Source organism: Mucilaginibacter endophyticus, from assembly GCF_003351025.1.
Classification (GTDB): Bacteria; Bacteroidota; Bacteroidia; order Sphingobacteriales; family Sphingobacteriaceae; genus Mucilaginibacter; species Mucilaginibacter endophyticus.
In genome coordinates, this window is the sequence record NZ_QPCG01000002.1 from 1,153,433 (window position 1) to 1,384,118 (window position 230,686).

178 protein-coding genes (2 of these 178 cut by a window edge) are annotated in these 230,686 nt (G+C 42.7%); 72 read left to right on the forward strand and 106 right to left on the reverse strand.

Going from position 1 to position 230,686, the window contains the following annotated elements:
• On the reverse strand, positions 1-2,131 hold the 5' portion of the coding sequence (locus DUL71_RS12280) for a phosphoenolpyruvate carboxylase (RefSeq protein WP_114938324.1). It extends 446 nt beyond the left edge of the window; only the first 2,131 of its 2,577 coding nucleotides appear in the window; the start codon lies at positions 2,129-2,131; its stop codon lies off the left edge, out of view.
• Between the two features lie 274 nt (positions 2,132-2,405).
• On the opposite strand from DUL71_RS12280, the gene DUL71_RS12285 reads away from it, so the two are divergent.
• The 8 genes from DUL71_RS12285 to DUL71_RS12320 all read left to right on the forward strand — a co-directional run bounded on the left by DUL71_RS12285 (position 2,406) and on the right by DUL71_RS12320 (position 16,308).
• A complete protein-coding gene (locus DUL71_RS12285) occupies positions 2,406-4,559 on the forward strand; it encodes an FUSC family membrane protein (RefSeq protein WP_114938325.1) in 2,154 nt (717 codons plus the stop codon).
• 182 nt (positions 4,560-4,741) lie between these two features.
• Positions 4,742-5,887 (forward strand): methionine aminotransferase, encoded by a 1,146-nt coding sequence (locus DUL71_RS12290; RefSeq protein ID WP_114938326.1) that lies wholly within the window; start codon positions 4,742-4,744, stop codon positions 5,885-5,887.
• A 126-nt stretch (positions 5,888-6,013) separates the two neighbouring features.
• On the forward strand, positions 6,014-6,799 hold the full coding sequence (locus tag DUL71_RS12295; protein WP_114938327.1) for an amidohydrolase: 786 nt from the start codon (positions 6,014-6,016) through the stop codon (positions 6,797-6,799).
• A gap of 224 nt (positions 6,800-7,023) precedes the next feature.
• The gene (locus tag DUL71_RS12300; RefSeq protein WP_114938328.1) at positions 7,024-8,298 is read left to right on the forward strand and encodes a TolC family protein; all 1,275 of its coding nucleotides are present in this window, start codon (positions 7,024-7,026) and stop codon (positions 8,296-8,298) included.
• Between the two features lie 20 nt (positions 8,299-8,318).
• On the forward strand, positions 8,319-9,422 hold the full coding sequence (locus tag DUL71_RS12305) for an efflux RND transporter periplasmic adaptor subunit (RefSeq protein WP_244228740.1): 1,104 nt from the start codon (positions 8,319-8,321) through the stop codon (positions 9,420-9,422).
• Between the two features lie 69 nt (positions 9,423-9,491).
• A complete protein-coding gene (locus DUL71_RS12310; RefSeq protein WP_112571926.1) occupies positions 9,492-12,629 on the forward strand; it encodes an efflux RND transporter permease subunit in 3,138 nt (1,045 codons plus the stop codon).
• A gap of 130 nt (positions 12,630-12,759) precedes the next feature.
• Entirely contained in the window at positions 12,760-15,807 is a 3,048-nt protein-coding gene (locus DUL71_RS12315) for a GH92 family glycosyl hydrolase (protein ID WP_114938330.1), read from the forward strand.
• Positions 15,808-15,939: 132 nt separating this feature from the next.
• Positions 15,940-16,308, forward strand: coding sequence for a magnetosome magnetite crystal formation protein family (locus tag DUL71_RS12320; RefSeq protein WP_114938331.1), 369 nt, complete (start codon positions 15,940-15,942; stop codon positions 16,306-16,308).
• Positions 16,309-16,369: 61 nt separating this feature from the next.
• Here the strand turns inward: DUL71_RS12320 and DUL71_RS12325 are convergent, their stop codons facing one another.
• On the reverse strand, positions 16,370-17,248 hold the full coding sequence (locus DUL71_RS12325; RefSeq protein WP_114938332.1) for a polyphosphate kinase 2 family protein: 879 nt from the start codon (positions 17,246-17,248) through the stop codon (positions 16,370-16,372).
• Positions 17,249-17,499: 251 nt separating this feature from the next.
• Here DUL71_RS12325 and DUL71_RS12330 point away from each other — a divergent pair, with 251 nt between their 5' ends.
• Both DUL71_RS12330 and DUL71_RS12335 read left to right on the forward strand, forming a co-directional pair.
• A complete protein-coding gene (locus DUL71_RS12330) occupies positions 17,500-19,827 on the forward strand; it encodes a penicillin-binding protein 1A (RefSeq protein ID WP_114938333.1) in 2,328 nt (775 codons plus the stop codon).
• 112 nt (positions 19,828-19,939) lie between these two features.
• Positions 19,940-23,155, forward strand: a complete 3,216-nt coding sequence (locus tag DUL71_RS12335) for a DPP IV N-terminal domain-containing protein (protein ID WP_114938334.1) — start codon at positions 19,940-19,942, stop codon at positions 23,153-23,155.
• Between the two features lie 261 nt (positions 23,156-23,416).
• Here DUL71_RS12335 and DUL71_RS12340 read toward each other — a convergent pair whose 3' ends face one another.
• On the reverse strand, positions 23,417-24,424 hold the full coding sequence (locus DUL71_RS12340; RefSeq protein ID WP_114938335.1) for a phosphotransferase enzyme family protein: 1,008 nt from the start codon (positions 24,422-24,424) through the stop codon (positions 23,417-23,419).
• Positions 24,425-24,514: 90 nt separating this feature from the next.
• Here DUL71_RS12340 and DUL71_RS12345 point away from each other — a divergent pair, with 90 nt between their 5' ends.
• Together DUL71_RS12345 and msrB (DUL71_RS12350) are read left to right on the forward strand one after the other, a co-directional pair.
• Positions 24,515-25,084: a fasciclin domain-containing protein gene (locus DUL71_RS12345; RefSeq protein ID WP_114938336.1), complete on the forward strand. Its 570-nt coding sequence runs from the start codon at positions 24,515-24,517 to the stop codon at positions 25,082-25,084.
• 110 nt (positions 25,085-25,194) lie between these two features.
• Complete coding sequence (gene msrB, locus DUL71_RS12350) at positions 25,195-25,674, forward strand: peptide-methionine (R)-S-oxide reductase MsrB (RefSeq protein ID WP_114938337.1); 480 nt, start codon at positions 25,195-25,197, stop codon at positions 25,672-25,674.
• Here the strand turns inward: msrB (DUL71_RS12350) and DUL71_RS12355 are convergent.
• Complete coding sequence (locus DUL71_RS12355; protein ID WP_112571944.1) at positions 25,661-26,017, reverse strand: GIY-YIG nuclease family protein; 357 nt, start codon at positions 26,015-26,017, stop codon at positions 25,661-25,663. The two genes, msrB (DUL71_RS12350) and DUL71_RS12355, sit on opposite strands and share 14 nt — an antisense overlap.
• An 86-nt stretch (positions 26,018-26,103) precedes the next feature.
• Between DUL71_RS12355 and DUL71_RS12360 the strand changes: the two genes are divergently transcribed.
• The 6 genes from DUL71_RS12360 to DUL71_RS12385 all read left to right on the forward strand — a co-directional run bounded on the left by DUL71_RS12360 (position 26,104) and on the right by DUL71_RS12385 (position 30,416).
• Positions 26,104-26,880 carry an XRE family transcriptional regulator gene (locus DUL71_RS12360; RefSeq protein ID WP_112571946.1) on the forward strand — a complete coding sequence of 259 codons (777 nt, stop codon included), beginning with the start codon at positions 26,104-26,106 and terminating at the stop codon, positions 26,878-26,880.
• A gap of 74 nt (positions 26,881-26,954) precedes the next feature.
• The gene (locus DUL71_RS12365; protein WP_154402371.1) at positions 26,955-27,308 is read left to right on the forward strand and encodes a hypothetical protein; all 354 of its coding nucleotides are present in this window, start codon (positions 26,955-26,957) and stop codon (positions 27,306-27,308) included.
• Between the two features lie 65 nt (positions 27,309-27,373).
• The gene (locus DUL71_RS12370) at positions 27,374-28,507 is read left to right on the forward strand and encodes an aminotransferase class I/II-fold pyridoxal phosphate-dependent enzyme (protein ID WP_114938339.1); all 1,134 of its coding nucleotides are present in this window, start codon (positions 27,374-27,376) and stop codon (positions 28,505-28,507) included.
• Positions 28,500-29,117: a dethiobiotin synthase gene (gene bioD, locus DUL71_RS12375; RefSeq protein ID WP_112571952.1), complete on the forward strand. Its 618-nt coding sequence runs from the start codon at positions 28,500-28,502 to the stop codon at positions 29,115-29,117. Before DUL71_RS12370 ends, bioD begins: the two co-directional genes overlap by 8 nt.
• 48 nt (positions 29,118-29,165) lie before the next feature.
• Positions 29,166-30,056, forward strand: a complete 891-nt coding sequence (locus DUL71_RS12380; RefSeq protein WP_114938340.1) for a 3-hydroxybutyryl-CoA dehydrogenase — start codon at positions 29,166-29,168, stop codon at positions 30,054-30,056.
• A gap of 69 nt (positions 30,057-30,125) precedes the next feature.
• Entirely contained in the window at positions 30,126-30,416 is a 291-nt protein-coding gene (locus DUL71_RS12385) for a YXWGXW repeat-containing protein (RefSeq protein ID WP_114938341.1), read from the forward strand.
• 115 nt (positions 30,417-30,531) lie between these two features.
• On the opposite strand, the gene argS is transcribed toward DUL71_RS12385, so the two are convergent.
• The 4 genes from argS to DUL71_RS12405 all read right to left on the reverse strand — a co-directional run bounded on the left by argS (position 30,532) and on the right by DUL71_RS12405 (position 36,074).
• Positions 30,532-32,460, reverse strand: coding sequence for an arginine--tRNA ligase (gene argS, locus DUL71_RS12390; protein WP_114938342.1), 1,929 nt, complete (start codon positions 32,458-32,460; stop codon positions 30,532-30,534).
• Positions 32,461-32,778: 318 nt separating this feature from the next.
• Entirely contained in the window at positions 32,779-33,270 is a 492-nt protein-coding gene (locus DUL71_RS12395) for a cupin domain-containing protein (RefSeq protein WP_114938556.1), read from the reverse strand.
• Between the two features lie 73 nt (positions 33,271-33,343).
• Positions 33,344-33,958 carry an HmuY family protein gene (locus DUL71_RS12400; protein ID WP_114938343.1) on the reverse strand — a complete coding sequence of 205 codons (615 nt, stop codon included), beginning with the start codon at positions 33,956-33,958 and terminating at the stop codon, positions 33,344-33,346.
• A 28-nt stretch (positions 33,959-33,986) separates the two neighbouring features.
• Complete coding sequence (locus tag DUL71_RS12405) at positions 33,987-36,074, reverse strand: TonB-dependent receptor plug domain-containing protein (RefSeq protein WP_114938344.1); 2,088 nt, start codon at positions 36,072-36,074, stop codon at positions 33,987-33,989.
• Between the two features lie 97 nt (positions 36,075-36,171).
• Here DUL71_RS12405 and DUL71_RS12410 point away from each other — a divergent pair, with 97 nt between their 5' ends.
• Positions 36,172-37,140, forward strand: coding sequence for a helix-turn-helix domain-containing protein (locus DUL71_RS12410; protein WP_114938345.1), 969 nt, complete (start codon positions 36,172-36,174; stop codon positions 37,138-37,140).
• Positions 37,141-37,251: 111 nt separating this feature from the next.
• On the opposite strand, the gene DUL71_RS12415 is transcribed toward DUL71_RS12410, so the two are convergent.
• The gene (locus DUL71_RS12415) at positions 37,252-37,947 is read right to left on the reverse strand and encodes an ankyrin repeat domain-containing protein (RefSeq protein ID WP_114938346.1); all 696 of its coding nucleotides are present in this window, start codon (positions 37,945-37,947) and stop codon (positions 37,252-37,254) included.
• A gap of 10 nt (positions 37,948-37,957) precedes the next feature.
• Complete coding sequence (locus DUL71_RS12420) at positions 37,958-38,386, reverse strand: DUF1801 domain-containing protein (RefSeq protein WP_114938347.1); 429 nt, start codon at positions 38,384-38,386, stop codon at positions 37,958-37,960.
• Between the two features lie 140 nt (positions 38,387-38,526).
• Between DUL71_RS12420 and DUL71_RS12425 the strand changes: the two genes are divergently transcribed.
• Together DUL71_RS12425 and DUL71_RS12430 are read left to right on the forward strand one after the other, a co-directional pair.
• A complete protein-coding gene (locus DUL71_RS12425; protein ID WP_114938348.1) occupies positions 38,527-38,937 on the forward strand; it encodes a nuclear transport factor 2 family protein in 411 nt (136 codons plus the stop codon).
• Positions 38,938-39,294: 357 nt separating this feature from the next.
• Positions 39,295-39,960, forward strand: a complete 666-nt coding sequence (locus DUL71_RS12430) for a response regulator transcription factor (RefSeq protein WP_114938349.1) — start codon at positions 39,295-39,297, stop codon at positions 39,958-39,960.
• A gap of 13 nt (positions 39,961-39,973) precedes the next feature.
• Here DUL71_RS12430 and DUL71_RS12435 read toward each other — a convergent pair whose 3' ends face one another.
• Complete coding sequence (locus DUL71_RS12435; protein WP_114938350.1) at positions 39,974-40,378, reverse strand: hypothetical protein; 405 nt, start codon at positions 40,376-40,378, stop codon at positions 39,974-39,976.
• Between the two features lie 259 nt (positions 40,379-40,637).
• On the opposite strand from DUL71_RS12435, the gene DUL71_RS12440 reads away from it, so the two are divergent.
• Together DUL71_RS12440 and DUL71_RS12445 are read left to right on the forward strand one after the other, a co-directional pair.
• Entirely contained in the window at positions 40,638-41,144 is a 507-nt protein-coding gene (locus DUL71_RS12440) for a hypothetical protein (RefSeq protein ID WP_114938351.1), read from the forward strand.
• A gap of 192 nt (positions 41,145-41,336) precedes the next feature.
• Positions 41,337-42,833, forward strand: a complete 1,497-nt coding sequence (locus tag DUL71_RS12445; RefSeq protein ID WP_114938352.1) for a flavin monoamine oxidase family protein — start codon at positions 41,337-41,339, stop codon at positions 42,831-42,833.
• 50 nt (positions 42,834-42,883) lie between these two features.
• Here the strand turns inward: DUL71_RS12445 and DUL71_RS12450 are convergent, their stop codons facing one another.
• The 7 genes from DUL71_RS12450 to DUL71_RS12480 form a co-directional block, all read right to left on the reverse strand.
• A complete protein-coding gene (locus DUL71_RS12450; protein WP_154402372.1) occupies positions 42,884-43,360 on the reverse strand; it encodes a hypothetical protein in 477 nt (158 codons plus the stop codon).
• A gap of 113 nt (positions 43,361-43,473) precedes the next feature.
• Positions 43,474-44,172, reverse strand: a complete 699-nt coding sequence (locus DUL71_RS12455; RefSeq protein ID WP_114938354.1) for a head GIN domain-containing protein — start codon at positions 44,170-44,172, stop codon at positions 43,474-43,476.
• A 73-nt stretch (positions 44,173-44,245) separates the two neighbouring features.
• Positions 44,246-49,558: an Ig-like domain-containing protein gene (locus DUL71_RS12460; RefSeq protein WP_114938355.1), complete on the reverse strand. Its 5,313-nt coding sequence runs from the start codon at positions 49,556-49,558 to the stop codon at positions 44,246-44,248.
• 423 nt (positions 49,559-49,981) lie between these two features.
• On the reverse strand, positions 49,982-50,800 hold the full coding sequence (locus DUL71_RS12465; protein WP_114938356.1) for a tyrosine-protein phosphatase: 819 nt from the start codon (positions 50,798-50,800) through the stop codon (positions 49,982-49,984).
• A gap of 69 nt (positions 50,801-50,869) precedes the next feature.
• Positions 50,870-52,504 carry a SusD/RagB family nutrient-binding outer membrane lipoprotein gene (locus DUL71_RS12470; protein WP_114938357.1) on the reverse strand — a complete coding sequence of 545 codons (1,635 nt, stop codon included), beginning with the start codon at positions 52,502-52,504 and terminating at the stop codon, positions 50,870-50,872.
• Positions 52,505-52,530: 26 nt separating this feature from the next.
• Positions 52,531-55,905, reverse strand: a complete 3,375-nt coding sequence (locus DUL71_RS12475) for a SusC/RagA family TonB-linked outer membrane protein (RefSeq protein WP_114938358.1) — start codon at positions 55,903-55,905, stop codon at positions 52,531-52,533.
• A 279-nt stretch (positions 55,906-56,184) separates the two neighbouring features.
• Positions 56,185-58,758: a BamA/TamA family outer membrane protein gene (locus DUL71_RS12480; RefSeq protein WP_114938359.1), complete on the reverse strand. Its 2,574-nt coding sequence runs from the start codon at positions 58,756-58,758 to the stop codon at positions 56,185-56,187.
• A 365-nt stretch (positions 58,759-59,123) separates the two neighbouring features.
• Here DUL71_RS12480 and DUL71_RS12485 point away from each other — a divergent pair, with 365 nt between their 5' ends.
• From DUL71_RS12485 to DUL71_RS12530, 10 genes are all read left to right on the forward strand, one after another.
• A complete protein-coding gene (locus DUL71_RS12485) occupies positions 59,124-59,423 on the forward strand; it encodes a hypothetical protein (RefSeq protein ID WP_114938360.1) in 300 nt (99 codons plus the stop codon).
• Between the two features lie 594 nt (positions 59,424-60,017).
• Positions 60,018-61,082, forward strand: coding sequence for a UDP-N-acetyl glucosamine 2-epimerase (locus DUL71_RS12490; protein WP_114938361.1), 1,065 nt, complete (start codon positions 60,018-60,020; stop codon positions 61,080-61,082).
• A gap of 10 nt (positions 61,083-61,092) precedes the next feature.
• Entirely contained in the window at positions 61,093-61,932 is an 840-nt protein-coding gene (locus tag DUL71_RS12495) for a glycosyltransferase family protein (RefSeq protein WP_244228741.1), read from the forward strand.
• Positions 61,929-62,795, forward strand: a complete 867-nt coding sequence (locus DUL71_RS12500; protein ID WP_114938362.1) for a transketolase — start codon at positions 61,929-61,931, stop codon at positions 62,793-62,795. The genes DUL71_RS12495 and DUL71_RS12500 overlap by 4 nt, the downstream gene beginning before the upstream one ends.
• 1 nt (position 62,796) lies before the next feature.
• Entirely contained in the window at positions 62,797-63,735 is a 939-nt protein-coding gene (locus DUL71_RS12505; RefSeq protein WP_114938363.1) for a transketolase family protein, read from the forward strand.
• Positions 63,736-63,746: 11 nt separating this feature from the next.
• Positions 63,747-65,087: an aminotransferase class III-fold pyridoxal phosphate-dependent enzyme gene (locus tag DUL71_RS12510; RefSeq protein ID WP_114938364.1), complete on the forward strand. Its 1,341-nt coding sequence runs from the start codon at positions 63,747-63,749 to the stop codon at positions 65,085-65,087.
• Between the two features lie 3 nt (positions 65,088-65,090).
• The gene (locus tag DUL71_RS12515) at positions 65,091-65,894 is read left to right on the forward strand and encodes an SDR family oxidoreductase (RefSeq protein ID WP_114938365.1); all 804 of its coding nucleotides are present in this window, start codon (positions 65,091-65,093) and stop codon (positions 65,892-65,894) included.
• A gap of 15 nt (positions 65,895-65,909) precedes the next feature.
• The gene (locus tag DUL71_RS12520; protein ID WP_114938366.1) at positions 65,910-67,349 is read left to right on the forward strand and encodes an N-acetylneuraminate synthase family protein; all 1,440 of its coding nucleotides are present in this window, start codon (positions 65,910-65,912) and stop codon (positions 67,347-67,349) included.
• 2 nt (positions 67,350-67,351) lie between these two features.
• Entirely contained in the window at positions 67,352-68,335 is a 984-nt protein-coding gene (locus DUL71_RS12525) for a sterol desaturase family protein (protein ID WP_114938367.1), read from the forward strand.
• A gap of 7 nt (positions 68,336-68,342) precedes the next feature.
• Complete coding sequence (locus DUL71_RS12530; RefSeq protein WP_208645530.1) at positions 68,343-68,720, forward strand: DMT family transporter; 378 nt, start codon at positions 68,343-68,345, stop codon at positions 68,718-68,720.
• 6 nt (positions 68,721-68,726) lie between these two features.
• Here the strand turns inward: DUL71_RS12530 and DUL71_RS12535 are convergent, their stop codons facing one another.
• On the reverse strand, positions 68,727-69,644 hold the full coding sequence (locus DUL71_RS12535; RefSeq protein WP_154402373.1) for a PD40 domain-containing protein: 918 nt from the start codon (positions 69,642-69,644) through the stop codon (positions 68,727-68,729).
• Positions 69,645-69,824: 180 nt separating this feature from the next.
• Between DUL71_RS12535 and DUL71_RS12540 the strand changes: the two genes are divergently transcribed.
• Both DUL71_RS12540 and DUL71_RS12545 read left to right on the forward strand, forming a co-directional pair.
• Positions 69,825-70,253 (forward strand): PepSY-like domain-containing protein, encoded by a 429-nt coding sequence (locus DUL71_RS12540; RefSeq protein ID WP_114938369.1) that lies wholly within the window; start codon positions 69,825-69,827, stop codon positions 70,251-70,253.
• A 234-nt stretch (positions 70,254-70,487) separates the two neighbouring features.
• Entirely contained in the window at positions 70,488-73,040 is a 2,553-nt protein-coding gene (locus tag DUL71_RS12545) for a DUF5686 and carboxypeptidase-like regulatory domain-containing protein (RefSeq protein WP_161964423.1), read from the forward strand.
• A gap of 20 nt (positions 73,041-73,060) precedes the next feature.
• Here DUL71_RS12545 and DUL71_RS12550 read toward each other — a convergent pair whose 3' ends face one another.
• The 13 genes from DUL71_RS12550 to DUL71_RS12610 form a co-directional block, all read right to left on the reverse strand.
• Positions 73,061-73,678, reverse strand: a complete 618-nt coding sequence (locus tag DUL71_RS12550; RefSeq protein ID WP_161964424.1) for an outer membrane beta-barrel protein — start codon at positions 73,676-73,678, stop codon at positions 73,061-73,063.
• 4 nt (positions 73,679-73,682) lie between these two features.
• Positions 73,683-74,495, reverse strand: a complete 813-nt coding sequence (locus DUL71_RS12555; RefSeq protein ID WP_114938372.1) for a sterol desaturase family protein — start codon at positions 74,493-74,495, stop codon at positions 73,683-73,685.
• A 108-nt stretch (positions 74,496-74,603) separates the two neighbouring features.
• Complete coding sequence (locus DUL71_RS12560; RefSeq protein ID WP_114938373.1) at positions 74,604-75,158, reverse strand: histidine phosphatase family protein; 555 nt, start codon at positions 75,156-75,158, stop codon at positions 74,604-74,606.
• A 66-nt stretch (positions 75,159-75,224) separates the two neighbouring features.
• On the reverse strand, positions 75,225-76,652 hold the full coding sequence (locus DUL71_RS12565; protein WP_114938374.1) for a hypothetical protein: 1,428 nt from the start codon (positions 76,650-76,652) through the stop codon (positions 75,225-75,227).
• A gap of 11 nt (positions 76,653-76,663) precedes the next feature.
• On the reverse strand, positions 76,664-79,492 hold the full coding sequence (locus DUL71_RS12570; protein ID WP_114938375.1) for a TonB-dependent receptor: 2,829 nt from the start codon (positions 79,490-79,492) through the stop codon (positions 76,664-76,666).
• A gap of 270 nt (positions 79,493-79,762) precedes the next feature.
• Complete coding sequence (locus tag DUL71_RS12575; RefSeq protein ID WP_114938376.1) at positions 79,763-80,794, reverse strand: metallophosphoesterase; 1,032 nt, start codon at positions 80,792-80,794, stop codon at positions 79,763-79,765.
• Positions 80,795-80,801: 7 nt separating this feature from the next.
• Positions 80,802-81,803 carry a YncE family protein gene (locus DUL71_RS12580; RefSeq protein WP_114938377.1) on the reverse strand — a complete coding sequence of 334 codons (1,002 nt, stop codon included), beginning with the start codon at positions 81,801-81,803 and terminating at the stop codon, positions 80,802-80,804.
• Positions 81,804-81,829: 26 nt separating this feature from the next.
• Positions 81,830-83,038, reverse strand: a complete 1,209-nt coding sequence (locus DUL71_RS12585; protein WP_114938378.1) for a right-handed parallel beta-helix repeat-containing protein — start codon at positions 83,036-83,038, stop codon at positions 81,830-81,832.
• Positions 83,039-83,051: 13 nt separating this feature from the next.
• Positions 83,052-85,778 (reverse strand): TonB-dependent receptor, encoded by a 2,727-nt coding sequence (locus DUL71_RS12590; protein WP_114938379.1) that lies wholly within the window; start codon positions 85,776-85,778, stop codon positions 83,052-83,054.
• A 219-nt stretch (positions 85,779-85,997) separates the two neighbouring features.
• Positions 85,998-89,057: an efflux RND transporter permease subunit gene (locus tag DUL71_RS12595; RefSeq protein WP_114938380.1), complete on the reverse strand. Its 3,060-nt coding sequence runs from the start codon at positions 89,055-89,057 to the stop codon at positions 85,998-86,000.
• Complete coding sequence (locus DUL71_RS12600) at positions 89,054-90,133, reverse strand: efflux RND transporter periplasmic adaptor subunit (protein ID WP_114938381.1); 1,080 nt, start codon at positions 90,131-90,133, stop codon at positions 89,054-89,056. Before DUL71_RS12600 ends, DUL71_RS12595 begins: the two co-directional genes overlap by 4 nt.
• Positions 90,134-90,144: 11 nt before the next feature.
• Positions 90,145-91,524, reverse strand: a complete 1,380-nt coding sequence (locus DUL71_RS12605) for a TolC family protein (RefSeq protein WP_114938382.1) — start codon at positions 91,522-91,524, stop codon at positions 90,145-90,147.
• A 149-nt stretch (positions 91,525-91,673) separates the two neighbouring features.
• The gene (locus DUL71_RS12610; protein ID WP_114938383.1) at positions 91,674-92,285 is read right to left on the reverse strand and encodes a TetR/AcrR family transcriptional regulator; all 612 of its coding nucleotides are present in this window, start codon (positions 92,283-92,285) and stop codon (positions 91,674-91,676) included.
• A 568-nt stretch (positions 92,286-92,853) separates the two neighbouring features.
• On the opposite strand from DUL71_RS12610, the gene DUL71_RS12615 reads away from it, so the two are divergent.
• Entirely contained in the window at positions 92,854-94,278 is a 1,425-nt protein-coding gene (locus DUL71_RS12615; RefSeq protein ID WP_114938384.1) for a pectate lyase family protein, read from the forward strand.
• Positions 94,279-94,375: 97 nt separating this feature from the next.
• On the opposite strand, the gene DUL71_RS12620 is transcribed toward DUL71_RS12615, so the two are convergent.
• On the reverse strand, positions 94,376-95,359 hold the full coding sequence (locus tag DUL71_RS12620) for a hypothetical protein (protein ID WP_114938385.1): 984 nt from the start codon (positions 95,357-95,359) through the stop codon (positions 94,376-94,378).
• Between the two features lie 3 nt (positions 95,360-95,362).
• Positions 95,363-96,793, reverse strand: a complete 1,431-nt coding sequence (locus tag DUL71_RS12625; RefSeq protein WP_114938386.1) for an MBOAT family O-acyltransferase — start codon at positions 96,791-96,793, stop codon at positions 95,363-95,365.
• Positions 96,794-97,069: 276 nt separating this feature from the next.
• Here DUL71_RS12625 and DUL71_RS12630 point away from each other — a divergent pair, with 276 nt between their 5' ends.
• Together DUL71_RS12630 and DUL71_RS12635 are read left to right on the forward strand one after the other, a co-directional pair.
• A complete protein-coding gene (locus tag DUL71_RS12630) occupies positions 97,070-98,632 on the forward strand; it encodes a M20/M25/M40 family metallo-hydrolase (RefSeq protein ID WP_244228742.1) in 1,563 nt (520 codons plus the stop codon).
• A gap of 7 nt (positions 98,633-98,639) precedes the next feature.
• Positions 98,640-99,734 (forward strand): alginate lyase family protein, encoded by a 1,095-nt coding sequence (locus tag DUL71_RS12635; protein ID WP_114938387.1) that lies wholly within the window; start codon positions 98,640-98,642, stop codon positions 99,732-99,734.
• A gap of 39 nt (positions 99,735-99,773) precedes the next feature.
• On the opposite strand, the gene DUL71_RS12640 is transcribed toward DUL71_RS12635, so the two are convergent.
• The 3 genes from DUL71_RS12640 to msrA all read right to left on the reverse strand — a co-directional run bounded on the left by DUL71_RS12640 (position 99,774) and on the right by msrA (position 102,472).
• On the reverse strand, positions 99,774-100,805 hold the full coding sequence (locus DUL71_RS12640) for a class I fructose-bisphosphate aldolase (RefSeq protein WP_114938388.1): 1,032 nt from the start codon (positions 100,803-100,805) through the stop codon (positions 99,774-99,776).
• Positions 100,806-101,351: 546 nt separating this feature from the next.
• Positions 101,352-101,864, reverse strand: coding sequence for a peptide-methionine (R)-S-oxide reductase MsrB (gene msrB, locus DUL71_RS12645; RefSeq protein WP_114938389.1), 513 nt, complete (start codon positions 101,862-101,864; stop codon positions 101,352-101,354).
• Entirely contained in the window at positions 101,864-102,472 is a 609-nt protein-coding gene (gene msrA, locus DUL71_RS12650) for a peptide-methionine (S)-S-oxide reductase MsrA (protein WP_114938559.1), read from the reverse strand. The genes msrB (DUL71_RS12645) and msrA overlap by 1 nt, the downstream gene beginning before the upstream one ends.
• Before the next feature lie 152 nt (positions 102,473-102,624).
• On the opposite strand from msrA, the gene DUL71_RS12655 reads away from it, so the two are divergent.
• The 4 genes from DUL71_RS12655 (at position 102,625) to DUL71_RS12670 (ending at position 105,350) form a co-directional block, all read left to right on the forward strand.
• Positions 102,625-103,179 carry a DUF1543 domain-containing protein gene (locus tag DUL71_RS12655; protein ID WP_114938390.1) on the forward strand — a complete coding sequence of 185 codons (555 nt, stop codon included), beginning with the start codon at positions 102,625-102,627 and terminating at the stop codon, positions 103,177-103,179.
• 9 nt (positions 103,180-103,188) lie between these two features.
• Entirely contained in the window at positions 103,189-104,052 is an 864-nt protein-coding gene (locus DUL71_RS12660) for an AraC family transcriptional regulator (RefSeq protein ID WP_114938391.1), read from the forward strand.
• A gap of 70 nt (positions 104,053-104,122) precedes the next feature.
• Positions 104,123-104,773 carry an HD domain-containing protein gene (locus tag DUL71_RS12665; protein ID WP_112572060.1) on the forward strand — a complete coding sequence of 217 codons (651 nt, stop codon included), beginning with the start codon at positions 104,123-104,125 and terminating at the stop codon, positions 104,771-104,773.
• Positions 104,774-104,843: 70 nt separating this feature from the next.
• Positions 104,844-105,350, forward strand: coding sequence for a hypothetical protein (locus tag DUL71_RS12670; protein ID WP_154402374.1), 507 nt, complete (start codon positions 104,844-104,846; stop codon positions 105,348-105,350).
• A gap of 189 nt (positions 105,351-105,539) precedes the next feature.
• On the opposite strand, the gene ligD is transcribed toward DUL71_RS12670, so the two are convergent.
• The 4 genes from ligD to DUL71_RS12690 all read right to left on the reverse strand — a co-directional run bounded on the left by ligD (position 105,540) and on the right by DUL71_RS12690 (position 110,749).
• Entirely contained in the window at positions 105,540-108,266 is a 2,727-nt protein-coding gene (ligD, locus tag DUL71_RS12675; protein WP_114938393.1) for a DNA ligase D, read from the reverse strand.
• A 12-nt stretch (positions 108,267-108,278) separates the two neighbouring features.
• Positions 108,279-108,467: a DUF3606 domain-containing protein gene (locus DUL71_RS12680; protein ID WP_244228743.1), complete on the reverse strand. Its 189-nt coding sequence runs from the start codon at positions 108,465-108,467 to the stop codon at positions 108,279-108,281.
• Between the two features lie 509 nt (positions 108,468-108,976).
• The gene (locus DUL71_RS12685; protein ID WP_114938394.1) at positions 108,977-109,909 is read right to left on the reverse strand and encodes an alpha/beta fold hydrolase; all 933 of its coding nucleotides are present in this window, start codon (positions 109,907-109,909) and stop codon (positions 108,977-108,979) included.
• A 51-nt stretch (positions 109,910-109,960) separates the two neighbouring features.
• The gene (locus DUL71_RS12690; protein ID WP_114938395.1) at positions 109,961-110,749 is read right to left on the reverse strand and encodes an alpha/beta hydrolase; all 789 of its coding nucleotides are present in this window, start codon (positions 110,747-110,749) and stop codon (positions 109,961-109,963) included.
• A 388-nt stretch (positions 110,750-111,137) separates the two neighbouring features.
• Here DUL71_RS12690 and DUL71_RS12695 point away from each other — a divergent pair, with 388 nt between their 5' ends.
• The 3 genes from DUL71_RS12695 to DUL71_RS12705 all read left to right on the forward strand — a co-directional run bounded on the left by DUL71_RS12695 (position 111,138) and on the right by DUL71_RS12705 (position 117,117).
• Complete coding sequence (locus DUL71_RS12695; RefSeq protein WP_114938396.1) at positions 111,138-112,685, forward strand: sensor histidine kinase; 1,548 nt, start codon at positions 111,138-111,140, stop codon at positions 112,683-112,685.
• 157 nt (positions 112,686-112,842) lie between these two features.
• The gene (locus tag DUL71_RS12700) at positions 112,843-115,143 is read left to right on the forward strand and encodes a tetratricopeptide repeat-containing sensor histidine kinase (protein WP_114938397.1); all 2,301 of its coding nucleotides are present in this window, start codon (positions 112,843-112,845) and stop codon (positions 115,141-115,143) included.
• A gap of 12 nt (positions 115,144-115,155) precedes the next feature.
• Complete coding sequence (locus DUL71_RS12705; protein WP_114938398.1) at positions 115,156-117,117, forward strand: sigma 54-interacting response regulator; 1,962 nt, start codon at positions 115,156-115,158, stop codon at positions 117,115-117,117.
• A 230-nt stretch (positions 117,118-117,347) separates the two neighbouring features.
• Here DUL71_RS12705 and DUL71_RS12710 read toward each other — a convergent pair whose 3' ends face one another.
• The 3 genes from DUL71_RS12710 to DUL71_RS12720 all read right to left on the reverse strand — a co-directional run bounded on the left by DUL71_RS12710 (position 117,348) and on the right by DUL71_RS12720 (position 119,927).
• Complete coding sequence (locus DUL71_RS12710; RefSeq protein WP_114938399.1) at positions 117,348-117,683, reverse strand: hypothetical protein; 336 nt, start codon at positions 117,681-117,683, stop codon at positions 117,348-117,350.
• A 273-nt stretch (positions 117,684-117,956) separates the two neighbouring features.
• Positions 117,957-119,252 (reverse strand): sugar MFS transporter, encoded by a 1,296-nt coding sequence (locus DUL71_RS12715; protein WP_114938400.1) that lies wholly within the window; start codon positions 119,250-119,252, stop codon positions 117,957-117,959.
• Between the two features lie 30 nt (positions 119,253-119,282).
• Positions 119,283-119,927, reverse strand: coding sequence for a carbohydrate-binding family 9-like protein (locus DUL71_RS12720; protein ID WP_161964425.1), 645 nt, complete (start codon positions 119,925-119,927; stop codon positions 119,283-119,285).
• A gap of 253 nt (positions 119,928-120,180) precedes the next feature.
• Between DUL71_RS12720 and DUL71_RS12725 the strand changes: the two genes are divergently transcribed.
• Complete coding sequence (locus DUL71_RS12725) at positions 120,181-121,524, forward strand: FAD-binding protein (protein ID WP_114938402.1); 1,344 nt, start codon at positions 120,181-120,183, stop codon at positions 121,522-121,524.
• A 10-nt stretch (positions 121,525-121,534) separates the two neighbouring features.
• Here the strand turns inward: DUL71_RS12725 and DUL71_RS12730 are convergent, their stop codons facing one another.
• The 6 genes from DUL71_RS12730 to DUL71_RS12750 form a co-directional block, all read right to left on the reverse strand.
• A complete protein-coding gene (locus tag DUL71_RS12730) occupies positions 121,535-121,954 on the reverse strand; it encodes an RNA recognition motif domain-containing protein (RefSeq protein ID WP_114938403.1) in 420 nt (139 codons plus the stop codon).
• A 200-nt stretch (positions 121,955-122,154) separates the two neighbouring features.
• Complete coding sequence (locus tag DUL71_RS32670; protein ID WP_279629788.1) at positions 122,155-122,283, reverse strand: hypothetical protein; 129 nt, start codon at positions 122,281-122,283, stop codon at positions 122,155-122,157.
• 169 nt (positions 122,284-122,452) lie between these two features.
• Positions 122,453-123,268 carry a DUF4097 family beta strand repeat-containing protein gene (locus DUL71_RS12735; RefSeq protein WP_114938404.1) on the reverse strand — a complete coding sequence of 272 codons (816 nt, stop codon included), beginning with the start codon at positions 123,266-123,268 and terminating at the stop codon, positions 122,453-122,455.
• A 16-nt stretch (positions 123,269-123,284) separates the two neighbouring features.
• Complete coding sequence (locus DUL71_RS12740) at positions 123,285-124,148, reverse strand: DUF4097 family beta strand repeat-containing protein (protein ID WP_114938405.1); 864 nt, start codon at positions 124,146-124,148, stop codon at positions 123,285-123,287.
• Positions 124,149-124,161: 13 nt separating this feature from the next.
• The gene (locus DUL71_RS12745) at positions 124,162-124,977 is read right to left on the reverse strand and encodes a zf-HC2 domain-containing protein (protein ID WP_114938406.1); all 816 of its coding nucleotides are present in this window, start codon (positions 124,975-124,977) and stop codon (positions 124,162-124,164) included.
• A 12-nt stretch (positions 124,978-124,989) separates the two neighbouring features.
• Positions 124,990-125,538, reverse strand: a complete 549-nt coding sequence (locus DUL71_RS12750; RefSeq protein WP_208644865.1) for an RNA polymerase sigma factor — start codon at positions 125,536-125,538, stop codon at positions 124,990-124,992.
• A gap of 181 nt (positions 125,539-125,719) precedes the next feature.
• On the opposite strand from DUL71_RS12750, the gene DUL71_RS12755 reads away from it, so the two are divergent.
• The gene (locus DUL71_RS12755; protein WP_114938407.1) at positions 125,720-126,082 is read left to right on the forward strand and encodes a nuclear transport factor 2 family protein; all 363 of its coding nucleotides are present in this window, start codon (positions 125,720-125,722) and stop codon (positions 126,080-126,082) included.
• 80 nt (positions 126,083-126,162) lie between these two features.
• On the opposite strand, the gene uxuA is transcribed toward DUL71_RS12755, so the two are convergent.
• On the reverse strand, positions 126,163-127,359 hold the full coding sequence (gene uxuA / locus DUL71_RS12760; protein WP_244228744.1) for a mannonate dehydratase: 1,197 nt from the start codon (positions 127,357-127,359) through the stop codon (positions 126,163-126,165).
• A 218-nt stretch (positions 127,360-127,577) separates the two neighbouring features.
• Between uxuA and DUL71_RS12765 the strand changes: the two genes are divergently transcribed.
• The 3 genes from DUL71_RS12765 to DUL71_RS12775 all read left to right on the forward strand — a co-directional run bounded on the left by DUL71_RS12765 (position 127,578) and on the right by DUL71_RS12775 (position 130,452).
• Positions 127,578-128,969, forward strand: coding sequence for a sensor histidine kinase (locus tag DUL71_RS12765; protein ID WP_114938562.1), 1,392 nt, complete (start codon positions 127,578-127,580; stop codon positions 128,967-128,969).
• Between the two features lie 62 nt (positions 128,970-129,031).
• A complete protein-coding gene (locus DUL71_RS12770; RefSeq protein ID WP_114938408.1) occupies positions 129,032-129,409 on the forward strand; it encodes a response regulator in 378 nt (125 codons plus the stop codon).
• Positions 129,409-130,452 carry an adenylate/guanylate cyclase domain-containing protein gene (locus DUL71_RS12775; protein ID WP_208645531.1) on the forward strand — a complete coding sequence of 348 codons (1,044 nt, stop codon included), beginning with the start codon at positions 129,409-129,411 and terminating at the stop codon, positions 130,450-130,452. Before DUL71_RS12770 ends, DUL71_RS12775 begins: the two co-directional genes overlap by 1 nt.
• Positions 130,453-130,789: 337 nt before the next feature.
• Here DUL71_RS12775 and DUL71_RS12780 read toward each other — a convergent pair whose 3' ends face one another.
• Both DUL71_RS12780 and DUL71_RS12785 read right to left on the reverse strand, forming a co-directional pair.
• Entirely contained in the window at positions 130,790-131,668 is an 879-nt protein-coding gene (locus tag DUL71_RS12780; RefSeq protein WP_112572094.1) for a YitT family protein, read from the reverse strand.
• A gap of 13 nt (positions 131,669-131,681) precedes the next feature.
• Positions 131,682-132,257, reverse strand: coding sequence for an HD domain-containing protein (locus DUL71_RS12785; protein ID WP_114938410.1), 576 nt, complete (start codon positions 132,255-132,257; stop codon positions 131,682-131,684).
• A gap of 233 nt (positions 132,258-132,490) precedes the next feature.
• Here DUL71_RS12785 and DUL71_RS12790 point away from each other — a divergent pair, with 233 nt between their 5' ends.
• Together DUL71_RS12790 and DUL71_RS12795 are read left to right on the forward strand one after the other, a co-directional pair.
• Complete coding sequence (locus DUL71_RS12790; protein ID WP_112572096.1) at positions 132,491-133,714, forward strand: dicarboxylate/amino acid:cation symporter; 1,224 nt, start codon at positions 132,491-132,493, stop codon at positions 133,712-133,714.
• A gap of 45 nt (positions 133,715-133,759) precedes the next feature.
• Positions 133,760-134,374, forward strand: a complete 615-nt coding sequence (locus DUL71_RS12795) for a trimeric intracellular cation channel family protein (protein ID WP_114938411.1) — start codon at positions 133,760-133,762, stop codon at positions 134,372-134,374.
• A 159-nt stretch (positions 134,375-134,533) separates the two neighbouring features.
• Here the strand turns inward: DUL71_RS12795 and DUL71_RS12800 are convergent, their stop codons facing one another.
• From DUL71_RS12800 to DUL71_RS12840, 9 genes are all read right to left on the reverse strand, one after another.
• A complete protein-coding gene (locus DUL71_RS12800) occupies positions 134,534-136,816 on the reverse strand; it encodes a GH92 family glycosyl hydrolase (RefSeq protein WP_114938412.1) in 2,283 nt (760 codons plus the stop codon).
• Between the two features lie 103 nt (positions 136,817-136,919).
• Positions 136,920-138,425, reverse strand: a complete 1,506-nt coding sequence (locus tag DUL71_RS12805; protein WP_114938413.1) for a RagB/SusD family nutrient uptake outer membrane protein — start codon at positions 138,423-138,425, stop codon at positions 136,920-136,922.
• A gap of 26 nt (positions 138,426-138,451) precedes the next feature.
• Positions 138,452-141,853: a TonB-dependent receptor gene (locus DUL71_RS12810; RefSeq protein ID WP_114938414.1), complete on the reverse strand. Its 3,402-nt coding sequence runs from the start codon at positions 141,851-141,853 to the stop codon at positions 138,452-138,454.
• Positions 141,854-142,128: 275 nt separating this feature from the next.
• Complete coding sequence (locus DUL71_RS12815; protein WP_114938415.1) at positions 142,129-143,319, reverse strand: FecR family protein; 1,191 nt, start codon at positions 143,317-143,319, stop codon at positions 142,129-142,131.
• A gap of 92 nt (positions 143,320-143,411) precedes the next feature.
• The gene (locus DUL71_RS12820; protein ID WP_114938416.1) at positions 143,412-144,014 is read right to left on the reverse strand and encodes an RNA polymerase sigma factor; all 603 of its coding nucleotides are present in this window, start codon (positions 144,012-144,014) and stop codon (positions 143,412-143,414) included.
• 173 nt (positions 144,015-144,187) lie between these two features.
• Positions 144,188-144,739, reverse strand: coding sequence for a pyridoxamine 5'-phosphate oxidase family protein (locus tag DUL71_RS12825; protein WP_114938417.1), 552 nt, complete (start codon positions 144,737-144,739; stop codon positions 144,188-144,190).
• 118 nt (positions 144,740-144,857) lie between these two features.
• Entirely contained in the window at positions 144,858-147,143 is a 2,286-nt protein-coding gene (locus DUL71_RS12830; RefSeq protein ID WP_161964426.1) for a mechanosensitive ion channel family protein, read from the reverse strand.
• Positions 147,085-147,369: a hypothetical protein gene (locus DUL71_RS12835; protein ID WP_114938419.1), complete on the reverse strand. Its 285-nt coding sequence runs from the start codon at positions 147,367-147,369 to the stop codon at positions 147,085-147,087. Before DUL71_RS12835 ends, DUL71_RS12830 begins: the two co-directional genes overlap by 59 nt.
• Before the next feature lie 141 nt (positions 147,370-147,510).
• Positions 147,511-149,493: a phosphatidylinositol-specific phospholipase C domain-containing protein gene (locus DUL71_RS12840; protein WP_154402375.1), complete on the reverse strand. Its 1,983-nt coding sequence runs from the start codon at positions 149,491-149,493 to the stop codon at positions 147,511-147,513.
• Between the two features lie 113 nt (positions 149,494-149,606).
• Between DUL71_RS12840 and DUL71_RS12845 the strand changes: the two genes are divergently transcribed.
• Positions 149,607-151,049, forward strand: coding sequence for a hypothetical protein (locus tag DUL71_RS12845; protein WP_154402376.1), 1,443 nt, complete (start codon positions 149,607-149,609; stop codon positions 151,047-151,049).
• A 9-nt stretch (positions 151,050-151,058) separates the two neighbouring features.
• Here the strand turns inward: DUL71_RS12845 and DUL71_RS12850 are convergent, their stop codons facing one another.
• The 6 genes from DUL71_RS12850 to DUL71_RS12875 form a co-directional block, all read right to left on the reverse strand.
• On the reverse strand, positions 151,059-151,637 hold the full coding sequence (locus tag DUL71_RS12850; RefSeq protein ID WP_114938422.1) for a TMEM175 family protein: 579 nt from the start codon (positions 151,635-151,637) through the stop codon (positions 151,059-151,061).
• A 15-nt stretch (positions 151,638-151,652) separates the two neighbouring features.
• On the reverse strand, positions 151,653-152,861 hold the full coding sequence (locus tag DUL71_RS12855; RefSeq protein ID WP_114938423.1) for a glycoside hydrolase family 88 protein: 1,209 nt from the start codon (positions 152,859-152,861) through the stop codon (positions 151,653-151,655).
• 205 nt (positions 152,862-153,066) lie between these two features.
• A complete protein-coding gene (locus DUL71_RS12860; RefSeq protein ID WP_114938424.1) occupies positions 153,067-153,972 on the reverse strand; it encodes a hypothetical protein in 906 nt (301 codons plus the stop codon).
• Positions 153,973-154,366: 394 nt separating this feature from the next.
• Positions 154,367-155,203 carry an alpha/beta fold hydrolase gene (locus DUL71_RS12865; RefSeq protein WP_161964427.1) on the reverse strand — a complete coding sequence of 279 codons (837 nt, stop codon included), beginning with the start codon at positions 155,201-155,203 and terminating at the stop codon, positions 154,367-154,369.
• Between the two features lie 7 nt (positions 155,204-155,210).
• On the reverse strand, positions 155,211-155,858 hold the full coding sequence (locus DUL71_RS12870) for a LamG-like jellyroll fold domain-containing protein (RefSeq protein WP_154402377.1): 648 nt from the start codon (positions 155,856-155,858) through the stop codon (positions 155,211-155,213).
• Between the two features lie 16 nt (positions 155,859-155,874).
• Positions 155,875-156,525, reverse strand: coding sequence for a hypothetical protein (locus DUL71_RS12875; protein WP_114938427.1), 651 nt, complete (start codon positions 156,523-156,525; stop codon positions 155,875-155,877).
• 134 nt (positions 156,526-156,659) lie between these two features.
• On the opposite strand from DUL71_RS12875, the gene DUL71_RS12880 reads away from it, so the two are divergent.
• Complete coding sequence (locus DUL71_RS12880) at positions 156,660-157,946, forward strand: hypothetical protein (RefSeq protein WP_114938428.1); 1,287 nt, start codon at positions 156,660-156,662, stop codon at positions 157,944-157,946.
• A 30-nt stretch (positions 157,947-157,976) separates the two neighbouring features.
• Here the strand turns inward: DUL71_RS12880 and DUL71_RS12885 are convergent, their stop codons facing one another.
• The 8 genes from DUL71_RS12885 to DUL71_RS12930 all read right to left on the reverse strand — a co-directional run bounded on the left by DUL71_RS12885 (position 157,977) and on the right by DUL71_RS12930 (position 166,897).
• On the reverse strand, positions 157,977-158,438 hold the full coding sequence (locus DUL71_RS12885) for a PIN domain-containing protein (protein ID WP_114938429.1): 462 nt from the start codon (positions 158,436-158,438) through the stop codon (positions 157,977-157,979).
• Positions 158,431-158,649, reverse strand: coding sequence for a UPF0175 family protein (locus DUL71_RS12890; RefSeq protein WP_114938430.1), 219 nt, complete (start codon positions 158,647-158,649; stop codon positions 158,431-158,433). The genes DUL71_RS12885 and DUL71_RS12890 overlap by 8 nt, the downstream gene beginning before the upstream one ends.
• 76 nt (positions 158,650-158,725) lie before the next feature.
• A complete protein-coding gene (locus tag DUL71_RS12895; protein ID WP_114938431.1) occupies positions 158,726-159,172 on the reverse strand; it encodes a hypothetical protein in 447 nt (148 codons plus the stop codon).
• 9 nt (positions 159,173-159,181) lie between these two features.
• Positions 159,182-161,350 carry an outer membrane protein assembly factor BamB family protein gene (locus DUL71_RS12900; RefSeq protein ID WP_208645532.1) on the reverse strand — a complete coding sequence of 723 codons (2,169 nt, stop codon included), beginning with the start codon at positions 161,348-161,350 and terminating at the stop codon, positions 159,182-159,184.
• A gap of 200 nt (positions 161,351-161,550) precedes the next feature.
• Complete coding sequence (locus DUL71_RS12915) at positions 161,551-163,125, reverse strand: alginate lyase family protein (RefSeq protein WP_208645533.1); 1,575 nt, start codon at positions 163,123-163,125, stop codon at positions 161,551-161,553.
• Positions 163,126-163,538: 413 nt separating this feature from the next.
• On the reverse strand, positions 163,539-164,849 hold the full coding sequence (locus tag DUL71_RS12920; RefSeq protein ID WP_114938434.1) for a hypothetical protein: 1,311 nt from the start codon (positions 164,847-164,849) through the stop codon (positions 163,539-163,541).
• A 96-nt stretch (positions 164,850-164,945) separates the two neighbouring features.
• Complete coding sequence (locus tag DUL71_RS12925) at positions 164,946-166,253, reverse strand: hypothetical protein (protein ID WP_114938435.1); 1,308 nt, start codon at positions 166,251-166,253, stop codon at positions 164,946-164,948.
• Positions 166,250-166,897: an RNA polymerase sigma factor gene (locus DUL71_RS12930; RefSeq protein ID WP_114938436.1), complete on the reverse strand. Its 648-nt coding sequence runs from the start codon at positions 166,895-166,897 to the stop codon at positions 166,250-166,252. Before DUL71_RS12930 ends, DUL71_RS12925 begins: the two co-directional genes overlap by 4 nt.
• Before the next feature lie 300 nt (positions 166,898-167,197).
• On the opposite strand from DUL71_RS12930, the gene DUL71_RS31945 reads away from it, so the two are divergent.
• Complete coding sequence (locus DUL71_RS31945) at positions 167,198-167,374, forward strand: hypothetical protein (protein WP_154402378.1); 177 nt, start codon at positions 167,198-167,200, stop codon at positions 167,372-167,374.
• A 112-nt stretch (positions 167,375-167,486) separates the two neighbouring features.
• On the forward strand, positions 167,487-168,287 hold the full coding sequence (locus DUL71_RS12935; protein ID WP_114938437.1) for a glycosyltransferase family 2 protein: 801 nt from the start codon (positions 167,487-167,489) through the stop codon (positions 168,285-168,287).
• On the opposite strand, the gene DUL71_RS12940 is transcribed toward DUL71_RS12935, so the two are convergent.
• Together DUL71_RS12940 and DUL71_RS12945 are read right to left on the reverse strand one after the other, a co-directional pair.
• The gene (locus tag DUL71_RS12940) at positions 168,271-169,485 is read right to left on the reverse strand and encodes a glycosyltransferase family 4 protein (protein WP_114938438.1); all 1,215 of its coding nucleotides are present in this window, start codon (positions 169,483-169,485) and stop codon (positions 168,271-168,273) included. The two genes, DUL71_RS12935 and DUL71_RS12940, sit on opposite strands and share 17 nt — an antisense overlap.
• Entirely contained in the window at positions 169,482-170,894 is a 1,413-nt protein-coding gene (locus DUL71_RS12945; RefSeq protein ID WP_114938439.1) for an oligosaccharide flippase family protein, read from the reverse strand. Before DUL71_RS12945 ends, DUL71_RS12940 begins: the two co-directional genes overlap by 4 nt.
• Positions 170,895-171,096: 202 nt before the next feature.
• On the opposite strand from DUL71_RS12945, the gene DUL71_RS12950 reads away from it, so the two are divergent.
• The 6 genes from DUL71_RS12950 (at position 171,097) to DUL71_RS12975 (ending at position 178,313) form a co-directional block, all read left to right on the forward strand.
• The gene (locus tag DUL71_RS12950; protein ID WP_114938440.1) at positions 171,097-172,779 is read left to right on the forward strand and encodes a hypothetical protein; all 1,683 of its coding nucleotides are present in this window, start codon (positions 171,097-171,099) and stop codon (positions 172,777-172,779) included.
• The gene (locus DUL71_RS12955; protein ID WP_114938441.1) at positions 172,772-173,791 is read left to right on the forward strand and encodes a glycosyltransferase; all 1,020 of its coding nucleotides are present in this window, start codon (positions 172,772-172,774) and stop codon (positions 173,789-173,791) included. Before DUL71_RS12950 ends, DUL71_RS12955 begins: the two co-directional genes overlap by 8 nt.
• Entirely contained in the window at positions 173,781-174,983 is a 1,203-nt protein-coding gene (locus DUL71_RS12960) for a glycosyltransferase family 4 protein (protein WP_114938442.1), read from the forward strand. Before DUL71_RS12955 ends, DUL71_RS12960 begins: the two co-directional genes overlap by 11 nt.
• Complete coding sequence (locus DUL71_RS12965; RefSeq protein WP_114938443.1) at positions 174,922-176,046, forward strand: DUF1972 domain-containing protein; 1,125 nt, start codon at positions 174,922-174,924, stop codon at positions 176,044-176,046. The genes DUL71_RS12960 and DUL71_RS12965 overlap by 62 nt, the downstream gene beginning before the upstream one ends.
• On the forward strand, positions 176,024-177,289 hold the full coding sequence (locus tag DUL71_RS12970) for an O-antigen ligase family protein (RefSeq protein WP_114938444.1): 1,266 nt from the start codon (positions 176,024-176,026) through the stop codon (positions 177,287-177,289). The genes DUL71_RS12965 and DUL71_RS12970 overlap by 23 nt, the downstream gene beginning before the upstream one ends.
• Positions 177,290-177,350: 61 nt before the next feature.
• Entirely contained in the window at positions 177,351-178,313 is a 963-nt protein-coding gene (locus DUL71_RS12975) for a nucleotidyltransferase domain-containing protein (RefSeq protein WP_114938445.1), read from the forward strand.
• Positions 178,314-178,605: 292 nt separating this feature from the next.
• On the opposite strand, the gene DUL71_RS12980 is transcribed toward DUL71_RS12975, so the two are convergent.
• From DUL71_RS12980 to DUL71_RS12995, 4 genes are all read right to left on the reverse strand, one after another.
• Complete coding sequence (locus DUL71_RS12980) at positions 178,606-179,427, reverse strand: class I SAM-dependent methyltransferase (RefSeq protein WP_114938446.1); 822 nt, start codon at positions 179,425-179,427, stop codon at positions 178,606-178,608.
• Positions 179,424-180,887 (reverse strand): B12-binding domain-containing radical SAM protein, encoded by a 1,464-nt coding sequence (locus DUL71_RS12985; protein ID WP_114938447.1) that lies wholly within the window; start codon positions 180,885-180,887, stop codon positions 179,424-179,426. The genes DUL71_RS12980 and DUL71_RS12985 overlap by 4 nt, the downstream gene beginning before the upstream one ends.
• Before the next feature lie 140 nt (positions 180,888-181,027).
• Positions 181,028-182,074: a radical SAM/SPASM domain-containing protein gene (locus tag DUL71_RS12990; RefSeq protein WP_161964429.1), complete on the reverse strand. Its 1,047-nt coding sequence runs from the start codon at positions 182,072-182,074 to the stop codon at positions 181,028-181,030.
• Between the two features lie 9 nt (positions 182,075-182,083).
• Positions 182,084-183,586, reverse strand: a complete 1,503-nt coding sequence (locus DUL71_RS12995) for a B12-binding domain-containing radical SAM protein (protein ID WP_114938449.1) — start codon at positions 183,584-183,586, stop codon at positions 182,084-182,086.
• 318 nt (positions 183,587-183,904) lie between these two features.
• Here DUL71_RS12995 and DUL71_RS13000 point away from each other — a divergent pair, with 318 nt between their 5' ends.
• From DUL71_RS13000 to DUL71_RS13025, 6 genes are read left to right on the forward strand one after another with little or no spacing between them, the layout of a single operon-like run.
• Entirely contained in the window at positions 183,905-184,657 is a 753-nt protein-coding gene (locus DUL71_RS13000) for a class I SAM-dependent methyltransferase (protein ID WP_114938450.1), read from the forward strand.
• The gene (locus tag DUL71_RS13005) at positions 184,644-185,801 is read left to right on the forward strand and encodes an amidohydrolase family protein (protein WP_114938451.1); all 1,158 of its coding nucleotides are present in this window, start codon (positions 184,644-184,646) and stop codon (positions 185,799-185,801) included. Before DUL71_RS13000 ends, DUL71_RS13005 begins: the two co-directional genes overlap by 14 nt.
• Entirely contained in the window at positions 185,798-186,802 is a 1,005-nt protein-coding gene (locus DUL71_RS13010; protein WP_114938452.1) for a polysaccharide deacetylase family protein, read from the forward strand. The genes DUL71_RS13005 and DUL71_RS13010 overlap by 4 nt, the downstream gene beginning before the upstream one ends.
• On the forward strand, positions 186,795-187,730 hold the full coding sequence (locus tag DUL71_RS13015) for a GNAT family N-acetyltransferase (RefSeq protein ID WP_114938453.1): 936 nt from the start codon (positions 186,795-186,797) through the stop codon (positions 187,728-187,730). Before DUL71_RS13010 ends, DUL71_RS13015 begins: the two co-directional genes overlap by 8 nt.
• A 9-nt stretch (positions 187,731-187,739) precedes the next feature.
• A complete protein-coding gene (locus DUL71_RS13020) occupies positions 187,740-188,660 on the forward strand; it encodes a hypothetical protein (protein ID WP_154402379.1) in 921 nt (306 codons plus the stop codon).
• Entirely contained in the window at positions 188,660-189,763 is a 1,104-nt protein-coding gene (locus tag DUL71_RS13025; RefSeq protein ID WP_114938455.1) for a glycosyltransferase family 4 protein, read from the forward strand. Before DUL71_RS13020 ends, DUL71_RS13025 begins: the two co-directional genes overlap by 1 nt.
• A gap of 278 nt (positions 189,764-190,041) precedes the next feature.
• Here the strand turns inward: DUL71_RS13025 and DUL71_RS13030 are convergent, their stop codons facing one another.
• Positions 190,042-191,697 carry an ATP-binding cassette domain-containing protein gene (locus tag DUL71_RS13030; RefSeq protein WP_114938456.1) on the reverse strand — a complete coding sequence of 552 codons (1,656 nt, stop codon included), beginning with the start codon at positions 191,695-191,697 and terminating at the stop codon, positions 190,042-190,044.
• Between the two features lie 308 nt (positions 191,698-192,005).
• Positions 192,006-193,676 carry an alpha-amylase family protein gene (locus DUL71_RS13035; RefSeq protein WP_114938457.1) on the reverse strand — a complete coding sequence of 557 codons (1,671 nt, stop codon included), beginning with the start codon at positions 193,674-193,676 and terminating at the stop codon, positions 192,006-192,008.
• 225 nt (positions 193,677-193,901) lie between these two features.
• On the opposite strand from DUL71_RS13035, the gene DUL71_RS13040 reads away from it, so the two are divergent.
• The 4 genes from DUL71_RS13040 to DUL71_RS13055 all read left to right on the forward strand — a co-directional run bounded on the left by DUL71_RS13040 (position 193,902) and on the right by DUL71_RS13055 (position 200,488).
• Positions 193,902-194,444 (forward strand): RNA polymerase sigma factor, encoded by a 543-nt coding sequence (locus tag DUL71_RS13040; RefSeq protein WP_161964430.1) that lies wholly within the window; start codon positions 193,902-193,904, stop codon positions 194,442-194,444.
• An 82-nt stretch (positions 194,445-194,526) separates the two neighbouring features.
• Positions 194,527-195,552, forward strand: coding sequence for a FecR family protein (locus DUL71_RS13045; RefSeq protein WP_161964431.1), 1,026 nt, complete (start codon positions 194,527-194,529; stop codon positions 195,550-195,552).
• A 139-nt stretch (positions 195,553-195,691) separates the two neighbouring features.
• The gene (locus tag DUL71_RS13050) at positions 195,692-198,883 is read left to right on the forward strand and encodes a TonB-dependent receptor (protein WP_114938460.1); all 3,192 of its coding nucleotides are present in this window, start codon (positions 195,692-195,694) and stop codon (positions 198,881-198,883) included.
• Positions 198,884-198,907: 24 nt separating this feature from the next.
• Positions 198,908-200,488: a RagB/SusD family nutrient uptake outer membrane protein gene (locus DUL71_RS13055; protein WP_114938461.1), complete on the forward strand. Its 1,581-nt coding sequence runs from the start codon at positions 198,908-198,910 to the stop codon at positions 200,486-200,488.
• Positions 200,489-200,853: 365 nt separating this feature from the next.
• Here DUL71_RS13055 and DUL71_RS13060 read toward each other — a convergent pair whose 3' ends face one another.
• The 22 genes from DUL71_RS13060 to DUL71_RS13165 all read right to left on the reverse strand — a co-directional run.
• On the reverse strand, positions 200,854-202,155 hold the full coding sequence (locus tag DUL71_RS13060; RefSeq protein ID WP_114938462.1) for a sensor histidine kinase: 1,302 nt from the start codon (positions 202,153-202,155) through the stop codon (positions 200,854-200,856).
• The gene (locus tag DUL71_RS13065; RefSeq protein ID WP_114938463.1) at positions 202,139-203,512 is read right to left on the reverse strand and encodes a sigma-54-dependent transcriptional regulator; all 1,374 of its coding nucleotides are present in this window, start codon (positions 203,510-203,512) and stop codon (positions 202,139-202,141) included. Before DUL71_RS13065 ends, DUL71_RS13060 begins: the two co-directional genes overlap by 17 nt.
• A gap of 21 nt (positions 203,513-203,533) precedes the next feature.
• Entirely contained in the window at positions 203,534-204,718 is a 1,185-nt protein-coding gene (locus DUL71_RS13070; protein WP_114938563.1) for an ABC transporter permease, read from the reverse strand.
• A 28-nt stretch (positions 204,719-204,746) separates the two neighbouring features.
• Entirely contained in the window at positions 204,747-205,970 is a 1,224-nt protein-coding gene (locus DUL71_RS13075) for an ABC transporter permease (RefSeq protein ID WP_114938464.1), read from the reverse strand.
• A 25-nt stretch (positions 205,971-205,995) separates the two neighbouring features.
• Complete coding sequence (locus tag DUL71_RS13080; protein ID WP_114938465.1) at positions 205,996-206,661, reverse strand: ABC transporter ATP-binding protein; 666 nt, start codon at positions 206,659-206,661, stop codon at positions 205,996-205,998.
• 31 nt (positions 206,662-206,692) lie between these two features.
• Positions 206,693-208,150 carry a TolC family protein gene (locus tag DUL71_RS13085; RefSeq protein ID WP_114938564.1) on the reverse strand — a complete coding sequence of 486 codons (1,458 nt, stop codon included), beginning with the start codon at positions 208,148-208,150 and terminating at the stop codon, positions 206,693-206,695.
• A gap of 134 nt (positions 208,151-208,284) precedes the next feature.
• Positions 208,285-209,529, reverse strand: coding sequence for an efflux RND transporter periplasmic adaptor subunit (locus DUL71_RS13090; protein ID WP_114938466.1), 1,245 nt, complete (start codon positions 209,527-209,529; stop codon positions 208,285-208,287).
• Positions 209,530-209,874: 345 nt separating this feature from the next.
• Positions 209,875-210,240: a response regulator gene (locus DUL71_RS13095; protein ID WP_114938565.1), complete on the reverse strand. Its 366-nt coding sequence runs from the start codon at positions 210,238-210,240 to the stop codon at positions 209,875-209,877.
• A 72-nt stretch (positions 210,241-210,312) separates the two neighbouring features.
• Entirely contained in the window at positions 210,313-213,378 is a 3,066-nt protein-coding gene (locus DUL71_RS13100) for a PAS domain-containing sensor histidine kinase (RefSeq protein ID WP_114938467.1), read from the reverse strand.
• Between the two features lie 99 nt (positions 213,379-213,477).
• A complete protein-coding gene (locus tag DUL71_RS13105) occupies positions 213,478-214,296 on the reverse strand; it encodes an NIPSNAP family protein (RefSeq protein WP_244228745.1) in 819 nt (272 codons plus the stop codon).
• Positions 214,293-218,483, reverse strand: coding sequence for a hybrid sensor histidine kinase/response regulator (locus DUL71_RS13110; protein WP_114938468.1), 4,191 nt, complete (start codon positions 218,481-218,483; stop codon positions 214,293-214,295). Before DUL71_RS13110 ends, DUL71_RS13105 begins: the two co-directional genes overlap by 4 nt.
• A gap of 238 nt (positions 218,484-218,721) precedes the next feature.
• Positions 218,722-219,492, reverse strand: a complete 771-nt coding sequence (locus tag DUL71_RS13115) for a 3-keto-disaccharide hydrolase (RefSeq protein WP_114938469.1) — start codon at positions 219,490-219,492, stop codon at positions 218,722-218,724.
• 21 nt (positions 219,493-219,513) lie between these two features.
• On the reverse strand, positions 219,514-220,389 hold the full coding sequence (locus DUL71_RS13120; protein ID WP_114938470.1) for a sugar phosphate isomerase/epimerase family protein: 876 nt from the start codon (positions 220,387-220,389) through the stop codon (positions 219,514-219,516).
• A 51-nt stretch (positions 220,390-220,440) separates the two neighbouring features.
• Positions 220,441-221,334: a hydroxypyruvate isomerase family protein gene (locus tag DUL71_RS13125; protein WP_112572206.1), complete on the reverse strand. Its 894-nt coding sequence runs from the start codon at positions 221,332-221,334 to the stop codon at positions 220,441-220,443.
• Positions 221,335-221,360: 26 nt separating this feature from the next.
• Complete coding sequence (locus DUL71_RS13130; protein ID WP_114938471.1) at positions 221,361-222,584, reverse strand: nucleoside permease; 1,224 nt, start codon at positions 222,582-222,584, stop codon at positions 221,361-221,363.
• Between the two features lie 10 nt (positions 222,585-222,594).
• Positions 222,595-223,038 carry a c-type cytochrome gene (locus DUL71_RS13135; RefSeq protein WP_112572210.1) on the reverse strand — a complete coding sequence of 148 codons (444 nt, stop codon included), beginning with the start codon at positions 223,036-223,038 and terminating at the stop codon, positions 222,595-222,597.
• A gap of 141 nt (positions 223,039-223,179) precedes the next feature.
• On the reverse strand, positions 223,180-224,487 hold the full coding sequence (locus DUL71_RS13140; RefSeq protein WP_114938472.1) for an MFS transporter: 1,308 nt from the start codon (positions 224,485-224,487) through the stop codon (positions 223,180-223,182).
• Positions 224,488-224,717: 230 nt separating this feature from the next.
• On the reverse strand, positions 224,718-225,770 hold the full coding sequence (locus DUL71_RS13145) for a sugar phosphate isomerase/epimerase family protein (RefSeq protein ID WP_114938473.1): 1,053 nt from the start codon (positions 225,768-225,770) through the stop codon (positions 224,718-224,720).
• Between the two features lie 26 nt (positions 225,771-225,796).
• Positions 225,797-226,948: a Gfo/Idh/MocA family protein gene (locus DUL71_RS13150; RefSeq protein WP_244228746.1), complete on the reverse strand. Its 1,152-nt coding sequence runs from the start codon at positions 226,946-226,948 to the stop codon at positions 225,797-225,799.
• A 146-nt stretch (positions 226,949-227,094) separates the two neighbouring features.
• Positions 227,095-227,661, reverse strand: coding sequence for a gluconate 2-dehydrogenase subunit 3 family protein (locus tag DUL71_RS13155; protein WP_091175423.1), 567 nt, complete (start codon positions 227,659-227,661; stop codon positions 227,095-227,097).
• 117 nt (positions 227,662-227,778) lie between these two features.
• Entirely contained in the window at positions 227,779-229,206 is a 1,428-nt protein-coding gene (locus tag DUL71_RS13160; protein ID WP_114938474.1) for a Gfo/Idh/MocA family protein, read from the reverse strand.
• Between the two features lie 38 nt (positions 229,207-229,244).
• A protein-coding gene (locus DUL71_RS13165) for a GMC oxidoreductase (RefSeq protein ID WP_114938475.1) crosses the window boundary here: on the reverse strand, positions 229,245-230,686 show its 3' portion. Its footprint extends 238 nt past the window's final position; 1,442 of the gene's 1,680 nt are visible here — the last part of the coding sequence; its start codon lies beyond the right edge, outside the window; the stop codon is at positions 229,245-229,247.

Genomic DNA, 230,686 nt, shown 5'->3' on the forward strand with positions numbered 1-230,686 from the left:
AACCCGGGATACTTTGTTTTAACTGGCTCCATGAAGTTACAAAGCTGATAGCCCTCAGGTCTTCCAGTTTCAATTGTGCGCCAGCATTACGCTTGGTTGGGCGGCTACTGATATTGATCCTTGACAATAATTTCAGCGGACTGAATTTCTCCAGGTATTCAACAAATAAAGGATGCGCACGCAGATCGATAAACAACTTGTAGCTTATATCGGCCATTTGCTGAATAAGTTCTTTATGACGGTTATCCAATAAGTCATTACGGTTTGGATGCAGGGCCGAGATAACGCCGGCATTGATGAGCTGTTCCATATTAAACCTTGCAGTTTCAACCGAGCCATATTGCGAACTTACGGTTTGACCCTGGATAGTTAACTGGATATGCTCATTGGCAATCTCCTTACCCATTGACGCGTAGAAACGATGTGTTTTACCACCACCACGTGCCGGTGGGCCGCCCCTACCGTCAAAAAACGCCAGTTGGATGCCGTATTTACGGGCCATAGCAGTAAGTTCAACTTTGGCTTTGTATATCGACCAGTTGGCCATCAGGTAACCACCGTCTTTAGTACTATCAGAGAAACCAAGCATAATGGTTTGCTGGCTGCCACGGTTTTTCAAGTGCTCGGCATAAAACGGATGTGTATATAGCTGCTCCATAATGCCCGCCGCATGTTCCAAATCGTTCACGGTTTCAAACAACGGCATAAAATCAATGCTCAGGCTATCTTTTTTCCAGCCACTCCATAAAAAAAGATCGATTAGCTGCAGAATATCAGACGCGCGCTGACAGTTACTGATAATAAAGCGCTGGCAAGCTTTTTCGCCATTACCCTCCTGGATCTGTTTAACCAGCCTGATGGTATCCAGCGTATCGTGAATCATGGCATCTTTTTCTTCTTCGGGGCAAACAAAATCAGCCTCTTTAAAAGCGATACTTTTTACCTTTTCATCTTCGCTCAATTCAGAATAACCCTCGGCAACACCGGTATCGATATTTTTGGTGCCGTACTCAAAAACCTTGCGCAAAATGCGGCTATCCTGCCTGATATCTATCGTAGCGAAATAACATCCAAACAGGCGCACCTTTTGGATCATATCCTCAACAATATCTACAAACAAACCATCGTGATCTTTAAGGATAACATCTTTAATAGACAGCAATAGATCCAGGATCTCGCCTTGTAAATCAACAGGTGTTAACTGTTCATTGGCATTTTTGTAAAAAAGGTTCTCCAATTTACCCATCGCTTCTTCCACACCGCGGAAAGTTATGCGGCGTTTAAGCGTCCGAAAGTCGCGGTAATAACAACGAAACAGACGCTGCCTTAAAAAGCTGGCAACTTCTTTGGTTGTTTGCGTTGTTACGTTAGGGTTACCATCGCGGTCGCCGCCCGGCCAGAAACCTAATTCCAGGATCTGACGGCTTGCCGCGTCAATATCAAATTCCTCTTCAAGTTTAGCCTGAATATCTGATACGGCATGGTAAAATATATTTTCCAAAAACCAGGAAAGGCTAACAGCCTCATCAACCGGCGTTGGTGATGTTTTATTAAAGAAAGGCGTTTTACCCAGTTGCTGCAGCAATACATCGATACTATTAATATCGTTGGTTTTTACGGCTTCAATCAAATCGGTCATGATGCCAAGCACCGTACCGGGATAAAACTGTGTAGGGTGAGCAGTAAGCACCAGGCGTAAAGAAAAATCTTTAAGCTTTTCGCTGATATCCTGGCGGCTTTCATCGCTGATGGCCGCGTGCTGCAATAAACTTTGCAGGGTACCGCTATCATCAAACTTACCTATTTTATTAAATGATGAATCTTCAATGGCGTCAAACAATACTACCTGACGTTCAATGTACTGAATAAACCTGAACATGCGGTTAATCTGCTCACGATGTTCGATATCCGGTACGTACTTTTCAAAAAACGACTCGATAATGGCTGTCGGCGAATCATGAGTGATGGCGCCCTTTTCGCAATGTGAGCTGAAGAACGGCAATAGAATACCGGTATCCTTTACCTGGTAAAACGGAAGTGTTTGAAACAAACTGTTATATAACTCAAATCGGGTAACAACCTCGTTATTGAAGGCTGCTTCTCTTTGGCTGAGTTTTAACGTTGGCGACATAGTAAAAAATTAAATTGAGGTAAAATTGATTGGTTTAGCTTTTTGGCCTTTTCCGGGGGGTGAATTTACTGATCTTTAATTTAAATTCATCAAAAAGTAAATATTTATTAACACAAATCTTTAATTAATAGCATTTTTATAAAATAAACCACTAAAATTAAAAATATGGAAATTCAAAACACCATTTCGGGGCAATAAATTATATTTAATAAAAACAGCCCGAACAAACAAAATTTCTTATAATAGTTCTGTTATTTATAAAGCTGCTACTACCATGTCTATAAACATCAGGGAGATAAAAAGTTTCTTTTACAGTCAATATTTTTCTGATGGCATCCGGATCTGTATAGGCATATTACTGCCTTCCCTGCTGTTAATGCAATTTGATAAATTTGATCTCGGCCTTACGCTTTCTTTGGGCGCATTGTGTATCTGTGTTATTGATACGCCCGGACCAGTATCGCACAAACGTAACGCCATGGCAGCCGGCAATCTTTGCCTGTTTTTGGTAGCTGTTATTACCGGTTTTGCGAGGCTCAACGTAATTACCCTTGGTATCGAGATCACCTTTTTCGCCTTTCTGTTTTCAATGTTCACTGTTTATGGTAACAGGGCGGCATCGGTAGGTACCTGCTCATTGCTCATCATGATTTTTATGATGGATAAAGCATTGGCAGCACCGGAGGTATTGGGTTACAGCGCTAAGATTTTGGCCGGGGGAGTTTGGTATATGATCTTCAGTCTGGTATTTTTTGGTATTCGCCCCTATCGCGCGGCCCAACAGGCCCTTGGCGAAAACGTGACCGATATAGCGCGGTTTTTACGCATCAAAGCTGATTTTTACTTATCGGATACCGATATCGACGAAAACTACCGTAAACTGGTTTCCAAACAGATCCAGGTGAGCCAGCACCAGGACGCCGTGCGCGAGTTACTTTTTAAAAGTCGCATTATGGCCCGCGAATCAACCGCGCCAAGCCGCATCCTGGTACTAACCTTTGTTGACCTGGTTGATATCTATGAACAGATCATGGCCACGCATTACGACTACGCATATATCCGCGAAAAATTTAAAGATACCGGTGTACTGTCGGAGATAGCCCGCATTATACATAACATGGCCGATGAGCTTGACGATGTAGCTTACATTGTATTAACAAATACACGTCGCCGCCATCTCACCGACTTTAACATCGAACTGGAAAAACTAAAAGTTAAGATCGATTCCATTGGTAAAAACAACCAGGAAACCAGCAACCTTGTGCTTAAAAAGATCTTGATAAACCTGCGCTCGCTTGGCGAGGGAATTAATAACATCTATAAATACTACAGCTCTAAAGCTGCCGAATCATTAAATGAACCAAAAGGTGATGTAGAATACACCGCGTTTGTAAGCCATCAGGATTTCGCACCGCATATTTTCACCGACAACTTTACGCTGGCATCCGGCGCGTTTAAGCATGCCCTGCGGGTAGCATTGGTATGCCTGGTAGGCTTTATTACGGCAAAGCTTGTTTCCTTAGGCCACCATAGTTATTGGGTATTGCTTACTATTATTGTGATATTGAAACCAGGATTCAGCCTTTCCAAACAGCGTAACTATCAGCGTTTAATAGGCACCATTGGTGGCGGTGTTATTGGTATAGCCATACTTACTTTTATCCCTAATGCTACCGCCCAGTTTATTTTCCTGGTGATATTTATGATGGGGGCTTACAGCTTTCAGCGCCTTAACTACGTTGTAAGCGTTATTTTCATGACACCTTATGTATTGATACTATTCAAGTTTTTAGGGGTAGGATTATTAAACGTAGCCCAGGAAAGGATCCTCGATACCATTATAGGCTCAACCATTGCTTTGGTGGCCAGTTATCTGATATTCCCAACCTGGGAGTTTGAACAGATCCAGGAAACCCTGAGGGATGTGATCATTGCCAATATCAATTACCTGGTTACCATTGCCGAAAGCATTTCGGGCAAAATGACCAGTATTACTGCCTACAAACTGGCACGTAAGGAGGTTTATGTAAAATCGGCCAACCTTTCGGCCGCGTTTGAGCGCATGACCTCCGAGCCCAAAAGCAAGCAGCGCAAAATAAAGGATATACATAAGTTTGTGGTGCTAAACCATATTCTTTCCTCATATATCGCTACCATAGCATCGGCCCAAAGTAAAAAAGAAATCGCGGTTGCCCACCCCGAGGCTATGAAGCTGATCAAAAAAAGTATAACTGTATTAAACGATACCGGCCAAAAACTACAGGCCGAGAATATCGAATTCAATATTGGTAAAATTCCTTCCCCTAATCCGGAAGCTCAGAAACCTGTGGCCCAGGCGGAGGACGCTTTATTGAAAGAGCAACTGGGCTTTATCAATAAGATCAGCTACGATATCGCGAAGATTACGGATATCATTTTAGTAGACTGATAGCTTTTTGCGCAATTTAAATAACGTTATTTCGCACTGAGAAGTAAAACGTTTTCCGGTTAAAATCTCCACTTAAAACATTCCAAATATGTTTAAACCTTTAAATTAAACTGTTTCCAAAAACAAAAAATACCCGGTTGCATGGATGGGTTCATGATGATTTTTCCCTACTTTAGCCATCGATGATAAACGTAGTTTCAAAATTACCCCAAACAGGAACCACCATATTCACCGTCATGTCGGCCCTGGCCAACGAGCTCGGGGCAATAAATCTGTCGCAGGGTTTTCCTGACTACGACTGTTCGCCCGAGCTGATTGAGCTTGTGAATAAAGCAATGAAAGACGGCCATAATCAGTATGCGCCCATGGCAGGTGTTATGGCTTTGAGAGAGCGTATTGCCGAAAAAACCGAAAAACTTTACGGCGCTGTTTATAATCCGGAAACGGAAATTACCATAACTGCCGGTGGTACACAGGCTATATTTACAGCAATAAGTGCTGTGATACATCCTAATGATGAAGTAATCATTTTTGAACCTGCTTTTGATTGTTACGCCCCCGCCATTAAGTTGATGGGAGGCGTTGTAAAATCGCTTGCTCTCGAACCACCCAACTATCGTATTGCCTGGGATATGGTGAAGCGGCTGATCAACCAAAAAACAAAAATGATCATCCTTAATTCGCCCCATAACCCAACGGCAACTATCCTGCACAAGGAAGACATTGAACAATTAAGCGCGCTGGTAAAAAACCAGGACATATTGATATTGAGCGATGAGGTGTACGAACACCTGATATACGATGGTGAAACCCACCACAGCATGGCCCGCTACCCCGAACTGCAACAACGTAGTTTTATAGTAGCATCATTCGGCAAGCCTTTTCATGCTACCGGCTGGAAGGTTGGATATTGCATGGCGCCTGCTTATCTCATGAACGAGTTCAGGAAAATTCACCAATTTTTGGTATTCGCCGTTAATACGCCTATCCAGTATGCCATCGCCGAACATCTAAAAAACGAAGAAACTTACCTGGGCTTAGCTGAATTTTTCAGACAGAAGCGCGACTATTTCAGGAATGGGCTCGAACAAACCCGTTTTAAACTCCTGCCTTGCAACGGTTCATACTTTCAGTCAGTAAGTTACCAGCATATGACCGACGAAAAAGATGTTGATTTTTCTATCCGGATTGCAAAGGAATTTGGAGTAGCAACTATACCTGTTTCGGCATTTTACAGCAAGGGGATTGACCACCATGTATTAAGGTTTTGTTTCGCCAAAAGACAAGAAACTTTAGATAAAGCCGTTGATAGGTTAATCAAAGTTTAATTTTTGGTTAATGGTTCATAGATAATGGATCATGGCCAAATTGTATAAGTTTTATCAGTATGGATCAACCAATCTTCATGCATTTTTTGCCATGAACCATGATCCATCAACTATGAACCAACGATTATGGATAATCTTAAAATTACTGTTTTTCAAGGCTACCTTTTTTGGGAAAATATCGATAAAAACCTTCAGAATATCACACTCAGGCTATCGGGCGGCATACGCGAAAAAACCGATCTCATTATACTTCCCGAAATGTTTAGCACAGGCTTTACTATGAATGCCGCGGTACTGGCCGAACCTATGAATGGCAAAACCATGCAATGGATGGAGAAAACCGCCCAACAGCATGATTGTGTGATAACCGGAAGTATCATTATAGAAGAGGGTGGCAAATACTATAACCGCCTCATTTGGATGCGCCCCGATGGCACGTATGAACATTATGATAAACGTCACCTGTTTGCGCTTGGTAAAGAGCATAATACTTACACCGCCGGCACCCAAAAACTTTTTGTTGAGCTAAACGGCTGGAAAATTTGCCCGGTGATCTGTTATGATCTCCGTTTCCCGGTGTGGCTGCGTAATATAGAAGAAAATGCATACGACCTGCTTATTGTAGTAGCCAACTGGCCCGAGCGCCGGGCTGCGCACTGGCGTACCCTGATACCCGCACGTGCTGTTGAAAATCAATCATATATCATAGCGGTTAACCGTGTGGGCCACGACGGTAACGAAGTTTATCACAGCGGCGATTCTACCTGTATTGATCCTAACGGCAAAGTAATTTACTATAAACGCGATGAAGAAGACCTTTACACATTCAGTATTGTAGGCGACGAGATTGAAAAGATACGCACCGCGCTCCCCTTCCTGAAGGATGCGGATGACTTTGAAATAAATATCTGAAAGAACCCTGATTCATAGGGTTTGAGGATTACCGTGATTTTGTCTGAACCGGAATTTAAAGAATCTATTGAATTGCCAGAATATAGAATTAAACAAATTCTTGCAATTCGTTTAATTCGAGTTCAGACAAAATCAGGCCCCTCTCTACCATTAGTTTTTCTTCACTTCATACAAAATTCATAACCGTTTTGAATTTTTGTATTGTTGAATCTTGATGAAGGAAAATGCGAAATATAAAATCCCTGCTATTTATATCACCCTTATTTTTTAGTTTACTAACACAAAAGGCCGAAGCACAAACAGATACGTTAAAGATCACTTTCCCTGACGCTGAAAAACAGTTCATTGAAAATAACCTTAGCCTGCTTGCCCAAAAGTATAATGTTGATGCGCAGAAAGCGCTCATTCAACAAGCTAAATTATGGGACAACCCCGTTTTAAGCACCGATCAAAACATTCATGACGGTGGCACCAACAAATTTTTTAATCACTCCAACGGTGGCGGACAAGTATTTGTGCAGCTAAACCAGGTGTTTGCCACTGCCGGCAAACGCGGCAAACAGGTAAAAGTGGCCGAAGACGATGCCAAAGTTCAGGAAGCTGCCTTTAGTGATCTGATGCGTAACCTGCGTTATAATCTTCAGCTTGATTTCAGTCAGCTGGGTTCATTAAATGCCCAGCAATTGGTTTATCAAAACGAAATCAAATCGGCTACCGAGCTGGTTAATGCCATTCAAAAATCATTTGATGTTGGCAATACTTCCATGAAGGACCTCATCCGCTTGAAAGCATTGCTGTTTGGCTTGCAGAATGACATGGTTGAGAACAACCGCCAGATCAACGACCTGCAGACTGAGCTTAAAACCTTACTTCAAACTAAAGAAACTACTTTTGTACAGCCCATCATAAGTGACAAACCGGTTGAAACCGCCGATCTGGATGTACAATCGTTAATAAGTCAGGCCATGACCAACAGGCCCGATTACTTATCAAACCAGTACCAGTTAAATTCGGCCACGCATAACCTTGCTTATCAAAAAGCATTGGCTGTGCCTGATGTAACCATCGGCGTATCTTATGACCAAAACAGCAGCTACGCCCGTAACTACTATGGCTTACAAATTGGTTTACCAATACCGTTGTTTAACCGCAACCAGGGCAATATCAAATCTGCACAATACAATATCAAAAGCCAGGAGAGCACTTTAAAACAAAGCGAGTTCCAGCTTAAAAATGATGTGGTTGCTGCCGTTAATCAGTATAAACTGAACGAGCAATTGTTCTCTAACCAGCAGATCACATTTAATGAGCAATACGATAAACTGTTTGGTGCTATGCTCAAAAGTTTCCAGCAGCGCCAGATAAGCCTTGTGGAATTTGTCGACTTTTTTGACACCTATAAGGATACCAAACTAAAAATATTGCAACAAAAATTTAACCTGCAAAAAGCTATTGCCGACCTCAACTTTGCTGTTGGCACAACCGTAATAAAATCCTGACTAACTTTTTAAGACTTACTATGATGAAAAGAGAAACGCTGTTTTCCGGCATCTCAGCTTTACTATTGCTTGCCGCTTGTAAAGGCAAAACCCCTCCTGCTGTTGAAAACAAACAGGTAACTGTGAGCGATTCGATGGCAAAAATTATCACTATTGATACAGCCAAGATCGCTACCATAAAAAATGAGCTTACCCTTTCGGGCGAGGTATCATACGATGACAACGCGGTTGTTAAAGTATTTCCGTTTTCGAGCGGACAGGTGCTGGATGTGAAAGTTTCACTTGGCGATAAGGTGAGCAAAGGTCAAACCCTTGCCATTGTACGCAGTGCCGATGTTGCCGGTAACTATACTGATTTGAGCTCTTCAAAATCAGATCTTGCCATTTACAAACGTCAGTTAGAGCAGGCAGAATATTTATATAAAAACGGTATCTCAAGCGAGCGCGATTATACCGAAGCTAAAGAAAACTATAATAAAGCCGAAGCCGCTTATAATAAAGTTCAACAGCAAATTGCCATCAATGGTGGTGGTAACACCAGCCCGGGCGGTACCTTAGTGATCAAAGCCCCTGAAAGCGGGTTTATAGTTGAAAAAAACATCACAGCCGGTGGTTTTATCCGTCCGGATAATGCCAATAGCATGTTCACCATATCAAACATGAAAGACGTTTGGATCTGGGCTAACGTGTTTGAGTCGGACATTAGTCGTGTTAAGGTTGGTTATACTGCTAAGGTTACAACCATTGCTTATCCTGATAAAGTATTTACAGGCAAGGTTGATGCGGTAAGCTCTGTGCTTGATCCGGATAATAAGGTTTTGAAGATCAAAATTGTGCTGCCTAATGAAGGTATGCTGCTTAAACCTGAAATGTTTACCAGCGTGGTAATAGCCAACAGCGAAAAAGCGCAGTCGGTTGCTATACCTGCCAAGGCTGTAGTTTATGACAATAGCAAAAACTTTGTAGTAGTTTATAACAGTAAAGATGACCTGAAGGTACGTCAGGTAGCGGTTATAAAAACGGTTGAGGATACTACTTATATATCATCGGGCCTGCAAGCGGGTGATAAGATCATATCCAAAAACCAGCTGCTTTTTTATGATGCCATTGCGGGCAATAATTAAGGGGCGATAAACTAAAAATTGCCGGGCTTTAAAACCGGGCATTTACGTTTTTAAAATACAAAGACTACAATGAACAAGTTCATCAAAAATATCATATACTTCTCGCTTAGGCACCGTTACTTTGTGTTCTTTATGACACTGGTATTGGTAGTGCTGGGTGTGTGGAGCTATACCAACACCCCTATCGAGACCTTTCCTGACGTAACCAATACGCAGATCATTATTATTGCCCAATGGCCGGGCCGTAGCGCCGAAGAGATGGAAAAAATGGTTACCATCCCTATGGAAACCGTTTTAAACTCGGTACAGAAAAAGGCCAACCTTCGTACTACATCATCATTCGGTCTGTCATATGTCCGCATTATTTTTGATGATGACGTTGATGACGCGTTTGCGCGCCAGCAGGTTTTGAGCCGCTTGGGCAACGCCGATTTACCTGATGGTGTTAAACCCGAGGTTGAACCGCCATACGGCCCAACTGGCGAAATTTTCCGTTATACCTTAAAAAGCCATACCAAATCGTTACATGACCTTACCGCGATACAGGATTGGGTGCTTGACCGTCAGTTTAAATCAATACCGGGTGTAGCCGATGTGAACAGTTTTGGCGGCGAGGAAAAAACTTACGAGGTAAGTGTAAATCCTTCGCTGTTACAAAAATACGGCCTTACATCGCTTGATGTTTACACTGCCCTTAACCGCAGTAATATTAACGTGGGTGGTGATATCATCGAAAAAAATGACCAGGCTTACGTTGTACGTGGTATAGGGCTAATCAATAATATTGATGAGATCCAGAATATCATTATCAAAAACGTAAACAACGTACCAATCCTTGCTCGTGACATTGCCGAAATTAAAGAAGGCGGCTTGCCACGTTTAGGCCAGGTTGGTCGCGATAAAAACAACGACGTTATTGAAGGTATTGTAGTAATGCGTAAAGGTGAAAACCCTGCCGAAGTATTAAAGTTGATTAATCAAAAAGTTGTTGACCTTAATAAAAGCGTGTTACCGGCCGACGTAAAAATCTCTACCTTTTATGATCGTACCAACCTGATGGATTTTTGTACCGAAACCGTTATCCATAATCTCTGCGAAGGTATTATACTGGTTACTGTTATCGTGTTACTATTCATGGCCGATTGGCGTACTACGCTTACGGTGGCTATCATTATTCCGCTGGCTTTATTGTTTGCCTTTATCTGTTTGCGATTAAAAGGCATGAGCGCCAACTTACTATCCATGGGCGCGGTTGACTTTGGTATCATCATAGATGGTGCGGTGGTAATGGTCGAGGGGATTTTCGTGGCGCTTGATCACAAGGCCAGGGAAGTAGGAATGCAGAAATTCAACGGGCTTGCCAAGCTCGGCTTGTTTAAGAATGTTGGCGCAGAGATGGGTAAAGCTATCTTCTTTTCTAAACTTATTATCCTTACCTGTTTGGTACCAATCTTCGCTTTCCAAAAGGTTGAAGGTAAAATGTTCTCTCCTCTGGCTTATACTTTAGGCTTTGCTTTGCTGGGTGCATTAATATTCACACTTACATTGGTACCTGCATTGTCAAGCATACTGCTTAATAAAAATGTAAGAGAAAAGCACAACCCGGTAGTATTGTTTTTTGAGCATGGTATCCGCCGTATGTTCGGCTATACTTATCGCAATCAAAAATTAAGTCTGATAGTTGCGGTAGCCTTCATGGCAGTTACCTTCTTCTCGGCTAAGTTTTTAGGATCAGAGTTTTTGCCGCAGCTTAATGAAGGTGCCCTTTGGGTAACGGCGCAGCTGCCAATGAGTACCTCATTAGAAAGTTCTGTTAAGGTAACTGATAAAATGAGGCAGATCCTCTCAACCTACCCTGAGGTAAAACAAACGCTATCGCAGGTTGGCCGTACAAATGACGGTACCGACCCTAAAGGTTTCTTTAACGTACAGATCCAGGTTGACCTTTTACCTAAAAAGGAATGGAAACGTAACATCACCCAGGAAGAGCTCATAGCTGACATGGACAAAAAGCTGAGCCAGTTCCCAGGTATTGTATTCAATTATTCGCAACCTATTATTGATAACGTAGCCGAAGCGGTTGCAGGTGTACCGGCATCAATGGCGGTAAAAATATTCGGCCCGGATTTCCAGGTGCTCGATCAAAAGGCCGACTCGGTGATGGCCGTGCTTAAAAAGATCCAGGGCGTTGAAGACCTTGGTATCCTTCGCAACCTTGGCCAGCCAGAGTTTCGCATTGAGCTTGACCAACGTAAGATGGCCCTTTACGGTGTATCAACTGCTGATGCAAACTCGGTTATTGAGATGGCTATCGGCGGTAAAGCGGCCTCACAACTTTATGAGGGCGAACGTAAGTTTGATATCAGGATCCGTTATCAAAAACAATTCAGGGATACCCAAAGCAAAATCGAGAACCTGATGGTGCCTACCTTAAACGGTTCAAAAATTGCCATTAAGGAAATCTCGAAGATCACCACGCTAACCGGCCCGGCATTTATTTACCGCGATAATAATATGCGTTACATTGCCGTAAAATTCTCGGTACGTGGCCGTGATTTGGGAAGTACAATTGCCGAAGCTCAGGACAAAGTGGGCGCTGCTGTAAAATTGGATCAGGGTTACTCCTTCACATGGAACGGTGAATTTGAAAACCAGATCAGGGCCTCAAACACTTTGGCACACGTAGTACCTATATGTTTACTGGTAATATTCCTGATCCTGTTCATCACCTTCGGTAACGCTAAAGATGCCGTACTGGTAATCCTGAACGTGCCGTTCGCGTTGATAGGTGGTATTTTAGCACTGCATATCACAGGTACTAACTTCAGTATCTCGGCAGGTATCGGTTTCATCGCCTTATTTGGTGTCTGTATCCAGAATGGTGTGATCCTGATATCGGTATTCAAGAAAAACCTTGAAGAAAAAATGCACCTTGATGAAGCTATTATGCAAGGCGTAATATCACGTGTACGCCCGGTAGTAATGACCGCCTTAATGGCTGCCATTGGTTTGATGCCTGCCGCGATTTCTACAGGTATTGGTTCTGAAACCCAAAAACCGCTGGCTATCGTGGTAATAGGTGGCTTGGTAACTTCAACCATATTAACCTTACTGATATTACCTATCATTTACGCCATAGTTTACCGTTTAATCCACCGTCGTGAAAACCGTAAGCTGTTGAAAAAAGTGGGGATGATTAAAGGATAATTAATTATCTATGAATTTTTTTCTGAAAAGATAAGTGTAAATCGCCACCCTTAAACGGTGGCGATTTTTTTATTATTACAACATTAAAACTTTAATTTGCAGGAAATACTACGATAGCTTTTTAGTAAACATGTCATATATAAAACCATTGTTTCGCAGTGCTTTACCGCTCGCTTTTTTATTAACTATCCCAATCCTGTCATCAGCCCAAAAGAAAAAAGAAAAGGATAAGGATTATGCCCAGCTGGTTGATCCTTTTATAGGCACCGGCGGACATGGGCACACCTACCCCGGCCCGGTAATGCCCTTTGGCATGGTGCAGCTTAGCCCTGATACCCGGTTAGAAGGCTGGGACGGCTGCTCGGGCTATCATTATACCGATAGTTTGGTTTATGGTTTTTCGCACACGCACTTAAGCGGCACAGGCGTACCGGATTATTGCGATGTGCTGTTTATGCCCACAACCGGTGATCCTAAATTTAAAAACACCGAATACCGCTCGCACTTCAGTAAAAAGAATGAGAGCGCTACGCCCGGCTATTATCATACCCTGCTCGATAAATACAACATTGGCGTTGAGCTAACCGCTACAACCCGTGTGGGCGTTCACCGCTATACTTATCCATCAACCGATAAGGCCAACATTATTATCGATCTGCAGCATCGTGACGAAGTGCTGGATTCATGGATTGAGGTGGTAAATGATCATGAGGTGCGTGGCTTCCGCATGTCGAAATCATGGGCCGATAAACAGCAGGTATATTTTTATGCCAAGTTTTCAAAGCCTTTTAAAACCTATGGTATCGCGTCAAATAACGAGGTTCAAAATGGGCAGAGCAAAGTACAGGGCAAAAACATCAAGCTGTTTTTACAGTTTGATAATCCCGGCGAAGTGATTAGCAAAGTAGGGATCTCTGCGGTAAGCGCCGAAGGTGCCTTGAAAAACCTGGATGCCGAAGTGCCTGACTTCGATTTTAAAAAGATCCAGAAGGATGCCAAAATAGCATGGAACCATGAACTCAATAAAATTCAGGTTGAAGGTGGCGCTCCCGCCCCATCTTCACAAACCCAGGCGGTAGGCGGTACAGGGCCTTATAGCTATGCCCCGCCTGCAAAAAAGGTAGTTCAGCCCGATTATGCTAAAATAAAGCAAACTATTTTTTACACAGCTCTATACCATAGCATGGTAGCCCCCAATATATACAGCGATGTTGACGGGCAATACCGGGGCATGGATCAGCAGGTGCATACGGCTCAGGGCTTTGATTATTACACGGTATTCTCCCTGTGGGATACCTTCAGGGCTGAGAACCCGCTCCTGACATTGATAGACCGCAAACGCACGCTCGATTTCATCAAAAGCTTTATAGCGATGTATGACCAGGGTGGTTTATTACCGATATGGCCGCTGGCTACTACCGAGACTTATTGCATGATCGGGAACCATTCCATTCCGGTTATTGTGGATGCGTATGTTAAAGGCATTCGTGATTTTGATGCCGAGAAAGCCTTTACGGCAATGAAAGCCGCTGTAAACCGCAACCAGTTTGGTTTGGATAATTACCGCAAAAACGGAGCGGTACAATCAGATGTTGAAGATGCATCTGTATCAAAAACCTTAGAGTACGCTTATGATGATTGGTGCATTGCGCAGATGGCGAAAATGCTTAATAAAACCGACGACTATACCCAATACATTCAACGTGCCCAGTACTGGAAAAACGTTTATAACAACCAGAATACCTTTATGCAGGCCCGCGCAAACGGAGGCTGGCTGGAGCCCTTTGATCCTACGGAGATCAACGGCAATTATACCGAAGGCAATTCCTGGCAATACTCATTTTTAGTACCACATGATGTAGAAACCCTGATTGATAAAATGGGCGGTAAACAGGCTTTTGAAAACAAACTTGATGAGCTGTTCAGCACTCAATCAAAATTAAGCGGCAGCGATATCCCGGATGTGGCTGGGTTGATAGGCCAATATGCGCATGGTAACGAGCCAAGTCATCACATGGCTTACCTGTATAACTTCACCGACTCGCCGGATAAAACCCAGTTTTACGTAAGCCGTATTTTGCGCGAAGAATACAGCAACAAACCGGATGGCCTAGCAGGAAATGAAGACTGCGGACAGATGTCGGCTTGGTACGTGATGAGCTCGTTGGGGATTTACAATATTGCTCCCGGTCAGCAGGATTTTCAGATTGGCATACCGCAGTTTGATAAGGCGGTGATCAATCTGGAAAATGGTAAAAAATTCAGCATCATCAACCCAGGTGCCGGTATTACCCGCAGCAATATCTATCTGCAGGGCATGAACCTTGATAAAAAGGTATACAGTAAGCTTTTCATCAATTACGATGATATTGTTAAAGGCGGAGATTTTGAAGTGTTCACCGGCAGGCTGGCTAATAAGATCTTTACCCAGGACCTGGAAAAACCTGTTTCAAAGATCACAGATAACCTGATTGTTGCCAACCCTTACATTATAGCGCCTGCCAAATCATTCAAGCAGCCTTTCAGTATTCAGATCAAAGATCAGGAGGCCGATGCGAAGATCTATTATACGCTTGACGGCTCTGCGCCTTCCGCATCATCAACACTTTACGCACAACCCATCAATATCACTGATAATATCACTGTAAAAGCCATCGCCATAAAAGATGGGAAGAGCAGCTTTGTTGACGAGGCAAGTTTTATCAAGCTCCGTAACGATATTAAGTTAACCATAGTCAACAAGTACCTGCCCAGCTACCCGGCTAAAGGCGATGAATCATTAATCGATGGCCAACACGGAACTACCAACTGGCGCTTAGGGAACTGGCAGGGCTACCAGGGTAAGGATTTCGTCGCGGTTGTTGATATGAGTGCGATTAAGCCTATAAAACAGATCAGTATTAATGCCTTGCAGGATAGTCGCGCGTGGATCGTGTTTCCTAAATATGTACAGTTTTGGACATCAAATGATGGTAAAACCTATAAACTGGCAACCACCATTAATACCAAAGTTGATATCAAGGACACCAACGTACAAACACAGGAGTTTACCGCGCCATTAAACACCGATGCCCGTTACATTAAACTGATTGCCAAACAATATGGCCCGCTGCCCGACTGGCACGAAAACAAAGGCAGCCAGTCGTATATTTTCGCCGATGAAATAACGGTGGAGTAATTTTTGGATGTGCAGATTTCAAATGTGCGCATGTACAAATGAATAAAGTTTTGCTGTAGCTAACCATTTAAAAATGGATAAAACTATTTCATTGTTAAATGGTTAGCTGTATACAAAAAAACTTTACCACACATGGAAAATTACAAACCAACAACTGACGACAGTAAGACCGCCGGCATCATTAGTTATTTTACGCTTATTGGGTGGCTCATTGCTTATTTTGCATTATACACCAACAATAAAACCCCGCTTGCATCCTACCAAATGAGGCAAACCTTACTGTTTCACCTCGTTTCAATTCTAATTTCATGGGTTGCCGGTTTTCTTATAGGCATAGCCTTTGTAACATCAGGGATATTTATTGGCGCATCCATCCTTTGGATCATCCGCCTGGGGTTGCTGATCATCTGGATTATCGGTTTACTTGGCGCCATTAACGGCGAAAGAAAACCAATGCCACTTATCGGCGAACCAGCACAAAATATGTTTTCAGGTATTTAAACTTTTATTAATATTCCAGACTTACGAAGTTTTAAAAACTTCGTAAGTCTAAATACCGTCGCTACTGTTTCTCCAACAGTTGCTTAGCTTCTTGCAGCTTTTCCATTTGCTCCTTAGGCAAAACCGGAAATTCCAGCTTCAAATCTTTCAAAGTATCGTGTATTATCGTTGAAATAGCGATGCGGGTAAACCACTTTTTATCTGCCGGGATCACGTACCAGGGGCAATCGTCTGTTGATGTTTCATTGATGGCTTTTTCATAAGCATTCATATACTCATCCCAATGCTCCCGTTCTGTGATATCACTGGCCTGAAATTTCCAGTTTTTTGCAGGGTTGTCTATGCGTTTTAAAAACCGCTTCTTTTGCTCCTGTTTGGACACATTCAGGAAAAACTTGATCACAATGGTGCCGTTGCGGTGGATGTGCTTTTCAAAATTACGGATACTCTCATACCGTTGCTCCCAAAACTGTTTGTCGATATCTTTCACCTGCTTTATCGCCGGGTTATTCTCCTTTAAAATAAGCTCCGGGTGCACTTTAACTACCAGCACATTTTCATAATGTGAACGGTTATGGATGCCAATGCGTCCTCTTTCGGGCAGGGCTTTATAATGCCGCCATAAAAAGTCGTGATCGTAGTCCTCAGAACTCGGCTGTTTAAAGCTGTACACCTGGCAGCCCTGCGGGTTTAAGCCCGACATGGTGTGTGCTATGGCGCTGTCTTTCCCGGCAGCATCCATCGCCTGAAAAATGATAAGCAATGAATAATTATTTGAGGCGTAAAGCTGGCTCTGCAATTTGAAGGTTTCGCCTATCAGTTCCGTTAATACAGCACGGGCATCTTCTTTTTCATAACCGTCGCTAAACGCGGGATCATAATCACTCAGCGAAAATTTCGCATCGCTTTTTACTTTAAATTGTTCGGTAAGATTCTTCATATTATCAGGTATCTACACAAAATATAAAAAAACTGAATAATGTTTTGGTAACCTGGTTTAAACATAACCGGTAAATAGCAAAAATCCTCTTTTTTTGATCCGAAATGCTTTTGATTTATTTATTGTGTACTTTGCACATCATAAATATGTATCATACCAGTGTTAACCTAAAATTTACCTGATTATTTTACGTTGTTTATATTTGTCAAACAGCATTATGATGTAGTGCTATAATTTTTCATCTTTACCCAATGTTCAGACGTATACGCAATCGCTTTTTAAGATATTTCGTCATATTAATATACTTCATTATCATTTTTTTCTGTTCGATAGAACTTAATTTCTTTGGACTTTTCGGATACTCTCCTGACATGCAGGACATTAAAAGCCCCGTACTTTCGGTAGGATCGGAAGTTTATACGGCCGATGGTAAACTAATTGGTCAGTATTATAAGGAAAACCGCTCGCCTATCGAATTTAAAGAGATCTCCCCTAACCTTGTAAATGCCCTTGTAGCCACTGAAGACGCACGTTTTTACAGTCATGGCGGTGTAGATTTTTACTCCTTTTTCACGAGTGTACTTTCAACTGCCAAAGGCGATAAAAGGGGTGCCAGTACCATCACTCAACAGTTGGCCAAAAACCTTTTTGAAACACGTAAAAAGAAATCGCAAGGGATCATTAAGCATATCCCGGTATTGCGTACCGTTGTTTATAAGTGCAAGGAATGGCTTACCGCCTTTAAAATTGAGCACGTTTACAACAAGCAGCAAATATTAACCCTGTATTTCAATACGGTACCGTTCGGCAATAATACGTATGGTATAAAAACAGCATCGTTAAAATATTTCAACAAACAGCCGGGTACTTTAAATCCAGCCGAATCAGCATTACTTATCGGTATGCTTAAGGCTACCTCAAACTACAATCCAATTAAAAACCCGCAACGTGCTATCGAAAGGCGTAACACCGTTTTGGGTCAGATGGAAAAATACAAATACCTCACTGCCGAACAATTTAAAACCAACGTAGCATTGCCGCTCGGTCTTGATCTGAGTTATGTTGAAGATGACTCCCATGGCGACTCATACCTGCGCCGCGCAGTGGAAAAATGGCTGGATAAATGGTGCAAGGATAACGACTACAACCTTTATGAGGATGGATTGAAGATCTATACCACCATCGACTCAAAAATGCAGCAATATGCCGAAGAAGCCGTTGCCGAAAAGATGAAGATGCTGCAAAAACGCTTCTACAATCTGTGGGGAAACAAAAACCCCTGGCGCGATTCAAAAGGCGTTGAAATCAAAGATTTCATCCTGAAAAACGAGCAACGCTTAGGTATTTATAAGTTGCTGGAAAAAAAATACAACGGTGATACCGTAAAGATCCAGGACTACTTCAAAACAAAGAAAAAGATGAAGGTGTTCACCTGGCATGGTGAACGGGATACAACCTTCTCTACCATCGACTCGATAAAATATTATGCCAAGATCCTGAACACAGGCATGATGACACTGGAACCATCGACCGGCAAAATAAAGGTTTGGATTGGCGGTATCGATCACCGTTTCTTCAATTACGACCACGTAAACCAAAGCCGCAGGCAGGCAGGTTCAACCTTTAAACCTTTCGCTTATTTAACGGCTCTTGATAATGGGTTCACCCCTTGCGATAAGTTTACCGACAAACCGGTATCTATCAAATACAAGGACAACGGCGAGGATAAAGTTTGGGAACCTAACAATGCCGATTTTCATTTCTCTTACCGTGAAATGTCATTACGCTGGGCTATGGGTAAATCTGTAAACTCTATCACCGCACAGCTAACCGAAAAAGTAGGCTGGGATAAAATTGTTGAATACGCTCACCGTTGCGGTATCGAAAGTCCGCTCAAATCGGTTCCATCAGTATCCTTAGGATCAAACGACGTTTCGGTTTATGAAATGGTGAGGGCATACAGTACTTTCCTGAATAAAGGCGAAAAACTTGACCCGCTGCTGGTAACCAAAATCACCGATCAGCAGGGCAATGTGATACAGGAGTTTAAGCTTAAAACCGAGAAAGTATTAAGCGAAGAAACCGCATGGCTCATGCTTTACATGTTCCGCGGAGGTATGGAAGAACCTGGTGGTACATCGCAAGCACTTTGGGAATACAATGGCCTTTGGAAAAAAGACAACCAGATTGGTGGTAAAACCGGCACATCATCCGACTATGTTGACGGTTGGTACATGGGTATTACCAAAGACCTCGTAACCGGTGTTTGGGTTGGTGCCGATGACCGCTCAGTACACTTTACCACATCCGAAACAGGCGAAGGCTCACACACCGCCCTCCCTATCTTCGGTAGCTTTATGGAAAGGGTTTATGCTGATAAATCGCTGGGGTATACTTACGGGCCATTCCCTAAACCGTGGAGCAAGATCACCAAAACCTATAATTGCCCATCGCCACACATTGAAGAAGACACTACTTCAACAGATAGCTTAAGCAACCCTATTGATACAACCGGCGTAACACCTGTGCAAGAAAGCAATCCGGAAAACCCGGAAAACACACCGCCGGGGAATAAATAAAAGATTATCGGCGCTTACTTTCTGTTGATGAAAAGAAAATGAATAAGGTTGTTTTTTAATTAAGAGCAACCTTATTTTGTTAAATTAGCCATATCTATTTATTAAATAATATATGAATAAAGTTTACTCACTTTTCAATAGAGTTAAAAAGCACACCATTGTATTATTTTGTATAGTTGGCTCGCTGTTGATTGGCACCAACGCTCAGGCCCAATACTTTGGCCAAAACAAAGTAAGATATAAAAACCTCAAGTTTAACGTTTACAAAACCCCTCACTTTGAGATTTACTACTATCTGAAAAACGATAGCATGGTTAAGCGTTTTGCCCAGGAAAGTGAGTTATGGTATACGCTGCACCAGCAGGTTTTCAGAGATACCTTTAAACATGCCAACCCCATCATACTTTACGCCAACCACCCCGATTTCCAGCAAACTACCGCTATCGATGGCGAGATTGGTGTAGGTACAGGCGGTGTTACCGAAGGCCTTAAAAACCGTGTAGTAATGCCCGTAATGGAAACCAACCAAACCACAAGGCACGTAATTGGACACGAGTTGGTGCATGCTTTTCAGTACCGTTTACTGATGGGGCATGATTCATCTGAGTATGAAAACATAAACAACATTCCGTTGTGGATGATTGAGGGGATGGCCGAGTACCTATCATTAGGAAAGAAAGATACATATACAGCCATGTGGATGCGGGATGCTTACCTGAACCACGATATCCCTTCGGTACGTGACCTTACCGAGAGCAGTAAATATTTCCCATATCGTTATGGCGAGGCATTCTGGTCGTTCATAGGTTCAACTTATGGCGATACGGTTATAGTGCCCTTCTTTAAAAACGCGGCCAAATTTGGTTTGGAATATGGTATCAGGCGGACATTCGGTTATGACGACCGTACGCTCTCCCGCCTTTGGAAAAACTCTATTGAGGCCACATATAAGCCGTTTTTAAAGGACACCACCCAAACTCCCAAGGGCATAAAACTAATTGACAGTAAAAACGGCGGCGACCTCGTGGTTGCGCCTTCTGTAAGCCCCGATGGTAAATATGTGGCCTTCCTCTCGGCCAAGAGCCTATTTAGTATTGACCTTTACCTGGCCGACGCCAAAACAGGGCGAATCTTGAGAAAGCTCACCAGCAAAGTGTCCAATACCCATATTGATGAGTTTAACTTCATCGAGTCGGCAGGCGCATGGTCGCCGGATGGAAGCAAGTTTGCCTTTAGCGTATTTAGCAAGGGGCGTAATAAACTTGATGTTGTCGATCTTAAAAGCGGCAATGTGATTGACGATTTCTCTATGGAACAGGTTGAGCAGTTCAGTAACCTGTCATGGTCGCCAAATGGTAAGGATATTGTTTTCCAGGGCCTGGTTGAAGGTCAGAGCGATTTGTATTCTTATAACTTCGATACAAAAAAAATCACACAGCTTACCAACGATAAATATTCAGATTATCAGCCAAGCTATTCGCCTGATGGTAAAAAGATCATCTTCTCGAGCGACAGAACCACCTACGATCAAAGCCTTGAACAGGACATCCCTTTCAATCTTGCCGAACTTGACCTGGAAACAGGAAAAGTAACCGATATCAAGATTTTTAATGGATCAAACAATCTGAACCCACAATATTCAGCTGATGGGTGCCAGATCTATTTCTTATCCAACCGTGATGGTTTTCGCAACCTGTACCGGTATACTATTGAAGGTGGCAAGATAGAGCAAATGACAAATTTGTTCACAGGTATTTCGGGTATTACCGAGTATTCTCCGGCATTGAGTATTTCTAATCACGATGACGTGGTTTATTCATACTACCGTGCGCAAAAATATTCTATTTATAATGCCAAGGCGTCAGACTTTACACCTGTTGTAGTGCAACCGGGCGATGTTAATTTTGCAGCGGGCACATTGCCCCCAAATCGTTCTGTAGGTGTCGATCTGATCAACTCCAACCTGAATAATTTCCTTGCTTATCGTAAAATCCCAACCGATTCGGTTAAGGCTATCCCATTCCGTTCAAAATTCAAGCTGGATTACCTGGCCGGCAGTGGTATCGGTGTGGGTGTGAGTAACTTCTACGGTACAAGTCTTTCAAGTGGTATCCAGGGCGTATTCAGTGATATTTTAGGTCGTAACCAGATCTTTGCAGCCGCATCAGTAAACGGGCAGATCTATGATTCGGGCGCTGCTGTGACCTATGTAAACCAAACCGGCCGCTGGAACCTGGGCGTTGGTGTTTCACATATCCCATACCAGTTTGGCTTCAATACAACCACTTACCCAACAAGAAATGTAAACGGCAAGAATCAAACCGTATACTCAGACAACATTGACATTATCCGCAACTTTGAGGACGCGGGCAGGGTATTTACCTCTTACCCTATCTCAAGAACAACGCGCTTTGAAGTAAGCGGAGCGGCATCACACAACTATTATCGTGTTGACCGTTATAGCGATTCCTACCTGCTTGATACTACGGTAGTGAATGGCAAACAACAGGTAGGTGTGGGTAATTACATTTCATCCGACAGGAAAAAGATCCCTAACGATGAGGAATCAGCAACCCTTAACCAAAACTATGGTTCAACCTATTTCTATAATTTAAAGGCCTATTCCATTTTAACCCTTTCAACCGCGTTAATTGGTGATAACTCGTTTTTTGGTGTTACTGCACCGTTAAACGGTTTCAGGTACAGGCTGGAAGCTGGTTATAACTTTGGTACTTACCGTTTCTTTTCGCCAACAATTGATGTAAGGAAATATGTACGGACTGCCCCGGTAACCTTTGCCGCCCGCTTCTTTGCTACCGGCCGTTTTGGTGATGATAAAGGGCTTTATCCATTATTTGTAGGTTATCCTTTTTATATCAGGGGCTATGAGGGGCAAACATTTTATAATAATGGCAAAGCCACAACCAATGGCTTCACTATTGATCAATTATCGGGCAGCCGCTTAGCTGTGTTTAACTTCGAGGTGCGTTTACCGTTTACCGGCCCTGAAAAATTGGCCGCCATAAAATCAAAATTCCTGTTTACCGATCTTAACTTGTTTTTTGACGCAGGTTTAGCCTGGAATGCGGGTGATCACATATACTTCCAGAAAGATCCCCCGGTAATTGGTCAGCAGGAGTTTACTGATAGCAATGGCACTGTAACTACTCAAAACCTGTACGGCCGAGTTCCTGCATTAAGTGCGGGAATCTCATTACGTATCAACGTTTTCGGCGCATTTATTTTGGAACCTTACCTTGCTGTTCCGTTTAACCGTAGCGATGTAAAAAAACCACTGTTTGGCTTAGGCTTTACGCCGGGCTGGTAATAATCTTCATGTTTTGAAACAAAAAAAGCGGCTGATAGGCCGCTTTTTTTGTTGGCCTCCTTAATCCAAGAAGCTCAAAAAAACATTGGAATATTTGATATTCAATAGATTTCATTGCCGTTGACTTTAGTCAACGGATTAGCTACAACTTGCAAAGGGCTTTAGCCAAAACATAGCTCAATTTTTGGCTAAAGCCTCTTCATTTATCCTTTAACCGTTGACTGAAGTCAACGGCAATGAATAAAATTTATTTTATACCTATTAAAACTCCGGTAGTAATACATGTGCCGTATCCATCCATTTCTTAATCAGCACAATGCGATCTTTCATAAACTTAGGCCCCCAGAATAAATTTGACCAATCATCAAAGTTCTCGCACTGAAAGCCGAAATAAAACAACCAAAAGCCGAACCCCAGGTATGGAATAGCGGCTATTTCTTCATTTGATAATGGACGCACTTTACAATAGCTATCAACAAAGATCCGGAAGGCACGGCGCGCCTCTTGCTCAGTGATTTTGCCGTAGGTAAACTCTAAAAAGTAGTGAATAAAAAAGGAAGTGATATCATAGGCCAATAGCCCTTTTCCTACAAAATCAAAGTCAAAAAAGGTTATCTCATTATCGCCTGTGAAATGAAAATTTTTAGGCATAAAATCAAAGTGACAATAGCCATAACTAAAACTCCGGTCAAATTGCTTATACTGTTCAATTACTTCCGTGGCAGTTTGCTTTAGATAGGCATAATCCTCTTCCAGTCCTGCCAATGCAGGTTCAAGTATTTTAAGTGGATTAATGAAAACGGTTTCTATTGAGTACTGCCGGCGATCATAACTGAGCTCAATTGATGAAGTAATATGATGTATAACTGCCATCTCCCGGCCTACGGTTTCTAGCTGAGCATCGCTCATGGCATAAACAACGCTGCCTTGCGCCCAAGAAAATAAAACGCCGTAGCGTGTACCTTCAGCTGCATTAAAGGCTTGTATGATATCGCCGTTTTTATCAGGAATTGGTCGGGATACTTTTGCTCCTTTTTGAAACAGGATGGTCAACAATTCAACCTCTCCCCTGATCTCTTCCAGTTTACGGTGCGCATCACGATAAATTTTGAAAATGTGTTTTTCTGTAGTGTTCTCTATAACGTAAGTATCGCTCACATTACGGATCAACAGTCTGCAGGTAGTATCGCTTAAACCATAACTTTCCTGAAGTTTTACATTGAGCGCTTTTGACGATAAGGTTGAGTATTGCGTAGGAAAGATCTCCATAGGTAAACAAAGTTAGCTATAATCTGCAACCCAGCTGCGTATTTCAAAACCTATTTATATTTTGTATGTTTAGCTTATAACCTACACACTATGAAAAAGTTACTGTTATTTACATTTACCGTATTTTGTCCTGCGATAATGCTGGCCCAAACCGTAAATAAAAGCAGTACCGCCCCAACAGGGGGAACCATGCTCCCTAATAATGATATTGTAAAAAATATATCAATAGTACCTTACATCCACACGTTTTACCTCTTCATATTAAAAACTCATTTAACCCGTACCTATACCAGCCGGGGACCAATCACCATGTTTGTACCTGTTGATGAGGGATACACCGATATGCCTACCGGCAGATTTGATTCGCTTGCCAAACCGGCGCATATCTGGGAGCTTACCGATCTTGTTACCTACCACGCTATAGCAGGACAGGTAAAAGCAAAAGATATTCAAAAAAAGATTAGCAAGGGAAAAGGCATGGCTACATTTACTACCCTTTCGGGCGGCAAATTGTTCGCTAAAATAGATAGTAATAACAATATAGTTTTGGTTGATGGTAATGGCGGCAAAAGCGTGATCAGCCAGTTTGATATCAAACAAAACAACGGCATTATACACCTGGTGAGCAAAGTATTGGTACCTAAAAAGAAGATCATATAAACAAACCCTCAGATGACAATCTCCCGATACTATAATTACGTATTTGAGTTATAGTATATAAAGGTTTCCCGCTCATAATAAGGAGCGTCAATAATCAAATACAATAAGTTATGAAAATATTCATTTTAGCAGTGATTGCCTTAAGCGTCCTGACGGCGTTGGGATGTCAAAATACAAACGGGCAGGATACCAAACATAAGTTAAGCAAACCTGCTGCCGAATGGAAAAAGACACTTACATCCAATCAATATCATATTATGGTTGAAAGCGGTACCGAACCGCCTTATCAGAACGAATATTGGAACAACCACGAAAAAGGCATTTATGTAAGTGCCGCAACCGGCGACACCCTATTCACCTCGGATGATAAATTTGACAGCGGTACGGGCTGGCCAAGTTTTGTTAAACCTGTCGACCCGAAAAAAGTAGCAATAGTTACCGATAACAATTACGGCATGAGCCGCGACGAGGTTATCGAAAAAAGTACAGGCTTACACCTTGGCCATGTGTTTGATGATGGCCCTGCCGACCGCGGCGGCAAAAGGTATTGCATGAACTCAGGAGCTTTAAAATTTATTAAAAAGCCATAACCCTGCGGTTGGCATTCAGCGATGGGCGCAATTGAGGCCTTACGCGTAAACCTTGCTCATATTTTAATCCAATGGTCAGGTCTATCCAATCGGCGTTAACAGATCTGATCATTTTTTCTTTTTGTGGGCGTGTATAAGTGCTCACTACTTTAAAACGTTCCATAGCCTGCTCTTCGGTATTGATCTCCTCAAAGTAAACCAAACGGTTAAGCTGCTGCGCGTTGTCGAAAAACAAAGTTGGCATTTCGCTGTAAAACTGGATGGTTTTCATCAGGTCTGAACATAAACCAACGTGTAAATTTTTACGGTTCCTGTCGGTGATGATATAAACAAAACGTTTCATTTTATGATAAAAAATTTGGTGAACGGATAATTATTACTAACTTTATGAGCATAAAATTACTAATAAATTTAGCAAATCCAAATTTTATGTCAATAATTTCACAAAATATTAAGTTTCTCCGCAAAAAGAAAGGGCTAACACAACAGCAATTTGCGGATGAATTAGGTATAAAACGTTCATTAGTAGGCGCATACGAAGAAGACCGGGCCGACCCCAAATATGACTTACTAAAAACATTAGCAACCTATTTTGATGTTACTATTGATGACTTCATCAACGAAACCATCAACGAAAAATGGCAGCCAAAGCCCAAAGGCAACCCTGCCAACCTGCGGATCCTGAGTATTTCTGTTGATAAGGATGAAAATGAAAATATAGAAATGGTGCCCGTAAAAGCCAGCGCCGGCTACCTTAATGGTTATGCCGATCCTGAATACGTAGCCCAGCTCCCCAAGTTTTATCTGCCCATGTTTAAACAGGGCACCTACCGCGCTTTTGAAATCAAAGGTGACTCTATGCTGCCACTTGTATCAGGTACTATTATAATAGGTGAATACGTAGAAAACTGGGGCGATGTAAAAAGCGGCGAAACCTACGTGGTGATCTCTAAAAATGATGGCGTGGTTTATAAGCGCATTGGCAATAAATTTAAAGAGAACAAAAAGTTAAAGCTTATTTCTGACAACCCGGTTTACGAACCATATGAAATATCGGGCGAAGATGTACTGGAACTATGGAAAGCTAAAGGTTATATTTCAACGCAGTTACCGGAGCCATCACCTGCGCCTACTATGGAAAGCCTTACCAGCATGATGGCCCAGATGCAACGTTCTATATCTAATTTACAGCAAGGCAACAATTAAGTTACATCAGCTTTTTTAAACCATTACGATATATCTTTATCATACTGTTAAAACGTAAATAAAATAAAAAAGCTATGAAAAAATTATTGTTAATGTGCTGCTTCCTTTTAGGAATTTCTGCAGCCAGCCATGCGCAAGGCGGCATGAGGAAAAGCCCAGAAGAAAGAGCTAAAGATTTACAAACTCAGCTTAAATTAACAGATGATCAAACAACCAAGATCACTGCAGTTTACAAAGAGCAGGCTACCAAAATGGACAGCGTACGTACTGCTGCCAATGGCGACAGGGATGCGATGCGCTCTGCAATGCGCCCAATGATGGAAGCAACTAACACCAAGATCAAAGCTATTTTAACAGCCGATCAAGCTGCGGCCTACGACAAAGCAATGAAGGAAAGAATGGACCGCATGCGCCAGGGTGGCCAGTAAACATTATCACATAGAAAAAAGCGACCAATGGTCGCTTTTTTTATTTTTGCACAAAACAAAGCACATTGAACCCAGCCGAAGATTTCTTAAAACGTAAACTGCAGGAGCGGCAGCAATCCGGTACTTACCGCGAACTGAAACCCGAAAACGGGCTGGTTGATTTCTGTTCAAATGACTATCTCGGTTTTGCCCATTCGGCTGTTTTAAAGCAAACCATTGCCCATGAGGTAAACAGCCATCCGCTTAGCCTCAACGGCGCCGCCGGATCAAGGTTATTATCGGGGAATATAAAATATGCTGAAGATCTGGAGAAGCAGATTGCCGCATATCACCAAAGTGAAGCCGGATTACTTCTTAATTCGGGTTATGATGCTAATCTCGGTCTGCTTTCATCCCTTGCTCAACGCGGCGATACTATTATTTTAGATGAATTGGTGCATGCCTCTATTATTGATGGAGCGAGGCTGAGCTATGCCAATCGCTACAGTTTCCGACACAATGATCTGGAAAGTTTAGAAACTAAGCTAAAAATAGCCAAGGGCAACTGTTACGTAGTTATTGAAAGTGTATACTCCATGGATGGTGATACTCCTCCCCTTTTTGAGATTCTCGCCCTGACAGAAAAATACAATGCCGCTCTTATTGTTGATGAAGCCCATGCGGTAGGCTTATATCCCAAAGGGTTGGTTTGCGAACTCGGTCTGCATGAAAGGATTTTTGCCCGTGTGATAACTTTTGGTAAAGCGCTGGGTGGACACGGAGCCATAGTACTCGGCAGTGATAATTTACGCAGTTACCTGGTAAACTTTGCACGCTCTTTTATTTACACCACGGCAGCACCTTTCCACCAACTTGCTGCCATAAAAATGGCTTATCGGCTATTGGAAAACTCCGGCGAAGCCATCGCCAACGTGAAGCGAAACATCCGGCTATTTAAACAGGATATAAACACAGGCGAAAATTTTACTTTGCTAAATAGTGACAGCCCTATTCAATGTATCATACTCAAAAGCAATGAAATGGCCCGGAAAGCGGCTATGCAATTGCAAATGAGTAACCTTGATGTCAGACCCATCCTAAGCCCTACAGTTGCGCAAGGCACCGAAAGGATCAGGATTTGCCTGCATAGTTTTAATACGGAAAATGATTTAACTTTGCTGGCTGTAACTCTTAACAAATTTATACTATTGCATGCCTGATAAGCAACCTATATTTATCTCCGGTATTGATACCGGGATAGGTAAAACCCTGGTTTCGGCTATTTTAACCGAAAAGTTAAACGCTGATTACTGGAAGCCCATACAATCCGGCGACCTTGATAAAAGCGATACATTGAAGGTTAAAAGCCTCATCTCAAATCCAGTTACTCAGTTTTTCCCCGAGGCCTACGCGCTTACACAGCCCTTTTCGCCTCACAAATCTGCAGCTCTTGATAAAGTGACTATAGAGCTGGAAAACATCGTTCTGCCAAAAACAGATAACCAGTTGATCATAGAGGGAGCAGGTGGCCTCATGGTGCCACTGAATGATAACTTTCTGATCATCGATCTTATAAAACAGCTTAACGCACGCGTAATATTGGTAAGCAAACATTATTTAGGCAGCATTAACCATACCCTGCTTTCATTACATGCGCTAAAAAAATATGGCATCCCGGTGATGGGCGTAGTTTTTAACGGCGATAAGGACATTTATTCCAAAAGCTATATCCTTGATTATTCGGAAGTGGCTGATCTTGGGCAGATTCCTGAATTAGACACTATCAACAAAAAAACTGTTAAAGAGGCCGGTAAGTTTATTACCTTGTAACACCGGCTGTTTATAAACCGATATTTGCCGGTTTCGTAAATTCATACTATGAAAAACATTACTGTAATTGGCTCCGGCACCATGGGCAACGGTATTGCCCACACTTTCGCGCAGCATGGCTTTGAAGTGTCATTGGTTGATATCAGCGATGATGCCCTGAGTAAAGCCCTGCAAACCATCGGCAATAATTTGGACAGGCAGGTAAAAAAAGGAACTATCACCGAAGATGTGAAAAGCGACACACTAAGCCGCATCCGCGTGTTTACCGATTTGGCCGAAGGCGCTCAAAATACCGACCTTGTAATTGAAGCTGCTACCGAAAACCAGGAAATAAAGCTTAAACTGTTTAAACAACTCAGCGAAATTTGCAGCGATAAGGTTATCCTTGCATCCAATACCTCTTCTATTTCCATCACAAGAATTGCCTCGGTTACCAAACAACCAGGCAATGTAATCGGCATGCATTTCATGAACCCGGTACCGGTAATGAAGCTTGTTGAGGTGATCAGGGGCTATGCCACTACTGATGCCGTTACAGAAACCGTTATGGAACTTTCGCGCACTTTGGGTAAAGATCCGGTTGAGGTAAACGACTACCCTGGTTTTGTAGCCAACCGCATTTTAATGCCGATGATAAATGAGGCCATTTATACCTTATACGAAGGTGTGGCTGGCGTACAGGAAATTGATACGGTAATGAAACTTGGCATGGCCCACCCGATGGGGCCGCTGCAACTGGCCGATTTTATTGGGCTGGATGTTTGCCTTGCCATTTTAAAAGTATTGCATGATGGTTTTGGCAATCCTAAATATGCTCCTTGTCCGCTATTGGTAAATATGGTGACAGCAGGGCACTTAGGAGCCAAAACCGGCAGTGGATTTTATAAATATACTTCAGGCAGTAAAGATTTGGTTGTGGCCGATAAATTCAGTGCATAAACCCGTTTAAACTTTCGATGTTGGATATTGTCAATAGTTATTATACCAAATAACTAAAAACATCTAAAAATGAAAACCATTGCTAAGTTAGGAATAGTACTTGCCTTAACAGGCTCATTATTTGCGTCATGCTCAAGCCAAGCTTATGTTACCGAGCGTCCGGCCGAACCGGTTTATGTTCGTCCGGTAGCTCCCTACCCTAACGCGGTTTGGGTTCCCGGCGAATGGGTTTGGCGTGGCAATCGCTACGTTTACCGCCAGGGCTTCTACGCACGCCCAAGATATAACCATGTTTACGTACAAGGCCATTGGCAACCAACCAATCGCGGCTATGTTTGGGTAAGGGGATTTTGGAGGTAAGCGTCGCCCCCCGGCCCCCTAAAGGGGCAGTTATAAAACAGGAAAGCCTTTAGCAATTATCTGCTAAAGGCTTTTTAATTAACAGCCGTTATTCCCCCTTTAGGGGGTTAGGGGGCTACATCCTCTCGGGCACTTCAATACCCAAAAGCTTCATCCCTTTGCTAATCACCTTAGCTGATGATGCAGATAAGGCTAAACGGAATTGTTTCGAATCCTCGTCTTCAGCTTGCAATATCGATTTTTCGTGATAGAACTTGTTGTATGTTTTGGCAAGCTCATATACATAGTTGGCAATTACTGCCGGACTGTAACTCTTAGCGGCTTCTTTAACTGTTTCAGGATATTTATCAAGTAATACAATTAAATCGCGCTCAACGTCTGCCAGTTCAGTTACGGCCGGCTTAGTTTCAGCGTTATAATCGGCCCTGCTTAATACAGATTTGATACGGGCATGTGTATACTGAATAAACGGCCCGGTATGTCCCTGAAAATCTACCGATTCGTTAGGATCAAACAGTAAGCGCTTTTTAGGATCAACTTTTAACAGGAAATATTTGAGTGCGCCCATGCCAATGGTATGATATAACGCAACCTTATCTTCTTCGCTAAAAGCATCAACCTTGCCCATAGCTTCGGTTTGCTCTTTGGCGGTAGTTTCCATCTCGGCCATCAGGTCATCAGCATCAACCACCGTACCCTCACGTGACTTCATCTTACCCGAAGGAAGGTCAACCATACCGTACGATAAATGGAATAAACCGTCGGCTCCTGTTTTACCCAGTTTCTGCAGTATCAGGAACAGCACTTTAAAGTGATAATCCTGCTCGTTACCTACCACGTAGATAGATCTATCCATGTGGTAATCGTTGTATTTCAACTGCGCGGTACCCATATCCTGGGTAATATAAACCGAAGTTCCATCACCACGGAGAACAAGCTTTTCGTCAAGTCCGTCTGAACTAAGATCTATCCAAACTGAATTATCAGCTTTTTTAAAGAACACGCCTTTTGCAAGGCCTTCTTCGATAATATCTTTACCTAACAGGTATGTGTTCGATTCGTAGTAGTATTTATCAAAATCAACTCCCAGTTGCTTGTAGGTTTCAGCAAAGCCTGCGTACACCCAACCGTTCATGGTTCTCCACAGGTTCATTACCTCTTCATCCCCGGCTTCCCATTTTTGCAGCATTTGCTGAGTTTCAATCATGATGGGTGTAGCATTCTTAGCTATCTCTTTAATCTTATCTTCCTCGCCTGCAATTTTCTCATCCAGCTCAGCTATCAACTTTTGACTTGCCTCGTCGGTTTGTGCACGTTTCTCTTTAACCTTTCCTATAGTAGCTAACGACTCCTCAATCTTAGCCTTTTGATTTTCTTTAAAGACCGAAAGGTCATGTTTTTCGTAAACTTCGGTCAAAACAGGTTTAAGCTGCTCTCTCAGTTCTTTATCAAAAGCAACATAATACTTACCTACCAGGTGGTCACCTTTCATACCCGACGATTCAGGAGTTTCGCCGTTACCGAACTTTTGCCAGGCCAGCATGGATTTACAGATATGGATCCCGCGATCATTAACCAAGTTAGTTTTGATCACCTCATAACCATCGGCAGCCAATATTTCGGCAACCGAATAGCCCAACAGGTTGTTACGGATATGACCAAGGTGCAGCGGTTTATTGGTGTTGGGAGATGAATACTCAACCATTACCTTTTCGCCGTTTGGTTTTGCTACCGCGAAGTCATCGGCAGTAATATTATTATACAACTGGCTAATCCAGTATTCATCGCTAATAGAAAGATTAAGGAAACCTTTGATCACGTTAAAGGATGCAATTTCCTTCAATTCGTTTTTAAGGTATTCACCTATTTCGGTACCGGTTTGCTCCGGCCCCTTGCGCGAAAATTTGGTAAACGGAAAGGTTACAATGGTTACCTGGCCTTCAAACTCCTTACGGGTTTCCTGTATGCTAACGGCAGCCGGTTCAATGTCAGTTTGGTATAGTTGTTTAACTGCTTTTACGGCTGCTTCAATAATAAAATCCATTCGGCAAAATTAAATAAAATGGGCGGATTGCGAATATTAAAATGGCGATGTTTACACGTAGATTAGGAGGCACCTATGGAGCCACTACAAATTTAAGCCTTAGCTATAAACAGGTTACTCCTACGGAGTTTTTAGCAGCGATACCATCATTAATTGGGTGGGCTTATCCGTAGAAGAGTAAAATGAAAACGCGGGTATATGCTTTACTTAGTTATCTGTAATTAAACAAATAAGTGATCAACACTCCGTAGGAGTATCATGTTTATAGGCAAACAGAAACAAAATCAAGGCTCCGTAGGTGCCTCGTACCTCAACTTGCTATTCCCTGCACATTCTTGTTAACAAAGCCTCATGATGAGGGCATTCCGAAACTAATTCCACTTTTTTTGCCATTTCAAATTCGCTGAAATCAAAACCCGGAGCAACAGCACAACTCACCAGGGTAAAGCCCTCGCCTGTCTTTAACTCGGCAGAAAACCATAATCCTGCCGGTACAACCACCGAAAAGCTGCCGGTACTTTCATCAGATAATTCATGGCTTATCAAACTGCCATCAGTTTCGATGACGTGAATAAGCAAAGGCTGCCCTTTATGAAAATACCAGATTTCATCGGATGCAATCCGGTGAAATCCGGAGAAGTCCTCATTCTCCAATAAGTAATATATAGAAGTGCAGGCCTGTTTTACTTCTGCACTACCAATCCGGTTAACCTCTCCCACCGAGCGGAATACTTCCCGGTAATAACCGCCTTCGGGATGAGGTAATAAATTTAGCGACCGGATATAGTAAGCTGCATTTTGAGTTTCCATAAAACAAGTATAAACAAAAAAGCCTCCCTTACGGGAGGCCTCCGACATAATTAACCAACCAAAGAAAACCTGTCTATTTGAAGCTTGTTGTTCCGTCGCCCTGGTAAGCGTAACGGAAAGTATAATAGCGTGATGCCGGCCTGGTAGTAAGATCAGCAAAGGCAGCGGTTGTAGTGTTTGGATTGCCTTTGTAATAGCTAATCATTTCCACTTTGGCATATTTACCATCGGCTGTTTTAATCACGAATATTTTACCTGGAGTAGCAAGTATGGCGTGCTGCGGAGCGGTTTCCGCAGTGTAAGTATACCAGCCCGAAATGGCAGGAGCACCCGTTGCATCAGTTTTATAATCGGCAGTTGGAGCCGTTGTTAAAGCTTCAAACGTGCTGCTCACTACCTGGGCCTGGGTTGTCCCGGTGCCTGATGTACCACCATTTGTAAAAATGCTGGTCGATTTAAATTTAAGGTCCCACTTGGTTGCCGAAGCGGTGTCAGCTCCCGTAACCTCCGCGCCTGTAGCAAGGCTGAAATAAACCGTTGCTTTTGACGCACCGTCAAGATCAGAAATGGTTTTAGTGGTAAGCTTGCTTGCTGCTGGAGTTGGATCGTCGTTGTTTTTGCTGCATGATGATGCCAGTAATATAACAGCCGAGCTTAATGCCAATGATAAAGTTTTGAATTTGTTCATGTGTGTTGTATGTATTATAGTTTAATAATTATTGCTTGTTAAAATTGTAAGCTACACCGGCGTAAATAAGCCTGCCGGGCAGGTTCAGGATCACCTGCGGATCTTTATGGTTAAACAGGTTTTGCGCGGTTACCTGCAACCGGAGCGCGTTGTTCATAAACAGCTTGGAAACCGATGCGTTGACCAACATGTAGCCGTTGGTGTATTCGTCGGCCCTATTCACAATGCCGTTGCCATCGCTGTCTTTATAACCGTACCTGCCGCGATAAATAGCTCTCAAAGAGGTGTTGATACCTGTCTTTTCGTCGTTATAGTTGAGCCTGATGTTGTAGGTATATTTCGACCGGCCGAGCAACCCGCCGTAATCGCTGCGTTTTAGGGCTTTGGTGAGATTGGTTTCAGGATCCTTGGTGAATACTTTCCCGGCCTTGATCTGGTCGAGTACATCCTGATCATAAGCTTCGAGGTATTGGAAGCCGCCACCTATTTGTAAAGGTTTAAACAACTGATAAGTGACATCAGTTTCTACACCCTGTGTGTATACTTTATTAAGATTGAAGTACGAGAATACCGATTGACCGTTTGTTTTCAACGCGATGGCTGCGGTTTCAATCAGGTTGCTGATATTATTGCGGAACAGGTTGGCAGTCCAGTAAAGTTTAGTTACCGGTTTGTACCGAAAACCAAAGTTGAAAGCGGTTGAACTCTCCGCATTCAATCTTTTTAGTGTCGAGGGATCTATCAGTACGGTTTCAATCTGTCCCTCCTGTTGTAAACGGGCTATACCGGCTTGCGCTTCTTCATAACCGAATACGCTGTAGCCAACCTCGGCATTGGTAAAGTTGAGGTAGAGTTGCCTGAAATCGGGCGCTTTGTAACCTTTCCCCGCCGAACCTAATATGGTAAGCTTATCGCTAAGCGCGTAACTCGCTGCCAGTTTGGGACTAAACTGCGATTTGTAAACGCTGTGCGCGTCAAACCTGCCACCAGCTATTATGTCAAGTTTTTTTACAGGGATCCAATCTGCCTGGAAATAGCCGTAACCAGATGTGAACGATTGTTGTTTGGTATAACGGGTAGCCTCAACAGTTTCGTACTGGCCGCCTACGCCCGCAGTTAGTTTCAGGTTATCCTGCAGGGCATAATCGTTTTGAACCTCGGCCCGGTTAAAGGTTTGAGTGAAATAGGTTTGATCATAGATGTCATGATTATCCTCGTACCTGATATCAGAATTGGTTTTATAAATCGAGCGGTAAAGCTGCAATACCGAAACATCTTTTTTACTGAACCTGTGGGTAAGCACCGGCGCCAAATTAAAATCCTTCTCGGTGCCTTTGCCTGATGCAAAACGGTTATTGTCAACCGAAAAACGGCTGTCCTGATCATTGGTAAAATATCTTACAGATAGTTTCAAACTGGTGTTATCATCAAAACGGTAAGCTGTTTTACCATTTAGCGTATACCCATGAAAAGGCGAAACCGTTGGTATGCCCGATGCAGGCTGTAAACTATAGCCGCCACTGCTGTTCCGGTTGGCAAAACCGCTGATGTAGAATTTGTTTGTTTTGTATGACGAGTTCAGTGAAACGTCGGCATTTTTATTGGTACCATATCGCCCGGCTACACCACCCGAAAAGCCTTTGGCAGGCTCGGCGGTAATGATGTTTACTACGCCGGCCATTGCCTCCGAGCCGTAAAGGGAAGATGTAGGGCCTTTAACTATCTCTATTCTGTCGATATTGTTAGTAGTAATCCTTGATAGCTCAAGGATACCGGTGCTACGACCGATAAGCGGCAGGCCATCTATCAGGATGAGGGTATAAGCCGGATCAAATCCCTGAATCTGGATGCCCTGTCCATGCGGATCATCTAAAATGTTGATCCCGGTTTGTTCCGATAAAACTTCATTCAGGCGTACCAGTCCACGGTTTTTTATTTCTTCGGATGTGATGCGGGTTATGGGGATAGGTACCTGCTGTAAACTTTTCGCGGTGCGGGTTCCGGTTACTACTACCTCTTTCAGTTGTTTGGTGCTATCCTTCCTTGTTGTGTCGCGCTGCGCAAAGGCAGCAGTTGAAGTAGACAATACAAGTACCAAAGGAAGAATATTTTTCATTTATTTAGACTAATTAAAAATAATGATGCAAATTTGTGGCATAGCTACCAAGTTTGGTTAACGCCAAACGGATTGAAAACAACGCTAAACGGATTTTATGCACATAACCCTTACTCCTGTTTCACAAACCAACCGTCTTCAATTGGCCTATCCGGAAGGTTTTAATGCCGCATCATGTTTAGAAAAGAGGCATCATGAGATAACACTTACAGATGGCGGGATTAAAGTAGATGAATGCTGGTTTGATGGTGTCTGTGCTGTGTACAGTGTTCTTCATTCTGATCAATCATTCACTATTAGTCTGGATTACCCTAAGCCATGCAGAATCCTGTTTTTTGCGTTGGATGGTAAACTGGAGGCAGATACCGGAAGAATATTGATAAGAATGAACAAGGGCAATTGCTCTTCCGCCTGCCGGGCAAGTCTGAATGTCAATATATTAATTCACGTCAACAGTACCATGCTGGCAATATGTATCGATGAATTATTTATAGAGAAGCTATCTGCCCAGGGAACTTTGCCTGCAGATGCAAAAAAATATCCTGATCATCTGATAAAAAAAGATCTGACGACAAAGGCGCAATCTATCAGCAAAAATATTTTAGACAATAACCAAACGCCTTATATAAAACGCCTGCTGCTGGAAGCCGGCATAGTGGATTTATTGATTAACCTGCATCAGCCAGAGGAAACAACCACACACCCTATTTTTAGCGATGCGGACAAAACGCGTTTATTGGAAGCCAAAAATATAGTAGAGCAAAATTTAAAACACCCCTGTTCGTTGGCGGAGCTTTCACGCAAAACAGGTCTTAATGATTTTAAACTGAAGAAGGGATTTAAAGTCTTATTCGGTCATACTGTTTTCGGTTATCTGGCCGAACGCCGGATGAGCCTCGCCCATAAATTACTTAAAGACGGACGCAGCGTTAGCGAGGTTGCCGAGACTGTCGGTTACAAAAACGCGCATCATTTTACTGCTGCGTTTAAAAAACATTTTGACACGCTGCCGAGCAAAGTAAGTAAGCTGGTGCTGATATTGATGGGGTGTTTGGCCTGGATGTAATTTTTTGTAGAGACGCATCACATGCGTCTCCCGTATGCAACGTCTACGTCATTCAATGCAAAAGCCTTTCCTAAAGGAGACGCATGTGATGCGTCTCTACGTAAAAAATGTTTAGCGGGTAAACAACTTCAAAACCCCGATCTGATTATTTTGCTCCGCCAATTTCTTAGCAGACAGGCCATCTCTATTCTCTATTTTAAAATCGGCACCGTATCTGAGCAACAGCCCGATATGGTCAAGTTTATACTTCCGTTTCACCGCATGAAAAAGCGTTGTATTACCATCCTTATCGGAAAAGTTTACGTTAGCGCCATTCTTTAAAAACCATTCGGCTATTTCAAAACGCTTCCAATTGTAGGCAGCCATAAACGGAGTATCGTTACCGATACCGTTATCTGTTTTTGCGCCATAGCTTTTAAACAAATCAGCAGCTTCAACATCATTATACCAGGTTATGGCGTACATACAATGTTCCGGATCCGCACCATTTACCAGCAGATATTTATATAACAATTCGTTTCGGCCCCTGGTATAGGCATACCAAAGTGGTGTAGCAGGAAAAAAGCCACACTCTTCTTTTATCCGGTGTACGGCATTAAGATCCATACCTTTTCCTAACAACAGTTTAAGTATCGTCAAACTATCTTCAGCGTTTGCCGGGCGTTTGGCAATTTCAACACCACATAAATAATGAAGCGCGTTTTTACCACTGTCCTCTGCCCATGTAAGCCACCTCAGGTCTTTTGCAATCATGGCCTTAACAGCTTCTACATTAAGATCTTTAATGTTCTGGATGAATTTGATCATGACTATGTTACTACTTATCCAATATCGCCAACCAGGTTTTTACCGCGTTTTTCAAAGCCTCCTCTTTAGCGGCAACTTCCTCCATATTATGAAAAAAGGCCAGTCTCCGGCCATCCTCGTAACCACCGGAAAGCAAACCGGATGTATCATTGATCCAGGCTCCAGAAGGGAATACCAACCGGATACAATCTTTCTGAAACACGTTTGAAACAATCACATACCTTTTATATTCCTTGGGATCAAAAGGCCCCATTTCGCCGATGTACAAAAAGCTTGGCGCGTTCCATTTAACATGCTCACCTAATTCACCGTCAACACTCAGGATGATCTTTCTTAAAACCTCCAATACATCCTTCAGCGGGTGATCAAGTTTTTGCATATACGCGTCTACACCTTCCGAATCGGCAAGCACGGCTGATTTTGTGGTTTTGGCTTTCATGATCAACAGGTAATAAATTGGTTGTGAAGCGTTATCTAATTTAAAAAAAGAATACTTAATACCAAAGGAACCGTAAATAGTACCATAAAACCAGCCAGCGTCATCTTAACTTTGATGTATCAAATTAGATTATTACCATCATGGAACAAAAGCTGCCACTCCCCCCATTTAATTTTGAAACTGCTACTCAAAAAGTGCAATTGGCCGAAGATGCCTGGAACAGCCAAGACCCGGCAAGGGTTTCCTTAGCGTATACAATCGACACCGAATGGCGTAACCGTTCGGAGTTTATAAACGGCCGCGAACAGGTGGTTGAGTTTTTAACGCGTAAATGGCAAAAAGAATTCGACTATAAACTAAAAAAAGAACTATGGGCCTTTACAGATAACCGCATAGCCGTACGTTTCGAGTATGAGTACCACAACGCCGATGGTGAATGGTTTCGTGCTTATGGAAACGAGAACTGGGAATTTGACGAAAACGGTCTGATGCAAAAACGTTATGCCAGCATCAACGATGTGCCCATCAAAGAAGAAGACAGGCGCCTTTAAAACAAAGAACCCATTGTAGAGGCCAATGGCCTCTACAATGGGTAACATCAATGTTTAATAATTAAGCAAAAAGGTTTAGGGCTTCCCTTAATTTAGGTTTATCATCTGAGCTATCTTTTTAATATTTCTGATGCTTTTTCATTGGCGTTAGATACTTCACATTGTTATTTTTCAGGGGTACAATTCAAAATTTGGAGCATTTCTTAATATCTCAAATCTCGCTGAAGCATTAAAAATCAAAAAGGGTGATATCACCCTTTTTTTAGTTCAAAACGGATAATAAAATGAAATACAAGTACATTATTTTTCCTATTTTGCATTTTTTTAACATCGGTTAATAGATATAACCTATAATTAATGCAAACCTCAACTTCGACTCCGCCTATACAAATTGCTATTATCGATAACCACACCTTGTTCAGGCAAGGTATGATCAGTTTACTTGGCGATTTTGAAGAGATCACGGTTGTTTTTGATGCCGAAAATGGGGAGGATATGATTAGCAAGATCAAAAAGTTCACTTTGCCTGATATTATATTAATGGATATTACGATGCCGGTGATGGACGGCTACGATGCCACGGCCTGGTTAAAGAAAAACCATCCCGCTGTAAAGGTACTGGCACTAAGCATGTCTGACGAGGACAGACCAATTATCAATATGCTCAGGAGCGGTGCGGTTGGCTATATGCTTAAGGAATCAAAAATAAGGGACGTGGTTTATGCAATGCAAACCATCCAAAAGCATGGTTATTATCTAAATGAACTGGTAAGCGGAAAATTGCTGCATACCATGCAAAATAAAAACACCCCGACTGATAAATCAAAGGAGCTCACATCAAACGAGCTCACTTTTCTGAAGCTAAGCTGCTCGGAACTTACCTACAGGCAAATTGCCGATGAGATGAACCTGAGCCCCCACACTATCGACAATTACCGTGAATCGTTATTTCAAAAGTTCGGGCTTAAATCAAGAACGGGCATGGTACTTTTCGCTATCAAAAACCAGATCATAAGCGTTTAAGCTTTTCCTCTCTTTATAAAAAAATTGTTTTGAATATGAGTGGTATCACAATGATACCCAGACTGATTAAAACATAATTACGATATAGCTTGCTGTTACGGCTGGGATATAAATTTACCAGTTTATCATAACGCTGGTTATAAAATATGAGCAGGTAATTCAAAATTGCAAAGGGAATAAAAAACACCAATAAGCCTGCAATAAATGCGTTTATGGCTTTATCCCTCGTCAGGTCTATCGTAAAAAGGATAGGGATATCTGTAAAAAAGCGAAGAATAAACAATAGCGTAAGCAGGTTAACACCCTGAATTAACGACATGGATATAATGGTAAACGCTTTCCAGTTACCGCCCGCGCTTTTCTTTGCCCTTTCCTGCGTAATGGCATCAACCCAGATCTTATAATAAATGCTTAACATTTGTTTCAGATTAGTGTGCTACATAAATACAAACCTTCTCTTATAGATAAAGTTTGTACCAATATTTAAGTAACTGATAATTACTGCATTCCGTCACCAACAGCAAATCGTTACGATATATCGTCATCACAAAGTCACAAATAAACATAAACAACTCATTATCAGAGATATAAAAAACAGGCACAAGGATTGGTTAACTGGTATTGTTCTCAAGAAAATCACTTTTTCAAAATATCGTTAACCTTAAAAAATCACCTTTATGCCAAATCATTTATCAACATTCGGAGTTATTCATACAGCTATAAGCCTTGTAGGTGTTGCTGTTGGTTTTATCGCTTTATTTCAGGATGGGAAAATCGCCCCTAAAACCAAAAACGGAACGCTTTACGGCATTTTTACCGTACTGGCCTGTTTAACCTCGTTCCTGGTTATGAAAACCGGTCATCTGAGTAGTGCTCATAATCTGTCGTTCCTTGTTTTGATTTTGCTTCCCATCGTTTATTATGCACCATCATTACGCGTTTTCGGCAGCAAAGCCGATTATGTACAAACCATAGGCATGACAGCCACCTTATTCTTTTCCTTAGTACCTGCCGTAGTTGAAACATTAACAAGGCTCCCGGTTGAACAGCCCCTGGCTGACGGCCCTGATTCGCCCATAGTAAAAACAGGACTTATGACTTTGTTAGTGCTGTTTATAATCATTATGATATTCCAAGCAATTAAACTGAAGAGCCAGCGCAAAGGGTTAACACCTGCATTGTAAATAGATATCTGCCGAACCTATAATATATTAACTGTCTGGGGCCTGCCTGTTTTTACGGGCAGGCATTTTTGTTTCCCTACAATACTTCTACATCCGGTTAACGGAACCTTAAAGTTGAATTGACGCAAATAATCATAGCCAAATAATCCTAAATTTATTGAAAGCTATTCTGCATCAAATCATCGTTAACCTATGAAAGATATTAAAAGACGATCATTCATTAAACATACCATACTGGTCGGTGCCGGTACTGTCCTCGCGCCGCAATTATTGAGCGCCCAACAATTTGATGATCCAAAGGTCATAGCCCCTGATAGCACCAGCCCAACATCTGACAAAAAAGTAATTGTTGCCGGAGCTGGCATTACAGGCCTTTGCTGCGCGTATGAATTAATGAAAGCCGGTCATGATGTAACTATATTAGAGGCCGATGGCCGGTACGGCGGTCATGTTTTTACAGGGAGAGATGGCTTGTCAGATGGTTTATATGCCGATTATGGTGCCGACCATATCACCAAACCGGGTTACGAAAAGTTTTTTGAATATGTGGATGCATTTAAGCTTACAGCCCTACCCTATCCTCATGCCGAAGGTTCGGCCGCGGCACCTAACCGCAACGGTTTGCGTATGGTTGGCGGTAAATTTTACACTGATGATGAAATGAAGAGCCCGGCCGTATTAACAAGAATGGGCTTTAATGAACGGGAGGTTAAATTCCTGGCCGAAAACCCTTTTTATGCACTAAGTTCCTTCTACCTGAAAAATTATAGCGGCAAGTTCACAGATCCATATCAACCTTTCGGTGTTAGATATGACGATTTTGATAAAATTTCTGTTAGTGAACTCTATAAAAGAGAAGGGGCATCTGTTGCGGCGATGGGCCATTTAGGCGGCCAGCGGACTTCGGCTTTGTATCATCTTTGGAGAGCTTATGTTATGGAGTCGCGGGGTATTCCGCTTTCTGAGGGCGACACCTATCATTTAAAAGGCGGCAATGAACAACTGCCCATCGCCTTCGCTAAACGTCTTGGAAACAGAGTGAAACTAAACCATCGGATAACAGCAATCAACCATTCGGCTACAGGCGTTACGGTAAAATACAAACCATACGGCAAAGCCGAACAGGAAATGAGTGCCGACTTCCTGGTGAATTGTATTACGCTGCCCATTTTTAAAACTATTCCACTTTCGCCGCCCCTCTCACCCGAAAAACAATATGTGGTTAACCGCACCACTTATTCATCCCACCCCTTTTATGTATTTGAGGCAAGCAGCCGTTTTTGGCTCGATGATGGTTTCAAAAGTATCAATATGGAATTTGAGCATCCGTACATATCATCCATATGGGAAGAAACAAATGAAGTTGGCAGTGATAAGGTGATCCTTAAAGCATACGGTCCAGGCGGCCTCACACCCCAGCAGGTGCTTGACGCCTTCAGGCAGGTTTACCCGGGTAAGCATGACACTATTGAACAAGCCTTGACCAAAGACTGGACACGAGACGCATTTGCCCCGGCCTGCGAGATGGAACCATTTCCGATAGGTCAGATGCACCGCTTTTGGCCCCAGATCATGAAACCTAACGGACGGATCTACTTTGCCGGTACTTACGCCGATAATTTAAGCAGGGGAATGGAATCAAGCATCCGTTCGGCGCAGCGGGTGGCCGGCGAAATTGATAAAGCGTAAAACAAAAAAGCACCCTTACCAGGGTGCTTAAAACAAACTATCAATTCAAACTAAATAACTTTATCCTGGAGTACCATTGCAAAAATGCTTTTCAAAGCAGCTCCGTTGGTATCGGCATAGTTCAGTGTTAATTTACGGTCATCAACAACAAATGCCGAGTTCACGTAAAATTGAGCCGCAGAAGGTTCAGTACTAATGATATTACCACCCTCGCTTACCGTTTTTTTAGCGATAACTATGTTTAACCCATCACCTTTAGTATGAAATTTGCCGGTATACTGAACTGTTGTAGAACTACCATTTTTGTAAGTCACATCAACGAGCAAAAAAGAGCTATCCGATGCAAAAATTAAATAACGGCTTTGCTCTCCCTCTTTTATTGGGATATACCACTGACCAAATAAGGATGTATTTTTCGAAGCGACGTGTTCCTGGGCCTTATCTTTTTTACAGGCACCCATGAAAAACAAAGCCACGACCAACAGGCTGGTGGCTAATTTTCTAAATATCAATACAGGCTTTATCATAAAGTGAAGGTTTTAACTTATATTACGATAGTTGACGGCAAATCGCTACACCAACAACAAAAAAAGACTGCCCTAAACAGAACAGTCTTTCAATATTTTATAAGAGCAGTTAATTAGTCAGCTTTGCTAACCCTGCCTGAGCCGGCGTAGCGGGTTTCGCCAATTATTGCAGTGCCTGAATATACGACGCTTCCGGAACCTGAAATACGGGCCGAAACAGTTTTACTGGCAATAACATTGATATTTCCTGAACCGGCAATTGAGGCTTCAACAGTTTCGGTTCTTAATGATTTACCGTTGATCTCGCCTGAGCCTGAGATATGGCAATCGGCCATGCCTGTGCTGCCTTTGACGTCAATTGAGCCAGATCCGCTGATCCTCATATCCAAGGTACCAGATTTAACGGCAGTTTTGATGTTTCCTGAGCCGCTTAACGCGATTTTTGCATTATCACCGGTCATTGTCCCTTCAACTGTTGAATTTCCCGAACCGCTATTGGCAAGGTAGTTTAGGCTTTTAGCAGTGATGTAGATATTGGCGCGTTGAATATTGCGGTGATTTTTCCAGTGATCTTTAAACTCAACTTTTAGTACGCCGTTTTCAACTTCGGTTTTGATATCATCAACAATATTGGCATCAACATCAAGCTTCAGGCTTTCAGTTCCGTCAATCTTAATAAATACGTTAAATGGTCCTCCGCAGGCAATACCATTATAGCCGGATACATTACGGCTTACAGTTTGCGCGGAAGTATTAAAGGCTACCGAAACCGTTAGTAACGAAGCCATTAGTGAGAAGATTAGTTTTTTCATGATCGCGTGTTTTGTTATATGACGCCTATTTAATTAAAAACGTTGCACCCTCTTTGACTTTTCCACTAAGACTCTATCGCAATATAGTTACCGAACCAGATAAAGGCGGTTTCCCCGTTTTCAGATCAATGATATAATAATAGGTACCTGCCGGTAATTGCCTCCCATTAAAGTTGCCATCCCATGGCACACCATAACCTATTGAATGAAATAATCTTTCACCATACCGGTTAAACACATCAACTGTCGAACTTTCGTAAGCTACCAAGCCTTTCACTTCCCAAAAATCATTGAAACCATCGCCATTAGGGGTAAAAGTATTGGGGACGGTGATATCGGGCGATACTTTAATAATTGTCTGGCTTTGGGTAACACAGCCCCTAACATCAGTAACATAAAGCGTATAAACAATATCAGCGTCGCCGGTTAACACGGGCTCTTTTACTTTATTATTGCTCAAACCCACATCGGGCAGCCAGAGGTATTGAACATTTTCATCGCTTACAGTTGGGGTTAAAGTTATGGTATGATTTTTTAGCACGTACCGTATCCCGCCGGCATTTACAGTTGGCGGCGGAATAAATTTAACTACCATATCATCACTGGCGGTATAGCACTGCCCCGGTGCGTTTGCGGTAAGGGTAAATTTTACCGATCCGTTTTTTACATCCTCATCTGATGGTGTGTAAACCGCCCCCTGGGCATTTTCAGCAAATTGCATTGTGCCCGTACCAGAGCTTGTCCACTTGCCGCCTCCGGGTATCAGCACATTACCGTCCAGCTTAATCGGGGCAGTGCGGGCACAAACTTCCAGATCGGGACCAGCATTGGTACCCGGTGTTTTACCGAAGTTTATGGTCATTTCTGATGTTACAATAGTACAATCATCTTTACTGGTAGATGTAAGCACTAATGTTACAGACCCGGCGGCTTTATCTTCGTCTGTGGGCTCATATTTTGCATTCTGTTCGTTGGCAGAAGGTAAAAACTGACCAGGGTTAGATCCTTTTTTAGACCAGACACCGCTTGTAGTGCCACCTCCTATCCTACCTGCCAATTGAATGTACTGATCTGTAACACAGGCTAAAATATTAGAGCCGGCATAGGAAGTTGGCGGCTTGTTCACTACAACCTCTTTTGAAACTACAGGGCTGCTGCAGCCATTAACAGTGATATACAAAGAATAAGTACCTGTCATATCAGTAGTCGCATTCTCAATCACCGGATTTTGCAAGGCCGATTTAAAACCGTTAGGGCCGGTCCAGGTATAAGTTGCATTTGGCGTGGTTGGTACATTCAATTTAATGGTACTGTTCACACACACCGGCGAGTTTGTTCTCATGTCCGGCACGGGCACTTCGGGATTAACTTTTACCACGTAGGCAAATGGGGCACCATCACATTCAAAAGCCGATGGCGTGATGACATAAAGCACGTTTACAGGTGATGCCCCTTTATTAATCAGTACTTCATCAATCTTGTTGCCGGTTTTATTAGTTACCGCGGCGTTGCTGATTCCCGGAACAGCAGCACGGCTCCAGGTAAACGTTGCCGACTGAACATTGGAAGTGATCGTATAATCAAGTGGCTCCCCGCTACAGGCCTGACCAGATGCACTACTGGTAACATTAACCGAAGGATTAACTTTTACAACCCATTTAAAAGGCAAACCGGCACAGTTACTTGTTTGATAATTATAAACATAGGTAACATCAACCGGCGCATTAGTTGTATTAAACAATATCTCACGGACGGTGCCCGCCATTTGCCCTGATACTGCCAGGTTGCTGATACCGGGAACAGCATCCCTCGACCAGCTTGAACTTACACCGGGGATACTAAAAGTTATGGCGTAATTACCGGTAGTCATATTACACAATTTACCGGTTGGTGCACTGGTAACCTGCGGCGTAGGATAAACTGTAACCACATAACTAAATGGTGTACCTGAGCAGCCATTAGATACAGGAGTTATTAAATAAGTAACATCAACAGGATCTTTGCTGGTGTTAATTAATGTTTCGGTTATTTGTGCCGATGTTTGACCGGATACCGCGGCATTGCTTATTCCATCTACCACCGCACGTGACCATAAAAATGTGGTGCCAGCCTGATCGGCAGTAATGGAATAACTCTGCGGCACACCACTGCAAACATTATCGGCCGAACCACTGGTAATAACCGGCAGTGGTTTAATTGTTACATCAACCTTAGTACGTTCGCTGATACAACCATTTACTACCGCCTGCACATAGTAGCTTGTGTTGGCAATAAGGGCCGGAGTTACATAAGTACTGTTGACTGATAACAAGGTTCCTCCAACCGGCGCGTCATACCACTGATATGTACCCGGCGAGCCAGTAGCCGTCAAGGTGGTTTGACTGCCTTCGCATGCACCTATACTGTTGGCTACCGGCGCAGTTGGAGGCACGTTAACCGTTACAGTTACTGCCGTCATATCGCTCGTTAAGCCATTGGCTGTTGTATTTACATAGTAAGTAGTTGTTTGCGTGAGTGCCGGGGTAATAAAGTTAGGCCCGGTTGATAACAGCGTACCGTTTTCTGCAGCATCATACCAGCGATATGTACCGCCAGGGCCTGTAGCGGATACTGTAGCGATGCTTCCCATACAGGTATTAGTGCCTGATGCAATAGGAGCTTGCAAAGTTGAACCTATGTTGATAACAACCCTGTCAAACCCTGGCCCGCAATTGCCCGGAGGATCGTTTGATGTTAAAGTAAGCGTTACTTGTTTTTCGCCTGGGGCTGGTGTATAAGTGGTAACAGGATCTGTAGCCTTAGCAAATTTGCCCAATCCACCAGACCATTTACCTCCGTTAACACCCATTATGCTACCTGTTAAATATACGATTTCTCCGGCTTTTATATTTTGGTCAAGCCCTGCTTTTACCAATGCGCCTGCCTCTATGGTTACTTTTGCAGTAGCTGAGCTACCCACGCTACCGTCCGGGTTATAAATGGTATTGGTAACTTCATAAGTACCAGGCGTTGTTTTACTTAAATTGATTTCGCCTGTTGATGTGCTGGCAAAAGTCAGGCCCGAGGGTATTGCCGAAAAAGTACCGGCACTTGATGTTGGCGGAAACATTGGTTTTGGGTTGGTTCCATACTGACAAAACGGACCTCCATAGCTAAACTTCGCATCAAATATGGAAACAATTTCGACCCCGGCACTATAGGTTGACGAGCATTGGCCATTCCCTGTAAGGGTGACGATATATTTACCCGGCGCGCTTGCCTTAACATCTATCTCACCGGTATGAACATCTGTAAAAACCAAACCAGCCGGCGAAGCACTGAAAATACCACCCGATGGATTATTAATGATTGGTTTAGGATTAGGGCTAAGCGGACTAAAAGTGCCTGATGTATAAAGAAACTGCGTGTCACCTGCCGAATTGATAGAAACTGTGACAGGTGTCCGGGCACTTAGGCAATCGCCTACTCTGCTTTGAATATAATAAGTTGTTTGTTCTGAGATGATCGGGGTATTAAACGTACTACCGGTAAACAACGGGCTTGTTGACGTTTGGCTTGCAAACCAAAGGATGTCTCCATCGCCGGTAGCTGTTAACTTAGCCGATGTTCCCGAGCAAACCGAAGCATTGGAAGCCGTTGGCACTGATGGCGGCAGATTTACCTTAACTGTAACCGCAGTACGGGCACTGATGCAATCATTCGAGGCACTTTCAACATAATAGGTTGCATTTGCTGTTAAATTGGGGGTAACGTATGTAGAGCCCGACGATAGGATTTTACCTCCTACTGCGCTATCATACCAGGTAAACCCTGCACCACTACCTGTCGCGGTAAGCACTGCCGACCCATTATAGCAAACAGTAGTAGCAGGCACCTGGGGCGCAGCCACCTGCGCAATAACAGTTACCGGCACGGCCGTCCTTGCGCTGGCGCAGTCACCAACAGTAGTTTGCACATAATAAGTAGTGTTTGCTGTTAAAGCCGGTGTGGTATATCCTGCCTGCGATGACAAAAGTTTGCCGCCGGTTGGTGCATCATACCATTGATAAGAGCCGCTACCTGCCGAGGTTGCAGTTAGTGTCGCTACAGAACCATAGCAAATTGCAGCCCCATTGGCAACCGGTGCCGTTATAAAAGGGTTAACATTCACTTTTACCGCAGCACGGTCGCTTGTACAACCTGCCGCTGAAGTATTTTCAAGATAATAAGTAGTGGTTTTGGTTAGTGATGGTGTTGTAAATTTCAATCCGGATTTTAGTAACCGGCCTCCTGTTGGTGCATCATACCACGCGTATGTGCCGGTAGGGTTTACAGCGGCTGTTAATGTGGCCACCGAGCCATTACAAACAGTTATAGTTTGCGGCTCCGGTGCTGCGGGTATTGGATTAACCGACACTGTAACCGGTACGCGTAGGCTTATACAATCACCAAGTACCGTTTGCACATAGTAGGTTTTACTTGCAGTTAACACCGGCGTTGTATAATCAGGGCTTGAAATAAGTGGTGTGCCGCCTGTTGGTACGTCAAACCATTGGAAAAAGCCTGCAGACGCGGCGGCATGCAAAGTTGCAACCGAGCCCGAGCAAATGTTGGCATTTGCAGCCACTGGAGTAGGCGGCGGCGCATTAACCCAGGCTGTAACCGGCGTGGGTAAACTGGTACATCCGTTAATGACAGCTACAACATAATAAGTAGTAGTTTTAGTTAATGGTGGTGTAACAAATGATGGTCCTGTTTGCAAAACAGCTCCGCCATCTGCCGATGCATACCAGCTATAGCTTTGTCCCCCACTTGCTGATAATGTAACAACTCCACCCGAACAGGTTGCGGCGCCCGAAACTTCAGGCCGGCCGGTTATGTACACAGAAACCGGGGCACGCGGGCTGGTACAGCCGGCAATTGTAGTTTGCACATAATAAGTAACTGAGGCTGTTATTGGTGGCGTAGTAAAAGTACTTGAGCTCCCCAAAAAATTACCGCCAACAGGAGCGTCAAACCATTGGTAATCGCCGCCAGGGCCTGTAGCCGTAAGCGTTGCCGTGCTATTTTGACAAACCACCGCACTCTTAGCTGTTGGTGCAGCAGGCGTATTAGCAGCAACAATGCTTACACTTTTTGTAACGCCCTTGCAACCGGATGTTTTATCGGTAACCGTTACCGTATAAGTGCCAGATTTATTTACGCTGATGGCCGAAGCGGTTTCACCTGTACTCCACAAATAGGTATACGGCGCGGTCCCCGAAGTTGCCTCGGCCGTTAACACCACCGAACTGCCCGAACAGATAGTGGTTGACGTTGCTGTGAGGTTGACATTCAAAGTGCAGTTTTGCGCTTTTACTTTAAATGACAATAACAGGAATAATAATACTAATAAACGGTTGTTCATGAACTTCACAAAGCCTTAAAATCAATTCATTAAATGATGAGGTTGTTAAAGCTTCTATTTGTCAAACCATTTTATATTCAGGGTAAAAAATAGCTTGGCTACCGCCATAACAATAATCAGGTGCTTTCTTATACGGCGCGACCGTTCAAATTGTTCAGTTTAAATGCATCAATCATTAACTTTACAGAAAGTTTATTTCAACTTAAAACAAGCAGACAAAAAAAGAAATAAAAATTAACCAAAGAGAAATTAAATACACCTAAAGAAAACCATGTAGTATTTAGCAATGGAAGGAAGTTTGTTTATCGCATAGCAGGTTCTGCCTACTGCTAATGAACCATCTAAACAAAAAAACTACGGGGAGCAGGCATTGCACGCCTGCTCTCCGTAGTTTTTACGAAAAATAGCTTTGTGAGTTAACGACTATTCCAAAAATTTAGCTTTAAGCGCTTTTATATCATTATTAGTTAACCCTACCTGTGTTTTAAGGTAGTTATCAACAGACCCGTATTGTTTTTTGATGGCAGTAAAAGTCGCGTCAAGGTATTCTTTTTTTACAGCTACCACGTCTTTAGCCACACCTTCATTCACTTTCATGAACTGAACCATTTGCTTAGCCATTTTTTCATTCTCGGCAGCGCGATAATAGTTTGAGGCTTCGTAATCCTTCATAATGGTTTCGTAAGGCACACCTAAACTGTATAGCAACAGCGCGGCGCCAATCCCCGTACGATCTTTACCTGCGGTGCAATGAAATACCAGGCTTTTATCTTCGGGCATGGCCAGTAGTTTACCGAAAAATGGTTTATACCTGTCGGCAAGGTAAGTTGTGTTGCTGTAATAATCCACCATGATCGAGTCACCATGAGTTTTACCTTTAAAGCTTTGCATCATGTTGCCCACATTATCGCTTCCGGCAGGACACAAAATATAATCGGTGTTTGGGTTCATTCGGTCAGGAGCTTGTTTTGATTCCTGTGTACCACGTAAATCAACATCGTAAGCAATCTTACGTTCAGCCAACGTAGCCAGATCCTGGTCTGTAAGTTTGCTCATATCAGCACTGCGGTATATTTTACCCCACTTTACATGATGGCCATCTTTAGTGGTGTAGCCCCCAAGGTCGCGGAAATTTACAGCTCCCTGTAATTCAACTTTTCGTTTGGTGCTGTCAGTCACCTGGGCATTAACGCTGCCTGCTAAGGCCACAACGGCCAGAACTGATAAAACTATATTCTTCATATCCTCTTAAATTATAAAACAGGGACACTTGTTAGTGCCCCTGTTAAAGTTTTAGTTTAGTGGTTCTTATTATTTTGTTAACCAGGTATCTTTGGTCGGGTCATCATTGCCACCAAATTGCGATGACAGCGCAGCTTTGTTATTTGCCGCGTTGTATGCACCTTCAGAGGCAGGATACTGCCAGCGACGAGGGATCAGATTGTTTGGCGTACCAATACCGCTACCACCTTGAGTAAATGCAGGTATACCTGTTCTTCTGAAATTATAGAATGCCTCCCAGCCCGAATTGTTAAACATAGAAATATATTTCTGGGTAAGGATTTGTGCTAAACCAGCCGCGTTATCACCTGCATAAGCTATTTTAGCCATAAATGAAGGGATATCTACAGTAGCTGTACCCCAGGTATCCCCCTGCTTAAGGTTTTTAGGGTTAATAGAGGGCTCGGTTGATGAAATTGGGAAAGTAACAGTTAAAGACTGGCCGTTGGTTAAACCGTATAATGCTAATGAAGCATTGATACCGTTGTTATACCAGGTTGACGTGCTGCCTGTGGCCCATCCCCTGTTGATACCTTCGGCAATGTTAAAGCACATTTCAGAGTAACCGATAAATACAAACGGCTCGGCATTAGCACCGGTTGCCGAAACATAGTAACGGGTATAGTTGCTGAATGAATATACACCGTTGTTTGAATTGGTCAGCAAGGTCGGTTGTGCCTGGTTTATATCAGAACCAACGTAAGCCGAAAAATCACTGATAGCTTTACCACCGCTGATCTGTAAAGGTGCAGGTGTAGAAGTCACGAACAAACGCGGATCTGATGTTGAAGTTTCGATATTGATATAAGTACTGCCTGGGTTAGCAAAGTTATTGTAAGGATTTAAGCCCAACGAAAAGGTTGAATAACGGTTAACAGCATTGAAACGGTAAACCAGGTTATCATTATTACTTGTCATAATCGGATATTTGGTTGGGTTACCCAAAATAGCTGCAAACTGTTGAGGGATCTGCAAATCGGTATTATCGGTAGCACGTTTGCTCAGGCTGATCAGGATACGCAGACGATATGCATTGATCACTTTTTGCCACTGCACATAAGTAAGGTTAAAAATATCACCATTACTTGCATCAATAGCTGTGTTGGCCAGGCTTGGGTTTGCAGTTACCAACGCGCCAATCAATGTATTGGCGGTTTCTAACTGGGCAAGCGCAGCTTTGTAAACATCGTGCTGTGTATCATACTTAGGAGTAAGATTTGATGGATCACCCGCTTGTGAAAACGGAATGTCGCCTACTCTTTGGCTTAACCAAACACCTGAATAGGCTTTAAAGAATTCGCCTAAAGCATAATATTTATTGGTTTGATTGCCCAACTGAGCAAAAGCCTGCTGCTCAAGTTTTAATGCGTATTTTAAAATATCGTAGCTATCGGCACTGTTACCTAAGTTGTAGGTGTTGGTACCCCTATAGTACGAGTAGTTAGCGACTATGTATTGATCGGCAACTGAAGTATAACCAAAAGGCTGCTCATCGCTGCGGATCAATGTTGCGGTAAGGTGGTTCAGCAATAACGACAAAGGCACTATTGAGCTGGAGCCTGCCACGTTGGGGTTATCGATCAAATCCCCTTTCTGACAGCCGGTTATCGATACCATGCCCATTGTTAACAACAGGGCGAATGGGATTAATGATTTTATTTTCATAAATTTTCTTTAAATCAATGTGATAATTAGAATGTTAAATGGAGGTTAAAACCAAAGCGACGGGCTGTTGGGCTTTCAAGGTCGCTTCCGCCATTTCCACCAGTCAAACTACGATCTGACGCGTTATAACCTGATGCAAACTGATCAAGGTCAATGTCTTTACGCGCTGCAAAATAAAGCAGGTTCCTGCCTACTACCGAGAAGGTTACTTTTTTGATAAATGAACCTCTTAAGATACTTGCAGGTAGCGAATAACCTAAGCTTGCCTCACGTAATTTTGCATATGAGCGGCTGATCATGTAGTACTCATCAAAGCTGCCTGCGATACCGCTTGATATATAACTTTGAACTGTTACAGGAATGGTATTAGGAGCAAAAGTCAGATCTTTTAAGTTAGCTATCTGGCCACCAACAAATATTGGCGTACCGCTCACGATGTGAACACCCGGGCCAATGTATGATGGGGTTGCACCTACAGTACCTTCTTTAGTACTGTTCCATTCGGCTAAACGGGCAGCACCATAAGCACCTGTCGCGGTTTCCAGATCGGTTCCACCGTTCATTGCCTGGTAGTAAGTTCTGTCATAAATTTTACCACCTATACGGCCATCAAACTGGAAGCTTAAGATAAAGCCTTTGTAAGTGAACGTGTTGGTGATACCAAAAGAGAAATCAGGATTAGCATAGCCTAATAAGCCTTGGTTGCTTATACCACCTGGTGAAGAAAGCGGTACACCACCTGATACTTTACCGCTTGCATCAACCGAATAAGTGTTAACGATATTACCATTACCGTCTCTTACGAATTTGGTACCGTAAATAGCGTCTGGCCTGTCACCAACAACATAGTTATGGTTGTTTTGCTGCAAGGTAGATACACCCGGATAAATTGATTTAATAGTTTCTTTGTAAGTTGAGTAGTTTACGTTAACATCCCAATTAAGGCCGTTAGGGTTTTTCAATACAGAACCCATCAACTCAACCTCAAAACCTCTTTTACGGGTGGTTACACCATTCACCAACTGGTTTGTGTTGCCTGTTGAAGTAGCTACACCCAATGGGAAAATGTTAGGACCGTTCTCGGTAGTAAAGTAAGTACCGTTTAAACCTAAACGGTTCCCTAAGAATTTAGCATCAAAACCTGCTTCGTATGATTTAACATCGAAAGGTTTGATTTTGTCGTTTGAAATTGTATTTGATAAAGTAACTGAAGGCGTACCGTTGTAGAAAGTTCCGGTAGCGATAGGTGACGCGTTCAAATAAGTTGGACCGTTATACGGAGTATATAACTCGGTACCATAACCTAATAATCCGGTAACCGGTTTTGAATTCCAACCGGTACCTAACGCGGTTGAATTTAATGCGTTATATGATGTACCAATGGTTGGTGAAGTTAAACCACCTTTTACATCGGCAAATGAACCACGTATTTTTAAGAATGAGATAAACTCAGGCAATTTAATATAATCGCCAACTACACTACTGATAGCTACCGATGGATAGAAAAACGTGTTGTTACCTGAAGGTAAGGTTGACAGGTGGTCTACACGGTTTGTAGTATTAATACTGAAATAGTTTTTGTAGCCAAAATCAAACGAGTAGTAAGCGCTGTATACCTGCATTTTTGAATCAAAATTGTAGATATAAGGTTTACCTGCAGAGTTGTTAAGGTTATATACGCCCGGCAAAGCTAATACCTGGGTTGTACCCCAGTCTGATTTGTATGAGAATGACCTCGCGTTACCACCCAATAAACCTGAGATATTCCAATCACCGAATTTATGGTTGTAAGTAAAGGTAAGGTCGGTATTGTTATCTAACAGGTTACGGTCATCCTGCCTGTAATCGCCGTACCAGCCAAAAGTATACCATGAAAGGTATTGGTTAAGGTTGGCACCGGCAGGTACCTGCTCGGTATTTTGCTCATCATAGGTATTTAAAGCTTCGCGCAAGCTAACATTCAAATCCTGGGTAATTTTGTAGTTAAGTTTTAACGATCCGTAAATAGTTTGTTTGGTTCTGCCTTTAAGCCATTTATCGGCAATAAACCAAGGGTTATTTAAACGACCGTATTCCTGTGCGTACTGTTGTAAGCCCGGAACACCCTGCGGACCCTGATAGATATTTTTCAAGGCGTTTACATCATAATCTGCAGAGCCGTATACCTTAAACATGTATACATAACTTTGCGGACTGTAATCAACGTCAGGAATATTTGGAGAGTATAACTGGTTAAGGTTTAAATCACCTTCAACACGAAGTTTTGGAGTAATATCGTAACCTGCAGCTATCTTAAAGTTATCGATATTTAATTTGGTGTTAGGGAAATCACCTTTTTGGTAAGTGTGGCCATAAGAAATGTGCATATCATAGTTTGATCCGCTGGCCGCAATAGATAATGAGTTGGTACTGGTAACACCGGTTTGCACAAAGTTTTCAAAGTTTTTTGCACCGCGTGCTAACCAAGGTGTTTTTTGCCTGATACCTGTTGCCGGATCATAAGGGCTGTCATATTGTTGTGTTTGGAAAACGCCGTCAAAACGAGGGCCCCACTCAGGCAAGCGCTGCGTGTTATCATATAATACGTTACCGTAAGTATAAGCAAAGTTACTACCACGACCATACTCGGTTTGGCTTTTTGGCAATACCAGGAAGCCTTTTTCCAGCTCTGTAGTACTGTTGAAATCAACCTGCCAGCCTTTTTTATCTTTTGAACCTCTTTTGGTAGTGATGATGATAGCACCGTTGATACCACGGAAACCATAAAGAGCTGCCGCGTTAGGGCCTTTCAGTACGGTGTAAGTTTCAACGTCATCGGCATTGTAATCATATGTATCAGAGTTTACCGGCTCGCCGTCAACTACATATAATACATCTTTACTACCACGTAACACCACTGTTGGAGCACCTGCAAATTCAGCATTGGCACCAATGCTTAAACCGGCAATTTTACCAGACAGTGAGTTTAAAGGGTTTGCGTCACGCGCTGTTGTCATCGCATCGCCTCTAACCTGTGATTGTGAATAACCTAATTTTTGAAACTCCTTTTTAACGCCCAAGGCTGTTACCACAACCTCAGATAAAGCTTTGGTATCAGATTTTAAGTTAACAGAAATATAAACTTCTGTACCTACTACTACTTCTTGAGTTGTAAAACCTATAGTATGGAAAACAAGCGTTTGACCTTTGCTTGCTGATATGGTAAAACGACCACCTTCGTTGGTGAGGCCGCCTTGTTTGGTGTCTTTAATTGTCACGCTTACACCCGGAAGCGGCTGATTGTTATCGTCTAAAACGATACCTCTGATTGTTAAGGTTTGAGCTTGCAGGCTACTGTAAGTAAACATGCAAACTATCATAACCAGTAGCAATCGTGAAATTTTAAGTAAATTTTGTTTCATTGCAATACAGTTAGTTTGAAACAAAACTACCCGGGCTGTATTAAGAAAGGATTTTCATATTAATAACATAGGAATAAGGATTTATGAAGAAATGTATTTTTCATGGGTATTTCACCACTTAATGTTAAATATTCCTTAATTCTTTTAACATTCACATATTTTGGCATGCGTTCAACATAACCAACTCAAAACCAAACAATAACAAAAAAGAGCCAGAATCTTCCTGATCAGATTCCGGCTCTTTTCTTTATACTTTACACCAGCTTTCGCAAAGGTTAATTAAAGCCTGAAATTAAGCGATATATAAGGATACCATCCCTCGCTTGAATGGCCTGCCAATATTTGTAGTACGGTTAAGCTGGCCGGTGCAAAATACAAGCCGCCGCCGGTGCCGGTATGCCATTTATCTGAGTGCTCGTCCTCTATCCAAACGCGGCCCGCATCATAAAAACCTACCAAACCTAACTGGCCCGGTATAATATAACTGGCAATGTCTGCAAGCTTAATGCGTCCCTGAAAATTGTTAAACACCATATGCTTGCCCGCGAAGCGGTTTTGCAGGTAGCCAAGCAAGTTACCCTGACCACCTAAAAACATGGATTGATAAAAGGCAGGCTTACCAAAACTCACGCCACCGCCAATACGGTCAGATAATACTATCCCCCCGCCCGGAGTTAGTTTTTGATAATAAGTAAACTCAGGCTTTATTTGTACAAACGATTTAGAGTAACTGTTTAGGCCTTCATAACCTTGTACCGTTACAGTAAAATAATACCCCTTTGTGGGCAGGATATTATTATCACGCTGGTTTGTAGTATAATTTATCAGCGCACCAAGATGTGCTTTATCTTTTCCAACCGTTAAGCTATCATATGAGTTGATAAGCGATGTTTGGTTAATGAACCGCCCGGCATTGTCATTGAGATCAAGATGATAAAACTGAAACGAAGGACCTACACTGATATCGCTGTTTTTACCGGTATGCCAGCGTAAAGCCGGATCAAACTGGTAAATATCGTAACGGGTACGGTAGTAAGTGCGGTAACCGGGGAATTTACTCAGGACGCTTTCATTGCCGAGGCCAAAAAAGTTCACTGTATTATCAGGAGATTGAATGTTAGCCTGCATTACAAAATCAGCCTTACCAATGGCATCTATCCACTCGCCCCTATATTTGATCCTGAAGGCATCTGTAGCAAAGGAATGGGTGATCATGACCTGCTGCAACGTTGAGTAAGGAAGTTTACGGAAACCATCATGCCCGGTGTATTGAAAACCAAGACCGAGTAAAAAGCCATCATCCTTATTTAAAGCAGCTGTTGCAAGCGGCATCCATACATTATATAGGTTAGTTGGCAAAAACTGTGTATTTGAGGTATCGTTTGAAAGGTGCCTGCTCAGCTTATTAACATCGCCTGTAAAATTAGTGCTGTCCTTACGTCCGTAAAATTTAATTGTATTTACAGATTGTTTAACCTCAACTGTTTTGCTTCCTATGCTATCAATAAGCCGCAACTTAATAGGCGAACTGGCATTATTAATAACAACGTGGTCGTCACCGGCCGAAACATATAATCTTATTTCTTTAGTAATTTCCGGCTTATATACCATATCCATAAACTGATCTTTGATTTCACCATCCTTGTTCAGTTTATTAATAGTTATACGCATTCCCTTATCAGGAGCATCTGCAACAGTGATAAGCTCGCTTTTATCCGTAGTACGGATATCCACAATCCGGTTTATAAACTTATAATACTCACTCATTGCCGCCGGGATATTATCGCGGCGTTTCTTCATTATGGCAAGCAGTTCGTCATGCCTGAATTTATAGCTTTCTGCAGGCAGGCGTTTTAAACTCTCCTCAAGTATTGCATCTGTTTCGGCTTTAACAAACTCATTGGCAATCTGCATCCAGCGCTCGTAACTTATTTGCGCGTCTGGATACTCTTTCATGAAACGTGTTTTGAAAAGAGAAAATTTCACCCTCGGAATATCTCCGGTAAAATCCTCAAGCAGTGGGTCTATCCATGGTAATGCAGCTATACTCGGAAATACGCCTTGCGTAACGTGAAATACCTGGTCACGGTCGCGGGGTACAGCGGTATAAGTTTTCCCTTTGCCGTTTTTAGTATCGGCCCAGCGCCATTGATCTTCGTGCCTGTCCCAATCCCCCATTAACAGATCAAGCATCCTGGCTCGTAAAAACGTTTCGCCATCAAGCCTGTTATCATAGCTTTTAAGTAATTGTCCCTCCATTTTTAAAGTATTGTCAGATGAGCCGGTGGGTTCCCTCTCCTCTATTAAACACACCGTTCCAACAAATAACTTACTATATTGTCCAAGCGCGGGATCTTCGGCCACAACGCCTATAATAGGATTAGCATGAGGTACACGCGCCGCCTCGGCAAGAGGCGGTACTATTAACGCCGAGTACGGATGCTGGCCGCTAAACTCATCGCCAACCCAATCAACCGCAAATGTTCCCTGTAAATTTTCGGGCAGCAGCTTATCAGGTGTTTTTTCAACGCTGCGTAGCACCCACTCGCGGCCGGTCTTATCTTCGAGTCTTAACGATTTGGATTCCATACCTCCGCCCTGCTTTAGCGGGCTTAATCCGCCGTTTACCTGCGATAATTTGATGATGGGCAATTTCACCTTCATGGCCCAGTCTTTACGATAATTTTCACCAAACAACCAACGGTGGATTCCGCTAACATCATCGTATGAGGCATGAACACTAACAACGGTGCTATCCGGAAATTTTTGCCAGGCCGATGGTGCAATAGCCTGTGCATTTGCGTACACCGCCGAACCTGTAAGGAGTAAAAAAGTAAGTATCTTTTTTGTCATGAGGTAATGTGTTTAAGATGTAGGGACTTAAATATAATAAGCTGTTTGCAAGATACGTACCAAATGCGCAACTATCTATATTACAATATATTAACAAACACCAAAACAGAGCAAGTGGCGATATATCGTTATTTTAAAAGGCAAGAACCTAAATAACATCAATACTGTTCTTGACTCACTGCTTGCGGCCACCTGCTATTGCTGTCTCAATATTTCGATAAAAATAAGCAATCCATGAATATTTTAAACAGCGGCCAATAAGTTATGCCCTTAACTACTGATATTGAAGATCAAATATTTTCTGGCCATTAAAAAGCTGTTTAACTTAGATTTTATTAGTTTTATGCCCGGCACTATCTTAAACTATGACCCGCAACGATAAATCGCCACATATCCTCAACGCAGCATCAAATTTGTTGGGCTTATGTTTTGTAGTACTTACATCATTAAAATTCCTGAAGCTTTCTGAGCGTACTTATATCGATGAAACGGTAACCATAGCACTCGTTTTCTTTATGCTAAGTTGTATCCTTTCGTTCCTTTCTATCAGGGGTAACATTAAACAGGGAGGGCGAATTGAAGCTGTAGCTGATTATCTTTTTCTTGGCGGAATGGTTGTGTTGTTTATTACCGCTATGCTGATCATATTTAAGATAATGGTTTAGGCAGTCTTGCATAGTTGCCAATACCGGGTAGGCAAAAAACGCATTTCCAATGCGCAGAAATTTCCATAGGCAAAACCAGTAAAATTAGCTTTTCCATTCCTCGAAAAACACTTTGTAAGAAAAATTTTGCAATAGTGTAAACTTGGTTGTAACTTGTATTTCAGTTAACCTTACTGCATTTTAAATATTCTATTATTTCTCTCCTGCGCTATAACGCTCTGTTTAAAGTAATTAACATAGCGCAATGTTTGTTAATAAATAATTTACTATAAGTTCCTGCTTAACGATTTGATAACTCAGGGTTTTCATTATTTAAAAATTGCCCTCCTACATTTATCAAATCGTAAGTTTTAGCCGGATATGAGCGTGGTCGCTTCCACTTATTTAAATTCTGGATAAGGAATTTGTAAAGTGTGTGCAGCCGCGATATTTTGATACTTGATATGATAATTATTCAACCTGACAATATTACTGCGCTTGCCGCCCGATCTATTTTCGCGACTAATTGCTACAGAATCTTTACAAAATCGGTTCATACCTTAATGCCTTTCACAAACAAAATTTCAGGGATCTATCGCTAATTGAAATAAAAGGATGAAGAAAATATTATTCATTACCGGTTCAATTAACCAAACCACGCAAATGCATCAGATTGCTAATGAGCTGCCTGAATTTGATTGCTGGTTTAGCCAGTTGTTTACTGATAACGCTACATTAAATAATATTATAAATAAAACTACGCTACTTAGCGGCACGGTGCTTTCTAACAAATTCAGGCTTATCTCTGAAGACTACCTTCAGAAAAATGGTTTACAGATTGACTTTGGAGCAAAGAAAAACCAATACGACCTTGTTGTATTTTGTACCGACCTGATTGTACCCCCACGCATGCGTAACATTAAAACCATTTGGGTGCAGGAAGGTATGATTGATCGTTATACCCCATGGAGCAGTGTTGTCAGAGGTTTAAAGCTTCCCCCCACACTGTGTGGCAATACTTCATTGAACGGGTCGTCAAACATCTGCGATGTTTACTGCGCTGCGTCAAAAGGTTACAAACAATACTTTGTGGGCAAAGGTACCGAGGAACGCAAAATTGCAGTTACCGGTATGCCAAACTATGACAACTTGGTTCAGCATATCAATAATGATTTCCCGCATCATAATTATGTGATGGTAGCCACTACAGATATGCGCGAAACCTTTCGCATTGAAAACCGGATAGCTTTTATAAAAAAGGCAGTAAAAATCGCTAATGGCCGCCCGTTGCTCTTTAAGCTTCACCCTAATGAGAACGTCGAACGCGCCGAAAAGGAAATCTACGCCAATACACCGGCCGGCACATTGGTATACAGCAAAGGCAATACCAACCACATGATAGCTAACTGCTGTGAGCTCATTACCCAATACTCAACCGTGGTATATACCGGTATTGCTTTAGGTAAAAAAGTTCACTCACTTTTTGATATTAATGAACTTAAACGCCTTACGCCGGTACAGAACAACGGCATGTCTGCAAAAAATATCGCCGCCATTTGCCGTGGTTATTTAAAACACGATGGCAATAAAGAAAGCTTTGATCCGCAACTGGCTATGGATAAACACCAGGTTAGCCGGCCGGAGCCTCAGTTAACTGAAGAACTAATAGCTAACTGGTAATCATTTTACCGTGAAAAACAAGATACTTATAGTTGTACAGGCCCGCATGGCATCAAGCCGGCTGCCGGGTAAGGTAATGCTGCCTATATTGGGCAAAAGCCTGCTTGCCAGGATGGTTGAACGGCTTAAAATGATCCGTCATGAAGCCGAAATAATCATAGCCACATCCGAAACACCGGACGATGATATCATCATAAACGAAGCCATCAACATCGGCGTTCCGTATTACCGGGGCAGCCTGAATAACCTGCTCGACAGGCATTACCAGGTTGCAAAACTTCATAATGCCGATATCGTATTAAAGATCCCTTCGGATTGCCCGCTGATTGATCCCCTTATTGTTGATCATGTGCTGGATTATTTTTTTGCCAACCAGAACGATTTTGATTTTGTAAGTAACCTACACCCGGCCACTTACCCTGATGGCAACGATGTAGAGATCATGACCATTGCCTGCCTTACCAAAGCCAGGGAGAACGCGAAGCGCGACCTGGAACTGGAGCATACCACTCCTTATATATGGGAAAACCCTCAATTGTTCAGGATAGCCAATGTAACATGGCCTACAGGCCTGGATTATTCCATGTCGCACCGGTTCACTATTGATTATGCCGAGGACTATTATTTTATAGAACGTGTGTTCAGGGAGTTATATGCCGATAATAATCGGTTCTCATGCGATGATATCCTTAACCTGCTTAATCAAAAGCCGGAGATCTACAATATAAACGCGCAATACGCGGGGGTAAACTGGTACAGGCATCATGTAGATGAGTTGAAAACCATCACATCTGCCCAAACCAAGCAGGCGCCCACAAAAAACTTACAGGAATTACAACAAAGCGAATGATAACAGTGGAGAACAATAATTACCAGGAATTAACAGACACCGCCCTGAAAGTGCGGGAGCATATCATCCGCATGTCTACCGACGGCGGGTGTTTTACAGGCGCATCATTATCAGCGGTAGACCTGATCGTTTATTTATACAGTAGTTTTTTAAATATAAACAAGGATAACCTTAACAATCCCGACCGCGATTACCTTTTCCTTTCAAAAGGCCATGACGTACCTGCACTGTATGGCACCTTCGCAGAACTGGGCTTGTTAGAAAAAGAACGCTTAAAAAATCACCTTTTACTTAACGATCATATTTACTGGCACCCAAACACCAAAATTCCGGGCATCGAATTTCACTCGGGTTCATTAGGCCATTTACCTTCGGTAGCCATAGGCGTTGCTATGGATTTGAAGATTAGCGGCAGCACAAACAAAGTGGTTTGTATTTTGGGTGATGGCGAGCTGAATGAAGGCACCTGCTGGGAAGCCATGCTGGTAGCCAGCGCTTATAAACTGGATAACCTGCTGTTCGTGGTTGACCGTAACCATTTCCAGGCCAATATGCGCACGGAAGATCTGATTCCGCTGGAACCGCTTGCCGATAAGTTTGAGGCTTTTGGGGCGGCTGTTAAAAGAATAGACGGGCACAGTTTTGCCGAGCTTGATGAAGCTTTCGGCGCTTTCCCTTTCCAGACCGGAAAACTCAATGTAATTATTGCCGATACCGTGCGCGGTAAAGGCCTGCCAAGCATACAGGAACGTGCCGACAGGTGGTTCTGCAATTTCAATGCAGATGAAATTGAACAGCTTTTACTGGAGCTGCATGGCGAACATCAAACAACATTAACATCAGAAACTTTAGTGGTGCGATAAGATGAGTTACGAAGAACTTTTAACCCAAACAGCCCTTGCCAATGAGCAGGTGATTGTAATGACCGCCGAAAACCGCGCGCTGGTGCGCAACCTGCCCGGCATATTAGGCAAACGCTTTATTGATACAGGTATTACCGAGCAAACTATGATTGGTGCTGCGGCTGGTTTGGCATTGCGTGGCCGTACCCCTGTTGTACATGCGCTTGCTGCTTTTTTAACTATGCGCGCGTTTGAGTTTGTACGCACAGATGTAGGCATAGCCAATTTACCGGTTAAACTCAGCTCATTCATCCCTGGCTTTTTATCAGATGGTAACGGGCCAACCCACCAGGCTATTGAGGATATCTCGATCATGAGGGGCATTCCAAACGTAACGGTATTTGCTCCGGCAGATGAAGATGACCTGGTAAAAATGCTTCCTCAGATCTGGGAAAGTAAAAGTCCGGCATACACCCGCATCAACACACGCAAAACCAGCTATGTACACGAGCCTTTTACTCCAGGTAAAGCCGAGGTAATATCAGAAGGCAGTGACGTAACCATCTTAACCTATGGTCTGCTGTTTGAGCAGGCGCTGATCGCTGTTGAAATGCTGAAAAGCGAAGGCCTTTCTGTTGGCTTGATCAACATGCGCAGCCTGAAACCGGTTGATGAGCAGGCTATACTCAAAGCATCGGCACAAAGCAAATTGGTAGTTACACTTGAAGACCATTTTTTAATAGGCGGTCTTTATACCATTGTGGCCGAGGTTTTATTAAAACACCGCACAACTGCCAATGTATTGCCTATGGCGCTGAACGAAAAATGGTTCAGACCAACACTGCTTCCTTCAGTATTGGAGCACGAGGGTTTTACAGGTAAACAGATTGCCGAAAAAATACTGGGCTACCAAACTGCCCACAACCAACCACAAATTTTAACACCTGAATTTTCAGAATAAAAATATTGATCATGGCTAATAAAATTGAGCTAAACAACAATTATCCGAACATCACCGAATCGGATAAATTATATGAACGCGCTTTAAAAGTTCAGAAACCGGTTACCCAAACCCTCGCTAAAGGCCCGGGGCAATTTACCAAAGGTGTAGCGCCAAAATACCTTGTAAAAGGTAAAGGATCGCACGTATGGGACGTTGACGGCAACGAATTCATCGATTTAAACTCTGCCATTGGCCCAATTTCTTTGGGTTATGCCTACCCTGCAGTTGACGAGGCTATCCGCCAGCAACTGAATGATGGTATCACTTTTTCATTGATGCACCCACTGGAGGTTGAGCTTTCGGAACTGGTACAACAGGTTGTGCCTAATGCCGAAGCAGTAAAGATCTCTAAAACAGGCGCTGATGTTTGTTCAGCAGCTATCCGCGTAGCACGTGCATTTACCGGTCGCGATAAGGTATTTTGCTGCGGTTACCATGGCTGGCACGATTGGTACATTGGTATTACCAGCCGTAACTCTGGTGTTCCTGAAGCTATCCAGGACCTTACCTACACTTTTGAATACAACGATATCGAATCGGTAAAGGCAGCCCTGGATGAAACTGTTGCTGCCCTGATATTGGAGCCCTTCATTTTTGAAGCACCAAAACCTGGTTACCTTCAGGAGTTGGCAGAAGTATGTAAAGCTAACGGCACCCTGCTCATTTTTGATGAAATGTGGACAGGTTTCCGCGTGGCAGTGGGCGGCGCGCAGGAGTATTTTAATGTTAAAGCGGATTTGGCGGTATTTTCAAAAGCATGTGCCAACGGTATGCCGATAGCATTGCTTACCGGCAGGTCCGATGTAATGGAACTTTTCAATTCTGAAGTATTCAGTTATACCACATTTGGCGGCGAAGCTCTATCATTAGCGGCTTGCATTGCTACCATCAATGAGCTTCGCGATAAAAAAGTACCGCAATACCTTGATGAGCATGGTGCTTTATTGAAAGATGGTTACAACAGCCTTGCCATTGAATTAGGCGTTGATAAATACACCCGCTGTATTGGCTTTAACTGCCGTAGCATGGTAACCTTTACTCCTGATGCCGGTAACGGACTTGAAGTAAAAACCTTCATGCAACAGGAAATGATAAAACGCGGTATACTTTGGGCAGGTTTCCACAATATGTGCTATAGCCACACCACTGAGGATATCGACTACATCCTTGCTGCTTACCGCGATGTATTGCCATTGCTTAAAGCAGCTATCGAAAGCGGTAATATCAAAGATCAACTAAAAGGTGAAGTGTTAGAGGCCGTTTTCCGTAAGGTGAGCAATTACAACATCAAACCTAAAAGCATAGCCTAAATCATGGACCTGTTTTCATTAAAAGGCAAAACCGCCGTGGTAACCGGCGCACTTGGGCTTATCGGACGTAAACACTGCGAGGCCCTTGTGGCGGCAGGTGCAAACGTAATAGCAGCCGATATAAACGCCGAAGAAACCCGGGCATTTGCAGCACAACTGGGCGATAACCACCTGGGCCTGGGCGTTGATGTAACCAGCAAGGAATCACTGATTGACGCGCTCAACGCGGCACTTGATAAATATGATTCGGTTGATGTACTCGTGAATAACGCTGCCATTAACGATAAGTTCGAAAACCCGGCCATGGCCAAGGAGCTATCCGCGTTTGAAAACTATCCATTGGAGGCTTTTCAGCAGTCGCTTAATGTAAATATTACCGGGGTGTTTTTATGCTCGCAGGTATTTGGCACGCACATGGCTTTACAACACAGCGGCAGTATCATCAACATAGCATCAACCTATGGTATGGTTGGCCCTGATCAAAGTATTTACCGCGATGCGCGCGGGCAGCAGACTTTTTACAAGTCGGCAGCCTACCCGGTTACTAAAGGTGCTATCATCAATTTCACACGTTTTTTGGCAGCCTATTGGGGACATACCGGCGTTAGGGTAAATACCCTCTCTCCTGGCGGCGTTGAAGCCGGGCAAACCGAAGATTTTATAGGGAACTATTCAGCAAAAACTTTATTGGGCCGCATGGCCAAAGCGTCAGACTATCAGGGCGCGCTTATATTCCTGGCCAGCGAGGCATCGGCTTATATGACCGGCGCTAACCTGGTTGTAGACGGAGGGTGGACAGCTATTTAATTTAAACCAACTATTATGAACGAGATTTTGAAACAAAAGGCGGCAGGCATTAAATTATTGCTTACCGACAACGATGGGGTTTTAACAGATGCCGGGGTATACTACAATCATGACGGCGAGCTTTTAAAGAAATTCAGCATGCGCGATGGTATGGGGGTTGAACGCCTTCGCAAATTTGCTGGTGTAGAAACAGGCATCATCACCGGCGAAAACTCGCCATCATTAATTAAAAGAGCCGAAAAATTACACATCACCGAACTGCATTTAGGTATAAAAGATAAAGCAACTACCTTTAAAGAAATCTGCAGCCGTTTAGGTCTGCAACCTAACGAAGTTGCTTTTATAGGTGATGATTATAACGACCTGGAGGTGATGAAACTGGCCGGTCTTACTGCATCCCCTGCCGATGCTTTACCACATGTTAAAGCACAGGTTGATTTTGTAAGTTCATTAAATGGCGGCGATGGCTGTTTCCGTGAATTTGCTGAAATGATCATCGAAGCTAAAAGTGATAAGTACCTGTCAGGTACAAGAAATGGCAGCATCACTTTGCAAAATGGCCGTGTAATTGGCAAAGGCCAGCCAAGCTATATCATTGCCGAAATTGGTATTAACCACAACGGCTCACTTGAAATTTGTAAAAAATTAATTGATGAAGCAGTAGCAGCTAAAGCCGACGCCGTTAAATTTCAAAAACGTACACCAGAAATTTGCGTACCACGCGATCAATGGGAAATTATGCGCGATACCCCATGGGGCCGTATTACCTACATCGACTACAAACGCAAAACCGAATTTGGTATAGCCGAATACGCTACCATCGACCAATATTGCAAAAAAGTAGGTATCGATTGGTTTGTATCTGCCTGGGACGCGCCATCTGTTGATTTTATGGAGCAGTTTGACACCATCCTGTACAAACTGGCATCTGCATCGTTAACCGATTTCGCTTTAATTCAGCGCATTCTGGAAACCGGTAAACCGTTAATGCTTTCTACCGGTATGTCTACCATGAAAGAGATCGAAACAACTATGGATTATATCAATGCTTTTGACGAAAATTATCCTTTGTTTATCGCTCATTCAACTTCGGCTTATCCATGCCCCCCGCAAGAGCTTAACCTTAAAATGATCCAGACCCTGGAAAACAAATATCCGGGTATCCCTATCGGTTATTCGGGCCACGAAACAGGTCTGGCAACCACAGTGGGCGCAGTAGCTATGGGCGCAACCTTTGTTGAGCGTCACTTTACGCTTGACCGCGCCATGTGGGGATCTGACCACGCCGCATCTGTTGAGCCACAAGGTTTGCAACGCCTGGTACGTGATATCAAGGACGTAGAAACAGCAGCGGGTGACGGTGAAAAACGTGTTTACGAATCAGAACTTGCGCCAATGAAGCGTTTAAGGGTAAACATCAGCGACGAATACAAAGAGAAACCAAGCGTTAAATAATAATGTCTCCGGAAAAACTAACTACCATAATTACATCCATTATCCTTTTTTGCTGGATAGGATTCATCATTGCCTGGGAACGGATATCGCCTTACAGAAAAGGTCTGAAATTTTTCAGGGAAGGGTTTTGGATTGATTTAGTGTGGTATACACTGATACAAAGCTACTTTTTAAAGATCCTCATTTTCGATTATATCATTAAACCTTTAGAGGCACATTTTGATTTGTCGCATCTGCATTTAATTAGTAACTGGCCTGTAGCATTACAAGTATTGTTTTTCCTGTTTACGCATGATCTTTATATCTATTTGTTTCATCGCTTTCAGCATTCAAATAAATTTTTCTGGCGTATTCATGAGGCGCACCATTCCGGTAAGGAGGTTGACTTTTTGGCCGGTTCGCGTTCGCACATTATGGAGATCGTCATCAATCAAACTATTGAGTTTGCACCTATCATTTTGTTAGGTGCAAACCCGATAGTTATACCTATAAAAGCCATGTTAGATGCCATGTTTGGCATGTTTATACACGGCAATATCAAGGTAAACATGGGCAAGCTTAAGTACGTCATTAACTCGCCCCAATTGCACTTATGGCACCACGCCAACTACCAGGAAGTTTTTCATGCTAACTTTGCAACCAAATTTTCTTTTTGGGATTACCTGTTCGGTACTGTTTATGACCCAGGTCATGCACCCGGCGATAAACCCGAAAACTGGGGACTTTATTATGATTACCCCAAAGATTACTTTTTACAACATGCCTTCAGCGTAAAACGCTTTGACGAAAAAAACTTGCTCAAATACCGCTGGTTTAACTGGTATTATCACCTTAGGCCCCGGTTTTTGAACTGGCTGGTAACAATTACTCCGGACAGATTAAAAACGCTTAACCCGGCTAAAATAAACGAGTCGGCTGAATTGGATATTGAACCGCAACCCGTTACCTTAGTAACCGAACAAGAAAACGTACTACAACAAAACTAATAACATATTGGCCTGGCTATATATCTTAATTGCCGCCGCGTTTGAAGCGGCCTGGACATTCTCGCTAAAATTCATGAAATTCAGCGATTTGAAGGCACTCCGTCTTAATTCTGTTTTAAGCCTGCAACACGGTTTACCCGTTTGGCTACCATTTGTTGGTTACATTGTTTTTGGTATCGGTAATATCTATTTCTTTTCGCTGGCTATAAAACTGGTACCAACCGCCGTAGCATACGCTGTATGGACAGCTGTAACCCTTATCCTGATCAAATTAGTGGAGGTATCGTTTTTAAACCAGCGCCTCTCTTACATGGAAATATTTTTCATGCTGCTGATCATGACAGGCGTTTTGGGTTTAAAATTTTATGGTCCTGAGATAAAGTAAGCTCGCCTATTTACCCAAAGCCTCCTTTTTTAATTTAGCCTTCAGTGTATCAAATCTTACCCAATAAAGGTGACAATCCTTTTCGCTGGTTCCCTTGGTATAAATAAGGTATTTACCGTCGGGAGTAACGTATTCGCCCCAGCGGTGCGCATCGCCATCGTTAATCAGCCGACCAAGGTTTAGCGGCGGCGTCCAGCTATGATCAGGTTTACGAAAAGTGATCCCGAGCTCACACTCATAATCGGGTTTCTCCTTATAACTGATGATCATGTATGACTCATCAGGTGCCACATAAAAATCGCCATCAAAAGCAGGTGTATTAACAACCGGGCCCAGGCTTTTAATAACTGTATCGGTTTTGGAGATGGTAAGCGTGCAAAAATCGTAAGTACCATAATCTCTTACACTGCCGGCGTTAGCATTGCTGCCAACATAAAAAGTACCGCTATTGGTTGGCATAAAATTATATAAACCGTAATCTTTTTTCAGAAACACTACAGGGCTTGTCCAATTGTTTTTGTCGCGATGTGATACCCAGACAAAGGAGTGTTTGCCATCGCCTTTTCCAGCAAAGTAGATGCTTTTGCCATCAACAGAAAAAGTTGGCGTACTGTAGTCATAATTAAGCACAAGTGGGCCTTGCCATTTTTTCCCGTCGTACTTAAAATAACGGATCTTGTTACCTTTTGAGTTAAACCAGTGCATGGAGTTTCCATAATAAAACTCTTTGCCATCGGCCGAGAAAGCCGATCTACCCATAGCTATACCGCTATCGGGCACCAACATCTGCTGCGCAAAAATCCGCGGCGTATCATTAGGTCGCTGTTGGCCCAGGTAAGCATTCTTGCTATTGAAAAAGTTGCTTTGAGCAGTTACACTACTATAAAAGCAGCACGATACAAGCAGGAAAATTAAAATTCTCATGGTGAAATGGGTAAGTTTATTTATTGGATTTATTATCTGTAAAACAAAATTAGCGACGGCAGTTATAAACACTGGTTCAAACCCGTTCAAGTTTATTTCAATTAAAATCAAACCGGTTTACACGTACCATATTCCTCCAGATTGCACCTGTACATTAGTATAAATCAAATAAAAGCACTTATGAAAAAGACCATTTTATTAACCATTACCGCTGCCCTGCTTGGTACCGGTACCATGGTAAAAGCAGCCGGCAGTTTAGACGTTCCATCTGCCGTAAAGCAAAGCCTTGCCAAAAAATATCCAAGTGCAACAAAAGTTACCTGGGAAAAAGAGAATGGAAACTTTGAAGCTAATTGGGGCGGCAAATCGGGCGAGGATACTTCAGTTACCTTTAAACCATCGGGCGAGTTTGTAGAAGAGGTGGATGCCATACCGGTTAATCAACTACCAGCTACCGTTTTTGAATACGTTAAAACAAATTATAAAGGCGCAAAAATTAAGGAAGCTGGTCGCGTAACCAATGCGACTGGCAAAAAAATGTTTGAGGCAGAAATAAAAGGAAAAGACCTGTTATTTGACGAAAACGGGAAGTTTTTGAAAATAGATTGAACCAGGGCGTCACAATCCTGTTAATCTTAAAATAATATCATCTTCTGCAACAATTCAAATTTAATTTGTACGTTTAGGGAAATTGAAAGCGTATTTCTGGCACACAGCCTGGAATACGCTTAAAACTGAACCCTTTTAGTATTTTTAATCTACCACAATTTGTTATCTTCTTTTGATATTTCTTCCCGAGTGTCAGGTTCAACAAGATGTCTATTCCCTTATATTTCACGATTATTGCTTGTAATTGTATTCTTTCCGTTTTATGGCAGGGCTCAGCAGGCAGACAGTGTTAAGAAATCATCAGGTCAGGTAGTTACAAGTGTCAAAGGTCAGGTGGTGGACGATGCCTCCGGGCAACCGCTTCCCGGAATTAATGTTAAGCTTGTAGGCGGCAAATACGGCACCATTGCAGACCCCGACGGAAAATTTGAGATAAATGCTCCCGGAGCTTTTACACATGTTACGTTCTCTTATATCGGTTATCAAATCATTACCAAAGTAATTAAAGCCGGTCAGGTCAACGTTCTTCATATAAGGCTGCACGGCAGCCAAACCCAATTAAAAGAAGTAACTGTAGTTTCGGGCAAAAAACAGCGTTATCGCAACAAGGGGAACCCGGCGGTTGAACTTATCCAGCAGGTTATTGACCATAAAAAGCAAAACCGGATGGAAAGTGCCGATTATCTGCAATATGACCAGTACGAGCGCATCAATCTGTCATTTATCGATGTTCCTTCTAAACTGATGAACAGCCGCTATTTTAAAATGTATCAGTTTATGCTTGATACGGTAAAAAATAACGGACAAACCCAGGTGCTGCTCCCCGCCTATCTCAGCGAAAAGCAATACCAAAATTACTACCGCAAAGAGCCCGCAAAATCCATCCAGGTGCTCAAAGCGCAAAAGGAAGCCAACATCCTTAAATTTATTGATACCGCTGGTTTGGATGTGTATATGAACCGTCTTTACGGTAATGTCATTGATATTTATGATAACAACGTTTTTATCATAACCAACCAGTTCCTGAGCCCCATCGCCGATCACTCGCCTAACTACTATAAGTTTTTCATTACAGATACCATACAAACGCCCAAAGAAAAACTGATTGAGCTAAGCTTTACGCCACGTGCCAAAGGCGACTTGCTTTTTGAAGGCAAACTATTGGTAAGCATGACAGGCAATTACGCTGTACGAGGCTGCGAACTTGATGTGAACAAGCAGATCAATATCAATTTTATGCGAAATCTCAAGATCACGCTTGATTTTGAGCAGAACCCTAATGGCCGGTATTTTTTAAGCAAAAGTGATGTTAAGGCCGATTTCGGTATCTTAAAAAACAAAGGACTGGGGCTAATGGGCGAGCGAACGGTTTTCTTCTCCAACTATGTAACAGATAAACGGCTTCCCGACTCATTTTACGAGGGTAAAGAATTACAGATAGCTCCGGACGCCAACAAGCCAGATACTACATACTGGGCGCATCAACGACCTGATACCCTGTCAGACCATCAATCCAAGATCTATCCACGCATTTCCAAATTGGAGAAAATGCCGCAGTTTAAAAGGGCCACCTGGTTTGCCGCTACGTTTACCGGTGGTTACGCTAAGGCGGGCCCAGTGATGATTGGCCCCATTGGTACCATTTACTCACGTGACAGCCAGGAAGGCTCCCGTTTTCAGATTGGAGGACGTACCAATCCCGAGTTAAGTAAATCAATTTATTTTGAGGGTTTTGGTGCTTATGGCACGCGCGACAAGGCTTTTAAATACAATATCGCAACCTTCTACTCATTCAATAAAACGCCTTTTTACCGCTATCCTAACGATTACCTTAAGGCAAGCTATTTAAACGACGTTGATGTACCAGGCAGGGATCTTTCAACCATCAACCAGCAAGCTGCCCTATCATCGTTTTCGACAGGAAAAACAATATACTGGCTTTATAGCAAGATTGCTAAAATTGAATATGTAAAGGATTTTGAAAACCATTTTTCGTTTGATCTCGCGTTCAGGAACTGGAACCAGCGCCCGGCTGCCTCCCTGTTATTTCAATATAACAACGATGCTAACACATTGGTTCATGACCTTACCACCAGCGAACTTAACCTGGCCTTTAGATATGCGCCGCATGAACAGATATTGCAGGGAACAGTATACCGCCGCACCATCTACAGTAAATACCCTATCCTGAATTTACAGATCAATCATGGCTTTAAAGGATTGTTCAATGGCTCTTATGATTTTACCAGTGTTAAAGCAAGCATTTTCAGACGTTTCTACCTGTCTCAGCTTGGCTACACAGATATCACCGTGCTCGGAAATTATTTAGTAGGCAAAGTCCCCTTTCCGCTACTGAACTTAGCCCCTGCAAATCAGTCGTTAGCTTATGATGAGGACGCCTATAATCAAATGACCTACCTGGAGTTTGTAAGTGATCATTACGCGGGTATCAACTTAACTCATAGTTTCAGCGGCTTTTTGCTGAATAAATTCCCATTGATAAAACACCTGAAATGGCGGGAGTTTCTGTCGGCCAAGGTATTGTTCGGCGGCTTGCGTAACGAAAACAACCCGCTTTATTCACCCAACTTATTCCGGTTTCCGGTGGGTGGTAACGGAGCAAATGGCACTTACGCTTTGGGTACTAAACCTTATATAGAGGCCGGAGTAGGCATAGGCAATATCTTTAAGTTTTTGCGGATAGACGGGATCAAAAGGTTTAACTACCTTGATCATCCAGGTGCCGCGGAATATGGCGTTAAATTTAGTTTCGCCCCGGATTTTTAAGTAATGCCATTCATAACCGTTTAAAACAACGTGGTAGTAAACCCGATACTATAACTTACATAATCCGGATTTAAAATATATTGCGATCTGGCTTTATACAAATGATAATAGGCGGGCTCCAGTACAAGAGCAAAATGTGGTACGATATAATATTCCAGTCCGGCTGCTATTTTTACCGCGGGATGTTTAGTGCTTACGCTACCTACTGTTATACCATTTGAATTAACAGAGGTGTTATTGTACCCTGAGCTGTTATAACCTGGTTGCAAGAGTGCATATATTCCCAACCTGTTTAATTTCCGTCGGTAACCGACACCCAGAAGTAAAAACCCGGCAGACAGTTTGCCTTCGGTTACATTGGTAGGGACTTCGCCCGCTTTGCTTTTATATTTGTTATTCAGGGCGTCGTAGTTAAATCGAAAAAAAACAGCATTGATATAAGTAGGGCGGTATTCAACAGCGGTATTTAAAACACTTCCCCGTTTCATGCTTACCTGCTCATCTCCGGAAGGTATATTTACACCTACTCCCCCGGGAAAATAAAGCCTCGATGTAAATTTTTCGGTTTGGGCATTAACATGTAATGTCATCCCCAGCAGCACGGCCAATAACGAAAGGTATGTTTTACAAATACGCATTCTGTCAGGCACGTTTTGAAACAAATGGAATTTGTAAAACCTTAATAAAACTCTTACAAACATTCGTATCGGGATGGGTATCTATCCCAAACACGGTATCATCCGGCTTTAGCTTTCCGTAGGTACCGAATATTCTGTCCCACACAGATAATACATCGCCATAATTACAATCGGTATAAGGCAATTGATAGTGATGGTGCACATGATGTATATTAGGTGTGATAAAGATCAATCCCACCCATTTATCAACGCCATCTGATAACCGGAATTGTGTATGCGAGGTGATATTTGAAACCGTTTGAATGGTTTGTCTTAACAACAGCAATTCAAAAGATGCACCGGTTATAGCTATCCACAACATTAAAAAGCACATTCTTACAAATGTTTCACCGGGGTGTTCCCTTACCGTTGTTGATACATCAAGTTTTTGATCGGTATGATGCACGAGATGAAATTTCCATAGCAACCCTACTTTATGCATGATCACATGGTACAGGTATTCACAAAAATCAAGTATAATAAACCCGACTATGTATTTTACCAATATACTTTGGTGCCAGGGAAGCCTTTGCAACAAGCCTAAATGATTTTGGCTTATCCGGGCCGCTTCAAGTAATACAAACATTGTCATAAAAAGCTGAACCGGCAGTGCCGTCACAATAAACAACATATTTGTAAAAGTATGCCGCCATTTTTTGCCTACAGGTATTGCCAGTATCAAGCCTTCAGCAAGCCACAAAGAAGTTATTAACGCTCCAAAAATCAGTATCTGTACCGATGATGGATGGGTAAGGAAAAACGACTTGTTAAACTCCATGCTAAGCCTTTGTATCTCCAATATTACACGAACATTCTGTAGCAATTATGAGCAAAGCCGCATAAACAAAAATCGGCCCCGGCTTTACAGCTGGGGCCGACTTGCAAGCTAAAAATTACAGTCTTTTCCGGGATCTATGTTTTCTTTATCGCGTGCAAGTGTCGCCACCCCATTTTTAAAGGTCACCATCCAAATACTGTCATAATCATCGTCCGACCATTTTAAGTTGTCTTGTTTTATGCCCAGTGAACGTACAATTGGCGCTATACCGCCATGTTCCCATACCACCAATATTACACCTGTACGGCTTTTTAAATCGGCAGCCAAGCCTAAAGAGTCCTTCTCGGTGCGTGAACTGTTTACCGTTAAATTATATTTAGCGGCAAGCGGCACAATAGTTTGAAACATTCTTGAATGCTTGGTAGCCTCCCCCAGTCCTAAACCAGGTACAAATATTTTATCAGGCACACCAAATTTAGATGTTATTACGGCAGGCAGTTTTAACGACCTGTTTATGCCCTGACAATTCAGGTTATCCCCTTTAACAGGCTTTTCGGCGTGGCGGATAAATACTATTTTCAAATCAGCAGACTGAGCTTTAACCGACAATATGGTTAAGGGCGATATAATAGATAAACAAAGTACACAAATAAGTTTTTTCATTTTTTAAGCGTATAAAAAAAGAATAGCCGGATCCCCCCGGCTATTCCAAAAGAATAAATATTGTTATTAGTGTTGATTTCCTGAGCCATTTAGCTGATATGCACCAAGATCGGTACCAGGTAAAGTTGCGTCTGATAAGCCATAGATTTTATCAAGCGGAACTGTAATCAACGGTTTAATAGTGGTATTACCTTTACCAATAAGCGACGAGCTGGCGAGCAAATGGAAGTTAAAATTCCCGATAGCGCTGTATTGGTATAATGGGTGACCAACCGTTGGAAGCGGAAAGTTCAGGAACATCGGATTATTTTTCTGTACTACATCGCTACCATCGTAAATAGAACCTAAAGTATAATTTGAAGGCAAGTATTTTGCTGATGTAGTAATTGACGGAATATCCGTGCTTTGCGGTTGTGTAATATAACCTGTTGGATAAAACTGGTTTGCCACACTTAAAGAATCGGCCCACTGGTAGTTATTTCCGTATGAAAGGTGCGCAACATCAGCAACAGGGCTGCCTACTACGCGATAGCCAAACTTACAGTTAATAGCTACGTTGTTATAATACATACCCGCTGCACCTTCTTCAAAGTTGATACAACCACCACGACCGCTTTGTACCTGGCGATAACCACCACTAACGAATGTATTATTGTACATTACGATATTGGTTTGAGGAGCACCTGTAGCCTGACCTTTGTTTGATGCTTTTTGTCCGTTGGTAGCAGTGCCCATAAACATATTGTAAGCCATGGTGCCAACAGTACCACCTTTAGCATTTAAACAGTCGCCACCGCTAACGCCATTTTTCTCAAAGGTATTTCTGAAGATGGCTATTTTACCAGCCGAGATACGGATCGGGTCATCTACCCCACCATACAACCAAGAATCTTCCATGATAAAGTTGCCGTTATAATTGGCAAACAAGATACTGTATTGATTGCCGGTACCTGAACCTGCAATGGTTGATGTAGCTTTTCCTTCTGTTAAACCGGCATACTCCACATGTGTCCACCTTAATACCAATAAATTACAGGTAGGCCCGCCGATGATACCTTTCCACTTGCCAGCATATGCAGGGTCGGCAGCAGCTGTAAGGCCACCCGGTGCGTCGTTTTTTACAATACCCGGTACGGTGATCCAGTTTGGCTGATCTTTTGAACCGTTACTTACTAAAGTTCCAAGTGCTATAAGGCTGCTTCCTACACCCATGTTTAGCCTGACACCAGGCTGCATTAACAAAGTGTCAGTTGGGTTGATCACCAGATCGCAACCGTCTTCAACGGTGTAGGTTTTACCACTAAGCATGGTACCTTTTACGGGGATTACTGTTGAACCACTTGAGCTGCATGAAAGCGGAGCCTTATCACTTACCGGGTTTGCAGCCGGCGGTGTATAGCTATAAATGTCCATGTGCTCACCTTTCCATTTCTGGCAACCGGAAAAAGCCGCTGCCATCAGGATACAAATAACTGGGATTATATATTTTTTCATCGTTGCGTTTATTATAATTTATACCTGAAACCACCAAGGAATAGTGTTTTGTAATAGTCGCTTTTAACAAGCGTTTGCCCGGCAATATCTTGTTTGCCTAAAAACTCCTGTTGTTTTGCGTCAAGACTGCCATGCGGATATTTTAAATAGATTTTGCCGCCCGTGTTGGTGATGTTATTAATCTTGCCATAGAAAGACAGCTTTTTGGCGATAGTTTTTTCGAAAGAAAAATCTAACTGATTATAAGCATGCTGATAAAAGTCGAGATTGTAATAAGGTGATACCTGCGACAGACGTTCTCCGGTATAAACAAAGGCCAGCTGCATATCCAAACCTAACTTCGCGCTTTTGTACAGTACAGATGCATTACCCACATGGTCTGCTTGCCCTTGCAGCGGACGTGTTTCGCTCACATTAGTTTGGTGTAAGCCCGAAGTAGCATCATTTGAATAAAGTAGTTTATCGGTAGTTATCCTTGAGTGGATATAAGTATAGTTAATTGAGAAGCCTATCACACCAAAGAATTTAGTAGCCAAAGCTTCAAAACCATAGTTGGTAGCGTTACCCGGATCATTTTGAGGCTTAATAACCTGATCACTCGGGCCACCATTACGCACTACAAAGTATTCAATAGGATTATAGATCTTTTTGTAGAACGAACCTAACAATAACTGATCGGCACCACCCGGGAAAAACTCATAACGCACGTCATAATTATCAGCGGTGATGTGTTTTAAGTATGGGTTACCAACCTGATCATAATACTCGCCGGTAACTTTATATGGCACTTGTTCGCCAAAGCCCGGACGGCTGATTGCCGCGAAATATGATGCACGGATATTTTGATTATCTGTTAACTGGTATCTTAAGTGGATACTTGGTAAAACATCGGTGTATTTGATGTTACCACTCCTTTGTGTAACCGTTTCAGGTGATTGAGTAGCATAAGTTAAATCAGTATTTTCGATACGAACGCCACCTAATACTTGTAGTTTAGGGAACAGATCAAACTTAACCTGTAAATACTCGGCATTATCATTTTCCCTTACATGGTAGTTATTTTGCAGATCGGGGTTGTTAGCACCGATACCATCGGCAGCCGAATTGAACGCAAAAGGAATAGCATTGAAATTATTATTGAATAAAGTTGATTTACCACCGGTTAATGAATAAGTGATATAATCAGCATCCCTAACTTTATGACGATATAAACCACCTGTCGAAAACTCAACATATTTACCGGCAATTTTTGGAGTATAAATCAGATTGGCATATCCCGCAATGTCTTTATCCCTATTATTTTCCCAATGATGATCTAACTGGGTATTGTTATCAACCTCGGCAGTAACTGCTCCCGAATTATTCAGGGTTTTATTAGCATCATAGAAAAACTCGGTCCTGTCCGGCTGGTGCCTGGTAGCTTGTGAATATACCCCATCCCAACTTACTCGCCATTGACTACCAAGCAAGTGCTCACCATGTAAAGTTGAGTTATAGATATTTTGCCTGGTTAACATGCTCCTGTTTGAGATCGTGATCTGTTTACTTAAACCGGTTGAGTTTAAGCCCAACCCCAGTGTATCAGAAGTAAAGCGCGATTCAAATTCGCTTTGATGGATATAGAGGTTATATAACGAGATTTTATTTTTGCCATTAATCGCGTAATCTATTTTGTTGTGGATACCTATACGTTCTGTCTGGGTAGAATAGGTACGGTCATAAGCATCAGAAAACTGCGGCGAGTTTGGCAGCGGAATAGCCGATGGCTGCGCGTTTGGTGTAAGCTGCTTTGAGTTAGAGCCGCGGTATATATTCTGGTAACTTGCAGATACAATAACGCCTAATTTTTTATTCAAAAACCTATCGCCGATGGTAATACCGGCTGTTGAGCTAAATGGAGCCGAAATATTTTTATCGCTTGTAAGCGCTTTATTACTAAAATCGGCATAAGTAGCAGCATAGCTGTTGCCGTTAATAGCTGCCGGAGATTTACTGTTAGGAGATGGGCTGAAACCAACAAACGGTCGGCCTGACGAAAACAATGTAGAAAAACCACCCGATACGTTGGCGCTAAAAACAAATTGGCTTGGAGCGCTTTTCATCACCAGGTTCATCACACCGCCAATAGCGTCGCCTTCCATACTTGGGGTAAGCGCTTTGATCACTTCAAGCCTTTCCAACATTTCTGAAGGGAATATATCCATCGGCACAAAACGGTACTGAGGATCCGGACTTGGTATTTTAATACCGTTTACCAGTGTTGAGTTGTAACGCTGGTCCATCCCCCTGATAATAGCGTAACGACCTTCGCCGCTTGCAGAGCGCTGAATAACTACACCGCTAACACGCTGCAAGGCATTGGCCACGGTAACATCGGGCAATAGTTTAATTGCGTTTGCCGAAAGTACATTGATAACCATCGGTGCGTTTTTTTCAATGCTGCGTACAGCATGATCAGATTCTTTGTTGGCTTCGCCCTTAACCTGTATTTCGGTCATTTGCATACTGGCATCCTCCAATAGGATGTTTACTGTAACTACGTCACTGGCTGATGTGATATTACCTTCACTAACTTTAGATGAGGTATAACCAACATAGTTTGCCTGTACTTTGTATGGGCCGTTTTTTAATTTTTTGAAACTATAGGCACCATTAAGGTTAACCGCAACAAACTTGCTAACCCCATCCTGGGTTAAATGCACGGTTGCTCCGGTAAGGGGTTCGCCGGTTTTAGCATCGGTTACCTTTCCCCTTATGGTTTGGGCCATAGTTGTAAAGGAAAATAGCAGGCATATTGAGAATAATAGCAATAACCTGTTAAGAAAGTAAGGGTGTTTCATGAACAACGGGTTTAATTTTCCGCAAAGAAACCCGCTGAAAACTGGAGAAAAATTGAATAAAGAAGTCTAAGAATAATACATAACCGAAACTTAACATACACTTAATAATGCAGCGATTAAAGTGCTTCAAAAACCCATCTTATATTAAGGATTGGCAATCACGATAAATTATTATTGGTTATCAGGTTTACAGCTTACCGTTTGATAAGCTGTAAACCTAAATTGGAAAAAAACGGATTACACAAGGAAGCTCCTTGTGTAAATTCAGTTCTATTTAGTAAGCTCGGTTTGGTAAAGCACCTCTCCCTGGTAATTTATCGCCCTTACGTTTAACCGTTTCTCATCTATAGCAAAATACATAAAGCCATGCTCTGACGCCTGGAAACGGCTATAGGAAACACCTGCTGTAACTTTGGTGAGCTCAGAACCTGCGCCTGAAATAAACTGATGGGTAAAACCTTCAGGTTTCAGATGTTGTAACGAATGTTCATGTCCGGAAAGATAAACGTCAACTTTATGCTCTTCAAAAGTTTTGGTCAATGCTTTTCTCATGGTCAACGTATCATAGTTTTCGATACGGGGCCCTACAGAATAACAAGGATGATGACCGATCACGATTCTCCATTTCACATCGTCAGACGCATTCGCCAGCGTTTCATTAAGCCATTGCATTTGCTTTTCAACATACTGGGCCTGTGCTTCATGTAAAAAAGGATCTGTATCAATAAAGACCAGCAATGCTTTTGCTTTTGCCAGTTGCTTATTCTCTTTCGGTTCTTTTTTCACCACCTCGTCCTCTTTGTTTTTAGCTTTGTTCAGACTGATCTCTTTGGAGTAATACCGCGCCGGCATATTCCAGCGGCGGCTTATTTTGCTGTACCTGATCTGGGCGTCAACATCTGAATGATAATCGTGATTTCCAAAAACCGGGTACCAGTCGCATTGAAGTGAATGCGCGGTATAAATATTTTCGAACGAGTAATGCCATAAGGGATCAAATTCGCTGATAACACCTTTGGGATAAAAGTTATCTCCTACAGAAACTACAAAATCATTTGGATGCGCCGCTCCCCAAAGCCCCATCTGTTTACCAACTTCCAGCTGATCGTATTCGCCATTACGGCCCCAATCGCCCAGTGCCATAAAATGCAGGGAGTAATCATCTTTAATTGCAGGCAGTAATGTAAGTTCCTCACTTGTTAAATGAGTTACCCTGTCTGCTGCAAGGGCACCCAAAGGCGCAATAAGCGAAGCTCCTATTGCCGATAGTGCAGTATTTTTTACAAAATCTCTTCTTTTCATCCCAATATTATTGCTGACGGTAAACAAGTAGCTTAAATGTACCAGGCTTCATGGTTTTGGTTCCCTGTTCATAATCGGCAACCGGGAAATAAAGTTTATGTGTAGCCAGATCAATAGCCATGGTTTTAGCGCGATATTGTGTGGTTAAAGTTTGCACAGCGCTGTAAGTATCAGGGGCATTTTGTTTAAAGATACTGGCGGTTCCGTCGCCGTTTGAGGCTACCAGTATTTTTTGAGCCGGATCATACACAACGGCATCAACCCCAGCGCCAATCGGCAGTGTCTGGATCACTTTGCCTGTTGGGATATCAACTACGCTAAGCCCCTTGTTTTCGCGGCAAACGGTAAACAATTTTTGGTTCGCTTTATCCATTGCTATACCTGTAGGGCCGCCACAAGGGCTTAAGGTATAGTTTTTGGAGACCGTTAGTGTTTTTGTGTCGATTACGTTCAGGCTGCTTTTATCCTCCAGGTTGTTATATATGGTTCCTTTACCATCGGCAACAGCAAATTCAGGAGCGCCGCCCATATCAATTGATGCTACCTGTTTCATTGATACCGGATCAATTACACATGAACTGCTGCTATGCCCGTTAAACGTGAAGATCTTTTTTGAATAAGGATCAAAAATAATCGCGTCGGCACCCTTATGATCTAAGGGAATGTGGGTAATTACAGCCAATGTTTTGATATCAAACACAATAACTTCATCGGCTTTACCGTCGCTTATAAAGCCTTTATTAAGTTCATTATCAACAGCTATACCGTGCACACCCTTCATATTGCTGATTATACCTTTAACCGTTTCAGTTTTCAGGTCAACTACATTTACTTCAGTACCGTGTGACGCATACAAGGTATGATTGGGCTGATCGATAAATACGTAGTCGTAGCCGCCATCGCCGGGTAAAGCGATGGTTTTATCCAATACATAATTTTGAGCAGATGCCTTTGATAAACCTAAAAACAGGCCGGCATTTAAAAGAAAGAAAAACGCTATTTTTTTCATAATGATATTATATTAAATACTGATGCTTAATGTTTATTGCCTTTATCATCGCTGGTATAAGCACCCAGATCAAGATTGTATTGTGTGTTGCCCGCACTGAATGCCGGCGATGTACTCTGCAAACGGAAGTCATTGGTATTAGGATATCCGTTCGGTGCAGCCACCGTACCATCAAACTTTACAAACATTGGATCCTTATCCCCTATCTTTTTTGAGATCAGATCAGTAGACTGAGGTTTTCCCAAACCAGATGGAGGATAAAATCCATCCCTGATGTTGATCTTTAAAGTCGGATCTACCAAATCGGCATAAGTATCAACCGTGGCATAAAACAGGTTGTTACCATATGTGGTGTGGGCTATATCGCCGTCGTCAAATAATTCAATGCCATGGTAATCGTTAACAATAATATTATTGAAAATGTGGCCAATGGCATTTACACCAACAGAAACAGCACGCCCCGGCTCGGCCGAACCCCTTCGCCAGCCATTTGAAACCAGGGTGTTGTTGTACACATTTACTTCAGTTTGCGGAAAAGGCTTGCTCGAGCTGGTTTCGAGTTTTACACCTGAGCCTGCCTGGCTAAAAATTACGTTATAGGCTACATTACCGGTAACACCAGTTTTCAGGTTAATGCCCTCACCATCGGTACTACCCGATGAGCTGATGGTATTTCTTAAAATGGTTACTTTGGCACCGTTGCTCAGGGCCATTAAATCATCTTGCCCGTTGGTAAACCACGAATCTTCAATATCTACGTTGATGGGGGCTTTCACCTTCAGGGTGCCACGTGCGCTTCCGGAAGCATCGGGCCCGCCCGTGTTATCAACATGCGTCCAGATAATGGTTATGGCCTGTGCTGTATCACATTGAAAACCGCCCCAGGTACCGGGCTTATTCGAGTCAGAATTAAAGTATACCGGCTGGTCCTTTGTGCCTACCAGTTTTAAAACACCCTGAATATTAACCTGCGAATTGTTTTTCACAATAACGTTTGCACCGGGCTGAGCATAAAGTGTATCGCCTTTTTTTACCGTAACATCGGCAGTTATGGTATAAGTTTCGCCGGTTACTAAAGTACCTTTTACAAAGCCGCTGATATTACCGGGCTGTATAGGACTTGAAGTAGGAATCTTAATTTGAGTAAACGTAGTTAACTCAGCCTTTTTACAGCTATTAAAGGTAACAGTTGCAATAAAGCCAACTGCTAACATAAATATATATTTCACTTTCATGGATTTGATGCTTTTATAATGAATACCTGAAACCTAAATTGAAACTTACGTTGTACAAATCTTTTGATTGAACAAGATTATTAATCAGTACTGTTGTAGGTGTGTTAAGCAGGTTGTTCACTTTGGCTGTTAATACAAAATGCTTAGCCACCTGCTTTTCACCTGATAGCGCCAGGAACGATTGCGGCTGCTGATAGTAATCATATCCATAGTTTGGATAGATCAGCGACAGCGTTTTACTGGTATAGGTATAAGCTAACTGAACAAAAGCTTTTTGTTTATCATTTTTGTATAATAACGACAGGTTTAGCACATCGCCAGTTTGTCCCTGCAGGGGCCTGCTTTGCAATCTCGGAACGGAGGTAGAAACCCCATTTGCATCGGTAGAGGTATAAATTTTAGTAGTTTTTATGTTAGAGTAAGTATAGGTGTAGTTGCCTGATACACCAAGATCGCCAAAATACTTACTGTAAACTACCTCCGCGCCTGTAACCTTAGCCGTGCCAAAATTTTGTGGGGAAGTGTTAAGCTGGCCGTTTTGTGAATCATTTAAAGCAAACTCAATGGGGTTGGTGATGTTTTTATAAAAACCGCCAACAAACAATTGCTGTTCTTTACCCGGAAAAAGTTCATACCGAATATCATAATTATCTGCTTCGGTGTGTTTTACAAGCGGATTACCGGTAACATCGGTACTTTCGCCAAGGGTTGGGGTTGGCACCAGCTCATATAATGCGGGGCGTGCTATCGATTTAAAATAAGATGCCCTTAAGTTTGAATTTTCGGTTAGCTTATATTTTAACTGAACACTTGGTAAAACATCTGTGTAAGTCTTTTTCGCATTACTGCGGATATCCAAAACAACAGGATGAGTATCATATCCTTGTTTAGTACCTTCAACACGTACACCACCGATAACCGCTAAATTATCCAGTACAAGTTTAACTTCACCATAGCCGGCAGTTATATCTTCATAAGCCGTGTAATTGGTTTTATCGCTTTGATCGGTACCTGTTTGATTGTACACCACAAAATTGGCCGAATATATATCGGTAAAGCCGCTTTTGCCGCCATTGGCGGTTGCTGCCGGTCGTAAGATGTATTCGTTTTGATGGTTATAGCGCGTACTATGCCTGTAAAGACCACCGGCTTTTAGTTCGATAGCACTTTTCTCGCCCAGACCTGTTTTGTACCCGATATTGGCCATAGCGCTGAGGTCTTTATTACCGCTTTTTTGCCAGATCCTTGATATATTATCAAAATAATCCGGAGTACTTGTAAAATCGGGGTTAATTAAATGGTTGATAGATATGTCGGCCCTGTCTGGCGCGTTTTGGGTAGCATTACTGTAAACACCCGCCCAATCAAAAAGGAAATGTTTTTCAATAACATGTTTACCGCTCAGTTTAAGATTTTCAACATACTGATTCTGTATGTTTGACCGGTTATCGTTAAAAACGGTACCTGTACCTGGCCCTATCCTGCCGCCGTTGCCTCCTAATATCGAGGTATCGATACTTAAACGCGTTTGTGCAAGATGAGTATAAAGGAAAACGTTATCAACGCTTACCTTGTTATTATCATCAAACTTATAATCAAGATGAGCGGAAAGCCCATTATTCAATTGTTGGGTTGAATAAGTCCGGTTAGCTACATCGGCAATAACCGGCTGAAAGTTTTTACCATCCCTGATATCGGGCTGAGCTACGTTAAATTCTGAATTTGTTCCGTAAAACTGATTTTGGTAACTATCGGCAATAATAAACCCTAATTTATTTTTAAGGAACCTGCGGCCGTAAGTAAAACCGAGTAATGCGGTCGGTGGGGCATTCTTTTTGGTAAAGTCAAGGTTAGCCCTTGAAAAATAGCCCGGAGGAGCGTTATAAGCAGTTCCGAACCTTTCAGTCGGACTTTTACTTTGCACCGCGCCATGATAAAAATCATCAAACCTCCGGTTAAAGAAAATGGCACTGTAACCTATAGAACCGTTTGCCTTGAAATACTCGTACTCGGGCGCATCTTTAAAAACCAGGTTCACGGTTCCGCCTATTGCATCGCCTTCCATTTCTGGCGTAAGACTTTTGCTTACTTCTACACTTTCCAGCAGATCTGAAGGAACTATGCTTAATGAAATAAACCGCGAAACAGGATCGGGACTGGTTACTTTAACACCATTAACTAGGGTATTGTTATAACGAGGCTCCAACCCTCTGATAATAGCATATGCTTCGTCCGAGCCGCTATTACGCTGGATGGTTACCGCAGAAACGCGTTGCAGGGCGTTTGCAGCATTAATATCCGGCGACCTTTGCATGGCCTGTGCAGACAGTACGTTAATAATATTGTCTGCCTTATTTTCCTTACGGCGGGATGATGATTCTGACTCGGCGTTGGTTGTTCCGTAAACTTTAACCGTTTTAAGCTCTTCCGGCTTTTCCGAAAGCGGAATATTCATTACAGCTACCTTGCCGGCCGTAATGGTAACATCCTGCTTGTACTCAGTATAGCCTATATATTTTACTTTAAGCTTGTACTGCCCGGCATCAACACCGGTGATAGCATAATTACCAAATGCATCGGTAACCGCACCTCCGTTCTTATTATCAAAATGGACAAAGGCGCCACTTAAAGGCTCTTTTGTTTGCGCATCAATTATTTGTCCTTTTATCCCCCCTGTTTGTGCAGAGGCAACAGTTGTGAATAAGGTTAACAGGAATAACAGGTAAATTTTATTGATCATAGGGCACGTGTTTTTTGCCAAAACACCGTGCTAAATCTGGAGTAATACTGAATTAATGGGCCTTTACAAAATCGTTAATCAACTGATAACCATACATTAACATTAGCAATACTAATTATCGGTTTTGTGGGTATTTTAAACACATATTGAGAATATGCAGTTAACAAATTACACAACCCCGGCAGCATTTTAATTAGCTGCCGGGGTTTAATGACCTTATTAAGCTGTTTGCTCATCGGCCGTAATAGCCGGCGGAATCAACTCATAAACTATCGGCGTTACTATCCTTGATAATAAGGTAGAGCTGATTAGCCCTCCTATCAGCACAATGGCTAATGGTGATATTAATGGATTGGTTGAAATGGCTATCGGGATTAAACCTCCTATAGCTGTAAGAGAAGTTAGCACGATTGGTAAAAAGCGCACTTCCCCCGCTTCGCGGATGGCTTCCTGCAGGCTTCGGCCTTGCTGCCGCAACTGGTTAGTAAAGTCAACCAGCAAAATGGTATTCTTAACCTCGATACCGGCCAGTGCTATCAAACCTATAATGGCCACAAACGAAAGCGAGTTACCTGTAACCCAAAGCGCTACGGCAGCCCCTACTACCCCAAGCGGAATAACCGAAAGGATGATAAGCGTACTTTTAAAGGTTTTAAATAATAACACCAGCACAGCCACAAATACAAACACGGTTACCAGGATAATGCTCATGAAACCGCCAAAGGAGTTATTTCTGGATTCAACCTCGCCGCCCATTTCATAGCTATATCCCGGCGGCAATTTCAGCTTATCCATTTTTTGTGTTACGTCATCAATCACCCGGCTTACCAGAAAGCTTTTTTGTACATTGGCCTGTACCGATACTACACGCTTTTTTTCCTGATGATTAATAACCGCCGGCGATGCTTCCAATTGCAGGTTTGCCACCTGGTTAAGCGGTAACGCGCTACCTTGAGTATTGTTCACATACAAATTGCGGAAAGCATCCATGCTTGGGCGACCTTCTTTAATCCGCGTAAGCAAAACGGTATAGCCATACTTATTATCATTATTATAGTAAGTGCCCATGTCGAGCCCGGTAACGGCCAATCTTGCAATTTGATCAACAGCTAAAGAGTTAACGCCTAATTGCTGCGCTTTTTCTTTGTTTACCGCTATGCGGATGTCGCTTTTCAGCAAACTTACCGGGTTATTTACATACATGGTACCCGCAGTTTGGTGCAGCAGTTTTTCAACTTTGAGTGAATAGGCACGTAGGGTATCCAGGTTATCGCCAAATAAACGCACTTCTATCGGCGCTACCACAGGTGGGCCTTGTTCAAAGTTTTTCACCTCTACCTTAGCACCAGGATAATGCGCCCAGCGGTTTTGTAATTTCTGGATGAGAGCAAGCTTTTCGTCGGGCCGGGTATCATTATCAAGCTGTACAAACAGCTGCGCGAAATCGCTGCGGTTATTTTCGGCAACTACATTGTAATAGATCCTTGGGTTACCATGGCCAACGTTAGTAGCATAGTATTTAATAAGCGGCTCTTGTTTTAACTGTTTTTCTATCTGCCGGGTAACCGTATCGGTATATGGCAGGTTAGATTGGTTAGGCGTGGTAATATTGATCAGGAACTGCGGTTTTTCTGATGATGGAAACAAACTAAAGCCAATCACTCCGAACAAATAAACAGAAGCCGTAAATAGCACAACCGCAACGCCAATTGTTAAAAACGGCTTTTGCAAAGCTTTATCCAGCAAACGGGCATAACTGCCATGAATCAACTTTTTCAATCCACGCATGATCAGGTTGCCATCCGGGTGACCGGTATGATTTTTAAGCAAACGGCTTGATAAGAATGGGATAAAAGTTAAGGACACCAGCATTGATGCCAATACACAGAATATTACGGCTAATGGTAAGCACCTAATGAAATCGCCGGAACCTTCGGGTAAAAACACCAGCGGCATAAAGGCAATAATCAGGATAACCGTACAACCAACAACAGCTTTACCAATTTGCCCGGTGGCTTTCAAAGTAGCTTCAAGCCGGCTGTGGCCTTCCAGCATCCAGCGTTCAATGTTTTCGACCACCACAATACTATCATCAACCAAAAGCCCAAGCGCCACCACCAGGCCTACAATACTCAACTGGTTAAGGTTAAAGCCAAAAAGCTGCAGCAATACAATACCTATGGCCAATGAAAGCGGGATAGAGATCATCACAATAATTGCCGGGCGAAACCCTAACGGCATCAACGTAACGGCTACCAATAAAATAGCGATTATAAAATCGTGACTTAAGCCGGTCAAACGCCTGTTCACGTTATCGGCCTGATCAAAGTTTTGAACAAGGTCGATATTGGCCGGTAGCAACTTTTTGAAGCCCGTGAGTACCTTACTGTAATCGGCCTGGGTTTTATTGATATTTTCGCCATCTTTTTGAGCGGCCACTACAAATACACAACGATGCCCGTTAAGGCGGGTGATATGCTTTTCTTCACCATAACCATAGTACACATGGGCAACATCTTTTAACAGTATATTTTTACCGTTAGCTGCATATACCACAGTGCTATTTACAGCATCCAGCGTACGGTAATCATTACTTTTAATGTTGAAGGTTAAATGCGCGGCATCAATACTACCACCGGGAATACTGGCCATTTCGCTATGCAAACTATTTACAACAGCGCCAACCGGTAAGTGCATTTGCGCCATTTTTTCCAGGTCGAGTTCAACGCGTACCTGCTGACCTGGCAAACCATAAATAGATACTTGCTTAAGTGACGATACTTTCTCCAGCTCGTCTTGTAATTTTTCGGCAAAATGCTGCAGCTGACTGCGAGCCGCGTTTTCTGATACCAGCGCCACCTGCAACACATTTACATCAGTAGGTTGCTGCTTCTGGATCTCAATACCGGCTACGTCTGTTGGCAGCTCGCTTCGCTTATTGTTTACCTCGCGAACTATTTCCTGGTATTTGGAGTCGATATTGCTGCTGTATTTATATTCAACCCTCAACACAGCTACACCGTTGGATATCGTAGTGCGGATCCGCTTAATATCATCAAGGCTGCCTATAGTTTTCTCCAACGGCGTTACTACCCTATCCTCAATATCCCGTGGACTTGTGCCCGGATAATTAACAATAACCAGGAACGATGGTGGGTGCATTTCCGGATCTTCCGAACGGGGCATGTTGAGCATGGTGGTTATCCCTAAAGCTATGATCATGATAAAGATCACGAGGGTAAACTGGCTGTTTTTCACAGCATAATCTGAGATCCTCATCTGGCCGCGGTTTTAGGTGATTGAACTGTGATGGCACTGTTATCTGTGAGATATGCCGAACCGGATATGATCAGTGATTTTGCATTTGCCAATCCGCTGCTGATGGTTACCGTATTTTTATCAATACCTGCAACTGTTACCTTTACTTTATGCGCGGTTTTATTATCATCGGTTACAAATACATAACCACTGTTACCGTCGCCGTCTAATAACGCGTCATAAGGAATTTGCCAGGTGCCATTTTCGGCAGTTGCAGGGCGGGCAGGTGTTATTGTTGCTTTTCCAAACATACCCGCTGCTATGGCCTGCGGCTTTTTACCTGTGATGGTAATATCAGCACTAAAAGTACCTGTGGCGGCATCAACCCCTTCCGATTTGCGGGTTACTACGCCTTGCAATATCTGTCCGGCCATTGCCGTGGTTTGAATAGTTGCCTTATCATTAAGTTGCAATACGGCCCACTGGCTATCACTTATACCTACGCGCAACATCCACTTACCGGATTCGGCTCCGTTGGTTTGCAAAACAGCCGTTCCCGCGGTAACCTGTTGACCTATATTAGCCAGCTTATGCAAAATAAAACCATCCTTAGGTGCACGGATCTCCGAATACAGGCGGTTAAATGTTGCCGTTTTTAACTGTTGCTGCGCCTGCTGTAAGGTGGTTTTACTGTTTTGCAGTTGCTCAAGCGTAGCTACACTGTCTTTATAAAGGTTTTGGGTACGCTCATAATCGCGCTGTGCTTTTTCGGTTGTAAGCGTTGCCTGTTGTACCTGCGCGTTAATTTCGGTCGGGTTAAGCGTTGCCAATAACTGCCCTCTTTTTACGGCATCGCCTTCTTTCACATTCAAGCCGCTAATGATACCGCCAATTTTAAAGGAGAGCATCACCTCATCATCGGTAGTGAACTGTCCGGATACCGCCATCGGGGCGTTGTTGCTTTGCTGTGTCAGTTGCATAACCTGTACGGGGATGGTATCGGCCCCACCTTGGTTACTAACCGCGGCGGGGTGCGATTTGCAGGCATATATAAATGGTATGCACAGCAATAAACCGGTGTATTTAATTTTTTTCATGTCTATCTGTTTTAGTTGGAGTTGTTAATTGGATAAGTAGCCTGTTGACGTTCGAGCTCGGCGAGAGAGATCTGAAGATTGGCCTGCGCGCCGGCCATTTGCAAGCGTGCCCCCGTTAGCTGGTCCTGGGCATCTACCAGTTCAAGGTAAAGAAGCTGCCCGGCGCGGTAGGCCTTTAACTGATCATTATAATATTTAGCGGCAAACTGAAGTTGCGCGGTAACGCTTTTATAAGCGGCTTTGGCCGATTGGTAGTTATGATAAGCCTGATCGAGCTGTAACTGTAAAGATTGCTCTGTTTGGTCAAGCTGGGCGGTAGCTGCATTATAATTAGCCTTTGATTGTTCGGCTTTATACTTACGCTGCCCGCCGGTAAAAATATCCCATTGCAGGTTTACGCCCCACAAATAGTAGCGGGTTTTATTGTTCACGTTAAAATCAAAACCCTGCGAACCCAGATCGATAAAGGTATTGAGCTTAGGGATAAAACCCGAACGCTGCAATTTATAATCGAGCGTATAAACCTGCTGCAGTGTACGCAACTGTTTTAATTCCTCACGTTGTTTTGTACCTGCCGAGGTATCGGGAGCGGCAATAATATCTGCAATAGCTTCAGGTTCAACAATAATGGTATCTTGTAAAGAACGGTTGAGTAAAAAATTAAAATATGATTTGGCGTTTTGTGTACTATGCTGTGCCTGAATCAGGGCTGCGTTTGTTTTTTCCTTTTCAGTTTGAGAGCGTAGCAAGGCTGTTCCGTTTCGGACGCCATTGCGCAGCATGCTCTCATTTTCGCGAATGTTTTCTTTGATTAGGGTCATTGCGCTGTTATAGGTTGCAATGCTTTGCAGCGATTGATAATACCGGTAATAAGCCGTTTTAATATCTTTTACCAGGGCCCTTTTGTAAACATTTACCGCGGCCTGCTGACTGGTAATCAATTGCTGTTTGATCAGTTTGTTGTACCTGATTTCGGCATTGATCAACGGCAATGATGTCCGGACTTTGGCATCATAGAAATTATCCGGGTTAAGCAAAAAGGACTCATTTTTTAACTGAGGAAATTTGTTGGAGTTGGTTAGCTGGTTTAATGCCGTATAAACCGGATTTACCAAATCACCTACCGGAACATCAATAGTACGCCCGCCCGATGATTTTGTATAACTGCTGAGCAAACTCACCGTAGGCAGGTACATCGACTGCGCTTCTTTCAAAGCAGCCATGGCTCTATCTAAATCAAACTGCTGCTCTTTTAATCCCTGGTTTTGAGCAAATGCAGTAGCGATATAATCATCAAGCTGTTTATGGCTGCTTTGCCCCCACGTGCCTATTGCAAGCAACATGTATATCGCTATAATGGGGATTGACTTTATTTTGAACGATGTATACATAATGAACAATGTTTAGTATAAGAGTAAAAAAAATTATTTGACAGAACTATATTCAGCAACATTGCATTAAATGATGTCGGCTGAACTAATATTTTTTATTACCAATTGTTTAACAAATGAACAGTGTTTAGTAATAGATTAAATTTTTTTTAAATTGTTACAGCAGCTAAATAATCTTCCATTGATTTAATTAAAATTTCAGGTATGGCTTCTTCCGGCTGATCCATGATCTTTAACCGGCAACGCAGATTTAGCGATACCAGGCCATGTGCCGTTGACCAGATCAACAACGAAGCCTGGTGTAAATCTGTTAAACGAAGCAAATTTCTGCTGATGCAATCATTAAGACAATCAACCAGGAAAGCAAAGCAGTTACCACCGTTAGCCTTATGAATTTCCTCATCTACGTTCATTGGCGCCCGTATAATGAACATCAAATCATAAAGCTCCGGGTTTTGGAGACCAAAGTTAATATATGCCCTGCCCACCTGCCTTAGCTTTTCAAGCGGATCGGTACTGGTAGCTTCCCTTTTAAAAACCTCCAGCAACTGACCATATGCCTTGCCCTGCACTTCGTATAAAAGCTCGTCCTTATCTTTAAAATACAGATATATAGTACCGGGGCTGTATTCTATAGCCTCAGCAATACTACGGATGGATGTTTTGGCGTAACCATCTTCCAGGAACATCTTCATGGCAGTAGCCCTGATGAGCTCCTTCATTTCTGTTTTTTCCCGTTCCTTTCTGTCAGTTACTCCCATAGTTAATTAAGTACATCACAAATGTAATGAACAGTGTTCATTAATTGCAAACTAAAATTCCATTTGACATTTTGAAAACAAAAACTTATATTAAGCAATAAAAACAAAACACTAACTATCTTGTTATCAACTATAAACCAACCTTATTACACAAAATTGGATTATTCATCCGTTCAAAATTCAGCACAAAAAAATATGAAGATGCTAAAATCCAATATCGTGAATTAAGAATATAATAATTTTTAGACCTAACATTAAGAATTTGTAAAGCAATTTTCACAGGCAAGCGTGTTAATTGTAAGTTAAAAAACACGAGATAAAACTCAGACTTCAAGCCCCAAACAACGAAAATTTAGTTTTCGTGTGAGATTAAATTGTCATAGAAATGTCACGAAGTGTGCAATTCTTTACAACTGCATACTTTACAAATACACACCATTTTATACGTTTAAACAACAGAATGGAAGCTTTTGAACTATCTAAGCTTTTAGTCTATATCTTTATCTAAAAATCAACGGTAATTTTTAATATAAGACCACGTTTCGAGGGCTTAATTAAAAATTATAACATGCAAAAAACAAAATCTTTAAACAAAATGACATTTGGCAGTTTGGCATTGAGTACGCTTCTTCTCATCGGGAGTTGCTCCAAAAATGCAGACAAACCAGTAACCGTTCCAATTAATGATTTAAATGCCAGTCAAAGCCTGGCGACAACAGCCACAACACCCACCGTTTACACGATGGACGTTTCTTCGATCAGGAAAGATGAAGGCTACGCTTACAAAGTTAGCCCTATTCCTGTAGACGGAGATTCAAACACAGCGCCAACCGCTTCAACGCTTAAAGTTTATGAAAACGGCGTTGCATTAGGTCCGGCCCACTCGGTTCACACTGACATCAGGGATCTTGGTAAAGGTCGCTTCAGTCACTGGGCCAACGGATTGTACTTTTCAACTTCTGACAACAGCAGCCCTCTGACAAACGGAAGAAAGTACACCTACACTCTTACCGGTACCGCAAGCAGCGGTTCAAGTTCTTCAACAGCTCCTGCTACAGGTTCTTCAACAGCTCCAGCCACCGGCTCTGTTTTAAGTACAGTATTAACCGGCTACGCTGCAGTTAACGGAACTACTACAGGCGGTAAAGGCGCAACTGCCGTTACTGTAAGCACACTTGCTGCGTTCAAATCTGCGGTAGCAGGCAATTCGCCCAAAATTGTCTATGTTTCCGGAACAATTAGCGGATCGGGTTTAACTCCTGTGTATGTTGGTTCAAATACCACCATCATCGGTAAAACCGGCGCTGTTATCCAGAGCCTGAACCTTTACCTGTTCACTGTAAGCAACATCATCATTCAAAACATTACGTTTAGAAATTACGTAACCGAATGTGGTATCTACGTTAAATTCCAATCACATCACGTTTGGATTGACCATTGCGATTTTGCTACAGACCGCAGCCATGGTTGGGATTACTGGGGTAAAGACATCGGCGTTGCCGAAGGTTCTGACTACGTAACCATTTCATGGAACAAATTCCATGACACCTATTTATCATTGCTTATTGGTTCAATATCAAGCGATGCTGTTGCAGCCAACACAGGCAAACTACACGTTACAATACACCACAACTACTGGTACAACGTGTCTGAAAGGGAACCTACTTTGGTATTCGGTAGCATTCACATGTACAACAACTACCACTTAAACAATGATGGTTACTCTATCGGTGCAAGGTACGGTGGCACAGTAAGAACAGATAATGAGTATTTCTCAGGCTGTAAAAAACCACTTACTACCAACTTAGATGGCGACCCTGTAGGTTACTTCAGCGGTACAACAACTAACGTTTATAATAATTGCGGTAAAAATGACATTACCTCATCTTTATCAACCTGGCTACCTTCGTACTCTTACAGCTCAGTACTTGATGCTGCTGCAAACGTTCCAACAGTAGTAACAGCAGGTGCTGGTGTTAAAGCAGTTAACTAATTAAATCATTCATCCCTGCTTAAGCAATTAAGCAAAAGGCCGCTTTATGGATCATCATAAAGCGGCCTTTTTTCTTGTTAGGTCTTGCGCTGTAGTATCAATTTAAAGAACCATGTATTTCGTTCTTACTCAAATATTGAACGTTAGCCTCAGGGTTCAATCTCTTCTTCATAAAAGCAGCGACGGTATCGGTATATAAATCGGCGCCCCGGCTATTTAAATGCGCCCTGTCTGAATAGTATTCGGGATTTTTAAAGTATGTATCGTTGGTAAAGTCATGAAAAATAACCTTGTTGCTGTTACAGATACTCTTCATTTTCAGATAGGAATTTTGTTGGGTATCGTCATTATACCTTGGCGATACAAAAACAAATAGCTGGATCTTTTTTTGCTTACATTCATTTATAAGCAAATTAAAGGCCGCCACATTATCGGCAGATATAGCGTCTGAATATGGCTTAAGCGCTGTATGAGTTGAAACCTTACTGGCATCCATTTTATTAGTCAAAGGATCAAATCCCATAACAGCATTTCCTGATGATAAAAAGTAATGCTGAAATATAGAAACCACCTGGCCGTTGTAGCGATAGGTTTGTAGATGGCTTTTTAACAGTTCCAGTTTACCTTTCTTTTCTATCATATTGCCAACAACATCCGATTGTTTTAAGTAAGGTAATAATATCGAAAGCCTGTTTTTTTCATCTTCCTTTTCGCTTAAAACATCACTGGTTACATCTAAAACAACCACCTTGGGGATATGGCGCTGCAACGCCAATTCAAATATTGCGGTGCTGTATAAAAGCCCCTCGCCATCTCTGCCCCCATTAAAACAACTTAGTTTCAGACTATCTTTTATAAGTGATGAGTTATAATGGTGCGACGCCCTTGAACTGCCCAAAACCAATACATCCTCGCTTAAATTATATACCACATGATTGGCTACGGCATATTCGCCCGAAGCCTGGTGGGTGAAAAAATAATAAAGGCAAGCGCCCGCTATCTGATCAACAGCTACAAAGGCCACAATCATCAACAACAGCCTAATAAAGAACTTATTGCTATTTTCTTTTAACCGTTTCATAATTTAAAACTGAAAATAAATGAATTGTCCGCCATCAAAAACCCCAAACAACAGGATGATAAAAATCAGCCCTAAATAAGAAGCCATGCGTACACCCCAGTTTTCATTATGCAGAAAGCGTAACGACCGGAGATTATACTCCTGCTTTAATTCGTAAAAGAACAGGGCGGCTATCGCCATAAAGTCATATAAAAAATAAGTAGGCTCACCTATAAAGAAACCTGATTTATAAACAAAAATCCCTTTTAGCAAACCCCAGGCCTGCTCCAAAGAAACGGCCCTAAAAAAGATCCAGCTTATAGTAACCAGGAAAATAGTAAAGGCTATATTTAAGAAATTGGCAAATCCCCCTTGGCCTAAGCCTAATTTATTAGCGGCGGCCGCCCTCCATTTTTGAGTCGCCATTCCGCAGATCAGATAAAAACCATGCAAAGCGCCCCATATAATAAATGTCCAGTTGGCACCATGCCACAGGCCGCTGATCATAAATACGGCAAATAAGTTAAAGTACAACCGGCTTTTACTAACCCGGTTGCCGCCTAAGGGGATATATACATAATCTTTAAACCAGGTTGAGAGTGAGATATGCCACCTGCTCCAAAACTCGCTGATGCTTTTGGCAAAATAAGGCCGTTTAAAATTCTCCATTAGTTTAAAGCCCATAACCCTTGCGCTGCCTATGGCAATATCCGAATAACCCGAAAAGTCGCAATAGATCTGTACGGCAAAAAACAATGAAGCCAGCACAATGGTGGCCGATCCGTGTTCGGGGTAATTGGCAAAAACAGTTTTTACATATATCGATAACCTATCGGCAACAACAACCTTTTTAAAAAAGCCTATCAGCATTCTTTTTAACCCTTCAGAAACATCAAGGGCGTTAAACTGATGGTATTCCTTAAACTGGTGCAACAAGTTTTGAGGCCGTTCAATTGGGCCTGCAACCAATTGCGGATAAAACATAACGTATAAGGCGTAGATCCCGAAATGGTGCTCGGCCTTTTGATGGCCACGATATACCTCAATGGTGTAGCTCATGGCCTGAAATGTGTGAAACGATAAGCCTATCGGCAGCAGGATCTGTAAAAACGGAATTGGGTTAGTGTATCCCATCCAGTATAATATTCCTGATAAATTAGCATTAAAAAAATTGAAGTACTTAAATACCGCCAGAACGCCAATGTTTGCCGTAAGACTTAGTATTAACAGCAGCTTTTTCTTTTTAGGGTCGGTAACTTTTTCAAGATAGATGCCGGCGATATAATCAATAATGATGGTAAAAAATAAAATGAGTATGTATATGGCCTTGAAGAACATATAAAAATAGCAGCTTGCAGCAAGCAGCAACATCCACCTGAATTTATGCGGTAACAGGAAGTACAAAACTGTCACCACCGGAAAAAAGAGAAGAAAAGTAAATGAGTTGAAAATCATTGTCAGGCACTTTTTGGTCAATTAAACCTACCTGAAAATAAAATGATATAAAATAGCATCGCATCAATCGTATATCATTGTGTAAAAAACAGGAAACAAACTTCACATTAGTGTTTTCACGCTTTTAAACATTCACAGGGGCGGTAAGTGTAAAGTTTTCCTTTCAGGAAAAAAAAGCTAAAAACTCAACTAACACTTTGCAATATTTATGTTACCAAGAAATATCCTTTTGGATAAAACGTATTACCTCCCCTGCTTTTTTATATTTTAGACCTTATGAAACATATTTACCATTATACCGGCAGCAGCCTTTGGAGTAAGGCGAGGCCATTTGTTTTGGGCATGTTGCTTTGCAGCGGCATAGCTTCGGCACAATCAAGCAACCCTGTTATCAACAGCATCATGACCGAAGAAACCTCCAACTCGCAGCTGGAAAAACTGGCGCGTGAGTTGTTTGATGGTATCGGTCCGCGTTTGGTTGGTACGCCACAAATGAAACAGGCTAATGACTGGGCAGTAGCTAAATATAAAAGCTGGGATATCCAGGCTAAAAACGAAAAATGGGGTGAATGGCGCGGTTGGGAACGAGGCGTTTCACATATCGATATGGTATCGCCACGGGTAAAATCATTGGAAGGCACCCAACTGGCCTGGAGCCCGGGCATGGGCAAAAAAACCACTACTGCCGAAGTGATCATTCTGCCGGATGTGGCCGATTCTGTAGCGTTTCAGCAATGGCTGCCTAATGTTAAAGGCAAGTTTGTAATGATCTCGATGCTGCAGCCAACAGGCAGACCCGATTATAACTGGCAGGAATTTGCGCTTAAAGAATCCTTTGATAAAATGAAGGCCGACCGTACCGCCCAGACCGATGCCTGGAAGAAACGTATCAGCAAAACCGGGTTTACCAATAAAACGCTTCCAGTGGCATTAGAAAATGCCGGAGCTGCAGGGATCCTGACCAATAACTGGTCGGCAGGTTTTGGGGTTGATAAAATCTTTGCCGCCTATACTAAAATTGTACCTACGGTTGATATCTCGTTAGAAGATTATGGCATGTTATACCGCCTGAGCGAATCAGGAAACAAACCGGTGATCAGCATTCATTGCGAATCAAAAGAACTGGGTGTGGTACCAACCTTTAATACCATTGCCGAGATCAAGGGCTCTGAAAAACCAAACGAATATGTAATGTTGAGCGCCCACTTTGACTCTTGGGATGGCGGCACAGGCGCAACGGATAACGGTACCGGCACGCTTACCATGATGGAGGCAATGCGCCTGCTGAAAAAATTCTATCCACACCCAAAGCGTACCATATTGGTAGGCCATTGGGGAAGCGAAGAAGAAGGACTGAACGGCTCACGCGCCTTTGTTGAGGATCATCCTGAAATTGTAAGTAACCTGCAGGCATTGTTTAACCAGGACAATGGTACTGGCCGTGTAGTGAACCTTACCGGTCAGGGCTTTGTTGAAGCTAAAGATTATTTAAGCAAATGGCTTGCCGCGGTGCCGGATACCATCAAAAACCGGATCAAAACCGTATTCCCGGGTCAGCCTGGTGGCGGTGGTTCTGACTTTGCTTCCTTTGTAGCCGTTGGCGCTCCTGGTTTTTCATTAAGTTCGCTAAACTGGTCGTACGGCTCATACACCTGGCATACCAACCGCGATACTTATGATAAAGTGGTATTCGACGATTTAAAAAACAACGCCATTTTAGCTGCTATCATGGCTTACATGGCCAGCGAAGACCCGCAAAAAACCGTTAATACCAAAACTGAAGGCATTAAATGGCCGGTGCAGACTAAAGCAACGCGCCGGGGCGGATTGGATAAGTAAGCTAAGGATGAGATATTATAAAATAAGCTTATTTGCATTTCTGCTGCTATTCGGCTTCAGCCTGAAGGCACAGGAAAACAATAAAACCAAATTTGTGCACCCTGGTATTTTAAATACCAGGGCCAGTTTGGACCTGATCAACGCACAGCTGAAAGCCGGTGATACCATGCGTACCGCCGCCTATCAAAAAGTGCTTGATTTTATTAAAGATCATGAGTACCCGGCTTCGTTTCCATCAACTATTGTAGTTGGTTCAAACGGCGCTACTTCGCCTTCAAAAACACAGATCAGGAAGGATTGCGAATTGGTTTACGCCTTCGCGCTTGCCTGGGCTGCTACAGCTAATGCGGATTATGCCCAAAAAGCCATTGGCTTGTTGAACGGCTGGGCTTATGCCTTTAAGGATTATGGCCTGCTGGCAGGAAAAACTAATCCCAACCAACCCGATCTTGAAGCGTCATGGACTACGCCAAGCTTTGTAGCTGCCGCCGAGATCATCAGGCATTACAAAGTAAAAGGCAAATCTGCCGGCTGGGCGGCTGCTGATATTGAGCAATTCAGCAAGTATCTTGTTACCGTAAAGGACAACTATATCAACAAGATCCCCGATTATAAAAACAATTGGGACGCATCGGCGGGTTATGCAAAAATGGCTATCGGTGTGTTTTTAAATCAGGATTCTGTTTATCGCGCAGGTTACAATTTGTTAGTGAAAGAATTACCAAATATTATCCAGCCGGATGGTACCTTGCCTGAGCTTTGTGTACGTAAAGATTGCGTGCATTATCAATACTCATTAGCAGCCTATACCTATGCGGCAGCGATTGCTAAAATACATGGCGATAACAGCCTATGGGAGATCGGTAATAAAAACATCAGCCTTGGCTATGATTTTATGCGCAAAGCTTACGAGCAAAAAACAGGCTGCGATTACTGTGACTTAAACAGCCGTATTTTTCCGGGAGTTGAGGTTGCCTATGGTTACTACGACACAGATAATTTAAAATATCTGCGGGGTTTGCAGGCACCTCTTGGTATTCCAATCGATAATACCTTTCTGGGTTTTACAACCTATACACATTACAAGGTTAAAGGATTATAAAACAGGAAAGCCGCCCTAAAAAGGCGGCTTTCCTGTTTGTTATGCTACCGGATGTTTTTCCAATTCCGGCGTATATTTACCATCTCGGGCTATGGTATTGATATGTGCCCTTTCGTAAAGTAATCTTTGTGCTTCCGCAATATTTTCATCATTGCCGCCCCATTTCTCAAGTGCTGGTTGTTGTACCGCGCGAGAATAAGAGAAAGTTAAAGCCCATGGCATTTTATCTTTGAAACGTACGTGCATGGCATTCAGACGCTCTGATGCCAATTCGGGAGATTGACCGCCTGATAGGAACGCGATGCCGGGAACAGAGGCCGGCACACAACGTAAAAAACAATTGATAGTGGCATCGGCTACAGCATCTGCACTATCCTGTTGCGCGGCTTTAATGCCCGGAACTATCATGTTAGGCTTCAATATCATACCCTCAAAATTCACCCTTTGCTGGTACAACTGGTTAAATACTGTATGTAAAACCTCGTTAGTTACATCGGCACAGGTTTTAAGCGAATGGTCGCCATCCATTAAAACTTCGGGCTCAACAATAGGCACAATGCCAACTTCCTGGCATATAATGGCATACCGGGCCAGCAGGAAGGCATTTGCTTTGATACTACCGCTTGTAGGCGTATTTTCACCTATAGTTATAACGGCACGCCATTTAGCAAAACGGGCACCCATTTTATAATATTCGGTCAAGCGTTCGTGCAAACCGTCAAGTCCCTCAGTTATTTTTTCACCAGGGAAGCCATCCATGTCCCGTGCGCTCTCATCTACCTTAATACCGGGGATGATTCCTTTTTCCTTAAGGATATCTACAAACAGTTTACCGCCAGTAGTGCTTTGCCTTATGGTTTCATCAAACAAAATGGCCCCGCTTATGGCTTCCTCCAGTTTTGGCGTGTTCACGATCAGGTCGCGGTATTTACGGCGGTATTCTTCGGTTTGCGGGATATTCAAGGCCTTGAAACGTTTGTTGCAGGTCGCGGTACTTTCGTCCATTGCCAACAGGCCTTTATTGCCGGCCATTAGCTGTTTTGCGATATCTTTCAGGTTTTGGAGTTCCATAAGTAATTTGCTTGATTGTTGCTGAATAACACAAGTTAATTCATACTTGTTTTAAGCAGCACAGGGAATATTACAGGTTTACTTATGTATGACTTTAGCGGATGAATTGATGTAGCCTAACCTCAACATATCCACTTAGAGAAATTGAGATATGCTAATAAATTAACCATTCATAGCCGTTAACCTTAGTCAACGGAATAATGTTAAAAACGACGGCAATGAAATAACTTTTCTGTCCCCTCAGGGTCTTTCGAAGAGGGCCCTGAGGTTTTTCCAAGTCGACCAAGTACAACATCCCAAACTTCTGAACAGCATGGCGAAGCCCTCAGGGTCCTCTTCGAGAGACCCTGAGGGAACGTAAATAACCGAACCAATTAATCAATTCATTGCCGTTGACTTTAGTCAACGGAATAATGTTAAAAAGCAACGGGCTTTAGCCCAAATACGTATGCATTTGGGCTAAAGCCCGTTTTATTCATTAATTAACCGTCGACTAAAGTCGGCAGCAATGAAATAACCTCGTTTTCAGATAACTTTTGAGATGGTTTACAACCCAAACCCTTCAGGCACAAAATCAAGCGAAACAGAATTCATGCAAAACCTTTTATGAGTTGGCGGAGGACCGTCATCAAAAATGTGTCCCAGGTGCGAATCGCAACGGGCGCAAAGCACCTCGGTACGTTGCATACCATATGAGTTATCTTCTTTATAAATAACACTATTTTTACGTACCGGCTCGTAAAAACTTGGCCATCCGCAGTCGCTTGCAAATTTGGCATCCGAACGGAAAAGTTTGTTACCGCATACCGCGCAATAATAAGTGCCTTTGGTATCCTTATTCCAAAGCTTACCGGTAAAAGCACGCTCTGTTTCCTGCTCCCTTGCTGTAGCATATAAAGCTGCGGGCAGAATCTTTTTCCACTCCGCGTTGGATACATTCAAATGTTTGGTATCTGTGTTAGAATAATAAGGATTGTTTTCGTGCCCTTTTATTTTCGGCTGCTGCGCAAACGCACCAGTAGCTAAAAAAAACAAGGCTGCTATGAATACTGCTTTCATTATTGTTTCAGTTTATCTTTAAACACCTTTTTAAATTTTTCTAATTCAGGTTGGATCACGTATTTGCAATAAGGCTGGCTGCCGTTTTGGTTAAAATAGTTCTGGTGATAGTTTTCGGCCTTGTAAAAAGCTTTATAAGGGGTTACCTCCGTTACAATTGGGTCTTTATAAGCTTTCTCTGCATTCAGTTTACTAATGTAATACTGGGCCTTTTGTTTTTGCTGAGCATTATGATAAAATATAGCCGAGCGGTATTGCGTACCCACATCATTACCCTGCCTGTTTAACTGGGTTGGATCATGCGCTACAAAAAAAGCTGCCAGCAATTCATCATAGGTGATCTTAGCGGGATCGTAAATGATATTACAAGCCTCGGCATGACCGGTTGTTCCGGTGCAAACCAACTCGTAAGATGGGTTGGCTACATGCCCGCCTGAAAAACCGGAAATTACCTTTTCCACGCCTTTCAGTTGCTGAAATTTGGCTTCGGTACACCAGAAACAGCCGGTGGCGAAGGTGGCAGTATCCAAACCTTTTTTAGGGGCAGAAGCAAAAACAGAGAAACAAGCCGTTAGTAACACGGCTATCGAACAAATGATTTTTTTCATGTATATCAAATAGATTTTAATACGAAGCGTATTTATAGCCACTAACGTAAAAAACATAGTTAGCGTTGAACAAAGTTACCACTTTAACGCTTTGTGATAGTTGTTTGACAAACTCGTTACATTAGCCTCCCGGCATATACTAACTTTAACCCATGGAAAACCTGAAACTTTTTATGCTGATGCTGGGCTGCAAACCACCAGGAAGACATGTTGAACAACACGACGTTTTCTTTGGGATAGCATCATCACTACGCGATCTTGTTCCCGAGATCCAGACATTTTGGCCGGAGCCCGAAAAAATCCACATTGATGCGTGGCGAGAAGTAAATGCAGTTGATGGTTACACAGTTAAGATAGCTCCACGAAGCGACAGCAATCCCCAGGACAATAAACTATTCTTTATTAACCTTGGCGGCTATCAGCCTAATAAGTTTGAAGAACAGCACTACGTTGTGCTTACCGTTCAGGAGAATTTTGCTTCAGCCTCAAAAAGCGCTAAAGAAACATTCTTTTTTAAAAACAATCATTTCGATGGTGCTAACTCTCATATTGATGATAAATATGGCGTTGATGTTGACGATATTTATAATGTAGAAGATATCCTGAATATCGCCCAGAAGGAAAAATATCAGATTGAACTTATCCCGAATGCAGGTCTCCCTGAAGATAAGATCACGCTTGGTTACTTTAAATTAAGCAATCTATAATAGCCCACTATGAAGAAGCCCGAACATCCTAATATTATTGCCGACCAGGATATCAAAGATTCATTCTCTGTAGAAAGCTGGGAGAAAAAGCATTTTGATGATCAACGGGTGCATAGGGCAACCTATAACCGGACATTTTTAATTACCTCAGGTTCGGGCCAGGTAGTTATTGACAATTCATCGTACACAATTGCAGGCAATCAACTCTTGTTGGTTGCCAAAGGGCAACTTTTTACCTTTTCTGCTGATACCGTTTTAACGGGTCATGCCATCTGCTTTGGCGACTGCTTTTGGGAGCGAGCACCGCAAAGCGCTAATAACTGCAAGGCAGTATTATTTAATAATGCCTCTGATAACCAGCAAATACCATTAAACAACGATAATCTGCAGGAGCTAATTCCACTTTTTGAAATTCTGCATACTGAATTTACAAAAGCACCTTACATCAATAAGCTTGATGCTATGGCGGCATATTTAAAGATCATCATGATTAAAATAGCCAATATCAACGCATCGCTAAGCAAGGGCTATGATAGTTACGACAACCAACTGTACCGCCAGTTTCTCGAGCTGGTGAGCCGCCAATATCAAAACACTCATGAAGTTGCCGAATTTGCCAAACAAATGGGAATCTCCACACGCAAACTCACCGAGCTTTGCAATCGCTGTGCAGGTAAAGGCGCCAAGGACATCATTAACGGTCAAATTATTTCTGAAGCCAAACGCTCGTTACAATTTTCGGCGAAGCCGGTAAAGGAGATTGCCTATCACCTTAACTTTTCAACGCCCGAGCAATTCAGTCATTTCTTTAAAAAGAACACGCTGATATCTCCTCATCAATACCGCTCGCACTTTGTACATATTGGCATGTGATTAGCCTGTTTTAACATTTTTAGCCGGCGGTACCGGCATAATTTTGAGGCATATTAATTCCGTTAAAATTATGTCAGTAAACAAAGTAAAATCAATAGCCGGGATCACTATTCCCGATAGTACTATCGCCAATCATGCCACCGAACTTTTATTGGAGCACGGCACCGAATTTATCTACAATCATTCGCTCAGAGTCTTTATCTTTTCGTCCCTCAACGGCGAGCGCCGGCAACTAAAATATGATCCGGAATTACTGTACGTTAGTTCCATATTTCACGACCTGGGATTAACGCCACACTACAGCAGCCCTGATAAACGCTTTGAGGTAGACGGCGCCAATGCGGCGCGCGAGTTTCTGAAAAGTTATGGCCTGCCTAAAGATCAATTACAACTGGTTTGGGATACCATTGCCCTGCATACAACTATTGGAGTGGCAGAACACAAAGAGCCGGAAGTTGCCCTGATGTATTCAGGCGTTGGCCTTGATGTAATGGGCGAAGGCTATGAAAACCTAAGCGATGCCAACCGGGAAGAGATCATAACCGCCTTCCCGCGAAATGATTTTAAGAAGAAGATCATCCCTACTTTTTTTGGCGGATTTGAGCATAAAACCGAAACTACTTTTGGTAACATTAAAGCCGATGTTTGCGCTTACATGATCCCCAATTTTCACCGCAAGAATTTTTGCGATTGTATCCTGCATTCGCCGTGGAAAGAATAATGGAATTTTAAAACATTTTGCCTTTTTGGTAATTGTATCATTATCAATTAACCAATTAAAAATTTCCGTTATGAAACATGCATTCATTTTTGGGACTACCATTTTTTTAAGTGAGCGAAACACGCTTACTTATAGTGATGGACTTAATAATATTGAGTTTTTGAGGATATTGTCATTTTATGACAACCAAAAAGGCAAAGTGCTTTCCATTGATGCCAACATTAACGCGCCAAACGGCGAAGTCATCAGGATAAGCGCCAACAACAATGAAAACAACGCGAATGTGCAGCTTGATGTAACCAGCGGTCGTATCAAAGTATTTCAACCCGGTCATGCCGAACCCGTACTGGATGTTTACCAGTTCGATCCGCATGAGTATCCTGGTTTATCGAGCCATGTGCTTAATGAAATCCATGCCCAGCATCCGGATCATGTGGTGACGATTAAAGGCAATTTCTTTGTTGCCGGAGCGCATTTTCTGATTGAAAATGAAAAGATGTTCATTGATAATAATGGCTATGCCAATGGTGTAGAAAATGCGCACAACGGCGTGATTCTATCGGCGGCTGTAGCGTAAAATTGGAAACGCTGTCCGAAGTCTCCGACTTCGGACGACTATGCATGTAGTCTGTGACTACATGATTTTTGCAGATCGCGTTATATGCCTGTAGTTGCAAACTACAGGCATATAAATTCGAAGTCAGAGACTTCGAACAGGCAATTACTTCGTTCCTCGTATGACATGGTTTTTATTCGTTACCCACGCCTATTCAAACACGCTCTTCGCTTTCTTAATTGTTTTTTCCAGGTCAATACCTTTTGCCAGTACTCCTTTAAACAGATCTCCGGTTTCTTTCAAGCGATCTATAGAATTAAAAATGGTAAAATCTTTCATGGTGAGGCCTGGTTTTACTTCATCCCAATGCAGCGGCATAGAAACAGTTGCGCCCGGTTTAGGCCTTAATGAATACGGACCCGCAATAGTAGCTCCCGGACGGTTTTGCAAAAAGTCGAGGTACATTTTACCGTTTCGCTTGGCTACCATGCGTTCCAGGCTGGTATAATCGGGAATTTGCTTGTGTACAATGTCGACAATCAGCCGGGCAAACATTTGTGATTGATCATAGTCATACTTGGCCCCCAATGGAATATAAATATGCATACCTGTTGAGCCTGATGTTTTACAATACGATGGCACGTCAATGGCGTCCAGCACTTTTTTCACCTCCAAAGCGGCCTCAATAACCTGGTCGAATGTGTTTTTATCTGGATCGAGATCTATCACACAATAGTCAGGGTTATCCGGCGATTTCACGCGGCTAAACCAGGGGTTCATTTCAATACACCCCAACGAGGCCATCCACAGCAAATAGGATTCGTCTGAACCTACCAGGTATTCTTTATGCTCCCCTTCGCCATTCGTGTAAGGAAAAGTTTTGGTTATCCAGTCGGGCGCCTTGCCCTTCACATCCTTTTGATAAAAGCTCGGCCCATGAATCCCATCCGGGAACCTGTTAAGCGACATCGGCCTGTCTTTCAGATATGGCAAAATATAATCCGCAACCTGATAATAGTAATTGAACATATCCCGCTTGGTTACACCATCTTCGGGCCAGTAAACTTTGCTCAGATGGGTAAACTTGAGCTCGTGCCCGCAAATTTTGCGTACCTGCGTTTCGTCCTTTGGATTTAGCAGTGTTTTACGATCTGTATTTTCCACGGGTTTAATGGCTTTTGTGTGTTCATCTTTATCCTCGCTCCCGGTTTCCTCTACCGTTTCAGCGGTATGTTTGGGCGTTTCCAGTACCACATCTTTTGCTTTTTTATCAGCGCGCATACCCTTGAATGACGCCTGCCTGAACACACCATCGCTTGTTACTTCAGCAAACGCAACTTCGCAAACCAGTTCGGGCTTAAGCCAGGTTGGCTTCGCTCCCATCCGCTGCGGCCTGAAACGCGATGGCTTATCTACATCTGGCTCCACCTCAAACGGGCTTTTAGCTGTAATCAGCGGCTTGAATTCCGCAATCATTTCCTTCTGCAGTTTATCCGAAAAACCGGTGCCTACTTTACCTACATATTGTAGTTTGCCCTTATCATCATACAAAGCCAATATCAACGCGCTGAATGATTTTGAAGTGCCGGCGTTTTTAGTAAACCCGGCAACAATCACTTCCTGCCTGCGGTGCACTTTTATTTTAAGCCACTCTTTTGAGCGAAGATCAGACGTATAAACACTGCTTGCTTTTTTTGCGATTATCCCCTCTAAGCCGATACGCTCGGCGGCGTTAAAAAATTCTATGCCGCCGGTATCAAATGACTTGCTCTGCCTGATCTGGTCATTATTGGTTGGCAAAATCGCACTTAAAATAGCCTGACGCTGCTTTAACGGCAAGCCCATCAGGTTTTTACCTTCATACCAAAGGATATCGAAAACATAATAAACCAAATTGCCATCGGCCTCACTCCTCCAGTTTTGCAGGGCGCCAAAATCAGAAATGCCTTTATCATTCAATACCAGGATCTCGCCATCAATCACGGCGTTGATCTGCCAGTCTTTCAATAATTTATTGATGGGATAGTATTTATCAAAAGGAAGATTGTTGCGGGAAATAAGCTCCGCTCCTTTTTTATCTATAACGGCGATGGCCCTGTAGCCATCCCATTTAACTTCGTAAAGCCAGTCGGAGTCATCAAAAGGCTCATCAACTAAAGTGGCTTTCATGGGTTTGATATTGGTTGGCGCTTTTGATTTTGGGGCTTTTTTCAGCAATGCCTCAACATCAAAGGTTTCGGTATCATTAGTATCAACCTTACTTTCCAGTTTCTCAACCGGTTCGTTCAGGGCTTTTTTTTTAACCGGCTTTTTGGGTTTCTCTAAATCTTCTTCGTGGCCATGCTGCCAAACTTTTTCGCTGGTTTTCTCCATGTTTGCAATGGTTTTGCCGGAGAGGATAGATTTATCTTTTTTGGTAATGTCTTTCGCCGAAGCAAATTCATCATTATGTTTGATAAGCAGCCATCCGTTTTCGCCCATACCATGGGTTTTAACAAGTGCGAATTCGCCTTCCAGCTTTTCGCCATGAAGTTTAATTTTTACCGAGCCTGCTTCGAGTTGCTTAAGCAAGTATTTTTCCTGCGCCTTTTTGCCTTTGATCTTATCAATAGGTTCATAAGTACCTTCGTCCCAAACAATCACGGTACCGCCGCCATATTCGCCCTGCGGAATAATGCCTTCAAAGTTTCGGTAATCAAACGGATGATCCTCAACCATCATAGCCAAACGTTTGACCTTTGGATCGGTTGACGGACCTTTCGGGATGGCCCAGCTTTTAAGCACGCCATCCATTTCAAGTCTGAAATCGTAATGTAAACGTGAAGCATCATGTTTTTGGATCACAAACATCAGGTGATCCTTATCCTTGCTTCTGCCAGCCTTAGGCTCTTTGGTTTTGCTGAAATCGCGTTTCTCTACATACTTTTCCAGGCTCATAAGGGTAGTACTTTATTTGTTGTTCAAATACTTGGCTACCGCTGCTGCCGAATTGCCGACAGCACGCACCGCTGTTTTTAACCTTTCGGGGCGAACACCAAATTTGTTTGCCCAATACTCAACCTCATAATTTTCACTGGTATTAATAAGGCTGTTATCCGGTGCGCCGGTTTTGTTCCTGTTGTCCATAACTGGTTTCATGACTAATACTGTATCAACAGTACAACTATCTAAAGGTTTGATTATTAATTAATAAATTATTGTAATAAAATTTACAAACTTAAATACCTTACTCCCATCCGTCATTTTGTTCGGCATAGTTTGGCATCAACATATAAACAAGTACAGCAAGGCAGGCAAGCAATACAAAGCGGGTTATCCAGAATATACACATTTCCATAGGTTAATTTTTTTAGATGTTTTCTGTTTGATTTGTTGCGAAACATTATGCACGCTACATGCCAACAATACAACAAGCTGACTACAAGCAACTTACAACATAATCAAGAAATTTAAATTTACTATATTTCGAGTATTAACGATTATTGGCCACCAATAATCGCCGGTAACATAGGCTATTAAGCAGTTTCAGCGACACTTGCAAAGCAGCTTCAACATAACTTAAAATAACAAAGCCGGAGGATTGGGTAACCCAATCCTCCGGCTTTTAGATACCCTGAATTCAGGAATGTTACTCTTTTCGGAATGCCTTATTTATCAAGAAAGAAATCAAGCAGGCCTTTTTGTACCTGGGCGGTTTGTTCCTGTACTATCCAATGGCCTGAGTCATGAATGATCACCTCTTTCACATTTTCGGCTACAAGCTTAGAGTGATCTGCCAAAAATGCTCCGGCCAAATGATCTGAACCCATAGCTAGCAATGGCATTGGCAGTTTTTTCTTCATCAACTCAACGTTATCTACTGCGTCCTGGTTAAAGGCGGCAAACCAGTTAAACGCGCCTGTAGTGGCGCCCGGCGCAGAGTAAGCCCTGATAAACTCATCTGTTTCGGCTTTGGTGAAAGGCTCTTTAACATAGCCTACTATCGGCCAGAAATTGGTCAGGAATAATCCAGCCTTGCCATCAACAATTTCTCCTGAATGTGGCATGCCAAAAAAACCAAACCACCATGCTTGTGAACGTACCTGGCTCCAAACAGGCTCTACACCTGGAAGCAGGGCATCAAGCAAAGCAACTTTTTTAACATCGTCAGGATATTGAGCTGCATAAGCATAAGCTACCATTAAGCCAATATCGTGACCAACCAAATTGATATTTTTAAAACCAAGGGATTTCATCAGCTCATGCAGATCTGTTGACATTGTCTTTTTATCATATCCACCTACTGGTTTGGCCGATTCACCAACACCCCTTAAATCCGGAGCTACGATGGTAAAATGTTTAGAAAGTTCTGGCAATAAGCGGTTCCACATGTACCAGTTTTGACCGAAACCATGCACCAGCAACAAAGGCTCGCCCTGGCCGCCGATAACATAATGGATTTTCACACCGTTCACTGTTGCGTATTGATGCTTAAACCCAGCCGGTGGATTTGCCGGTTTAACCTGCGCGTTAGTTATAAATGATACGATGGTAAATGACAGTACCAGCACTGTTTTAAGGATTGAATTTATTGTTTTCATTTTGTTTGTATTGTTATTGTTTATGTTAAAATTGATTTGTCGTTTGGTTAATTACTCTGGCAAAGCGCCAAGCCAGCCGGCGATGTATTCTGCGTCTTCAGTCCAGGTTGGCTGTCCAAGCACGTAATGATTGCGACTTTCAGATTCCCGGTAATCGGTAATTGAGCTTTTGTCGCTGTATTTTTTGTAGTTGGCGTAATTGAGCGAGGCCGGGATAAAATTGTCATTACCGCCCGCTAAAAAAAGTAGCGGTGTGTGTGGCCTGTTAAAATCTATCCAGGCATCATAAGTCAATGCATCGCGCACCAGGAGCTTTGATTCGGGCGTTGCCAGATCATAATATGCTTGTTTTTGATCCTCGTAGGTCATGCCATTGGTAAAAGCATACTGCCACTCCCTAAACGACATCAGATATGATTTTTTTGACGAGGTAAAAAAGCCCAGTGGCCCCCAGCCTGCTTTATAGAATGAATATTTGAAAGTAAATACCCCCTTAGGCTGCAGGGAATGAATGGCGACACCAGCCGCTCCTAAACCCCGCTGCAACAATAATTGTGTTATCAGGCCGCCCATTGAATGCCCTATAAGGATGGGTTTGTGAGGTAATGCCTTTATGATATCGGCAAAATATTCGGTTAAACCGGCCAGGCGTTGGGATGCAATAGCGGCATCGGGTTGCCTTTGGCGCAAATCGCAGGCCGATGCGTTTTTATGTGGCCAGGCTGGTGCAAGGGTGTTATATCCCTGCTCCTCAAAATATGTCTTCCAGTTATCCCAACTGCTGTTGCTTACAAAGGCGCCGGTTATAAAAACTATCGTTTTTGAAACTTTCTTTTCCATGATCGCTCTAAATTCTTGTGCTATGTTTCATCATTTGGCACAATCATGGCAATCGGCACACCAATTAATTAAAAAACTGATTAACAGATATTTAAATAAAAATCAAAGCTTTACAAATTACTTTATCTCGTGGCGTGACGAAAAAAGGGTTGCGAAATAGAGCGGTAAATAGATAAAATGTCGCTCGCCATATTTCGTGACACCGGATAGAAAGGACGAAATATCGCAAAGTTTTTATCAGGCGTTTTGAACACCTTGGGATTTCATAGGGAGGCCTCTTTTGAATTTATGAATGATAATCAGTATTTTACCGGTGCTACCTGCAAAAAACGCCAAATTATGACTATTAAGTAGTTATTGGCCTGCTTTATGCATAGCCAAAAAACTGATGAAACTGTTATTTACCCTGGGCATTATCTTATTTATACAGTTTTCCGTTTCGGGGCAGTCAAGCATTCCCCAAAAATCAGCTGCCAAATCAGCAAGTCAGCAAAGCGTCAGTCACGACTCAAACAGGTTTAATTTATTGCTCGATAGTGCGGATCAGTTCCGAAGTCAAAATAAACTGCAAAAAGCTTTTCATTTATTAAGGGAAACAGAAAACGGGTTTCCATCAGCAACAGTCAGTCAAAAAATACAACTTTATACGCGCCTGCTTAATATATCCGCAACGCTTAAGCAGTACCGGGTGGCCGATAAATATGCAGATAAACTACAATCCATTCCCACCGGTATTGATAATGAGGCAGCAGACCAATACGCTATTTATCAGGCCCTCATCCCCTATTTTCTTGCGACAAAAAAAGCTGATAAAGCTGCTGGCTATATCACCCTTCATAATGGATTAAGCAAAGCACAAAACAACACCGCCGGCCTGGCCCAAAATAACCTCTGGCTTTTTAAACTTGATTCTCTTCACGGCGACCATCTTGCCGCTTTGGCGCATTACCGGTTATATGCCGCTTTAAAAGATTCGGTATTTGAGCAAATTAAAAAGGGGCAAATAGCGCAGCTTGATAGCCAATACCATACTAAAAACAAAGATAAGCGGCTTAAGGACCAGGAAATTAATATCGCCCTTTTAAAAAAGCAGGAGGTTTTACAACGCCAGCACCTTAACCAGGTAAGGCTAATTCAAAACATCACAATAGCCTGCGCGGCAGTACTTTTTATGCTATCGGGGGTCATATATAGTCGTTACAGGCTTAAACAATCGGCCAATACAAAACTGGAGTCCCAGCAGTTGGAAATCAATCAGAAAAACGAAACGCTGGAGCATCTTGCCGAGCAAAAGGACGTGCTCCTTGAAGAAAAAGAATGGCTTATTAAAGAGATTCATCACCGGGTAAAAAACAACCTGCAAATTGTGATCAGCCTGCTCAATACGCAATCAGTTTATCTTAATGATGAAAAAGCCCACGCTGCCATTCGCGAAAGCCAGCACCGGATGCAGTCAATAGCATTTATTCATCAAAAACTTTACCAGTCAGAAAGCCGGGCACTCATTGAGGCCCACATTTATATAGCCGAACTGATTGAATATTTAAGCAACAGCTTTGACACCGGTAAACGGATCTGTTTTGAAAAAGACCTCGTTGATCTTGAGCTTGATGTATCAAGGGCCGTGCCTATTGGCCTCATTCTGAACGAAGCCATCACCAACTCCATAAAATATGCCTTCCCTAATGATGCCGACGGCTGCATTAGCGTATCATTATGTTGCGTTCAGGAAAACAGTTTCAGGCTTTGTGTTAGTGATAATGGCATTGGCTTACCGGAGGATTTTGAAATTGCCAAATGCCGATCGTTAGGAATGAATTTAATGCGGGGTTTAAGTAAGCAAATTGGCAGTAGTCTCAAGCTCGAAAACAATAATGGGCTCAGCATCAGTATTGATTTTAAGGACGAGAAACTGCTGAAACCTAATCTTAATTAAAACCCAATGGCGAAATAAAGTAACGTTACGAAATAAAGTAGTCGCTAAAAACCTTGCAAACCATAAAACAATATAAATCAACACATTGCAGCAAAGGCATATCATTTGCATACGCACATTAAAATAACAACAAGGCTTCATAGAGTGAAGCATACTGATGGACTACGCTAAATCAAGTTTCGGAGAGGTGGTAAAAAAGTGTCTGGCTACTGGGAGCCTGCTGCTATGTGCTTTATTGGGTTTTGCGCAGCAGCCATCCCTGCCGGCTTTAAAAAAACAATTACAAAAAAGTAATGCCGATTCTACACGTGTAAACCTGTTTATAAAAACCGGCAACTATTTCTTATCGAAAAAACTTGCCGACAGTGCACAGTATTACGCTTCGCAGGCGGAAAACCTCAGTGCCTCATTAAAATATATTGAAGGCACAGGCAACAGCTATATACTGATGGCCCAAGCCGGCATTATCAGGAAAGATAAAGATGCCTGCTACCCGCTGATACAAAAAGCAATTGATTTGTTTACAAAATACAAATTGTACCGTCCCACCGCGGAAGCCATTATCAGACTGGGAGACGCACATGCCGTTTTTGAGGGTGACGACGTTAACCGTAAAATTGCATCCCTGCAAAAAGCGTCTGTTGAGCTGCATCAATCAACTGATAAAAAGCGTGAAGCCGATGTATTGAAAGACTTTGGCGATAATTTACAGATTCTCGGCCGTCACGAGGAGTCGTTAACCATACTTAAGCAGTCGTTTGCCGTTTATCAATCTATTCATTATCCTTATTTACAAGGCATTTACGATTTGATGGGGAGTGTATCGGCACAACTTGGCGATTATAACAATGCCATTAAATACGGTTTATTAGCCGTTAAAACTGCCGAAGCTGTTAACGACACCACCATGCAGCTTTGTACTATTTATAACAGGCTTGGCCTCACCTACTATATCACAAGGCAGTTTAAAATAGCTCAAAACTATTTTGAAAAATCGCTGGTGATTGCCGAAAAGTACAAGGATAGCGGCTCCATCATCTTGCTGGCTTCCAACCTTTCGGTGATTTACCTGAAATACAACAAGCCCGAAAAAGTAATACCGCTTTTAAAACGAACCGAGGCTAATCAGCCCAACATGAGCATTGAGCAACGCGCTACTATCGAATCATTGATATTGATTGCTTACGCCACCATGAAGCAATATGATGAAGGATTAGTGTATTGTAAAAAGCAGCTTGAAATAGCGAAGCAATTGGATCAGCACGGTAACCCGCAGGAAATTGTACAACATGCTATTGCCAACTTTTATATTGCGTTTAAGCAGGACAAGCCGGCACGCGAGCACCTGGCCCATTTTCGCAGCCTGAGCATGGAGCATCAAAACCCGGCAAATATCGCCAAATCATACTTGCTTGTCTTCAAACTCGACTCGGCCGAAACCAGATATGCCGACGCTGTCGACGCTTATAAAAAATACACAGCTATTAACGATTCCCTCTTCAGCAAAAAAAAGGCTAATGAAATTGAACGCCTGCAAATTCAGTACGAAACCGAGAAAAAAGACCACGAGCTTAAAATCAAAGAGCAAAACATACAGCTGCTTACCAAACAGGCGCAGCTTCAAAAAGCCAATATTAAACAGGAAAGGCTTACCCGTAACCTGACTATTACAGGCGCTGTTTTACTGGCGTTGTTATTGGGCCTAAACTATAACAGGTTCAGGCTAAAACGGCGCATCAATCAAAAACTACAGGTCCAACAAAATGAAATAAGCCAGAAAAACAGGTCGCTCACCACGCTTGTACAGGAAAAAGACAACCTTCTTGAAGAGAAGGAATGGTTGATGAAGGAAATTCATCACCGGGTAAAAAACAACCTGCAAATCGTGATCAGCCTGCTCAATACCCAATCCAATTATATTACCAATGATATCGCTTTTAACGCCATCCGCGAAAGCCAGCACCGGATGCAGTCCATCTCGCTGATTCATCAAAAGCTTTACCAGTCCGAAAATTTAGCACTGGTTGATATGCCGGCTTATATTAACGATCTTGTTGATTATTTAAAAACAAGCTTTGATACCGGTTCAAGGATCAGCTTTGAGACCCATATTGTTAATGCTGAGTTTGACGTAACGCGCGCGGTCCCGTTGGGTTTGATCCTGAACGAGGCCATTACCAATTCTATCAAATACGCCTTTAAAGACGGTAAAGCAGGAAAAATCAGTATCAGCATGGAAGAAACCGATCACAATACCTATATTTTAAAGATCAGTGATAACGGCAGCGGCATTGCATCGCCGGAAAACATTACCAAAAGCAAAACCCTGGGCATGAGCCTTATCAGGGGCCTAAGCAAGCAGGTTGGCGGTACATTTAAAGTCGAAAACGATAATGGCCTTTCGGTAATTATTGAGTTTACTAATGATAAGTTTATAAAAGCGGTTAAAAACATTTAATACCTATACACTATGAGCCAAAGGATACTTATTGTTGAAGATGAATTTATAGTAGCAAACGACCTGTCGTTTATACTGGAAAAAGCCGGTTACGATATTTGTGGCATAGCTGATTCGGTTGAAGAGGCCCGGGAAATCATCAAACTAAATAAGCCTCAACTGGTTTTGCTGGATATTCATTTACAGGGCGAGCTCACGGGTATCGACCTGGCAAAGGAGCTTGCAGAAGAAAACATAGCTTTCGTTTACCTTTCGGCAAATTCAAACCAAAAAATATTGGAAGAGGCCAAAGCTACCAACCCATATGGCTTTATGGTGAAACCCTTTCGCGAAAAGGATGTACTGGTGAGCCTGCAGATAGCCCAATACCTGCATGAGCAAAACATGACCACCAAACGCAACAATGAGCTCACGCTGCAAAATTCATTAAATGACATTATTGGCGACTCAACCGAATGGGACCAAAAACTGCTCAGGATAGCTAAAGCACTTCAACCACATATCTCCTTTGATTACCTGGCCATTGGCATGAAAAACCTTGGCCCCATTCCGTACGAAGGATCAAGTTATCTGAGGTTAAGCTTTAATGAATACCAAACTATTGGCATTGATGAATTGCTGAACATAACCGGCTTAAAAAGGAACGAACTGTTAAAGCTCCAGGAGGCCGCCGATGAAGATAAAAGATCGGCCTGGTATAACGATGCTGATTTTACAAGGTTGATACAGCAAAACCCGGCCAAAAAACTGATCGCGAAAACCTTCCAAATGGCATCAAACCTGGTGATGTATATCCCGGTTGCCGGGCAGCCTGGTTTTACCTTTTCTTTTTATAGCCGTAAGGCTGATGCCTATAGCAATAAGCACCTTGCGCTGGCAAACAGGTTGCAGCGATCATTATCTGCCGCGATTGAGGGTATCATGAAGCAGGCGGACAATGTAGCTATCAGACCTGCCACTAAAAAAGAAGTCCCTATTAAAACCGAAAGCAAATCAGGCTTTGAAGGCATCATCGGCAGTAGTCATTTAATGCTTACCGCGCTTGATCACCTGAGCCTTGTTGCGCCTACAGAAACATCCGTACTTATTTTAGGCGAAAGCGGCACCGGGAAGGAACGCTTTGCCAAATGTATCCACCAGCTGTCGCCGCGAAGCAAAAAGCAGTTGGTAGTTGTTAATTGCGCTGCCCTGCCAACGCATTTAATTGAATCCGAATTATTTGGCCATGAAAAAGGCGCTTTTACAGGGGCAGTTGATAAGCGGGCCGGTAAATTTGAACAGGCATCCGGAGGTACTATATTCCTTGATGAAATTGGCGAGCTCCCGCTTGAATCGCAAGCCAAATTATTACGCGTATTGCAGGAAAAGGAAGTAGAAAAGCTTGGCGGCAGAGAAACCATTAAGGTTGATGTACGTGTGATAGCGGCTACCAACTGTAACCTTGAGAAAGAAGTAGCGGCAGGTAAGTTCCGTTTAGATCTGTATTACCGGTTAAACATCTTCCCTATCATCCTCCCTTCTTTACGTGAGCGCAAAGACGATATCCCTGTACTGGCAGAGCATTTTATCGAAAAATATTCGGCTATGGCAGGCAGGCCAAAACTTACGCTATCCAAACAGGCCTTAGCCGACCTCATGAACTACAACTGGCCCGGCAACGTACGCGAGCTGGAACACCTGATAGAACGCAACGTACTTTTAACCCGGGGAAATGTGATAGAAAGGATCATGTTACCCGGTATAATTCCGTCTTCCGTAACTCCGGCAGCTTCAGTTGTATCTATCGGTGACAAGGTTAAATCAATTGATGAAAACGAACGCGATTATATCCTGGCCATACTTAAAAAATGTAACGGGCGTATAGCAGGCCCCGGCGGTGCCGCCGAACTGCTGGATGTACCATCAACAACGCTAAACAGCAAAATGAAACGTCTGGGTATTACCCGTAAACATGTATCAGATAGCGGGGATTAAAATGCATCTCTTTAAAAAGCTGTTTAAAATTGACGAATTTAGCTTATTAATGGAGAAATCTCATTGCCGTTGGTTTTAACCAACGGAATAATAAGTAGAGAAAAAGGCTTTAGCCGAAATCCAATTGTTTATTTGGGCTGAAGCCAAGACCTTTTGATTTTTTTGCCGTTGGTTAAAACCAACGGCAATGAATTACTTGGATCTTCGAAAGTTTATGTCAGACCGCAATATCAGTTTGCCAGCTGCGGGGTGCACAGGGCCTCGATAACCAGCAGCCCTTTGTCGCCGTCCATTGTTTCTATGGTGTGGATATACTTATACGTTTGCGTTAGCTGGTCAAAACCCTGGTCTATTACGTTGATGCTGAGATCGGAGATTGGAAAATCTTCGCAGTTTTGAATGCAACGTAATCTTTGATTGTTTATCTGTGAAAAATCATTGGTGTAACCTTTGCCGTGCAGATCGATGACCCATTTGGTCAAAGTGCGATTTAGCTTTTTGCAGGTTTTTACGTCTTTCATGGTGCTGATCTTTAATTGTTTACCCTGTTCATTAGCATAGTTCATCAAAAGTTATGAACTAATTTCCCGGTAGATGCTGTTCATTTTAGCCGTTTTAAGCCAACAATCGAACCAAAATCACAACACATTAACAATCAACAAATTAAACAAAATTGACTTTAAATTCATAGCCATATATCGTAAAATTTTCAACATAATAGCGAAATGTAGCGACCACATAACAACCTAATGTTCAAATAGATAACCATCTATAAACAAAACCGGGTACCAGTAATGCATACTGATACCCGGTTTTGTTTTAGAAATAAACTTTTACAATTATGCTTTTACATTAGCCCTGCCTGCTTTATGCCCTAAAGTTGAATAATACAGGATGAACAGGTAGATAGGAATCAACATAATATAGGCCGATTGTGCCGAAAACTTTTCAGAGAAATAGCCATACAGCGGAGGCAAAACAGCGCCGCCCGCAATACCCATAACAAGCAACGACGATGCTATTTTGGTAAACCTGCCTAAACCAGCCAATGCCAGCGGCCATATAGCAGGCCACATCAATGAATTGGCTAAGCCAAGCAAAGCAATACAAAATACTGATGCATAACCGTGCGTTAATAAAGTTGCAATAGTTAAAATGATACCCAATATTGCTGATGCCACTAACGCTTTTTGTTGAGTTATGAATTTAGGGATACAGAAAACCCCAACCAAATAGCCCACTATCATAGATACCAGGGTACATGAGGTAAAGAATTTAGCTGTTGATAAGGCGATATGCTGCGAAGTGCCATAAAGAGAAATGGAATCGCCGGCAATAACCTCGGCACCTACGTAAACAAATAAGGTGGCAACACCCAGCATTAAATGCGGGAACTGTGTAATACTTGTTTTATTGGTGTTTGCTGCAGCTACTTCTTCGTCTTCATGTTCGGTATTGATTTCTGGTAGTGAAGAAAAATAGATAAGTATAGCCAGCAGGATCAAAACAACCACCATGATGCCATAAGGCATGATCACCCTTGATGCCAGTTCATTCAATTCCAGTGCCTTTTCAGTTGCGCTTAAGGTTTTTAGCTTTTCGGTTATTGCGTCAATATTAGCGAGTACTACTGTTCCTAAAATAACGGGGGCTAAAGCGCCCGCTATTTTATTACAAATCCCCATGATACTAATGCGCCTTGCAGCTGTTTCGGCCGGGCCTAAAATGGTGATATAAGGGTTTGAAGCCGTTTGTAAAACCGTTAAACCTGTGCCCTGCACAAACAGGCCTATTAAAAATATCCCATAGGTACGGCTCATAGCAGCCGGTATAAATATCAACGCGCCAATAGCCATAACAAACAAGCCTATAGCCATGCCGTTTTTAAAACCAAACTTTTTGATGGTTTTACCAGCAGGGATGCCCATTACAACGTAAGCAATATAAAAGGCGGTGGTTACAAAATAAGCTTCCTTGGTACTAAGCTCACAGGCTATTTTTAAATAGGGAATGAGTGTACCATTCATCCAGGTTACAAAACCGAAAATGAAGAATAAAGCACCGATAATTACTATCGGGTTTATCGCTGATTTTTTTACCGGCGATTCAATTACTGTACTTGCTGTTTGGGCCATATTAGTTTGTTTTGATTAGAGGTATTTTAATTAAATGAACTTTATCGTACCAAAAAAATCCGACAGGTGGAAATCAGGCACTTCACTATCAATATTACTCCAGCTTATAAAATGCGGTTCGGGCAAATCATCGCCGCACTTAAAAAAGTTTGCCCGGCAGGTAGCTTCTTTCAATGTTTTAATATCATGATAAACAAAAACATCAAAAGGGATCAGCAATGTCAGCTCCCACGCATTTAGGCCGGCAGGATCATCAGCCCAATTAATGGTACTGAAAGGTTTTATGCTGCTTACTTTCTCATCCGGAACTTGCTCCCTGCCATAACGATCTTTGCCAAAGGCAACTAACGCGGTTCCGGCGGCATTAAACTCCAGGTTATAGTAATTATCGTCGCCCGCAAATGCTATAAAAAACTCCACGCAGCTATCCCTGTAAACAGGATCATTCACGTTTGTAAATGTGGCCTGCGTATGCTGCTCCTGTACAAAATATTTTAAGACTATGCCGTGCTCCGTATGCGCTATTGAAAAGCTAACTGAGGGAAAATATCCTGTATCGCTCCACAAAAGATTAACTATAGCGTATTTTTCTTCCTTATCAAGCAAGATTGACAGCTCATTAAGGCTATTTTTATCATAAGTACCCGGAATAAATGGGGCGTAAACTTCCTTCACTATTATTTTATAAGTTATTTCAACTTCAATTTACCAAAAACTCATTCCTAACCAAAAGTTAATGCCGAATTAACAGGTAAACATTAATTATTTCACCAAAATAGAAAAAAGTTTATAAATTTTTTAAAAATCTAATTTTTACTTTTTAAAAAACGATAAAAACTTTTCGAGCCAAGCAAAATCCAACCAACGCAGGTACTTTTCTCTTTCATTTCTGTTTTATAATTAGCTACCTTGTGTTAACCAATTTGTTATGAAAAGAAAAACTTTCATTCAATTAAGTACAACCTTAATGGCATCTCCCCTATTATCATCGCTCCCAACATGGGCACAACAATCACATTTGCAAAACTGGTCGGGCAATTTAACTTACAGCACGAGCAATGTGTTTTATCCAAAATCGGTTGAAGAAGTACAACAGCTGATCAAAAAACATGATAAGATCAAAGCTTTGGGTACAAGACATTGCTTCAATACCATAGCCGACAGCAAGGATAACCTGCTATCAACCCGCGACCTTAACAAAGTAGTATCTATCGATAAGCAAAACCATACCGTTACGGTTGAAGGTGGCATAAAATACGGTGAGCTTGCACCATATCTGCATAAAGAGGGCTTTGCCCTGCATAATCTGGCCTCATTGCCGCATATTTCGGTTGCGGGTTCAATTACCACGGCAACGCACGGCTCCGGCGTAAAAAACGGCAATCTTTCGAGTGCTGTTGTGGGGTTGGAAATTGTTAAGGCGGATGGCAGCATTGTGCATCTGTCCAAAGCAAAAGACGCAGCAAAGCTGAATGCCGCTGTTGTTGGACTTGGCGCTTTAGGCGTGATCACTAAAGTTACGCTGCAAATACAGCCTACTTTTATGATGAAGCAGCATGTATTTACTGGTTTACCAATGAGCGAGCTAAAGCAACACTTTGAAAAAATTGTTTCGGCAGGATATAGTGTAAGCCTTTTTACCGACTGGCAAAGCGACCATATTAACGAGGTTTGGATAAAAAGCCGGATAGGTACAGATAAAGATGAAAACCTGAAGGACTTTTACGGGGCAAAGGCAGCCACAAAAAACCTGCATCCTATTATAGCACTCTCTGCCGAAAACTGTACTGAACAAATGGGTATTCCCGGGCCATGGTATGAGCGGCTACCGCATTTTAAAATGGGCTTTACACCAAGCAGCGGCAAAGAACTGCAATCAGAATTTTTTGTGCCTTTTGACCATGCTGTTGCAGCTATTGAGGCTGTGGCGAAATTAGGCAAGCAAATAGGCCCCCACCTTTTCATTACCGAGATCCGTACTATTGCTGCTGATGACCTATGGATGAGCCCCGCGCATAATCAAAAATCGGTAGCTATCCATTTTACCTGGAAACAGGAAACCGAGGCCGTATTGAAATTGCTGCCCCAAATTGAACGCGAACTTTCTCCGTTTAAAGCAAGACCGCATTGGGGTAAGATATTTACCATTCCGGCTAAAACATTAGCGGCACGTTACGAAAAAATGGATGCTTTTAAAGCTTTGGTAGCCGAATATGATCCGCACGGAAAGTTCAGGAACCAATTTTTAGCAACCGAACTTTACAATTCCTAAAATAAGATGCTTAGGGCTGCTGCCTGCGCGGACGTTTTGCTCTTGCCGGGGCGGCAGCTTCCTGTTGCTCAAACCTGTTGTTATTTTCCCTCGGGAAACGGGGCTTATTGTAGCCCTGTGGTTTTACTTTATTGAAACCAGGTTTGGGTCTTGCAAACTGCTGCTGCTGTTTTTGTTGCGGCTGATGTTTTTGCTCTGCTATCCTAACGCTTATTTCACGCTCGTCAATAGTAGCACCATTCATGGCATCAATGGCGCGCTGTGCGCCAGCCTCGTCACTCATTTCTAAAAAACCATATCCTTTGCTAATGCCGCTGTCTTTATCGGTAATTATCCGTACGGTACTAACCGTACCATAAGCGCTGAACAGTTCAACAAGTTCTATTTCTTCCATATCTCGTGGAAAGCCCACGATAAAAAGCTTAATCATACTATATTATGTAATTGCAACAGGTAACCAGTCAGCAAATATAGTGCAGAAAAATGGTATAGCCTATTGCTCAACGGTCAGTTAAAAGCTAATTTGCAAAAAAAGCGCTCCGTATTTTACCCCGGAACGCTAATTTTACACAAATTGTGTAATCAACCCTGCCTATTCACTCTCATTTTGGCAGTATTTTCATTTAATTGTCATTTAAACTTATAATCAACCACTTGCTTTGGGACAGAAAGGCCAAAATGTGGTTCGTAAATCAAAACAGCATCCATTTTACTATCATTTACACCCTCCTGATCGATGTTATTTACAGGATCGATCATGATGTGGTATGCCGATCGGCTATTTTAAACTTTACTGTTTAGTTTTATGTTACTGCTGTTCGCAAAACCATGCAGAAGCTGCCTAACTGGTGAAATTTGCTGATAAAATTGCCCGCGGTTTCCCCAATAGCTGACGAAGCCGCGGGTTAATAATTGCAAAGTAGATTGATTATTTTGCCTTACGGATATAAAGACTTCCGAAAGTAGTTTTCATCATCAGTTCCTGGCCACCGCCGGCTATTTTGCCGTAAACCCAGTCCTCCATTTTCAGGCTGTACATTCCTTTTTCGCCGGTGTTTTTGGTAACAACCGGTTTACGCTGCTCGGTTACCACATCAAAATCGGTAAAGATATCGCCCTGGTCTGACTTTAATTTCACGTTGGCTTTAAGGCTGGCCGGGAAGGTAACATCAACCTTACCATTGAGTGTTGAAAAAGCCATAGCCGCTTTCGCATCGATGCTTCTAAAAGTAACCTCTACGTTGCCATTAACCGTGTTGGCTACAACTGAGCCTGCAATATTGTTCAGTTTAATATAACCGTTAACATTTCTGATCTCCAAATCGCCGCTAAGGTTACTTGCGTTGATGTTACCATTATTTACTGTGGATAACTTAACACTGGTGCTGTTCATGGGCACTTTAATAGTTAGGTTAGTGGTTTTGTTGGGGCTGCCATGAATATTTACCTCGTTATTATTCTCCTGCGCCTGTACATCTAAATTATTACCGGCAAATAAACGCTTCATACCTCCTGGGGTAGCTTCTTTTTCACGATGCTTTTTTTCTTCGCCCTGGGCATCTATGATAATGTCCTTACCCTCATACCCGGTTACTGTAATAGAGCCGTTAACCAAACTTATATCCAGTTTGTATGGTTTTCCCGGCTCGCTCAAAGGCACTACCAGCTGGCCTTCCTGTGCCCAAAGCCTCGCGCTTAGCAGCACAGTTAATATTAATATTCCTGTAAATCTTATCGTTTTCATGTTGTTATTTTATTTACTATTGTTTTTTGATATAAATATTGCCGTTAAGGGTTTCAAACTTAAATAGTTTCCCTCCTGCTCCTATGCGTACACCGTTATTTTTACTGAGTTTGTAGGTTGTACCCGCACCACTTTTTGATTCGGATTTGCTTACTCTTGTCGGCAGTACTTCAGCATCCGGAAAATCGGTGTAAAACTGGCCGTTCATGCTTTTAAATTCCAGATCGGCCGCCAAATTGCCAGGATAAGTGACTTCCAATTTACCATTAAGCGTATAATAGTTTGAAGCATCCGGCGGTACCGAAAGATAGGTTACCGTAAGCGGCCCGTTAATGGTATGCGCATTGGTTGTACCTTTGGCATTGGCAATGGTTATGCCGCCATTCACATTATTTACTTTTAATGCGCCATAAACATCTTTAACTTCAACGTTTCCGTCATTTACCGTTGATACGCAAAGGTTCATGCCATAAGGTACTTTCACGGTGTATTCTAATTTCACGCTATAATGAACATGCCTGTGTTCCTCATCCCTGTTCCAGTTGCGGCGGGGGCGACTGTCATAAGGCTCGGCCGTGTAGGCAATTATGCTATCGGCTTTTTGTTCAAATCCCAGTTTAAATTCCTTTTTACCTTGTTCTACATCAGATGATTCGTTACCACGGATGGTTTCATCTATCTCGATAGATACCTGGTTGCCCGAATACCCCTGCACGTTTATCGATCCGAAAACATTGTAAATAGCCAGTGTGGTGCCCGAAGCCGCTCCCTGCAAGGTGAACTGCTTGCTAACATGCTCCTTAAAATCCTGGGCATGGGCCGAAATTTGGACAAGGCACAGCCCCAGACCTGTTAAAACAGGTATTAATGATCTTTTCATGATTTGGTTTATTTTAAATTAGTTGGGTTATAGTTTGTTTGATCTTGTCGCGCACGCCATGATCAAGGTCTTTTTGTTTTAACAACTCTTTGAATGAACCTACAGATCGCTTTTCCTGCAGCTTCAGCATTACATCCGCTATGGCCAGTTGCATCAGCGGCGAATCCTGCTCAACTATCGACTTGATGAGTCCTTCCCGTACCTCCGGGTGCCCGGCAAGATGGGTCAAAGCATCCAGCGTGCTCAGGCGAACGTTCACATTCGGATCGTTATTCAATGTAGCCAGTAAAGCATCTATCACCTGCTTATCGGCATGTTTGATCTCGCTGGTATAGCTCACTCCCCTGATCCTTTCAGATGCTGATGGATTTTCAAGCAGGGCCAGCATCATGGTTTGCTTAAGCTCATGCACCTGTGAGCTTAACGCTTGCAATTGCCTGTCCTGATCGTCGCTTTTACTTTTGCCGAAAAATAGATAGCCCGCAACAACCAGTATTGCAACCATAGCCAGGTTATAAGCCATAGGCCAGCGCGGCTGCCATTGCCAAAAATTACTCAGCTGATATTTAATATCTGCCCAAAGGCTTCTTTGCTCTTTTACCGATTCTTTGTAAGTATCGAGCATGGCATAAAATTTCACGCTCATATTGGCCGATGGTTCGGGTGTTTCAAATTGGCCCATATGGCCCCATAGCTGCTGCAAGGCCTCCAATTCGGTACGACAATGATCGCAGCCGGATATATGCTGTTCCAGCACCCCTTTTTCTTCGGGACTTAGCTCTTTGTTTATCCAACCGGTAAACAGTTCCTCATATAGCTCACATTTCATCTTAATACTGTTTTATCGTTCCATTTTTACATAAATACTTTTAAGCTCCTGCATGGCCCGGTGAATGCGCACCTTCACCGTACCTTCGGTCATGCCCAGTATCTGTGCTATCTCCTGGCATTTCAGCTCCTGGAACCGGCTCAGGGCTAAAATTTCCCGCTGACTTTCGCTTAACTTTCCCATAGCCCGGTGCAGCTCGGCTTTGGCCTGTTTTTTTTCAAAGGCTTCGTCGGGTACCAGGCCTCCGGCAATGGTTTCGGCCGCTTCCACACCTTCATGCTGTACCTGCTGCTTGTTTTTGCGCCAGTGATCTTTTAAAACGTTGCGGGCAATAGAGTACATCCAATGGATATATTCGCCGGTGCCGGTAAAGGTGTGACGGTATTTGAGCATCTTATAAAACACCTGCTGCACCATGTCTTCGCTCAGTTCGCGCTGATAGGTCATGTGGAACAGAAAGCCATACAACTGCCGATTGTAGCGTTCAAAGAGCATACCCATCCTGTCAAGGTCGCCGGCTTTCACCTTTAGCATAATGGCATTGTCTGTAAGCGTGTTCAATCAGTTTGTAATTATGTAATATACCTTAAGTACTTCGGCGGCATAAAATGGTTACAAAAAATTTTTATTTTTTTTAGGGGATGTAATAGCGTATCAAACTTAACAGAAATTTAAAGGAAACAAGAGATTGGTTTGAGAGGTTATTAACTAACTTTATATCAACAATTAAAACCATAAGATCATGACCACCACCGAAGTAGCAGAAAAATTAGTAGAGTATTGCCGCGAGGGCCAGCATACCCAGGCTATTGATGAGCTTTATGCCGATAATATTGTGAGCCGTGAGCCAAAAGGTTCGCCAATGGAACTTACCGAAGGTAAAGAAGCCGTTAAAGGCAAAACAGAATACTGGTATGCTTCGGTGCAGGAGGTTCACAGCGGTGAGGTATCAGATCCCGTTGTTACTGGTAACTTTTTCGCGGTAACTATGGATATGGATGTTACCTATAAAGAAGGCGGCCGTATGCCAATGAATGAAGTAGCCGTTTACGAGGTAAAAGACGGAAAAATTATAGCAGAGCAGTTTTTTTATAATATGGGCTAACAGCACCTAACCAATAATAAGCAATTAAGGCCTTCGCTATATGCAAAGGCCTTTGTTTTTTATACCGGGGATGGTGAAAATTAATTTTCCAATGAGCGGATAATACCCAGCTCGAGCCCTCTCAGCTCGGCCAGGCCACGAAGCCTGCCAATGGCCGAATAACCAGGATTGGTTTTCTTTTTCAGATCATCCAGCATCTGGTGACCGTGATCCGGACGCATAGGGATGCTCAACTGGCGTTGTTTCATTACCTGCACCAGTTCTTTCACCACGGCAAACATATCTACGTCGCCTTCCAGATGGTTATCTTCATAAAAATCACCAAACTCATTGCGGTGGGTGCTGCGCAAGTGGATAAAATTGATCCTGTCGCCAAATTGTTTAACCATAGCAGGCAGATCATTATCGGGCCTTACACCGTATGATCCCGTACAGAAACATAAGCCATTGTTTAATGATGGTACCGCTTCAATAAGCGCGTTGATATGTTCGGCAGTGCTCACCACCCTGGGCAAGCCCAAAATAGCATACGGAGGATCGTCCGGGTGGATAACCATTTTAATATTATTGGTATCAGCAACAGGGATCACCTGCTGCAGGAAAAAGATCAGGTTTTGCCTTAACTTATCGGCATCAATACCATCATAAGCGGCCAAAGCCTCCCTGAATTTATCCAGCGTAAAGCTTTCCTCGCTGCCGGGTAAACCGGCTATGATATTGCGCTGTAGCAATTGTTTGTCATCATCACTCATGCCTTCAAAACGCGCTTTAGCACGGGCAAGGTCATCGGCAGTGTATTCCTGCTCGGCCCCTTCCCTTTTCAGCATGAATACATCAAAGGCTATGAAGGCAGCTTTTTCAAAACGCAGTGCTTTTGAGCCATCTTCAACCGTAAAACTCAGATCGGTACGGGTCCAATCAAGCACCGGCATAAAGTTGTAGGTAACTATCTGGATACCGCAGGCAGCCAGATTTTGCAGGCTTTGCTTATAGTTTTCGATATACTGCAGGTAACCATCGGTTTGTGTTTTGATGGCTTCGTGTACAGGCACGCTTTCAACTACATCCCACGTAAGGCCGGCTGCTTCAACAATAGCCTTACGTTCATTAATAGCTTCAACACTCCATACCTGGCCATTAGGAATTTGATGCAGGGCGCTCACAACGCCTGTGCAGCCTGCCTGGCGAATATCGCTTAAACTCACCGGATCATTAGGGCCATACCAGCGCATGGTATTGATCATGCTGAAAGTATTGCTTGTATTGGTACTACTCATTTTTTATATAGATAGGTTTAATATCAAAAACAGATGTTTTCTGCTTTTTAAACAGAACACTGATACACGGGCCAATAATCGTTATATTTTTTTAATAGCCTAACAGCTAATTGCAAATTGTTTTCGCCTGCCAATTAAATTACCCGCATAGTTTAATAATCATTGTAAAATTGTTAAATTTCGGCTTCGCATTTAATAAAAAGACAAAAACTGCCTTCATGAGTTTAGAACCTTTCCTCGCCGTATTTGTGATAACCCAGTACAGGAGACACCTGAAAATGGATGGTTTGCTAACTAAGTGGAACAAATACCTTAACATAGGCTATTACATAGCTATCGCCATTTTTATATTTGGCGTAAGTTTTGACCACGGAGAAAAACTGACTACGGTAATCTCACACCTGTTTTTTTTAGGGGTTGTAGTATGCCCTTACTATATTGAAGACCTGCGGTCGGGAAAACAGCTTGCCTTTGCGTTAATCCCCTATGCTATTGCCGGGTTAATACAGGATGTATTGGAAAAATGGTTCCCTACATTTTATGACAATCATGACAACATGATACAAAGCCTGGTGGTGTTCTCGCTCATCTGGGCGTTTTCACTTTGGCTTATCAGCAGGAAGCAAACCAAGGCACTGGAAAACGAGCGTAAACAACGCTTTGCCGAGCAGGAACAAAACCGTATGATGGCTGCGATGAAGGTAAACCTGGAAAGCGAAGTGCGCGAGCGTACAGCCGAACTCACAAAACAAACCGAAGAGCTTCAACTGGCGTTGTCCGAATTGAAAAGTACCCAGGCCCAGCTAATCCAATCGGAAAAAATGGCTTCATTAGGTGAGCTTACTGCCGGCATTGCCCACGAAATTCAGAACCCGCTTAATTTTGTAAACAACTTCAGCGAGGTAAGTATCGAATTATTGGAAGAACTGAAGGAAGAAGTTCTTGATAAACTGCCCGACGACGTAAAAGAAGATGCAGGCGATATCATTAATGACATTACCCAAAACCTGAGCAAAATAAACCAGCACGGCAAACGCGCCGACGCCATTGTTAAGGGCATGCTGCAACATTCGCGTGCAACAACGGGTAAAAAAGAACCTACAGATATTAACGCTCTTGCCGATGAATACTTACGTTTAAGCTACCACGGTTTACGAGCCAAGGATAAATCATTCAATGCCGGTATGAAAACCAGCTTTGCCCCTGATCTGGGTAAGATTGAAGCTATTCCGCAGGACCTGGGTCGTGTATTGCTTAACCTTTTTAATAACTCTTTTTACTCCGTTAGCGAAAAGAAACGGACCTTAGGCGAAGGTTACGAGCCTACAGTAACGGTTAATACTCAAAAGGTACGATCTCCATCGGGCGTCAACATGGTGCAAATTACCGTGGAAGATAATGGTACCGGGATCCCGCAAAAAGTATTGGATAAAATTTATCAGCCATTTTTCACCACCAAACCTACCGGACAAGGAACCGGCCTTGGACTATCCATGAGCTATGATATTATTACCAAAGGCCATGGCGGTGAGCTTAAGGTTGAAACTGCCGAAGGTGAGTTTGCGCGTTTTGTGATCTGCATACCGGTAGGCAATGTTACCCAAAGTTAAACGCCCGTAATTTTTACGTTTAACAAAAATAAAACCATCCAATAATTTAACTTTGAACTGCTATGAAAATACTTGTTGTTGATGACGAGGCAGATGTTCAACCCTTGTTTTTGCAACGCTTCAGGAAAGAAATAAAAAACGGCGAGGTGGAGTTTAACTTCGCCCTATCTGGTGAGGAAGCACTTAATTTTTTGGAAGAGCATCATTCGCAGGTAATCCTGATCTTATCTGATATTAATATGCCGGGCATGAGCGGTTTGGAGCTGTTACGTAACATCAGGCACAGCTATGAGAAACCACCACCGGTTGTAATGATGATAACCGCTTACGGTGATGATGATAATTACAAACAATCAATGGAGCTTGGCGCCAACGATTTTTTAACCAAGCCACTTGATTTTAATAATTTGAAAGACAAACTTAAACACTTAGAACAATAATGGCCAAGATACTGGTAGTAGATGACGAACAGGACCTGGAATTACTGATCAGGCAAAAATTCAGAAAAAAGATAAGGGAAGGGATATATGAATTTGTATTTGCCCAAAATGGTTTTGAAGCGTTAACTCAACTGGCTTCCCACCCCGATATTGATGTTGTTTTGAGCGACATTAATATGCCCGAAATGGATGGCCTTACCCTGCTTACCAAACTGCCTGATGCCAATCCGGTTTTGAAAGCGGTAATGGTATCGGCATATAGCGATATGGATAATATCCGCACCGCCATGAACCGTGGCGCGTTTGATTTTGTATGCAAGCCAGTAAACTTTGAAGACCTTGACATTACTATCGAAAAAACTTTACAACACGTTATTGAACTAAAAAAAACCATGCAGGCCATCAAGGAAAACAATATCCTGCGCATGTATGTGGATGAAAATGTGCTCAACTTCATGACCCATAAAGAGTTTGAGAACAGTCTTTTGAGTAACGAAACCATTGAGGCAACCGTGTTATTTATTGATATCTGCGGCTTTACCGCTATAACCGAGCACGTTGCCGCCAATACCGTTGTAGGCATGATCAACAAATACTTTGATATCATGGTGCAAGAGATCATCGCTCAAAACGGCCATATTGATAAATTTATGGGCGACGCGGTAATGGCTGTTTTCCGTGGCGAATACCACCTTGACCGCGCCATTGATGCAGCCCTCGCCGTGCGCGATAAAATGCACGGAGCCGACGAGATCCAGGCCGGTGATAAAACTTTTAAACCATCCGTTTCTATTGGTATTAATTCGGGCGAGATGATTTCAGGTAATATTGGCTCAGCTACCTTAAAACGTTTAGATTATACTGTTATAGGCGATGCCGTAAACCTGGCCCAGCGCCTGCAAACCGTAGCACAGGCCAACCAGATCATTGTTAGTGCCGATGTGTATGAACAGGCTAAAGGATCTTTCGCCCTCAATAAAATTGGTGAGGTAAGCCTGAAAAACAAAGCTAATCCGGTTGAGATTTATGAGGTAGTGGATTAGGTCTTAAATTGGAGGTTTTAAGTTCAAAGTCAGTTTGCTGCAAAACGATCAAGGTTCCGCGCCGTTGTTGGTGTTGTCACCAACAATTTATATTGTATAAAACGGATTTCTCAAAACAGCGCAGAATTGTTGGTGACAACACCAACAATGGCACAGAAAAATTCAAGGCCCTGAAATTTAATACTTAAGCTGGAAGCTTAAGCAATGCCCACTCCGAGTTACGCTCCACTAAACCCGAAGCAGCTTTTTATATAACAGAAATGCCATCCAAGGATGGCATTTCTGTTTTTCGATATAAACGACTTACGACTCGAGACTAAAGACTTAAGACTTCCAATTAATGATCCCTAACTTTTTTCTTCAACACACCACCGGCGGCTTCTTTAATGCTATTGGTAAAGACGAAAGCCTTAGGATCGATACTATGTACCAGATTTTTTAATCTGCGAACTTCTAAACGGGTTACCACGGTGAAGATGATATCAACCGGCTGGTGAACATCAAAGCTCTCTTTCATAAAGCCACGCTCGCCTTTGTAAATGGTGATCCCGCGACCGAGTTCCATCACCAATCGTTCTTTAATGATTTCGCTTTGACCTGAGATAATATTTATCGCGGTATATTCTTCCAAACCATCAATTACAAAAGTTATTGTTCTTGATGCAGTATAATAAGTCAAAATTGAGTACAGCGCCGTAGGCAAACCCAACTCAACAGCCGCTATCAGGAAAATAATGATATTGATACCTAAGATAATCTCGCTAATGGTGAAACTACTGCGTTTCAGCGTGTATAAAGCTAATATCTCGATGCCATCCAGCGCGCAACCGCCACGAATGGATAACCCTACGCCCAGGCCCATGAACACACCACCAAAAATAGATACCAATAGTTTATCCTGGGTTATAACCGGATATTCTATAAATTGTAAACACAGGCCAAGTCCAATTACACATGCGAACGTTTTCAGGGCAAATGATTTATTAACCTGGAACATGCCCATGATAATAAAAGGGATGTTGGCTATGATAATTACATAGGCTATATTGAAATGGTAAAGCTCATGAATTAACAATGAGATACCGGTTACCCCGCCATCAAAGAAACTATTGGGTACCAAAAAGCCTTTTAAAGCGAAACCGCAGAATAAAATACCAATGATAACGGTTACTACATCTTTGATAACTTCTTCAATTTTTAAACCCGGCTGTGTCATTAATCGCAGTATTTTATAGTCGTTGTGTGATAGCTGTTAAGTGTTCGTTTTTACATTTGGCCCTGAGCCTGAGCGCGGTTTGGGTGAAGTAATGATGGCTATGCAGGAACTTCACCTGCTGCCTGTCCCACTCCAATTCCGATTCAAGGTGATCTGTAATTACAAGTTCCGAAAATAACCTTTTACTGAGGATAAAAAAATCATTTCGGCCCAAATAATCTAAATCGGCATCACAAATTATCTGCCCCAAATGATTATGAGGGCTTTGCGGCATTTTGGTTGCCATAATAATATCGCAAACCTGTTCAATTTCGTCAGTAGAATAACCAAATTGAGGCAGGTATTGCCCCGCATTTTTGCATGAACTTTCCTCGTGATTGGTTTGCCCAAACAAAAAGCCCGAGTCATGGTAATAAGCAGCGGTAAGTAACAAGTCCAGCTCAAGGCCGCTTATCCCCTCGCCTGCCGCGATTTGTTTCGCAGCAGTATAAACATCAAGCGCATGATCGGCATTGTGATAATGAAAATGTTTTGGGAGTTCGTTTTTTATTTTGTCAAGGATAAATTCCCCGGCTTGTTCTACTTGCATTCGGTGCTTATAATGGGACGCTAATATATAAATTTAGGAGAGATGCGATGATTGGGAAAAATCTTATTTAAGACGGGATGTTCCTATGAAGCCATTGGCGATTGCCATTTTTCATCAGTAACAAAGAGATTATATTTCCACAAATATGTCAGAATTTAAAATAGGCACGGATTCAACGGACACAATTATGTACCTCTACATTAAAAACAAAACCTAACAATTATCTTAGCACAATGAACAGCTGGTTTAAAAACTACAAAGGCATTATCCTATTAATAACAGGCATTATCATAGGCAGTATTGCCGGGGCTGTTTTAGGTAATAAGGTGGAAATCATTAAGCCAATCGGTGATATTTTCCTGAACCTCCTGTTTACAGCTGTCGTGCCGCTGGTTTTCTTTGCTATAGCTTCGGCCATTGCCGCGCTGGATAGCTCGCAAAAGCTGGGAAAACTATTAGGAGTTACTTCGCTCGTGTTTGTCTCTACGGTACTGGTGGCTGCTATAGTTACCATTATCGCCATCTGGATCTTCCCTATCCATCAGCACCTTGTTGCCAGTCCTATCACCGAAGCAATCACCAAAAAACCTTTCGGCGATCAATTAACCAGCTTGTTTACCACAAGTGAGTTTTACCAGCTACTATCGCGTAAAAGTATGCTGGCTATGATCATTTTCGCGGTGATTACGGGCTTTGCCACACTGCATGCCGGCGAAAAAGGCAAAGCTTTTGCCAATTTTCTGCATAGCGGCAACGAGGTTTTTAAGAATATTTTTATTCTCATTATGAGGGTTGGCCCTATTGGTTTGGGGGCCTATTTCGCTTACCAGGTTGGCGTGTTCGGGCCGCAGTTGTTTGGTGGTTACGCACGTTCTATGGCTTTATATTATGGCGTAGGCGCTTTTTATTACCTGGCGTTATTTAGTGCTTATGCATTTATTGCAGGCGGCGTAAGCGCGGTTAAACGGTACTGGAAAAACAATATCGTGCCATCGGCTACGGCAGTGGGTACCTGTAGCAGCATTGCCACTATCCCGGCAAATTTAGATGCAGCCAAAAAAATGGGCATCTCAGATGCTATTGCCAATATTACTATCCCTCTTGGGGGCACTTTGCATAAAGATGGATCAAGCATCTCATCCATAGTAAAAATGGCCGTGGTTTTCGCACTGTTCGGCAAAAGCTTCAACAATGCCGAAACGATTATCATAGCGCTTGCAATGACCGTTTTAGTAAGCCTTGTTGAAGGCGGTATACCCAATGGTGGTTATATAGGCGAGTTACTTTTTATTTCGGCCTATGGTTTCCCGCCGGAAGCCCTCCCTCCCGCTATTATCATTGGAACTTTGGTTGATCCTATGGCCACATTATTGAACGCCACCGGGGATACTGTTGCGGCTATGCTGGTGGCCAGGTTTACGGAAGGAAGAGGCTGGATGAAACCAGAAGCCCCCTAACCCCCTAAAGGGGGAACACTGAAAGATTCACTTAATATTACCTATATGCTTCACATCCTTTACATTATAGCTATTATTGCCGAGGCCATGACGGCGGCTTTATCTGCCGGGAGGCGTGATATGGATTGGGTTGGTGTTTGTATTATAGCCTGGGTAACGGCCTTGGGCGGTGGAACCGTACGCAATATCCTGTTTAACCATTACCCCATGAGTTGGGTAGAGCATCCTGAATATTTGGTTATCACCGCTGGGGCAGCCATATTAGCCGCCATTATTGCCCGCATCATGACCAAAATGAAAACATTATTCCTTTACCTTGACGCCCTGGGATTAGTGGTATTTACCATTATCGGCTGCCAGATAGCCGAGCAAATCAACCTGCCTATGATTATCATTTTACTAAGCGGTATGATAACCGGATGTGCAGGCGGTGTGCTTCGTGATGTATTATGTAATGAGGTACCGTTGTTGTTTCGTAAGGAAGTCTACGCCAGCGCGTCCATTGTTACCGGGGCATTTTACTTAGGAATTGAACATCTGGGAGCCCCTAATGGCGTGGCAATTGTAATAGCTTGTATTATTGGTCTGGCGTTACGCCTGCTTTCTATCAAATATAACTGGCAAATGCCCAAGTTTGTGTACCGGGAAGAATGGCATTAACTCTTGATTTGGGATTTTCGATTTCGGATTCTGTTTTTACGTCAGCTTAAAGCTGACACTATAGTATACCACTGGCTGAAAGCCCGCGGCAGTCCTGCATAAAACAGCAACGGCAAGGTTTTACCTCGCCGTTGCTGTTTATATATAAAAAAACGTTTTTTACTTCTCCGTACTCAACGAATACGGAACATCACTCACTTTCACAGCTCTTGTTTTATTAGGCTGAGGTGCCATGTTAAAGTTAAGTACCGCACCTTTTTTAAGTTCTGAATGACTTAACCAGGTTAAATCATACGGCTTGCCGTTAACGTTTAACGTATTGATGTATTTATTAGCCGGGCTGTTATTAGCAGCGTTAATCACAACGGTTTTACCATTTTCAAGGTTAAGGGTAATTTTCTTAAACAATGGCGTACCTAAAACGTACTGATCGCTGGCTGGGGTTACCGGATAGAAGCCCATGGCCGAGAATACATACCAGGCAGATGTCTGGCCGTTATCTTCATCGCCGCAGTAACCATCTGGAGTAGCTTTGTACAGTTTCTCCATAGCATCCCGTACATGGAACTGGGTTTTCCATGGTTCACCGGCATAGTTGTACAGGTATATCATGTGCTGAATAGGCTGGTTGCCATGCGCGTACTGGCCCATGTTCATGATCTGCATTTCGCGGATCTCGTGAATGGTTTCACCATAGTAGCTATCATCAAATACCGGCGGCATGCTGAATACTGAATCAAGTTTGACAATGAATTTCTGGCGACCGCCCATCAAATCAATAAGCCCCTGCATATCCTGGAATACACTCCAGCTGTAGTGCCAGCTATTGCCTTCGGTAAAGGCATCGCCCCATTTAAACGGACTGAAAGGTTTTTCAAAAGTACCATCCTGGTTTTTACCACGCATCAGCTTGGTTTCCGGGTCGAACAAGTTTTTATAATTCATGGCACGCTGTTTATAAATGCCAATTTCTGATTCGGGTTTGCCCAGCGCCTTGCCTAACTTGTAAATAGCAAAATCGTCATAAGCGTACTCCAATGTGCGGGCAGCGTTTTCGTTGATCTTAACATCATAAGGCACATACCCTAATTTGTTATAGTACTCTACGCCTTGCCTGCCTGTAGCCTGTGGACCAGCATTGTTAGCTCCATGCACCAAAGCCTCCCATAAAGTGCTGATATCATATCCACGCAAACCTTTTAAATAAGCTTCAGAAACAACAGAGGCCGAGTTATTACCAATCATAACAGCCGAATACCCCGGACTTGACCATTCAGGCAACCAGCCACCTTCTTTATAGTCGTTAATAAGGCCTTCCTGCATTTCTTTGTTGATAGAAGGATAAACCAGGTTCAGGAATGGATATAAAGCCCTGAAGGTATCCCAGAAGCCTGTACCGGCAAATTTATAACCCGGAAACACTTTACCTGTAGAAGCGCTGTAGTGTACTATCTTGTTGTCTTTGTCTATCTCATACAATTTGTTCGGGAAAAACACCATGCGGTAAAAGCACGAGTAAAAGGTACGCATCTGATCAACCGAGCCACCTTCAACCTGTAAATGGTTCAGGGTTTTGTTCCAAACGGCTTTAGCTTTTTGGCAGGTTATGTCAAAGCTGTCTTTACCCTGCTCACGTTCTAAGCTAATTTCAGCCTGTTCAATGCTGATGAATGATGACGCTACACGCAAATGAACCTTTTCGCCTTGCGTGGTTTTAAAACCTATCAAAGCGCTTGCATGCTCAGCTTTCAGCTCCAGGCCATCAGCCTGTGTGGTATCGCTGAAAGTGTGTGCATACGTGATAGGCTTATCTACATAAATAACAAAGTAGTTTTTAAAGTTTTTAAGCGGCCCGCGGGCGTATTTGGTTGAGTAGCCCACAATCTTTTTCTGATCGGGCATGATCTTTACATACGATCCCTTGTTCAACGCATCGATAACAATAAATGAACTATCGGTTTTAGGATAAGTAAACCTGAACTGCGCCGAGCGTTCGGTTGGGGTAATTTCGGTAGTTACATCATGATCGGCCAGGTAAACGCTGTAATAGTAAGGCTTGGCAGTTTCGGCTTTGTGCGAGAACCAGCTGGCCCTTTTATTTTGGCCTACCACCGCGTGTTTGGTAACCGGCATAATGGCAAATTGCCCATAGTCGTTCATCCATGGTGATGGCTGGTGGGTTTGTTTAAACCCGCGAATTTTGTGCGCATCATACGTGTATGCCCAACCATCGCCCATAACGCCGGTTTGGGGTGTCCAGAAGTTCATACCCCACGGCAGGGCAATTGCGGGATAAGTGTTACCATTTGAAAGGTCGTAATGCGAATCGGTACCCATCAACGTATTGATGTATTCAACAGGGTCGGTAACTTTATTTACCTGTTGAGCAAAAGTACCCGATGCCAACAACACGGATGTGATAAGTGCAAGGGCTTTTTTCATTGTTTAATGCTGTTAATATTTGGTGAAACGTTTTACCAGCCGTAAATATAAAAGACTGGCTTGATATGGCCAGTCTTTTATGTGTATTATTTGCAATATACAATTACCAACCCGGATTTTGGGTCAGTTTACTGTTAGTGCTGATTTCACGCTGCGGTAGAGGCCACAGGTAATATTGGTCTTTAAAAGTTACCCCCTGCTCTGTTTGTGAAGCAGTAGGATCGGCAAAGGTATTTGACTGTGGCAGGTAAGCCATGTGGGTACGCTGCATATCAAAGTACGCTTTGTTTTCATAAGCAAGCTCATGGTAACGCTCTTTCCAGATAGCCTGACGGAAGGTATCTTTAGTTAACCCGCTCAAAGCAGCCAATTTAGCCCGTGCACGGATAGCGTTTACTGCCGCATAAGCATCAGCAGTTGGGCCATTTACTTCGTTTGATGCCTCAGCGTAAATTAACTGAGCTTCAGGTAAACGTAATAAAGTCCAGTTCTCATCGCTATTACCGCTTTGCGCAGCACTTTCAACCTGGAAATATTTGTAAAGTGCATGCTCACCAAATTGGATAATATTACTTGGGTTACCATACTGCGGATAGCTTGAGAAGTAAAACTGACGCTCTTGTGTGCGAAGATCGCCTGCTTCATAACTTGCCACAAACTGGTTAGTAGGGATCATAGCACCCAGGTGGTCGCCATAAGCGCCAACCAACAGGTTAAACGGAATTGTTAACTGAGGGATAGCATTGGTTTGAGTACCTAACAGGTAATTGATCTGGAATATTAGCTCCTGCTGATTTTTATGAGCATTATCATGCAGATAAGCATAATCGGTAAACAACGAATACCAACCTAAAACCGGCTGAATTTCAGATACGGCCTTAGCGTAATTTTCAGTTTGTTTAAGCGGGAAACCTGCAGTTGTTAAGTAAACACTGGCCAATAAAGTTTTTACCGCGCCTAAAGAAACACGACCGGTTGCATCTGTATTTGGCATACCTGAGGCTTCTGCTGCCTGTAAATCGCTGATAATTTGTTTGTATACATCAGCTACAGCTGTACGTGAAGGATACAGGTCTGGGCTACTAACTGTTTGCGAAGTAGTGATCAACGGAACATCGCCGTATAAACGTACCAGATGGTAATAGTAAAACGCTCTGAAAAAATAGGACTCTCCTATTAGCTTCTTTTTCAAGCCATCATCCATAGGTGATATGCCAGGGATTTTTTCGATGGCAAGATTTGCATTGGCAATACCTTTGTAGCAATTTGACCATACGGTTTCAAAACCTGGGTTAACGGCATCGGTACGCTGATGGATTACGTTTCCATTGTTAACGCTCTGCCCTAATGAAGTAGCGTGACCGGCAAATAACTCCATTGTAATAAATGGGCTTTCACCGTAAGCGTCACCATGCTGAAAAAAATACATGATGTTATACAAACCGTTTACAAAGGTTTGCGCCTGGTTTGAGCTGGTGAAATAATTATTCTTAACGAAATCTGTTTTGGCTTGTTCATCAAGATATTTTTTGCAACCACTGTTTACCGTAGCCGCAGCAAGGATAAGTAAAAGACCACCTACCCGGTATTTTTTTAAGTTAAATTTCATAATATGATATTTTAACATGTTTTAGATTAAAGACTAACATTAACACCTAACAGGAAAGTACGTGGTTTTGGATAATCATAAAACTGGATACCCTGTGTAAAGTTACTTGAGGCATTGTAGGTTGATACCTCAGGATCATAACCGGTATATTTGGTTATCAGGAACAAGTTTTGTGCCTGCGCGTAGACCCTTAAACGGCTTAATTTTAACTTTTTAAGGATATTGTCATTAAAGGTATAACCCAATGTTACTGCCCTGCCGCGAATGAAGTTACCGCTCTCAACTTTAGTTGAATAAATTTCGGTTTGGTAACGCACATATGCTGGCCTGTCTTCGGCAATGCTGGTGTTTTGGTTAGTTGGCGTCCATGCGTTTAACACAGTTGCATAACTATTTGCCTGACCGGTACGGTCCTGACCGGAGTGACGTGTTAAGTTCATGATCTGGTTGCCATAGTTGAACTGCAAATCCACACCTAAATCGATGTTTTTGTAACGGAAGTTGTTGCTGAAGGTACCATAGCCATCAGGTATTGATTTACCAAGGATCACTTTATCAGCAGCGCTCACTTTGCCGTCGCCATTGGTATCCTGTATTTTCAGATCGCCTGGCAGCAAGCCGTATTTAGCAGCTTCAGCAGCCTCCGCGGTACCCCAGGTTCCAAGTACTTTGTAACCATAGAAGCTACCGGCCGGAAGACCAACACGCATCAGGTTAAATTGCGACAGGAAGGTTGGATCAAGGAAGATATCATCATTAGATGCACCTAACTGAAGGATCTTATTTTTAAGAAACGAGATATTAAATGTAGAATTCCAGGTAAAGTCCTGAGTTTTTATTGGAGTTGCATTTACGGTAAACTCTAAACCTTTATTTTGTAAGCGGCCAATATTTTTATAAACCGCGTTAAAACCACTTGTTTCTGGCAGTGGTGCATTTAACAACAATGCTTTTGTTTTTTTCAGGTAAGCATCTGCTTCAATGTTCAAACGGTTGTTAAACAAGCCTAATGAGAAACCTAAGTCATACTCTGCTGTTTTTTCCCATTGCAAATCTTCGTTACCAATTGAAGTTTGAGTAGTACCTACTGCACTGTTACCGCCGAAAGCATAACCAACTGTTCCGATATTTGCCAGTGAACGATACTCACCAATTTCAGAGTTACCGGTTAAACCATAACTCAACCTGAATTTCAGATCAGATATAGTTTTGTTATCCTTCAGGAAATCTTCCTGTGATGCACGCCAAGCAAACGCTGCAGATGGGAAGAAACCATATTTTTTGTTTGTACCGAAACGAGACGAACCGTCTTCGCGACCTGTTAAAGTTAAGAGGTATTTCTCGTTGTAATTATAGTTTAACCTGCCAAAGAATGACTGCATTTGCCATGCATCATAACCAGACTCAGGTTTGTTAGGTACGATACCTGCTGAAAGGTTATAGTATTGATAAAAGTCGTCAGACAGTGTACCGGTTGATCCTTTTAAACGCAGCTGCTGGAAGTTTTGACGCTCGGCACCTACAACCAGGTTTACGCTGTGTACTTTATTAAAAGTTTTGTTATAGGTAAAATAGTTTTGCCATTGCCAAAACGTTCTGTTAAACTCTTCAATAGAAGCAGAGCTATAGCTTTGTCCGGCAACCGGACCACCAACAAGGCCACTTTGTGAAGCTGGGTTATAGTTGGCAGAAGTGGTTACACCTAAAACGCTGCGGAATTCAAGACCTGGCACAATATTCAAATTCAAATAACCATTACCACTGAAAATACGGTTACGGGTAAGTGATTGAATTTCATTAGCCTGTGCTACCGGGTTATCACCGCCTTCAAGGTTTGGATAATCGGTACGTTTGCCATAGGTTCCGTCAGGGTATCTAACCGGAATAAAAGGCACCATCTCAATCAACATACGCGGAATGTTGTTACCACCGGTACCCTGATCCTGGTTACGGCCATCCTGGTAGTTATAGTTTAAGGTAGCACCAACTTTAACCCATGGTTTTATCTGGTTATCAAAAGTTAAACGCACATTATAACGTTTCAAATAGCTATTCAGGATGATACCCTCGTCGTCAGCATAGTTCAGGAATAAGCCATAGTTTACATTTTCGGCGCCACCGGTGAATGCAACGTTATGGTTTTGGCTTACCGAAGTACGGGTTGTAGCTTTTTGCCAATCAACGTCATACAATGGGTTTAGATTTTGGTCAAACAGTTTGCCTATCAGGGCAGTTCTCTGTGTTACCGGGTTACGATCGGTATAGTCACCTGCGGCCCAGCCGGTAGGGTCATATTTTTTGATATTAGCATAAGAAATATCCTCAACCTGCATAAACTCCCTTGAGTTAAGCACCGGTATTTCTTTAAACATGTGGTTTACTGCTACGTACGCATCGTATGAAATGGTACCGCCTTTTTTACCTCTTTTAGTAGTAACCAAAATTACACCGTTGGCACCGCGTGTACCGTAAATAGCAGTTGATGACGCGTCTTTCAATACGTCGATAGTTTCGATATCGTTAGGATTGATCGCGTTACCGCCTTCAGTCCAAACCACACCATCCACAACATATAGCGGATCAGTGTTGGTGTTGATTGAGCTATAACCACGAATCCTGATCTTGGTTGCGCCACCTGGTGCACCCGAGTTGCTCGATACGTTTACACCGGCAATTTTACCCGATAACTCCTGCTCCAGATTAGTTTGCGGGCGCTCTTGTAATTGTTTCGCGCCAACGCTACCAACAGAACCGGTAAGGTCGACTTTTTTTGCAGTACCGTAACCAACCACAACAACCTCGCTCAAAGCTTTTGGCTCTTCTACCATCACAACGTCAATCTGGCTTCTGCCATTAATGGGCACATTTTGGGTTGTATATCCAATAAATGTAAATACCAGCGTTCCGTTACCGTCAGGCGCGTTAATAGTGTACTTACCGTTAACATCGGTTTGTAAACCAACATTACTGCCTTTTACCCTAACAGTAACACCAGGGATAGGGCCTTTTGAATCACTTACCGTACCCGTGATCTTGATTGGGGCAACAGCAATTTGCGACACAACAGGTTCATCCTTCTTTTTTACGACGATGGTTTGGTCAAAAATTTTGTAAGTAAGTGGCTGATCTTTAAAACATTGATCAAGCGCGTTTTCTATAGATACGTTTGCAACTTCAATGTTGATGGCTCCTGCTTTTGAAACATCCTGCTTGTCATACATAAAATGATAGCCGGTTTGTTTTTCTATTGAACGGAGTACTTTTTCAACGGTAGTGTTTTTTTGGTGCAAAGTAACTATCTGGCTATAACTTTTGGCGCATACGTTGGTAAGGGCCGCAAGTATAATAAAGGCAGTTAGCTTCATGGCCAATATAAATTTGCGTAATTGGGGCCATGCCAAAGGCGTGGCCTTAGAATTAAAATTCATAAGTTTGTAGAGTTTGGGTTAAACATTAACTTTCAATTCATCGATTGTAGAATTTTGGGACCCAGATGTTTAAGCCGGGCAAGTACTGCGAATACTTCCCGGTTTTTTTATATCCTGGTTTTTAGCTTTTATCATGTGTTTAAACACATGATAAACCGTTTTACCATTTTGGGCCCAAAGGGGTCGGGCTAAATTTTCTTAGGTATTTCTTCCATCATAGGGTTGTTTAAATTGTTAACAATTGGTTGCTTAATATAGTAGGTATAATAATTATGCTATTGTTGTATAGTGATGCGCTTATCTTCAATTTTATATTTCACCCCGGCATAACCAAGCATGTTCATTAATTCGGATGCTTTTACATTTCGGGATATCCGGCCTGTAAATTCACGCTGCGGTATTTTGCCTTCGTAGGCCACATCAACATCATACCAGCGGGCAGCCTGCCTCATAATGGCATCTATCCCCGCGTCCCTGAATTGAAAGATACCGTCTTTCCAGGCTACTTCATCATCTACATCAACATCGTCAAGTACTTTCAGCCTGCCTGCCTTATTGAGTACAGCCTGCTGTCCGGGCTTTAAAACACCAGTTGCAGTGCCGTTGCTTATTTTTACCGATCCTTCTAATAACGTGGTTTTCATTTCAGCCTCGTCATTGTAGGCCATGATATTAAAATGTGTTCCTAAAACCTCAACTGTTGTATTGTCGGATTTAACCCTGAAAGGCATGTTCGGGTTTTTAGAAACCTCAAAGTAAGCTTCGCCGGTGATGGTGACTTCACGCGTTTTGCCTGTAAACCTGGTTGGAAAGCTTAATGATGATGCTGAATTCAGACAAACCTTGCTCCCATCCGGCAAAATCAACTGATATTGCCCGCCACGGGGAGTCGAGATGGTATTTATAACCGGAGCATCAGCATTGATACCTGCTTCATATACCAGCTGACCGTTGCGGGTTTTGTTGATTTTAGTGGCTCCCTGTTGCGCCAGCAGGCCGTTTTGCGCACTATCAAGTGTAATGGTTTTGCCGTTAGCCAGTGTTAAAATTGCTTTGTTACCGCCCGGCAGAGCATCATTTTTAGGATGGATTTTGGCAATGCTCTTTTTTGTAACAACCTGCTTTTTTTGATTGCTGTAAATGTACGCGCCAAAACCTACAAGGAATAATAGAGATGCAGCAACGCCCAGCTTTCTCCACGGTAAATTGTTTTTCGCCGGGGTAACAACAGCAGGCTCGGTATTAGTCCTTAAAATCTGGGCGAGCATCTCATCGCTTTTTGACTTATCGAAAAGCGGGCCATCGTCATCAAGACTGTCCCATGCCTGGTGTATGAGCGAGGCAAGCTCCGCATCCGTTGCAGATGAGTCGATGATTTCAAAAAGTTCATCGCGCTCATCCTCCGAGGCAGTGCCGTTATAGTACTTATTAAACAGATAATTCAGCCTAACGTAAAGTTCGCTCATAGTGTCGTTTTTCGGTATAACTGTATAATTGGCTACAGTGAGTTGGGGCAGATCTCATATACATGACACCCGCAGGATTAAAAAAGGGGGTATTACTTTTTAAAAAAATGAAAAAAATGTACCAGCGCCATTATAAGCGCTATAGCTTCGCGATGTTCATGTACATATTCTTTTATGGAAGCAGTGGCTATTTGCAGGTATTTCTTCACCGTTTCACGGGATAGTTCCAGTTCATCGGCAATTTCATGGTACTTTAAACGGCTGTGCCTGCTCATCAGGTAAATCTTTTGCTGTTGTGGGGGCAGCTTGTCTATCGCTTCATCAATCAGGTTATAATAATGATCAGATGCCTGTGCTTCGGTAGTAAAAGGTACGATATTGGTTTCCTCCAACTTTTTAAGCTGTAATTGCTCCCTTGAAACTTTACGCAGGCAGTTTAAAGCATGATTTTTGGAGAGTACAAACAGGTATGCTTTGAAATTATCAACATTGGCAAGAGCCTCGCGGGTCATCCAGATCTTCATAAAAACATCCTGAACCACCTCCTCCGCTAATTCAACAGACTGGGTAATGCGTAAGATGTGAATACCTAAACGCTGATGATAAGCCGCAAATAACCTGCGAAAGGCAAATTCATTGCCTTCGGCAACCTGCAAAAGCAGCTCCTTCTCATCTGATTGAGTAAATTCAAACATAGGTTAATGTTGGTGCTACAAATATTATAAAAATCGTAGTATTTGCAACATATAATTATATCGACGAAACCATCGTATAACTTTAAAGCAATTGAAATGTTTGAATAAAATATTCCACACCTCTATTCCTTAAAGTTGTTTTAACTATTAAGTATGTATTAAATAAAGGGTTATCAATATAATGGCGTTGGTAAACCATCCAAACTAATCCTGTTTTTCTCCTGCTTATAATTGGCCAATCCTTGTTCGCCTTTCTTTTCCGCCCATTTAATAGCATAATCACGTTCGCCCAAATATTCATAAAGTGGTACGCTGAACCCGCATGAGGTTTGCACCATGTCTATATCGCCTACTATAATTTGCCGTGTAGCCATGTGAATGTCGAAATACCGGGAAAGCGTGTTCCACTCATCGTTACTGTCATCAGGCAAAATACTATAACCCTTACCGTACAGACGCAGGATATTAGGAGGCCCATCAAAGGCACAAAACATAAAAGTGATGCGCCCGTTTTCGAGCAGGTGGGCAGCAGTTTCGTTCCCGCTGCCAATAATATCCATATAAGCCACACGGTTGTTTGAAAGAATGCGAAAACTCGCGTTATCTTTTGGCGAAAGGTTTACATGCCCTCCGGATGTTAACGGGGCGGTAGCCACAAAAAAGATTTTTTGATGGGCAATAAAATCCTTGTGGTGATCAAGTATCTCATTAAAAAACTTACCCATAATATGAGGTTTTAATTAGCGACACTCAAATATAAGCATAATCGTTTTAGCATTGTGTTAGCGAAGCATGTTTATTAAATTAACCGGCGCGCTAAAACACTGCTTTAATGAGCGACAGCTATTTTTTGTGCTCCTTTTTATTCGTGTTGGTTTCGATAGACTCATCGGCGGGCGGCTGATGGATATAAAGCTCCTGCTGCGGAAATGGGATCACAATCCCTTCGTTTTTAAACGCGACATCTATAGCGGCTATAATTTCGCTTTTGACAGCTGCTCCGTCTTTATAATCGCGTACCCAAAAGATAATTTTGATATCGATGGAGCTATTGTTAAAGTTTTGAAATAAAACCGCCGGTTTGGGATGCTCATGGATCCGCTTATTTTCTGCCAGCAAAGCGGCAATGATCTGCTGGGGTTTCTGCAGGTCGGTTCCATAAGCTACACCAACTACAATTTCAATTTGCCGTTTACTGCCGGCCAATGTCCAGTTTATTAAATGGGCATTTAACAAATCGCCGTTGGGTATAACCATATCGGGGCCATCCCATTTTGAGATGATGCTGCTCCTGAAACCAATTGATTTCATGGTGCCGCCCTGCCCTCCTATTTCAACAATATCGCCTACGTTCACCGGTTTTTCAAAGGCTATTATAAGTCCGCTCACCAGGTTATTAACCAAAGTTTGCAAACCCAGGCCTATACCTAAACCTAAAGCGCCAACTATAACTGTTATTTGTTGTATGGGAAAGCCTGACGCCGCAAGCGCCAGGAATAAGCCCGTACTCATAATAGCAACCCGAATGAGCAGAAGCCAACTGCCCAACCCTGCTTTTCTGACGTTGCCTGTATTGACAGGATCTGTATTTGACTCCGAAGCAAAATAGGATACAATTTTTGAAACTACTATAGATGCTGCCAAAATCAGGAAGAATACCAGTATATTGTTTACTGTGAAGGTGTAATTACCAAGCGTTCGTTCATTGAAGAAAAAATCATTTAAAGGGTCCGAGATCTCTTTAAAAACATAAAAATTATGCCCGAAAAGCACAAACCATCCAAGCACCAATAGGATATAAAGCAAAGGCGGAGCTTTTTCCCCAACACGGTCAAAATTGATATAGAACAGCTTTTTATCCTGCTTCGTATATACGTTTGAGGCTATGCACAGTCCCTGGTTTATCAACCTGATAGTCCACAAAAACAGGATGCCTATTACCACATTTAGATAACCGCTGATGAGCAGCGTTTTTGAAAGGTTATACCGGCCGAAGATATTGGCCACAACAGAGGCCAGCTCTAAAAACGCGGCAAGTCCGATAAAATAAAGGATCAGCTTTTCCCGCAATTCGTCTTTTCGGCCTTTTATCAATACCAGGATACTAACAATGGTACCTGCTAAAGCCAGGATCAACATAGCCCATCGCTCTACCCGGGATGCCTGCAGAATAAGATTATCAAAACAGGTTATCGCAAAAAGCACGACAAACGTTAACCAGATCATCATCCAATGCCGGGTAATAAACTGCCTGAAAACGATGGTTAGACAAACAGTAGGCGTAATCCAAAACAAACAATTAAAAATAAAAGGCGGATCGGAAAAAATAAACTGGCCAAGGTTGAGCACCATAATTATCGCCGAAATAATGGGATAGCGCAATACCAGCAACCTTTGCGCGTCATCAGCGGCATTATCCTTGTAACCTATCATTTTTTGGAGCGTTCGTAAAAAGATGGTTGAGGCGGTGATCATTAAGAGGATCAGAAAGATGCGGCCAGGATTATTCCGGGTATAGAAGATAAAATTGAGCTTTGCCTTAAGATATGAAAAATGAAAGATCTGACTAAATGGTCTCGCGTATCCGACATCCGCACCCAGGTTTGCAAACTCCCGGCTAAACATGTTTGCCGATAGCTCCTCCTGGTAATTGTCAACTTCCTCCAGTTGAGTACGAAGCTTTATGGCAACCAGGTTTACTATTTTTTGCAGTTTATGTACGTTGTTTATAGCATAAGTAAGTGCGGTATCTGCAGGGTTGATCTCATTGGCAACCATATTAATTTTCTGTACATACTCGTGCGCCAGTAATGAATCTTTCGGGAATTTATAAAGCGATGTATCGGCAGATAATGAGTCTATCTTATACCTGAACTGTACAAGGCTTTTTTCATATTTATCAATTAAATCCTTACGCGCATTGGCACGGTTTAAAAGTTCGGATAAAATTTTTGATGTGGCCGTGAGATTGCGATAGGTTTGCGCTGTACCCTTGTTGGTAAAAACGCCATCGCCCACTACTTTTATGGTGGCTTCTATCTGTTCAAGCTCGTTGCTTATGCCTACGGTATCAATCCCCGCTTTGATGAATACCTGGGCCCGTAATGTAAATTTTTTTAATATCTTCAATAAGCTCATCCTGCTTAATAGCTGTTTTTTCGATGCTAAATTTAACTATGCTCCTTTGGGTGATTGCCTGACCAAGCCGTTTAACCTTTGAAGCATAATCTTTTTGAACGCTATCACCAACCTGCGTTTTACCGGTCGAATCCTGACGGGCCGCCGCGGAAAAGCACATCAATACTGTGTATAAAAACAGCAGGAACCATTTTTTATAGATATGAATTAACTTCATAAATGTTATTTCGTGATACGGTATAAACCAAGCGGGGCGGATATAAATATGCAGGATGTTTATACCTGGATCAGCGTGTTTTTTATAGGACGAGGTAATTTAATTAAATTATTTGAATTATGGTTTTCAACATCATACCCGCTAATTATAAAGCGGGGTACTGTTAAGCTCGATGCAATAATCTGTAATCCAGGGACCCGCCACATCTACATAAAGAATATTAGGTTTATTAGCTTTATTAATGGTTCCGCTATCTATCCATCCGTTAAGTTTAGCTGGCAGGTATTTATTGCCTGATTGAGCAAGATCAATAATGCTCTGATTTTTTTTTACAACATTGGTCAACAGCATTATGCCGTTTACAACTGGGTTTACCTTTTCATCCTCAAAATCATTACAGACCAGGGCTGCCTCATCGCTGCTCTGCGTTAGCTGCCAGTCCAATCGTACCAGGTCGTTTTTATTAATGCCATCCTTCATCGAGGTAAAAAACGACTCTTCCCTTGCAAGCAGCTTATCTATCTGGTTGGTGGCTGCGTAAGCACGTAGGAAATTCAGAAAGGTTTTAGATTTATCGGCCATTGAGTTCGAATCGATCATCTTTTCGCGATTGGCATATTGTTCGAAAGTAATGATCACTTTACCGGCCAGCTCATTCAGTTTAATATCACCTATATTTTTTCCCTGATTATTATAGATCTTATGCTTTCCAAGAACGCTCAAAATGGTATCAGCCACATGATCAGCAGAGGCTTCCCTGGTGCAAAAATGGCTGAAGGTTATTATTATAAACTCCTTTTTATGCCTGTTAAGGAACGACTTAACGGAATCAAGAATATCTTTAAACTGTTCGCCGTATCCTCCTCCCATGGCCTCGGCCATACAATCGGACGAGCTATGCTTGGCATAAATAGCATTTTTATATGTCCCCATCCTCAAATCAAACATCCTGATTCCTGCATTGAGCTGCTTTCCTATATTCAACTTTTGAGTAAGCGTGTTGCAGGGATTGATAGAACCGGCGTGAATACCACCAGTGCCATTCAATGCTGACATGCCCGCGTCATGCGCACCCGGAATAACAATATCTTTTAAAGTCAGATTGCCTTTTGCCGGGAACAGGGTATCTTCCATCCAGTTGGCCGGGTTGTAGCTGGTAAAATAACTGAGATAAAGTTTTTGATCCTCTCCAACAAAAGCCATGATAAACTTTTTGCTATCAACATTACATATTGATACCGGGTATGGGGTTTTAAAATAATCAGGGAGTTTAAAGCCGTTCACAGGCCTGTTTTGTTCATGCTCTGAGGCATAATAAATGAGATTATCCTTTTTATACCCCTTCCACATGTAAAACAAACGTGTGGTATTAAAGGCATGGTAAACTGCCGGGGCCACTTTCGTTTTTGATTTCTCTACAGCGGTTCTATCAGTCCAGGTTTTGTTTACCGGATTATAATCGGTGTAAAACATGCCATCATCATTGGTATAACAAATTCGGGCACGATTGTCGGACAGCGTTACAATAAACGGATAATCAAGACTTCGCTTACCTGGAATGGTTTCCAAAACAGCCGGCTTAAACACCCCGTTTTCGTCTTGGTCAAGCAAGGCAACTACCATGTCATTTTTATTATCGGCATGCGACGCGATCATCACTTTGCCACCGATCACTGTAGCTGTAATCCCCAACTTTAGCTTGGGCGCCTCACCAAAGCTTACCTTATTGATGGTTTGTGTATTGAAAGTAGTGTCGCTGTTATTGATGATATATTTTAAGGCACCGTCGGTACCTATCCAAAAAGCGTAAATATGTTTGTCTGTTGTTCTGAGTACGGGAGCAAAAGCACTAACCTCCGCCCCTGCCGTGGCATCATGCTGAGAAAACTTAGTATCATATTGTTTGCCCAGGTAACAAACATGGATAATACCTGTAGCACCAGCCTCTTTCCAGGTAACAAAGTATCGCCCGTTGAAATTGGTAATATCAACCGCCTTATCTGTACTTGCTCCAGGCAAAAAGTTTACGGGCACGCTAAGACTTAAATTCTGAGCATTGACCGAACTCAAACTCACAAGGATCAGCATGCACAGGCATAAAAGTACATTTAGGAAAAGTTTCATAAAGCATAGGTTCAAGTTAAATACGAACAGGATTTTCATCTAAAATGAAAATTTATATACTGACTATTAACAACTTGAGTGAATTTATAATATTTTTATATAAAAACGAACCTATGACAAAAATCCTTACCACTTTTCTGTGCGTTTTCCTGTTTATTGAAGCCGTTAAAGCACAGGATGCCAATTATTGGTCGTCAAGTTATAATCCCGGTGGTTTTTTAACTCCCGGCGCGGTGATAGCTTTTAATCGCGATAGCGGGGTTATGTTTCTGAACCCGGCATTGTTAGCTTACAGCACAAAAAGTACAGCCTCCATCAACGCATCTATTTATCAATACGGGCGTATCAATATAAAAAACGGCGCGGGTACAGGGCTTGATCTTAAGTCGACATCAACCAACATTATTCCTCAAATGATATCGGCAACCGTCTCACTAAAAGGGAGCCATCCTTTTACCATCGGATACGCGCTTACCCACAACCCGGTAATGACCTACCGGGTTAACCAGCAACGTGATGCCACACTCAATGTACTTGACGACTCTTACAGCCCCGGGAACGAATATTTTTTAGGCCAATACAAAAACGTAAATACCATTAATGAAACTTCCGGAATTATAAGCGGAGGCTTTAAGGCGTCGGACCATTTTGCAATGGGACTTACTATTGAAGGCCAGATCAGGAAGCAGGACTTTGATTACAACACAAGCGCAAGGGCTTTATATAACGTAGGCGATTTTGCGCTTCCAAAGTTTTCAAATGTGCAGGAATCATATACCGCAGGCTATTATAATGTTGGCATCAGGTTTAAAGCCGGATTGGCTTATGATAATGAAAGGCACCATTTGGGCTTAACCGTATCATCGCCGTTGCTCCATGTGGCTGGCAGCGGAAACATATTAAGCGACGACCAAACCAGCGATTTAATCATGCCTAAGGAAGCTGACACCGTAAATTTGCTTGCAAACTCCAGGCAGCGAAGCCTCAAGGTTAATTATAAACTACCGTTTAGTGTAGCGTTGGGCTATGCCATTGATTACAAAGGTGGTCAGTTTTATGTAGCTGCCGAGTATTTTGCCAACGTTGGCGAATACAATATCATAACCCCAAAAAATCAAAGCTTTATAAAAGGGGCTGATGGTGGCGACGATCTTCTTACGCCGGAGTTTTTAAAGTTCAAGGATGCCCGTAAATCGGTAACCAACTTTGGGATAGGTGCAAGTTATTTGTTAAAACCCGATTTAATGGGTTATTTATCCTTTCATACCGATTTTAACAATATAAGCAAAGCCCTTTACAGCATAGATGATTCAGGTTACAGATCAAATACCGGCAACTATAATATTTATCATTGCCAGGTGGGCACCAATGTTAAAAAACGCAAGTTTAACCTGCGTACAGGCCTCCTGTTATCATATGGCACAACCAGTAAATATTTGCAAAACGTAAATTTCGATAACCCTAATGAGGCAAATTATTTAGGCGGTTATACGGGATATACTAAAGCATCTCAATTTTCGGTAGGATTGATGTTGTCGTACATTCATAACCTGTAAATTATATTGCTATTCGAGCAGGCGTTCAAACCGTTTGTCGGGTATAAACCAGGTTCCGGCTACTAATACGTAGATTACCACGCTAATGGTAGGATTTACCCAGGTACATAAAATAGCAACCGCATATAATAAAACAGAAGCCTTCCCTTTAAAGTCAGTACCGAAAGCTTGTGCTATAAGTGAGTCTTCGCCGTGATGTTTGATGAGGGTAAGCGCTAAAATCCGGTAAGCTATACCATTCATGATCAATACCACACCGTAAAAAAACACAGGCCATTGGGTTAGGTGGTTCTCCCCCATCCAGGCTGTTACAAACGGAATTAATGAAAGCCAAAACAACAAATGTAAATTGGCCCATAATATTTTCCCGTTTACCGAGCGAACGGCCTGCATAGTATGGTGATGGTTGTTCCAGTAGATGCCTACATATACAAAGCTGAGAAGATAGCTTAAAAAAACAGGAATCAATGGCTTTAAAGCTGCTAAGCTTTCATCGTGCGGAACTTTCAGCTCTAAAACCATGATAGTAATAATGATGGCTATTACGCCATCACTAAATGCTTCTAATCTGCCTTTGCCTAATGCCATGAGCTAAATATAGCATTATTTGGCAAAAGCCTTATAACGCTGCATAGCTTCAACAAAGTAATAATCGGCATAGGTTAGGGGCACGTCAACTTCGGTACCTGCCGGGAAATGACCAACGCTATGTTTCAGAATAAAACCACCATTAGTATTCAAATCGGCTCTGTATGCCGGTGCAGATAAGTTTTTGATAATGGTTTGAGCAGTATTAAAATATTCCTGACCATCTTTTTTGTCAACGTAGCGGCAAAGTTCCAATAATGCGGAAGCCATAACCGAAGCAGCAGAGGCATCGCGCAATGCGTTAGGGATATTTGGCGCATTATAATCCCAGTAAGGGATTTTATCGGCAGGCAGGTTTGGATTGGTCAGGATAAAATGAGCAATATTTTTTGCCTCTTCAAGGTATTTTTTGTCTTTGGTTTCGCGGTACATAACGGTGTAGCCATATAAACCCCATGACTGCCCCCTTGCCCATGCCGACTCATTAGCAAAGCCCTGAGCCGTTTTCTTTTCTTTTACTGCACCGGTTTGTTCATCGTAATTAATTACGTGATAGGAACTAAAATCCGGGCGGAAGTGATTTTTCATAGTGGTATTGGCATGAGTAACCGCTATTTTGTAAAAGCTGGAATCGCCGGTTGCTTTTGTTGCGTAAAACAGCAGCTCCAGGTTCATCATATTATCAATGATCACCAAAAAATCATTAGCCTTTGAATTCCATGAGCGGATACAGCCCACAGTTGGGTTAAACCTGGTTGAAAGCGATTTAGCGCTGTTAATCAGGATTTGCTTGTACTCGGGTTTGGGCTCAAGGTGGTTTGCCGTGCCAAAGCTGCAATACATCATAAAGCCAAGATCATGCGTACCTTTATTGTATTGTTCTTTTTCGAGGCCTTTCAGGTTATTATTAGCCTCGGTTAAAAGCGCGGCATCCTTAGTTTGCTGGTAAATCTGTAATAATGAACCTGAGTAGAAACCGCTGCACCACCAACTGCTATTGCTTGTTTCAAACTTATCGGTAGTGGGATGATAAGTTTTCGGGAATTGTTCCGCACCAAACTGTTTAGCCATGTACTTATATTGTACATCGGCGTCGGCAAAGTTTTTCTTGATGGTTGCCAACACATCCTTCTGAGGTTTAAAACTATTTTGGGAAAAAGACGGAAGGCTCAGCGCTAATAAGCAAGCGGCAAGTGTTGATTTGTACAGGTGCTTAAATTTCATAGACTATAACTGGTTAATGTGCATATGCAGGGCACAATTCAGTTATAAAAGTGCAGATTTTACACGCACAAAAACAAGCAACATACGGGCATTTGCCCATATTTTTCTACTACATCGATGTAGTGAGGTGAATTTCTGACTCACAATAGTCCGAAAAAAGAAACGGTCATAAATTATAGAACGAAAACCAGAAGTTAAAGTGATTTTATTTTAGGAGTGCGCCAGAGTGAATTTTGTTCACACGTTTGGTAACGGATTCCAATTGACTTTTAAGCTGTTTTATTTGTTGTGTATTTTCCTTATTAATCAGGTCTTGCTGTTTTTCTTTTTTGTCCTTTTCAATTAAGTATAAGGTCAGTTCTTCCACTTTTTTTAACAAAAGCTTATTCATCTCCCCCAGGTCAATCCCTTCTTTAGCCACCTCATTTGCTGATGGCACGTCGGGAAGATGCTTGTTTTGATCAATGTAAGTTTTCACTTCTGTTAATGATGGCAATTGGTACGCTTTTTCAAAAACATAGTCGGACCACCCGCTTTGCATTTGAACAGTTACGGCTTCTGCTATGGCCTTCCCGCCAACAGCCAAAGCATATGTAGCCGCCTTTGTGTTGTTGGCAACATTAATAGCAAGTCGACCTGCTAACTCATTGGTGTATGTTGGTTGCTGAACCCGCATTGTACCTGCCGTAGTAATAACTTGCGGATCACCTAATGTTAGCGTAGGTCCATTACCGGTTACATAACGCAAAAATACACGAACCTGCTTCCATGGGTTTGGACAATTGGCTACCAGTATTGCCTGATTAGCTGATATGGATTTCAACTCAAGTGTAACATTAGGAGTAACAACATCCTGTTGTATCCCAAAAGTTGAGTTAGTAAAATTTACATATAATTTAAAATTTGCCACTAAAGGTTGTGTATATCCCCAATTACTGTTACAATCAACAATTTGGCCTACTATTGAAATACCGGTATAAAGAGCAACAGCGCTTGTATTTAATGTAGCAACAATTCGCTCGCCCGTTATATCTGTTCCGCTTTGATTCCATTCATATAATGTTGTTTGGGTTTGATTCGTTTGAGCGTAGGTAATGGTTATTACTGTCAAAAAAAAGGTAAATAAACGTTAAACAGCTTTTTTTCATAGATAAGGGATTAGGTTGATACTAAAAACGAAGAAGATTTTCTTTTATAAGCATGCTGCAGTGAACACAACAACACATTGATGCTTAGGGATTCAAACTGAAATACAAAGACTTTACAGATCGTCACGCAGATAAGGCGGTTTAATGGAAACTAATATATACCTATTTCTACGAATAACCTATCGCTTGATAAAAATGTAAGACAAATAAAAAACGGGGAAACTTATTCATCATATGTTAAAATTATGGTTTGACCTCGCCCCGAAATCATTTAAATAGCTTAATCAAAAACTTAATTTTTTCGGATACAGGTCAAACACATAACAAAATAAAATCCGGGGCCAAGAAAGCGAAGTCCTACTTCATCACAAAGCCAGTCACCATGGTTTCCATTAAAGCCGGTTGCCGGTAAAAAATGATATGATCAGAATTTGGGATGATAGCCAATTGTGCCGATGGCAGCAGTTTATAAATGTTTACAAAACTTTCAATAGGGTTATATCGGTCGCGGTCACCTGCGGCGACAAGTACTGGGCATTTAACGCTTTTAATTTGCTCGGGGGATACGGTAGTCTGATTGATCCAGGCATGCTTAAGCAGTTCAACAAAATCGCCCCAGCGTTCGGGTTCGGGCATGAGCTTTTTTCGCTCACGCACAAAATCGGGGATATCACGTTCAAGCGAAGCGCCCGACAAGCGTTTTAATTCGTCCATTTCACCGGGCCGATAGCTGCCCGGTGAAATGTTACCACCTGCAAATACGAGCTTCCTCACCAAATCAGGATGACGAATGGTAAGGTCAAGGGCTATCACCGCGCCATCGCTAAAACCAATAAGTGCAATACTATCCTTAGTCACCTGCCTGATCACCGAATAAGCATCATCCGACATCAACTGGTAAGTATAAGGCTGATGACCGATCTCCGATTTGGTATGCCCGCGCGTAGCGATAGCTATCACCATAAAGTTTTTACTTAATACCGGGATCAGGTTTTCATATTCGGAAATCTCACCATAAAGTCCACCATGTAGCAGTACCAGTGGCTTGCCCGTTCCGTAAGTTTCATAATAGATGCGGGTACCATCTTTAACTTTCACATAATTACCTGTAGCCGGATTATTGCCATACGGAACGCTTTGCCCTTTAACTATTGCCGGGATAATGAACAATAGTATCAGTAAAATCTTATTCATAAACATATTAATCAAAAGCTTTAACAACAAGATTTTTGTACGCTCCCAACGGACAGTTACCATGCCAGTAACCCACAGCGCCGCTTTTTAGTGATGGATCAAGCGCGGTATAAACCATAGCAGGTTTTGCAGCACCATCAATATAAACCTCCATTTTACTGCCCCGCACAACTACTTTTACGTGAAACCATTTATTTTGCGGAATTATAGCTTTAGCCTGGTACTTTGTCGCCTCATAATCCCACCAGTTAAATTCAGTCTTTTTTTCGGGCATATATTGGATAGCGTTGATAGTACCTGATGAGCCGGGTCTGAAGTAAACCGTTTCATAATGGTGTGCATCCCGGATTCGAAAGGCCAAGCCCACAAAACCTCCTTTGGGAATAGTGCAGGCTATATCCATTTCAATAATACCGTCTTTAAAATTTAAACCGGGCTTGTAGGCTAAACTGGCTGATTTGTAGTTCTGAATTTTCCGCTTGATAAGTAAGGCCTTTTGCCCGTCAAATGTGCCCAGTTCATAATCAAGTGTATCATTTTTTGGGATGATCCATTGTTTGGGGTTTACAACTGAAAGGTCATGTACCTGGTACTTTTGCTGTGCCTGTATTTTTACAGTGGCAAACAGCACTAACATTAAGATTAACTTTTTCATGATGGCTGGTTTATAATTATTGGTAGATAACAAGGTTGGCAAAATCGCCGGGAAGCCCTGACGACCACAGGCCGATAAGTCCGCTTTGCCGGTTATTCAGTTTTTTTACTTTAAGCGATGGCTGATCAGAATGATTAACATACACAGTAATATCATCGGCATTAATCACAATACGCGCGTGAAACCAGGCCGTAGCCTCCGGAAATGGGTTCACCGCGTTTTCATAAACAAGGGGATGCTCTTTGCGGAGTTTATCCCAGGGAAAATCAGGCTCACTGATGTATTGAACTGTATGTTTACGACGTAAGGTATCTGAAGTTTGAAAATTAAAGGGTCGGAAATAGATTACATCGTTGGTTGTGGTGTCCACACCGTGGAAGGCTATACCTAAAAAGCTTTGCTGAAAAACATCCCTCCCACGCAAATCAACATCAACAACACCGGTTTTAAAATCTACATTCTTAAGCCATAAAATACCATCGGTGGTTAGGCCTTGTTTACTGCCGTCGGTAACTTCTGTAACAGTTTGACGAGGATAAGCTTTTAGCAGCTTATTTTCCTTAAGCAGGCGGTTAATATCATATGTAACTTTTTTCTGCTGGCTGTAACAAAAACTGCAGCCAAGCGTCATGCTTAATAGGGCAATTAATAAAATCTTGTTGTTCATGGGTTTTGGTTTTAACTTTAGTCAAAACTTGCAAATTGCCTTTACAATAAAGCTCATGCGGCATTTCAAGTTAAGTTCAAGTTTGTTCAAAGCATTTTAAGGATCGTTTAAACCATATTATTACCTGTATATCAATGGAAAAGGAAAAACAATTGCTTTTGCTATGCCGGCAGCTTATTGAGCAAATGTTAAACTGGGGCGATAGCAATATTTGGGGCAATGACGACTTTGAGCAGCTGAGCCAACAAATTTTTGATAAAACCCGGGTTCAGCTTAGTGTATCAACTCTGAAACGGATCTGGGGCAAGGTGCGCTATGAAAGCTTCCCCAATGCTGCCACGCTGAATGCCCTTGCCGGTTTCCTTGATTATACCAGTTGGCGCGATTTCAGGCAACACTACCAGGTTAATGGCGTAGTTGAACAACCTGTAGAAACCATTAGCCATGAAATTCCAATTCCTCCGGCAATCCCCCCTTCAAAACCCCGTATGCGATATGTATGGTTTGGGAGCGCTGTATTGCTGGTGCTTGGCGCGTTATTTTTCATGAGCAGCAAGCGCAATAAACCTGTTGATCCGGCTTCAATTAAGTTTAGCAGTAAAAAAGTTTCTGACGATTTGCCAAACTCGGTGGTATTTAATTACGATGCTTCAGCATTCCATTCCGACAGTGTTTTTATTCAGCAATCGTGGGATCCCAACCGTCGCGAACAAGTTCCGGGAGATGGTAAACAGTTTACCTCCATTTATTATAATCCAGGCTATTTTATTGCCAAGCTCATTGTTGATGGATATGTAAAAAAAACAACATCGGTATTCATTAAAACCAAAGGCTGGAAAGGCATCCTTGATCATCAACCTATCCCCGTTTATCTATCTTCCGAAGAAATTAAAAGAGATGGATTTATGGGAATTGATGCCCAACTGATGCAGCAAAAATTAGGCACTCCTGTTTTTAACAACGCCTGGGTAAAGTTTGCCAACATCCGGGAATTTCCGGGCATCAATGCAGATAACTTTACGATGGATTGCACATTACGTAATACCTCAACACCAGGCCAGTCGGCCTGCGCCAAGGCCGATCTTACAATTTTGGGTAATGGTACCGCCATTGTAATCCCAATTGTAAATAAAGGCTGTATATCTGATATGGGTATTTTAACCGGCACAGCCTGGGTTAGCGGCAAAGACCATGACTTGAGTGCCTTTGGTACCGATATGTCGCAATTTCAGAACCTGCGCTGCACGGTAAAAGACCATTTCCTGAAGATCTACCTTAACGACAAGCAAATTTTTGAATTTAAACAAGCCAGCACCATGGGGCGCATTGTAGGTATCCGATTTGAATTTGAGGGGCCCGGCGAGGTTAAACAATATAAGCTGGAAACACCCGGAGGTGCTGTTTACGCGGAGCAGTTTTAATCTTAGTAATGCATTTGTAAAGGCTCTGCATTACTCATTTGCCTCAAAAAGAAGTTTATCAATAAGTACTTGAGATATTCGAAAATTAGTTTTCTGAATGAGGTCGAGATAAGGACGTATTAACGGAATCATGTTTTGTTGCTTAGCATAAAGCAACACTCCTACCGAACCTTTAACCGCAATGCCTCTTTGCTCGGCAAGCTTTCTGGCGGCTCTGTCATCGGTCAATAAGTAATCGCATTTTACTTCAGCAGCCAAAACAATTGCACTTGCCTCACCCGGATCAACAAGTTCTTCTATTTGATTTTGTAAATTGTGATTTTGAACTTGCTGAATAATTACCCAATCAGGCAATGTTTTACCATATTCATCTGCTATTTCAGGAGTTGTAATTATTTTATTAAACAAGGATGGAAGCAAATACAAGGCGTCAATTTTATCCAAAATAATAAAACAGCTTGTATCAGTGATAACAACAACACGCTCAATCACGCTTTAAATCGGCTTTTACACTTGGATCCAGATAATTAACGCCGAAATTGACCAGAATTTCTGCAAAGTCCCATTTTTTCATACTGCACATTTCAGCAGCCTGGGTTAAAGATAACTTTCCCGCTTCGTAAAGTTTAGCCGCAATAAGACGAACTGTTTCGTCATGTTCTTTTTCCAACGCTTCAGGAACTTGTAATATCATCGTTGTCATGATATAAAGATAAGTATTATTGAAACCAAATAAAGGATTTCATTAAACAAACCAGCTTCAGAAAACCTGCTGAAACTTAATTTACCGAATTATCCGCTACCTTAATATCATATCCCTGTACAAGCAAATCGCTTACACCTGTGGTGAAAGGCTTGATAAATTGCTCAATCTTAGCATAAGTTTCCTCTACTTCGGTATCATTCTGCGGATCAAAAACCAGTTCGTCCAGACTGCTGATAGGCTTATTATCACCATGATGTACATCAGCGATTAAAAATATGCCTTTAGCATCACTATTATGATCGGGATGATTGGGTTCTGTTTGGGCATTGATGGAAAACACTAACCCGTAATCATCGTCAGAGATATTTTTCAAAACAGTAATTTCCAGCACCAGGCAAAACGCGCCATTATCGCTGTAACATTGCTGCGTGTACTGGCATTTGATCAGGTCCTGAAAATCGTTTTCTGCCTTTAATCTTATTTGCTCGTATAAATCAAAAACTGCTTCAAATAAATCCATAATGAGGTATTAGTCCGGTAATCCAAAACAAACATAACTATCTCCCGACTTACTTCCAATTTTTCCGCCGCCGCAGGCAATAACTATGTATTGTTTACCATCAATTGAATAAACTGCAGGGGTAGCGTAACCAGCCGCCGGTAACTGAGCTTCCCAAACCACTTTACCGGTATGTTTGTCAAAGGCCCGGATCTTTTCATCCTTAGTCGCGGCGATAAATATCAAACCGCCTTTGGTAACTACTGGCCCGCCATAGTTCTCGGTACCTGTTACCGGGATCCCTTTTTTGCTTAGCTCCGCAAACTCGCCCAAAGGCACTTTCCAAAGCAACTTGCCCGATGTAAGATCAACAGCGTTGAGTGTGCCCCACGGTGGTTTAATGCCGGGATAGCCGTCTTTATCCAGAAAACGATTATAGCCATTCATCGTATACGGTACTTCGTCAAGCACCTTTTTTTCTGTGGCCGAACTTACCTCACGATTACCGGTTGGTTCTTTTGCCATATCCTTCGCCGCTTTGGCTTCCGGGATTTTAAGCAAAAATGCAAGGAGGTTTTTCTTATCCTCAGGCGAGATTTGCTTAAACGATGGCATCATGTTGCGGCCGCTGGCAATGATGCCACTCACCTGGTCGGCAGTGTATTTTTTGCCGATGCTCACTAATGAGGGATATGATGTGCCATTCCCCTTCAATTCCGCACCATGGCAGCCAATACAATTGGTATTATATACCACATGCCCCAATGCCTGCGGCGAATGGTCATCAGTGTTAGTTTTAGGCACATCTATCATGACCTGCGCCCATGGCATTTCGGAGCAATTAACATATAGGATTTTGCTTTCGGGGTCAACAGCGGCTCCGCCCCACTCGCCCCCACCATCAAAGCCAGGGAAAATCCAGCCACCTTCTTTACTTGGCGGGGTAAACATGATCCGGTTTTTAACCTGGTTATATTTTGCCAGCATTTCCTGATGTACTTCGGGCGTACGGTCGGTAACATCTTCGGGATTAAACTTTTGCCGGGCAAAAGGCTGCGGCAAAGTCGGGATAGGCTGCGTTGGCCAAGCTTCCTCGCCCGGCAGGGCTTTTGTCGGCACGGGTGTTTCCACTATCGGAAAAATAGGCTTTCCATTTGTCCTGTCGAACATAAATACATAACCATGTTTAGTGATCTGCGTAACGGCATCTATCTTTTTGCCGTCTTTTACAATGGTTACCAGGTTAGGGTTAGCCGGTAGATCTCGGTCCCACAGGTCATGATGTATAAACTGATAATACCATTTCAGCTTACCTGTAGCCGCGTCAAGCGCCAATAATGAATTGGCAAACAGGTTTTGTCCCTTCCTGAAACCGCCGTAAAAATCGCCACCTACCGAACCTGTCGGGATATAAACCATCCCCCGCTTTTCGTCCAGCGCCATGCCCGACCAGTTATTGGCCCCGCCAAACTTCTTATACGCTGCGGTATCCTTCCAGGTATTATAACCAACCTCGCCGGGATGTGGTATAGTATGAAAAATCCATTTTAACTTTCCGGTGTGGGTATCATAAGCGCGCACATGTCCCGGAGCTGCATCGGCAGATTCCGATACACGATCGCCAACAATCAATACATTTTTATAAACCACGCCTGGTGTAGTACCTGCCACAAACGATTTGGTATCCCTGTCCAGGTCCTTGGTAAGGTCAATATACCCAGCCTTACCAAATGAACGTACAGGAACTCCTGTTTCCGCATCAATAGCCCAGGTTTTGGCACCTACGCTGTAAAAAATGCGTTTTTCGCCGCCAGCATCATTTTGCCAGTAAATTACACCACGGCTCACTTTATAATAAGCCATTGGGTCGCCGTTATTGGTGGTATCATCTTTTGCGGGGTCAAACAACCATTTTTGCTGACCGGTAGCGGCGTTTAGCGCAAACAATTTCAGTTTCGGGCTGGTGCCATACAAGATGCCATCAACCATAATGGGATTACATTGATTTTGGCTCCGGTTCCCGGTATCCTTATCTGCAGTGCTAAAAGTCCACAGCTGCTTTAACTTGCTTACATTGTTTAAAGTGATCTCCTCGTTTGATGAATACCTTATTCCTTCTTTCGACCCGGCATATGCCGGCCAGCCGCTATAAGGGTTATTGTTATGCTGATTTTTGCAGGACGCATAAATGCATGCCACTAAACACAGGGCTATAAAATACCGGGGCTTAATCATTTTTAAGACAATATTGGGTGTTAAACTGGTTGTTTATCAGGGTATGATACCCGCTAAATGTATGAATAAAAATTATTCATTCCGCCTATTTACGCATCCGTTTGTAAACAAAAATGCCACAGCTATTAAAAGCTATGGCATTCCGCTAATAAATATGAAAGATATTATTGGTTTAACCCAAACGATTCCCAACCAGATGGAGTAGCCCGGTTGCAGGTCATGGCCTGAGTGCCATTCTCACTTGAAATAAACTTGCCATTACTGCTCTGTAATGTGATAGTACCATCGGCATTAACGCCCCAGGTAAATTTCTCCCAATCGCCCGGTGTGGTACGGTTACAGGTGATGGCCTGGGTGCCGTTTTCTGACGATACATACTTACCCATACTGCGCAGGTAAATTTTGCCGTTACCCGCGTCAAGCACGGTAAAATGCTCCCAGTCGCCGGCTGTTGTACGGGTACAAGTCATGGCCTGGATACCGTTTTCACCGCTTACGTATTTAGCGTTAAAACCTTTAAGGGAAATCACCTGGCCTATTGGCGGATTATTACTTGGCGGAGGCGTTGTGCTACCGCCACTAACGTTGTAGTGGGTGTATGTAGTAAAACCAAGAAAGGTATTATCTGCAGGCACGTATACAGGTGTGGCGCTTGAACTTACAGTACGTAAGGAGGCCATATTTGCTGTAGCATAATGATGATAAGCCACTTCCAGTCCCGGATAAACGGTACTTGAAGCTGAGCAATAGTTACAGCCGGTACTTTGATTATAAGCGCTGCGCATAAAATCATAACCTTGGCTTATACGATTGGATAATGCGGTATACAAAGAGTTATCGCCCTGCATGTTTGCAATTTCGGCTGCAAATGTCAGTCCGGTAAGTGAGTATTGATAGTGTACGCAATCCTGTCGGTCGCAAAGCTCGGGCATGGTGCCGCCTGCCTGAATCACGCTGTTGAACACGTTGTTCAAAATATTTTCGCCATCATTAAACACACTGGCGCTATTCAGGAATACGCCGATAGCCATTTTAGCGTAACCCGCAGATACATACCAGTTGTTATTGTAGCCGGTATTTACCGTATTATTGATATAGTTATTTTTAACATTATTAAGATAATTACTAAAAGTGTTGATATCGGCTGCCGACCAGTTTGCCGATACGCCATTGGGCGTATAATACCTGATAATTTCGGCAGCAGCTACAAAACTTGGTGTTGTCCACGACGCTTCCAGGTCTGGTTGATTGGGATTATCCGAAGCGTCGATAGTAGCGTAATTTTGAAAGGTAGACGCCCAGCCGTTAAGGATAAACTTGCATTTATCAGACCATTGGGTATCGCCTGTTTTAGCAAAACGTAGCGCAAGGGCATAAGCCAAAATCGCGTCCTTCCTGATCTGTGATTTGGAAGGACTGGTATGCCCGTTTGACCCCACATACACTGTCGAATAAAACTGTGCAGGCATGGCATTATTATTAATAAAATCTACCACTTTTTGATAAGCGGCGTTACGTGTAGCATCGCCGTTGTTAACCTGCGAGGCTATCAGATCAAGATTGGCGGCCGTATTAAGTACGCCGGGATGCACAAATGAAGTTACGGCACGGGGTAACGTACTCACATCCGTATTTTCGGCTTTGTTTGTTAGTGATGATTTTTTACATCGTGTAAAAATCACGGCGGCTGCGAGCAGCAGGACACAGCCCAGCCAATAAGAAAGGTTGATTTTCTTCATAAAAAGTAAATAATTGGTTTATAAGATGTAGTTAATAGTCTACTGGTTTTTATGCTGACGCGGTTGTGCCCGGCGGTCAGAAAAATTGGTTATCAGCGCTTATCGGCTTGCACTGTTCAACCAAATTTATTTAACTAAAAGATAAAATTATAGCAGCGAGAAGAATTTATTTACTACAACGTTGTCGTAATTAATTGTTAAATAAACACTTACAGGAAAAGTTAAGTAAAGAAAAGGATAAATGGGATAGCAAAGTAATTGACAACTATACACGTTTGTCATTCCGATGAAGAATGAGGAGAAATCTTATACAAGCAGCTGTTTCGCTCTGCAATCTGCATAAGATTTCTCTTTCGCCCCGGCGCTTTGGCCCTCCCGCGCTCTATCGAAATGACATTTTTGATGATAAAAACTTACTTTTTCACCAAACTAACCGGCTCAACTTCCTGGCTCAGCAGTTTACCAAATAGCTCCCAGCGTTTTGCCGGTGCTTTGGCGGTGCCCCCGTTTGATTCAATGTAGTTTTTCACCAGGTCCTGGCCATAGTTGTAATTGATAACGTAGCTGCGGTATTTTTTGATAAAACTGAGAGATTTCTGTGCAGTTTCAACATTCATAAGGCAATATTTTTTAAGGTATGACAATGCCTTATCCTGGCTCATGGTATTATTGATTAACCCTCTCGCAGCTTCGTTACGGGCGTAATTTAATGTTCCTTTTATAGCGAGGGCTTTGAAATACAGATCGACACCTGCGGTATCCAAACCAGCCAACGGCAGCAATACATTTTTGGCAAACTTGATTTTATCGTCACCCGGGAAAGCTACCTCGATACCGTAATTAGCACTACCCTCAGCAATCAGCGACTGCGGACTAAACAGCGGATATAACGAGATTTCCACCCAGCCTTTATCATGGTAAAGATTTTTCTCCAGCAGCATATTGTATACATGGTGGCCCGGATAACTTTCATGACTGCCAACATCAATGGCACGGTCAATAAAAATCTTCAGATCAGTATTGATCTGTACAGTACTTTTATAACCTCCTTTATACCAATTATAGCCCGACCATGGCTTGTTCGTCACATATTCCAATGTAAATGACTCACCAGCCGGTAATTGATAATGGGCAAGTGTACGTTTACGAGCCTCGGCAATGGCAGCTTTTATAACCGGATCTAATTTATCTTTCGGGATAATGAATTTATTGGCCAGCTTTTGAAACCTGTCGTTTACGTTGCCTTTACCCGGTAAAATGCTATCTAATAAAGCTACCTGAGCTTTAAAGAAATCATCGGTATAAACAGGGGCGGCCACACCGAATAACTCACGTGATTCTTCGTCAAACGGTCTCTCCTCACCAGAAAATATACGGATGCGGCGACTGAATGCCACCAACTGATCGGCCATCCAGTTAGCCCTGATTTTATTAGTATCAATTTTTGTGGTGTTGGCTACCGTACGCAGATCATTCATCAAGCTATTTGCCGATGCCAGCAAACTATCTTTAGGGAAAGTTTTAAGCGGCTCCTGTTTAGGCTTTAATGAATCGGGGCCGTAATAAGCATCTACAAAATCTCCGTCATATTGCCCTATGGTAAGGCCAAGCTTTACGTACTCAACAGCAAGGTTATTTAGTTTTTTATTTTCGAGCTTTTGAGCCGGGTCATGTCCACATGAAAACAGCAATAACAAAGGAGCAAAAAACAGTAGTTTTTTCATGGCAAATGATCTTGTGCGGTAAATGTGGCGCAAGATAATAATTCCATTTGTTATAAGCCGAATGGGAGCATCAACCGAACCGTTGGGTAAAGCCAATTAAGGTTTCCGGAACGAATTAAGGTTATACGTTACCCCTACCGCTACACCTGAAGATTGCAGTTTGATATCTGAATATCCAACTCCCGAAATTGGCACTTTCATATACGGTTGTACACTCACGCCAAGTTTTGAGTTTATTCTGTGCTCATACGTAGCGTTGATATTTACAATACTTAATAAATACCCCTTACTGTTTGGTACGGTATAAGTTTGAGGCCATGCTGCGTTGTTGGTACCGTCGGCATAGTTGTAAGTATACTTTTCGCGCAGCATCAGGTATGATGACAAACCTGCGCCAACCGATAGCTTGTTACGAAAATTGCCATAAACCTGGTAACCGATATTGATAGGAATATCAAGCATTTTACAATCGGCAGTTACGTCGGTAGGCTCATGCTTAAAGATAAATGCCGTGTGGTAGTTGGCAAAACTTGTATTGTAAGGCTTTGATGAATATACAACGCCGCTGGTAATGGTTAATTTTTTCGTAGCACCGAAGGAAAGCAATAAGCCGTAATTGCTGCCAACCTTACCCTGGAATGAGTTTGTACCGTTTACATCAGATGAGGCCAACACCGTGATAGCCCATTGCGGCCGGTATCCAAAGCTTTGTTTGGTTATTTTTTTATCTGGTTTTGATGCACTTGCGGCAACAGGTTGCCTATCGATATTTGTCTTAAAATCAGGAACTGCTAAAGGTACTGGCTGTATATCAAGCGATAAAGCCTTGCTTGCCAGTAAATTTTCAACAGAAGCTTTATTATTGTTTAACGGATTATTTAAAGGATTTGTGTTTGCTATCAGCTCAGGATGCATCATGATGGTATCACGACCAACAATTGCCTTTTTGTTTGATCCGGTAAGGGAGGGGCCGATACCGTTTACAGCAGGCATTAAAGCCGATTGACCGGCTTTAACATGACTATCCCTATTACTGTTAGCAGCAAAATTATTGTTAATTGACGATGTTGTTCTGGTACTATCCGTAACCTGAGGATGTTGAACAACGCTATTGTTTGTTTCGGGATTCGCTTTAGGTACAACAGGTTTAACTTTAGCCTGTTGTTGACCTGATGTATTATTATCCTGTGTATTTGGTTTAAAAAACAACCAACCTAAAAACAGCAATAGCATGGCTGCTATACCGCTTGCAAGTGGTAGCCAATAAACAAATCCACGGCGTTTTTTGCCTTGGTCAAGCATTTGCTCAAGCGCATCCCAGTCATCCTCGTTAAACGCCCGATGATTTGCAGGATCTTCCAGCTGCTTCTTAAAAATGTTATCTAAATCCTCTTCGCTTTTCATCCTCTGATACCATTATTAAAAAAAGTGCTCCTAACATCTATGCCTATGCCATTATAGGCCACAATCGGGTTAAAATCCATACCCCTGTTGTAATTGGTTTTATTAGCAGTTTCCTCTGCTTTTAATATCATTTGTTTTAGTTTATGCCTTGCCTTGTGCAAATTTGACTTAGATGTTCCCGGACTAATGTTCAGCATCTCACCTATCTCTTCATGCGAGTATCCGTCAATAGCGAAAAGGTTAAATACCGTGCGGTAAGCCTGGGGCAGCTGCTGTACCATCGCCAGCAGATCTTCGTAATTTAAATTTTTATCCGTGAGGTCGCCCTCGCTCACGTTTTCTGCCTTCTCCAGGTCTTCGGTGTAAGCCATTTTTAAATTGGCCCGATAGTAATCAATAGAAACATTCATCATGATCCTACCAATCCAGGCTTTAAACGGCCTTGAAGTATCAAACCTGTCTATATGGGTAAATACTTTCATAAAGCCCTGGTTCATAACCTCTGCAGCTTCATCGCGGTTACCCGCATAACGGAGACATATCCCCATAGAAAACCCATAAAACGCCTTATAGAGCATTTTCTGACTTTTTCTGTCCTGCTTTACGCAGCCATTGATCAGTTGATGTAACTCTTCTTCGCCCATATGGGGTTTTATAAACTCAGAATGAAACGCATAAATTTAACCTAATCTACGCACATCACGGTAATTAATATTAAAAGGTTGCCTCTCCAATAAAATATTTTTATTTTTTCTCATAACCGGGCAAAACAATGCTCAATTTTCACATATAAGAGGGTTAGTTATACAAAATATGTACAAGTTAATGTATACCAAACAAATGCCTACTAATAATTATATTTTTGATAGCGAAGGCAACTGGCACAAATGTTTACTGCGTAATGTTCATATATTGAAAATCCCCGGCTGTTTTAAAGGCCTTTTATGAGAATCGAAATAAACCCAAACTTCCCGGTTAACAATTGCAAAATATGCGGGACACGCCCGGTGGTTGAGCAAACTAAAGACCGTTGGACCATACTATGTCCCCGCCCTACCTGTAAAAATGCTGTTTCTGACAGGCTGCTTAACGTAGCCGAATGGAATAAGCAAAATCCGTAATATTTTTTTGTTTGTTTAACTCAAGGCAACCATATGCGGTAGATGTACGATATATCTTAGTAAAGGGTCGTAACAGATCCTTTATAATATATACTACTAATACTACTGCTGCATGGTACCAGTGTCTGTTGTGATCATTACTAAAAACGAAGCCACCTTAATTGAGGATTGTATAAAAATGGCCCGTTTAATAACCGATGATATTGTTGTGGTTGATAATGACAGTACCGATGGTACTCCACTAATAGCGTCGGGTTACGGATGCCGGGTATTTCAAAAAAGCTGGACGGGATATGGGGCGAATAAAAATAAAGGCATAGCCCTGGCCCGTTATAATTGGATATTAAGTATTGATGCCGATGAAGTGCCCGATGCCGACCTTATCAAAGCACTTCATAATATAAACTTTGATAAAGCAAATGTTGTTTACGACATCAAATTCAAATCGTATTTTGGTAAAAAGCTCATCCGTTTTGGTAATTGGGGGAACGATCATCATCTTCGATTATTTAACCGCTCAATAGTAAAATGGGGCGAAACTGAAGTCCACGAAACATTGCTTTTACCACCCGATGCCGAAATTAAAAGTATAGCAGGCTATATCCACCATCACTCCGTAACCGATATTGAGGATTTTAAACGTAAAGCTATACTTTATGCCCAATTAAGCGCGGCCAAGTATTACAAAGCAGGTAAAAAAGCAACGTTTATTAAATTGCATTTTTCACCCGCTTTTGGCTTTTTACGTAATTACATCATCAGGCTCGGTTTCTTGGACGGCGCCGAAGGCCTTGCCATAGCGCGCGTCATTTATAAAAATACGCGCCTTAAGTATGTGTATCTGAAACAATATAAAGAGCTGCCTCAAAAACAAAACGACTACCGCAATGAACTGATTATGGAACAGGCTTAGTTAGCACCTCCTGATAAAACTGCAGCGTTTGCTTCGCCACTATATCAATATCAAAATATCGTTTTACTTTTTCATTGCCCGCGGAGGCAAGTTTCAGCCGTTTTTCAGCGTCGTTAAGCAATGTAATTATTGCCGATGCCAATTGCTCCACATGATCAGGATCAATCAGCATTCCGTTGATATCGTCCTCAATCAGCTCCGGGCCTGATGTACTGTTTGAATTGATCACGGCTGTACCACAGGCCATAGCTTCCAAAGGGGCCAACGCAAAGGCCTCGGCATATGAAGGAAATACGGCGGCTGCCGATTTAGCCAGATAGCCATAAAGCTCGTCCTTATTAACATGGCCTTTGAATACAACACTGTTTTTTGCATGCTCTTGTAAAAAAGCAGTCATTTTTACCATAGGGCCTTTTCCGAGTATCAATAATCGCGCGTCCGGGATTTCTTTCGCAACTATATTCCAGGCTTTTGCAAGTTGAAAAACGCCTTTCTTTTGAACAAGGCTGCCCGTAAACACCACCTGTTTATTATCACGCTCCGCATCATTCATAACCACGATATTCGTATCAATGCCATTATACAACACCTTGATGGGTTTGCCGTATGATAGATAAACAGCACTTTTGCCGGCAGTATAGGCGCTTGCGCTGCTTATAGCTGCTGCTCTGTTTAAAATATCCTGCTCCATTTTCAAAACATGCGGGGCAACAGTTTTTCCTGCCTCGCTGTTGAAATAAGTTATAGAGCCGTTCATCTTAACAACAACCGGGACAGACAACTTTGGAAATGGCACGTACGAATTGCAAAAACGGATATAATCATTATAATCGGGCATTTCAACAATGTCTATTTGCCAGATTTTGATGATTTGCTCGAGTTTTTTTTGATAGGCTGCCAAACTCCTTTTAATATCCCGCTCGGTTATACCGGTATCTAATAACACCCTGTTAACCAGTCGTGCGCTTAGGGCCTGCTGGTTTTCAAATAACCTGCCATCTATTCCCCAGCGGTACCTAAAAACCCTTACACCTTCATCTTCAAATTCATCAACACCGCCATATCCGCGGCTGTATAGACCGGCAGCTATTACTTTGTGGCCCAACTTTGCCATTTGCCTGGCTATAAGTTGCACGTAGGTGCCAATGCCGCCATGCGGCCCGGGAGGATATTCATCGCACAGATATAAAATGTTCATTGCGCCAGGAATTGTTTACTGTTTTGAATAGTATGCCTGCTTAATTGCCTCGATACCACAGCAATTACCAGGTAAAAAACTATCCCCAATAAAAGCCTTAACAAAAAATGAATGTTTAAAGATGATGTTATAAACCAACCAGTCAAAGCAGCAGGAAACAATAATACGAACGGGCGTAGGCTAATATACATAACATGTTTATTTACCAGCCGGTAATAAAGCGCGGCCTGTAATAAATTAGTAATTAAAAATGCCACGGCTGAACCTATACCATTAAACAGCGGGATCAATACCAGGTTAAGGCCAATGTTTGTTATAGCGCAACTTACGGTAACAGAAGATACCGCTTTATACTTTTTAACGCTAAAACTAAGCGACCAAAGCAAGTTTATAAAAAACTGCAAAGGTATGCACAATGATAGGATCAGAAACTCAGTGGCATTGGTAGCGCCGTATTTCCCTCCGGTTATCATGCCAACTACGGGCGTCCAAAGTATATTAAAAACAAGCGGGAGCAGCATAGCCAATAGTAGCTCGGCGGTGTTAAAGGCGTTTACCTGTTCCTGTAATTTGGCAGATGGTTTTGAAGCCATTAACCTTGATAGCCGCGGTAAAATAACGGGAGCAATAATAAGCATGGGCAGCCGGGTAAGTTCATAAGCGCGGTAAGCAAAGCTATAATCGGCTAAAACGGCCTTGCTTGCCATAAAACCCAGTAATAACCAGTCCATGCGCGAAAGGCTCATATCAAATATTACAGATACATATTGTGCGGCAGACTCGCTCAATAACTTCTTATAAGCCTGAAATCGAAATTTAAAGCTAAAGCCGGTGTTGGTGATAACATAAATGAACAATGCCAGCAATTCGGCCCCGGCGGTGCATATCATTACCATGATGATGGAATGAACTTGTAGCTGATGGACGGCTACAAGATAAAAGGCACCGCAAACTCTTAAGCTATTGCTTATAATGGCAATGACGCCATAAGGCGTAAATTTTTCTTTAGCGTTTAAAAACTGCTTTAGCGGAATACCCAAAAAAAGCAAGCCCTGCGCCATGAAAAACCAGGGCAATAGCTGATAAATATCGCCATGCAGCACCAAGCTGAGCAGCCATAAAATAAGAAGCGCTGCAAAAAAAGCAGCCAGCGAATGGAATAGAAATGCCGCCGCCGCCCAATCAGACCGTTGCGATGCCGCTATACGACGGATCACCACCTGCTCCAATCCAAAACCAAGTATTGTAGTGATGAATATAGACATGGCGTTCATCCAGCTGATGATACCAAAACTGTCCTTACTCAGGTAAACAGAAATAACATAAAAAAAGATACTGCCAAGCACCTGCAAGGCAAGCGCCTGCAAACCCGACGAAAAAAACCTGATGAACGCTTTACTTCTGAGCAATGCCTTGTAGTGTTTATACCCTTATACTATTGTTTTTACCGGCCGGTTGCCTGTAACATTTTTATATGCCGGTTAAATATCTGCATATATCAGCGTAATAACGAGGCAACCATTCCATTTTTTGGAACGTAATTCCTTTAAACAAAAAAATTAAAATCAGGCCCGCAAAACCGGGAACGAATATTAATAAACAAAGGGAATAATGACAATCAGCTTGCCGGTTTTTGATATTAAAAGATGGAAAAATTATGCCGATTGGCGGATGTTGATCTTCCTGTTGCTTTTCATCAACGTTCACGTTCCATTCAAAATAGCAGCGCTGCTTTTTGCTTACATAAGCCGCTTCAATTTCCAATTTGGTTTTAAGCTGCGCGATTCAAGGCTCCCGTCATTCTATCTGCTCGTTTTCCCGATAGCCGTTATTGCTGCAATAGTCAACAAAAATTTTATCAACCTGTATTACATACCCGTTTTCGGCTGGGCATTGATATGCTGGGCGCTGGCCTTGTTGGCTATTCACCAGGTTAAACTCATGGTTGATGAAACCGATGCCGAAACCATTTACCGGACACTGATCATCTTTTTCCTCATAAACGCTGTTTTTTCGGCCGCCAACCTGGCGCATATCATGTGGATCACCAAAAGCATTAACCCCTATGCCTATATGGGGATGCACCAGCGCTACTTTATAAATACCGGGGATGATGTTATGGGTATCAGTTTTGATATTTCTTCAACCAATGCCGTTCTGTGTGCATTTGGTGTGTTTTACTTTATTTATAAGCGTAACCTGGCCATGATGATCGTGTGCATGAGTACACTGGTACTTACTTACAGTAACCTGATCAGCATTTTGTTCCTGCTTATCCTGGCTTTCATATTTATTTTCAAAACCACACGCAATCAAAAAAGCATGATCGTGGTGGCGTTGATGATCTATATCATCTCCATGGCCAAAATATCGCCACAAAATGGGAAATACCTAAATGAGGTAAGCGCAAGTGCATTACGGAAAAATCGCCCGGAACTGCAAACAGTAGTTGCAAGCAATACAACCGCGCAGGCAAACAATGTATTGAGCAGGGACGAACGGCGCAGAAAATTTGCACAAAATTACCTGGATAGCCTGAGCACCATTAAAGCCCGCCAGGAAAGGCTGAGCGAACTTGATAAAAAAATTAAAGGTTTGCCGCTTACGGATTACGGCCGACTGTACATTCCTGAACCTAACACTCATTTTGCCGAGTTTTATAATACCGGCGAGATGACACCCGACAGGCAGCAACTGCTTGATTGTATTGCTATCCATTGGGCCCAATTGCCACTTTGCCATGTTGAACCGTTCCTGCCTGCCCTTCCCGGGAAAGTCACCGGCACGATACAAACTTTTGATTATTTGGTTGTACACCCATGGCAAAGTATAGCCGGTTTAGGGCCGGGAAATTTTTCATCTAAGATAGCTTTCAGGGCCGCAGGTGCAGGTATCAGGGGCGATTACCCCAAAAACTATATCTATATCAACCCGGCATTTATGCGTTATCACCTTGACCTGTATCTAAGCTTCTTTAGCAAAAATGCCGAGTTCCGTTCGGTACGCAATAACCCATACTCTACTTACGACCAAATGCTAAGTGAATATGGCATCCTCGGATTACTGGCCCTCATCATTTTCTATATCGGCTTTTTTGCACGGCACTATAAAAAACTAAGCTATGGATTGCCCATACTAATGATGGTAGCGGGCATATTTTTTCTTGATTACTGGTTCGAGCAACTCTCGGTACTGGTAGTTTTTGAGCTCATGCTATTCCTGAATTTAAAAGAAACTACTTCATCTGATTTGAAAACAAAAACTACAGTGCCGGAGGAGCTTGCTTATGCATAACCCTCAAATTACTGTTTTAATGCCGGCCTATAATGCCGGTAATTACATCCGCGAAGCTATTACGTCGGTACTTGAGCAATCGTTTACCGATTTTGAACTACTCATTGTAAATGACGGATCAACTGATGATACGCTGGATGTCATCCAATCATTTAACGATGAGCGTATAGTAGTTTTAACCCAGGAAAATAAAGGTGTAGCCGCAGCGCTAAATACCGGCTTACGCCATGCGCGGGCCCCTTACATTGCCCGTTTTGATGCCGATGACATTTGTTACCCTTACCGCCTTCAGGTTCAGTATGATTTCATCTCTTCGCACCCATATTACAGCATTATAGGTTCGGGCGTTGACTATACCGATGTGCATGGCGATCTGATATTCACCTGGCAACCAGATGCTTTGAGCCATAACGAAATCCGTCAGCTTAGTTATAAAATTTGCCCGTTTATTCACTCCAGCGTGTTTTATAAACGCGATGTTATTTTAAACGCGGGTGGCTATAACGAGTTGGCCTACACTTTTGAAGATCATTTTTTGTGGGCGGGTATCCTCAAACACGAAAAAGCCTTTAATCTTAATCAGCCACTCATTAAAGTGAGGCTCAATGCCGAGTCTATCACCATTGATGAAAAATGGCGCACAGGCAAATTCAGGCAGATCAAATACAATACGCTGCGTAAGCATAGCATCACAGAAGCTGAAGGAAAGCAACTATCCGAAATCGGTATAAAGCAATTATCTCCACGCATTAAAAAAGGTGCTTATTATGCGCTGATAGGTAAAAAATACCTCTGGAATAATTACCAACCCAAAAAGGCAAGAAAAAACCTAATCAAAACACTATCCATCAGCCCGTTGCATATCAAAAACTATTTTTTGCTGCTGATGACATTTCTGCCCGAGCGTACACTGATCAGGTTATATCATTTGGCTAAAGGTAACTTCCGCTTAGAAGAGCCGGAACTGCCAACCGCTGTTTTAAATCAAAAGGAGTTGAACTATGGCAGCTAAAAAGATAAAACTGTTTGTTGATGCACACTCCTTTGATAAAGAATTTCAGGGCGCGCAAACTTTTATACGTGAACTATATAATCACCTGCTGGCCGAGCGCCCGGACATAGATATTTATATCGGCGCGCGCGATACGGATAATATTCGCAAACTATTTCCGCTGTTACCGCCGCAAAACATACTGCCTTATAAAAACCGTGGTGTAAATATTTTGCGGTTTGTTTTTGATATCCCGGCATATATCAAAAAATATAGGTTTGATTTTGCTCACTTCCAATATATCAGCCCTAAAAAAATAGCAGGCTGCCAATATATTGTGACCATGCATGATATGCTTTTTAATGATTTCAGAAAGGATTTCCCAATTCTGTTCAGCATACCACGCAACTATCTTTTTGGCCGGAGCATTAAAAGTGCGGATATAAAAACCACGGTATCTGACTATTCCAAAAGCCGTATTTGCGATTATTATCAGATCCCTGCAGATGAAATGCACATCATCCAAAATGGGGTAAGCAATTCGCTGTTACAATATCAGGACTCAAAGCAAGAGGCTGAGGATTGGGTAGCAAAGAAATTCGGCATCAGGAATTTTATCCTATATACCAGCCGTATTGAGCCGCGTAAAAACCATCTTTTATTGCTTCAGAAATATTTAAGCCTGAAGTTATATGAAAAAGGTATCAGCCTGGTATTCATCGGTAAGGCATCAATATATACGCCGGGGCTAAACGAGCTCATCAAAAGCCTCAGTGCTAAGCAAAAGCAATTTTTCAGGTGGATACCACAGGCAGAGCAGGCTGATTTGGCAGCATTTTACCGCGCCTGCAGGTTGTTTGTATATCCCTCAAAAGCCGAAGGTTTCGGTATCCCGCCGCTTGAAGCGGCCATTTGCGGTGCACCAGTGTTGTGCTCGTCAGAAACAGCGATGAAGAACTTTAACTTCTTCGCGCCATATGCTTTCAATCCGGCCAATCAAGCCGACTTTGAGCAAAAACTGGCATTTGCTGTTGAGCAGCCACCCAGCTATGCCTTCACCAGCCGGGTGGCAGAGCACGTTGCTCATCAGTACCACTGGGAAAAAAGCAGTATCATATTTTACAATTTATTACAAGCAAACTTTCATTGTCATGAAACTAAAAATAGCGATTTTAGGAACGCGGGGCATCCCGAACTACTATGGCGGGTTTGAGCATATTTCAGAATATGTATCGGCAGGTTTGGTAAAAAAGGGCCACTCGGTTACCGTTTATAATTCGCACAATCACCCTTACAAAGCCAATAGCTGGAATGGCGTTAACATTGTACATTGTTACGATCCTGAATATCTTGTAGGTACTGCCGGGCAGTTTGCCTATGATTTTAACTGCCTTATGGATGCCCGCAAACGCAAGTTTGATGTGGTACTGCTTATGGGCTATACCAGTAGTTCGGTTTGGGGGCACCTTTATCCACCAAACAGTGTCATCATCACCAATATGGATGGCCTGGAATGGAAACGCTCCAAATACTCAAAACCAGTGCAAAAGTTTTTGAAGTATGCCGAAAAGCTGGCCGTAAAACACAGCCAATATTATATTTCCGATTCAAGGGTGATCAGATCTTATCTTAAGGATAAGTATGAGGTTGAGAGCCGCTATATTCCCTATGGTGCCGATCTGTTTTCGGAACAGGAGCGTGAGCAATTTGATAAAAGCGAAGTGCTTAAGGAAGATTACTTTTTGCTGATGGCTCGCATGGAGCCGGAAAACAACATTGAAACAATTTTGGAGGGTTTTAATAGCAGTTCGTCAAAGAAGAGCTTTATGGTTTTGGGCGATACCAGTAACCGTTTTGGCAAATTCATTACTCATCGCTTTAAAAACGACGACCGGATCCAGTTTAAAGGGGCCAATTTTGATAACTCCGTGGTACGCGCACTACAGAATAACAGTTACCTGTATTTCCACGGGCATAGCGTAGGTGGCACTAATCCTTCTTTGCTTGAAGCCATGGCCAGTGAAGCGCTCATAGCCGCACATAATAACCCTTTCAACAAAGCAGTACTCAACTCAGATGCTTTTTATTTTGATAACGCGAATGAGGTTCGGCACCTGGTTGAAAACGTGCAGCGAAAGGATACTGAACGCGAAATGGTAAAGAATAACCTTCACAAAATTCAATACCAGTTTAACTGGGAAATGGTGATCAACGACTACGAAGATTTTATACTGGAATGCTACCGCAATCAACATGAAAAACCTGCTAAAGCCTGATGATACGCTGAATAACAGGATCAGCTATTACTTGCTGATGTTGCTGCTGCTGAGCCTGCCGTTCAATATGTTTTATAGTCACCTGTTGTTAATTGGCCTGGCACTGCATACTATTATACAAATCCGTAAAACCACGATAAAGCCATTATTAACAAGCGTAAACTTTGCTTTGGCTGCTGTTTTCTTAGTGACACTGATCAGCACCATTTACAGCACCAATAAGCCGCAGGCTTTTACAGAGGTTGGCAGACAGGTTACCATTTTGCTTATCCCACTGATATTTTGCTTTAATCCGCTCGATATAAAAAAGTACCGGAACAACCTGTTACTAATATTTTCGGTAGGATGTACGGTTACCGTCGCCTATCTCTTTTTGCAGGCGTTGATTACCGTAAGGTATTATCATTTACCCTTAAAGGCTTTGGTATCCCCGGCCTTTACTAACCATAACTTCTCTGAACCTTTGGAGATCCACGCTACTTTTTTTTCCATGCAGATAGCCATTGCATTGGTATATCTTTTGTATGTTTTTATAAAGGAGAATTCTCCGAAGCTTAAGGTATTTTATTTGCTGTGCAGTTGCTTGCTGGCAGCGGGCATTATCCAGCTCAGCTCAAAATCAATATTTGCAGGGATAGTGATTATCCTGACAGTGGTTATACCATGGTTTATGCTGAGGGGAAGGATACGCTTAAAATATGTAACCATAGTTACATCATTATTGATTGTAGTGATAGCGGGGATTTTTGCCACGCGTGCCTTTCGTGAAAGATACGTGACCGAGCTCAGGAAAGACCTCAGCAAATCTGCCGGTGCCCAGCTTACCGACCCGAGGCTGGCGCGTTGGAGTGTTGCTATTGTTGTAGGTGCCCAATCGCCGGTTATAGGTCATGGGGCAGGTACCGAGATTGGTTTACTTAAAGATCCTTTTTTTGATCACCAGTTTTACAGGTCGTATCTCGCTGGGTTAAATTCGCATAACCAGTTCATCAGTTTCTTCATTAAATCGGGAATTACAGGCTTGCTGGTTTATCTTTTTGTATTGGTATTAGGTATAAGGACAGCCATTGCAAAACGCGACCTGTTACTAATGGCTTTTATGGTTATCGTGGGCACCGTTTCCTTGTCCGAAAACTTTTTAGATGTAGATAAGGGAATCTTTTTTTACAGCGTATTTTTCTCATTATTAATATTTTCCGCAAGTATTCAACCAACTAAAAATCAAGCGAAAAATATTGTGTAACTACTTTGTTAACAGGCAACCATAGCCGCAAACGGTACGTCATCATTATATATACAAAGACGTGAAAAGTATAGCCACCTTAATTGAACAAAACAATAAACGCTTGCTGAATACCCGGAACAATATCTTAGCTACCCTTGCCTATTTTGACATGTGGGATTATCCGCTAACCTACGGCGAAATATTCCTGTTCCTGGAAAATAAGTATGGGCAGCATGATTTTACCGAAGCACTTGATCAACTGGTAGCAGATAAGCTGGTATTTCATTTCGACAGGTTTTATTCGCTCAAAAACGATTACATGGTTTCAATAAAGCGTAATAAGATGAATAAGAAAGCCGCTGAACTAATCAATAAGGCTAAAGAGGTTGGCGCTTTCCTGATCAAATTCCCATATGTACGTGGCGTAGGTATTTCAGGTTCATTATCCAAGAACTGCGCCGACGAAAACTCGGACATTGATTTTTTTATTATTACCGAACGCAATAGGCTTTGGCTTGCACGTACCTTCATGCACATGTTCAAAAAACTTACCTTTTTGGTTGGTAAACAACACAATTACTGCATGAATTATTATATTGACGAAGCCCGGCTGCAGATAGTTGAAAAAAACATTTATACAGCTATTGAGGTAGCCACGATTATCCCGCTTGAAGGAGATATCACCTTTGAGAATTTTTACAAGGCAAACTCCTGGATGCATGATTTTTTGCCTAACAAGTGTATGCGCCTTGCCACCGCAAAACCATTAAAAAAAACATGGTACAAAGTTTTTGCCGAAAAAATGCTCGACAATTCCTTTGGTAGCTGGCTTGATAATCTATTAATGGAAATTACCGCAGGCCGCTGGAATAAGAAAACCGAAATGAAGAAACTAAATATGCGGGGCGCAGTAATGAGCATGGCTGCAAGCAAACATTTCGCCAAACCAGCTCCCGAAAATTTTCAGGTTAAATTAATAGAACGGTACCGGACTAAGGTTTGTATGTTATTACAGCAATCTGAAGAACGGGTTGCGCAGTAATGCTAAACCCAGAAGCCTCCTGAAAGTGTAATGATAAAAAACGCGCCTCTCGCCCTCAGTGGAAAAATGAGTTATGCAAAGGCTAAATGACATCAGTTGTAGAGTGGCTGTCATCCTGAGTGATTTAAATCCGTTGGCCTGTGAAGGAGAAATGACAAAAGTAGGGGCCGTCACCCTGAGCCTGTCGAAGGGTCGCGCGCAGAGGCCCTACACACCATGCTTCGACTGGCTCAGCATGACACCCGTTTTGAAACTTGTCAAGATGATTTAATTCGTTAATGAGGGCACGCCTTTACTTCTTCCTCAACGAAATAATATAATAATCCCCGATATATTTAAACGGCCAGGTAGTTTTTAACCTGTCTTCCCAGGCTGTCAGTATTTTATAAACACGTGGATGCTTTTCGGCAAAACCCTCAATATATGATGGTGGCACTATGGTACATAACCCTTCAATACTTAATACTTCAAAATCCTGTTTTAAGCGTTTTTTGATGTATGACGGATTGTAGTAGAAACAGTCAAAGTAAACACCTTCAACATGGGCCTTACGGCCTTTGCTGCTAAAAAAACGACGAAAAGCAGTTTTGAACTTCCCTTTAAATACCAGCAAAGTTTCCCAAAGGCAAAACTTGGGCAATATTACAAGAGTGACCATACCGCCCGGATTTAATAACTCGCCAAATGAACGTAGTACTTTATCCAGTTCGCCGGTACAATTGAGGCCTGCAAAGTTGGAGAAGATCAGATCATAAGGGCCCTTATTAACAAGCTGTTCGAGCTGGGTAAATGAGCAAAGCTCATTACTTACCAATTGCTGTACGCCATGCCTTAATACCTTTTCCCGTAGTTGCTGCTGCATCCCTTTTGAAATATCGGTAGCGTGAACCTTAAAATCTTTTTTTGCAAAAAACAGGGCATCTTCGCCGGTACCGCTGTTCAGTTCCAGGATACTGCCTCCGGGCTTAAGATATTGCAGAATATGGTTGCGTACCCGCTTGCGTTTATAACCAATGATGGTATCTCCTGAATACAGCTCATCAAAAATTACCGACTGGTTACTGAACGCCGCTTCGGCAAATTGTTCATTTACATGTGTTGCAGTTCCGGTCATATCGCTTTTTCAAATTTCTCCAGCTTTAGCTTTTCAAAGTAAGTAAGCGGGGCGTAATAAAATACCGATAACGCTTTCTTTATACCGTTTGCAGAAATCCCGAACGGATCTTTCAGCAATTTTTGCAAGCTGTTTTGAGCCAAATGTTTGTGATAGTTACGGTGCACGTATTTATGCAGTTGCTTGTAGTAATAAGCAGGATAAGTGTTCTTGAACATCAAGGCCATCTCGTCAGAATCTGTCCAGTTGGTTTTCTTTTTAAGCTCGGCTTTAACACGTTCATAAAAACCGGTACCAGGTAAGGGATATGATACCGATATACCTATCTCATACGGCAGCAATTGATTGATCATATCTATGGTCAGCGTAATATCGTCGCGCGTTTCTTCTGGATAACCAAACTGGATAAAGAACGAGTGCTTGATGCCATGCGCTTTCATGAGGTGCGTAGCAGTGTGGATCTGATCTATAGTGATGCCTTTATCCATAGCATCGAGTACTTTTTGCGATCCGCTTTCGGCCCCTATCCATACATTTTCACAACCGGCAGCGGCCAGTGCCACCACAGCTTCCTCTTCAACCAGCAAATCGGCCCGCGACTGGATCTTGAAGCGGATCCGGATCCCTTCCTGCCCCAACAATTTGGCAAACTCCTGCACCCAACCGGGTTTCAGTCCGAAAATATCATCGCAAAACCAGATATGATCCATGCCATACCTTTCCTTCAGCATTTTAATCTCGTTCACAATATACTGCGGACTATGCGAATTGTACCTGTTACCATAGATAGGTTTGGCGCACCAGTTACACTTGAACGGGCAACCACGGGTAGTCACCACATTAATTGAAAAATAGCCGGCATTTTTTAACCACATCTCCCGGTAAGTATCCATGTTCACCAAATCCCAGGCGGGTATTGCTAAGGTGTCCAGCTCTTTCATTACTGAACGGCCGGGAGTTTTAATGATTTCGCTGCCGTTCATATAGGCTAAGCCTTTAATACCGAAATGATCGGTATTGCCGCCTTTAATATGCTCTGTAAGTTCAATTAGCGTTTGTTCCGCCTCGCCCAGGATAACAAAATCAGCCCCCTCTGCAAGATAGGCCGCGTACCTATCGGTCGAATCGGAACTTGAAACAATTACCGTGCATCCTCTTTCCTTTGCCAGCTTTGCCATTCTAAAAGCAGCCTCGCGCATGTTGGTCAGGCACATTTTGGTGAGGTAATTGAACCCATCGTCATAAATCACAAAAAAACTGGGTTTACTCAGTTCAATGGCCGGTATTACTTCATCGGGGTTGCTCACAAACATGGTATCAAACAGGCTTACGTTATAACCTCGTTCGCGCATTAAAGCAGCAGCATATATGGTTCCCAGCGGTGCATAAGGCTGCCCTATACCCCATTGCTTGGGATCAAACCGTAAAAAGTAAGAATGTGTAAACAGTATATTGTTCATACGTTTTTAAGCCCGTTTCTAAATTTCGTCTTTGCAAGTTCAAGCGTCCACGCTTACTATGAACCGGGAGCGTGGAGGCTCCTACTTTGAATAATTCAAGCGTAGACGCTTGAACTTGCTACGTTTTTATCTTTTCTATACTAATCTAACTTCGCCAAAGGCGATAAATTAAGCGAGCACACGCATTTAACACAGGTAGGATTATTAGCCATATCCAGTGTTTTACGAAAGTTGATCGCTTCGTTACTATTCAAAATATCCTCCAACTTATTATCCCTGATGTTGCCTATCGCCTCATGAAAAAAACAAGGGCGCACTTCGCCGTCGGCCTCAATAACTGCAGATACCCAAGGCGCATTGCACTTTTTAAACGGGAATGCATTATGGCCGTAAAAAGCCGCGTAATAGCCATAAATATCCTGGATCTTAGCCGGCGACTCGGCAATGAACCTGTTGGTAAAATCAGCTTTGTTTGCAAGTACCTGATTGGTTATTTCCTGAAACTCGGCGAGTTCATTTTCCGTAGGTAAGATTTCATGCTGCCGGGGTTCGGCCCAGGCAGTTTGACGGTTGAATGCGTGGCTGCTCACATCGGCAGGCAAAAAGCTTACCTGGTCAATACCCATTTGCCTTGCAGCTTCAATAATAGCGGGCCAGTTCCTGTAATTTAACCGGTGGATCACCGTACGCGCTGTAATGCGATATTTTGGCTCGATAGATTTGATGTACTCCACCCCTTCCCGCAACTTATTGAACGCCCCCGGAACATTACGGATGGCATCATGCAAAGGCTCGTCGCCATCTAAAGAAACAATAAGATCATCAACCCATTTTAAGATATTGTCTGCGTTTTTTTTAATAGACAGGCCTGTTGATAGTAGCGTAACCTTGATCTTTTCGGCGTGCAAGATTTCACATAGCCTGAAAAAATTGGTATTCAGCAAAGCCTCTCCTCCCGACATCAACACTTGTCTGGTGCCGAATTTCCGTAAAGCACCCAACAGGTCTGTTACATCGGCTTCAGTAAGTTGTTTCAGGTTTTTATTATCCTTCCAGATATCGCACATTACACAACGGCAATTACAGGCGCTGTGCGGCATCAGTATTACGATGGGCAACGCGGCTATGCGATGCGTTTGCAGGGTGCGGAAACGCTGAAAGGTATGATATAACGATTGGCCAGTCATCTGCATAAATTAAAATCCCTGTATTTCGGGCTGCCTGTAGCGCCAAACTTTTTGTAACAACTTGATCTCGTAAGGGTATTGATACATGCTGGCCTTATAGCGCATTGTAGCCACCAGTTTAATAGCCATACGTTTAAGCATATTCAGCCTGATATCGGTTACCGTTGGATACACGCCGTTCAGCACTGTTTCAAAATTCCTGATCTTGTCAATCATATCCGGTGTAAGCCATGGTGTAAGCGGATTTTTGCGCAAATCAAAACTTTCCCAGGCTGGGCTTATCCAGTCTTCCAATGTTTCCGGAAAGCGAAACCCACTCTTGATCACTTGCTTGTAGAGCTCCGATCCTTCGGTAGGTACGGGACTGTAGGTATAAATCACGATCTCGGTTTTAGGGTTTACCGCCTTTACCTTCTTAATAAAATCTATCTCAAAATCAATTTGTGATTGTACCTGCTCCTGCGTTGGGGCCGGTGTGCCCAGTACAAATGAATATTCGGGAATGATGTCGAACTTTTTTAGACGCTCGGCAAACTCGATGATCTGGTCGCCGGTTTGGGTGCCGCCTTTATCCATTTGTTCAAGGATGGCATTGTTGCCGCTTTCCGCACCAAAAAAGATGATCTTACACCCCGACTCGCGGATAGCCGCCAGCGACGAATCTTTGAATTTTGACATGGTATCGATACGGGCCATGCCCCACCAGGTCATGTTTTCGGGCTTTATCAACCGGGCAAATTCAACCGCGCGTTTTTCTGATACAAAAAAATTGTTATCATGAAACTCGATGGCATCGGCTCCCCATTTATCTTTGATATATTTTACATCATTATAAACGTTCTGTGCTGATTTAGCTTTCCATCTTGCTTCATAAATTGGCACTACCGCGCAAAATGAGCAGGTGAAGGGACATCCAATACTGGAGTGGTATGCCATTGTTTTTTCGCCCAGGTAGGTTTTACCTAAAAACTTGGTGATGGGATAAAAAGTATTCAGTTTATCATATGGCAGCGCTGGCAGGCTATCCTGGTCTAAAAGATCTTCCTTGGCGGTTTTGATGATCTTACCATCTGTTGCCTTGTAAATGAGGTTGCGGATAAATTCATAGGGCTCATTTTTTTCAAGGGCATCAATCAAGGCGGGAAAGGCATGATCGCCGGGGCCATTGATAATAAAATCAACATAACCCGAATATAAAACCGCGTTAGGCTGATTTGAAGGAAAGTATCCTCCCCAAATCATTTTAGTATCGGGGTATTTTTGTTTGATAGTTTTAGAAGCTATAATAGCCTGCCTTAATTGCGGCCCCGGCATCACCGTAAAACCGAAATATTTAAACTCGCCGGTGCTTAAATAGCTGTCTATTTTCACCATCGGGTCATGCTCACAATTGCCGTCAACAATAACCCAGTCATATTTTCCATCAACCGATGCCGCTATGTTCAAAATCGAATTTGGTATGCGGTATTTGTTATTAGCGCTGCGCGGGTTAAATAATAATATTTTGTTCATCTGTTAGTGTCAATACTTTGCTTTTACCTTCAATCCCCCGGCAATGGGCTTATTTTTTTGTTTAAGCGGCCTGTAAAGCACCCCTGCCAGTACAGAGCCAACATCCAAAATAAAACCCACTGCCATACCCAATCACAAATGCGGGGGGATTGCCCATACAACAATTATCTCTGAGCCTCTGCACAATCACTCTCACGTTAATAAATACGCCCTGTTTTTTATCCGGGTTGCCTGCGGTTATAAATAAAGTGATTGGCAACCATTATTATTTAATAGCCGTATTTGCTGATATAAGGTTGTATTTAAATCCCCTGTACTGTGATCCAAACTGTAAAGAATTATATCAAGCAGCGCTTTTTCCCGCCAAACATCCTGGAGAAAAATTCGGTGGATGCGTATGACATCTGGGCCGAAAACTATGACCAACAGCCTGGCAACTTGATGCTTGATCTGGATGAGGTATTGTTTCCGCGACTGGTTACAGATACGGTTATTACCGGGAAAAATGTAGCCGATATAGGCTGCGGCACCGGCAGGCACTGGGAAAAGCTGTTTGCATTAAACCCTGAAAAGCTTACAGGTTTTGATACCTCCGGTGGGATGCTGGCCCGCTTGCAGCAAAAATTCCCTTCGGCTAATATTTACCGCATTACCGATGACCTGTTTGGCGATATGCCCTCGGGTAGTTTTGATACTATAGTTTCAACGCTTACGGTTGCCCATATCAAAAACATTGACGCTGCTCTGCAAGCCTGGATGCGGATCCTGAAACCTAATGGCGATATCATTATCACCGATTTTCACCCGCACACGCTGGCCAACGGCGGCAAGCGTACATTTAAACATGGCGACAGTTTTATAGCGGTTGAAAATTATGTGCACCCGGTAAATGCCATTAAAGATTTACTATTGAACAACAACTTTAAGCTGGTTGCCGAAGAGGAAATTAAAATAGACGAAAGCATGAAGCATTACTATGCCGATAAAAACGCGCTTCATGTTTACGACCGATATAAAGGCTTCCCTATTATTTACGGATTGCATTTAAGAAGAACAGATGGTACTGAGTAATGTGACCATACCGGGAAACAATGCTGCTGTGAGCATAAGCATAAGCGAAGGCAAAATTATACAGGTTGCCCCCGCTATTGCCAACGACCGCGAGCAGCTCACCTTTGTTGACGCCATTGCCTTTCCGGGATTGATTAACTCACATGACCATCTTGATTTTAACCTTTTCCCCCAGTTAGGCAATCAAACTTATGAAAGCTACACTGAATGGGGCAAACATATCCATCGGGTTTATGCCGATGAAATTTCATCTGTATTGAAGATCCCTATTGCTTTGCGCGAGCAATGGGGAATTTATAAAAATCTGCTCTGCGGTGTAACAACCGTTGTAAACCACGGCGAAAAAGTTACCATACATGATCCGCTGATCACGGTGTTTGAAAACTGTCAAAATATCCACTCGGTTCAGTTTGAAAAAAACTGGAAAAAGCGGCTCAATAACCCGCTTAAAATAGGCCTCCCTGTAGTGATCCATTCAGGCGAAGGCACCAACAAAGCAGCACATACGGAGATTGATCAGCTTATTAAATGGAACCTGTTCGGGCGGAGGCTGGTTGGTATTCATGGGGTCGCTATGGATACCAGGCAGGCCAAACACTTTAAGGCATTGGTATGGTGTCCCGAATCCAATTATTTCCTGCTTGATAAAACCGCCATCATTCATGAGTTGAAAGCAAAAACAGGTATTTTATTTGGTACAGATAGTACGCTTACCAGCCATTGGGATATCTGGCATCATCTCCGCCTTGCGCGCAAAACGCAAATGCTTACCGATCATGAGCTGTATCATTCCCTTACATCGTTACCGGCCAAAATCTGGAAGCTAAATACCGGCAGCTTTATTGCCGGGCTTGATGCCGATATCGTGATAGCCAAATCAAACGGAAAGCCAAGTCTGCAGGCCTTTTATGATGTTACTCCTGATGATATTTTATTGGTAATGCACAAAGGCGAGATCCTTTTGTTTGATGAGTCGCTTTATCATCAGCTTACAGGCATCATCACCCAGAGTTATAATAAGATATTAACCGGTAATAGTTTCAAATATATACAGGGCGATATCCACGGATTAATAGCCGAAATAAAAAGCTATAAACCCGACGCCGGTTTTCCTGTGCCCTATCCTATACAGCCAGCTGCATGAGTATCATCAAAAAAATATGGTCAAGATCAAAGCGGAAGGCTACTTATTTAAGCGGCGATGCACGCCATGTTTTGGGACTGGATAAGGAGCTTTATCAAAATGCCCGCGGAAGTCGCATTATCCTTTACCACAATGTTTGTAAAGGCGATCCGCATAAATTCAACACCCTGTTCCTGACCTGCGAAAGGTTTGAAGAACACCTGCAGTACTATAAAAAGTACTTCAACGTGGTTTCGCTTGATGATTATTATGCAGGGAATTTCAGTGATGAGAAATTTAACATCTGCCTAACTTTTGATGACGGGCTGGCCAACAACTACCATTACGTTCTGCCCTTACTGACCAAGTATCGTATACCGGCTACCTTTTTTGTTACAGCCATCCGCGATGCAGGTTTTGATATTTTATGGAACGATATGCTAAGCATTGTCGGATATTACGGCCCCGAAAAGTTCACGTATAAAGATCAAACCTATCGTAAAAACCGGAACAACAAATATGTTGATGAAAACGGCGCCCTTTATGCCGACAAGCTGAGATCGACCGGGTTCAACGAAAAAGCAGCACTCATGAGTTTTCTTGAGCAGCTTACAGGTTTTAAAGCAAACCGGCAGGATGATGATTATTGGCTGCAGATGACTCCGGCACAAATTAAAACCATGTCTGCTTCGGCTTATGTAAACATCGAGGCGCATGGTTATTACCATAATGATCTTGCACGTATCCCTTCAATAAGTGCGGCAAGCGAAATGACCATATGTAGGCAATATCTTGAAAATTTAACAGGCAAGCCAATCAGCAGCTTTGCTTTCCCTTATGGCTCATACAATGAGCAGGTTTTAAAAGATGCCAAAGCAGCCGGTTATACGCAACTGCTCGTTACTGATTTTATGAATACCAAGGATGGGCAGGATAATACCTTACGCGAACGCTTTACCGTAAACCCGTTCATATCCACTGCCAACCAGTTAAACGCAATAATAAGGGGGAGCTATGCATAGCAACGGGTACAGGATAGAGCGTTTAACCGAGGAACGGCTTGCCGACATGACCAGTCTGCATAAAGCAGTTTATGGCAAAGCATTACCGTCCGATTTCTTCGCCCGAAAGTATAATACTGCATTTACCGGCGTCATGTATACCGGTTATCTGGCCTATGCCGGTGACGTACCCGCAGCGTTTTACGGCGTGATCCCCTGTTTTATAAACTGTGATGGGCAGCCTGTTTTGGCTGCCCAATCGGCAGATACCATGACCCATCCCGATCACCGGGGCAAAGGACTGTTCATTAAACTGGCCGAGCTTACTTATGAACTTTGCTATACGGAAGATGTCCGGATCCTGTTTGGCTTTCCCAATCAAAACTCCCTGCCGGGCTTTATAAACAAGCTCGACTGGCAGGTGTCCGCCCAAATGGAATGTTTTATTATCCCGGTTAAAGCCCTCCCGCTGGAAAGATTGGCCAATAAGTTCCCGCTTTTAAAAGGGGTGTACGGATGGTATGCAAAACGAGTGATCAAAAAGTATGCGTCATTACAGTGCGGAGTGCCAAGCACGTTGATTAATGAAGGCTTCCATGGGCTGCACAGGGATGGCTATTATCTTGGCCATAAAACATATACCGAAAGCTTTACCATTAAAACAGGCGATACTTCGGTATGGTTCAGGATTGCCGACGGGATGATAATAGGCGATATCAATATTGCAACTAACGACCTGCGCGATATTATACCGAGGCTTAAGAAAATAGCCAGACGATTGGGATTACGAAAACTGCAATTCCAGGCCGATAAGCGATCTGCATTGAACACTTTTCTGAAACGCTATGCCGAGCCAATCCCTTCATTCCCCGTAATTGTTAAAGACCTTGGCGCACGAATGCCGCTTGATAAAATGGCATTTGCTTTTGCCGATATAGATATTTTTTAAGTGTTTGATATGATAACTCAACCGATCAGAAAACTTCTGTTTAACGGAAGTCCTATAAAAACCTTCTACATAACCCGCCTGCAGCAAAGCCAGATCAGGGAAAAGGTTTTTTTGAACGTTGCAGGTAAAAATCTTGATATCACCCGCAACAACAGCATGATATGCCTTGATCCGTTTTGTATGGCGGCCTGGCTACCCGCCCATGAGGCGGCGGACTTAAACGCAGCAAACGCTATCATTGAATTTAAAACCAACGGCATGTTGGGCGCTTCTATCAATGTATCGTTGATAGAAACTATAAATACCGGAAAAGGAAGCCTGCTTTTGTTAAGGATAGAAAGTGTCAGAAACCACCAGCTTAATGCGCTGAAACGAGAGATGCTTTTCAGGTATTTCCTACGATCAAAGAAGAACACCTACGATAGTCGCAAAGTAGTTAGTGCCCTGTACTCCTATCCACGCAGCATCATTATTGTTTCCTATGCCGATGATGAATATTGCAACGTTTTCCCGATGGATATTCACGGCTATATTGAGGAAGAGGGTATTTACTTATTAGGACTACGCACAACCAATATTACACTGGATAAAATCCTGAACGCCGGCAAAGTTGTGGTATGTGACACGGATACGGTCGACATCAATTCGGTTTATAACCTGGGTAAACATTCAAGCACAGCTCCAACGCCGGTAGATCAATTACCATTTGATACCGTTAAAAGCGAAGTTTTCGGTTTTCCTGTACCTGCGTGTTCGGGCGGATATAAAGAGATAGAAGTGTTTGAGCATAAAAAAATGGGCTACCACATGCTCATGATAGGCAGGGTGATTAATAACAAAGTATTAAAACCCAATCCAGAATCATTGTACCACGTGGGTTTCCTGCAATTTCAAAACAGCAATTATACCAGTATTGAGGGTTTATTTTAATGAGATACGTTTTCGTCAGTTACAACTATTCGCCCGATTTTGATGATCCTGAAGCATGGTTTGTCCGCACCCTGGGTTATACCGGTCTTATGGACCAGCTCAGCAAACGGCACGAGGTGATCAACGTAAAGCAGATCAATTATGAAGGTATTGTTAGCCATAATAACATCGCCTATCATTTTGTAAATTTCAGCAAGAAGAAACTGTATTTTAACTTCCGGCTTAATCTGTATGTTAAAAATTTAAAGCCCGATATTGTGATATTCCATGGCTTGCATCAACCCGTGCAGCTTATCCAGCTTGGGTTGATGCTGGATAAGCATATCCCCATCATTGTTCAAAACCATGCCGAGAAACCATTTCCCGGCGGGATCAAAAAATTGCTGCAAAAACTGGCGGATAGATATGCCCATGCCTACCTGTTTGCTTCGCATGATATGGGCTTGGAATGGGTAGCAGCGGGCAATCTCAAATCACCAGAAAAAATACACGAAGTAATGGAAGTGTCGTCTGTATTTTTTCCGATTGACCGCCCGGAAGCGGAATCTCAAACCAACACTAAAGAAGCCCCGGTATTTTTGTGGGTGGGCCGTTTAAATGACAATAAAGACCCGCTTAACGTAGTGAAGGCCTTTTTAAAATTTGCTCAGGGCTCTCCCGGAGTAAAACTGTATATGATCTATCATACGGAAGAACTGCTTCCTGAAATCAACAAATTGATAAACGCTTCACGAAATAAAGAAACCATACAACTAATAGGCAAAGTACCCCACGCCGATCTGTTATATTGGTATAACAGTGCCGATTTTATAATCTCCGGATCGCATTACGAAGGCAGTGGCACCGCTATTTGCGAAGCGATGTCCTGCGGGTGTGTGCCGCTGGTAACCGATATCCTCTCGTTCAGGATGATCACAAATAACGGCGAATGCGGGGTATTATACGAGCCGGGAAACGAAGCCGCGTTACTTGCCGTACTTCAACAAACATCGCAAATGAATGTGGCAGAAAAGCGAAGATTATCAATGGAATACTACAAGCGAAACCTATCGTTTGAAGCTATTGCAGAACGGATTGAGGAGATAGCGGAGGGGTTGGTATAATATCAATTCTTGCTTCAAAAACCTTGCGCTCGTTTGCAACGAGCGCTTAACCTGGGTTTACGTTTGTAACGTAAATCACAAGTGATAAAATCAGTTACTGGTCGAAGTTTAGCGATAGCGCAACTTCGTCCCCAAATTGGTTAAGCTTTCAGCTTAATCAACACTCCATAGCTTGTTTTAGGAAAATTCCTTACTTATTTTAATACACGGAAGCAGGATGCTTCCCTTGTTTAAGGACGAAGTTACACTATCGCTAAACTTCGACCAGAAAAAACATTTCATAGCGATATCACCTTATTACAAATCCCCAAACTGGCTTTGTTATGTGTGATCAGGATAATCATGGTACCCTGCAGGGCCAATTGTTGCAGTTTAGCCAGCATTTCATTTTCAGCATCGGCATCCATCTCGCTGAAAGGTTCATCCAATATCAACAGATCGCAATTATGATAAAGTGCCCTCGCCAGCATAATCCTTTGGCGTTGACCGCCGCTGATATTTTTGCCGTTTTCGGTAATGATCTTTTCTATACCTTCGGGATAACCGGCAATTAGTCTATTTAAGCCGCAAAATGCTAATACTTCGGCAAGCCTTTCCTCATCGATCGCTGCATCATCGAGCACAATATTCTTAGCGATAGTATCATAAATAAAGAAGGGCTGCTGCTTTACCAACGAAATATTTTTACGGTATAACCTGCGCGTAGTGGCAGCGGTAATTTTATCATTAATATAGATACCCCCCGCCGTCAGTTCTAAAAAGCCGGTTAACAAATTAATGATGGTTGTTTTCCCCCTACCCGAATTGCCCGAAATCCCCATAATATCGCCGGGAGCCATCTCAAAGTAAACCTCATTTAAAACTGGCTTTTCCAGATAACTGAAACTTACTTTTTCAAATTTCAATGAGGTGATATGTTCGTCAACAGTGTCATTAATTTGTGGTTTATCGCTTTCTTCAACCACCAGATCGGCCAGTATAAACTCATAGGTTTTCATTTGTCCACTGGCGTTCAGGATCTTGACAATACCAGGAATGATCTTATACGCCGCAGCCACGAAAATGCCGATAGTAAGGATACTGACTACTTCCGTATCGCCCATTAATTTATTTACAGCGATGAGGATAAAAAAGCCCAGCACAGCAAAAACTTCCATTAGCCGCGAAGGCAGATTTTGCCAGGTTTGCTGCGAGGCTATATTTTGGTTTAACTGTTGCTGATAGCTAAAAAACCTACGACTAAAAAAGCCATTTTTTTGGTAAATATTACTTTCAACATAACCCGCCAACGATTCATTTAAATGCTGGAGTGTTTTTTCACTCACAGCTTTGATCTGCCCGCGAATGGTTTTTAGTTTAGTTTTGATGAACCAACCTAAAACGCCAACAGGCGGCAGCAACAACACAAACAGCAACACAAATAAAGCTGGATGATACAGCATAATTGCTCCAATGGTAAAAACAATCAATACCGATTGGGAGATGATCTGCTGCAAATTGGTTAGAATGTAATGGCTAAACTCAATAGGTTGCTGACTGATACGCCGGGTATGGATTGATGAATCTATATGCACGTATGCGTTATAATCATCATCAAGATAATTCCGGATGTTTCTTTCAGACAACCTCGAGGCCACATCATAAAAAAAATGATGCTGGGCATTTTGAGCGAAAAACCCGATACAGTTTTTTAAAGCGAACAGTACCAGGAAAATCCCGATAAGCCACAGGGAGCGGTTATCGGCAATGGAAGCCGGCAAAAAACCCAGGTTATGCGCCGTATCTTGAGTATAAAAATTAACGATAAGCAGCAGCAAACCTAAAAAAGCGACATCCAGCAGCGCAACAACAATATCAGCTATAATAAGTCTGATGAATTTTGCTTTCTCCTGGTGATTAAGTATTAAGCCTATGCTTTTGAGAATCTGCTTCAAGGGGTGTTAACAATAAAGCCAGGTTTATTACCGGCTTTATTGTTGGTTACGGCTGTGGATGCGCAGGGGTTGCCTTTATCTAAAAATAGCGTCCTTGCGAGGAGGAACGATGAAGCAGTCGCATGCTCTACAGAGCGACTATGTTTCCAAAAAATAAAAATCATGTCATTGCGAGGAGCAGCGTGGGTAAAGTAAGGGGGCGACGCGGCAATCTCGTCGCCAGTACCATCGGTTTGACATATCCGACAGAATAGTTACGAGATTGCCACGCTTCACTCACAATGACATCGTGATTAAACGTCGTTTCCTTATGCCCAATCAAAATCTACAACTCTGCCATTCAACTTCCATTTAGTTGGCAGCATGGTTTCCATCCAATCCAATGGCTGGCCCAGTGGCTGTACTTTAGCGGCTTGTGCAAATGCTGTTTTCACGGCTTTCTTCTGCTCCTCGCCCATCGCCTCAGGCTGGCCCGAGATAAACAACGGTGCACCGCTTTCTGCCAATAATTGCAGCCATTGCTTGTTTCTTTTCCATTCAATATCTTTTGTTAAACCCACACAATCGCCATCTACAGCGTAAAATGCGTTGTGTTGCGGCAGGCGGAAAGCCAGCGTGTTAACCCCCATTTTACGGGTACGCGCCCATTCATGACCACTGGTATCATCACCAATACGGCAAAGCTCAAATACGCCTGCCGAAAGATGGCTCATGGTATTACAGCCTATCACATAAATGCCATCACCGGCAGCCTCGCGGATGGAGCGGTAAAGGTGCAGGATGATCTCGGCATTGGTTTTTGATCTATCATTAAAGTGCCAGCCCGGCGAAGTAAAGCTATCCTTCATATCAAAACCCCAGCGACCGGCAATATCGTAAGTGGTAAAATCATGCTTCACCATTTCGTAGCCCCATTGCTTGTACACATCAAAATTATGTTTGATCCTGGCTATATTTTCGGGAATGGTTGGGTCGAGCGTTGGATTTTTAGGATTATCCCTGCCGGGGATCTTTGGCGCCAGCAAACTCGCCTTTTCATCGTGCCTTGCACAAAGCGGGCGCATCCAGAGGCCGGGGCGCATACCCAGTTTTTTGATCTCATCGCCAAGGGTATGCATGTCTTTAAACTTATCGTTCGGCTTTGAAAAATCATCGTTCCAGCCACCATCACCCGGTAACAATGGCGAGTAAGTTGCCCAGCCTGCATCAATTACCGAGAAAGGTTTATTGCTATGGTCTGTAACCAGTTCGGCCATCATCGCTGTTGTTTTCTTGATCAAATCGGCCGAATTGTTACCGTAGGCAAAATACCAGTCGTTAATACCGTATACCGGTTGTTTGGGGATGCGTGGTTTATCGCACATCATTTTACAAAAGCGATGTGTGGCGGCAAAAGTGTCTTCGCCGGCTTTGGCGTTAGCGGTGATAACATCAGCAGCGTGCAGTTGTCTGTCACGCAATAATACGCCTACCCCGCCTGAGGTTGTATCTAAAGTAAGCTCGATATTATCGGCATTAACGCCCCACCAGCAAATACTATTGGCGCCGGTTTTCACACCGAAACAAGCTGTTTGCTTTTCATCATGTATAATTACGTACCATGGATTTTTAATACCCGCGGTCATTGTTTTCCATTCCAGGTCGCCGTAAGAACGTTCCCAGTGATCGCCCAGGAATTTGGCAGATGCACCGGTGTTATGCTTCCATTTTAAACGCACCGCGTTTAATTCCTGCTTTGGCGATGATACATAAATACCCAGCGCATTGCCATTGGTTTTCAAATTCACGCTGATCTCTTTGTAACTGTAGTGCGATCCGCCTGAGGCTTTAAGCTTAACCCATTCGGTACCCGATTGCGCCCAAACTTCATCAGGAGCGTTCATGATAGCGGCACCCTTTGAAGCCGAGTAAGTAAGCCTACTGAAAAGCAAGGCCGCCGATGTAGTTGCAGAAAGTTTTAGGAAATGCCGTCTTTGCATAGTTGATGTAATTGCGATATGATTATCTGTTAACGTAACATTTAAATTGGTTTACAACATTACTAAAAGGATTAAGCAAAAACTAATACGATCTTATTAATTTATTAAGAAAATCACATCCTATCGTAGGAATGAACATGCGATAAAGTTTAACAATAACTTAATCTACAAAAACAGAGCATTGTAACACCTTAGTTATATAATTGCCGAACCGATAAAATGATAATGGAGGATATAGAATTACTGTCGAAAATTAAAACAGACGACAGGGAAGCATTTAATTCTTTATTTTTAAAATACTATCCGCTATTGTCAGATTTCTGCAGGTTTTTAGGAGCAGATAATAATGACGGTGAAGACATTATAGCTGATCTGTTTTTAGACCTCTGGGTAAAAAGAGAGCGGCTGCAGATCCATACCTCCATAAAATCATACCTGTACGGGGCTATCAAAAACAGGGTTTATACGTTGAAAGGCAAAAGCCAAAAAGTTGAACTGTTGCCTGAAGAATACGCGTCGGATAAACCTATCGGCGATCACCTCCACCCCGATGAGATCCTGTTCAGGAAAGAACGCCGCCTCATGATTGAGCGTTTCATAGATGAATTACCGGAGCAGGGAAAACTCATTTTTTTAATGAGCTGGCAGCACCAGCTTGAGCACCAGGAAATTGCCGAAATTTTAAACATCTCGCCCAATACGGTAAAAACCCATATTTACCGGGCCATTAATTATTGCCGGAAGCGCCTGCTTTTGTTAAATAATTAGTCACAATATTAACATTACATTAAATCGTAAAATCATGTAATCGGATTGCAGCCTTTTGAATACTTACTTCAAAATGGCGCACATGGATGAACATCATTACCTATTGATCATAGGCTACCTGGAGGGAAAAATATCCGAAGAGGAAACCCAGTATTTATTGCAAAAAGTTCAAACCGATAAGGAATTTTCTGACGCGTTTGAAGATATCGCAGAGATCTGGTCGGCCAGGAAGCCCGTTCCCAGTAATACTATCAAAGCTAATGATGCCCTAAACCGCCTTAGTAAAAAAATAGATCAGCTGGGTACGCCATCCAACCAACAGGCAGCGCCAAAACCAAATGCCATTATTTTAAAACTAAGGCCTGTACTTGCAGTAGCGGCTTCGGTATTGTTCCTGGCTTGTGCATTCTGGTTTTATAAAACCCGCATCAGCAATAAAACTGCCAATACATTAGCCTTTATTGAAAACCATACCCCACCCGGACAAAAAAAGAAGATCAATTTGCCCGATGGTACCATTGTAACACTCAATGCATCGAGTAACCTGCACATTGCAGGAAATTTTGACGACGAGAAACGTGAAGTATATTTAGATGGCGAAGCTTTTTTTGATGTAAAACGCAATCCGCAGAAACCATTCATTGTACATACGGGTAAAGTTGCTACCCAGGTATTGGGCACGCATTTCAACGTATCGGCCTATGTTAATGACAGCAATATCACGGTATCGCTTGTGGAGGGCAAGGTTCAGGTTGATATGAATAATGATCTGTCCAAACGTGTCATTCTTGATCCTGGTAAGCAAATGATCTATTCAAAAAGCGATGGCCAGGCGCGTGTTACCGATTTTATAACTGAAGATATTACCGGCTGGAAGGAAAATAAGCTGGTGTTTAACTACGACAACTGGACCGACGCCGCTAAGAAACTGAGCAGATGGTATGGCGTACCTGTAAAACTGCAGGACAGTACCCTGCTGCGCTGTAAACTGAAGGGCACTTTTGATAATATCCCGCTAAATAAAGTGATGGAACAAATAAAAATGGTTTCGGATATATCATGGAAAATGCAGGATAAGGCCATGATCATATCCGGTAAATGTAACTAAGCACAAGAAAGGTAAACTTAATGAAATAAAGAAAAGCATAAAACAACAACAGGCAGCATGATAAGATCACACCGCCTGCTCCGTAATCAGGTCCTCGCCAAAGGGCCCAATTCAAATTAGTATTAGCAATCTCAAAAATATGAAAAAATATATATTCTCACTTTTAAGTGCGATTTATTTGATGTGCACGGTTGTACAGGCCGGAGCAACAAACCAAAGCCGTACTTCCGATCCGGTTTGCACCATCCAGGTTACCGGGAAATCAATCAAAGAAGTATTCTCCTTAATTGAAAAACAAACCGGCTTACATTTTATACACAATGCAACTGAAGCGCAGCTGGGCAAAAAAATCAGCCTTTCTGAAAATAACCAGCCTATCGACGAAGTATTAAAAAAAATAGCTAAACAGTCGGGCTTGTCATTTAAAAGGGCCGATCAAACCATTTATGTACAAACCTCGTCAAGAATACTGCGTGTTACCGGCAAGGTAACCGATTCGCAAACAGGCGAAGCCTTACCCGGCGTTTCGATAAGGATAAAAGAAAGCGCCGACGGAACAGTTACCGACGCAAACGGCAACTACCACCTTGAAGCGGCGGAAAATAGCATATTGGTATTTTCGTTTATTGGCTATCAACCGCGTGAAGCAACAGTGTCGGGCAGTACGCTTGATATTACATTAAAATCCGATCAAGCTGCTTTGAAGGAAGTTGTGGTTGTGGGCTACGGCAAGCAATCGCGTAAATTACTTACCAGCTCTATCGTAACTGTTCAGAATAAAGATTTTAACCGGGGCGCCTTGAGCAACCCGGCGCAGTTACTACAGGGTAAAGTTGCCGGCTTAAATATCACCCGCTCCGGCGATCCGAATGAAAACCCGTCTATTAGTTTACGCGGCCCTTCAACCCTGCGCACCGGCCCTGCACAAGAACCTTTTTATGTGATTGATGGCGTAGCCGGTGCCGATTACAGACTTGTTGCTCCTGATGATATCGAAACCATCGATGTATTAAAAGATGCCTCCGCCACAGCTATTTATGGTACCCGCGCGGCTAATGGTGTAATCATCATTACTACTAAAAAAGGCAAAAGCGGTCAAACCGCCATTTCATACAATGCTTATGCCGGTGTCGAAAAAATTGCCAACAGCATTAAAATGATGAATGCTACACAGCTTGCCGATTACCTGAGCAAAAATAACCTGGCATTAGACCCATCCGACCAAAAAGGCGCTAACACCGACTGGCAAAAAGAGGTAAGCCGTACCGCTTACTCGCAAAACCATAACGTTGCCCTTACAGGTGGTTTTAATCAGACTACTTACAGTGCTTCGGTTAATTATTTTGATGATAAAGGCATTTTAAAAGGCAGCGCGCTCAACCGCTTCACTACCAAAATGGCGGTAGAGCAAAAGGCATTTAATGACCGTTTGAAATTAGGCTTATCTGTAAACAACAGCACAAGTAATTCAGACATCATCCCCAATCAAAACATTGTGTTGTATAACATGCTGCGCTACCTGCCAACTGTTCCGGTAATGCAAAATGGCGCTTATACAGAAAACCTGCAACGCATACAATATTATAATCCGGTTGCTTTACTGGCCGATGCTTACCAAAAAACCAAAAGCAAACTGAGCTTAATAAATGCTACTGCTGAGTTAAAACTCCCGTTGGGTTTTACTTATAACATTAGCCTGTCTACCCAGAATGAGCAGGTTAACGGCGGCGCTTATTACAACAGCCAGTATACGCTTGACCAGGGCGTTCATGGCGAAGCTTACCGCTCGTCATTTGAAAATACCCGTAAAGTGGGTGAAACTTTTTTGACTTATGCTAAGACCACAGGCAAGCACGATATTAACGTATTGGCAGGTTACAGCTTACAACAGGACGTAAACGGCGATGGCTTCCAGGCCAACAACCGTAATTTCCCTACAGATGATATCGGGTACCTGAACATCGGCCTTGGCTCGCCGGCAGGTGATTTCAGGACCGATTGGGGACCAAACCTATATCAAAAGCTCCGTTTGATCTCTTACTACAGCCGCGCTAAGTACAGCTATGACAACAAATACCTGTTACAATTATCGTTAAGGCGCGATGGTTCATCAGCGTTTGGTGCAAACAATAAATGGGGCACCTTCCCTTCTGCTTCATTAGGCTGGAGGATCACCGAAGAGTCGTTCATGCAAAACCAGCATTTATTTAACGATTTGAAATTAAGGGCCAGCTACGGGATCACCGGTAACTCGCTGGGCTTTGACCCGCTCATCTCACAGATCAAATACGGTTCGGCTGGTGCATTTTATTATAATGGTGTGTTCACCAATTCAATAGGCCCCTCGCAAAATGCTAACCCCGACTTGAAATGGGAAAAAACCACCATGTACAACTTAGGTTTGGATTTCTCTTTATTCAACGGCAGGTTGAGCGGAACTATCGAAGCCTATGACAAAAAAACCAACGACCTGATTTACTTTTACCCGGTATCAACCACCCAGTATTTTGTTGGTACGTTAACAGCCAATGTGGGTTCAATCTCTAATAAAGGCTACGAGGTTACCATTAACGCTACTCCTGTAGCTACAAGCAGCTTTAAGTGGAATACCTCTCTTAACATAGCGCACAATAAAAACAAACTGGTATCGCTGTCAAACAGCAGCTTTAAACTTGACTCTATTCCGCAGGCAGAACCGGGTGGCCAGGGTGAAACAGGTTATAAGGTTCAGATCCTGAAAACGGGTTACCCGGTAGGCCAGTTCCTGCTATACAAATATGCCGGTAAAGATGCCAATGGTGTATCGCAGTTTTACAGCCACAGCGGCGGCGTTACCACCACGCCAACATCTAAAGACTATTTTTATGCCGGCAACGCACAGCCTAAATTGGTGTTCGGCTTTAATAACAGCTTTAGCTATGGCAATTTCGATCTTAACGTGTTTGTACGTGGCTCGCTTGGGGGCAAGATCCTGAACGCTACCTTGGCAGATTTAAACCGTACCAGCGACGTAAGGAGTTATAACCTGCCCGCATCATCGGCCAATGAGTCGCCTAAGGATGTGAACGCCTATTTATACTCCGACCGTTACATTGAAAGCGGCTCATACCTGCGCCTGGATAACGCTACCCTTGGTTACACTTTCCCTAAATTTACGCCGGGCATCCGCAATTTACGCGTGTATGTATCAGGTAATAACCTGGCCGTTATAAGCGGCTATAAGGGCATCGATCCGGAGATTTCATTAGGCGGACTTACACCGGGTATCGATAACAAAAACTATTACCCGCGCACCAGGGCTTTCCTGTTCGGTTTAAGTGCATCATTTTAAATCAAACACCATTAAAAGATCAACATGAAAACTTCCATTCATAAATACTGTGCCCTGCTTTTCGCGGCCATTACCATATCATCATGCACCAAAGTTGATGTGCCTGTTGAAACCGAATTAACTCCATCAAACTTCCCTACTACCCCGCAACAGTTTATTCTGGCTTCGGGAGCGGCTTACGCCCAGCTTAGAGGCTCATTTGCGCAATCATACTGGCAAATGCAAACCCTGAGTACCGATGAGGCTATTATGCCGGCAAGGGCAGGTGGCTGGCGCGACGGCGGCCGTTACCAACAGTTGCACTATCACAACTGGAATGCCGACCTGCCACAGGTTCAGGATGCCTGGACATGGGGTTTTGGTACCATCAGTACCTGTAACCGCATCATAGCTACGTTTGCTTCATCACCGGATAACGCTGCAAAAGCCACTACCATTGCCGAACTGAGGGCAACACGTGCCATGATGTTTTTCTTTATGATGGACTTATACGGCAACATTCCTGTGGTTACCACATTCGGCTCTGCCGATAAACCTGCTACTACCGCGCGTAAAGATGTATTTGCCTTTATCGAGAAAGAATTAAACGAGGTGATCCCTAACCTGAGTACCGTAGTTGATCAGACAACTTATGGTAGGCCAACCCAGTTCACCGCCTACGCTATACTGGCCAAAATGTACCTTAATGCTGAGGTTTACACCGGTACCGGCCGCTATAACGATGTGGTTAAAATGTGCGATAACATTATGCAATCAGGAAAATACGCCCTTGAGGATGATTATTTAAAGATGTTTTATCCGGATAACGGCCCTAAGGTTAAGGAGTTTATTTTTGCCATCCCTTATGATCATGCGCTGGCACAGGGTGAGCAGTTTAGCTGGTATTCGCTACACCCGGCACTACAGGCCAAATATGGTTTGTTATACCGTTTAAGTAACCCATGCAGCACCATTCCGTCGTACTATGCTCAATTTAACGATCCTAACGACATCCGTACCAGCCTTTGGCTTATTGGCAAGCAATATGATTTTGCAGGTAATCCTATCATCATTAAAACGACTAAAAAAGGTTTGGATGCTTCATACAGCGGCCCCGATCCTACTGCCCCGGTTGATTACCAGTTAACTTTTACGCCCGATCTTACCCTGGTCGACGTACCTACCTTTGAGGTTGGCGGCGACGAGCTGGGTAAAGCAAAAGGTATCCGCAATAATAAATATTACCCGGATGTTACAGCAACCGACCGTAACCAAAGTAACGACGTACCGGTTTTCCGTTATGCCGATATACTGCTGATGAAAGCCGAAGCCATTTTGAGGGGCGCTACTCCAACAAATGGAGAAACAGCTCTATCGCTAATTAACCAATTAAGGACTAAACGCAAAGCAGCTACCTGGAGCAGCGTTGACCTTCCCAACCTTTTACAGGAACGCGCACGCGAACTAAACTGGGAAACATGGAGAAGGAACGACCTGATCCGCTTTGGAAAATATGAAGAATCATGGGGTTATAAAACAGATAAAGACGTTAATAAACGCCTTTTCCCAATCCCATCTGCCGAGCTTATCTTAAACTCAAAACTGCAGCAAAACACCGGCTATTAATAATATTTGTACCCCTATTTTATTGCCTGGCTGTCCCGTTATTTCGGGGCAGCTTTTTTGTTTTTTCATACCAAATAACTGCTGCCACTCACCTCCTGGACACAACAGTAGGGAAGTTGAAAGATTGCCCGTAATGTTGGTGTAAAAAGCTATGTCATTGCGAGGAGGAACGACGAAGCAATCTCGTAGCTATGCAGATCGGACATGCATTGGCTACCAGATTGCTACGCTACGCTCAATGACATGTCTTTTATTTGTTTTTCTAAGCCATCGCCCTCTTTTGCCACGGCGGCCAGAGGCCGTTTGATAATCGCCACTCGCCTGGAGGCGAAGCGGCGGCGGAATACTTATTTCTATCTTTTATCTCAATCCCAATAAATCACAAACCCCGTCTGCCTTTCGGCAACAGTTTTCAATGAAAATTCAAATCCATGGTTCAGCATGATTTCGCGCACCAGGGTTAGGCCTATGCCTTGTCCATCTTTTTTTGTGCTGAAAAATGGAGTAAACAGGTTAACCTGCTGTTCGGGACTAATGCCTTTGCCGGTATCGGTAATGGTTAGCTTTTTTTCTTTGGGATCGATAGCAAATGTTACCGAACCGTTGCCGTCAATAGCCTCGATGGCATTTTTAACGATATTAATAAAAGCCTGTTCCAGTTGCTGCTCATCAGCCATGATCTTGATTGGTTCTTCCGGTAAATCAAGATTAAGCGATACGCCTTTTTCTTCGGCACGGATACTCATCAGCTTTACTACCGATTCTACGAGCTTTTGTAACATAACGGGCTGCTTGTTGGCCGGCGGCAGTTTAACCAGATCGGCAAAGTTGCGCATGAACAGGTTAAGGTTCTGGTTTCTGTCCATAGCTACCTGCAAGGCATCTTTTATTGGGTCGAAATCGTGCCCGGCCCAAAGCTGATCGGTTTTCATGGCCGATTGCATGATGGAATTTACCGGGCCGATGGTATTATTAACCTCATGCGCCATCATCCTGATCACTTTGCCGTAAACCTTCTTTTCGGCCGCAAGGATCTCGGCAGTCAAATCTTCCAACATGATAAAATGCCGCGAAAATCCACGGTCGATAAAGTGGGATTTTTGTAGTTTGAACGAGTTAACGCCGTCCAGCTTCACCACCACAGTTTCGCCCGATTTAAGGGCTTTGATATGTGCAAAAACAGGATGCTTTAATTCCCCAATCAATTCACCAACTACGGCTTTTTCATCAATAGCCAAAACCTGCAAAGCTTTAGGGTTTATTTGCTGCACGCGGTCATCAAAATCAAGAATAATAATACCTGTTGGCGAGGTATGGATCAGCTTTTCTAAAAAGAAATGCTGTTGCTCCTGTCGTGTCCGTTCGGTTCTTAGCTCGTCCATCATTTGGTTATAAACATCAATCAGCGCATCAACCTCCAGCTTACCGGTTGAAAGAAACTTTACATTAAAATCTTTGTCTTTTATGGCTTCAATACCCTGTAACAACATTTTTAAAGGCAGTACAAGCTGGCGGTAAAGCTGTATAGCCACAGCTGCCGATATCAGAACAAAAGCTTCGGCTATGATAAAATAGATTTTATTATCGATAAAAATAAACCATGCAAGCACCAGTGTTAGCAGGTGCAGGATCACCACAAATAAAATGTATTTAGTCCTCAGCTTCATCGTACGGGATCTGGTATTTTTCGAGGCGCCGGTACAGGGCGCTGCGCGTGAGGCCCAGCGCCGCTGCCGCCTTACTTATCTTATTTTTATGATGATCTAAGGCCCGCTTTATCATTTCTACCTCTACCTCTTCTAAAGTTAAGGTGCCCACTCCCGGCAACTGGATATTTCCCTTTTTTACCGGCGATAATTCCAGTTGCGACCGGAAATCATCAATACTTAATTCATCCCGCCGGCTCACTAAAATAGAACGTTCCACCAGGTTTTTCAATTGCCTGATATTACCAGGTAAAGGTAGCTGCTGTAACCATTTCATGGCCGATGGCGCTACCGACAGATTAGGCCGGTTATAGATCTGCTTTAAATTATTAATAAAAAAGCTAACCAGCAAAGGAATATCTTTCGGCCGCTCGCGCAAAGCCGGCAGGTAAACCGTGATCAAGTTGATCCTATAAAGCAAATCCTCACGAAAAGTACCACGAGATACCATCTCGTTCAGGTTTTTATTTGTCGCGCAAACCACACGGGTATCTACGGTTTTGGTACGACTGCTACCTAATACCTCGTAGGTACGATCCTGCAATACACGGAGCAGTTTTACCTGGCTACTGGCATCCAAATCACCTATTTCGTCTAAAAAAATGGTACCCTTGTTGGCCATTTCAAAACGACCTACCCTGTCAAACCGGGCATCCGTAAACGCGCCTCGGATGTGGCCAAACATTTCGCTCTCAAACAATGAGGTAGAAATACCGCCCAGATTAACCTTAATAAATGGCTTATTACGGCGGAGACTATTCTGATGAATTGCTTCGGCAATCAACTCTTTACCGGTACCGCTTTCGCCCATAATCAATACCGAAGCATCGGTTGAAGCCACGCGGCCAATAGTTTCCAAAATATCGAGCATCCGTGGATCCTCGCCTACAATATTTTCAAAATTGTAGGTTTTATCCAATTGCTTGCGGGTACGATGCTCTGTCTTTTTATCCTGCAGCTCGAGCAGTGTTTTTACCGATTGGATAAGGTGCTCGTTAACCCAGGGTTTATTGATAAAATCGTTGGCGCCAAGCTTCATGCCTTTAACTGCCAGCTCAATACTGCCCCAGCCGGTTATCAGGATCACCGGAATGGCACTGCTAAAAGCCTTGATCTTTCCGAGCAGATCCATTCCCTCCTGCCCCGAGGTATCTATCGAAAAATTAAGATCAAGAATGATCAGTTCGGGAGCTTTTTTCCTGATGATCTTGAGGGCTTCAGTAGGTTCGCCGGTGCTCGCAGAATCGTAACCCTCACTTTTCAGCAGCAAGATCAGCGAGGTGCGTACGGCAATATCATCATCAATAACCAATATCATAACAAGCGGTCAATATCGTAATTATTCTTCGTGTAAAGCAACAGCAGGGTAAATAGCCGCCGCCTGTTTGCCGGGGTAAAGCGAGCAAACAAGCACCAACAGGTAAACAAATAAAACAGATAATAATATGCCTTCGATATAAACAATAGCAGGCAAATCAAATACATTCAACAATGGAAACTGAATAGCGAAAAAAGTACCAACAATGAGAGCCAGCGTTGCCAGGATCATGGATTCGGACACCAATTGAGCCGATACAGAGCCGCCCGTGGCACCAATGGCCCGGCGTAAACCTATCTCGCTCCTGCGTTTGTTGATATTATACCACAGCACGCCAAACAAGCCGAGCGCCACGTTAATCACTAAAAATGTGCTCACAATGGCTAATATGATCATAGGCACCAGCGCAAAATAATTTGCATCCGTACGTTTGTTGGCAAGATGCTCTATTTCAACATTGGCGTTTTTCATATAGTTGGCCATGGTTTTGTACAGCTTCCCTTCAAAGGCAGCGTCGGCACCGGGGGTAACTTTAACCAGTATTTTATCGAGCCAGCGGAACGAACCGGTATCTGTTCTGAAATACATGCCCGGGCCGGCTTTCAGATAGTCGCCATTTCTTTTAATGGTTTGAATTACGCCAACTACCTTAAACTTATTTTTATCATCATCATTACCTAAAAGCTTACCAACGGCAGGTTCATTGCCAAATGTTGCCTCTTTTAAATCGGAGTCAATGATAATGCTTTGATTTTTGCTTACCACATCTTGTTTATTAAACCAACGCCCCTCCAACAGCGTAACATTCATTACATTTTTATAGTAATCTTCTACCGTAAAATTATTCAGATGATCTATGTGCTTGCCTTTAAATGTTAAGCCACTTTGGTTCGTTCGCGACGAAAATGGGATATTGCCGCTCACAAAAGTGATCTCTTTTACCTGCGGCAATGATTTTATTGTTTTGCGCAGCGTTTCGTAGTAAAGGTCAAGCGAATCGACATTTTTTGTTTGGTATGAATTATTATAATTGATCACCCATACATCCTGGTAATCAAAGCCCATTGGCTTTTTGTAGTTGTTGTAGTAAAACATCAGCAACGTAAATACCGCGAAAAGTACCAGGAAAGACACCAGCATTTCGGTGATGAGCAGAAAGTTCTGCTTCTTTTTATTCCAGATGAGTTTAAATAGATGCTTAAACATAATATTTTGATTTAAGGATAAATGATCATTAAGCTTTGAGCGCTGTAACCACATTCAGTTTTGACATGCGCCATGCGGGGTAAACGCCCGATAGTAAACCAAACACAAGGCACACCAGTAAGCCGATAAATAAAACCGTAAAATTGATGCTTAGCTCGAGGTTATCTATCAAATTGGCGTTGTTGATGGCGTAAAGCGCAAATATTGATAACACCGTTCCGATTACGCCGCCGAGCATAGTAAGTATCAGATTTTCAACGAGAAACTGGTAAACCAATGTTTTTGATGATGCCCCGAAAGCCTTCCTAACACCAATTTCTGAAGATCGCTCCATAATCCTGGTGATGTTGATATTGACCAGGTTAAGTGTTGGCAGCAGGGTAAAAATAAATACGAAAATGCTTATAGCCGTAACCACGATAAACACGCCCGATTGCTTCTCGTTGCCGGTATCAACATAGCTCCTGAAAAATGTGTTGGCATGGCTGTAAACGTGTTTAAATTCTTTTCGTTCCACAGGTACCCTTGATATGATACTTTCATATTCGGCCTGCATTTTAGGTATATCGCCCGGCGAGTTGCCAAGCAAGATTGCCATATAAGCACCCAGGTACCCCTTACTCTTATAATCTTCTTTTGATACGGTATAAGGTAAATAGATATCACTGTAAAGCATGTAATTAGTTACAGGTACGTTTTTCACAACGCCAATTACACGATAGTCGACGTTATCTGCCTCGATGTATTTGCCTACTACTGTTGTTACATCGCCAAAATACTGACGTTTCATATCCTCAGATATAATCGCGACACGATCTGCATTGGTTACCTGCTGCTTGTTGAATGGCTTACCTTCGGTAAAATCATAATCGAGCACGTCCCAATACTCAGCATTGGTATATTTAAAATTAACCGCTATCTTTTTATTGTTGACATAGGTATTGGTACCCTTAAACATAGATGATATGGCAACTTTAGCCGGGGTTTTCATCATGCCGGTGTAATGGCTCAAAAAATAATAAGACAACGTACTTGACATCATATTATTATCTCCCGATTCCTGGATCCTGTTAATGTACAATGATCTATCCCGTTTTTTATCCGGGTAGTTATCCCCAATTACCTTGTTAATAAAAGCGGTTAAAACCATTAATATAGTTAAAGTAAAGCTGATACCAAACAGGCTGATGAACGTAAAAAACTTGCGGCGCTTGAGTACCGCTATGGCTATTTTAAAATAATTTTTAAGCATGACTTTCTATTTTAAAACCGGTTAATTATTGAACCTGGGCACCATCAAAAAGGCGCACCAAACGATGGGTTTTGTGGGCCATATTTTCATCGTGCGTTACCATTACTATGGTAGTACCGTCGTTGCGGTTAAGGCTAAGCAGGATCTCCATAATCTCGTTACCCATAGCGCTATCCAGGTTGCCTGTTGGCTCATCGGCCAAAATAATTTCTGGCCTGCCTACAATAGCACGTGCTATGGCTACACGCTGGCGCTGACCACCTGATAGCTGCGTAGGAAAATGTTTCAGGCGATTAGCCAATCCCACTTTCTCCAATGCTTCGGCAGCCAGTTCGCGGCGTTGTTTAGCGGTGGTATCACGGTATAGCAAGGGTAGTTCTACATTATCAAGCACCTGCAGGTCGTTAATAAGATGATAGCTCTGAAAAATAAAACCCAGCTTTTTATTGCGGAACTGCGCCAGCTGCTTATCATTCATGCCTCCTGTTTTTTGATCATCAATCCTGATCTCCCCTTTTGATGGCGCATCAAGCAGGCCCATGATATTTAACAGCGTGCTTTTGCCACAGCCTGAAGGTCCCATAATGGATAAAAATTCGCCTTTGGCAATATCAAGGCTTACGCTGTTTAAGGCCAGAGTTTCGATGGTATCGGTGCGGTACACCTTTTCAATGTTTTGTAAACGGATCATATCGTTAGGTTTGAATTATTGAGTTATTGATTTAGTTATAGGTTATTTTTTTGTTTGTTTCAAAGTCGTAAAGCGAAAGATAGCGCAATTGATAGTAGGCTCCCCAAAAATCGCGGAGAGCGCTTACATAATCACGCTGGGCCTGGTCATTTTCGCGAAAGGCAATACCAAGATCGGTGATGCTCAGATCGCCAAGCACATAGCGTTCGCGGGCTATCTTATATTTTTCGCCGGCAATACTGTCGGCACTGGCGGTATATACCAATTGCTCTTTCATCATATTAAAAAGCGACACCTGGGTAATTATCTCCTGCTTAAAAGTTTGCTTATCCTGCTCAACGGCATATTCTGTAAGCTTTTGGTTAGCAAGCGCCGTCTTGGCCCTTGATTTTGATCTGCCCCAATCCAATATCGGTATCGATAGCTGCAACTCAAGCACTTGTTGGTTTTGCGGGTTCTTGTATACATCCGGAATATTTGTAGCCGTATTGGAAAAACCCAAACTGGCGGTTAGCGTGGCGGTGAGCCCGTTTTGACCTTTGGCCTTAGCCACATCACGTTTAGCTTCGGCAAGACGGCGCAAAAAAGCTATGGCTGCCGACCGGTTAGCATTGGCCTCGGCAAGCACCCTATCCGACGAAACGGTCATGTTGTTGATATCTTTCGGAACTGCCAAAACTATCCTGTCATCCCCTGCCTGCCCTATAAAACTACGTAGTGTAAGTGTGCTAATTTCCAAATCGCGTTTGGCGGTGCCTACCGCTTTTTGCGCGTTGATTTTTTCAAGTTGTAATTGAAGTATATCGTTCTTTGATACTTTTCCCAACTCATACTTTAAGTTGGCTATTTTGATAATCCCCTCTGTATTTGTCAGGTTTGTTTCGGCAATTTTGAGGTTTACCTGTGCCAGCAGCAGATCGAAAAAGTAACCTTCCACATCAACCGCTATCTTTTCCTGGGCTTCAATGTAAGCTTGCTTGCTTTCATTATATTTTAAAGGCTCAACCCTTTTATCCCACTTTAAGCTATTGAACTGAAACAGCGGCTGGGCATAATTTATACCATAAGGAATGCCGTTGTATAATACATTATGCCTGTCAAAATCATCAAACCGTTGTAATTGCGTGGTTCCATAAATGGTACCACCTGTAGCCGCAATACTCTGACTAAAGTCAAGCCTTAGCTGTGAGTTATCATTATGAATAGGCTGTACAAGGAAGGTACCATTAGGCTGTTGCACTTGCGAAAATGTTTTAGTATAACCCGGTAAAATACCGCTTAAAGCCAGCTGCGGCTGATAGTTTGATTTGTAGGTGCGATATTCCCAATATTTGGTTTCGCGTGTAGTTGCAGCCTGTTTAGCGGCTATAGAGTTGGCCTTAGCCAAATCAACCACCTGCTGCAGGGTTAGCCTAAGGGTATCGCTACCACTGCGGCCAAATGCGCCCGAGCTTAGGGTCAATAACAGTATGAAGTATAGATATTTCATGATGCTCAATTCGTTTTTCCAGATCGTCATTGTAGGAACAGTTTCTCCCAAACCTGGAAATACAAGCCCAAACTTTGTAAATCCATGCTGTGAACCGGGATTACACTGCCCCTGGCAATGACGCTTCTTGTTTATTATTTTACTGTTACTTCTTTTGAGTTTTTGTATTCGGTCATATCCGATGTAATAACCTCATCGCCAGCTTTAACACCACTCTGAATCTCTACATAGTCAAAATTGGTGAGGCCGATGTGTACCGTGCGGCGTTCGGCCTTGCCATTGTTCAGTACAAAAATGTCCTGGACGGACGGACCTTTAAATGCAGGGCCATTGGCTACCCGCATGATCTTGTTGTGCGTGGCCGTCACCAGAAACACGTCCACTTTCAGGTTTGGCCTCAGCAGTTTATTTGCCCGGTCATCAAGCTGTACATCAAAAGAAATTATGCTGTTTTGTACCGATGGGGATACATTACTTACATGGCCACGCAATTGATCGTCATTTATGCGCACAATTACCGGCAAACCGCTACGTACCTGATCGGCCACGTTATCTGAAACACTGCCCTGGATCCGGAAACTGCCTAAATCGGCAATGCGGGCCAGGGTTTCCCCCTCGTGAATATTGGCGCCAATGTTTTTGTTTACGTAGGTAATAACTCCTGCTCGGGTTGCTACCACGTTTGCCAGGTCAAGCTTGCGTTGTAATTCTTTCAAATCATTTTGCTGAATATCGGCGGCTATTTCAGCCTCTTTGATCTCCAGTTGCATGGTTTGCTGCTTGCTTTTGATCTCGTTTTCCAGCTGCTTTTTTTCAAGCTGGGCAACTTTAAGGTTCAGTTCGGCTTGTTCTATGTTTTCGCGGGTGCCGCCGCCTGCTTTATACAGGCGTTTGGCATTTTCAACGGCATCGGCAAGGTTGCTGATGTGGAGTTGTTTAATATCATTATTAGATTGAATGTCGTAGAAGCTTTTATTAAGATCAAGCTTGAGTTTATTGATCTCGGTACGTTTGGTTTCGAGCTGAAATTTTTGTTTCTCATAATCGGTTTGGGTAGCCGATTTATCCAGCGTCAGTATTGATTGACCTGCTTTTATCTTATTACCGGCATCCATCAGCGCGCTTTTGATAGAGGCGTTTATAGGACTGGTGATAATTTCTTCAAATTCCGGCAAAACTTCGCCGGTAGCGTTTATGGTATTTTCGATGTTGCCGATCTCAACTTTAGCAGTTGTTATTTCGGCACGGGTGATGGTTGATTTAATATATCCCCGCAAAAGCATTACGGCAAACACCAAAACAGCCAGGCTGATAGTGATGATAACCGCCGTTTTTTTGCGTTTGGCAGATGTAACTTCAAGTGCAATTTCCTTATCCATTGTGATAAATTTGGACAAGGTTTTGCAAGAGCTATACCAATATTAAATACTTAAAAACCAATACATTACGGATTTTTATTTTTTGAAAAGTGATCGATATCGGACAAAATTTCTGATATCGACCGTTGATTGGTTTTGATTACGTTGATTGCGCTGATTACTTTGAAAGCTTCCCCAATGAAGAAGTTGCGTACCTATGGCACGCTAAAAACTCAACTTGTTTTATTGCTATAGACCTGTTGCACCTCTGGTGCAAGCAGGTTACACCTTCAAACGAAAGTATAAGGAGCTTCAAAAGAACATCAACTTATTTTAATCTGAGACGTAGTTTATCTATAAATTGTCTTACGCTTCAAGATGTTTCCTGATCTTCCCTAACAAATCATCTATTTCGAAAGGTTTGGCTAAAAAGTCATCGGCGCCGGCATCATAGGCTGATTTTTCGATGTCTCGGCTTGCGGAGATCATAATGATGGGAATTCCTTTAGTTGAATCGCGCTTTTTAAGCTCACGACAAATATCACGCCCATCGGAACCGGACATCCAGATATCCAATAAAAGCAGGTCAGGAAATTCGTTTTGCATATCCAGAAGCGTCAAGCCGTTTACTGTCGACGAAATCTGGTACCCCTCAAAATCAAGCATTATTTCTACCGCATCCACAATCCCCGGATCATCGTCCGCTATCATGATCTTCTTCGTATTTTCCACTTCATCCGGGAGCCACAAAAATCAAGCCTCAAAAACAATCGATAACATTTTTTTTACAAAAGATTTTTTAGCCTATTCTTTATCATTTTTGACAGGGAGCGCGAAGTAAAATGTTGAGCCTTTTCCTTCCTCACTATCCACCCAAATACGGCCACCTTCACGTTTAATAATCTCGGACGAAATGTATAAACCAAGGCCTAAGCCGGGGAACGTATGCTGTTTAGCACCGCTAACCCTATAAAACTGTTCAAAAACACGACTTTGCTTTTCTTTTGAGATACCGATCCCGAAATCCTGCACGCTAACCATCACCTCGTCATTTTCAATCCAACTCTTTAAAATTATATTTTCGGTGTGTGGCGAGTATTTGATGGCATTTGTGATCAGGTTGACTAAAACCTGGCTTATGCGCTCTCTATCGGCATACACTTGTCCTGTTTCCTGTAATTGTTCAATAAGTGTATGTTTTTTTGTAGTGCGTTGTAAATCTTCCGTTACCTCCTTAATGAGGGCATTAAAATCAAACACGGTATAATTAAACTGAAGCCTGCCGGAGTTTATCTTGGTAACATCCAATAAATCGGCAATTAAACTGGTAAGGCGGTTCAACTGGGCATCCATCTTGCTGATCATGGATGCTTCCAGGGTGTCGCCTTTTTTGGTTAGCATGCGTTCAAGCACCTGGGTATAGGCTTTAATGCTGGTAACCGGTGTTTTTAACTCATGGCTTGCTATCCCAATAAATTCGTCTTTTTGCTGCTGCAAAAGCTTTTGTTCGGAAATATCAAAAGTTACCCCTACCATTTGAGTAGCTTTCCCCATGTCATTATACCGGGCCTTCCCCGAAGCATTGATCCAGTGTATTGAGCCATCGGGCCAGGCAACCCTGTACTCGGCATTATACACTGTTCTGTTCCTGATAGCCTCGTTTACTCTTTTCTGTACAACATCCTGATATTCGGGCAGCATGACGGATAAAAGATCCGGGAAATTAAATACAGCATCTTTATCAAGCCCATAATTGGCTTTGCACTGCGGCGTACAGAACATGATACCCGTTTCCAGGTCCAGTTCATAAGAGCCTAAACGACCGGCTTCAAGGGCAATTTCAAGACGCTGGTTAATCTGAACAAGCTCCTCCCTTGATTTACGACGGTCGGTAATATCGCGGGCCACCGCAAAAAGATATGGCTCATCCGACAACATCAAACTAACCATATTGATCTCTACCGGGTAAACCGTGCCATTTTTACGGCGATAAAGCGTTTCGTACTGCGGGATATTTTGTTGCTGGGCCTTTTTAAAAGCCCGGTTAAAGGTTACATCATCGTGGTAAATATCTATATCAGCCACGTTCATGGTCAGGGATTCCTCTTCACTGTAACACCAATCATCAAGCGCTACACTATTTACATAGGCAATCGAACCATCGGCACGTAACAGCATAAATATGTCCGAAGCGTTATCGGCCATAAATTTGAAACGTTTTAGCTCGTCTTCAGCATCCTTTTGTTTGGTTACGTCTATTACGGTGCCCAGCATCCTGACCGGAATGTGCTCGTCATCATAGTAAACCTTTCCTTCGGCTTCGATCACATGCATGCTTCCGTCCCGCCATAAAACTCTCCCGGTATAAAACATATGGCCGGTTTTTAAGGCCTTATCAAATGCCTTATCTCTTATATTCCTGTCATCCGGGAAAATCCTGTCGATATAATTATCGTGTTCCGGCGACTCGTCAATATCCATAATCACGTTAAAACGCGGTGATGTGATAACCTCGTCGGTAACCAGGTTCAGGTCAAAGGTGCCCATCTCGGCAACATCAATAGCCAATCTGGCGCGTTCTTCAGCGTCTTCGATCTTACGTTTGGCAATTACCTGGTTGGTTACTTCAGATGCTACCGCGATGATGCCGGTAACGCCGTTACTATCTTTTAAAGCCTCGTAAACAAAGTCTACATAAGTTTTTTGGATCTTGCCATTACGGGGCAGGTATACAGGCCTTTCAACAGCAATAAATCTTTCGCCGGTGTTGTATACATTGTCAAGCAAGGCTTCAAGGCCCTGTCCTTTAGCTTCCGGTAAACCTTCAAAAATTGGCTTGCCAACAGTTTCTTCGGCTGTTTTGCCCCACAACTCAAACACCGGGGCATTGGCAATCTCAACCACATAATCCCTTCCTTTAAAAACGGCAATGGCAACGGGCGCCTGTAATATCAGCGAGCGAAAATTCTGTTCACTTTCTATAAGTTCAAGGCGGGCTACCGTTTCATCAGTTATATCCTGTAGCGTGCCGTTTAACCTGATGGCTACTCCATTTTCATCATACAACGCTTTACCCTTGGCCCTCACTACACGCTCAATTTTTGTACGGGGATTTACAATGGTATATTCAACGTCGTACTTGCCACCCGATGATGGTAGTAAAGCTGCACGTATAGCGTCAGCAACGCGTTGCCTGTCTTTTTCTGCAATTACCGCTATTGCCGAGTCAAGTTCTATTTCATCATGAGGGTCTAATCCAAACCAATCTTTTAACCTGTCGTTACCGATAAATTTATTAGTATGGGGATTAAGATCCCAGGTGCCCAATTCGGCAGCATCAATAGCAAACTCCAACTCGGTTTTGCTTTCTTTTAGTTTATTGAATGCCAGCACCTTTTCGGTAGTTTCGGTACAAGCTACGAGGATTCCTCCTGGCTTGCCTGATTCATCAATAACAGGGCTGTAGCTAAATGTCCAGTAAATATCTTCGATAGTGCCATTCCGAAAAAATGGGATCAATTGGTCTTCATGCCAGGTTGCACCACCACCGGATAGCACCTGCTCAATCAATGGTTCGAGAATATGCCAAATCTCGGCCCAGAAAATTTTGGCCGGCTGTCCTAAAAGTGTGGGGTGCTTACCGTTTACCCCAAGGCTGGGGCGATAGGCATCGTTATAAAAGCAAACAAGATCGGGCCCCCAATACATAAACATCGGGAAGCGCGAATTTAGAACGATACCTATGGTGGTGCGCAGGCTTACCGGCCATTGATCTGGTGTACCAATAGATGATCCGGACCAGTCATGTGCCCTAATCAGCGCGCCCATCTCGCCGCCGCCCTCCAAAAATTTCAAACTATCCTGCTGCATTTACGATTGTACGATGAAGTAAACATCAACACCTAAGTTAAGTTTTACAATCGTATTAATTACCTATGAATTAATTTTATTCACAAAATAGCAATTATCCTAAAAATCAGAGTAGTCTGCCGGGCGAAGAAAGATGATGTCGGCATGTGATACATTGTGCTGATACTCCGGTTTAGCCGAAAGCGTTTTCCAATATTCATCCTTACCAAAAGCATCCCAATGTTTGTCCCTGTCCTCTTTACTGTTAAAGGAGGTCATGTACATCAGGTTTGGCATATGGCTGCCTGCAATAACTTCCGAATAAAAAACGGCGTTGAAACCAAGGCGCTTAAAAAGACCTATTTCATCGCCAACATTAAACATAGTTACCTTGTTAACGTTCAATTTTTCGGTAGGGCTTTCATAGCTGCGCAATTCATAAACCCTGTCGGCCTTTTTTGCGGTAAGGTTAGGAACGTTTGTAGAGGGCATTCCCGGAAAAGCCTGCAATATGATAGTCTCCAAACGGGTGTAAGGCTGTTCGTTATAAGCGGCATCAATATACTCTTTGCCATCGGCAAGGTATGCGGCATCGGCCTCCAATTTTTGGTCAATCCCCATTAATTTGTCCCAGGACTGAAAAGGTGTAAACACATATATCAGCTTTGCTGTATCAACCTGTGTAACGGGTTTAAATACTCCAACATTTTTTACGCCCGCCCTGTGCAGTGCTGGGATATAAGCTTGTTGTAAATATTTTTCTATTGTGCTTTCCTGCGCCTGGGTTTTGTAGTGATATATTTTAAGCTGATAATAATTACGCGCAGGGGCATTTGCAAATACTGAGGCTACAATAAAAAAACAGGCTACAAAGCCAAGGGATGTTTTATTAACAAAGTTCATAATGGCAGATGGTTTCCGGAGTAAATATAAACTCATTTTAGTAAAGTTTTGTTAAGCCCGTTTATATATTTCCCCCATTTTTCAAGCATCTCCATTAAATCAGAAAGCTTCATGGGCTTACTCAGGTAATCATTCATTCCGGCATCAAGACAGGCCTGCCGGTCTTCGGGCATTGCATTGGCAGTCATCGCTATGATAACCGGCTGCTCCTGCATATTGCTGCGGATAAAACGGGTTGTTTCCAGGCCATCCATATCGGGCATCTGCACATCCATCAAAATCAAATCGTAATGCTTAACCACCATGGCATTTAATGCCACGTGACCATTTTCGGCAATATCCGCACTATAGCCCATTTTGCTTAGCATATGGATAGCCAGCTTTTGGTTTATTAAATTATCCTCAGCTATCAGGATGCTCATCGGATAATTTCTGGCAAAATCTTTTGAAAACACTGTTTGCACCGGTTGCACCTCGATTTTAATCCCGCTGCCAGTTTTTAACTGTTCAACAATATACTTGTGCAAAAGATTATGCTTGGTTGGCTTTGTCAGTACGGCATTAAACACAGTATCTTCCCGCTTACCTTGCTCACTGCCTATTGAACTCAACAAAATGATAGGCATATCCGGAAATTTTAGCCTCACCGCTTTAGCCAGCTGTAAACCGTCCATTTCGGGCATGCTCATGTCAGTTATTAAAAGATCAACCTTTTCATCTTGCTGTTCAAGCACTTTCAGGGCTTCATTGCCTGAAGCAACAACTACCGGGTCATATTTCCATTGCCTTAGCTGGGTGTCAATAATACCTCGGTTGGTGGCGTTATCATCAACAAATAAAACGCGTTTATTTTCAAGTTCGGCAAGGTTGAGATAAACATAATTTCGTTTTACCTGCTGCCCTACTTTTGATTTTATGGTAAACGAAAAGGTAGTCCCCCTCCCTATTTCACTTTGTACGCCGATATCGCCCCCCATTAGCCTGACCAGTTTTTCGCTGATAGCCAGGCCCAGGCCAGTGCCTCCGTATTTACGTGTGGTACTGGAATCAACCTGCGAAAATGGTTTAAACAAGCGCTCCAGTTTATCGTCAGGGATACCGATACCCGTGTCCCTGATCTTAAATATCAATTCCAGATCATCTCCTTTTTGTGTCTTTACTCCCGCGCTTATAAAAACCTCGCCCTGGGTAGTAAATTTCACCGCGTTGCCTACCAGGTTAATCAGGATCTGGCGAAGCCGTATGGAATCGCAAATGATCTGTACAGGCACGTTGTGCTCCACTTGATAAACCAGGTCAAGATTTAAACGGGAAGCCTTTTCGGCAAAAACATCTAAAACACCTTCTATGCAATCCCTCAAGTCAAAATCTTCTTCATCAAGCTCCATATTGCCTGATTCAATTTTGGAGAAATCGAGGATATCGTTAATTACCGTTAAAAGCGCGTCGCCGCAATTTTTTATGGTTTCGGTGTATTCTTCCTGTTCGGTGGTAAGTTTAGTGCTGCCCAGCAATGTTGCCATGCCAATAACGCCATTCATAGGCGTACGGATCTCATGGCTCATGGTAGCCAGGAAAATACTTTTGGCTTTGTTAGCATTCTCTGCTTCTTCCCGGGCCTTTTCTGATATTTCGCGGGCTACGCGCTCGTTCTCTGTCATTTGCACCAGGCTTTCGGTGCGCTCCTTTACCTGCCGCTCCAGTACCATTTTTTGAGCCTTCAGAAACTTAACCCGGTATTTGAAAATTAAATACAACAACGCTATTATCGCTATCACAACAATTAGCCTAAACCACCAGGTCATCCAAAATGGCGGCACTATTGTAATTTTCAACCCGGTTGAAGCCGGCGACCATAAGCCTGACGCATTCTGATATCTTAATTTAAAAACATAATCTCCTGGGGGTAAATTGGTGTACGAAGCGGTGTTACGGCTTCCAACATTATTCCAATCGGTATCAAAATTTTCAAGTATATAGCTGTAATTCTTTTTATCTGCCGATGAGTAATCAAGCGCCGCATATTGCAATGTTATTACCGATTGTTTGTGCGACAACCTAATATCTCTGGTATCACTTATATCCTGCTTTAAAGGCGAAGGATCGTCTTTATCGCGAGCTATTTTCACCGTTTTATTGAACAATTGAAAATTGGTGATCACCAGTGGCATAAATACAGACGGTTTTAAGATCTGCCGGGGAGTAAAAGAATTAAAACCGTTGATGCCGCCGAAAAAGAGCCGCCCCTCTCTGGTTTGCAGGGCCGAATGTGATTTAAATTCCTCATCCTGCAAGCCGTCTTCAATAGTATAATTTTTAAAAGTGTGCTTAACCGGGTCATAATTGGATAAACCATTATTGGTACTTACCCAAATGGTGCCTAATTTATCTTCGCGTACAGCATAAATAACATCGCTCGGCAAGCCATCTTTTGTAGTAAATGCTGTAAAATGTTTGGTAACCGGGTTAAGGAGATTGAGCCCTGAAAGAGTACTGATCCAGATTTGTCCCTTGCTGTCTTCAAACAAATCCGGGATACTGTTATTACTGATACTGTTCCGCTTTTCATCATGCTGGAAGCGGGTAAAGGTCCCGGTTTTCCTGTCCATCAGGTTTAAACCGGCATCAAATGTACCTACCCAAAAATTGTTATTATGATCTTCAAGCAAAGCGTATACCCTGTCGCTGCTGATACTTTTTGGATCATTCAGATCATAGCGAAATGCCGAAAATGTGCCCGACTTTTCATCATACAGGTCAAGCCCCCCATTGTAAGTACCCACCCAGGTACGGTTATCGCGCGTTTGGGTAAGCGCGTAAATATTGTTATTGCTTAAACTGCCGGGTTTTGTAGCATCATGCTTAAAACTGGTAAACCTGCCCGTTTTAGGGTCAAAGCGGCACAAACCATCTCCCCAGGTGCCCATCCAGAAATTACCGCTGTGGTCTTGGGTAATTTTCAATACATAATTCCCTACCAGGCTATTTGGATTTTTAGGATCATTCACGTAGTGTTTAACCGTGCCATCTTTATTAAATACATTAACACCGCCGCCATCGGTACCAACCCAGATATTGCCGTACTGATCTTCGTGCAGACTAAGTACAAAGTTATTGGCCAGGCTTTGTGGCGATGAGTTATGCCTGAAATGCGAAAAGCTTTCGGTACTGTGCTTGTACAGGTTTATGCCGCCGCTGAAAGCCCCAAGCCACATGTTGCCCATCCTGTCGCGGCAAATACTATAAATGGAGTTACCGTTGATACTGCCCCGGTCAATATCGTCGTGTTTGTAATTGCTTACTTTACCTGTTGCCGGATCGAGGATATTAACGCCGTTGTTCTCAGAACCTATCCAAAGCTTACCATTCAGGTCCATGCTTAACGATAAAATGGTATTGCCTGCAATGGTATTAGGATCGGTATCACTATGAATATAGTGCTTAAACGTGCCCGCCTCCGGAGTAAATAAATTAAGACCGCCATCTTCCGTACCAACCCATAGCCGACCGGAATTATCTTCATAAATACTGCTTACATAAGTCCCGGAAAGGCTTGTATTCACGCCGGGTTGATTTTGGTAACTGTTAAATGTTCCTGTTTTCCTGTCGAATAGGTTTAGACCGCCGCCCAGGGTACCTACCCATAAACGATGCTTTGAATCCTCCTTCAGTGCTGTTACATCGTCATTACTTAATGACGATGGCTTTTCATCATCATGCTTATAATGGGTGATCCTGTTTTTACGGATATCAAACCTGTCGAGCCCTCCTTTTTGGCTGGCTATCCATAATATTCCTTCGTGATCAAATATTAGCCTGTTTACAAAATTGCTTGATATGGTGTTTGAATTGGCATTGTCATGAAAGTAATGTGCAAACTTGCCGGTTTTCCGGTCAAGTTTATTCAGGCCGAAAAGTGTGGCCAGCCAAATATTGCCATCCTTATCCTCAGCAATATCCGATACCAGGTTACTGCTTAGGGAATTATCATCCTGGATACTATGTTTATAGATTACAAAGCCGTAGCCATCATAGCGGTTAAGGCCATCGCGGGTGCCAATCCACATAAAACCCCGGCTATCCTGGATGATGGTGCTTACATTAATTTGAGATAATCCCTCGCGTGTACCAATGTGTTCAAACTTAAGGTTCCTATCCTGCGAAAACCCGTTTTGAGCAACCAATAAGGCAATTGCAACAAACAAATACTTATAGCTATTCACAGTAACGGGCTGTATTAAAAATTAATAAAATTGGCTTACCTAAGCAAGAAACAAAATGGCTTATAGCTTAACTTATACGGCCACTATTATTTATAAGTTTAAAATAGATAAAAAAAGTAACAAAACAGATACCATTAAGCAATATTGAACTCAGCAGGCCAAACCCAAAAATCGCAACATAAAAAAAGCCTCCCAGTGTTTACGGGAGGCTTACAATATTTTTAGTTATTGATATAGCTTACAGCTCTCTTACCCAAATATTACGGAAGCTAAGCGGCTCGCTTTTATCGCCGTGAGCTTGTAATTTAATTGGCGATGGGCCGTGTTTTTTACCCTCGTAAGATGGTTTACCAATGTACTGTGTAGGGCCAAGCAACTCAAAGTTATTTTCAACCAACACACCATTGAAAAACACGGTAGCTCTTGCTGCTGATTTCAATGAACCATCCTCGTTAAATACAGGAGCAGTCCAGATCACGTCATAAACATTCCACTCGCCAGGTTTGCGGCCAGGGTTTGCCAACGGAATAACTTGTTTGTACAAGCTGCCTGCCATACCGTTAACGTAAGTTTTGTTTTCGTATGAATCTAAAACCTGAAGTTCGTAACCGGCATCGCCTTTACCTATTGAGGCTAAAAACACACCGCTGTTACCACGGGCTTGTCCGGTACCGGTAATACTTGCAGGTACTTTCCATTCAATGTGCAATTGGTAATTACCAAAGCTTTTTTTGGTTTCGATGTTACCTGTAGCTTTGTTTACAGTAAGTACATCACCTTTTACCAACCATTTGGCAGGGGTTTTATCTTCAACAGAAACCCATTCGTCAAGGCCTTTGCCATTGAACAAAATGATGGCATCTGAAGGAGCATCACCTAAATTTTTGCCCGGGGTAACTACTTTAGGTACCGGTTCCCAAATTTCTGTGTCTTCAGGTTTCGCATTTTGTGCGTTCGCCATGAAGCAGCTACCTGCTAAAAGGGCGGTTAATATTAAAGGATATTTCATCTCTATTCGGTTTTAATTGGTTTAAACGTGAAGTGTATCTTTCAAATATGAAGCGCTTTTCGCAATGCTCACATACGGATCGATGTTGGTAAAGTTTTCCTGCTCAACAATAAAGTGCTTAATGCCGGCCAGTTTAGCTTTACCTAATATAGTTTTAAAGTCGATATCGCCATTGCCAATTTCTGTATTCAATTCGGCATTGGTTTTATCCCTGTCTTTAACGTGTACAAATTCAAAGCGGCCAGGGTGTTTTGAAAAGATCTCAACCGGATCTTTACCGGCGCGTACTACCCAGTAAATATCCATTTCCATGGCTACCAGTTTAGGGTCGGTGTTGTTCAATACTACATCGTAAAAAGTAGTATCGCCAACAGGAGCCCATTCAAAGTTATGGTTATGATAACCTAACTTCAAGCCAGATTTTTTCAGGATCTCGGCTATCTTATTCATTTTATCAGCAACACCTTTGCAATCATCAACTGTTTTAATAAAGTTGTGATTTAACGCAGGGATGATGATATGCGATTGACCAATTGTATTGGCAACTTCAATATAAGCGTTCAGATCATCAGTTTTACCTGAGCCTAAATACTCATCTAAACCGTAATGGCCGCTTGCAGTTGTTAAGCCGTTATCTTTTAAAAGCTGGCTAAATTCTTTGCCTTTTAAACCCCAGTAACCGGTTTCTTTGTTAAAACCAAAGGTTTCAACTTCTTTATAACCGGCTTTTGCTACCTGTGCAATAACACCTTTTACATCTTTGGGTAATTGATCGCGCAGGCTATACAATTGCAGGCCCACTTTATTTGTAGCTTTAGCCGATATCAACTTAGGTGCAATAACCGCACCGGCAGCAATTAATCCGGCTTGTGCTAAAAATGTTCTTCTGGTTGTCATGTATTTGTTTTAGTTAGTTTAGCTTTTTAGAGTGATAAGGTGATGTAAGGTTTAAACATCACAAATATGCACCGCTTTTCTGAGCGAAGCTATTTTGTCTTTTTGCTTTGGAATGAACTCTTGGGCTACAAAGCCTTTATGTCCCACCTCAACAATGGCGCGCATAATAGCCGGGTAATATAATTCTTGAGTTTCGTCAATTTCATTGCGACCAGGAACACCACCTGTATGGTAATGCGCGATGTACTGATGATTAGCCCGGATATTACGGATCACATCGCCCTCATCAATCTGCATATGATAAATATCATAAAGCAGTTTAAAGTTTTCAGAACCCAGCCTGCGGCAAAGTTCAGCGCCCCACTCTACCCTATCGCACTGGTAATCTTTATGGTCAATCTTGCTGTTCAGCAATTCCATAACCAATACTACATTGTGTTTTTCGGCAAGGGCAACCATTGGTTTCAAACCTTCAACGCAATTGTTCCAGCCTTCCTCGTCGGTTTTTCCGCGACGGCTGCCGCTAAAGCAAATCAGGTTTTTGTACCCGGCTTGTGCTACCAACGGAATCATTTTGGTATAATTCTCGTGCAGCTTAGCGTGAAATTGTTTGTCGCCAAAACCATCGGTCAGGTTAATTTCGGCGCCATTGCACATAGACGAGAACAGGCCATACTTTTTCAGTGTAGGCCAGTCTGAAGGGCCAACAAGGTCAATACCTTTTATGCCGATATCTTTAGCAGCAGCACAAAGCTGATCTACGGTAAAATCGCCGTAGCACCAGCGGCATACCGCATGATTAATATTGCCTTTTAGCTTGTCATCAGCCTGCATGTGTTTTTCAGTTTCGGTAGTAAATGAAGATAATACGCCCGACGCGCCAATAGCCGCCGTGCCCGCGATCATGCTTTTAATTGCCGAACGCCTGTTTTGATTTGATGCCATGGTTATAATTGGTTAGTGCTGGTAATTTATTCGGATGCACCCTTTTTTTCTTTGAACGACAGGAAGAATAACAGGAATACTGCTGCCGCAATTGAAGCCGGGATCAGCCAAATCATTCTCCAATCGTGACCTGCCGGGCCATTATAGTTGTCTGATATTTTACCTGCCACATAAAAGCCTATCAGCATACCAACGCCATAAGTGGCAAGGGTTATCATACCTTGCGCTGCGCTTTTGTATTGTACACCAGCTTTCGAATCGGTATAAATTTGACCAGATACAAAGAAAAAGTCATAACAAACACCGTGCAGGGCAATACCAATTATCAGCATGAAGCTCAAATCGCCGGCATTGCCGTAAGCAAACAGCGCATAACGCACCGCCCATGCTAACATACCAACAAGTATAGTCCATTTAAAACCAGCCCTTTTAAAGAAAATAGGCAAGCAAAGCAGGAACGCTACTTCTGAGGCCTGGCCAATGGTCATTTTACCAGTAGGATTGTTAACCTTAATATCGGTCAAGAAACTGTTGGCATTTTGATAATAAAATGCCAGCGGAATACAGATCAATATCGAGGCAACAAAGAAAATGGCAAAGTTTGGATCTTTAAGCAATTTCAACGCGTCAAGACCAAGCACCTGTCCAATGCTTACTTTTTCGCCTTTTGCAACCTTTGGAGGGGTTGCCGGTAAAGTAAAGCTGAATACACCTAAAACGGCAGATGCTATACCGGCCATCAGGAATGTGTTTTTCAGCATGCCTTTACCAATTCCATCCGGTGAATCCCAATGGAAAAGGAAGCTGATAAGTAAACCGGCCAAAATCCAGCCAATTGTACCCCACACCCTAATTGATGAAAACTCCTTTTCAGGATCAGTCATTTGATTAAAAGATACAGAGTTAACAAGCGCCAGGGTTGGCATATATAACACCATATAACCTAACACATAGGGATAAAATACAGAAACATCGGCAGCTGAATACATTTGATACATAAGGCCTGCACCTACTAAATGAAGTACACCTAATATCTTTTCGGCGTTAAAATACTTATCGGCTATTAATCCTATAATAAATGGAGCAATAATAGCGCCCCAAGATTGTGTAGAAAAAACTTCGCCGGATTGCGCGCCTGTAGCATGAAGAGTTTTATCTAAAAAAGTACCTAAAGTTACAAACCATGCGCCCCAGATAAAAAACTCCAGGAACATCATGAACGATAGCTTTGATTTTATCCCTATGGTCATGAAAATTTAATTATTTTTTTAATGATAGAATGTATTTAACAATTTCTTTAGCATCGCTTTCAGGCAATGAAGGGTGCGGAGTCATGGCGATGTTACCCCAGTTACCGCTACCGCCGGCAATGATCTTTTTTGCGAGCATATCAATGTTAGCATCTGAAGCATCATATTTTTTTGCAACCTCTTCAAATGCAGGGCCGATAACTTTAGTATCAACTTTATGACAAGTGCTGCAATCTAATGATGCCATTAATTTTTCGCCGGCCGATGAACCTGCAGAACCACCTGCCGGTTCGGTACCTGTTTTTGCTACAACAGTATCTGCGTTAGCATCAGCAGCTTTTGCTGATTGATTTGCACCGTTAGTGCTGTCGCTTCCACCGGTGTTTTTTGATGAATTTCCGCCGCAGGCAGCAAACGCTGCGCTGATACAAAGAATAACGAATACTTTTTTCATAAAAGTTTAATTGTGGTTTTTGATGATAACCTTGCCGAAAATCTGCCGTTAACAAAACTTCTGCTGTTTTTCATCATGTAATTTTAATTGGGTTGGTTAATCAGGCGAAAATTACAACTTTTTATGATATTTAAAGCCTTATTAAACCGATATAGCACCTAATGAAGCGGTTTTTTTACGTGAACGCATGTAAATCACCAGGCCTATAAATGCTACGATTAATACAACAGGGATCATAAGGGTAGTATTCAATACTTCCGGACCCGCCGCCGACCTTGCCGCGTCAAACGCTTTGGCCATCTCCGACCCTGCCGGGGCCGAACGATAAGCGTCCAGGTTTGCTCCTGCCGGTAATTTGGAAACCATGATATTATCATAGAAACCGCCCATGAACATCATATAAACAGATACGCCAAACATGCCTGCACCACCCATCAGGTTTAAACCTACTGCACCAGTGCGTGGCAGATTTTCGGCCACAAAACCTATCATACATGGCCAGAAGAAAGCTACACCCAAGCCAAAGATCACCGCGGCGAAATAGATAGCGTCACCATGCAGGTGTACCATCAGGTAAATACCTAATGCTGATAAAACAGCAGAGATCAGTAACACGCCCTGCGGGGCTAAACGATGTACTATCGGACTTGCAAAAGCGCGACCTAATACCTGTACCGATGCAACAAAGGTTAAGATGAGTATGGCATTATCTGTAACCGTTTTGAACAAAACATCTGTCCACTGGTTGGTGAATAATTCAGTAATAGCCGTTCCAAACATGCAGATGATCATGAATATAAACAAAGGATTTAGCAATGCCCTGTACATATCCTCGGTGCTAACACCTGCCGATACACGTTCGGTAACCGGGAAATCCAATTTTGAGAACAGGTAACCGTATGCTATGGTTGGAATCAACATTAAAGCAATCTCCACCTGCGAAATCCAATATGGTTTTGGCGATACGCCGTGTGCCAATGCGGTATCCAGGCCGAATACTATTAAAGTACCAATAACGATGCCCGCCGGAAACCAAAGGTGAAAGTGATTGAGTTTGGTTGTTTTATTATCCGTAAATAATGATGCTACAAGCGGGTTGCAGGAAGCCTCAACCGTACCATTAGCTATCCCTATCATTAAAGTAGAAAGGAACAGCGTCCAATAGCCATTGGCAAAAATGGTAAGCAGGATTCCCACCAGGTGGAAGATAAAAGCAGACACCAGCAGTTTTTTCATGCCGATGATATCCACAATAAAACCTCCGACAATGATAGCAAGCGGAAAGCCCCAAAACGCGGTTGCCGCGATAGTGCTTAACTGTGACGCATTCAGGTGAAATCTTACACCCTGATCGTTCAGGATCCCGGCACGGATACCGAATGACAATGAAGTTACAAGCAACGACAGGCAGCTTGCCCTGAATAGCTGTGTACGGTTAATAGTTTGCATTTTAAATTATTTAGGTTATGATAATAATTGGTTAATTGGCTGTATCAAAATGCACTTTGCCGGTTTGCACCAGCATGAATCCTGCCTTGTGAATCCCATCTTCAGGAAGCGGTTTCTCAAAAATAAATTATGTCATTGCGAGCGTAGCGCGGCAATCGCATGCTATACAGAGTGGCCCTGTATAGCGTGCGATTGCTTCGTCGTTCCTCCTCGCAATGACATGGATGGTTTTATATCCCTAACGTTTTCCTGTTGAACGCGTCATCAGAACCTGATGCAGCAAAATCATCAAAAGCACGCTCGGTAACACGAATAATATGATCTTTAATGAATTGAGCGCCTTCTCTTGCGCCGTCTTCAGGATGTTTAAGCGCACATTCCCATTCGAGTACGGCCCATCCTTTAAAATCATATTGTGTTAGTTTGCTGAAAATCGATTTAAAGTCAACCTGCCCATCGCCCAATGAACGGAAACGACCGGCACGGTCAACCCAGTTCTGGTAGCCACCGTAAACACCCTGACGACCGGTTGGATTAAACTCGGCATCCTTAACGTGGAACATCTTGATACGTTCATGGTACAGATCGATGTATTCCAGGTAATCCAGGCACTGTAATACAAAGTGCGATGGATCATACAGCAAGTTGGCACGTTTGTGGCCTTTTACATGATCAAGGAACATCTCGTAAGTGATACCGTCATGCAGATCTTCACCCGGATGGATCTCGTAGCAAAGGTCGATACCGTTTTCTTCGTAAACATCCAGTATCGGTGTCCAGCGTTTGGCCAGTTCTTCAAAAGCGGTTTCTACAATACCGGCAGGGCGTTGAGGCCATGGATAAACCATTGGCCAAAGCAGCGCGCCGCTAAAGGTAACCGAAGCGTTTAAACCTAAATTTTTTGATGCCTGCGCTGCATATTTCAATTGCTGAACAGCCCATTTCTGCCTTTCGGTCGGGTTGCCACGTAGATGTTCAGGTGCAAAACCATCAAATAAGGTATCATAAACCGGGTTTACCGCAACAAGCTGACCTTGCAGGTGAGTTGATAGTTCGGTGATTTCTAAACCCGCAGCATTAACAATACCTTTAATTTCATCAGCATAAGTTTTGCTTTCGGCAGCCTTTTGCAGGTCGATAAAGCGTGCATCAAGCGTTGGCAGCTGTACACCTTTATAGCCCAAACCTGCTGCCCACTGGCAGATGGATTCAAGGCTGTTAAACGGTGCCGCGTCGCCAATAAATTGTGCTATAAATATGGCAGGTCCTTTTATAGTGGTCATGTTTTTTGTTTTAAGTAGATGATGAATTAAATAGTGAAGTCAGTCCATTTAAGGTCCGATTTACCCGATGCAATCACATTTTCGATAAAGGCCATTCCGCGAACGCCCTCTTCAATTCCCGGGAAATCCAGTTCCTCGGGAGTAGCTTCTTTACCTTCCAAACCCGCTTTTACTGTTAAAGCAAAGTTGCGGTACAGGTTAGCGAATGCTTCCAGGTAACCTTCCGGGTGACCGGCAGGTGTACGAGTATTATGCTGCGCGAATGAGCTGGTATAACCACTACCTGTACGCCAGGTTTCGGCCGGCTTATCGGTATACATAACGGTTAATGAATTAGCATCACTCTGGTGCCATTCTACCCCCCCTTTTTCACCATAAACCCTGATCTTTACATTATTTTCTTCACCGGCAGCAATCTGCGTAGCTGTAAGCACGCCGCTTGCACCATTATTGAATTTCAACAGGGCAGCACCATCGTCATCCAGCTTGCGGCCAGGAACTACAATGTTAATATCGGCGCAAATTTTTGTCACCTCTAAACTGGTAACGTACTCGGCCAGGTTAAAGGCGTGCGTACCTATATCGCCCATTGCACCTGCAATACCGCTTTTACCCGGATCGGTACGCCATGAGGCCTGTTTGTTATCTTCTCCTTCTAAAAATGTACTTAACCATCCCTGCGGATACTCAACGTAAACTTTTTTAACAGCACCAATGGCGCCTGCTTTTATCAGTTGTTTAGCTTCCTTAACCATAGGGTAACCAGTGTAAGTATGGGTAAGGCAAAACAGTTTACCTGATGCCTTTACTACTTTTTCCAGTTCTTTAGCCTCTTCAAGCGAAAAGGTCATGGGTTTATCAAGCACCACGTGAAAGCCATTCTCGAGCGCCATTTTGGTTGGGGCAAAATGCACATGGTTAGGCGTAACGATGCTGATCACCTGCACGCGTTCGTTCTCGGGCAGTTGTTTTTCTTTTTCAATTAGTTCCTGGTATGAGCTGTATGAGCGGCTTGCAGGTAAACCAAGCAACAAACCGCTGGCCTGTGATTTTTCGGCGTTGCTGCTGAAAGCGCCGCAAACCAGTTCATATTCGCCATCAATACGGGCGGCTATACGATGCACGGCACCAATAAAGGCGCCTTGTCCGCCGCCGATCATTCCTAATCTTAATTTCATTTGTTTTTGTTGGGGTTGATGTTTTGAATTAAAGGCTTCTCAATCGATTGTATACGTCAAAAACAGCATTACATCATAATGCTGTTTTTGACAATAATTTCATTGGGGTAATCACCAAAGGTATGATCAATTGATATTGCAATTTTTTAGGTTGCCCAGGCTTTATCGCCTTTTTTGTATGGCAGGTTACCATCATATTTACCAGGAACGGCAATATAACGTAAAGCCTGTGTAGCACCCGGTTTTGAAGTGAAGAAACCAAGCAAGGTTAATTCTTTCAGCATCCTGAAGTAATGGTTAGGATCTTCGGGCTTTTTAGTTTTGGTATAATCTTTTTGTTCTTTGTCAAGGGCAGTTAACAACTCGGTACGCTGCTCCGGAGTAGCCTCCAGGAATTTTTTACCAAATTTTTTGTCGCTTGCGTCATTCAGGTCTTTTAAACCTTTGGTAAAGATCTTCTGGTCATCGGCAGTATAGCAATCCTGTACCATTACAGTCATAAACTTGCCAATTTCGGCCGCTTTAGCACCTGGGGTTGAGGTTGCAGGCAAAATGGTTTCGCCAATTTCATCCATCAGGGCCACATCATCCTGTGTAAAAAGGTCGTTTACCTTTGGCGAAGATGATTTACATCCGGAGATGAAAAACTCGGCGCCGATGATGGTACCGCCAAGGATCAAACCTACCCTGCCTATCGCTTCTCTTCTATTCATGTTTAATTATTGATTTACAGAATTAGTGATTAGTTGGATTAGTGAATAGTGTTTACCAGACTTACGAAGTTTTAAAAACTTCGTAAGTCTTTTCCCAACTAATCACGTATTCCTAAATTACGCTTTCAACACGAAACCTTCGCGGTAATCGCGTTTAATATACTTATTAACAGCATCAAAGTTGGTAACTTTCATAGCCTGGTTGTCCCAAACTAATTTTACCCTGCCACCATTTAACTCATGACCGCGAACCGCAAGGTTTGCCATCAATAATGCCTCGGTAAGCGGACCAGCCTTATCAAACGATGAGCTTAGTTCTGTTTTACCGTAACCGGCAATACAGCCTTCAACCCATTGCGCATAGTGACCGTTTGCGCCACCTGCCACACGGGCCCATTTTTGCGGAGCTTTCGCATCTTTGGTAAGCGATTTTGGTAATAATGTTGGCGCATCAGAATAAGTACTTGCGTACATTTTTCCTTTTGTACCAATGAATAATGTACCGTTACCTTCTTCACCGCCAAAGTTTTCGCTTGCCAGCAATTCGATAGGTCTTTCAGGCTGAATACCACCGTCCATCCAGTGCAGGGTAACATCGCCTTTGGTTTTATCAGTTTTAGGGAACGTTAATGTGATGTGGCTTGACGGAGGGCAGCTTTCAGGGAAGTGGCCTTCTTTAAACTCATCTACATAAACACTACCAACGCTGGCCTGAACGTCTTTTGCATACTGAATACCCAACACTCGGAAAGGCGCTTCAACCAGGTGACAGCCCATATCGCCAAGGGCACCGGTACCGTAATCCCACCAGCCGCGCCAGTTAAATGGTACCAGTTTATCAACGTAATCTTTTTTAGGTGCAGTACCCAACCACAGGTCCCAATCCAGTTCTTTAGGGATGTTTGGCTGTGGTGGTGGCCATGCAATACCTTGTGGCCAAACAGGGCGGTTTGTCCAGCAATAAACAGTGTGCACATCACCAATCAGATCGGCATCATACCATTCTGAAAGTAAACGTGTACCATCATTTGACGCACCCTGGTTACCCATTTGTGTTACTACTTTATATTTTTTGGCAGCCTCAGTCAATAAACGAGCTTCCCAAATATCGTGAGTTAACGGTTTTTGAACATAAACGTGCTTGTTTAACTGCATCGCATTGTATGTGATGATAGCATGGTTATGATCTGGAGTTGAAACCGATACGGCATCAAAATGCTTGTGTTCTTTGTCAAACATTTCGCGCCAGTCTTTATAATACTTTGCTTTAGGGAAATCACCGCGAGATTTGGCCGCTCTTCTGTCGTCCACGTCGCATAGGAAAGCGATTTCAGCTTTACCGCTTTTGTAAAAATTAGCGATATCGCTTTGGCCTTTACCACCTGCACCAACGCCGGCAATTAACAATTTATCGCTTGGGGCAATGAAGCCTTTACCGCCCAATACATGGCGCGGAACGATCATAAAGCCAGCTGCCGCAATAGCGCCGCTTTTAAGGAATTGCCTTCTCGACGGATTAGGGGTTTTGTCCTTTTCTTCAGTCATGGGTGTTTTTGTTATAGGTTGTTTTTATGTGATAGTGATTAAATTTCCCCTTTTTTAAGCGCGTCAACTGCATAGTTAGCAGCACGTGCAGTTAAAGCCATGTAAGTAAGTGACGGGTTCTGGCACGCTGCGGATGTCATACATGAACCATCGGTAACAAATACGTTTTTAGCATCCCAAACCTGGTTCCACTGGTTCAACACTGAAGTTTTTGGATCGCGGCCCATACGTGCGGTACCCATTTCGTGAATGCCACGGCCAAGGAACGGATTAGTGCTTGAGGTTTGCACTTCTTTAGCGCCAATAGCCTCCAGCATTTCTTTCCCGTCTTTTTCCATATCGATCCGCATTTTCAGTTCATTTGCTTTTAATTCGGCATCAATGGCAACAACAGGTAAGCCCCATTTATCTTTTTTGGTTTTGTCGATAGTAACCTTGTTATCATGGTAAGGCAATGTTTCGCCGAAAGCGCCCATACCTATATGCCATGAACCAGGTTCGGTCAATGCATCTTTAAATGCGCCACCAATGTTTAGTTCGGCAATGTCACGGCTCCAGCCTTCGCGGCTTGCCGAACCCTGGTAACCGAAACCGCGGATATAATCACGCTTTTCGCCGTTAAGGTTACGATAGCGCGGGATATAGAAACCATTTGCACGGCGACCGAAATAATATTTATCTTCATAGCCCTCAATCCTACCGTAGGCACTAACGTTAAGGTGGTGATCCATCAGGTTATGGCCCAACTCGCCGCTGCTGCTGCCTAAGCCGCCTTCCCAAACATCGGTAGCTGAGTTCATCAGGATCCAGGCCGAGTTAATGGTTGAAGCGTTTACGAATACGATCTTTGCGAAGTACTCATAAGTTTTGTTGGTTTCAGCATCCAGTACTTCTACGCCTTTAGCTTTCTTGGTGTCTTTATCGTACAATATTTTAGTAACGATAGACCAAGGGCGAACGGTTAAATTACCGGTAGCCATAGCCGCAGGCAAAGTAGCCGATTGTGTACTGAAGTAAGCACCAAACGGACAACCTAACCAGCATTTATTACGGTACTGGCAGTTTGTACGGTTGTTATGCGGCACGGTGATATTTGCCGTACGACCGATGATCATGTGGCGTGCTTCTTTATAGAATTCTTTCAGGCGTTTTGAAACGTCTTTTTCAACAACGTTCATTTCCATTGGTGGCATAAAATCGCCATCAGGAAGGATTGGTAAACCATCTTTATTACCAGAGATACCGGCAAATTGCTCGGCATAGCTATACCACGGAGCGATATCTTTATAACGGATAGGCCAGTCAACAGCGATGCCATCCTTCAGGTTGGCTTCAAAGTCAACATCAGCCCAGCGGTATGACTGGCGTCCCCACATCAATGAACGACCGCCCACGTGGTAACCACGGAACCAGTCGAACCTTTTGATTTCGGTGTAAGGACTATCTTTATCACTTGCCCAATAGTCAAGGTTGGTCTCAT

What these genes read in the sequence shown, in the direction of transcription:
- DUL71_RS12285 (WP_114938325.1), top strand. Translation starts at nt 2,406, where the DNA reads ATGTCTATAAACATCAGGGAGATAAAAAGTTTCTTTTACAGTCAATAT.
- DUL71_RS12290 (WP_114938326.1), top strand. Translation starts at nt 4,742, where the DNA reads ATGATAAACGTAGTTTCAAAATTACCCCAAACAGGAACCACCATATTC.
- DUL71_RS12295 (WP_114938327.1), top strand. Translation starts at nt 6,014, where the DNA reads ATGGATAATCTTAAAATTACTGTTTTTCAAGGCTACCTTTTTTGGGAA.
- DUL71_RS12300 (WP_114938328.1), top strand. Translation starts at nt 7,024, where the DNA reads ATGCGAAATATAAAATCCCTGCTATTTATATCACCCTTATTTTTTAGT.
- DUL71_RS12305 (WP_244228740.1), top strand. Translation starts at nt 8,319, where the DNA reads ATGATGAAAAGAGAAACGCTGTTTTCCGGCATCTCAGCTTTACTATTG.
- DUL71_RS12310 (WP_112571926.1), top strand. Translation starts at nt 9,492, where the DNA reads ATGAACAAGTTCATCAAAAATATCATATACTTCTCGCTTAGGCACCGT.
- DUL71_RS12315 (WP_114938330.1), top strand. Translation starts at nt 12,760, where the DNA reads ATGTCATATATAAAACCATTGTTTCGCAGTGCTTTACCGCTCGCTTTT.
- DUL71_RS12320 (WP_114938331.1), top strand. Translation starts at nt 15,940, where the DNA reads ATGGAAAATTACAAACCAACAACTGACGACAGTAAGACCGCCGGCATC.
- DUL71_RS12325 (WP_114938332.1), bottom strand. Translation starts at nt 17,248, where the DNA reads ATGAAGAATCTTACCGAACAATTTAAAGTAAAAAGCGATGCGAAATTT.
- DUL71_RS12330 (WP_114938333.1), top strand. Translation starts at nt 17,500, where the DNA reads ATGTTCAGACGTATACGCAATCGCTTTTTAAGATATTTCGTCATATTA.
- DUL71_RS12335 (WP_114938334.1), top strand. Translation starts at nt 19,940, where the DNA reads ATGAATAAAGTTTACTCACTTTTCAATAGAGTTAAAAAGCACACCATT.
- DUL71_RS12340 (WP_114938335.1), bottom strand. Translation starts at nt 24,424, where the DNA reads ATGGAGATCTTTCCTACGCAATACTCAACCTTATCGTCAAAAGCGCTC.
- DUL71_RS12345 (WP_114938336.1), top strand. Translation starts at nt 24,515, where the DNA reads ATGAAAAAGTTACTGTTATTTACATTTACCGTATTTTGTCCTGCGATA.
- msrB (WP_114938337.1), top strand. Translation starts at nt 25,195, where the DNA reads ATGAAAATATTCATTTTAGCAGTGATTGCCTTAAGCGTCCTGACGGCG.
- DUL71_RS12355 (WP_112571944.1), bottom strand. Translation starts at nt 26,017, where the DNA reads ATGAAACGTTTTGTTTATATCATCACCGACAGGAACCGTAAAAATTTA.
- DUL71_RS12360 (WP_112571946.1), top strand. Translation starts at nt 26,104, where the DNA reads ATGTCAATAATTTCACAAAATATTAAGTTTCTCCGCAAAAAGAAAGGG.
- DUL71_RS12365 (WP_154402371.1), top strand. Translation starts at nt 26,955, where the DNA reads ATGAAAAAATTATTGTTAATGTGCTGCTTCCTTTTAGGAATTTCTGCA.
- bioD (WP_112571952.1), top strand. Translation starts at nt 28,500, where the DNA reads ATGCCTGATAAGCAACCTATATTTATCTCCGGTATTGATACCGGGATA.
- DUL71_RS12380 (WP_114938340.1), top strand. Translation starts at nt 29,166, where the DNA reads ATGAAAAACATTACTGTAATTGGCTCCGGCACCATGGGCAACGGTATT.
- DUL71_RS12385 (WP_114938341.1), top strand. Translation starts at nt 30,126, where the DNA reads ATGAAAACCATTGCTAAGTTAGGAATAGTACTTGCCTTAACAGGCTCA.
- argS (WP_114938342.1), bottom strand. Translation starts at nt 32,460, where the DNA reads ATGGATTTTATTATTGAAGCAGCCGTAAAAGCAGTTAAACAACTATAC.
- DUL71_RS12395 (WP_114938556.1), bottom strand. Translation starts at nt 33,270, where the DNA reads ATGGAAACTCAAAATGCAGCTTACTATATCCGGTCGCTAAATTTATTA.
- DUL71_RS12400 (WP_114938343.1), bottom strand. Translation starts at nt 33,958, where the DNA reads ATGAACAAATTCAAAACTTTATCATTGGCATTAAGCTCGGCTGTTATA.
- DUL71_RS12405 (WP_114938344.1), bottom strand. Translation starts at nt 36,074, where the DNA reads ATGAAAAATATTCTTCCTTTGGTACTTGTATTGTCTACTTCAACTGCT.
- DUL71_RS12410 (WP_114938345.1), top strand. Translation starts at nt 36,172, where the DNA reads ATGCACATAACCCTTACTCCTGTTTCACAAACCAACCGTCTTCAATTG.
- DUL71_RS12415 (WP_114938346.1), bottom strand. Translation starts at nt 37,947, where the DNA reads ATGATCAAATTCATCCAGAACATTAAAGATCTTAATGTAGAAGCTGTT.
- DUL71_RS12420 (WP_114938347.1), bottom strand. Translation starts at nt 38,386, where the DNA reads ATGAAAGCCAAAACCACAAAATCAGCCGTGCTTGCCGATTCGGAAGGT.
- DUL71_RS12425 (WP_114938348.1), top strand. Translation starts at nt 38,527, where the DNA reads ATGGAACAAAAGCTGCCACTCCCCCCATTTAATTTTGAAACTGCTACT.
- DUL71_RS12430 (WP_114938349.1), top strand. Translation starts at nt 39,295, where the DNA reads ATGCAAACCTCAACTTCGACTCCGCCTATACAAATTGCTATTATCGAT.
- DUL71_RS12435 (WP_114938350.1), bottom strand. Translation starts at nt 40,378, where the DNA reads ATGTTAAGCATTTATTATAAGATCTGGGTTGATGCCATTACGCAGGAA.
- DUL71_RS12440 (WP_114938351.1), top strand. Translation starts at nt 40,638, where the DNA reads ATGCCAAATCATTTATCAACATTCGGAGTTATTCATACAGCTATAAGC.
- DUL71_RS12445 (WP_114938352.1), top strand. Translation starts at nt 41,337, where the DNA reads ATGAAAGATATTAAAAGACGATCATTCATTAAACATACCATACTGGTC.
- DUL71_RS12450 (WP_154402372.1), bottom strand. Translation starts at nt 43,360, where the DNA reads ATGATAAAGCCTGTATTGATATTTAGAAAATTAGCCACCAGCCTGTTG.
- DUL71_RS12455 (WP_114938354.1), bottom strand. Translation starts at nt 44,172, where the DNA reads ATGAAAAAACTAATCTTCTCACTAATGGCTTCGTTACTAACGGTTTCG.
- DUL71_RS12460 (WP_114938355.1), bottom strand. Translation starts at nt 49,558, where the DNA reads ATGAACAACCGTTTATTAGTATTATTATTCCTGTTATTGTCATTTAAA.
- DUL71_RS12465 (WP_114938356.1), bottom strand. Translation starts at nt 50,800, where the DNA reads ATGAAGAATATAGTTTTATCAGTTCTGGCCGTTGTGGCCTTAGCAGGC.
- DUL71_RS12470 (WP_114938357.1), bottom strand. Translation starts at nt 52,504, where the DNA reads ATGAAAATAAAATCATTAATCCCATTCGCCCTGTTGTTAACAATGGGC.
- DUL71_RS12475 (WP_114938358.1), bottom strand. Translation starts at nt 55,905, where the DNA reads ATGAAACAAAATTTACTTAAAATTTCACGATTGCTACTGGTTATGATA.
- DUL71_RS12480 (WP_114938359.1), bottom strand. Translation starts at nt 58,758, where the DNA reads ATGACAAAAAAGATACTTACTTTTTTACTCCTTACAGGTTCGGCGGTG.
- DUL71_RS12485 (WP_114938360.1), top strand. Translation starts at nt 59,124, where the DNA reads ATGACCCGCAACGATAAATCGCCACATATCCTCAACGCAGCATCAAAT.
- DUL71_RS12490 (WP_114938361.1), top strand. Translation starts at nt 60,018, where the DNA reads ATGAAGAAAATATTATTCATTACCGGTTCAATTAACCAAACCACGCAA.
- DUL71_RS12500 (WP_114938362.1), top strand. Translation starts at nt 61,929, where the DNA reads ATGATAACAGTGGAGAACAATAATTACCAGGAATTAACAGACACCGCC.
- DUL71_RS12505 (WP_114938363.1), top strand. Translation starts at nt 62,797, where the DNA reads ATGAGTTACGAAGAACTTTTAACCCAAACAGCCCTTGCCAATGAGCAG.
- DUL71_RS12510 (WP_114938364.1), top strand. Translation starts at nt 63,747, where the DNA reads ATGGCTAATAAAATTGAGCTAAACAACAATTATCCGAACATCACCGAA.
- DUL71_RS12515 (WP_114938365.1), top strand. Translation starts at nt 65,091, where the DNA reads ATGGACCTGTTTTCATTAAAAGGCAAAACCGCCGTGGTAACCGGCGCA.
- DUL71_RS12520 (WP_114938366.1), top strand. Translation starts at nt 65,910, where the DNA reads ATGAACGAGATTTTGAAACAAAAGGCGGCAGGCATTAAATTATTGCTT.
- DUL71_RS12525 (WP_114938367.1), top strand. Translation starts at nt 67,352, where the DNA reads ATGTCTCCGGAAAAACTAACTACCATAATTACATCCATTATCCTTTTT.
- DUL71_RS12535 (WP_154402373.1), bottom strand. Translation starts at nt 69,644, where the DNA reads ATGAGAATTTTAATTTTCCTGCTTGTATCGTGCTGCTTTTATAGTAGT.
- DUL71_RS12540 (WP_114938369.1), top strand. Translation starts at nt 69,825, where the DNA reads ATGAAAAAGACCATTTTATTAACCATTACCGCTGCCCTGCTTGGTACC.
- DUL71_RS12550 (WP_161964424.1), bottom strand. Translation starts at nt 73,678, where the DNA reads ATGCGTATTTGTAAAACATACCTTTCGTTATTGGCCGTGCTGCTGGGG.
- DUL71_RS12555 (WP_114938372.1), bottom strand. Translation starts at nt 74,495, where the DNA reads ATGGAGTTTAACAAGTCGTTTTTCCTTACCCATCCATCATCGGTACAG.
- DUL71_RS12560 (WP_114938373.1), bottom strand. Translation starts at nt 75,158, where the DNA reads ATGAAAAAACTTATTTGTGTACTTTGTTTATCTATTATATCGCCCTTA.
- DUL71_RS12565 (WP_114938374.1), bottom strand. Translation starts at nt 76,652, where the DNA reads ATGAAAAAATATATAATCCCAGTTATTTGTATCCTGATGGCAGCGGCT.
- DUL71_RS12570 (WP_114938375.1), bottom strand. Translation starts at nt 79,492, where the DNA reads ATGAAACACCCTTACTTTCTTAACAGGTTATTGCTATTATTCTCAATA.
- DUL71_RS12575 (WP_114938376.1), bottom strand. Translation starts at nt 80,794, where the DNA reads ATGAAAAGAAGAGATTTTGTAAAAAATACTGCACTATCGGCAATAGGA.
- DUL71_RS12580 (WP_114938377.1), bottom strand. Translation starts at nt 81,803, where the DNA reads ATGAAAAAAATAGCGTTTTTCTTTCTTTTAAATGCCGGCCTGTTTTTA.
- DUL71_RS12585 (WP_114938378.1), bottom strand. Translation starts at nt 83,038, where the DNA reads ATGAAAGTGAAATATATATTTATGTTAGCAGTTGGCTTTATTGCAACT.
- DUL71_RS12590 (WP_114938379.1), bottom strand. Translation starts at nt 85,778, where the DNA reads ATGATCAATAAAATTTACCTGTTATTCCTGTTAACCTTATTCACAACT.
- DUL71_RS12595 (WP_114938380.1), bottom strand. Translation starts at nt 89,057, where the DNA reads ATGAGGATCTCAGATTATGCTGTGAAAAACAGCCAGTTTACCCTCGTG.
- DUL71_RS12600 (WP_114938381.1), bottom strand. Translation starts at nt 90,133, where the DNA reads ATGAAAAAAATTAAATACACCGGTTTATTGCTGTGCATACCATTTATA.
- DUL71_RS12605 (WP_114938382.1), bottom strand. Translation starts at nt 91,524, where the DNA reads ATGTATACATCGTTCAAAATAAAGTCAATCCCCATTATAGCGATATAC.
- DUL71_RS12610 (WP_114938383.1), bottom strand. Translation starts at nt 92,285, where the DNA reads ATGGGAGTAACTGACAGAAAGGAACGGGAAAAAACAGAAATGAAGGAG.
- DUL71_RS12615 (WP_114938384.1), top strand. Translation starts at nt 92,854, where the DNA reads ATGCAAAAAACAAAATCTTTAAACAAAATGACATTTGGCAGTTTGGCA.
- DUL71_RS12620 (WP_114938385.1), bottom strand. Translation starts at nt 95,359, where the DNA reads ATGAAACGGTTAAAAGAAAATAGCAATAAGTTCTTTATTAGGCTGTTG.
- DUL71_RS12625 (WP_114938386.1), bottom strand. Translation starts at nt 96,793, where the DNA reads ATGATTTTCAACTCATTTACTTTTCTTCTCTTTTTTCCGGTGGTGACA.
- DUL71_RS12630 (WP_244228742.1), top strand. Translation starts at nt 97,070, where the DNA reads ATGAAACATATTTACCATTATACCGGCAGCAGCCTTTGGAGTAAGGCG.
- DUL71_RS12635 (WP_114938387.1), top strand. Translation starts at nt 98,640, where the DNA reads ATGAGATATTATAAAATAAGCTTATTTGCATTTCTGCTGCTATTCGGC.
- DUL71_RS12640 (WP_114938388.1), bottom strand. Translation starts at nt 100,805, where the DNA reads ATGGAACTCCAAAACCTGAAAGATATCGCAAAACAGCTAATGGCCGGC.
- msrB (WP_114938389.1), bottom strand. Translation starts at nt 101,864, where the DNA reads ATGAAAGCAGTATTCATAGCAGCCTTGTTTTTTTTAGCTACTGGTGCG.
- msrA (WP_114938559.1), bottom strand. Translation starts at nt 102,472, where the DNA reads ATGAAAAAAATCATTTGTTCGATAGCCGTGTTACTAACGGCTTGTTTC.
- DUL71_RS12655 (WP_114938390.1), top strand. Translation starts at nt 102,625, where the DNA reads ATGGAAAACCTGAAACTTTTTATGCTGATGCTGGGCTGCAAACCACCA.
- DUL71_RS12660 (WP_114938391.1), top strand. Translation starts at nt 103,189, where the DNA reads ATGAAGAAGCCCGAACATCCTAATATTATTGCCGACCAGGATATCAAA.
- DUL71_RS12665 (WP_112572060.1), top strand. Translation starts at nt 104,123, where the DNA reads ATGTCAGTAAACAAAGTAAAATCAATAGCCGGGATCACTATTCCCGAT.
- DUL71_RS12670 (WP_154402374.1), top strand. Translation starts at nt 104,844, where the DNA reads ATGAAACATGCATTCATTTTTGGGACTACCATTTTTTTAAGTGAGCGA.
- ligD (WP_114938393.1), bottom strand. Translation starts at nt 108,266, where the DNA reads ATGAGCCTGGAAAAGTATGTAGAGAAACGCGATTTCAGCAAAACCAAA.
- DUL71_RS12680 (WP_244228743.1), bottom strand. Translation starts at nt 108,467, where the DNA reads ATGAAACCAGTTATGGACAACAGGAACAAAACCGGCGCACCGGATAAC.
- DUL71_RS12685 (WP_114938394.1), bottom strand. Translation starts at nt 109,909, where the DNA reads ATGAAAACAATAAATTCAATCCTTAAAACAGTGCTGGTACTGTCATTT.
- DUL71_RS12690 (WP_114938395.1), bottom strand. Translation starts at nt 110,749, where the DNA reads ATGGAAAAGAAAGTTTCAAAAACGATAGTTTTTATAACCGGCGCCTTT.
- DUL71_RS12695 (WP_114938396.1), top strand. Translation starts at nt 111,138, where the DNA reads ATGAAACTGTTATTTACCCTGGGCATTATCTTATTTATACAGTTTTCC.
- DUL71_RS12700 (WP_114938397.1), top strand. Translation starts at nt 112,843, where the DNA reads ATGGACTACGCTAAATCAAGTTTCGGAGAGGTGGTAAAAAAGTGTCTG.
- DUL71_RS12705 (WP_114938398.1), top strand. Translation starts at nt 115,156, where the DNA reads ATGAGCCAAAGGATACTTATTGTTGAAGATGAATTTATAGTAGCAAAC.
- DUL71_RS12710 (WP_114938399.1), bottom strand. Translation starts at nt 117,683, where the DNA reads ATGAACTATGCTAATGAACAGGGTAAACAATTAAAGATCAGCACCATG.
- DUL71_RS12715 (WP_114938400.1), bottom strand. Translation starts at nt 119,252, where the DNA reads ATGGCCCAAACAGCAAGTACAGTAATTGAATCGCCGGTAAAAAAATCA.
- DUL71_RS12725 (WP_114938402.1), top strand. Translation starts at nt 120,181, where the DNA reads ATGAAAAGAAAAACTTTCATTCAATTAAGTACAACCTTAATGGCATCT.
- DUL71_RS12730 (WP_114938403.1), bottom strand. Translation starts at nt 121,954, where the DNA reads ATGATTAAGCTTTTTATCGTGGGCTTTCCACGAGATATGGAAGAAATA.
- DUL71_RS32670 (WP_279629788.1), bottom strand. Translation starts at nt 122,283, where the DNA reads ATGATCGATCCTGTAAATAACATCGATCAGGAGGGTGTAAATGATAGT.
- DUL71_RS12735 (WP_114938404.1), bottom strand. Translation starts at nt 123,268, where the DNA reads ATGAAAACGATAAGATTTACAGGAATATTAATATTAACTGTGCTGCTA.
- DUL71_RS12740 (WP_114938405.1), bottom strand. Translation starts at nt 124,148, where the DNA reads ATGAAAAGATCATTAATACCTGTTTTAACAGGTCTGGGGCTGTGCCTT.
- DUL71_RS12745 (WP_114938406.1), bottom strand. Translation starts at nt 124,977, where the DNA reads ATGAAATGTGAGCTATATGAGGAACTGTTTACCGGTTGGATAAACAAA.
- DUL71_RS12755 (WP_114938407.1), top strand. Translation starts at nt 125,720, where the DNA reads ATGACCACCACCGAAGTAGCAGAAAAATTAGTAGAGTATTGCCGCGAG.
- uxuA (WP_244228744.1), bottom strand. Translation starts at nt 127,359, where the DNA reads ATGAGTAGTACCAATACAAGCAATACTTTCAGCATGATCAATACCATG.
- DUL71_RS12765 (WP_114938562.1), top strand. Translation starts at nt 127,578, where the DNA reads ATGAGTTTAGAACCTTTCCTCGCCGTATTTGTGATAACCCAGTACAGG.
- DUL71_RS12770 (WP_114938408.1), top strand. Translation starts at nt 129,032, where the DNA reads ATGAAAATACTTGTTGTTGATGACGAGGCAGATGTTCAACCCTTGTTT.
- DUL71_RS12775 (WP_208645531.1), top strand. Translation starts at nt 129,409, where the DNA reads ATGGCCAAGATACTGGTAGTAGATGACGAACAGGACCTGGAATTACTG.
- DUL71_RS12780 (WP_112572094.1), bottom strand. Translation starts at nt 131,668, where the DNA reads ATGACACAGCCGGGTTTAAAAATTGAAGAAGTTATCAAAGATGTAGTA.
- DUL71_RS12785 (WP_114938410.1), bottom strand. Translation starts at nt 132,257, where the DNA reads ATGCAAGTAGAACAAGCCGGGGAATTTATCCTTGACAAAATAAAAAAC.
- DUL71_RS12790 (WP_112572096.1), top strand. Translation starts at nt 132,491, where the DNA reads ATGAACAGCTGGTTTAAAAACTACAAAGGCATTATCCTATTAATAACA.
- DUL71_RS12795 (WP_114938411.1), top strand. Translation starts at nt 133,760, where the DNA reads ATGCTTCACATCCTTTACATTATAGCTATTATTGCCGAGGCCATGACG.
- DUL71_RS12800 (WP_114938412.1), bottom strand. Translation starts at nt 136,816, where the DNA reads ATGAAAAAAGCCCTTGCACTTATCACATCCGTGTTGTTGGCATCGGGT.
- DUL71_RS12805 (WP_114938413.1), bottom strand. Translation starts at nt 138,425, where the DNA reads ATGAAATTTAACTTAAAAAAATACCGGGTAGGTGGTCTTTTACTTATC.
- DUL71_RS12810 (WP_114938414.1), bottom strand. Translation starts at nt 141,853, where the DNA reads ATGAATTTTAATTCTAAGGCCACGCCTTTGGCATGGCCCCAATTACGC.
- DUL71_RS12815 (WP_114938415.1), bottom strand. Translation starts at nt 143,319, where the DNA reads ATGAGCGAACTTTACGTTAGGCTGAATTATCTGTTTAATAAGTACTAT.
- DUL71_RS12820 (WP_114938416.1), bottom strand. Translation starts at nt 144,014, where the DNA reads ATGTTTGAATTTACTCAATCAGATGAGAAGGAGCTGCTTTTGCAGGTT.
- DUL71_RS12825 (WP_114938417.1), bottom strand. Translation starts at nt 144,739, where the DNA reads ATGGGTAAGTTTTTTAATGAGATACTTGATCACCACAAGGATTTTATT.
- DUL71_RS12835 (WP_114938419.1), bottom strand. Translation starts at nt 147,369, where the DNA reads ATGAAGTTAATTCATATCTATAAAAAATGGTTCCTGCTGTTTTTATAC.
- DUL71_RS12840 (WP_154402375.1), bottom strand. Translation starts at nt 149,493, where the DNA reads ATGAAACTTTTCCTAAATGTACTTTTATGCCTGTGCATGCTGATCCTT.
- DUL71_RS12845 (WP_154402376.1), top strand. Translation starts at nt 149,607, where the DNA reads ATGACAAAAATCCTTACCACTTTTCTGTGCGTTTTCCTGTTTATTGAA.
- DUL71_RS12850 (WP_114938422.1), bottom strand. Translation starts at nt 151,637, where the DNA reads ATGGCATTAGGCAAAGGCAGATTAGAAGCATTTAGTGATGGCGTAATA.
- DUL71_RS12855 (WP_114938423.1), bottom strand. Translation starts at nt 152,861, where the DNA reads ATGAAATTTAAGCACCTGTACAAATCAACACTTGCCGCTTGCTTATTA.
- DUL71_RS12865 (WP_161964427.1), bottom strand. Translation starts at nt 155,203, where the DNA reads ATGAATAAGATTTTACTGATACTATTGTTCATTATCCCGGCAATAGTT.
- DUL71_RS12870 (WP_154402377.1), bottom strand. Translation starts at nt 155,858, where the DNA reads ATGAAAAAGTTAATCTTAATGTTAGTGCTGTTTGCCACTGTAAAAATA.
- DUL71_RS12875 (WP_114938427.1), bottom strand. Translation starts at nt 156,525, where the DNA reads ATGAACAACAAGATTTTATTAATTGCCCTATTAAGCATGACGCTTGGC.
- DUL71_RS12880 (WP_114938428.1), top strand. Translation starts at nt 156,660, where the DNA reads ATGGAAAAGGAAAAACAATTGCTTTTGCTATGCCGGCAGCTTATTGAG.
- DUL71_RS12890 (WP_114938430.1), bottom strand. Translation starts at nt 158,649, where the DNA reads ATGACAACGATGATATTACAAGTTCCTGAAGCGTTGGAAAAAGAACAT.
- DUL71_RS12895 (WP_114938431.1), bottom strand. Translation starts at nt 159,172, where the DNA reads ATGGATTTATTTGAAGCAGTTTTTGATTTATACGAGCAAATAAGATTA.
- DUL71_RS12915 (WP_208645533.1), bottom strand. Translation starts at nt 163,125, where the DNA reads ATGAAGAAAATCAACCTTTCTTATTGGCTGGGCTGTGTCCTGCTGCTC.
- DUL71_RS12920 (WP_114938434.1), bottom strand. Translation starts at nt 164,849, where the DNA reads ATGAAAAAACTACTGTTTTTTGCTCCTTTGTTATTGCTGTTTTCATGT.
- DUL71_RS12925 (WP_114938435.1), bottom strand. Translation starts at nt 166,253, where the DNA reads ATGAAAAGCGAAGAGGATTTAGATAACATTTTTAAGAAGCAGCTGGAA.
- DUL71_RS12930 (WP_114938436.1), bottom strand. Translation starts at nt 166,897, where the DNA reads ATGGGCGAAGAAGAGTTACATCAACTGATCAATGGCTGCGTAAAGCAG.
- DUL71_RS31945 (WP_154402378.1), top strand. Translation starts at nt 167,198, where the DNA reads ATGAGAATCGAAATAAACCCAAACTTCCCGGTTAACAATTGCAAAATA.
- DUL71_RS12935 (WP_114938437.1), top strand. Translation starts at nt 167,487, where the DNA reads ATGGTACCAGTGTCTGTTGTGATCATTACTAAAAACGAAGCCACCTTA.
- DUL71_RS12940 (WP_114938438.1), bottom strand. Translation starts at nt 169,485, where the DNA reads ATGAACATTTTATATCTGTGCGATGAATATCCTCCCGGGCCGCATGGC.
- DUL71_RS12950 (WP_114938440.1), top strand. Translation starts at nt 171,097, where the DNA reads ATGACAATCAGCTTGCCGGTTTTTGATATTAAAAGATGGAAAAATTAT.
- DUL71_RS12955 (WP_114938441.1), top strand. Translation starts at nt 172,772, where the DNA reads ATGCATAACCCTCAAATTACTGTTTTAATGCCGGCCTATAATGCCGGT.
- DUL71_RS12960 (WP_114938442.1), top strand. Translation starts at nt 173,781, where the DNA reads ATGGCAGCTAAAAAGATAAAACTGTTTGTTGATGCACACTCCTTTGAT.
- DUL71_RS12965 (WP_114938443.1), top strand. Translation starts at nt 174,922, where the DNA reads ATGAAACTAAAAATAGCGATTTTAGGAACGCGGGGCATCCCGAACTAC.
- DUL71_RS12970 (WP_114938444.1), top strand. Translation starts at nt 176,024, where the DNA reads ATGAAAAACCTGCTAAAGCCTGATGATACGCTGAATAACAGGATCAGC.
- DUL71_RS12980 (WP_114938446.1), bottom strand. Translation starts at nt 179,427, where the DNA reads ATGACCGGAACTGCAACACATGTAAATGAACAATTTGCCGAAGCGGCG.
- DUL71_RS12985 (WP_114938447.1), bottom strand. Translation starts at nt 180,887, where the DNA reads ATGAACAATATACTGTTTACACATTCTTACTTTTTACGGTTTGATCCC.
- DUL71_RS12990 (WP_161964429.1), bottom strand. Translation starts at nt 182,074, where the DNA reads ATGACTGGCCAATCGTTATATCATACCTTTCAGCGTTTCCGCACCCTG.
- DUL71_RS12995 (WP_114938449.1), bottom strand. Translation starts at nt 183,586, where the DNA reads ATGAACAAAATATTATTATTTAACCCGCGCAGCGCTAATAACAAATAC.
- DUL71_RS13005 (WP_114938451.1), top strand. Translation starts at nt 184,644, where the DNA reads ATGGTACTGAGTAATGTGACCATACCGGGAAACAATGCTGCTGTGAGC.
- DUL71_RS13010 (WP_114938452.1), top strand. Translation starts at nt 185,798, where the DNA reads ATGAGTATCATCAAAAAAATATGGTCAAGATCAAAGCGGAAGGCTACT.
- DUL71_RS13015 (WP_114938453.1), top strand. Translation starts at nt 186,795, where the DNA reads ATGCATAGCAACGGGTACAGGATAGAGCGTTTAACCGAGGAACGGCTT.
- DUL71_RS13020 (WP_154402379.1), top strand. Translation starts at nt 187,740, where the DNA reads ATGATAACTCAACCGATCAGAAAACTTCTGTTTAACGGAAGTCCTATA.
- DUL71_RS13025 (WP_114938455.1), top strand. Translation starts at nt 188,660, where the DNA reads ATGAGATACGTTTTCGTCAGTTACAACTATTCGCCCGATTTTGATGAT.
- DUL71_RS13035 (WP_114938457.1), bottom strand. Translation starts at nt 193,676, where the DNA reads ATGCAAAGACGGCATTTCCTAAAACTTTCTGCAACTACATCGGCGGCC.
- DUL71_RS13040 (WP_161964430.1), top strand. Translation starts at nt 193,902, where the DNA reads ATGGAGGATATAGAATTACTGTCGAAAATTAAAACAGACGACAGGGAA.
- DUL71_RS13045 (WP_161964431.1), top strand. Translation starts at nt 194,527, where the DNA reads ATGGATGAACATCATTACCTATTGATCATAGGCTACCTGGAGGGAAAA.
- DUL71_RS13050 (WP_114938460.1), top strand. Translation starts at nt 195,692, where the DNA reads ATGAAAAAATATATATTCTCACTTTTAAGTGCGATTTATTTGATGTGC.
- DUL71_RS13055 (WP_114938461.1), top strand. Translation starts at nt 198,908, where the DNA reads ATGAAAACTTCCATTCATAAATACTGTGCCCTGCTTTTCGCGGCCATT.
- DUL71_RS13060 (WP_114938462.1), bottom strand. Translation starts at nt 202,155, where the DNA reads ATGAAGCTGAGGACTAAATACATTTTATTTGTGGTGATCCTGCACCTG.
- DUL71_RS13065 (WP_114938463.1), bottom strand. Translation starts at nt 203,512, where the DNA reads ATGATATTGGTTATTGATGATGATATTGCCGTACGCACCTCGCTGATC.
- DUL71_RS13070 (WP_114938563.1), bottom strand. Translation starts at nt 204,718, where the DNA reads ATGTTTAAGCATCTATTTAAACTCATCTGGAATAAAAAGAAGCAGAAC.
- DUL71_RS13075 (WP_114938464.1), bottom strand. Translation starts at nt 205,970, where the DNA reads ATGCTTAAAAATTATTTTAAAATAGCCATAGCGGTACTCAAGCGCCGC.
- DUL71_RS13080 (WP_114938465.1), bottom strand. Translation starts at nt 206,661, where the DNA reads ATGATCCGTTTACAAAACATTGAAAAGGTGTACCGCACCGATACCATC.
- DUL71_RS13085 (WP_114938564.1), bottom strand. Translation starts at nt 208,150, where the DNA reads ATGAAATATCTATACTTCATACTGTTATTGACCCTAAGCTCGGGCGCA.
- DUL71_RS13090 (WP_114938466.1), bottom strand. Translation starts at nt 209,529, where the DNA reads ATGGATAAGGAAATTGCACTTGAAGTTACATCTGCCAAACGCAAAAAA.
- DUL71_RS13100 (WP_114938467.1), bottom strand. Translation starts at nt 213,378, where the DNA reads ATGCAGCAGGATAGTTTGAAATTTTTGGAGGGCGGCGGCGAGATGGGC.
- DUL71_RS13105 (WP_244228745.1), bottom strand. Translation starts at nt 214,296, where the DNA reads ATGAGTTTATATTTACTCCGGAAACCATCTGCCATTATGAACTTTGTT.
- DUL71_RS13115 (WP_114938469.1), bottom strand. Translation starts at nt 219,492, where the DNA reads ATGAAATATCCTTTAATATTAACCGCCCTTTTAGCAGGTAGCTGCTTC.
- DUL71_RS13120 (WP_114938470.1), bottom strand. Translation starts at nt 220,389, where the DNA reads ATGACAACCAGAAGAACATTTTTAGCACAAGCCGGATTAATTGCTGCC.
- DUL71_RS13125 (WP_112572206.1), bottom strand. Translation starts at nt 221,334, where the DNA reads ATGGCATCAAATCAAAACAGGCGTTCGGCAATTAAAAGCATGATCGCG.
- DUL71_RS13130 (WP_114938471.1), bottom strand. Translation starts at nt 222,584, where the DNA reads ATGACCATAGGGATAAAATCAAAGCTATCGTTCATGATGTTCCTGGAG.
- DUL71_RS13135 (WP_112572210.1), bottom strand. Translation starts at nt 223,038, where the DNA reads ATGAAAAAAGTATTCGTTATTCTTTGTATCAGCGCAGCGTTTGCTGCC.
- DUL71_RS13140 (WP_114938472.1), bottom strand. Translation starts at nt 224,487, where the DNA reads ATGCAAACTATTAACCGTACACAGCTATTCAGGGCAAGCTGCCTGTCG.
- DUL71_RS13145 (WP_114938473.1), bottom strand. Translation starts at nt 225,770, where the DNA reads ATGACCACTATAAAAGGACCTGCCATATTTATAGCACAATTTATTGGC.
- DUL71_RS13150 (WP_244228746.1), bottom strand. Translation starts at nt 226,948, where the DNA reads ATGAAATTAAGATTAGGAATGATCGGCGGCGGACAAGGCGCCTTTATT.
- DUL71_RS13155 (WP_091175423.1), bottom strand. Translation starts at nt 227,661, where the DNA reads ATGAATAGAAGAGAAGCGATAGGCAGGGTAGGTTTGATCCTTGGCGGT.
- DUL71_RS13160 (WP_114938474.1), bottom strand. Translation starts at nt 229,206, where the DNA reads ATGACTGAAGAAAAGGACAAAACCCCTAATCCGTCGAGAAGGCAATTC.